Source organism: Aeoliella mucimassa, from assembly GCF_007748035.1.
Lineage (GTDB): Bacteria > Planctomycetota > Planctomycetia > Pirellulales > Lacipirellulaceae > Aeoliella > Aeoliella mucimassa.
Genome location: NZ_CP036278.1, coordinates 57,672 through 288,357, shown reverse-complemented (window position 1 = coordinate 288,357; position 230,686 = coordinate 57,672). Strand labels below are relative to the sequence as shown.

Annotated in this window: 182 protein-coding genes, 1 tRNA gene and 1 other RNA gene (2 of these 184 only partly in view); 91 read left to right on the top strand and 93 right to left on the bottom strand. The window is 58.9% G+C overall.

Features of this window, described 5'->3' with window-relative positions:
- Positions 1-4,967 carry the 3' portion of a PEP-CTERM sorting domain-containing protein gene (locus Pan181_RS01100; RefSeq protein ID WP_145245083.1) on the top strand. The gene continues 598 nt to the left of window position 1, outside the view, so 4,967 of the gene's 5,565 nt are visible here — the last part of the coding sequence; the start codon falls outside the window, past its left edge; the stop codon is at positions 4,965-4,967.
- Between the two features lie 6 nt (positions 4,968-4,973).
- On the opposite strand, the gene Pan181_RS01095 is transcribed toward Pan181_RS01100, so the two are convergent.
- On the bottom strand, positions 4,974-5,357 hold the full coding sequence (locus Pan181_RS01095; RefSeq protein WP_145245082.1) for a hypothetical protein: 384 nt from the start codon (positions 5,355-5,357) through the stop codon (positions 4,974-4,976).
- Positions 5,357-5,944 carry a hypothetical protein gene (locus Pan181_RS01090; protein ID WP_197528762.1) on the bottom strand — a complete coding sequence of 196 codons (588 nt, stop codon included), beginning with the start codon at positions 5,942-5,944 and terminating at the stop codon, positions 5,357-5,359. Before Pan181_RS01090 ends, Pan181_RS01095 begins: the two co-directional genes overlap by 1 nt.
- Before the next feature lie 46 nt (positions 5,945-5,990).
- Between Pan181_RS01090 and Pan181_RS26735 the strand changes: the two genes are divergently transcribed.
- A complete protein-coding gene (locus Pan181_RS26735; protein WP_261342243.1) occupies positions 5,991-6,116 on the top strand; it encodes a hypothetical protein in 126 nt (41 codons plus the stop codon).
- A 45-nt stretch (positions 6,117-6,161) separates the two neighbouring features.
- Positions 6,162-6,911 (top strand): SDR family oxidoreductase, encoded by a 750-nt coding sequence (locus tag Pan181_RS01085; RefSeq protein ID WP_145245080.1) that lies wholly within the window; start codon positions 6,162-6,164, stop codon positions 6,909-6,911.
- Positions 6,912-6,967: 56 nt separating this feature from the next.
- Here the strand turns inward: Pan181_RS01085 and Pan181_RS01080 are convergent, their stop codons facing one another.
- Together Pan181_RS01080 and Pan181_RS01075 are read right to left on the bottom strand one after the other, a co-directional pair.
- A complete protein-coding gene (locus Pan181_RS01080; protein ID WP_197528761.1) occupies positions 6,968-8,782 on the bottom strand; it encodes a polymorphic toxin-type HINT domain-containing protein in 1,815 nt (604 codons plus the stop codon).
- Between the two features lie 455 nt (positions 8,783-9,237).
- Complete coding sequence (locus tag Pan181_RS01075; RefSeq protein WP_145245078.1) at positions 9,238-10,377, bottom strand: fatty acid desaturase family protein; 1,140 nt, start codon at positions 10,375-10,377, stop codon at positions 9,238-9,240.
- Positions 10,378-10,708: 331 nt separating this feature from the next.
- On the opposite strand from Pan181_RS01075, the gene Pan181_RS01070 reads away from it, so the two are divergent.
- Genes Pan181_RS01070 through pdxH form a run of 3 tightly spaced genes read left to right on the top strand, consistent with a single transcriptional unit; the run spans position 10,709 to position 14,088 of the window.
- Positions 10,709-11,968, top strand: a complete 1,260-nt coding sequence (locus tag Pan181_RS01070; RefSeq protein WP_145245077.1) for a beta-ketoacyl-[acyl-carrier-protein] synthase family protein — start codon at positions 10,709-10,711, stop codon at positions 11,966-11,968.
- A 47-nt stretch (positions 11,969-12,015) separates the two neighbouring features.
- Positions 12,016-13,416, top strand: a complete 1,401-nt coding sequence (locus Pan181_RS01065) for a sulfatase family protein (RefSeq protein ID WP_145245076.1) — start codon at positions 12,016-12,018, stop codon at positions 13,414-13,416.
- 27 nt (positions 13,417-13,443) lie between these two features.
- Positions 13,444-14,088: a pyridoxamine 5'-phosphate oxidase gene (pdxH, locus tag Pan181_RS01060; protein WP_145245075.1), complete on the top strand. Its 645-nt coding sequence runs from the start codon at positions 13,444-13,446 to the stop codon at positions 14,086-14,088.
- A 30-nt stretch (positions 14,089-14,118) separates the two neighbouring features.
- On the opposite strand, the gene Pan181_RS01055 is transcribed toward pdxH, so the two are convergent.
- Both Pan181_RS01055 and smpB read right to left on the bottom strand, forming a co-directional pair.
- Positions 14,119-14,895, bottom strand: coding sequence for a PEP-CTERM sorting domain-containing protein (locus tag Pan181_RS01055; protein WP_145245074.1), 777 nt, complete (start codon positions 14,893-14,895; stop codon positions 14,119-14,121).
- A 348-nt stretch (positions 14,896-15,243) separates the two neighbouring features.
- Complete coding sequence (smpB, locus tag Pan181_RS01050) at positions 15,244-15,747, bottom strand: SsrA-binding protein SmpB (protein WP_145245073.1); 504 nt, start codon at positions 15,745-15,747, stop codon at positions 15,244-15,246.
- 161 nt (positions 15,748-15,908) lie between these two features.
- On the opposite strand from smpB, the gene Pan181_RS01045 reads away from it, so the two are divergent.
- From Pan181_RS01045 to Pan181_RS01035, 3 genes are read left to right on the top strand one after another with little or no spacing between them, the layout of a single operon-like run.
- Positions 15,909-18,338: a PSD1 and planctomycete cytochrome C domain-containing protein gene (locus Pan181_RS01045; protein ID WP_145245072.1), complete on the top strand. Its 2,430-nt coding sequence runs from the start codon at positions 15,909-15,911 to the stop codon at positions 18,336-18,338.
- 24 nt (positions 18,339-18,362) lie between these two features.
- A complete protein-coding gene (locus tag Pan181_RS01040) occupies positions 18,363-19,823 on the top strand; it encodes a DUF1501 domain-containing protein (RefSeq protein WP_145245071.1) in 1,461 nt (486 codons plus the stop codon).
- A gap of 56 nt (positions 19,824-19,879) precedes the next feature.
- Entirely contained in the window at positions 19,880-20,578 is a 699-nt protein-coding gene (locus Pan181_RS01035) for a class I SAM-dependent methyltransferase (protein ID WP_145245070.1), read from the top strand.
- 677 nt (positions 20,579-21,255) lie between these two features.
- Here Pan181_RS01035 and Pan181_RS01030 read toward each other — a convergent pair.
- Positions 21,256-23,799, bottom strand: coding sequence for an amidohydrolase (locus tag Pan181_RS01030; RefSeq protein WP_145245069.1), 2,544 nt, complete (start codon positions 23,797-23,799; stop codon positions 21,256-21,258).
- Positions 23,800-23,989: 190 nt separating this feature from the next.
- On the opposite strand from Pan181_RS01030, the gene Pan181_RS01025 reads away from it, so the two are divergent.
- Positions 23,990-25,051 carry an acyltransferase family protein gene (locus tag Pan181_RS01025; RefSeq protein ID WP_145245068.1) on the top strand — a complete coding sequence of 354 codons (1,062 nt, stop codon included), beginning with the start codon at positions 23,990-23,992 and terminating at the stop codon, positions 25,049-25,051.
- A 415-nt stretch (positions 25,052-25,466) separates the two neighbouring features.
- Positions 25,467-26,129, top strand: coding sequence for a class I SAM-dependent methyltransferase (locus Pan181_RS01020; protein ID WP_145251916.1), 663 nt, complete (start codon positions 25,467-25,469; stop codon positions 26,127-26,129).
- Between the two features lie 78 nt (positions 26,130-26,207).
- Here the strand turns inward: Pan181_RS01020 and dprA are convergent, their stop codons facing one another.
- From dprA to glmS, 6 genes are all read right to left on the bottom strand, one after another.
- Positions 26,208-27,320: a DNA-processing protein DprA gene (gene dprA, locus Pan181_RS01015; protein WP_145245067.1), complete on the bottom strand. Its 1,113-nt coding sequence runs from the start codon at positions 27,318-27,320 to the stop codon at positions 26,208-26,210.
- A 95-nt stretch (positions 27,321-27,415) separates the two neighbouring features.
- Complete coding sequence (locus tag Pan181_RS01010; RefSeq protein ID WP_145245066.1) at positions 27,416-28,108, bottom strand: response regulator transcription factor; 693 nt, start codon at positions 28,106-28,108, stop codon at positions 27,416-27,418.
- Positions 28,109-28,345: 237 nt separating this feature from the next.
- The gene (aroB, locus tag Pan181_RS01005; protein WP_145245065.1) at positions 28,346-29,434 is read right to left on the bottom strand and encodes a 3-dehydroquinate synthase; all 1,089 of its coding nucleotides are present in this window, start codon (positions 29,432-29,434) and stop codon (positions 28,346-28,348) included.
- A 96-nt stretch (positions 29,435-29,530) separates the two neighbouring features.
- Positions 29,531-29,761 carry a hypothetical protein gene (locus Pan181_RS01000; RefSeq protein WP_145245064.1) on the bottom strand — a complete coding sequence of 77 codons (231 nt, stop codon included), beginning with the start codon at positions 29,759-29,761 and terminating at the stop codon, positions 29,531-29,533.
- A 40-nt stretch (positions 29,762-29,801) separates the two neighbouring features.
- Entirely contained in the window at positions 29,802-30,236 is a 435-nt protein-coding gene (locus tag Pan181_RS00995) for a peptidylprolyl isomerase (protein ID WP_145245063.1), read from the bottom strand.
- A gap of 124 nt (positions 30,237-30,360) precedes the next feature.
- Positions 30,361-32,235, bottom strand: coding sequence for a glutamine--fructose-6-phosphate transaminase (isomerizing) (glmS, locus tag Pan181_RS00990; protein WP_145245062.1), 1,875 nt, complete (start codon positions 32,233-32,235; stop codon positions 30,361-30,363).
- Between the two features lie 207 nt (positions 32,236-32,442).
- On the opposite strand from glmS, the gene kdsB reads away from it, so the two are divergent.
- The 3 genes from kdsB to Pan181_RS00975 all read left to right on the top strand — a co-directional run bounded on the left by kdsB (position 32,443) and on the right by Pan181_RS00975 (position 34,537).
- Positions 32,443-33,216 (top strand): 3-deoxy-manno-octulosonate cytidylyltransferase, encoded by a 774-nt coding sequence (gene kdsB, locus Pan181_RS00985; RefSeq protein ID WP_145245061.1) that lies wholly within the window; start codon positions 32,443-32,445, stop codon positions 33,214-33,216.
- Positions 33,217-33,328: 112 nt separating this feature from the next.
- Entirely contained in the window at positions 33,329-33,766 is a 438-nt protein-coding gene (locus Pan181_RS00980) for a zinc ribbon domain-containing protein (protein ID WP_145245060.1), read from the top strand.
- 27 nt (positions 33,767-33,793) lie between these two features.
- Complete coding sequence (locus Pan181_RS00975) at positions 33,794-34,537, top strand: YqjF family protein (RefSeq protein WP_145245059.1); 744 nt, start codon at positions 33,794-33,796, stop codon at positions 34,535-34,537.
- Here the strand turns inward: Pan181_RS00975 and Pan181_RS00970 are convergent.
- The 5 genes from Pan181_RS00970 to Pan181_RS00950 all read right to left on the bottom strand — a co-directional run bounded on the left by Pan181_RS00970 (position 34,517) and on the right by Pan181_RS00950 (position 44,136).
- On the bottom strand, positions 34,517-35,725 hold the full coding sequence (locus tag Pan181_RS00970; RefSeq protein ID WP_145245058.1) for a hypothetical protein: 1,209 nt from the start codon (positions 35,723-35,725) through the stop codon (positions 34,517-34,519). The genes Pan181_RS00975 and Pan181_RS00970 overlap by 21 nt on opposite strands.
- A gap of 68 nt (positions 35,726-35,793) precedes the next feature.
- Positions 35,794-36,921, bottom strand: coding sequence for a peptidylprolyl isomerase (locus Pan181_RS00965; protein WP_145245057.1), 1,128 nt, complete (start codon positions 36,919-36,921; stop codon positions 35,794-35,796).
- A gap of 87 nt (positions 36,922-37,008) precedes the next feature.
- Positions 37,009-40,272: a transcription-repair coupling factor gene (mfd, locus tag Pan181_RS00960; RefSeq protein WP_145245056.1), complete on the bottom strand. Its 3,264-nt coding sequence runs from the start codon at positions 40,270-40,272 to the stop codon at positions 37,009-37,011.
- A 414-nt stretch (positions 40,273-40,686) separates the two neighbouring features.
- Positions 40,687-42,315 carry an SPFH domain-containing protein gene (locus tag Pan181_RS00955; protein ID WP_145245055.1) on the bottom strand — a complete coding sequence of 543 codons (1,629 nt, stop codon included), beginning with the start codon at positions 42,313-42,315 and terminating at the stop codon, positions 40,687-40,689.
- Positions 42,316-42,375: 60 nt separating this feature from the next.
- Positions 42,376-44,136, bottom strand: a complete 1,761-nt coding sequence (locus Pan181_RS00950; RefSeq protein WP_145245054.1) for an SPFH domain-containing protein — start codon at positions 44,134-44,136, stop codon at positions 42,376-42,378.
- A 708-nt stretch (positions 44,137-44,844) separates the two neighbouring features.
- On the opposite strand from Pan181_RS00950, the gene Pan181_RS00945 reads away from it, so the two are divergent.
- From Pan181_RS00945 to Pan181_RS00910, 8 genes are all read left to right on the top strand, one after another.
- Positions 44,845-47,214: an ABC transporter permease gene (locus Pan181_RS00945; protein WP_145245053.1), complete on the top strand. Its 2,370-nt coding sequence runs from the start codon at positions 44,845-44,847 to the stop codon at positions 47,212-47,214.
- A gap of 41 nt (positions 47,215-47,255) precedes the next feature.
- Positions 47,256-47,750, top strand: a complete 495-nt coding sequence (locus Pan181_RS00940; RefSeq protein ID WP_145245052.1) for a molybdate metabolism regulator — start codon at positions 47,256-47,258, stop codon at positions 47,748-47,750.
- A gap of 59 nt (positions 47,751-47,809) precedes the next feature.
- A complete protein-coding gene (locus Pan181_RS00935) occupies positions 47,810-49,057 on the top strand; it encodes an efflux RND transporter periplasmic adaptor subunit (RefSeq protein WP_145245051.1) in 1,248 nt (415 codons plus the stop codon).
- 92 nt (positions 49,058-49,149) lie between these two features.
- The gene (locus Pan181_RS00930) at positions 49,150-50,421 is read left to right on the top strand and encodes a hypothetical protein (RefSeq protein WP_145245050.1); all 1,272 of its coding nucleotides are present in this window, start codon (positions 49,150-49,152) and stop codon (positions 50,419-50,421) included.
- 176 nt (positions 50,422-50,597) lie between these two features.
- Entirely contained in the window at positions 50,598-51,488 is an 891-nt protein-coding gene (locus Pan181_RS00925; RefSeq protein WP_231943715.1) for a serine/threonine protein kinase, read from the top strand.
- A gap of 826 nt (positions 51,489-52,314) precedes the next feature.
- Entirely contained in the window at positions 52,315-54,264 is a 1,950-nt protein-coding gene (locus Pan181_RS00920; protein ID WP_145245049.1) for a serine/threonine-protein kinase, read from the top strand.
- Positions 54,265-54,296: 32 nt separating this feature from the next.
- A complete protein-coding gene (locus Pan181_RS00915; RefSeq protein WP_197528759.1) occupies positions 54,297-55,532 on the top strand; it encodes an MFS transporter in 1,236 nt (411 codons plus the stop codon).
- A gap of 288 nt (positions 55,533-55,820) precedes the next feature.
- Positions 55,821-57,932 carry a sodium:solute symporter family transporter gene (locus Pan181_RS00910; RefSeq protein ID WP_145245047.1) on the top strand — a complete coding sequence of 704 codons (2,112 nt, stop codon included), beginning with the start codon at positions 55,821-55,823 and terminating at the stop codon, positions 57,930-57,932.
- Positions 57,933-57,947: 15 nt separating this feature from the next.
- Here Pan181_RS00910 and Pan181_RS00905 read toward each other — a convergent pair whose 3' ends face one another.
- Positions 57,948-59,018, bottom strand: a complete 1,071-nt coding sequence (locus tag Pan181_RS00905) for a potassium channel family protein (protein WP_145245046.1) — start codon at positions 59,016-59,018, stop codon at positions 57,948-57,950.
- A 314-nt stretch (positions 59,019-59,332) separates the two neighbouring features.
- Here Pan181_RS00905 and pgk point away from each other — a divergent pair, with 314 nt between their 5' ends.
- Together pgk and Pan181_RS00895 are read left to right on the top strand one after the other, a co-directional pair.
- Positions 59,333-60,715, top strand: a complete 1,383-nt coding sequence (gene pgk / locus Pan181_RS00900; protein ID WP_145245045.1) for a phosphoglycerate kinase — start codon at positions 59,333-59,335, stop codon at positions 60,713-60,715.
- 270 nt (positions 60,716-60,985) lie between these two features.
- Entirely contained in the window at positions 60,986-61,588 is a 603-nt protein-coding gene (locus Pan181_RS00895) for an exopolysaccharide biosynthesis protein (protein WP_197528757.1), read from the top strand.
- A gap of 13 nt (positions 61,589-61,601) precedes the next feature.
- Here the strand turns inward: Pan181_RS00895 and Pan181_RS00890 are convergent, their stop codons facing one another.
- The 11 genes from Pan181_RS00890 to Pan181_RS00850 all read right to left on the bottom strand — a co-directional run bounded on the left by Pan181_RS00890 (position 61,602) and on the right by Pan181_RS00850 (position 80,432).
- A complete protein-coding gene (locus Pan181_RS00890) occupies positions 61,602-62,009 on the bottom strand; it encodes a hypothetical protein (protein ID WP_145245043.1) in 408 nt (135 codons plus the stop codon).
- Positions 62,002-62,361 carry a hypothetical protein gene (locus Pan181_RS00885; protein ID WP_145245042.1) on the bottom strand — a complete coding sequence of 120 codons (360 nt, stop codon included), beginning with the start codon at positions 62,359-62,361 and terminating at the stop codon, positions 62,002-62,004. Before Pan181_RS00885 ends, Pan181_RS00890 begins: the two co-directional genes overlap by 8 nt.
- Positions 62,362-63,699, bottom strand: a complete 1,338-nt coding sequence (gene glmM, locus Pan181_RS00880) for a phosphoglucosamine mutase (RefSeq protein ID WP_145245041.1) — start codon at positions 63,697-63,699, stop codon at positions 62,362-62,364.
- 84 nt (positions 63,700-63,783) lie between these two features.
- Positions 63,784-71,244, bottom strand: a complete 7,461-nt coding sequence (locus Pan181_RS00875) for a type I polyketide synthase (protein WP_145245040.1) — start codon at positions 71,242-71,244, stop codon at positions 63,784-63,786.
- 168 nt (positions 71,245-71,412) lie between these two features.
- On the bottom strand, positions 71,413-72,396 hold the full coding sequence (locus tag Pan181_RS00870; protein ID WP_145245039.1) for a WD40 repeat domain-containing protein: 984 nt from the start codon (positions 72,394-72,396) through the stop codon (positions 71,413-71,415).
- A gap of 1,546 nt (positions 72,397-73,942) precedes the next feature.
- On the bottom strand, positions 73,943-74,239 hold the full coding sequence (locus Pan181_RS26440; protein ID WP_231943714.1) for a hypothetical protein: 297 nt from the start codon (positions 74,237-74,239) through the stop codon (positions 73,943-73,945).
- Between the two features lie 527 nt (positions 74,240-74,766).
- Entirely contained in the window at positions 74,767-75,045 is a 279-nt protein-coding gene (locus Pan181_RS26435) for a hypothetical protein (protein WP_231943713.1), read from the bottom strand.
- Between the two features lie 223 nt (positions 75,046-75,268).
- Complete coding sequence (locus Pan181_RS00865; RefSeq protein ID WP_145245038.1) at positions 75,269-75,577, bottom strand: hypothetical protein; 309 nt, start codon at positions 75,575-75,577, stop codon at positions 75,269-75,271.
- Positions 75,578-75,745: 168 nt separating this feature from the next.
- Positions 75,746-76,567 (bottom strand): DUF4261 domain-containing protein, encoded by an 822-nt coding sequence (locus Pan181_RS00860; protein WP_145245037.1) that lies wholly within the window; start codon positions 76,565-76,567, stop codon positions 75,746-75,748.
- 204 nt (positions 76,568-76,771) lie between these two features.
- Positions 76,772-78,091 (bottom strand): DUF1552 domain-containing protein, encoded by a 1,320-nt coding sequence (locus tag Pan181_RS00855; RefSeq protein ID WP_145245036.1) that lies wholly within the window; start codon positions 78,089-78,091, stop codon positions 76,772-76,774.
- Positions 78,092-78,119: 28 nt separating this feature from the next.
- Entirely contained in the window at positions 78,120-80,432 is a 2,313-nt protein-coding gene (locus tag Pan181_RS00850) for a DUF1592 domain-containing protein (protein WP_145245035.1), read from the bottom strand.
- Positions 80,433-80,694: 262 nt separating this feature from the next.
- On the opposite strand from Pan181_RS00850, the gene Pan181_RS00845 reads away from it, so the two are divergent.
- The 15 genes from Pan181_RS00845 (at position 80,695) to Pan181_RS00775 (ending at position 98,071) form a co-directional block, all read left to right on the top strand.
- Positions 80,695-82,020 (top strand): ATP-binding protein, encoded by a 1,326-nt coding sequence (locus tag Pan181_RS00845; RefSeq protein WP_145245034.1) that lies wholly within the window; start codon positions 80,695-80,697, stop codon positions 82,018-82,020.
- Positions 82,021-82,065: 45 nt separating this feature from the next.
- Complete coding sequence (locus Pan181_RS00840) at positions 82,066-82,590, top strand: response regulator transcription factor (protein WP_145245033.1); 525 nt, start codon at positions 82,066-82,068, stop codon at positions 82,588-82,590.
- A gap of 244 nt (positions 82,591-82,834) precedes the next feature.
- Complete coding sequence (locus Pan181_RS00835) at positions 82,835-83,539, top strand: cytochrome c3 family protein (RefSeq protein WP_145245032.1); 705 nt, start codon at positions 82,835-82,837, stop codon at positions 83,537-83,539.
- 48 nt (positions 83,540-83,587) lie between these two features.
- Positions 83,588-86,935 (top strand): TAT-variant-translocated molybdopterin oxidoreductase, encoded by a 3,348-nt coding sequence (locus tag Pan181_RS00830; RefSeq protein WP_145245031.1) that lies wholly within the window; start codon positions 83,588-83,590, stop codon positions 86,933-86,935.
- Between the two features lie 14 nt (positions 86,936-86,949).
- Positions 86,950-88,389 carry an NrfD/PsrC family molybdoenzyme membrane anchor subunit gene (gene nrfD / locus Pan181_RS00825; RefSeq protein WP_145245030.1) on the top strand — a complete coding sequence of 480 codons (1,440 nt, stop codon included), beginning with the start codon at positions 86,950-86,952 and terminating at the stop codon, positions 88,387-88,389.
- A gap of 57 nt (positions 88,390-88,446) precedes the next feature.
- A complete protein-coding gene (locus Pan181_RS00820) occupies positions 88,447-90,084 on the top strand; it encodes a quinol:electron acceptor oxidoreductase subunit ActD (RefSeq protein WP_145245029.1) in 1,638 nt (545 codons plus the stop codon).
- A gap of 81 nt (positions 90,085-90,165) precedes the next feature.
- The gene (locus Pan181_RS00815; protein WP_145245028.1) at positions 90,166-91,419 is read left to right on the top strand and encodes a quinol:cytochrome C oxidoreductase; all 1,254 of its coding nucleotides are present in this window, start codon (positions 90,166-90,168) and stop codon (positions 91,417-91,419) included.
- Positions 91,420-91,503: 84 nt separating this feature from the next.
- Positions 91,504-91,824: a hypothetical protein gene (locus Pan181_RS00810; protein ID WP_145245027.1), complete on the top strand. Its 321-nt coding sequence runs from the start codon at positions 91,504-91,506 to the stop codon at positions 91,822-91,824.
- 60 nt (positions 91,825-91,884) lie between these two features.
- Entirely contained in the window at positions 91,885-92,787 is a 903-nt protein-coding gene (locus tag Pan181_RS00805) for an SCO family protein (protein WP_145245026.1), read from the top strand.
- 58 nt (positions 92,788-92,845) lie between these two features.
- On the top strand, positions 92,846-94,000 hold the full coding sequence (coxB, locus tag Pan181_RS00800) for a cytochrome c oxidase subunit II (RefSeq protein WP_145245025.1): 1,155 nt from the start codon (positions 92,846-92,848) through the stop codon (positions 93,998-94,000).
- Entirely contained in the window at positions 94,000-95,733 is a 1,734-nt protein-coding gene (locus Pan181_RS00795) for a cytochrome c oxidase subunit I (RefSeq protein WP_145245024.1), read from the top strand. Before coxB ends, Pan181_RS00795 begins: the two co-directional genes overlap by 1 nt.
- A 58-nt stretch (positions 95,734-95,791) precedes the next feature.
- Positions 95,792-96,835, top strand: coding sequence for a cytochrome c oxidase subunit 3 (locus tag Pan181_RS00790; protein ID WP_145245023.1), 1,044 nt, complete (start codon positions 95,792-95,794; stop codon positions 96,833-96,835).
- A 54-nt stretch (positions 96,836-96,889) separates the two neighbouring features.
- The gene (locus Pan181_RS00785) at positions 96,890-97,234 is read left to right on the top strand and encodes a cytochrome C oxidase subunit IV family protein (RefSeq protein WP_145245022.1); all 345 of its coding nucleotides are present in this window, start codon (positions 96,890-96,892) and stop codon (positions 97,232-97,234) included.
- 76 nt (positions 97,235-97,310) lie between these two features.
- Positions 97,311-97,394, top strand: a tRNA-Leu gene (locus tag Pan181_RS00780).
- Between the two features lie 152 nt (positions 97,395-97,546).
- Positions 97,547-98,071 carry a ferritin gene (locus Pan181_RS00775; RefSeq protein ID WP_145245021.1) on the top strand — a complete coding sequence of 175 codons (525 nt, stop codon included), beginning with the start codon at positions 97,547-97,549 and terminating at the stop codon, positions 98,069-98,071.
- A gap of 123 nt (positions 98,072-98,194) precedes the next feature.
- Here the strand turns inward: Pan181_RS00775 and Pan181_RS00770 are convergent, their stop codons facing one another.
- The 7 genes from Pan181_RS00770 to Pan181_RS00740 all read right to left on the bottom strand — a co-directional run bounded on the left by Pan181_RS00770 (position 98,195) and on the right by Pan181_RS00740 (position 102,922).
- The gene (locus Pan181_RS00770) at positions 98,195-98,392 is read right to left on the bottom strand and encodes a hypothetical protein (protein WP_145245020.1); all 198 of its coding nucleotides are present in this window, start codon (positions 98,390-98,392) and stop codon (positions 98,195-98,197) included.
- A gap of 61 nt (positions 98,393-98,453) precedes the next feature.
- The gene (locus Pan181_RS00765) at positions 98,454-98,651 is read right to left on the bottom strand and encodes a hypothetical protein (RefSeq protein ID WP_145245019.1); all 198 of its coding nucleotides are present in this window, start codon (positions 98,649-98,651) and stop codon (positions 98,454-98,456) included.
- Positions 98,629-99,480: a hypothetical protein gene (locus tag Pan181_RS00760; RefSeq protein WP_145245018.1), complete on the bottom strand. Its 852-nt coding sequence runs from the start codon at positions 99,478-99,480 to the stop codon at positions 98,629-98,631. Before Pan181_RS00760 ends, Pan181_RS00765 begins: the two co-directional genes overlap by 23 nt.
- Positions 99,481-99,482: 2 nt before the next feature.
- Complete coding sequence (locus tag Pan181_RS00755) at positions 99,483-100,022, bottom strand: hypothetical protein (protein WP_145245017.1); 540 nt, start codon at positions 100,020-100,022, stop codon at positions 99,483-99,485.
- A gap of 341 nt (positions 100,023-100,363) precedes the next feature.
- Positions 100,364-101,164: a hypothetical protein gene (locus tag Pan181_RS00750; RefSeq protein WP_145245016.1), complete on the bottom strand. Its 801-nt coding sequence runs from the start codon at positions 101,162-101,164 to the stop codon at positions 100,364-100,366.
- 77 nt (positions 101,165-101,241) lie between these two features.
- Positions 101,242-102,249: a flotillin-like protein FloA gene (floA, locus tag Pan181_RS00745; protein ID WP_145245015.1), complete on the bottom strand. Its 1,008-nt coding sequence runs from the start codon at positions 102,247-102,249 to the stop codon at positions 101,242-101,244.
- A 91-nt stretch (positions 102,250-102,340) separates the two neighbouring features.
- Positions 102,341-102,922 (bottom strand): NfeD family protein, encoded by a 582-nt coding sequence (locus tag Pan181_RS00740; protein WP_145245014.1) that lies wholly within the window; start codon positions 102,920-102,922, stop codon positions 102,341-102,343.
- A 1,042-nt stretch (positions 102,923-103,964) separates the two neighbouring features.
- Between Pan181_RS00740 and Pan181_RS00735 the strand changes: the two genes are divergently transcribed.
- Positions 103,965-105,692 carry a BBP7 family outer membrane beta-barrel protein gene (locus Pan181_RS00735; protein WP_145245013.1) on the top strand — a complete coding sequence of 576 codons (1,728 nt, stop codon included), beginning with the start codon at positions 103,965-103,967 and terminating at the stop codon, positions 105,690-105,692.
- A gap of 173 nt (positions 105,693-105,865) precedes the next feature.
- Here the strand turns inward: Pan181_RS00735 and Pan181_RS00730 are convergent, their stop codons facing one another.
- Positions 105,866-106,351 (bottom strand): phosphatidylglycerophosphatase A family protein, encoded by a 486-nt coding sequence (locus tag Pan181_RS00730; RefSeq protein WP_145245012.1) that lies wholly within the window; start codon positions 106,349-106,351, stop codon positions 105,866-105,868.
- Between the two features lie 194 nt (positions 106,352-106,545).
- Here Pan181_RS00730 and Pan181_RS00725 point away from each other — a divergent pair, with 194 nt between their 5' ends.
- The 4 genes from Pan181_RS00725 (at position 106,546) to Pan181_RS00710 (ending at position 111,792) form a co-directional block, all read left to right on the top strand.
- Positions 106,546-108,345, top strand: coding sequence for an NADPH-dependent assimilatory sulfite reductase hemoprotein subunit (locus Pan181_RS00725; protein WP_145245011.1), 1,800 nt, complete (start codon positions 106,546-106,548; stop codon positions 108,343-108,345).
- Between the two features lie 276 nt (positions 108,346-108,621).
- Positions 108,622-109,350 (top strand): lamin tail domain-containing protein, encoded by a 729-nt coding sequence (locus Pan181_RS00720; RefSeq protein WP_145245010.1) that lies wholly within the window; start codon positions 108,622-108,624, stop codon positions 109,348-109,350.
- Between the two features lie 118 nt (positions 109,351-109,468).
- Positions 109,469-110,773, top strand: a complete 1,305-nt coding sequence (locus Pan181_RS00715; RefSeq protein ID WP_145245009.1) for a dockerin type I domain-containing protein — start codon at positions 109,469-109,471, stop codon at positions 110,771-110,773.
- Between the two features lie 80 nt (positions 110,774-110,853).
- Entirely contained in the window at positions 110,854-111,792 is a 939-nt protein-coding gene (locus Pan181_RS00710; RefSeq protein WP_197528755.1) for a DUF1559 family PulG-like putative transporter, read from the top strand.
- On the opposite strand, the gene Pan181_RS00705 is transcribed toward Pan181_RS00710, so the two are convergent.
- Positions 111,785-112,486, bottom strand: coding sequence for a phytanoyl-CoA dioxygenase family protein (locus Pan181_RS00705; RefSeq protein ID WP_145245007.1), 702 nt, complete (start codon positions 112,484-112,486; stop codon positions 111,785-111,787). The two genes, Pan181_RS00710 and Pan181_RS00705, sit on opposite strands and share 8 nt — an antisense overlap.
- 113 nt (positions 112,487-112,599) lie before the next feature.
- On the opposite strand from Pan181_RS00705, the gene Pan181_RS00700 reads away from it, so the two are divergent.
- Positions 112,600-113,394, top strand: coding sequence for a TIGR00266 family protein (locus Pan181_RS00700; protein ID WP_145245006.1), 795 nt, complete (start codon positions 112,600-112,602; stop codon positions 113,392-113,394).
- 22 nt (positions 113,395-113,416) lie between these two features.
- Here Pan181_RS00700 and Pan181_RS00695 read toward each other — a convergent pair whose 3' ends face one another.
- Positions 113,417-114,391 (bottom strand): ankyrin repeat domain-containing protein, encoded by a 975-nt coding sequence (locus Pan181_RS00695; RefSeq protein ID WP_197528754.1) that lies wholly within the window; start codon positions 114,389-114,391, stop codon positions 113,417-113,419.
- A gap of 129 nt (positions 114,392-114,520) precedes the next feature.
- On the opposite strand from Pan181_RS00695, the gene Pan181_RS00690 reads away from it, so the two are divergent.
- Positions 114,521-115,339, top strand: coding sequence for a Nif3-like dinuclear metal center hexameric protein (locus Pan181_RS00690; protein WP_145245004.1), 819 nt, complete (start codon positions 114,521-114,523; stop codon positions 115,337-115,339).
- An 18-nt stretch (positions 115,340-115,357) separates the two neighbouring features.
- Here Pan181_RS00690 and Pan181_RS00685 read toward each other — a convergent pair whose 3' ends face one another.
- From Pan181_RS00685 to Pan181_RS00675, 3 genes are all read right to left on the bottom strand, one after another.
- Positions 115,358-118,036, bottom strand: a complete 2,679-nt coding sequence (locus Pan181_RS00685) for a secretin N-terminal domain-containing protein (RefSeq protein ID WP_197528752.1) — start codon at positions 118,034-118,036, stop codon at positions 115,358-115,360.
- A 715-nt stretch (positions 118,037-118,751) separates the two neighbouring features.
- Complete coding sequence (locus Pan181_RS00680) at positions 118,752-118,949, bottom strand: cold-shock protein (protein ID WP_145245002.1); 198 nt, start codon at positions 118,947-118,949, stop codon at positions 118,752-118,754.
- 211 nt (positions 118,950-119,160) lie between these two features.
- Positions 119,161-120,252 (bottom strand): hypothetical protein, encoded by a 1,092-nt coding sequence (locus tag Pan181_RS00675; protein WP_145245001.1) that lies wholly within the window; start codon positions 120,250-120,252, stop codon positions 119,161-119,163.
- A gap of 875 nt (positions 120,253-121,127) precedes the next feature.
- Here Pan181_RS00675 and Pan181_RS00670 point away from each other — a divergent pair.
- Positions 121,128-121,835, top strand: a complete 708-nt coding sequence (locus Pan181_RS00670) for a hypothetical protein (protein ID WP_145245000.1) — start codon at positions 121,128-121,130, stop codon at positions 121,833-121,835.
- Positions 121,836-121,963: 128 nt separating this feature from the next.
- On the opposite strand, the gene Pan181_RS00665 is transcribed toward Pan181_RS00670, so the two are convergent.
- The 3 genes from Pan181_RS00665 to Pan181_RS00655 all read right to left on the bottom strand — a co-directional run bounded on the left by Pan181_RS00665 (position 121,964) and on the right by Pan181_RS00655 (position 125,460).
- Entirely contained in the window at positions 121,964-122,800 is an 837-nt protein-coding gene (locus Pan181_RS00665) for a polysaccharide pyruvyl transferase family protein (protein ID WP_145244999.1), read from the bottom strand.
- Positions 122,801-122,843: 43 nt separating this feature from the next.
- A complete protein-coding gene (locus Pan181_RS00660; protein ID WP_145244998.1) occupies positions 122,844-124,043 on the bottom strand; it encodes a glycosyltransferase in 1,200 nt (399 codons plus the stop codon).
- Between the two features lie 214 nt (positions 124,044-124,257).
- Positions 124,258-125,460, bottom strand: a complete 1,203-nt coding sequence (locus tag Pan181_RS00655; protein WP_145244997.1) for a glycosyltransferase — start codon at positions 125,458-125,460, stop codon at positions 124,258-124,260.
- 1,187 nt (positions 125,461-126,647) lie between these two features.
- Here Pan181_RS00655 and Pan181_RS00650 point away from each other — a divergent pair.
- From Pan181_RS00650 to Pan181_RS00630, 5 genes are all read left to right on the top strand, one after another.
- Entirely contained in the window at positions 126,648-126,968 is a 321-nt protein-coding gene (locus tag Pan181_RS00650) for a co-chaperone GroES (RefSeq protein WP_145244996.1), read from the top strand.
- A gap of 115 nt (positions 126,969-127,083) precedes the next feature.
- Positions 127,084-128,700 carry a chaperonin GroEL gene (gene groL / locus Pan181_RS00645; protein WP_145244995.1) on the top strand — a complete coding sequence of 539 codons (1,617 nt, stop codon included), beginning with the start codon at positions 127,084-127,086 and terminating at the stop codon, positions 128,698-128,700.
- Positions 128,701-128,915: 215 nt separating this feature from the next.
- Positions 128,916-129,944 (top strand): hypothetical protein, encoded by a 1,029-nt coding sequence (locus Pan181_RS00640; protein ID WP_145244994.1) that lies wholly within the window; start codon positions 128,916-128,918, stop codon positions 129,942-129,944.
- 186 nt (positions 129,945-130,130) lie between these two features.
- Positions 130,131-132,761, top strand: coding sequence for a family 78 glycoside hydrolase catalytic domain (locus Pan181_RS00635; protein ID WP_197528748.1), 2,631 nt, complete (start codon positions 130,131-130,133; stop codon positions 132,759-132,761).
- 147 nt (positions 132,762-132,908) lie between these two features.
- A complete protein-coding gene (locus Pan181_RS00630) occupies positions 132,909-133,844 on the top strand; it encodes a hypothetical protein (RefSeq protein ID WP_145244992.1) in 936 nt (311 codons plus the stop codon).
- A 39-nt stretch (positions 133,845-133,883) separates the two neighbouring features.
- On the opposite strand, the gene Pan181_RS00625 is transcribed toward Pan181_RS00630, so the two are convergent.
- The 5 genes from Pan181_RS00625 to Pan181_RS00605 form a co-directional block, all read right to left on the bottom strand.
- Positions 133,884-134,417 (bottom strand): HD domain-containing protein, encoded by a 534-nt coding sequence (locus tag Pan181_RS00625; RefSeq protein WP_145244991.1) that lies wholly within the window; start codon positions 134,415-134,417, stop codon positions 133,884-133,886.
- Positions 134,418-134,566: 149 nt separating this feature from the next.
- Positions 134,567-135,319: a 3-keto-disaccharide hydrolase gene (locus Pan181_RS00620; RefSeq protein ID WP_145244990.1), complete on the bottom strand. Its 753-nt coding sequence runs from the start codon at positions 135,317-135,319 to the stop codon at positions 134,567-134,569.
- A 35-nt stretch (positions 135,320-135,354) separates the two neighbouring features.
- Positions 135,355-136,713: a Gfo/Idh/MocA family protein gene (locus tag Pan181_RS00615; protein WP_145244989.1), complete on the bottom strand. Its 1,359-nt coding sequence runs from the start codon at positions 136,711-136,713 to the stop codon at positions 135,355-135,357.
- Positions 136,714-136,857: 144 nt separating this feature from the next.
- Positions 136,858-137,763 carry a hypothetical protein gene (locus Pan181_RS00610; RefSeq protein ID WP_145244988.1) on the bottom strand — a complete coding sequence of 302 codons (906 nt, stop codon included), beginning with the start codon at positions 137,761-137,763 and terminating at the stop codon, positions 136,858-136,860.
- 109 nt (positions 137,764-137,872) lie between these two features.
- Positions 137,873-138,730, bottom strand: a complete 858-nt coding sequence (locus Pan181_RS00605) for a c-type cytochrome (RefSeq protein ID WP_231943712.1) — start codon at positions 138,728-138,730, stop codon at positions 137,873-137,875.
- Between the two features lie 279 nt (positions 138,731-139,009).
- Between Pan181_RS00605 and Pan181_RS00600 the strand changes: the two genes are divergently transcribed.
- Positions 139,010-140,818, top strand: coding sequence for a heparinase II/III domain-containing protein (locus tag Pan181_RS00600; RefSeq protein WP_197528746.1), 1,809 nt, complete (start codon positions 139,010-139,012; stop codon positions 140,816-140,818).
- A 23-nt stretch (positions 140,819-140,841) separates the two neighbouring features.
- Entirely contained in the window at positions 140,842-141,411 is a 570-nt protein-coding gene (locus tag Pan181_RS00595; protein WP_145244986.1) for a Uma2 family endonuclease, read from the top strand.
- Positions 141,412-141,431: 20 nt separating this feature from the next.
- Here the strand turns inward: Pan181_RS00595 and Pan181_RS00590 are convergent, their stop codons facing one another.
- From Pan181_RS00590 to Pan181_RS00565, 6 genes are all read right to left on the bottom strand, one after another.
- Positions 141,432-142,844 carry an arylsulfatase gene (locus tag Pan181_RS00590; RefSeq protein WP_145244985.1) on the bottom strand — a complete coding sequence of 471 codons (1,413 nt, stop codon included), beginning with the start codon at positions 142,842-142,844 and terminating at the stop codon, positions 141,432-141,434.
- A 171-nt stretch (positions 142,845-143,015) separates the two neighbouring features.
- Positions 143,016-143,426, bottom strand: a complete 411-nt coding sequence (locus tag Pan181_RS00585) for a hypothetical protein (protein ID WP_145244984.1) — start codon at positions 143,424-143,426, stop codon at positions 143,016-143,018.
- Positions 143,427-143,592: 166 nt separating this feature from the next.
- A complete protein-coding gene (gene ribD, locus Pan181_RS00580; RefSeq protein ID WP_145244983.1) occupies positions 143,593-144,681 on the bottom strand; it encodes a bifunctional diaminohydroxyphosphoribosylaminopyrimidine deaminase/5-amino-6-(5-phosphoribosylamino)uracil reductase RibD in 1,089 nt (362 codons plus the stop codon).
- Between the two features lie 40 nt (positions 144,682-144,721).
- Complete coding sequence (locus Pan181_RS00575; protein WP_145244982.1) at positions 144,722-146,851, bottom strand: tetratricopeptide repeat protein; 2,130 nt, start codon at positions 146,849-146,851, stop codon at positions 144,722-144,724.
- A 283-nt stretch (positions 146,852-147,134) separates the two neighbouring features.
- Entirely contained in the window at positions 147,135-149,525 is a 2,391-nt protein-coding gene (locus Pan181_RS00570) for a polysaccharide biosynthesis tyrosine autokinase (RefSeq protein WP_145244981.1), read from the bottom strand.
- Positions 149,526-149,757: 232 nt separating this feature from the next.
- Positions 149,758-150,900, bottom strand: coding sequence for an exosortase/archaeosortase family protein (locus Pan181_RS00565; protein WP_145244980.1), 1,143 nt, complete (start codon positions 150,898-150,900; stop codon positions 149,758-149,760).
- Between the two features lie 1,018 nt (positions 150,901-151,918).
- Between Pan181_RS00565 and Pan181_RS00560 the strand changes: the two genes are divergently transcribed.
- Together Pan181_RS00560 and Pan181_RS00555 are read left to right on the top strand one after the other, a co-directional pair.
- On the top strand, positions 151,919-152,872 hold the full coding sequence (locus tag Pan181_RS00560) for a polysaccharide biosynthesis/export family protein (protein WP_197528744.1): 954 nt from the start codon (positions 151,919-151,921) through the stop codon (positions 152,870-152,872).
- Positions 152,873-153,002: 130 nt separating this feature from the next.
- Positions 153,003-153,929, top strand: a complete 927-nt coding sequence (locus Pan181_RS00555; RefSeq protein ID WP_145244978.1) for a hypothetical protein — start codon at positions 153,003-153,005, stop codon at positions 153,927-153,929.
- Positions 153,930-153,965: 36 nt separating this feature from the next.
- Here the strand turns inward: Pan181_RS00555 and Pan181_RS00550 are convergent, their stop codons facing one another.
- Complete coding sequence (locus Pan181_RS00550; protein WP_145244977.1) at positions 153,966-154,538, bottom strand: superoxide dismutase [Ni]; 573 nt, start codon at positions 154,536-154,538, stop codon at positions 153,966-153,968.
- 404 nt (positions 154,539-154,942) lie between these two features.
- Positions 154,943-155,257, bottom strand: a complete 315-nt coding sequence (locus Pan181_RS00545; RefSeq protein ID WP_145244976.1) for a PEP-CTERM sorting domain-containing protein — start codon at positions 155,255-155,257, stop codon at positions 154,943-154,945.
- 319 nt (positions 155,258-155,576) lie between these two features.
- Between Pan181_RS00545 and thrS the strand changes: the two genes are divergently transcribed.
- Entirely contained in the window at positions 155,577-157,760 is a 2,184-nt protein-coding gene (gene thrS, locus Pan181_RS00540; RefSeq protein WP_145244975.1) for a threonine--tRNA ligase, read from the top strand.
- A gap of 14 nt (positions 157,761-157,774) precedes the next feature.
- On the opposite strand, the gene Pan181_RS00535 is transcribed toward thrS, so the two are convergent.
- From Pan181_RS00535 to Pan181_RS00520, 4 genes are all read right to left on the bottom strand, one after another.
- Positions 157,775-158,326, bottom strand: coding sequence for a DUF1697 domain-containing protein (locus Pan181_RS00535; protein WP_145244974.1), 552 nt, complete (start codon positions 158,324-158,326; stop codon positions 157,775-157,777).
- A 129-nt stretch (positions 158,327-158,455) separates the two neighbouring features.
- Positions 158,456-158,842 (bottom strand): transposase, encoded by a 387-nt coding sequence (locus Pan181_RS26430; protein WP_231943711.1) that lies wholly within the window; start codon positions 158,840-158,842, stop codon positions 158,456-158,458.
- Between the two features lie 459 nt (positions 158,843-159,301).
- Positions 159,302-160,567 (bottom strand): DUF1501 domain-containing protein, encoded by a 1,266-nt coding sequence (locus Pan181_RS00525; RefSeq protein ID WP_231943835.1) that lies wholly within the window; start codon positions 160,565-160,567, stop codon positions 159,302-159,304.
- 218 nt (positions 160,568-160,785) lie between these two features.
- Positions 160,786-162,501: a DUF1549 and DUF1553 domain-containing protein gene (locus tag Pan181_RS00520; RefSeq protein ID WP_145244973.1), complete on the bottom strand. Its 1,716-nt coding sequence runs from the start codon at positions 162,499-162,501 to the stop codon at positions 160,786-160,788.
- 629 nt (positions 162,502-163,130) lie between these two features.
- Here Pan181_RS00520 and Pan181_RS00515 point away from each other — a divergent pair.
- Positions 163,131-163,826 carry a DUF2461 domain-containing protein gene (locus Pan181_RS00515; RefSeq protein WP_145244972.1) on the top strand — a complete coding sequence of 232 codons (696 nt, stop codon included), beginning with the start codon at positions 163,131-163,133 and terminating at the stop codon, positions 163,824-163,826.
- 100 nt (positions 163,827-163,926) lie between these two features.
- Here Pan181_RS00515 and Pan181_RS00510 read toward each other — a convergent pair whose 3' ends face one another.
- A complete protein-coding gene (locus tag Pan181_RS00510) occupies positions 163,927-164,163 on the bottom strand; it encodes a hypothetical protein (protein WP_145244971.1) in 237 nt (78 codons plus the stop codon).
- Between the two features lie 106 nt (positions 164,164-164,269).
- On the opposite strand from Pan181_RS00510, the gene Pan181_RS00505 reads away from it, so the two are divergent.
- Together Pan181_RS00505 and rnpB are read left to right on the top strand one after the other, a co-directional pair.
- Positions 164,270-164,725, top strand: coding sequence for a hypothetical protein (locus Pan181_RS00505; protein WP_145244970.1), 456 nt, complete (start codon positions 164,270-164,272; stop codon positions 164,723-164,725).
- A 364-nt stretch (positions 164,726-165,089) separates the two neighbouring features.
- Positions 165,090-165,466: RNase P RNA component class A (rnpB, locus tag Pan181_RS00500), an RNA gene on the top strand.
- A 101-nt stretch (positions 165,467-165,567) separates the two neighbouring features.
- On the opposite strand, the gene Pan181_RS00495 is transcribed toward rnpB, so the two are convergent.
- The 6 genes from Pan181_RS00495 to rpsB form a co-directional block, all read right to left on the bottom strand.
- Entirely contained in the window at positions 165,568-167,502 is a 1,935-nt protein-coding gene (locus Pan181_RS00495) for a peptidyl-prolyl cis-trans isomerase (RefSeq protein ID WP_145244969.1), read from the bottom strand.
- Between the two features lie 155 nt (positions 167,503-167,657).
- Positions 167,658-168,401: a GumC domain-containing protein gene (locus Pan181_RS00490; RefSeq protein ID WP_145244968.1), complete on the bottom strand. Its 744-nt coding sequence runs from the start codon at positions 168,399-168,401 to the stop codon at positions 167,658-167,660.
- Positions 168,402-168,682: 281 nt separating this feature from the next.
- Positions 168,683-169,243 (bottom strand): ribosome recycling factor, encoded by a 561-nt coding sequence (frr, locus tag Pan181_RS00485; protein WP_145244967.1) that lies wholly within the window; start codon positions 169,241-169,243, stop codon positions 168,683-168,685.
- Between the two features lie 127 nt (positions 169,244-169,370).
- Positions 169,371-170,093 (bottom strand): UMP kinase, encoded by a 723-nt coding sequence (gene pyrH / locus Pan181_RS00480; protein ID WP_145244966.1) that lies wholly within the window; start codon positions 170,091-170,093, stop codon positions 169,371-169,373.
- Between the two features lie 81 nt (positions 170,094-170,174).
- Entirely contained in the window at positions 170,175-171,038 is an 864-nt protein-coding gene (gene tsf / locus Pan181_RS00475; RefSeq protein WP_145244965.1) for a translation elongation factor Ts, read from the bottom strand.
- Between the two features lie 72 nt (positions 171,039-171,110).
- On the bottom strand, positions 171,111-171,878 hold the full coding sequence (rpsB, locus tag Pan181_RS00470; RefSeq protein WP_231943710.1) for a 30S ribosomal protein S2: 768 nt from the start codon (positions 171,876-171,878) through the stop codon (positions 171,111-171,113).
- 550 nt (positions 171,879-172,428) lie between these two features.
- Between rpsB and Pan181_RS00465 the strand changes: the two genes are divergently transcribed.
- From Pan181_RS00465 to Pan181_RS00455, 3 genes are all read left to right on the top strand, one after another.
- Positions 172,429-174,096: a sulfatase gene (locus Pan181_RS00465; RefSeq protein WP_197528742.1), complete on the top strand. Its 1,668-nt coding sequence runs from the start codon at positions 172,429-172,431 to the stop codon at positions 174,094-174,096.
- A 194-nt stretch (positions 174,097-174,290) separates the two neighbouring features.
- A complete protein-coding gene (locus tag Pan181_RS00460; RefSeq protein ID WP_145244962.1) occupies positions 174,291-175,262 on the top strand; it encodes a sirohydrochlorin chelatase in 972 nt (323 codons plus the stop codon).
- Positions 175,263-175,274: 12 nt separating this feature from the next.
- The gene (locus Pan181_RS00455) at positions 175,275-175,829 is read left to right on the top strand and encodes a PepSY-associated TM helix domain-containing protein (protein ID WP_145244961.1); all 555 of its coding nucleotides are present in this window, start codon (positions 175,275-175,277) and stop codon (positions 175,827-175,829) included.
- Positions 175,830-175,857: 28 nt separating this feature from the next.
- Here Pan181_RS00455 and Pan181_RS00450 read toward each other — a convergent pair whose 3' ends face one another.
- The 6 genes from Pan181_RS00450 to Pan181_RS25845 all read right to left on the bottom strand — a co-directional run bounded on the left by Pan181_RS00450 (position 175,858) and on the right by Pan181_RS25845 (position 181,152).
- Positions 175,858-177,747, bottom strand: a complete 1,890-nt coding sequence (locus tag Pan181_RS00450) for a BCCT family transporter (RefSeq protein WP_197528740.1) — start codon at positions 177,745-177,747, stop codon at positions 175,858-175,860.
- A 19-nt stretch (positions 177,748-177,766) separates the two neighbouring features.
- Positions 177,767-178,600, bottom strand: coding sequence for an SAM-dependent methyltransferase (locus Pan181_RS00445; RefSeq protein ID WP_145244959.1), 834 nt, complete (start codon positions 178,598-178,600; stop codon positions 177,767-177,769).
- A complete protein-coding gene (locus Pan181_RS00440) occupies positions 178,597-179,484 on the bottom strand; it encodes a glycine/sarcosine N-methyltransferase (RefSeq protein ID WP_449187985.1) in 888 nt (295 codons plus the stop codon). The genes Pan181_RS00445 and Pan181_RS00440 overlap by 4 nt, the downstream gene beginning before the upstream one ends.
- Positions 179,485-179,549: 65 nt before the next feature.
- A complete protein-coding gene (locus Pan181_RS00435; RefSeq protein ID WP_145244957.1) occupies positions 179,550-180,197 on the bottom strand; it encodes an IS630 family transposase in 648 nt (215 codons plus the stop codon).
- The gene (locus Pan181_RS00430) at positions 180,185-180,649 is read right to left on the bottom strand and encodes a helix-turn-helix domain-containing protein (RefSeq protein WP_145244956.1); all 465 of its coding nucleotides are present in this window, start codon (positions 180,647-180,649) and stop codon (positions 180,185-180,187) included. Before Pan181_RS00430 ends, Pan181_RS00435 begins: the two co-directional genes overlap by 13 nt.
- A gap of 302 nt (positions 180,650-180,951) precedes the next feature.
- Entirely contained in the window at positions 180,952-181,152 is a 201-nt protein-coding gene (locus Pan181_RS25845) for a hypothetical protein (protein ID WP_197528738.1), read from the bottom strand.
- A gap of 7 nt (positions 181,153-181,159) precedes the next feature.
- Here Pan181_RS25845 and Pan181_RS00425 point away from each other — a divergent pair, with 7 nt between their 5' ends.
- The 5 genes from Pan181_RS00425 (at position 181,160) to Pan181_RS00405 (ending at position 186,429) form a co-directional block, all read left to right on the top strand.
- A complete protein-coding gene (locus Pan181_RS00425; RefSeq protein ID WP_197528737.1) occupies positions 181,160-181,579 on the top strand; it encodes a hypothetical protein in 420 nt (139 codons plus the stop codon).
- A 228-nt stretch (positions 181,580-181,807) separates the two neighbouring features.
- Complete coding sequence (locus tag Pan181_RS00420) at positions 181,808-182,023, top strand: helix-turn-helix transcriptional regulator (protein WP_145244954.1); 216 nt, start codon at positions 181,808-181,810, stop codon at positions 182,021-182,023.
- Positions 182,020-182,766, top strand: coding sequence for a hypothetical protein (locus Pan181_RS00415; protein WP_145244953.1), 747 nt, complete (start codon positions 182,020-182,022; stop codon positions 182,764-182,766). The genes Pan181_RS00420 and Pan181_RS00415 overlap by 4 nt, the downstream gene beginning before the upstream one ends.
- 137 nt (positions 182,767-182,903) lie before the next feature.
- On the top strand, positions 182,904-183,269 hold the full coding sequence (locus Pan181_RS00410; protein ID WP_145244952.1) for a BlaI/MecI/CopY family transcriptional regulator: 366 nt from the start codon (positions 182,904-182,906) through the stop codon (positions 183,267-183,269).
- A gap of 10 nt (positions 183,270-183,279) precedes the next feature.
- On the top strand, positions 183,280-186,429 hold the full coding sequence (locus tag Pan181_RS00405) for a M56 family metallopeptidase (protein ID WP_145244951.1): 3,150 nt from the start codon (positions 183,280-183,282) through the stop codon (positions 186,427-186,429).
- Positions 186,430-186,443: 14 nt separating this feature from the next.
- Here the strand turns inward: Pan181_RS00405 and Pan181_RS00400 are convergent, their stop codons facing one another.
- Both Pan181_RS00400 and Pan181_RS00395 read right to left on the bottom strand, forming a co-directional pair.
- Positions 186,444-188,633, bottom strand: coding sequence for a FecR domain-containing protein (locus tag Pan181_RS00400; RefSeq protein ID WP_197528735.1), 2,190 nt, complete (start codon positions 188,631-188,633; stop codon positions 186,444-186,446).
- A 32-nt stretch (positions 188,634-188,665) separates the two neighbouring features.
- The gene (locus Pan181_RS00395; protein ID WP_145244949.1) at positions 188,666-189,223 is read right to left on the bottom strand and encodes a sigma-70 family RNA polymerase sigma factor; all 558 of its coding nucleotides are present in this window, start codon (positions 189,221-189,223) and stop codon (positions 188,666-188,668) included.
- A gap of 370 nt (positions 189,224-189,593) precedes the next feature.
- Between Pan181_RS00395 and Pan181_RS00390 the strand changes: the two genes are divergently transcribed.
- From Pan181_RS00390 to Pan181_RS00380, 3 genes are read left to right on the top strand one after another with little or no spacing between them, the layout of a single operon-like run.
- The gene (locus tag Pan181_RS00390; protein ID WP_145244948.1) at positions 189,594-190,511 is read left to right on the top strand and encodes a DUF1559 domain-containing protein; all 918 of its coding nucleotides are present in this window, start codon (positions 189,594-189,596) and stop codon (positions 190,509-190,511) included.
- Positions 190,508-190,924: a hypothetical protein gene (locus tag Pan181_RS00385; RefSeq protein ID WP_145244947.1), complete on the top strand. Its 417-nt coding sequence runs from the start codon at positions 190,508-190,510 to the stop codon at positions 190,922-190,924. The genes Pan181_RS00390 and Pan181_RS00385 overlap by 4 nt, the downstream gene beginning before the upstream one ends.
- Positions 190,925-190,958: 34 nt before the next feature.
- Positions 190,959-193,100: an FAD-dependent oxidoreductase gene (locus Pan181_RS00380; protein WP_145251908.1), complete on the top strand. Its 2,142-nt coding sequence runs from the start codon at positions 190,959-190,961 to the stop codon at positions 193,098-193,100.
- Here the strand turns inward: Pan181_RS00380 and Pan181_RS00375 are convergent.
- Positions 193,097-194,038 (bottom strand): IS5 family transposase, encoded by a 942-nt coding sequence (locus tag Pan181_RS00375; protein ID WP_145244898.1) that lies wholly within the window; start codon positions 194,036-194,038, stop codon positions 193,097-193,099. The two genes, Pan181_RS00380 and Pan181_RS00375, sit on opposite strands and share 4 nt — an antisense overlap.
- 67 nt (positions 194,039-194,105) lie before the next feature.
- Here Pan181_RS00375 and Pan181_RS00370 point away from each other — a divergent pair, with 67 nt between their 5' ends.
- The 7 genes from Pan181_RS00370 (at position 194,106) to Pan181_RS00340 (ending at position 200,848) form a co-directional block, all read left to right on the top strand.
- Positions 194,106-194,681, top strand: a complete 576-nt coding sequence (locus tag Pan181_RS00370; protein ID WP_145244946.1) for a hypothetical protein — start codon at positions 194,106-194,108, stop codon at positions 194,679-194,681.
- Positions 194,682-194,771: 90 nt separating this feature from the next.
- Positions 194,772-195,560: a PEP-CTERM sorting domain-containing protein gene (locus tag Pan181_RS00365; RefSeq protein ID WP_145244945.1), complete on the top strand. Its 789-nt coding sequence runs from the start codon at positions 194,772-194,774 to the stop codon at positions 195,558-195,560.
- Between the two features lie 33 nt (positions 195,561-195,593).
- Complete coding sequence (locus tag Pan181_RS00360; RefSeq protein ID WP_145244944.1) at positions 195,594-196,634, top strand: PEP-CTERM sorting domain-containing protein; 1,041 nt, start codon at positions 195,594-195,596, stop codon at positions 196,632-196,634.
- 61 nt (positions 196,635-196,695) lie between these two features.
- On the top strand, positions 196,696-198,498 hold the full coding sequence (locus Pan181_RS00355) for a hypothetical protein (RefSeq protein WP_145244943.1): 1,803 nt from the start codon (positions 196,696-196,698) through the stop codon (positions 198,496-198,498).
- A 1-nt stretch (position 198,499) separates the two neighbouring features.
- Positions 198,500-199,915 (top strand): GDSL-type esterase/lipase family protein, encoded by a 1,416-nt coding sequence (locus Pan181_RS00350; protein WP_145244942.1) that lies wholly within the window; start codon positions 198,500-198,502, stop codon positions 199,913-199,915.
- Between the two features lie 133 nt (positions 199,916-200,048).
- Positions 200,049-200,354 (top strand): hypothetical protein, encoded by a 306-nt coding sequence (locus tag Pan181_RS00345; protein WP_145244941.1) that lies wholly within the window; start codon positions 200,049-200,051, stop codon positions 200,352-200,354.
- Positions 200,355-200,566: 212 nt separating this feature from the next.
- Positions 200,567-200,848: a hypothetical protein gene (locus Pan181_RS00340; RefSeq protein ID WP_145244940.1), complete on the top strand. Its 282-nt coding sequence runs from the start codon at positions 200,567-200,569 to the stop codon at positions 200,846-200,848.
- A gap of 60 nt (positions 200,849-200,908) precedes the next feature.
- Here Pan181_RS00340 and Pan181_RS00335 read toward each other — a convergent pair whose 3' ends face one another.
- Positions 200,909-201,733 carry a type III pantothenate kinase gene (locus tag Pan181_RS00335; protein WP_197528733.1) on the bottom strand — a complete coding sequence of 275 codons (825 nt, stop codon included), beginning with the start codon at positions 201,731-201,733 and terminating at the stop codon, positions 200,909-200,911.
- A 1,235-nt stretch (positions 201,734-202,968) separates the two neighbouring features.
- Here Pan181_RS00335 and Pan181_RS00330 point away from each other — a divergent pair.
- From Pan181_RS00330 to Pan181_RS00315, 4 genes are all read left to right on the top strand, one after another.
- Positions 202,969-203,469, top strand: coding sequence for a 3-hydroxyacyl-ACP dehydratase FabZ family protein (locus Pan181_RS00330; protein WP_145244938.1), 501 nt, complete (start codon positions 202,969-202,971; stop codon positions 203,467-203,469).
- Positions 203,470-203,565: 96 nt separating this feature from the next.
- Positions 203,566-203,952: an acyl carrier protein gene (locus Pan181_RS00325; protein WP_145244937.1), complete on the top strand. Its 387-nt coding sequence runs from the start codon at positions 203,566-203,568 to the stop codon at positions 203,950-203,952.
- A 50-nt stretch (positions 203,953-204,002) separates the two neighbouring features.
- Positions 204,003-204,548 (top strand): hotdog family protein, encoded by a 546-nt coding sequence (locus Pan181_RS00320; protein ID WP_145244936.1) that lies wholly within the window; start codon positions 204,003-204,005, stop codon positions 204,546-204,548.
- Positions 204,549-204,564: 16 nt separating this feature from the next.
- Complete coding sequence (locus Pan181_RS00315) at positions 204,565-205,839, top strand: beta-ketoacyl-[acyl-carrier-protein] synthase family protein (protein ID WP_145244935.1); 1,275 nt, start codon at positions 204,565-204,567, stop codon at positions 205,837-205,839.
- Here the strand turns inward: Pan181_RS00315 and Pan181_RS00310 are convergent.
- The 3 genes from Pan181_RS00310 to Pan181_RS00300 are packed head-to-tail and all read right to left on the bottom strand — an operon-like array spanning position 205,836 to position 208,710.
- Positions 205,836-206,894, bottom strand: a complete 1,059-nt coding sequence (locus tag Pan181_RS00310) for a DUF1559 family PulG-like putative transporter (protein WP_145244934.1) — start codon at positions 206,892-206,894, stop codon at positions 205,836-205,838. The two genes, Pan181_RS00315 and Pan181_RS00310, sit on opposite strands and share 4 nt — an antisense overlap.
- Positions 206,891-207,967 (bottom strand): DUF1559 family PulG-like putative transporter, encoded by a 1,077-nt coding sequence (locus tag Pan181_RS00305; protein WP_145244933.1) that lies wholly within the window; start codon positions 207,965-207,967, stop codon positions 206,891-206,893. Before Pan181_RS00305 ends, Pan181_RS00310 begins: the two co-directional genes overlap by 4 nt.
- The gene (locus tag Pan181_RS00300; RefSeq protein ID WP_145244932.1) at positions 207,964-208,710 is read right to left on the bottom strand and encodes a DUF1559 family PulG-like putative transporter; all 747 of its coding nucleotides are present in this window, start codon (positions 208,708-208,710) and stop codon (positions 207,964-207,966) included. Before Pan181_RS00300 ends, Pan181_RS00305 begins: the two co-directional genes overlap by 4 nt.
- Before the next feature lie 67 nt (positions 208,711-208,777).
- On the opposite strand from Pan181_RS00300, the gene Pan181_RS00295 reads away from it, so the two are divergent.
- Complete coding sequence (locus Pan181_RS00295) at positions 208,778-209,719, top strand: IS5 family transposase (RefSeq protein WP_145244898.1); 942 nt, start codon at positions 208,778-208,780, stop codon at positions 209,717-209,719.
- On the opposite strand, the gene Pan181_RS00290 is transcribed toward Pan181_RS00295, so the two are convergent.
- From Pan181_RS00290 to Pan181_RS00265, 6 genes are all read right to left on the bottom strand, one after another.
- Positions 209,716-210,009 (bottom strand): hypothetical protein, encoded by a 294-nt coding sequence (locus Pan181_RS00290; RefSeq protein WP_145244931.1) that lies wholly within the window; start codon positions 210,007-210,009, stop codon positions 209,716-209,718. The two genes, Pan181_RS00295 and Pan181_RS00290, sit on opposite strands and share 4 nt — an antisense overlap.
- 64 nt (positions 210,010-210,073) lie before the next feature.
- Positions 210,074-210,493, bottom strand: a complete 420-nt coding sequence (locus Pan181_RS00285; RefSeq protein ID WP_145244930.1) for a hypothetical protein — start codon at positions 210,491-210,493, stop codon at positions 210,074-210,076.
- 215 nt (positions 210,494-210,708) lie between these two features.
- Positions 210,709-211,005 carry a hypothetical protein gene (locus Pan181_RS00280; protein ID WP_145244929.1) on the bottom strand — a complete coding sequence of 99 codons (297 nt, stop codon included), beginning with the start codon at positions 211,003-211,005 and terminating at the stop codon, positions 210,709-210,711.
- Between the two features lie 256 nt (positions 211,006-211,261).
- Positions 211,262-212,416: a pectate lyase gene (gene pelA, locus Pan181_RS00275; RefSeq protein WP_145244928.1), complete on the bottom strand. Its 1,155-nt coding sequence runs from the start codon at positions 212,414-212,416 to the stop codon at positions 211,262-211,264.
- 166 nt (positions 212,417-212,582) lie between these two features.
- Positions 212,583-214,010, bottom strand: coding sequence for a type I glutamate--ammonia ligase (gene glnA, locus Pan181_RS00270; RefSeq protein ID WP_145244927.1), 1,428 nt, complete (start codon positions 214,008-214,010; stop codon positions 212,583-212,585).
- Between the two features lie 1,118 nt (positions 214,011-215,128).
- Positions 215,129-216,319, bottom strand: coding sequence for a DNA cytosine methyltransferase (locus Pan181_RS00265; RefSeq protein WP_145244926.1), 1,191 nt, complete (start codon positions 216,317-216,319; stop codon positions 215,129-215,131).
- 69 nt (positions 216,320-216,388) lie between these two features.
- Between Pan181_RS00265 and Pan181_RS00260 the strand changes: the two genes are divergently transcribed.
- Both Pan181_RS00260 and Pan181_RS00255 read left to right on the top strand, forming a co-directional pair.
- A complete protein-coding gene (locus Pan181_RS00260) occupies positions 216,389-216,616 on the top strand; it encodes a helix-turn-helix domain-containing protein (protein ID WP_145244925.1) in 228 nt (75 codons plus the stop codon).
- Positions 216,613-217,356 carry a hypothetical protein gene (locus Pan181_RS00255; protein ID WP_145244924.1) on the top strand — a complete coding sequence of 248 codons (744 nt, stop codon included), beginning with the start codon at positions 216,613-216,615 and terminating at the stop codon, positions 217,354-217,356. Before Pan181_RS00260 ends, Pan181_RS00255 begins: the two co-directional genes overlap by 4 nt.
- 64 nt (positions 217,357-217,420) lie before the next feature.
- On the opposite strand, the gene Pan181_RS00250 is transcribed toward Pan181_RS00255, so the two are convergent.
- Positions 217,421-218,752, bottom strand: a complete 1,332-nt coding sequence (locus Pan181_RS00250; RefSeq protein WP_145244923.1) for an outer membrane protein assembly factor BamB family protein — start codon at positions 218,750-218,752, stop codon at positions 217,421-217,423.
- A 344-nt stretch (positions 218,753-219,096) separates the two neighbouring features.
- Between Pan181_RS00250 and Pan181_RS00245 the strand changes: the two genes are divergently transcribed.
- The 3 genes from Pan181_RS00245 to Pan181_RS00235 all read left to right on the top strand — a co-directional run bounded on the left by Pan181_RS00245 (position 219,097) and on the right by Pan181_RS00235 (position 225,447).
- A complete protein-coding gene (locus Pan181_RS00245) occupies positions 219,097-223,059 on the top strand; it encodes a hypothetical protein (RefSeq protein WP_145244922.1) in 3,963 nt (1,320 codons plus the stop codon).
- 334 nt (positions 223,060-223,393) lie between these two features.
- On the top strand, positions 223,394-224,977 hold the full coding sequence (locus Pan181_RS00240; protein WP_145244921.1) for a DUF262 domain-containing protein: 1,584 nt from the start codon (positions 223,394-223,396) through the stop codon (positions 224,975-224,977).
- Between the two features lie 92 nt (positions 224,978-225,069).
- The gene (locus tag Pan181_RS00235) at positions 225,070-225,447 is read left to right on the top strand and encodes a hypothetical protein (RefSeq protein ID WP_145244920.1); all 378 of its coding nucleotides are present in this window, start codon (positions 225,070-225,072) and stop codon (positions 225,445-225,447) included.
- 31 nt (positions 225,448-225,478) lie between these two features.
- Here the strand turns inward: Pan181_RS00235 and Pan181_RS00230 are convergent, their stop codons facing one another.
- A complete protein-coding gene (locus Pan181_RS00230) occupies positions 225,479-225,754 on the bottom strand; it encodes a hypothetical protein (RefSeq protein ID WP_145244919.1) in 276 nt (91 codons plus the stop codon).
- Complete coding sequence (locus tag Pan181_RS00225; protein WP_145244918.1) at positions 225,751-227,187, bottom strand: hypothetical protein; 1,437 nt, start codon at positions 227,185-227,187, stop codon at positions 225,751-225,753. The genes Pan181_RS00230 and Pan181_RS00225 overlap by 4 nt, the downstream gene beginning before the upstream one ends.
- Positions 227,188-228,033: 846 nt before the next feature.
- On the opposite strand from Pan181_RS00225, the gene Pan181_RS25840 reads away from it, so the two are divergent.
- A complete protein-coding gene (locus tag Pan181_RS25840; RefSeq protein WP_197528331.1) occupies positions 228,034-228,279 on the top strand; it encodes a hypothetical protein in 246 nt (81 codons plus the stop codon).
- Between the two features lie 37 nt (positions 228,280-228,316).
- On the top strand, positions 228,317-229,423 hold the full coding sequence (locus tag Pan181_RS00220) for an ISKra4 family transposase (protein WP_231943587.1): 1,107 nt from the start codon (positions 228,317-228,319) through the stop codon (positions 229,421-229,423).
- Between the two features lie 59 nt (positions 229,424-229,482).
- Here Pan181_RS00220 and Pan181_RS00215 read toward each other — a convergent pair whose 3' ends face one another.
- On the bottom strand, positions 229,483-229,911 hold the full coding sequence (locus Pan181_RS00215) for a GNAT family N-acetyltransferase (protein ID WP_145244916.1): 429 nt from the start codon (positions 229,909-229,911) through the stop codon (positions 229,483-229,485).
- Between the two features lie 462 nt (positions 229,912-230,373).
- Here Pan181_RS00215 and Pan181_RS00210 point away from each other — a divergent pair, with 462 nt between their 5' ends.
- On the top strand, positions 230,374-230,686 hold the 5' portion of the coding sequence (locus Pan181_RS00210; protein WP_145244915.1) for a hypothetical protein. The gene runs 71 nt beyond the window's last position; 313 of the gene's 384 nt are visible here — the first part of the coding sequence; it begins with the start codon at positions 230,374-230,376; its stop codon lies beyond the right edge, outside the window.

Genomic DNA, 230,686 nt, shown 5'->3' with positions numbered 1-230,686 from the left:
CTTTGCTCGCGGCAACCAACGATTTGTTGGGCAGTGGGTCCATCAATACTCAAGGACTTGTGAGTGATTTCGACTTGGTGTTCGATGCCAACAATGGGCCCAACAAGTCGCTTGTTCTCGACGACTTGCCAGGGCAAAACATCCATATACAGCTTGACTACGATGGTAGCGGTGCTCTGGGGGCAGGTTATTCGGGGCAAGGAACGCTCACCATCGCCGATGGTCAGAACATCGAATCTAGCTATGGCTACCTTGGTTATCGCGAAGGCTCTTCAGGGAGTGCGGTGATCGAAGGACCCGACTCGAGTTGGACAACTTATAGGCTCTATGTTGGATACGGTGGAGCGGGTTCGCTCGCCATCCTCGATGGCAATCACGTGGATGTCAAACGGGACACCTATGTTGGTACGCGTTCTGGTTCGTCTGGCAATATTATCTTCGACCAGGGAACCCTGACTACCTCTACTCTATACGTCAACCCCAATGACCTCACTGGAACAGGCACCATCAATACCCATGGGTTAGTGAGTGACATCGACCTGAAATTCGATGCCGAGAATGGATACGCTCAGACCTTTCTATTGAATGACTCCCCCAACCAAGACATTACCCTCAATCTACTTAGAGCACTCACACTAGGCGTAGGGTACCGAGAGACCGCCTCGATGGAAATCACCGAGGGTCAACGGATCCACTCGACCACAGGTTACCTCGGCTACTTGCCTGACTCCCATGGCTCAGCAAGCATCGATGGAACCGGATCTACCTGGTCTATTCGCATGTATGACAACTATTTCACACATACTCTTCACGTCGGCCACTACGGCGAAGGTGCTATTTCGGTCACCAATGGAGGAACCCTATTCACTTCCGATGCAATCGTCGGCAACGAAGCAGGCTCGTCAGGTTTGGTCTCCGTCGATGGGGCAGGTTCCGGTTGGGTGAATGATCCAGATGATTACATTTTGGGTTCTACGGTCATTGGGAATAGCGGTCAGGGTACCGTGAACCTCACCCGCGGTGGTATCGCTCAGAGCTATCGCGGCATCCTTGGCAACAATCTCGGCTCCACCGGGCAGGTATCGGTCGATGGAGCCGGATCGTCGTGGGCAATCCAATCGGTTTTCAGTTCCTATGGCGATCTAACGATCGGCAACCAGGGAACCGGGTCGCTCTCGATTACCAATGGTGGTTTTGTCTCCAACGAGCTGGCAACGGTTGGCAAGCAGCTTGATGGCTCCGGAACCGTACTGGTGGATGGTGAAGGCTCGTTGTGGGAGAACACCAGTAGTCTCTACCTTGGACTCCGCGGTGAGGGACGGCTTACCATTTCGCAGGGGGGAATGGTAACCGTCGCGGAGGAAACTTGGGTGGGGGGAGATTCTGCCTGGGATGGCACCCTCCCCCGCCCTACAGGCAGCATCCACTTCGACGATGGCGTTCTCTCCACACAATCGCTTGTGGCAGCCGCCGCCGATTTAACCGGTACCGGAGTTATCTTCACGCAGGGACTCCTGAGCGATCTCTCCCTCACGTTCGACGCTACCCATGGGCGACAACAGGTGGTTACCATGAACCAGTTGCCCGATCAACATCTCACCATTGGACTAAACCTAGCCGATGGCACCATCCTCGGTGCGGGTTACGGTGGCGTTGGCAGCCTGACGATCGCCGATCAGGTAACCATCCTTTCAAGCGAGGGTCACATCGGCTATCTCCCCGGCGCTAGCGGTACCGCAATGGTCAGGGATGCCACATGGAACATCGCTGGAGAGCTGAACGTCGGCCGCCAAGGCAACGGAACACTACTTCTCTCCAACGGTGCACAAGTCGAATCAACCGAGGGATACATCGGTCGGTACGCGGGGTCCTCAGGGCTTGTTTCCCTCTCCGGCGAGGATACCACTTGGCAAATCGGTGGTCGCTTCAATCTGGGCGACCAAGGCAACGCTTCGCTAACCATCACAAACGGAGCCATACTGACTACCGGTGATTCCGATGTGGGAGATACCGTTGGCAGTGTCGGCACCGCGATGATTTCGGGACAGGGATCTACCTGGCTTGGCTACGACTTATCTCTCGGGAACGAAGGGACTGGCATCATCACCATTGCAGATGGAGGAGTTCTTTATAGTTACGAAAGCTACATTGGAGATACAGCGAACGGACATGGTTCGATTTCTGTCGATGGCGCCAGCTCGCTCTGGAAAAATTATCAAGGAAACTCCGTTTACCTTGGACATCAAGGCACTGGCACTCTATTCGTGACAAGTGGAGCGACCGCAAGCAGCTCCACCACTTACGTGGGTTACGACACTAGTGCGAGCGGTACAATTGCCATCGATGGTTTAGGTTCGTCGTGGAACGCAGGCGAACTGACACTTGGCAATGCTGGTACCGCGACTCTCCATGTTACCAACGGAGCGAGCGTCAAGAGCACCAATGCTTACCTGGGTCGCGAAGTCGGCTCCACAGCTCTGGCGACAGTCGACGGAACTGGCAGTTCGTGGACAACCACCCAATCGCTCACCATTGGCAATCGCGGCCAGGGCACGCTCTCCATCACCAACGGGGCGAAAGTAAGTAGCCTAAGTGCGACCCTTGGTTCCGAGCAGGAAGCCTCCGGCGCTGTCACGCTCGATGGCCCAAATAGCTCGTGGAACATCGATGGCGATTTGAATGTCGGTTACCAGGGAAAGGGTACGCTCTCGATCAAACGCGATGCCAAGGTTTCAGTTACTGGGAGCACCTGGGTAAGCTCCGAACAAAGAGACAACGGAACGCTCTCATTTTATAACGGATTGCTCACCACGGGTACGTTGCTGGCCGGTGCCGAACACCTGACTGGTAAAGGGACCATCTACGCACACAGCCTGGTAAGCGACGTCGACCTGGCATTCGATGCAACGCACGGCCATCAGCAAACCTTCTCGATGCAGAAGCTACCTGGGCAAGCAATCGATATTCATCTCGACTACGTCGATGGACTTCCCTTGGGGGCCGGTTATGGCGGTCGTGGATCGCTAACCATCGCCGATGGCAAGCAAATCGAATCGAGCACCGGCTACCTGGGATACCACCAAGGTGCTTCCGGCGCAGCCCTGGTCGACGGCCCCGAGAGTCGCTGGACCTTGACCGAGAACCTGTACGTCGGCAACCAAGGGAATGGCGTTCTTTCGATCACCAATGGAGCCTCGGTCGAGGTCGCCAATGAGACCTGGCTCGGCGCAGGCCCCCGAGGCTCCGGCAGCATCCATTTCGACAACGGAACACTATCGACCTTTTGGCTGTACGCGTCGGCAAAAGATCTCACCGGAACAGGCACCATCGATACGCAATACCTATTTGCAGATATCGACCTGGTATTCGACGACCAACACCCCTGGGATGGCAGCATCCGGCTCAACGATCTCCCCGACCAAGATATCACGATCAATTTGACACACTATGTCACTCTTGGAAAAGTTGGAATCGGATACCGCAATACTGGCTCGCTGACGATTACTAACCAAAACACCAACATAAACAGACTTTATCTTGGTCATCTGCCCGGCTCATTTGGCAAAGCAACGATCCAAGGAGAAGAAATCACTATGTACTCCAACTACGAGTGTTACGTAGGAGTCGGAGGAAACGGGTTGCTCGAGATAATCGACGGAGCCCAAGTTGGTCACGAAAAAGTATACATTGGTTCTGAAGCAGGCTCTGACGGACGTGTTGTGATGTCAGGATTGGAAACGAAGTGGTACGTTAGAGACATCTTTGTAGGGGACCACGGCCAAGGAACCCTCGAGGTAACCGATGGGAGTTACGTCAAATCTGGCGACACTGTGATCGGCAACGAAGTTGACTCCACCGGCCTCATAACCGTGACTGGCCCTGGATCCTCTTTTATATCTGACTCTTACTCCCACTATCCGCGAATCACCGGATTGCCTGTAGGCTATCGCGGTTCTGGCACTTTGTCAGTGACCAATGGTGGGTACGTTCAAGCGGTAAACTGCGTAATTGGTTATAGCCCTGGCTCCACTGGCCAAGTCTATGTCGATGGCAGCGAGTCACTCTTCTATACTCCCGATCTCTACATCGGATATCAGGGGGATGGCACCGTGACCATCGTGAACGAAGGCACCCTCAAGAGCAGAGAAATCCACATCGGCTACGAGAAAGGCTCTACGGGAATGATGATCGTCGATGGCATTGGCTCCATCACGGAGCCCATCAGCTTAGATGTGGGCTATCACGGGATAGGAACCTTACAAATAGTGAATGGTGGAACAGTGAACGCGGGCCAAGGAAACATTGCGGATAAAAGCCATGTTCTGGTCGATGGAAAAGGGTCGATGCTCGCGCTGTCAAGTTTGAGTACCTGGGGTCAGGGACGCTCGGAATCCATATCGCCAACCTCATTGTCAATAACCAACGGAGGATACCTCTCCACAAACTCTCTACGGCTAATTGCTTCAGTTGTCACACAAGTCGATGGCATCGACTCAATAGTCGACGTAAAACAGTTATCTTTAGCATCCACCTCGAATACCACCACCACTATTGCCAATGGTGGACTAATATGCGTTTCCGATACCTTAAGCATTGGATATGGCAGATCGGGGAAGCCATATCAGTACAACGCCATTCAACTCACCTCCGGTGGAATGCTTGCCCTGGCTGGCGAGGGAGACGATTCGCTGGCCGACTTCATGAGTTTGGTTTTGACAACGAACGATTACGAAGTGTCGAACTTGCTGTACTACTGGGACTCGGCAGAGGAAGATTGGGCGCTGCTCGAACAAGCTAGCTACGGTACCGATTACACGCTGGCTTACCACTCGACCGGCTCCCTGGCCGGGTACACGGTGCTAACCGTGGGCCGCGTGCCCGAACCCTCGACCGCACTGCTCACGCTGGCAAGCATCGCCGGGGGATGGATCGCAGTACGGCGCCGGCGGCTGGGGAGTTTGCGATAGCACCCTCTACCCTTCCTCCTCCTGCTGATCGCTCGGCTGGTGGTTCCTGGTCGACAGCCAATTGGCGAGCGCGAGCGTCGTTGCGGCCAGGCAGCCGACCACTCCGCCGACGATCAGGTGGGCAGTGAGGGCGGTGGTGATGTCCGACGGGATCACGTAGTACTCGGGGTAGAACAGGTACGCATCGGCGAGCATCCACCCCGCTCCGACCAGCGGCCCGGCGACGAGCGCGATCCAGGGGAGCCAGTTCCGCTTGGGGAGAGCGTTGCGGTGCTGGTCTCGCTTGGCGAGGGCCACCAGCCACAACATTCCGAGGAGCAGCACGCCGAACGCCAGGCCGATGTTCGGTCGCATGTCGGTGAGGGCGACGATTGGATAAAGAGGGCTCATCAAGGTTCCTCCCGCGCGGGGCGGATCAATAGCAACGCGACCACCAGTCCTAGCAGTCCGCCGAGATATCCGGAGTTGTGAATATAAGCTACCCGCACGAACGCCCACAGGTCGGTCACCTGGTAGGCACGCACCACCCACGACCACGCGGAGTAGTCGGCCGTGGGACCGCGGAGGAGTCCGTAACCGTAAGCGGCCAAGCCGAACACGGCCGCGGAGGTGAGCATCAACACGATGCCGAGGCCAATCTGGCGGATCGCTCGGGCGCGCGGCTGGTGGGGGATCAGCCGCCGGGCGAGGAGCCAGCCGGCGATCGCCCCCACCCACCAGGTCGCCAGGAAGCCGATGATCACGACGAACACGCGATCGGCCAGCCCGAAGTCGGCGTAGTGAAACTGCTTGAACTTCAGCTGCGTGAAATACTCCGGTCCAATCGAGTAGGTCAGCTGATCGTGCACCACCCCGTACAGCCCCGCAATCACGCTACCGACGACCACGGTCAGCAGCATCGCCGGCAAGTCGGCCAAGGCAATCCGCGGCAGCAGGTACTTCCACATCATCGACTCGCAAGAAGCGTCACTAGACAATCACCGAGACTCGCTACCAGTATAACCGCGAGTGGGGAGAGGATTCATGCAAGTCGCCCACCTCTGCTCTTGCGTGGCGGCCGTTAGTGCCAGCGCAGCGGGTACGACTTTCCGAGAGTTTGGCAAAACTGCCCCCTTCGGCGACTACGAATCGGCACGCGACCTGCAATAATGCGGTGATTGATTGCCGCTAACGACCAGCTCGAGGGAGTTCACGATGCCCAACGAAACAGACCAACCAGTTGCCATTGTCACCGGATCGTCGCGGGGCATCGGGGCCGCGATTGCCAAACGCCTGGCCCGCGACGGCATGCAGCTGGTCGTGAACTACGCTGGTCGGCACGATGCTGCCGAAGCCGTGGTCGGCGAAATCACCACGGCTGGCGGGCTGGCGATGGCCGTGCAGGCCGACGTTAGCGATCCCCAACAGGTCGCCAAGTTGTTCGATCAGGCAATCGAGCGTTTTGGCGGTGTCGACGTGCTGGTGAACAACGCCGGCGTGCTGCAACCTGGGTTTGTCGACCTGGCCGATACCGACGACGCGCTGTTCGATCACCTGGTTGCGGTCAATCTGAAAGGCACCTTCAACACGCTTCGCGAAGCGGCCGGCAAGCTGCGCGATGGTGGCAAGATCGTGAATCTCTCGACCAGCGTGGTCGGGCTAAAGCTGCAAGGCTACAGCATCTACGCGGCCACCAAGGCGGCTGTCGAAACGATGACCGCCATCTTTGCCAAGGAGCTCCGCGGCCGCAACATCTCGGTGAATGCGGTCGCCCCTGGCCCGACGTCGACCGACCTGTTTCTCGAAAACAAAACGCCCGAGCAAATTGAGCACTTTCGCAAAATGCCGCCGCTAGAACGACTCGGCACGCCCGACGACATTGCCAACATCGTCGCGTTTCTCGCCAGCAGCGAAGCAAGCTGGGCCAACGGCCAAACGCTTCGCGCGAATGGCGGACTCGTCTAGCCAACGTTCGCTAGCGAAGCGCGGCCCGCTAGTACAACGACGCTGCCGCCTGAAGATCAAGGAGCCTGCGCCCGCACGAGCTCCGGCCGGCGGGGAGTGTTGTCGTGCACAAGCAATCCTTGCGGGCCGACGAAGTAGTTGCTGTTGCCTTCGACAATCAGGTTGTAGGCTTCCTGCTTCTGATCGGTTTGCTCGACCGCGGTGATCTCAATCGGCGTGCCGGTGGCCGACAGCACCAGGTCGCCGGTCGATAGCTCGTGGGCCATCTGCCAGCCTTTGCCCTCGACCCAGAACGGATGTCCCGGCGTGGTCAGGAACGGGTAATTGCCGACCGTAATCTGCATGATCGGCGTCGGTTCTCGTAGCGTGGTATCGAGTACCGGACGGAAGCAAAGCTCGCCGGTGCGGGGGTCCATGGTCAGCACCAAATCACTCGGGCGCAACGTTTCGATCGCTTGCGTTCCGGTCTTAGTCCATACTTCCGTTCCTGCAACGAAGCAGGACATTGGTGGTATCTCCACAACATTAGCAACGAAGAAAAGCTGACGCTGCGAGGTGCTCGTTCGGTAGGTTCTAGCAGGCCCTCCGCTTCGGACCTCGTATCCGTTTGAACGGCTCCAGTACTCCCACCATGGCTGCGGATCGCTCCCCAGCTGCTCGCCAGTGGTTTGCTCGAGCACCGCTGCGATTCTCGCGTTGACAAACTCACGCTGGGCATTGATGCGAGCCACGGCTTGCTCTTTGTTCATCGCTTCAGCCTGATAATTTCTCAAATGTGTGGCCGTGAGTCGTTGGGCTCGTACCGTCTCCACGTACAGGGAAAACAAGTCGAATGCAGGATCGAATACGAAGCCACCGCCGCCGATCCGCGAGATCTGGGCGATTTCGTCGCCGTGAGGGCCTTCGGCGTACACTTCGTGGTCGTACTGCACGCGTCCGGTCGGGCTGAAACTCAACTCGAAGTGGCTTTCGAGCTTGGCCGCGAGACCCGAGATCAACAGCGGAATGTACTCGTGCTCCGGGCGTTCTTTCAGTTGCTCGCCTGCTAGGGTGCGAAGCTCTTGGTCGTCGGCAAACACCGACGCTCGCACCAGAAACATGCTCGCTTCGTAGCTCGGCAATTGACCAACCGCCAGAATGAACGACTTACCAAGCGATACGTTGCGCTGCTGCTCCGCGGGTGTAAGTCCGCGAAAATCGCCGAGCAACTTGGCAAACTCCGGAATCGCGGTCTCGTCGACTTCGGCCTCGAGTTCGGCCAAGGCCACCCCGGCCTGGTCGCCACCGGCTTTCAAAGCCCGCTGCCAACCGGCGATTCTTGAACTCCACCGCTCCGACTCCTTACGGAATTGACGCTGATCGGCTTGCAACTGCTTCGCATCGTCGGGCGCGACGAGCTGGCCGTTGAACCACACGCTGCCGAGCGCGGTCAGGGCTTCTTGGTTGTTGGCATCCACCGAGAGCACCGCGAGCCAATGGTAGCGGGCTTCGTCGGCCAGGTCGTGCTTGCGACACCAGCGGGCGAGCTGCAACTGCTCGGCGGCCGTGCGACCGCTTTGTGCCTTGAGGGCCTGGTACTCAGCAACCACCTCGCTCTTGGCGGCGGCCGCCTGTACTTCGCTCACCGGGGTCCACTCCCCGTTGGTTTGCATCTGGCCTTTGGCCCAATGGGCCGGCTTGCATTCGGGATCGATCCGCAAGGCCTGCGTCAGCAGTTCGTCGCGTAACTGCAGGTCGCCAGCGGCCGTAGCGGCACGGGCTTCGCCGGTCATCCGCGAGGCGATGCCAGCACGCACGTCCCCCTGCCACGCCTGCAGACAGGGAGCGGAAACCAGGGCGAGCGTCAAAGCGATGCCGAATAGTGGTCGCATGGAACGACTCCTCACAATCACGAACCGAACGAAAAGGGCATTTGCACTACTTCTATTCGTCATTATGAGGCCGAGCTATTCCAGCGGGCAAGTCGATTGCGCGGATTGTTAACTTAGGTGGTTTACAGGTGCATTCATCCTGCTGGGCGACACCTTGGTTTCGTCCGCAATCTCGCACTTTTTCACTGGGAAATGGCCACTCAGCGCTATATCATGCATGTTCATTTGAACATGCACTCTAACCACCACCAAACGCCATCCCAACCCACTCGCGCAGAATAAAGCCCCCAGGGGGCAAAGCGCTTTTCGACTTACGACTCATGCCATGCCCGCAAGCCATTACTGACACACGACTTACAGCAGGCGGAATCGGCGTAAGAATTGCCCCCACCCATCGATTTTCTGACATTTGGGGGCAAAACCCCGATCGGCGATGGCAGAGGTCGCGGTCCACTTTAGAACGCGGTTCCCATCCGCGACGGTTCGCCTGCGGGGCTGCAATCCGACACGCACTCTTCGGCGGCAGCGGCGGCGCGCATGGCGGCACCGCTCCGGGCCCAGAGCGCGGCCAGCTCGTGCCCAAGCGAGGGACTCTCGGTCAGTCGATACGGCGAGTCGGCTGGCAACTCGGCCATCAACCGGCGATGCGCTTCGGAGAGAGCGTGGTACGGCATGCTCGGAAACAAGTGATGCAACGCATGGTAGCGCAACCCGACCGGCGCCCACCAAATGTTCCACCAGCTCCCGGCTGGCATGTTCACCGAGTCGACCAGCTGCTTGAGGAAGGTCATCTGCTCCCCTTCGCCAAGCCAGCGATGGGCGGCAATCGTGCGGACCGCGTTCAGCGTGACTACCGCGACACCGGTTGCGTACGCCTGCAACAACACGAACCATGGCAACCGCCCGATCAGCAGCAACGTAGCGAACGCGACAATGAACGCGAAACAGCCGAGCTCTTGCCAGCGAATGATTCGCAGCAGTCGCTTGGTTGGCAGCGGCCGCAGGTAGGTGGGATCGATAATCATGCTCGACGCATGGCGATGCACCCAGGTGCGGACCGCAGGATGCAGCCAAGCAACCGGCGTCAGCACCCCGAAGCGAAAGATCGCCAGCAGCGGAATGATAAAGCTTTGCGCCAGGTACCCGACGATCCACCAGCGACTGCGATGCGCAAGCGGCAGGTACTCGCCATCGTGATCGGTGCCGTAGTGCCGGCGACGGTGATGGTCGAGATGCGTCAGGTAGACAAACGACGGAATCAAAAACGGAATGCCGCAGATCAGGTTCCACACGAAGCGAAAGCCGCGGAACTTATCGGCCGGCATATGGACCACTTCGTGAATGAAGAGTCCCGCGCGGTAGATCATCAAGCAGCTCACCGCGAACAGCACCAACCGCACCGGCACGCCGAGCCAGGCTTCGCGAACCATCCGGTACGCGGCAATGCCGATCACCCAGGTCACCAGCAGGTCCGACCAGTAGATCGCCGCGCGATGGCGGAATTGGTTGCCGACGATCGTGCGGGCTTCGGCCATCGAAAACTGTCCACTAGTCCCGGCCAGCAGTTCGGCAGGGGTCGAATCGAGCACAGACATGCGAATTTATCCGTGAGAATTGGGTCGCAGGGAATGGGTGGGCAACGTTACGATCGGTTCAAGCTGGGTGGAATATTGAGGAAGAATAGATATATAGGTAAACTGAAGAGACTAGGCAAACCGATCCTTCAAGCAGGGGTCGCTAGCTTCGCGGCTCGATTACGGCGAGAATGCCGCCATGGCTTATTTATTGCCTTAAATCAGCCTCGAACCCAAAACAGTACCCCCGACTCCCGATTGCACTTGCCACTTGTCCGTCGGCCTTCCGCAGGGCTCGGCTCGTCGAGATGGCTTGCCCCCAACCGCACGAAGCATCCTCAGGTAACCTCCGTTGGAAGACGTACTGATAACAGGCCTTGGAATTGTCTCGCCGATCGGCATCGGAAGAGAGGCCGTGCGCAGTGCCATCGAATCGCGGACCAGCGGGATCACCACGATCGACGATTATGCGAAAGCGGGTTGGCTGGCCCCTTATGGTGGTCGGGTCACCGACTTCGAACCCAAGGAATACGTGAAGCCGCGCAAGAGCATGAAGGTGATGGCTCACGAGATTCAAATGGCGTTCGCAGCCGCCGAAATGGCGGTGAGCGATGCGGGCCTCGAAGAAGGTTCGATCGATCCCGAACGTTCCGGCGTCGTGCTCGGCGCTGGTTCGATGTACTGCGACCTCGAAGAACTGGTCGACGCGTACCGCTCGTGCAGCACCGAACAAGGATTCGATTTCAACAAGTGGGGCGATGCCGCGAAGCGCGAGTTATTCCCGCTCTGGATGCTCAAGTACTTGCCGAACATGCCGGCTTGCCACATCGGCATTCGGCACGACGCCCGCGGACCCACCAACACCATTTCGCATGGCGAGATCTCGAGCCTGCTGGCCTTGGCCGAAGCGATGCAAGTGATTCGCCGCGGGCAGGCCGACGTGATGTTCGTCGGCGGCACCAGCACGCGACTCTCGATTACCGACCTCGTCTGGCACGGCGGTGCTCGCATGGCTCATGGCGACCTATCGCCAGCCGAAGCTTGCCGCCCGTTCGATGCCAAGCGGCAAGGAATGGTGATGGGCGAAGGGGCCGCGGTGATGGTGCTCGAAAGTCGCACCCATGCGGAACGTCGCGGCCAACAACCGCTGGCCCGCGTGCTATCGGTCGCGACACGCAGTTGCCAAACCGCGAAACGATTCGACCCACCGGTGCCAGCAATCGAGAACGCGTTGAGCGTCGCGCTCGAGCGAGCCGAGATTGCACCGAGCGAATTGGCGCACATCAACGCTCACGGACTCGGCACCCTGGAAGACGATCCGGCCGAAGCCCAGGCGATTGCCAAGGTGCTCGACGGAGCCGATGTACCGGTAACTTCGCCGAAAAGCTACTTCGGCAATCTGGGTGCAGGATGCGGTGCAATGGAACTAGTGGTCAGTCTGCTGGCGGCCAACGAGGGTGCGGTGCCGCCCACGTTGAACCACGAACAAACCGACCCCGCGTGTCCGGTTCGTGTCGCTGCCGAAACCGAAGCGACCACCCGCAAGGCGTTTGCCGCGCTGAATCATACGAATACCGGGCAGGCGGTGGCCGCCATCCTTGCGTGCGATTAGATTGGAGTGGTCACTCAACTCTTTTGACCACTACCCAACTGGATCTCATGCGAAACATCACCACGGTATTTGCCGCGCTGCTGCTGTTGCTCACGACTCGCGTTGGTCTTTGTGAAGAGCGACCACCCAACTTCATCGTGGTGTTCTGCGACGATCTCGGCTACGGCGATCTCGGTTGCTTTGGGCATCCCACGATCCGCACGCCGAATCTCGATCGCATGGCGGTCGAAGGTCAGCGATGGACCAACTTCTACGTCGGCGCTTGTGTCTGCACGCCAAGTCGAGCCGCGCTGATCACTGGTCGCTATCCGATTCGCAACGGAATGATCTCGAAGAAGCGGCGCGTGTTGTTCCCCAACTCGAAGGGGGGACTGCCGGCCGACGAAGTGACCCTGGCCGAAGTGCTGCACGACCGCGGCTACGCGACCGGAGCGATTGGCAAATGGCATCTCGGCCACCTGCCCGAGTACCTGCCGACCGCGCATGGATTCGACAGCTACTGGGGCATTCCCTACTCGAACGACATGGACCTGCAGCCCGGCTTCCCCGGCTACCACAAGGGCTACCGCCAGGACCAAAGCTATATGCCGCCGCACGGACAGTACAACGTGCCGATCCTCGAGAACCTCCGCGAGGTCGAACGCCCGGCCGACCAGCGAACGCTCACCAAACGTTACTCGCAAAAAGCGGTGGAGTTCGTGCGGGCGCACAAGGACGAGCCGTTCTTCCTGTACCTGGCCCACTCGCTGCCACACATTCCACTGCACGTTGGCGACGCGCATCGCGGAACCAGCCGCCGGGGGTTGTTTGGCGACGTGGTCGAGGAGATCGACTTCGGCGTCGGCCAAATCGTCGAGGTGCTTCGCGAGCTTGATCTCGACGAGCAGACGATCGTGGTCTTTACTTCCGACAACGGGCCATGGCTACCGTTCCAGACGCACGGCGGCTCGGCTGGCTTGTTGCGACAAGGCAAAGGCACCGCCTTCGAAGGCGGCATGCGCGAGCCGACGGTGTTCTGGGGACCAGGACACGTGAAGCCTCGCGTCGTGATGGAGATGGGAGCCACCATGGATCTGCTACCGACGTTCGCCAAGCTGGCGGGTGCCAAGGTGCCAGACGATCGCACCCTGGATGGTTACGACCTATCGGGCGTGCTGGCCGGCGACACCGACGACTCGCCCCGCGATCGCATGTTCTACTGGCGCGAAGAGGAGCTGTTCGCGGTGCGGCAAGGTCCCTGGAAAGCCCACTTCGTCACGCAAGGCTGTTACGGCATCGGCGAGAAACGTCAGAAGCACGAGCAGCCGCTGCTCTATCACCTGGAGCACGATCCCAGCGAACAATACAACGTCGCCGGGCAGCATCCCGAAATCATTGCCCAACTAACCGAACTGGCCGCTGCTCACAAGCAATCGATCGAGCCAGTCGAAAACCAATTGAACAAGTAACACGGCATTCACAAAGGAGTGACCCCTATGGACCTGGCCGACCTGCGAACCGACTATAACGATCAAGGACTCAACGAAGCCGACGTAGCGGCCAGCCCGTTTGAGCAGATGGAACGATGGATGCAAGACGCCATCGCCAACCCAGCCGGCGAGTGGTACGAACCCACCGCCATGACGCTGGCTACCACCGACACGGAAGGCAACGTCTCGGCGCGAGTGATGCTGCTGAAAGAGGTCGACGACCGCGGGCTGGTGTTCTTCACCAATTACGGGTCCGACAAAGCGAGCAACCTGAACGCGAATCCCCAAGCGGCCATCTGCTTTTACTGGGGCCAGCTCGGTCGCCAGGTGCGGGTGGTCGGATCGATCGAAAAGGTCGACCGCGCGACTTCCGAAGAGTACTTTGCCACGCGGCCGAGAGCCAGTCAGCTCGGTGCGGTTGCTTCGAACCAGTCGCAAGTGGTGGCCAATCGCCAGGTGCTGGAAGAAGCGATGGTGGCTGCGGCCAACAAGTACGAAGACCAGCCGGTGCCAACGCCCGAGGGGTGGGGTGGCTACCGGCTGTTGCCGACGACCTTTGAGTTCTGGCAAGGTCGCATGAGCCGACTGCACGATCGGCTACGGTATCGCCTGGATGGCGACGCCTGGGTGCTCGAGCGGCTCAGCCCTTAAAGGGTGCCGCCCGAGCGATGACCGGGCGTTCTACGCCCAGCGACAACGCAGATAGACCGCGGTGCCGAACATTCCGCTCAGGCCCAACAGGGCCAGCGTGCTTGGTTCGGGAACCGTGTTGACCATGATCGAAGTGCTCGCGACCAAGGCCGACCCGTTGTAGGCCGACAGCGACAAGGTGTACTCGCCGAGCAGTTCGGGATCGAAGCCCGGTATAAACCAATGGGGCTTCCAGGAGTTCTGCGCGACGTTGTAGCTGCTGAGTGCTGCCAGGTAGCTGGCTTCGTCGGCTGCGATGTAGTCGCTAGCAGCATCGCTGAAATTATCGCCCATCGAGTGATCCCAGTAGACCACGCCAGGGCTGCTTTCGTCATGAATCAAATCGAAGGAGTAAAACGAAACGCCCGCAGTGGGATCGGTGTCGAGCGCGAGCTCGAAGGTCAGGTCGTCGAGCGTGAATCCTGAGGAGCCGTCGAAGTCGGTATTGATCGACCACTCGAACGACCACTCCGCAGTTGGCGACGACTGCGTGGGGGCGACGATCGCCTGGAACGTATAAGTGCCATCGCCGTTGCTGTTGAAAGTGTTCTCCGCCAGCCCGCTGGCGTTGTGACGCAATTTGCCACGCAAGCCGAGCTCTACGCCATTTTCACGATCGATCGTAAACCCACCATTCGCGTTACCACTACCAAAGATAATGCCAGGAGTCACCTCGTCGTCGTAAGTGATCGCCGCGCTGGCTGCGTTACTACTAACTAACAGGAGTCCCACGATCCACATCTTCGACAGCTTTGCGACAGTTTGCATGGAGTGCTCGCCTTCCGATTCTGGGTTCCAACGACGTGGCCACTTGCCACCAATACCAATCCACCGATAGAGACCGCAGTCGCCAAGACCATCGACTGCGGTTGGGATCAGCAAAATGCAAAGAGGGTGCCAACCAGCACGAACGACGCCCCACGACCACCGACTCGCAACCGCGCGAGCGTCGTAAAAAGCTAGGCGAACGCCGAGCGCACGCACCGCTAAAGAAAGGAGCCAGAAGACCAGCAAAAACCTAGAAACGGGAGAACCGCAGCCCGAGCATGTGGCGTTTTCGCATCATCCGCTGTCGGTCGATACGGTCGAATCGCCACACCCCGCGTGGGGTGGGTGTTACTTCCGCCGGTTTCGCATCGCGCGATCGAGGTCGCGTTGCACGTCGCGTTTTTTCATTGTTTCGCGTTTATCGTACATCTTCTTACCACGGCAAATTCCCATGAGCACCTTCGCCCGACCACGTTTGAAGTACATCTTCAGCGGTACCAGCGTCAGGTTCTTCTCGTACGCCTGGGCGGCGAACTTTTTGATCTCCCGGCGATGCATCAGCAGCTTGCGGCGGCGTCGGGGGTCGTGGTTCTGGACGTTGGCAAACGTGTACTCCTGGATGTCGACACCGACGAGCCATACCTCGCCCCGGTCGACGCGGCCGTACGCCTCGTCGATGCTCATGCGGCCATTCCGCAGGCTTTTGACCTCGCTACCAACAAGCACGATACCGCACTCGAGCGTGTCGAGCACTTCGTACTCGTGCCGCGCTTTGCGGTTTTGGGCGATCAGCTTTTCGTTTTTATCGGCGTCGTCTTTTTTAGACTTCGCACCACCTTTATTCTTTGCCATTGCTCTATTGTGACGAAAACCAAGGCGAGCCGAAAGGCTAGGGAATCTCGCCTATTTTTGATTACCACCCTCGTTGACCCGTCTGGTATAATTCGAAGCCAGCGACACTCCGACGACCCACTCTCCCCCTGCCCTCGCCCAATCCCCCGCCTGGAGGCCGCATGCTGTTCGCATTCCGATGGCAACGCGCGATTTGGTTGCCTGTGCTCCTGCTAGCAACCGCTGGCGACCTGTCGGCCGCCGAGCCGGTAAGCTACGCCCGCCAGGTGCAACCGCTATTGGCCGCACGTTGCTTTGCCTGCCATGGCCCCGACGACGCCGAGTCGAGCCTGGCCCTGCACGAGCAGGATGCTTCGCGAGCGGAGACCGATTCGGGCATGGCGGCCATCGTGCCGGGCGAGCCGGACGAAAGCGAGCTAGTACGCCGGATTGCCAGCACCGACGAGTTCGAACGGATGCCACCCGAAGGCGAGCCGCTCACGCCCGACGAAATCGCCCTGCTGCGTCAGTGGGTGGCCGAAGGTGCCGAGTACGAAAAGCACTGGGCCTTCCTTCCCCCCGAAGCACAACCGGTGCCTGAGGTCAAGCAAACGTCGTGGGTCGCGAATCCGATCGATGCGTTTGTGCTGGCCAAGCTCGAAGCCGCTGGGCTCGAGCCTTCCCCGCCGGCCAGCAAACGAACGCTCGTGCGGCGTGTGTACTACGACATCACCGGGTTGCCACCAACGCAGGACGAGATCGACGCGTTCATGGCCGACGATCGCCCCGACGCGTACGAGCACCTGGTCGACCAACTACTCGCTTCACCAAAGTATGGCGAGAAGTGGGCCCGTCACTGGTTGGACGTGGTTCGCTACGCGGAGAGCAATAGCTTCGAACGCGACGCAACCAAGCCGTATGTTTGGAAGTATCGCGACTACGTCATTCGCTCTCTGAACGAGGACAAGCCGTACGACCAATTTGTTCGCGAACAAATCGCCGGCGATGAACTCGATCAGGTGACCACCGAAACGATGACCGCCACTGGCTACTATCGCCTGGGAACCTGGGACGACGAACCGGCCGATCCGCTGCAGTCTCGCTACGACGACATGGACAATATCGTGTCGACCACCGCCCAGGGCTTCCTCGGCCTGACCGTGGGCTGCGCGCGGTGCCATGATCACAAGATCGATCCCATTCCGCAGGCCGATTACTACAGCATGCTGTCGTTCTTTGCCGATGTTACGCCGTACGCGCCACGGCGGGCCGATCCCAAGATCTACAGCCTGCACGACTGCTCGGGTCCCGAGCAGGCCGAGCGTCGCAAGCAGATCGAAAACCAAATCGCCGAAATCAAAACCTCGCAGTACGAACTCGAGCAGCTCGCCATCAGCAAACTCCCCGCGCCGGAGCAACGTCGCAGCGAAACCGAGCATCGCCAGGAAGTACTCGACGAGCACCTGCAGGAGAATCTCGACGCCAGCGACTTCGCAACCTACAGTCAGCTCAGTAAGCAAGCGACTGAACTCGCCCGGCAGCTGGCCGACGACTCGAACCAACCGGAGTACGTGCTATCGCTGGCGGTCTGCCATACCGAGCTGGAGCCAACGCACATCATGCTGCGGGGCAATCCTCACGTGCCTGGCGATGAGGTCGAGCCGCGGTTTCCTACGCTGTTCGGCGACGATCTGCCGCAGATTCCCGCGATGGGCGAGGGGGCTCGCTCGAGCGGCCGCCGGCGGGTGCTCGCCGACTGGATCGCCAGCGACGACAACATGCTTACCGGGCGGGTGATCACCAACCGTGTCTGGCAGCATCACTTTGGCCGCGGCATCGTGCGGAGCGCAAGCAACTTCGGCCAACTCGGCACTCCCCCTACGCACCCCGAACTGCTCGACTGGCTCACTGCGTACCTGGTGCAGCACGACTGGCATCTCAAACCGCTGCATCGGCTGATACTCACCTCCAACACGTACCGCATGACGAGCACCGCCACGCCGGAAGGGTTGGCCACCGACCCGGCGAACGATCTGCTCTGGCGATTCGACATGCGACGGCTCACCGCCGAGGAGATTCGCGACACCATCCTGCAAGTCTCCGGGCAGCTGAACACCAAGCTCTACGGCCCGAGCGTTTACCCCAAGCTCTCCCAGGAAGTACTCGCGACGCAAAGCCAGCCTGGCAAAGACTGGTACACCTCGAGCGAGCACGACGCCGCGCGGCGAAGCATCTACTTGCACATCAAACGCAGCTTGATTGTGCCGGAGCTATCGCTGTTCGATTTCCCCGAAACCGAATTCAGTTGCGAAGCACGCTTCAATACCACGCAGGCCGCTCAGGCGCTCAGCTTGCTGCATAGCGAGTTCATGCAGCGGCAGGCCAAGTACCTGGCCAAGCGGGTGAAGAGCGAAGCGGGCGAGCAGCTCGACGACCAAGTAACGCATGCACTGACACTCACCCTTGGGCGGCCGGCCGACGAGCCCTCGGTGACCGCCGGGCTGGCGCTGATCGACACGTTCCGCACCAAGCATGGCCTCGACCACGACGAAGCCCTGCGGCAGTACTGCTTGATGGTGATGAACCTGAACGAGTTTGTATATTTGGACTAACCGCGAACCTTCGAAAGCCATTCGATGAGCACCCGCAATTTTTGCAACCGCACGCGCCGAGAGTTCCTGTGGCAAACCGGCGCCGGCTTCGGGGCGACCGCCCTGGCTGGCATGCTGGGAGCCGAGGGTTTCTTCGCCCCCCGGGCCGCCGCTGCGTCCGAACTGGCTTCGGCTGGCAATCCGCTGGCCGCCAAGCCGCCGACCAGCACTGGCAAGGCGAAGAGCGTGATCTTTCTGTTCATGTACGGCGGGCCAAGCCACATTGATACGTTCGACTACAAACCGTCGATGGTCGGCATGGATAACAAAACCATCCAGGTCAAAACTTTCGGCCGCGGCGGTAAGAAGAACGAGGGCCGCATCGTCGAACCGCGGTGGAAGTTCAAGCAATACGGCCAGTCGGGCAAGTGGGTGAGCGACCTGTTTCCCCACCTCGCCCAGCATGTCGACGACATTGCGTTCCTCAACTCGATGGTCGCCGACTCGCCGATCCATGGCTCGGCGATGCTCATGATGAACTCCGGCAAGCTCATCTCCGGCAGCCCCGCACTCGGCTCCTGGGTGAACTACGGACTCGGCTCGGTCAACGAGAACCTGCCTGGCTTCGTGGTGATGCTCGACCCCAGCGGCGGGCCGATCTCGGGCGCGAAGAACTGGTCGAGCGGCTACATGCCGGCCACGTACCAAGGCACCACGTTCAAGCATCAAGGGGCCCCGGTGCTAAACCTCACCCGCCCCCACGGCATCACGCCCGAGATGCAGCGCGACACGCTTGATACGCTGGCTGAACTCAACGCCCGCCATCAAGCGACGCGTATCGATAACACGGAACTGGCCGCCCGGATCGCCAGCTACGAACTCGCGTACAAGATGCAAACCTCCGCGCCGGAAGCAGTCGACTTCCAGCAGGAGTCGGCTGCGACCCTCGCCATGTATGGTGTGGGACAGGAGCCGACGCATCACTTTGGCTCGCAATGCTTGCTCGCGCGGCGAATGGTCGAACGCGGGGTGCGGTTCATTCAAATCTACTCCGGCGGCGCTCACAACGACGCCAATTGGGACGCCCACGGCGACCTGGTGGCCAACCACGGCAAGCACGCCGGGGAGACCGATCAGCCGATTGCCGCGCTGCTAGCCGATCTTAAGCAACGTGGGCTGTTCGACGAAACGCTCGTGGTGTGGGGCGGCGAGTTCGGCCGCCAACCCACTGCCGAGTACGCCAAGGGGACCGGCCGCGATCACAACAGTTTTGGCTTCACCATGTGGATGGCCGGCGGCGGCATCAAAGGGGGTGTCACGGTTGGCAGCACCGACGAAATCGGCAGCCGCGCGGTCGAGCGCCCCACCGAAGTCAAGGAGCTACACGCGACCGTGCTCCAACAGATGGGCCTCGACCCCAACCACCTGAGCTACTTTTACAACGGCCTCGACCAAAAGCTGGTCGGCGTCGAACACGTGAACCCCATCCGCGAGATCATTGCTTAGCTTGCCCAAGGCAAAACGCTCGGGGACTGATTAATTGATGGAGCACCTGGACAACGATGGATCAAGCGAAACTCACCGAACTATTCGACCAGCAGGCTGCGAACTACGATCAGCAATGGGCCAAGATGGCCCCGCTTCGCGAAGCACTGCTTTATTTGCTCGAGTCGCAGTTCGCCGACCTGCCGGACGACGCAAAGGTGCTCTGCGTGGGAGTCGGCACCGGAGCCGAGATGGCCCACCTGGCGAGCCGGCACCCTCGCTGGCAATTCACCGCGGTCGAACCCTCGGGCCAAATGCTCGAGGTCTGCCGCGCCCGCATGCAGCAGCAAGGGTTCGCCGACCGCTCGACGTATCACCATGGCTTTCTCGACTCGCTTCCCAAGACACCCCAGTACGATGCGGCGACCTGTTTCTTAGTTTCGCAGTTCATTCTCGACCCTGCTGCCCGCACTCAGTTCTTCGGCGAAATCGCCACGCGGCTCACACCCGGCGGGCGACTGGCCAGCTCCGACCTGTCGTGCGATACGTCGTCGCATGACTATCAGGTGCTGCTCAACGCCTGGATGAAGATGATGGCCGACGCCGAACTGACCGACGAAATGCGCGACCGCATGCAACAAGCGTACGCCAACGACGTGGCGATCGTCCCGCCCAATCAGGTCGCTGCACTCATTCAATCAGCGGGCTTCGAGAGCGCCGTGCAGTTCTACCAAACCGGCCTGATCCACGGCTGGATATCGAGGGTGGCAGGTTGAGGTGCTATGAGGAGTTTTGGCCACCGATAATTTAGAGTCGGTATGCCAGAGCAGTGCTTTGGGCTCGCGGAAATCGCCGGCGCACAACGCTTCGCTGGGCGCCGGATCCCTTTAGGGATTGTTGTACTTTTCGCTGGAAATTGGCCACCCATGGTGTTCTAATGAATAGGTGCTGTATGGCTGTCAGCTCTCGGCTGTTGGCTTCTTAGTGATTGGAGGTGATGGAGATGTGATGCTTGATTTGGACTCGAAGAACTAGCGACACGCAGGCGAATGTTCGGTTGCGTGGCGGTTCGTTGCTGCGCGGTTGTCAAAGCTGTGGGCTTTAGGCTGCAAGCAGTAGGCTAGATCTTTCGGTCGCCGGAAGCTCCCTCAAGATGACATTTCTACATCCAACTCCCAACTTCCAACTCCCAACCCAAAATAGTTTCCCATTGGTGGGAATCTATTTTGGGCAACTATCAAGGAGGTGTTGATGTAACTTAAGACCCTGCAACGACTTGTGACAAGCATGCTGCGTGAAAATAGATTCCCATCCGATGCGTTTTGGGAAATGGGAATCTATTCGGAGCCGAAAAGCACTGGTTTTATAGTGTGCGGGCAGATTCAATTTTCCCATCGGTGGGAACATTGGGAATCTATTCGCTGGAGGAATCCAGCGGCTACGGTTCCTGCGACTATGGTGCGTAGGGTTCGAAGTCGCTGATGGCTGCTTCGTACATCAGCGAAGTCGCTTCGTCGGTGAACAGTACTCGTTTGGGTCCGTCGAAACAGACCGCTTCGACCTGCTGCCCACGGTACGGCAATCGGCCGATGGGGTGAGCCAGCGGGTGATCTGCGTCCTGCACGTCGAACAACCAGAGTGCTTTGTAAGTTGCAACCACCACCCGCGAACCGTCGGGCAGCGCATCGGCAGCAACCACCTGCCCGTGGAGGTTGGCGTGGTCGACCAGCTCGAGCAGGTGATACGCCTTACTATCCAGGTCGGAAAGTCGATAGACCTTAGTCTCGGTGTTGCTTCGGTTCTTGCTTAGCAGATAAACCGATTCGCCCAACGTGAAGACCGCTTCGCAGTCGAAGTTGAAATCGCTTCGCGGCGGGGGATACATGGACTGGTCGGGATAACCAAAATGCACTGTTTTCAACAACTTCGCCTTGGCTGCATCGGGCTCCGGCTCGGCAACAAAGTACAGCACCAAGTCCCGCCGGGCGTTGCTGTTATTGCCGACGTCGGCCACGATGAGCGTGCCATCGGGCATCACCGCGATATCCTCCCAGTCTTTGTTCTTCGCCTTTTGAACGTGGGTGCCGGGATTCTTCTTCGGATCGACCTTGCGATACGTGGTGCCATCGTCGCGCACTGCGTAGATGGCAGGTTGATCGCCCGAGTCGTTCACCATCCAGAACACATCGTCTCGCTGGCGACTGCGAACGATGCCCGAGTTCTCGCGCGCGGGACCATGTTCGAGTTTGCCGAGGAGCTTCTGACCTTTGGCAACTTTCGGTTTATCATTGGTGAGCTTTTCGAGTTCGTCAGGAATCGCCTCGCTTTGGTAGACCACGCGACCTCCGACAGCGGTCAATTCGACCTTCAAGTCTTGGATGGTCATTGGGTCGACCGTGCGAGGATCGTCCGACAGCACCACGAGGTCGGCCAGCTTGCCGGGAGTGAGCGAGCCTTTGTGTCGCTCGTCGAACGATGCGTACGCGCTACCCATCGTCCAGGCGTGGATCGCTTGCTCGACGGTCACCCGTTGCTCGGGTCCGTAGACTTTGCCCTCCTTGCTGGTGCGGGTGACCATGCTTTGGATACGCCGCAGCGGAATGGCCGCGCTCACCGGCGAGTCGCTGGTGCCGGCTACGGGGATGCCCATGCGCATGGCCGATCCGTTGGGATGCATCCACGGCCAGCGTTCGGGACCATAGGCTTCCATCTTGTCGCCATGCTCGTAGATGTACGAGTGGGGAGCGAGCACCACGCCGAGTCGCTGGGCGCGCCGCAAGATCGAACGACTGGTCACGCTGGCGTGCTCGATACGATGTCGATGATTCCTCCGCGGATCACTGGCCAAGGCGGCCTGGTAAGCGTCGAGCACCATGTCGATCTCGCGATCGCCGTTCGCGTGTATGCAGGCTTGCATGCCAGCCTTGTGGATTTCGAGCACGCGATGATTCAGCGCGGCCTGCGACCTGGCGGGAGGAATGCCATAGTAGTCGGGCCGGTTGGCATACGGTTCGTACAACCAACAGGTTTGTCCCGAGAGCGAGTTGCCGTGGAACATCTTGATGGCTCCCACCTTGAGCCATTGATCGCCGCGGCCGTGATCGTCGACCATGCGCTCCAGATCGGTGAGTTCGCCGTAGCGAAGCATCACGTAGATTCGCATCTGTTGCGACTCGGCTTGCACCAGCGCGTACTTACGAAACGTGCTGAAGCTGGTGCCGGCGTGCTGAATGCTGGTGAGGCCGTTGGCCGAGTACTCGTCGAATCGGCGAAGCATGCCTTCGACCCACTCGGCATCGCTCGGCGACGGACGCTTGGGTCCCGCATCGAGCACAATGCTCTTGGCCGCTTCGCGAAGCACTCCGTTCGGCTGGCCCGACGCGTCGCGATCGAACGCTCCTCCCGCAGGGTCGGGCGTGTCGGCGTCGACATCGGCCAGGGCCAAAGCAAACGAGTTGACCGCAGCAACATGCCCGCTGGAGTGACTTACATAGACCGGATGGGTAGTGCTCACCCGGTCGAGGTCCTTACGAGTAGGATGCCGGCCGAGCTTGGTATCTTCGTAGCGAGCACCACGGACCCACTGCCCGTCGGGAGTCACGGCCACCTTGGCTTTCAGGCGGGCGACGAGCGAGTCGATGTCGTCCACGTCGTCCGGACCACACGGCACCGTGCCAAGCGGCGAGAGTTCGTCGAACAACGGAGTCGGATGAAGATGGGCGTCGTCGAAGCCTGGCACTACCGCTTTGCCACGCAACTGCAGCACTTTGGTGTCGGGTCCGATGAGCGGGCGGATCGCTTCGGTGGTACCGACCGCTTGAATCCGATCGCCCCGCACGGCCACCGCTTCGGCATTCGGCAATTCGTGGTCCATGGTGAGGACCGCCGCGTCGAGGATCACCCAATCCGCGAACGGCTCGGCCATCGCCCAGGGAGAGGACGCCAGGCAGCAGCTAGCCGCCACCACTGCCGCGGCAATGCGTTGAGAGATTGTCATGTTGGTTTTCTGTCCCGATGGGATCGCTATGTCGCACGCGAATGGCCCACCTCCCGCCAGAAGAAGTGTAATGCGGGGAGCACCACCGGTTCAAGGATGCGAAACCTGCGGCCTTAGTTGGCATAGGCACTGTTCGGCAAACCAAGTCTAATTCCAGTGAATTTTGGACACCAAACCCATTATCAAATTGATGACCAACTCGTACCATTTTCAACACATCGCAGCACTCGACGGATTGCGCGGCACTGCCGTGCTAGTGGTGCTGCTGGCACACATGTCGCCGCTCTACGCTTCGGGAGCTTTTGGGGTAGATGTATTCTTTGTACTCAGTGGGTTTCTGATCACTTCCATCCTGATCCGCGAACTGATTGGAACTCAACGGATTGCTATCGGCCGCTTCTACGCTCGTCGGTTCCTGCGGTTGCTTCCCGCGTTGTGGATTACCACAACTGGATTAGTTGCTTTGAAATGGATCTCGGGAGAACTGACTTCGCACTTTTTGTGGGAAGCTGTGTGGGCGGTCACTTACACGATGAACTGGGTGGACGGGCTAAGTTTTGGTGAATCGCGATACCTAGTGCATACCTGGAGCCTGGCCATCGAAGAGCAGTTCTACCTGCTCTGGCCAATCGCGTTGCTCGGCTTGCGTCGCACAGGAATCTCGCTCGCCAAGCAGACCGCATTGCTGTTTACCTTGGGTATCTTTGTCGGTGTCTATCGAAACTTGTGCGAGTACGATTCGCTACGGATTTACCATGGGCTCGATACGCATTGCGACGGATTACTATTTGGCTCGGCGCTCGCACTCTTGGCCGTGGGAGGACTCGAGAGATTCGCAACGGCGAATCGAGCGATCCGCTGGCTCGCTCCCGTAGCGGTAATGGCGATTCTAGTGTTGCCGGTCTACTTTACTCCGCGAAGTCCATTCACAATTCGGTGGGGATATTCACTGGTTGCAGTACTCTCGACGATTGTCGTCTGGCACTGTGTAACCTACGCTCGCACACGACTGGTAACCCTTTTTCAGTTACGACTACTGGTGTTCACCGGGAAGATCTCCTACGGACTTTACTTGTATCACTGGCCAATTTGGAACTTCTTAAAGTCGCGACTCCCAACCGATCATAGTTGGCTCAAATTTGCCACCTGTACGTTGCTGGCTTACGTGCTCGCGAGCATATCGTTCTATCTGATCGAGCGACCGATCCTGCGATTGAAGGATCGCTACTTCGGGTCCATTGCTACAACTTAGTGGCTGGAACGCCTTTTCCCGCAAGCGGTTGTGCCGCCCCGCTAGGGCACCGCGATTCGGTTTCATGAAAGCCAAACAAAGCCAAGGGATCATGGACCGCCAGATCGACAATGAACGCTTGGAATTCCAGTGTGAAACCCGACAAAAAAACCGACGAAAACAAAGTGTACATTCGAACATACCGCCACCTGAAAGCGAATTAATGAACTATACTTTTATAGATGTACTCCGTAGAATCAGGTGTCGGCGAAGTAGGCGAATATCGGCTGCTTGTGCTACACATGACATGTGCTTTTTCTCCTGGTACGGTTTACATCAACGGGGGATCTCGCAACAATTTGCCCACCCAAGGCGATGGTGTTGCAACCGTACTTCTCCCTCCGATTGGCCCCTTTTCTTCGCTGGATGATCCTTGATGCTGCAACGAGAGCTTGAACCCGAATTGATGGACACGCCGGAAGAGGCTCGCGACTACGATCAAATGGATCACTCCGAAGTGAATCGTCGGTTTGTCGACGACTTGCTCGCGGTGCTAGGAGACGTTTCGGCTGTCACCTCGGTAGTGGACCTCGGCACTGGTACCTCACTGATTCCGATTGAACTCTGCCAGCGCAATGAGCAGTTTCGGGTCACTGCAATCGACGCGGCCGAGCACATGCTGCACGCTGCCCAGCGAAACGTCGAGTCGGCTGGACTCGGCGGAGCCATCGAGTTGGTGATGTCCGACGCCAAGGGGGTGCACGCTGGTCAGTACGACGTGGTCATGAGCAACAGCCTGGCGCACCATCTTCCTTCGCCCGAGGTGATGTTCGATCGCGCGATCGAGCTGTTACGTCCCGGGGGACTGTTCTTCGTCCGCGACTTGTTCCGTCCGCAGCACGAAGACCAGTGGCAACACTTGGTCGACACCTACGCCGGAAACGAAGCGGAGCACGCCCGCAAGATGTTCGCCGACTCGCTGCGAGCAGCCCTGACAGTCGAGGAAGTGCGGGCGATGGTGAACGATCGCGGCTTTGCAACCGACACGGTGCAAGCGACCAGCGATCGGCACTGGACCTGGGTCGCACGCAGCGCCTAACGCTAGTGTTTTCCCACGTATCGGACGGTTTCACACGATTCGCAAACAACCGACTGGAATGGTAACGTCAGCAGCGTTCTAGACGCGCATGACCTGCGTGCCGCTGACTCGGCGGATGAGCTTCCGCATTTCGAGCACGCTGATGGTTGCCAGCACACGATGCACTGGCAACTGAGTTGTCACGACCACGTCGTCTACCTGTGTCGACGAAGTGGCAATCGCATTCAACACGGTTCGCTCGACGTCGTTGAGCTCCAACTCAGCGACGTGTCGCAGCTGCCCGCCATCGTCGAGCGGCACCGGCACCGCCGTATGCGACAACTCGCTGAGGATATCGTCGACACACGTAACCAGTTTGGCCCCTTCCTGAATCAACCGATGACACCCACGCGACTGACGACTCGTAAGCGGACCAGGCACGGCGAACACGTCGCGCCCCTGTTCGGCTGCATGTCGCGCAGTGATGAGTGCGCCGGAGCGATCGTCGGCCTCGACCACCACGACTCCGAGCGACAATCCGCTGACCAGCCGATTGCGTTGCGGAAACGATCCAGCGACCGGCGGCCGCCGCGGCGGCGCTTCGCTCAACAAACAACCTTGCTCAACCACCTGTTCGGCGAGCTTCAGGTTCTCGGCCGGAGTCACCTGCAACAACCCACCTGCGATCACAGCAATCGTACGACCACCCGCTTCGAGGGCCCCGCGATGAGCGGCCGCATCCACTCCCCTGGCCAATCCACTCACGACGGTCACCCCAGCCCGCGCCAGGGCGGCAGCCAACTGCTGCGCTTGTTGAGTGCCATAGCTGGTCACATGACGCGTGCCGACCATGGCCACCGCCAGGGTATCCTTTGGCTCGAGCGTTCCGCGAACGTAGAGCAGCGGCGGCGGATCGGCGATCTCGAGAAGCGGCTTGGGATAGGCGTCGTCGCTGCGAGCCACCACGCGGATGCCATATCGCGCGGCGATACGAAGCTCGGTCTCTACTTGATCGGCCGGCGGGGCTTCGGCGATGCGCTTCGCCACCTTTGGCCCGATACCGTCGACGCGTTGCAGGTCGCTGGTGCTAGCCGACAGGGCTGCTTCGGCCGAGCCGAACGCAGCTATCAGATTGCAGTAGGTGCGTGGCCCCACGTCTTTGACGAGCGACAATCGCACTTCGGCAAGCAGTTCGGGCGACAGGCAATCCATGAACAAAGCTCGGGCAGCAAAAAAAGAAGGACGGCCCACCCCCACTGGACAGGTCGTCCTTCTATGCTAATTGCCTGTGTTAGGCGATGCCACCACTACGGGGCGACACTCCCGCCACACGTACTAGCTTCTGCTTCAGACACCGTCGCAAACGCGCTGGGGCGGAGCTTACCCGACATGCAGATAAACTTCACCAGTTCAGCAACGCTACGAGCTTGCATCTTTCGCATGATTTTCGAACGACGCAATTCCACGGTTCGCAAACCTATGCCCAAACGTTGGGCGATTTGCTTGTTGGCCAACCCGTCGAGCATGGCATCTACCACGTCGTTCTCGGCGGCCGTGAGCGAGTCCATGCGGGCACGCAGCTCCGCCTGCAGCGCTTTACACGCAGCTTCGGCATCGCAAGCCTTAAGGGTTTCGCTCACGCGTTGCCATAGTTCGTCGCGCGAACACGGCAACACAACCACATCCTTGGCACCTTGCTTCATCAGGTCGACTGCGTCGGGCACCGTAGCTGCCGACGTAGTAACCACCACGGGCACGATACTAGCAAGCTGGTCGACGCCTTCGCGGTCGAGATCCGAAGCAGATCCCGCCAGAATGACGATGTCCGGAGTGCTAGCCGCTTCGCCCGAAGCTGCTTGACTCTGCAGTTGGTTGGTTAAGGATGTTGTGGAATCAAAACGCGAAACATTGAGTCCAAACGAAGTTACCGTGGACTCTGCGAATGCGGCCTCGGATTCGTTTCGCGCAACAATAGCCGCAAGACGAGGAATGTAATTCACCAAATTCACCTGACATTGGCGTTTGCACTGACACTTCGGTGCTGACAATACACCGAACAAACGCCCCCCTGACACTTCTTTTATAGTCTATAAAGTCGAAGTGTGCTACGGGTATGCGCAGAAGAATCTAAGGATACTTGACAAAAACCCTGAAACATGCGGCTTTCACAACCGGAGTCTCAGAATTCTCGGTATTTTTATAAACACCAGTCACGAGATACACTTTAAAGGTGCGGGTTATCCCTCAAGAACAGCAAGGACATCGCGCGATTTCACGTCGGAAGTCAGCGTGGTCTCGCCGATTTTGGTCGGCAGCACGAAGTTGATCTTACCGTCGGCCACTTTCTTATCGTGCCACATCAGCCGGTACACTTCTTCCGGGTCCAGCTCCGGTGGAGTGATCGGGAGCGACAGCGCTTCGAGCAGCTTTACTTGCCGCTCGGTGGCGGCCGCGTCGATCAAGCCGATGCGTTCAGCCAACCGCGACTCACAGACCATGCCCATAGATACCGCTTCGCCGTGCAGAAGCTGGCCATACTCGGTGGCGGCTTCAAACGCATGGGCGAAGGTATGCCCGTAGTTCAGAATCGCTCGGCGGCCCGACTCCTCGCGTTCGTCGGCTTCGACGACCTCGGCCTTGAGCTGGCAGCACCGCTCGACCACCTTCTGCATGACTTCAGGATCGCGGGCGTTGATACCATCGACGTTCTGCTCGAGGTACTCAAAGAAGTCGAGGTCCATGATCACGCCGTACTTCACGACTTCGGCCATACCGGCGGCAAACTCTTTGGCCGGCAACGTGCCGAGCACGTTCACGTCGACCAGCACCCCCATCGGCTGCCAGAACGCGCCGACCATGTTCTTGGCTTCCGACAGGTTAATTCCCACTTTGCCACCCACCGAGCTATCGACCTGCGCAAGCAACGTGGTTGGCACCTGCACGAAGGCCAACCCGCGAGCGAACGTGGCAGCCACAAACCCGGCGAGGTCGCCCACCACTCCCCCGCCGACGGCCGCGACCACGCTCCCGCGATCGGCTCCTTCAGCGAGCATAGTTTCCCACAGATCGATGGCCGCGTCGGCGCTTTTGCTCTCCTCGCCCGCGTCGACCACCATCATCTGCACTTCGTAACCTTGCTCGGTGAGCGAGTCGCCGAGCGCATCGGCGTACAGGTCGTCAACGTTCGAATCGGTGATGATCACCACGTGTGTCGACGAATTGCGATCGGCCATGAACTGCGGAAACACGTCGAGCGTGCCGCTGCCGATGAGGATGTCGTAGCTGCGTTCCGCCAGATTGACGCGAATGGTTTGAGAGGAGGCCATGGCACGAGTAAGGGAGTTAAAGGGTCGCGGGCGGACTCGCCCTGCCCGTTGTTGGGCAGGGCGAGGCACCGCGCGAAGGCTGAAAAATACGGCAAGCTACCCCTGCACGCCGAGTCGTTCGAGATCCGCTGGAGTCACGGTGATTCGTCGGCAGAAACCGGTGTGCGTTCGCACGTAATCGAGCTGACTCGCCTGACTGGGGTCCTCGTGCAACTGCAACGACACGCGTTGTTGCTGCTCGGCGTCCACACTTGGCAGGTCGGCTCCCCAACAGGTGTCCGATTCCACGACTAAACGTTCGCGATAGGGATCAAATTTGTCCGGCATGATGCAGGGTCCGTATTCGTAGGGGGCGAGGTAACCGATTTTACTCTTCGGTGACCGAAACTTTTTCCATCACGTCGCCCTGCTGGATGCTATCGACCACGTCCTGCGAGTCGCCGATCACTTGGCCGAACACCGAGTGCTTGCCATCGAGCCAGTCGGTCTTCACGTGGGTGATGAAGAACTGCGAGCCATTCGTGTTAGGACCCGCATTGGCCATCGACAGCACGCCAGGGCCGCTGTGCTTGAGTTCGGGGTGGAACTCGTCCTCGAAGGTGTAGCCGGGGCCGCCGGTGCCGGTGCCATTGGGGCAGCCGGTCTGGATCATGAAATCTTCAATCACGCGATGGAACTTCAGCCCATCGTAAAAGCCCTCGCTAGCCAGCTTTTCGAAGTTGGCAACGGTCTTGGGGGCCTTGTCGGCGAACAGTTCCAGGCGGATATCGCCTTTGTTGGTGGAAATCGTGGCTACTTTCATGGTCGTTTCTCCTGGGAAAGCAAGAAGATTCGCGAGCCGCTGGCGCAAGCCTCGGTACGCACGCCGAGGCAACCGATGCTAGCGCGACCGGCTCACTGAATCGGAAAGGGAGGAAAAGCCAATGCTACTCTACTGTCACGCTCTTGGCCAGATTCCGCGGCTTATCAACGTCGCAGCCCCGCAGCACCGCGATGTGGTAAGCCAGGAGCTGCAGCGGAATCGAGGTGACAATCGGCTGCAGGAAGTCGGCCACGACCGGCACATGCACCACGTCGTCGGCAATTTCGGCCGCTTCCTCGTCGCCGCGGTTTACGATGGCGATCACCGGGCCGCCGCGGGCTTTGATCTCTTCCATGTTGGCCAGCACTTTTTCGTACACACCGCCGCGGGGCACCACAAACACGCTCGGCGTGTTCTCGTCGACCAGGGCGATCGGGCCATGCTTCATCTCGGCGGCCGGGTATCCCTCGGCGTGGATGTAGCTGATTTCCTTCAGCTTCAGCGCCCCTTCGAGGGCGGCCGGGAAATTGTACTGTCGGCCCAGGTACAGGAAGTTGTTGCAGCGGGAGTACTTGCCCGCGATCCGCCGGATGTCGCTATTGGTCTCCAAGGCCTGCTCCACCTGGTCGGGCAGGGCCTCAAGCTCGTCGATCACCCGCAACCCAGCTTCGTAGCTCAGGTGATGCAACCGGCCGAAGTACAACGCCAGGAGGGCGAGCACCACGCACTGCGAGGTAAACGCCTTGGTGCTGGCGACGCCGATCTCGGGGCCCGCGTGCAGGTAGACCCCTCCGTCCGACTCGCGGGCAATGGTGCTACCAACCACGTTGCAGATGGAGAGTACGGGGTGCCCTTTGCGCATCACTTCGCGCATGGCAGCCAGGGTGTCGATGGTCTCGCCGCTCTGGGTAATGGCGAACAGCAGCGTGTTGGACGACAGCGGTGGATTGCGATACCGCAGCTCGCTGGCGTATTCCACTTCCACCGGCAAGCGGGCGAACGCTTCGAGCATGTACTCGCCAACCAGTCCGGCGTGCCAACTCGTTCCGCAAGCGGTAAGCACGATGCGGTCGATCGTGCGCAGCTGCTGGGCGGTCAGGTTCAGGCCGCCGAACACCGCGGTCGCGGAGTCGCGATTCAAGCGTCCTCGCATCGCGTTGCGAATGGTCTCGGGCTGCTCGTAGATCTCTTTGAGCATGTAGTGAGCGAAGCCATCGAGCTCGACCTGCGACTCGTCGACCTCCAGCATCTTCACCGTGTGGTGGACGTCGCCGGCGTCGCGATTCACCACCCGAATGCTCTTGGCGGTTACCACCGCCAGCTCATGGTCGGCCAGGAACACGATCTTGTCGGCCCGCCCCACCAGTGGAGACTGATCGCTGGCGATGAAGTGCTCGCCGTCGCCGATGCCGATGACCAATGGACTGCCAAGGCGTGCGGCGAGAAGCACGTCGGGCCAGTCGCGGAACACTACCGCCAGCCCGTAGGTGCCCCGCAGCTGGCTGAGTGTCGCCTGCATGGCCTCAACCAGCATCGCGTAGGGCTCGGTGATTTGCTCCTCGTCGCGGGCGGCCGCCTGGCACTGTTGGAGTTCGTAATCGAGCAGCTGGGCAATCACTTCGGTGTCGGTGCTGGTCGAGAACGTGTAGCCTAGTTGGGTGAGCTTCTGCTTCAACACCCGGAAATTCTCAATCACTCCGTTATGCACAAGTGCTAGCACTCGCCGGCCGCCGATGTGCGGGTGGGCGTTTTCGTCGGTCGCCGGCCCATGGGTGGCCCAGCGGGTGTGCCCCAGCCCGATGGTGCCGGGCGCTGGATACTGCTTAAGCGTGCGGGCGAGATCGTCGATGCGGCCAGCGGTTTTGGTGACCGCGAGATCGCCGTTATGAATGGTGGCGACGCCGCTGCTGTCGTAGCCGCGGTACTCGAGTCGACGCAGCCCCTCCAGCAGAAAATCCGTTGCTTCGTTGGGTCCGATGTATCCGACGATTCCACACATGTTTCGAGCAACTCCAAGCCGAAGAGGTTAAACAGCTAATTTTCAATTCTACGCGTCTCGCCAAATTGCTCCAACGTCGAAGTCGGGCACACGCGTATGTAGTCTCAATCGGCGATAACCGCCATGCTAGCAGTAGCAATTCCTGCCAGCATTCAACTGATAAATCGATCTATGCAAGATTCGTTAAATCTGTTACCAAAACTTGTTATGAACACTTCTTATCTTGCTCCCCGAAGCTACGTTGTAATCCCAGCTCGCTTGGGCTCGACCCGTCTGCCTCGCAAAATGCTGCTGGCCGAAACGGGGATGACACTTATCGAACATACCTACGCTGCCGCTTGTGGTGCCCGGTTGCCCGATGGGGTGGTGGTAGCCACCGACAGCCCGCTGATCGCCGAAGTGATTGAGCGTTCGCACGGCGATGCGCTGATCACCAGCCCTCAGTGCGCCAGCGGCACCGACCGCGTGGCCGAAGCCGCCGCCGCGTTGCCCGATGCCGACATTCTGGTGAACTTGCAAGGGGACGAACCCGAGATGGCCGCCTCGGCGGTCGACCAGGTGATTGAACTGCTGCACGCGAACCCCGACGCTCCGATGGCAACGCTGGCCACCCCGATTCGCGACCCTGCTCAGCTTACCGACCCCGCGTGCGTGAAGGTGGTGTTCGACGACGCCGGCCGGGCGATGTACTTCAGTCGCAGCGCGATTCCGTTCGTCCGCGATACTGCGGAGTTCGACATCAAGTCCGAACCGCCGCTGTACTATTTGCATCTCGGCATTTACGCCTACCGCCGCGACTTCCTGCTCAACTTGGCGAAGCTCCCGCCGAGCCGCATTGAACAGGCGGAGAAACTCGAACAGATTCGCGTTCTGCAAGCGGGGCACTCGATTATTGTGGGTGTCACCGAACACTCCAGCAGCGGCATCGACACGCCGGAAGACTACGCCGCGTTCGTGGCTCGCTGTCGCCGCGCGGCTTGAAGAGCAGCAAGGCAAGATTCGCCGCTCGCGAGCGAATACCCTCTCGATTTGCCAAGCCCGACTGCTTGAAGTAGTTTGGGCGGTAGTAGTTTCGTTTTGAGGGAATGCTCCGTTGCGTAGAAAGTCTCGATATCGTGTTCGCCAAGGTCCGGTGCCATCGTGCATGGGGGCGATCGTCGGCGTGTTTGTCGTCGCGTTCGGTTTTATCTGGACCGCTGCTGCAGTGAACATGGGCGCCCCTTGGCCGTTCGCCCTGTTCGGCATTGTGTTCATTTGCTTTGCGATCTGTGGCATTGTGTTCAATTTAGTGAATGCGACCAGCGAAAAGGGAATCGCCGATATGGAGATCATCCATACCGAAGACGATCCCTACGAGCAGTTGCGGCAACCGCCGGTCGAGTCGTTTGCCGACCACCAGTACACCGATGCCCCACAGGCGTCGCCCGACGAAGCGGGCTTCGTGCCCCCCGAGGGAGGCTTCTGCCCGTACTGCGGCACCCGCCTGAAAGGCGATTACACGTTTTGTCCCCATTGCGGTCGGCAGAAGTAAACAACGTAGGAATCTGGAGCACGGTCGATGCGAGTTCCTGACCTTCAAGATGTTTCGCATCGCTCCTGGCCTTGCCCTCAGTCGGCCTGGACCTGGCAACAACGTTGGTACGATCTGGCGTTCGTGCACTGGCCGATCGAACCGGCGGCGTTGCGTCCGTTGATTCCGGCAGCCCTCGAACTCGACACGTTCGACCAGACTGCCTGGATCGGCGTAGTGCCGTTTGCCATGCGTATCCGCCGGCGGGGGATGCCTGGCTTGCCAACTGCTTCGTCCTTTCCTGAAATCAATGTTCGTACGTATGTAAAACACCTCGGCAAGCCGGGCGTGTGGTTCTTTAGTCTCGACGCGGCCAGTCGGCTCGCGGTGTGGGGCGCGCGGTGGTGGTTCCACCTGCCGTACTACCTGGCGAGCTTCGAGGTCACTCACCAAGACGATACGGTGGTGTACCATAGTCGCCGGCGCGAGCAGCCAGCGGCCGAGTTCTCGGCTCGCTACCGACCGACAGGCCCAGTGTTCCAGGCGACGCCTGGTTCGCTCGAGCACTGGCTGGCCGAGCGATACTGCCTTTACAGCCATTCGCCGCGCGGCGAATTGTACCGTGGCGAAATCCACCACGGTCCGTGGCCACTACAGACCGCTGAGGCCGAGATCTCAGCCAACTCGATGCTCGCCCCGTTGAGGCTCCAACCGCACGACACGCAACCTCTGGTGCACTTTGCCCAGTCGATCGACGTGGTCGCGTGGGGGCTAACGGTAGCGAGCGGGTGATTTCACTGCGTTCGGCATACTCCACTGACTCACCTTGGGAGTCGTATCGTAAACCGTCACTTCCACCTGGCGGTACTCATCTTCGCCGAGCGAGAGTCGCGGAAGAAGGTTCGTAACGAACCGTTCGATGCCAAGCTTTACCTCCTTGGCAGCGGACTCTTCTTGTTCGGCAGTAAGCTTATCGTTCTCGGTTCTTAAGAGGGCAATCTCGCGAACGTAGTCTCGCGGAATCGCAATCGACGCGTGCAACTCCTTCGGCTGATACTCTTCTGGGCCGCTCATAGCGCCCTGGGCACTCACCTCGACCTTCACTCCAGCAATGTAGCTGAGCCCCGACTCGATTCGCTTTTTGTACGAAGCTTCAAACTCCGCTCGTGCTTGCAGCGAAGGAGTAAGGGGACGTGGGGGTGCGGAAGGTTCCTCCTCTTCAGAGACTAGATGCATCTCGCCTACTTCATAGGCAAACTTGATCACGTCTTGCTCGTACGATTTCGGCACGCAGAGCTGAATGCGTTGCAGTCCGATGGCTCGTACTGGGTGATCGACCGATCCAAGGTCGTCGTATTGGGCTTGTAAATCGCTTTGCAATCGCTCCACCGCTTGTGTGACCGTGGCAGCGCTCGTTCCCCAGCCGTGGTACTCTTTCAAACGGAACGTCAGCCATTTTCGGCCAGCGTCATTCATGCACATGTTTGGTAGATACCCCTGCTTCATTTGCGCGCCGTTGGCGATCGCGCCCCCCTCGGCGACGGTCCCCTCGACCAACGCGAGGGTTTCCCCGCGGGTGGTGAGTGGGCTCTGGGGAACCAGCAAACCGATGGGCGAGCGGCCATCAAGCGGCTGCACCTGGCAGTCGAGCAAACTACCGTCGTACACTCCGTGCTCCGGCAGTTCGACCACGAGCCTCACGGTCACCAGATGCCGAGTCGGGTCGATCCACTCTGGCAGCTCGTCACCGATCCCCTGCTGGTTGATCGAGTTGAGCCAGGCCGAAAGCTCCACCGCGCTTGGTTTGATAGGATTGTCGTGAGCTACGATCGCAGCGACATCGACCGCTGCGGCGAAGCTCTCCACTTGCGGAACATGCATCGTCTCGAGTTCAAACAGATCTCGAAACCGAGCTTCCTGAGCAGCAGCAGCAGTGCTGCAGACGAGCAACACAGCCACGATCGTCATTGCGTTACGCATGGTGGGCCTCCTGGTTTAGCAATTTGTATTGTTCAATCGCACGAGACCCACGCTTCGTCGCTTGGCGACTATCGCCGCGACTGTCCGGGCTGCGTGAGAAATGCCTCGGCGGTGGTATCGCCGGAGTAGATCGTCCAGATGCGGGTCTTGCGGCGCAGCTGGCTAATGAAATCCTGCACCTGCGTGTTGAACTGTTCGTTCATCATCTTCTTACGAATTTCGTCTTGCACGTCGGCAAAGGGAGTGCTGCCCTCTTCGCGACGTTCGACCACTCGCACGATGTGCAGCGCGGAACCCGAATCGATAATCGGGCTGAGTGCTCCGACTGGCAGGCTAAAGATGGCGTCGTCCAACTTGGTGTCGACCAGCGAACCCTTGGTGGTCCAGTCGTACAGCCCACCTTCGCTGGCGTTAAATCCATCGGAGTACTTCGGAGCAAGCTCCGCGAAGATCGGCGTGCCAGCGGCGGGATTTTTCTGAGCCGCTTCGAACGCCAGGTTGCCCGCTTCCACGATCTTCTGCTGGGCCGCTTGTCGCGAACTCCCGCCCGCGTAGCTCACGCTCAGCTCTTCCCACTTCACTTGAGTGGGGAACGAGTACTCTTCGAGGTGCTCCTGGTAGTACTCCGAAAGCTGGGCGTAGGTCGGTTTGTCGACCTTCACCTTGTTCTGTACCCAGGTGCCGACGATTGCCTGTTCGACGTAAGCTTCCTTGCGTTCGGTCAGCGAGGTACCAAGCTGGGCGAGCTTCACTTCCAATTCGGTCATCGACGTGGCGTTGACCATCTTCATCAGTCCAGGCACGGTACCGGGCTGATCGCCGGTGGTGCCGCCGCTGTAAAACGGTTCGTCCAACTGCTTGCGAATCGACCCCATGTCGGCCATCTGTGCTTCGCGGCGGAAGTCGGCATAAATCAGCTTGGTATCGATGTACTGCCGCAGCTGACTTTCGATGATCTGCTGCCGAGTTTCGTCGAGCTGATCGGGGGGAATCTGATTGATGTTGTCGGCAATGATCATATTCACTTGCCATAACACATCGCTCACCAGCACCACCTGATTATCGACCCGCGCTATCACCTGGCACGCTTGCAATTTGCGCGGGCCAGCTGGCGAGGAATTCGACGCCGGAGGCTGCTGGGCGAGCACCAACGGCGAAACAACAAGTGCGATGAGCAGTGCAATGAGTCTGATCACGACGTACAACGCATTCCGGAGATAAGGGTTTTACAAGCCGACGACCCATGCGGGTCGCCTGCGGCGATAACAACAGGGCGGCAGAGTTTAGGCAGCCACGGCGGCTGGCTGCAAGAGCGATTTGATCTCTGCCAGCAGTTCGTCGGGCGAACCGTCGGGGTTTTCGAGCAGATAATACGCGCTCACCTGGTCGGCAACGCGCAGTCGACCGCCGGCGCGTTCCACTAGCTCACGCAGCTTCACTCGATTGCCATACGCTAGCACCACGTACCGACCATCGCGGTGCAGCGAGTGAATGCCCCACTGGTGCGCCCAGACCCGCAACCGACCTCGCTCGAGCAGGCCTTCGACCAACTCCGGCAGCGGGCCGAAGCGGTCGACCAGCTCACTCGCAAACTCGGTGAGCCCCTCGATCGACGTGATCCGCGCCAGCCGGCGGTAGAGATCGATCTTTGTCCGCGAGTCGCTCACGTACTGCGGCGGCAAATACGCTGAGCCCGGCAGGTCGATGTTCACGTCAATCACTTCCGGCGGCGGCAGATTCTTGAACTGCCGCACTGCTTTTTCGAGCATCGCGCAGTACATCTCGTAACCCACTGCAGCGATGTGACCACTTTGCTGGGTGCCTAGCAGGTTGCCAGCACCGCGGATCTCCAGGTCGCGCATCGACAGGGCGAAGCCGGCCCCCATCTGGCTGAACTCCTCGATCGCCCGCAACCGGCGCGCCGCTTCCGGCGTGAGGTGCCGGTTTTCGTCGACCAGCAGATAGCAGTACGCGCGATGCTTGTACCGCCCCACGCGCCCGCGAAGCTGGTGCAAGTCGGCCAGGCCGTAGCGGTCGGCGTCGTCGATGAACATGGTGTTCGCGTTGGGAATGTCGAGCCCGCTCTCGATAATGGTGGTTGCTAGCAGGATGTCGTACTCCTGGTTCACAAACTTCACCATCACTTTTTCGAGCTCTCTTTCCGCCATCTGACCATGGCCGATGCCGATGCGGGCTTCAGGCACGATTTCGTTCAGCCGCTCGGCGACGGTCTTAATGTCGTGCACTCGGTTATGCACGAAGTAGGCCTGGCCGCCGCGGTTCAATTCGCGAAGCAGCGCGCTGCGGATTAGCTCGCCGTTGAAGCGGGTGACGCGAGTCTCTACCGCCACGCGATCGGCCGGCGGGGTCTCGAGGTTCGAAATCGATCGCACCCCGAGCAGCGACATGTGCAGCGTGCGGGGAATCGGGGTCGCGGTCATCGTCAGCACGTCGACCACGGTTCGCATGGATTTGAGCCGCTCTTTGATCGCGACGCCAAACCGCTGTTCTTCGTCGATGATCAGCAGCCCCAGGTTCTGGAACTCCACGTCTTTCGACGCCAGGCGGTGGGTGCCGATCAGGATGTCGACTTTCCCTTCCTTGGCGGCCGCGATGGTTTTGCGTTGCTGGCGATCGGTGCTGAATCGCGAGACCGAGGCAATCTCGTAGGGGAACTCGGCCATCCGCTCGCGGAACGTGCGGCAATGCTGCTCGGCCAGCACCGTGGTCGGTACCAGCACGGCCACCTGGTAGCCAGCGTCGACCGCTTTGAACGCCGCCCGCATGGCCATCTCGGTTTTGCCGAAGCCGACGTCGCCGCAGAGCAGTCGGTCCATCGGCCGCGGTTGCTGCATGTCGGCCTTGATGTCGACCACCGCCCGCAACTGGTCGGGCGTTTCCTGGTAGGGGAAGGCCGCGTCGAACTCTTTTTGCCAAGGGGTGTCGTCGGGGAAGCGGATGCCAGGGCGGGCGTCGCGTTTCGCAGCCAGTTCGATCATCTCGGCCGCCAGGTCGTGCACCGCCTTTTCGGCCGCCTTCTTGTGCCGCGCCCAAGCCTGCCCGCCGATCTTCGCGAGGGCCGGCTTCAGCTTCTTGCCGCCGACGTATTTCTGCACCAGCTCAATGCGGAAACTCGGCACGTAGATGCGGGTACCGCCGTCGTATTCGATCTCCAGGTGCTCTTCGGAGCGACCTTCTTTCTCGAGCAGCTTGATGCCACGGTAGCGACCGATACCGTGAGCGACATGCACCACCAAGTCGCCTTTTTTCAGCTCCAGGAAACTGTCGATCGCCCGACCTTGGTAGCTTCGCGTATTGCGAGCCACGCTGGCATGGCGATGGAACAACTCGGCCGACGAAAGCAGCACCGTTTGCCGCGTGACGATGCGAAATCCTTCGTGCAATCGGCCGATCACGAAGTCCATTTGCTTTTTCTTGAGCAAGGGACTGCCGGCAAACAGTTCTTCGAGTCGTTGGATCTCGGCCGGCGTTTCGCACGCCAGCAGGACTCGCTCGGTGCCAGCGACGCTTTCCAGTTCGTCGCGCACCTTCTTCAGGTCGCCGCTGAAACGCTCGACGCTCTCGAACCCGAGATGGCAGGTAGTTTCGTAGGAGCCGCTCGGGATGCCAGCCGCGGTGACCGACGGAAACTTGTAGATTTCGGCCAGCGTGGTTCGGGTGCTGTGCAGCTTTTGCGGCGAGTCTTGTCGCTCGTGAAAGTAGCGTCCCTCCTCATCGATGTCGGTCGGCTCGACCAGCACAAACCAGCTACCCTCGGCAAGCAGCGACGTTAAATGCGACCGGGCCGACGAGTTCGCATCGAGCAGCGTGACGTCGAGATGCTTCAGCGGGTCGTGACTCCGCTGCGTCGCAACGTCGAACTCGCGGATCGAGTCGATCTCGTCGCCGAACAGTTCGATGCGGGCGGGCACCAGCGCGTCGGGGGGGAAGATGTCGACAATGCCACCCCGCACGGCAAACTCGCCGGGCAGCTCGACGGCCGACGTGCCATGGCACCCCCGCTCGCTGAGCCACTCGGCCAGCTCTTCGAGGTCGATCGTGTCGCCGACCGAGATACGACGCGTGCAGCTGGCCAGCGTTTCGCGATTCGGCACCGGCTGCATGAGCGCCTGGATCGAGGTGACCACCAGCTTGGGCGGCGTGTCGTCGGCAGCCAAGTGCTTGACCACCCGCAGCCGCTCGCCTTCGATTTCGTCGATCACCACGGTTCGCGAGGTGTTCGCTTCGCTCGGACGGAACGACATCACTGGCAACTTGGTGAATAGCTCCAGGTCGTCGGCCAGGGTGTCGATGGTCGCAGGACGCGGGGTCACGACGACGAGCGTCGCGGGGCAGTCGCTTGCCAGGGTGGCCGCGACCAGCGCGCACGACGACCCCCAGACACCGCCCAACGTGGCGCTGTGCCCAGCCAGCAGACTGGCCTGCACGTCGGCGAAGCCTTGAAGTTGTTCAAGCTCGGCGGTCAGCATCTCCAGGGCCCCCCGATTGGGAGCCGGCTGGTCAGCGACCACAGGTTTATCGTCCATGGTTACCAGCAATTGTAGCGCGGCGACATCGCATCGCCTAGCGGAACCGACCACGGGGTGCCGCCAGGGTGGTTTTGCCCCCAAATGTCGGAAAATCGATGGGTGGGGGCAATTCTTACGCCGACATCGGTTGTCGTAAGTTCTTTTTCAGTAATGGTTTGCGAATAGCTCATCGGTCGTAAGTGGAAACTCGTTTTGCCCCCTGGGGGCTTTATTTCGGGCAGGCTGTTCAGGTCACACACGCATGTTCATGCGAACACGTAGTGTACCACATTGGGTGGCCATTTCCTAGCAAAACCGCCGGCTTTGAGGGGAAAGCGGGGCAGCTAAATGAGAAAGCCGCACTGCCCTCCCCAACTCATGGGGGGAGAGCACTGCGACTATTGGGTTCGAGTTGGCCGGCTTTCCAGCGAGCTACTTCTTCGGGCTCGCCGGCTTCTTGGTGGGTGCCGGCGCGGTGTTGTCGATCGGCAGCATCGCGCGGACTCCGAAGCCGCCGTCGCTTTTGCTCATGTCGGTCCACAGCGTGCCAGGACCGGCGTACAGCAACTGCAGCTTCACGTCGTCGGGCAGGCCGGAAGCGAAGACCCAGTTGTTATAGGCTTCGGGCGAGCCGAACGCCTCGACGGCCAGGCGGAAGCGATCCGACGTGGCTTCTTCTACCAGCTTCTTGCCTTGGTTCTCGGCTTCGCCGAGCACGCGTTCGGCCTCGGCTTCGAGGGCCGCAGTTTCCTTTTCGATGGCCGCGATCTTACGAATCGTCTCGGCGCGAATCGTTTCGGCTTCGCGATCCCCCTCGGCATTGCGGCCAGCGACTTGCTTCTTGGTATCGACTTCCACGGTGCGGCTGGCGAGCGACACCTGCTCTTCCGATTCGCGAAGCTTCGCTTCTTCCTTCGCAGTCAGTTGCTCTTGCTCGCGGGTCAGGGTGAGTTCGTCGGCAATGAACGACATTTGGATCGGCTTGCGAACCTGTTCGGGAATGTAAACGTGGCGAACCAGACCGTACAGCAAAGTGATTTGCTTGGCGTCGAGCACACGATGGAACTCCGCGAGGCTCTCCTCCTGGTACTTCTCGCGATCGTCGCCAACCAGCAGCTCGACCGCTTTATACTCGGAACCACGATTGCGAAGGATCGACTCGATCTGCGGCAGCACGATTTTCTCTTCAATCGCTTTCACGTTGCCGATGGTGCGAATCGCATGCGGTGCCTGATCGGGCATCAGACCCCAGATCGCGGTAAAGTCGAGATGCATCGAGAAACCGTCGCTCGAGGGAAATTGAATGCCGCTGTCTTCGTCGGCGATGACTCGCTCGCCGTTTTCGTCGACCACTTCGTTGCCTTGCGCGTCGCGCTTCACTTCCACCTGAATCGAGTTGTAGCGGTAGCCGACTTCGACGATGTCGATGTTTTGCTCGCGACCGTTAATCAGGTAGATGCCGGGCGGCAGCACTTCCTTGGCGATGCCGGCCTTGGCGCCGGTCAGCTTGTTGCTGGCTAGGTTGGTAACGACGCCGACGTAGCCAGTGGGAATCTCAACCCAGCCTGCCTTCTTCTCGCTATTGCCCGAGGTGAACTCCTGCAGCTTGACCTTTGTTACTTCGTAACCGTAGTCGTTAATGCGATACCGCCCAGGGTGCAGCACTTTGCGGAGGATGCCTTTGAACTTGGTAGCGCCGATGTCGCCGTCGACGAGAAACTCGCCATCAGGCAGGTCGTCGCCGAGCTTGCAAGTTACTACACCGACTTCGCCGGGGAGAATCACCACGTCGTCGATCACTTCGCGTTCCCACCAGACCGGGCAATAGAAGTGACGGCCAGGCCCGCGAAGTTTCGCGAGCACGCCGACCTGCCCTTCTTCGGCCCAATGGCCTGGTTTCGCGCGTTCGTTCTTACCAAACAGGATGGCCCCCTTGTAGCGGAGTCGCAGGCTTTGGCCATCCTCCACATACACCCGGTTCACGCCCCACTCCACGATAAACCACGCGGTGAGCGATAGCAGAACCAGAAAAACAGCTAAGGCAGATAAAAGTCGATTCATTTGTTTGACCTCGCTCGGGGAACGAGTAGATAGTGTGCTTTAGTGATTGGATGCGTCGCGCTACTCAGCCGCCGGTACAGGCGTTTCTGCTTCGGCGGGAACTTCGTCTACTGCGGCAGAAGATTCCTCGACCGGCATCACGGCTGGCGGAGCTTGCTCCACTTCAGGACTTGGTGCGACGGGTTGGTTTGCTGCGGGAGGAGCCGCTACCGCGCTGCTGCCGAACGATTGAAAGATGTCCATCAGCGGCGAGTCGGCCGTGTTGGCCATGATGTTGCGATAACCGGGAGCGAGCTTCTGGTACAACACGTAACGAGCGTAGGCGTCGCCATTGTTGCCGAGGGCCTCGACCGCCTTCCGCCAACCCGCGGCGTCGGCTTCGTTCTCGTACCCGATCACGGCCGCCTTGGCGGTGGCCCGGGCCAGCAAGGCTTCGGCTTCGTCCTTGGCCGCTTCGAGCTTTTGCTCGGCGACCGCCTTATCGCGATTGGCCGCTTCGAGGGCGACTTGCTGTTCTTCCTTGGCGAGGGTCACGACTTCCACTACTTCGCGATCGGCACCAATCACTTCGCGTCGTTGTTCGATCAACGCTTTTTCGGTCGCAAGCTTTGCTTCCTGCTGTTGTTGAAGAATCTGCTGCGTGTACTGCTTTAGCTGCTGCGCGCTGACTTCGCGGTCGCGAAGCGGCTCGGCAATCGCTTGCGGCGGTTTAATCTTGGTGATCAACGCCTGCACGATCTCGATGCCTTGCTCCTTGCAGGTTTTGGTGATCGCGTTCTGGAACTCTGCCTGGAAAGCGGTACGGGTTTCGCCGCCGATCAACTCGCGAGCCGAGGTATTCGAACCACGCAACCGGCAGAACGCCCGAGCGTTGGGCATGATGACCTTGTTGATGATTTCCTGCGAAATGTCGCTGGCTCCATCTTCGTCGTTGGTCACGTCGTTGTAAGTAACGTAAGTCTCGGCGGCGGTTTCGGGCACCACGCGAAACTCGATAATGCCGTCGAGCGAAATGGGAAAACCATCCTTCGAGGGAAAGGTCATGTCCATGCCGATCGACAGGTTAAACCGCTGCGAGCGGGTGTCGATGGAGTTGATGCGATAGAGATAGGGATTCAGATAATAGGTCTGCGGGTCGAGCGTTTTCTCTTGCGGCCCGCGGAAGCCTTCCTCCACGAGCAGTTCGTTGGGATCCTCCGGCATCGGGCCAGCCAGGTTGGTGACAATGCCTTTGTAACCAGCGGGAATCACCTTGGGGTCCCACAGCTCGATTACCTCGACAAAGTCGCTACGATGCCGGCGGTTGCCGCCGACTTCTTGCTTGGTCACCCGATCGATCACCATCGCATTGAGGGCATACCGACCTGGTTTCAGCACCTCTTTAATAATGCCCTTTTGATTCTTGTCGAACGCAATGAAGTGCCCGTAAGGAAGGTCGTCGCCATACAGCCGCACCCGCACGCCCATCTTGTCGGCGGGGATCTCGACCATGGGGTAGACTTTCCAGTCCCAGGTATAAGGGTTCTTGAAGTACCGCCCTTCGGAGAGCACCTGCATCTGCAGTCCCTTGTGGTCCGCATCGGCGGCCACTTCCTGCGAGTTCTCCATGTTGATGCCGGTCTTGCGGGTAAGCACCGCGATGTGCCGCGCAGGCACGTTGATCCGACAGTTCGTATACACGAACCAGGCAAAGCCCATCAGGAACATCAGAAACAGCACGATCGCAATCGGGCCAAGCTTCACTAGTTTCTTGAGCAGGGTATTGGTCGGGCCGTCGTTGTCGGAGTCCATAATGATCACGTCTTTGTCGTTATCGTCCATCGTAGCGATCCATGAAGAAGGTGATTCGCACAACAACCAAGGCTGATTTGCGGAAATTGCTACCGTAGCGTAGCTTCCGCTTTGCCGAAGAAGCTGCGTGTGACTGCGTATTCGTCGAGGTCGGGAGAGTATTGCCGAAAAAACTCGCGCTCACCGAGTCGCTGGCAGCGCCATTGACCGCTGCCCTGGCGAGTAGCCCTCTCCCCATCGACTGAAAAGCCGACAGGCCCCCCGGCGGTGGCAGCGGTTGTACTGATTGTTAAGATTCAACGAGTTCTGCTTGCTAGCGTCCGATCGGTCTCCATTTTTATTACGGTAGTGGGTCGCAATGGCCATCGCCACACCACCAAAGTCAACACCTGTACACTAACACATTAGGTGGCCATTTCCCAGCGAAATCGCGGAGGTTCGTGGGGATTTCTTCCCCCGGCGACAACGCCTGCGAACAACCGCCGACGGTTTCGGAGCAACATGTCTTAAATGACCTGTAGGTTGGACTTCGTCGCAAAAAAGTTGCGCTCTACGACATCCTCCAGCACCGAACTCGTCGGCCACGACGAACTCGGGTAGACTAATGCAAGTTGCACCTCCATGTTCTGTAGTGGCGGCGGACTGTCCCGCGGCTGACCAACAACTCACTGGAATAGTAACTTTGATAACGCTCGAAAGGCCCCTGCCCCCGAGCCCCTTTTACCCGCTCCTGTCGCGATGCTAAGTTCCCTCGACCGCAAGTTGCTTCGCGACCTTCGCTCGCTGTGGGGGCAGGCCATTGCCATTTCGTTGGTGATTGCCTCCGGCGTGGCGACCTTTGTGAATTCGCAGAACACGCTTCGCTCGCTCGAATCGACCCGCTCGGCATTCTACGAACGCTCGAGCTTCGCCGAAGTGTTTGCCAGCGTGAAGCGCGCGCCCGACTCGCTCAAAGGCCGCCTGGCCGAGATCCCCGGCGTCGCGCGGCTCGAGACCCGCATCGTCGAAGGGGTGAACCTCGACCTCGAGAACGTGAACGAACCGGTGGTCGGGCGACTGATCAGCGTGCCCGACACGCGCAAGCCGTTGCTCAATAAGCTATACCTCCGGCGCGGCCGATGGCTCACTCCGGGCGCGGACGACGAAGTGCTGGCGAGCGAGAAGTTTGCCGACGCGAACCAGTTGCAGGTGGGCTCCGAGATTTCGGCCGTGATCAATGGCCGGCTCAAGAAACTGCAAGTGGTCGGCGTGGTGCTGTCGCCGGAGTACGTGTTTCAGATCAAACCAGGCGATCTGGTGCCCGACGCCAAACACTTTGGCGTGCTCTGGATGAATCACGAAGCCCTGTCGCAAGCGTTCAACATGGAAGGGGCATTCAACGATGTTTCGTTTGAGCTGCTGCATGGCACGAATGTCGACGAGGTAATTTTTCGCACCGACGAACTGCTCGACCCCTACGGGGGCAGCGGCGCGTACGGGCGCAAGGATCAGATCTCGCACATGATTCTCGAAGGGGACATCAACGGGCTGAAGACCACCGGGCTGATTGCGCCGAGCATCTTCCTGGGGGTCGCCGCGTTTCTATTCAACGTGGTGCTCACCCGCATGCTGAGCCTGCAGCGCGAACAGATTGCCGCCCTCAAGGCGTTTGGCTACACCAACCTCGACATCGCCTGGCACTACATGAAGCTGGTGCTGCTGATCACCTGCGTCGGCTCGGTGGTCGGCACAATCGGCGGCACCTTTCTGGCTGGCATCGTCACCGAGCTGCTCGCGCGGGTATATCAGTACCCCGAGATCTTCGTGAGCGTCCGCTGGAGCATCGTCGCCCTGGCAGTCACGGTGGCCTCGACCGCTGCTTGCGGAGGTGCTGCGGGGGCCATCTGGCGAGCGGTTCGCATTCCGCCGGCCGAAGCGATGAGGCCTGAGCCGCCGGCCAACTTCAAACCGACGTTCTTCGAGCGGCTCGGCATCGGCCACCACCTGCCGAACGTCGCCCGCATGGTGGTGCGTCAGCTCGAGCGTCAGAAGATCAAAACGTCGATCTCGATCTTTGCCATCAGTTTGTCGGTCGCCATCATCGTCGTAGGGCAGTACATTCAGGACAGCATCGACTTTGTGATCGACTCGCAGTACTTCCGCATGCAGTTGTTCGACGTGCAAGTGACCACGGTCGAACCGCTATCGACCGACCTTTCGTACGAGTTGGCCAACATCCCAGGAGTGATGCAAGCAGAGCCGATGCGGACCATCCCCGCGCGGGTACGCAACGGCTCGCGGTACCGCCGCACGGCGATCCGTTCGCTGCCGACCGATGTGTCGCTGCTGCAACTTATCGACCGCCATCTGGAAAGCTGGCAGCCACCGCCGTCGGGGCTGATCGTGTCGAAGAAGCTAGCCACGATGCTCGAAGCCGAGGTCGGCGACTACCTGACCATCGAAACCCTCGAAGGCAAACGCCCCACGATTCGGTTGCCGATCGTCACGATACTCGACGACCTGGCGGGGCTGAACGTCTACATGAACCTGACCGAACTTAATCGCCTGATGCGCGAAGGCCCGCGGGCGACAGGCGCTTATCTGCGTGTGGATCCCAACCAAGCCGAGAACGTTTACAACGAACTGAAGCACACCCCGCAAGTGGCGGCCGTGAACGTGAAGCAGCATTCGCTCAACAGTTTTCAAGACACGGTGTCGAAGAACCTCGGCACGATGAAAACCATTAACCTGACGTTTGCCGTGATTATCGCGCTCGGCGTCGTGTACAACGGCGCTCGCATCACGCTCTCGGAGCGTAGTCGCGAACTGGCAACGCTTCGCGTTATCGGTTTCACCCGCCAGGAGATTTCGGCCATCCTGCTCGGCGAGCTAGGCACAATCACCGTGCTGGCGCTGCCGCTCGGCATGGGGCTCGGCTGGTGCTTTGCTTACTTCCTGTCGACCTTCCTGGCCGACGAAGAAGCGTTTCGGTTTCCCTTTATCATCGAACGATCCACCTACGCCTTGGCGGTTTCGGTAGTGCTTACCGCTTCGCTGGCGTCGTCGCTGCTGGTTCGCTCGAAACTTGATCACTTAGACCTCATCGCGGTGCTGAAGTCGAAAGAGTAGGATAGTTGCAACACGAACTTACGCCGTGAGGTACAACCACGATGTGTGACGAAGAACACGATCCATTCAACGAACCAGAGCTTGCCCACCCGCGTGCGCGGGAACTAATGACGGACAATCTCTTCTGGGATTGTGCCGACGAGGGCAATCCTTTTGGGAGCGACGAAGGATTCGACGCCTACTATGAATGGCGACGTTGGAGAAACGAACATCCCACCGCACCACTCACCGAGTGTTTCGACTGGATACTCATGGGACAACTTGCCGCTTACAACGACTCGCTGACCACGCCAGAACAAATAGCAAAAGATCTTGCTAATCCTGAAGGTGCCTTACTCGCGGACAGTTACGACCTGATCACCTTGGACACCACGATGATTGCAACTGGCTTGGGGCAGCTGCTCGACGAAGGCAAGATCGATATCGACGCCAAGAAGTACCTGAAGACCGCCATCACACGACAACGCTATCTGCAGACCGGCCCGCTAGAGGAAAGCACGCTTGATGTTATCGAGCGCGTAGTGGAAGCCGCTTAGTGCTGCAGTTCAGCAAATCCCCCATCCTATCGCAACGATTACTCTACCCCCTTCGCACGATGAAAAGTTGGCTCACCTGGTTCTTGATTTTGATCGCGGTCGCCCTGGTTGGAGTGATTGGCTATAGCTTGTTTGTACCTGAGCCGGTGAAAGTGGACGTGGCCAAGCTCGATAAGGGCACCGTGCTCGTGACGGTGGACGAAGATGGCAAGACCCGCATTCGCGAAAAGTATGTAGTGTCGTCGCCGCTGATGGGGCGGTTGTTGCGTATCGACCTCGACCCTGGCGATCCCGTGCAAGCTGGCGAGACGTTGCTGGCGACCATCGAGCCCCGCGACCCCGAACTGCTCGACGCCCGAACCATCGCCCAGGCCGAAGCCCGCGTGAGCGCAGCCCAGGCGGCACTCGATCGCAGCGAGCCGCTTCTCGAGCAGGCCCGCATCGAGTTGAGCAACGCCGAAACGCAACTGGCCCGCGCCCGAGCGACCGCCGAGGTGATCTCGGCCAACGAGCTAGACGACGCCGAAGCCCGCTTCCGCACCGCGAGCGAAGGGCTGCGGAGCGCGAAGTTCGCCAAGTCGATCGCTCAGTTCGAGCTGCAACAAGCCGAGTCGGCGCTGCTACGGTCGCAGCCGCGCGAAGACGACAACGCTGCTCCCACCAGCGAAAACGGCAACGGCGGCTGGAACCACACCATCCGCTCCCCCATTACCGGGCGGGTGCTTCGCGTGATGCAAGAAAGCTCGGCCGTGGTGACCGCCGGCACGCCGCTCTTGGAGCTTGGCGATCCTCACGACCTGGAAGTAGTGATCGACGTGCTCTCGAGCGACGCGGTAAAGATCAAACCCGGCGCAGCAGTGATGTTCGAACACTGGGGTGGCGACAAAGTACTCAACGGACGCGTGCGACTTGTCGAACCGAGCGGCTTTACCAAAATCTCGACGCTTGGTGTCGAAGAGCAACGTGTGAACGTAGTGGTCGATCTGACCGATCCGGTCGAAGAGCGACAAACCCTCGGCGATGGTTTTCGGGTGGAAGCTCGCATCGTGGTAGCCGAAGCCAACGACGTGCTCCGCGTGCCGGCCAGTTCGCTGTTCCGCCCCGACACTGGATGGGCGGTGTTCGTGCTCGAGGAAGGTCACGCAAAGCAAGTACGCGTAGAAGTCGGCAATCAGAACGGGCTCGAGGCCGAAATTACCAGCGGGCTCGAACTCGGCGACAAAGTCATCCTGCATCCCAGCGACAAAATCGCCGACGGAGTCGCAGTGCAGGAGCGGCAAGGCCGAGAGGTTAGCCTGAGCGAGTAACTTGCGAGCGGAGTGAGCGCGTGGGTACCCTGGAGCAAAGCAGACTGGCCTTCGATGGCCACGCGACTTTTCACGCCCCGGGAGCTTCACCGATGATCGACCGCCGAACCATGCTGGCCCAAACCGCAGCTGGCCTCGCTGGATTGTATGGTAGCTCGCGTCTGCTGGCCGCCGAAGCGTCGCGCGACTTCCCTCCGGTTCGCACCATCACGCAAGGTCCCAAGCATCACTGGTTTGGCTACTACGACAAATGGCAGTTCGACCCCACCGATCGATACGTGCTATCGAACCAGGTCGACTTCGAGCATCGCTCGCCCCGCGCTGGCGATACCATTCAGGTCGGCATGGTCAACACCGAGCAGGGGGATCACTGGATCGAGCTCGGCAAGAGCCAGGCCTGGGGATGGCAGCAAGGTTGCATGTTGCAATGGATCCCTGGCACCCTGCACGAGGTGCTGTGGAACGATCGTGAAGCCGACCGCTACGTCGCCCGCCGCAAGAACGTGATCACCGGTGAGCAATCCACCCTGCCCCACCCGATTTACACGATCAGCCCCGATGGCAAGTTTGGCCTGTCGCTCGACTTCGCCCGCTTGCAGCGCATGCGCCCGGGCTACGGTTACGTGGGCCTCGACGACCGCCATCCGGAGCAACTCGCTCCGGCCGACGAGGGAATCTTCAAAGTCGATCTTTCGACCGGTGAGTCGACGCTACTGGTGTCGCTCGCCGACGTGGCGAAGATCCCCTTCCAAGGCAGCACGCTCGACGATCGCTGGCACTACTTCAATCACCTGCTGGTGAGCCCCGACTCGCAGCGGTTCATCTTCCTGCATCGCTGGCGGGCTCGGCACCCGGAGACCGGCCAGCCGCATGGCGGTTTCACCACTCGCATGTTTACCGCGAACATCGATGGCAGCGACCTGTACGTGCTCGATCCCTCGGGCAACACCTCGCACTTCATCTGGCGCGATCCTCAGCACGTCTGCATGTGGACGCACCCAACGGGCCGTCGGGCTGGCTACTACGTGTTCGAAGACAAGACCTCGAACATCTCGCAGGTCGGCGAAGGGCTGCTCACCCAGAACGGGCACAACACCTACCTGCCTGGCACGAACAACGAGTGGATGCTTTCGGACACCTATCCCGATGGCAATCGGAATCAAAAGCCGTTCCTGTTTCACATTCCGACGAGCCGATTGGTGCCGCTCGGCGAGTTTTATTTGCCGCCGGAGTACCGCGGGGAATCTCGCTGCGACACCCACCCTCGCTACAGTCGCGACGGTCGCACGATTTGTATCGATTCTCCCCACACCGGCAGCGGCCGGCAGCTGCATCTGATCGACGTCAGCGAGATTATTGGCTAAGTTCTCGCCGCGCCGGGAAGTGTTCCCCAGGCCGGATGCCGGCCGATAAGCTAGATTTTTAGAGCATTTATCCCCGCATCGGCGGCTCGTGAAGGGCTGCCAAGTTATTGCCCCGTTTCTCGGCGGCTGGGTATATTGGATGCTTACGACGATTCACGGAACACACTCCCCCCAGCTTGAGGCTCTCCATCGTGGGACTTGGCGACTTTTTCAAATCGATACTCGACGGCGGCAAGGTCGACGTCCAAAAACGTTACCAATTCATGCGCGAAGCGGTATCGGGCACCATGAGCGAGTTCTACATGGCTCGCGACCGCCAAACCGATCAAATGGTAGGGCTGAAGATTCTCGACCTCGGTAAAACGCAGACCCTCGAGTCGCGGTTCAAGGGACTCGACAAACCGACCGAAGGCGAAATCGCCAGCTCGTTCAACCACCCCCTCATCGTGACCACGCTGCAGTACGGCATCACCACCAAGAACCAGCAGTACATCGTGATGGAGTTTCTCGATGGCCCGGGACTCAACTCGCTGATCGTCGGCAAGAGCCCGCTGCTTGATGGAAATCGGCTGACGCTAGTCCGACAGATGGCCGAGGCCCTGAAAGTGGTGCATGACGCGGGCTACATTCACCGCGACATCTGCCCTCGTAATTTCGTCTGCAGCAAAGACGCCTCGTCGCTCAAGCTGATCGACTTCGGGCTGACCGTGCCGGCCGAGAAACAATACATGCAGCCCGGCATCCGCACCGGCACGCCGAACTACATGGCTCCTGAAGTGGTACGTCGGCGTCCCACGGACCAGCGGCTCGACATTTTCGCACTCGGCGTATCGATGTACGAGCTTTTCGCGTTCGAACTCCCCTGGGCTCGTGGCTCCGATGGCATGGCAGCCATGTCGCACGGGGCGTCGGCTCCCCCGCCGATCCGTCAGTTCTATGAGAAAATCGACCCTCGCTTGGAAGCGGCGATTCTCAAATGCATCGAGTCGGAACCAGACAAACGCTACACCAACGTCGGCGACTTTCTTAACGCGATCAAGATGCTCAAAAGCGAAGACGCTGCGTAGTGCGGGTTACTCGCGCAGCGAGACAGTTCGCCTGCCACCATTGGAAGAGGCAAATCGACTATCACGCGCGAGTTGAGAATCGAGTGAAGATAGCAGCGACGCATCGAGAACAGCGATGCGAACTCAAGAAGATTGCTGCGAGAAACAGAGGAGACCTTTGCTCACGCAGGCGTTGCAATCGCTGAGCATGGCCTATATAAAAACACAGGCCCTTGCCGCACAAATAGAGGCGACAAGGGCCTTGCCGTTATCCAGCCGGAGCGCCTGCGTGCGAAAGCAACGACGAGCTACTCGTGTTAGTTGAGCGCTGCCCTACAAGGCAGTTGAGTGTGCCTACTGCCGAGCGATGTCGGCCTTTTTCGCGAGGCACGTGCGTACGATGCAAAACTCAACACGAAAGCAAGGCGAGCTGTTCGCCGAGGCGACCAAGCCTACTTCGCTTGGTACAACTCCTTGTGTCAAAAAAACCACTGGGACAGAAAAGTGACTGTTTGAGGCATGCTAGCAGTAGCTCTCGCTACCGAAAGCTCAGCCTCCCCAGTGCCTGTAAGGCGGATCTTCCATAGGTTGGCCTCCTGTTGAAAACAGAAAGATAAGGACCAAACTCGTTACACCTCTATTATATCAAATCGGCAACAAGGGTCAAAATTTCTTTGCCAAAATTCAGAGAGTTCTTGCAAACGGCAAGGCCTCTCGTAGCGTTTAGAAAAGCCGCAACGAACACACAGCTTAGCACTATTTACATTCTTGTTCCGCTACGCGATTGTCGCGTTACAATAGCGGTTTCGACCAGGCGAAACACTCCCACTCAATTCACCTCTGCTGCATGTCTGACGACACCAAGCAATCTGATGTTCGCCTGGCTAGCGAAACCGAAACGCCCGACGTTACCGGCGCTGCGCCGAGCATGCCGCCGCCGTTGCCGCAGCCCGCTCGCACAGTACTCAACACTCAGCCTTACACTGGCTCGGTTCGCTTTGCTGTCGACGTGATGAAACCAGGCGATCGCATCGACGACTTCGAAGTCGAAGGCGTGCTTGGGCGCGGGGCGTTTGGCGTGGTGTATCTCGCGCGGCAGATCTCGCTCGATCGACAAGTCGCGCTGAAGGTTGCTCCCAACCTTGGTAGCGAAGGTCGCACCATGGCGCGGCTCGAGCACAAGCACATCGTGCAAGTGTTCAGCGAAACGGTCGATAGCAGTCAAACACTCAAACTACTCTGCATGCAGTTGGTGCCTGGCGCGCCGCTGAACGACGTGATTCACGACCTCATGCAGATCCGCCAGGCTCGTGGTCATTGGAGCGGAGCCGACGTATTGGCTTCGGTCGATACGCGGTCGAAGCTCACCGACATCTTCGATCCCTCCGCGCTTCGCGATCGCGAGGCGCTCGAAGAAATGGACGACCTCGAGGCCACCTGCTGGATCGGTGCCTGCCTGGCCGAAGCGGTCGACTACGCCCATCGCCAGGGGGTGCTGCATCGCGACATCAAACCGGCCAACGCGTTGGTGAATCGCTACGGGCAACCTTTGCTGGCCGACTTTAACATCTCGTTCCAGTCGCTCGACGAGAACGCGAGTGTCGACGAACGCTTTGGCGGCACCCTCGCCTACATGGCGCCGGAACATCTCGAAGCGTTCCACCCCGATACCGATGTCACCGCCGAAGCGGTCGACCAACGCTCCGACCTATACTCACTCGGCATCGTAGTCGCCGAGCTACTGACCGGCGACAGCCCGCTGGAGTTTCCGCCGAAGTGCGACAACCGCTTGCTGTACGTCGAACGCATGGCAGCGGTACGCGGGGTGACAGGTCCCGACATTGTCGAAGGCGCCGGCGACGCCGAGAAGGCATTTAGCTACACCATTGCCAAGTGCCTAGATCCCGATCCTGAGAAACGCTACGCCAGCGGAGCCGAGCTGGCGGCCGCCTTACAAGGAGTTCGCGAACTCCGCGGCTACGAACGACGTTATCGACGCCAACACTGGATCGCCCGCGCGGTGCAAGCCCATCCTATCTTGTGGGTGGTCATCTTCTCACTCGTTCCGCAGTTCGTCGGTAGCTTGTTCAACATCAGTTACAATGCGACGCAGATCTGCACCAAGTTCTCACCAGAGCAGCATGCCATCTTCCAAAAGCTGGTATTCGGCTACAACCTGGTGATCTACCCCCTCGCCATCCTGGCCGGGGTGATGTTGCTGGTGCCGCTGCTTCGCTCCTGGCGGCGACTCGAAGGAACCCAGGCGGTCGATCAACAAGAGATCGACTGGGCCCGGCGTCGCACGCTAATGCTGCCGATGTGGCTATTGCTGGTCGCCGCGGGTGGCTGGCTGCCAGGCGGGGTGATCTTTCCTCTGCTCATTCAGTACTTCGCAGGCTCGGCTCCGCCGGGGCTGTACCACCACTTCTTCTCGTCGTTTACCATCTCGGGCCTGATTGCGGTCGCCTACTCGCTGTGCGGCGTGCAGTACGTGGCCTTGCGTGGATTCTACTCGCGACTCTGGCCGCGGGCGGAACTGTTTCGCACGTCCGCCGAGCGGGAGATCCCCGCCACGCGTTGGCGCGTCGGGCTGATGCTCGGGCTGGCGTTCGTCGTGCCGACCATCGCGGCCGGCATGCTGCTGCTCACCGCCGACGACGCAAACGATCCGTTCTTTAAGATACTCAACCTTTCGCTCTCGATCGGCGGCGGAGCCGGCTTCACCGGCATGCTGTTTGTCGCCTTCCGCTTATGGCGGATCATGGATTACCTGACGGGAGCGGATCGGCGACAATGATCGGACGGCGGGGGGCATCGATTCGACAAGCCATGCATCTGGCAAACACCAACGCACTGGTGTGGGCCATCGGCAATGGATTGGTCTCGACCTCGCTAGTCACGTACCTAGCCTTGGGACTGGGGGCCAGCGGCATCGCGATCGGGCTGATCCTGTCGGCTCCGCACCTCGCGGGGCTGTTGCGATTGGTCGCCCCCGCGATGATGACCACCGGCCAGCGCCGCAAAGTGGTTTGCCTGACTGGCTATCTGGCGAGCGCCATGGTGCTGGTCGCCATGCCGCAGCTGGCGGCCCCGCGCGAAGGTCTCGACCCAGCCATCGGCATCGCGACGCTGGTGATCTGCTGGTGCGTGTATCATCTGCTCGAATACATCGCGACCATCGCCCTCTGGAGCTGGCTAGGCGATTGGATGCCGCCACCGGTCCGCGGGCGGCTCGTTGGTTGGCGCGAGCGGTTCCTCGTTGTCGGTCGGATCGTGGGCGTCACCGCAAGCGTGCTGCTGTCGTTTGGTTGGGAATACCTCGACCCGAGTGCCGAGCGGTGGGTGCCGCTCTACTGGTCGGCCAGCGTGGGGGCAGGCATGCTGGTGCTGGCCGTGGTTCCGCTGCTCTGGCTGGCTCCACGCACAAGCAACAACGAGGCGACTCCGACGAACACCTGGCGAGCCATGGCCCGCGTGCTGAGCGACCGCAAATACGCATCGCTGCTGCTGTACTCGTGCTGGTTTGCCGCTGCCAATGGCATCACCAGCTCGGCCCAGGCCATTTATCCCTGGCGCGTTCTCGACATTAATTACCACCAACTAGTGGGGCTTAGGTCGATGATGTACGCCGGGCAAACCGCCATGGCACCCACAAGTGGTTGGTGGATCGACCGCTTCGGCGCGCGGCGACTAATGACCATTTGCCAGTTGATTGTCGCGACGGGGCCGCTGTTTTTCTTGATCTCGACGCCGAGCTACCCATGGTGGGTGGCCGGCGCGTTCGTCGTGTGGATGTTCTACGCCCCGCTGAACGTGAGCCTCGACACGCTGAAACTCAAGCTGGTTCCGATCGAGCAATCCGCCCCGGCCCTGGCGGTGTACTACGCGACAAGCGACCTGGCGTTCAGTGCGACCGCCCTGCTGGGGAGTGCCTATTACGATCGCCTGCGCGAGCAGGGACTCGACGCATGGTGGCTGTTCGCAACGTTCTTCCTCAGCGGGTGGGTGCTGCGGAGTATCGCCGCATGGCTGGTCTGGCTCATACCAGACATCGAGGGCAGCTAAGTTTTGGCGACTCAAATTCTTATCTGAATCAAAAACTCGCGAAAGATTGCAAAAAAACGGAAAGTCGAAAGCCACCGCGCGACCGCGCGAAAAACCTGCTGATGTTCCGCTTCCGACGTCACTAGCTGCCTACCCTTCGGGCCGATGTGTGATTAAAATCGAGGCTTCGTGGTCAGGCTCTATCGGAGCCTACCGAAGCCAGCTTGGACTAATTCGCTCCACTTTTCTTCGCGGTCGCTTGGTACGCCGTGCCTTGCCTACCGTGTGAATACTAGGCAAGGAATTATTATGAACCCTTCGATCGGAACGTTCGATGTCGTGGTTTTTCTCTTATTCGTGATCTCTGTTATCGCGATTGGATTGTGGAAGAGTCGCGACGAGGATAACGAGAAAGACGCGCAAGATTACTTCCTCGCAGGGCGCGGCCTTACTTGGTGGCTCGTTGGCTTCTCGCTGATCGCGGCAAACATCAGCACCGAGCAGTTTGTCGGCATGAGCGGCAAGGCGGCCGACTGGCTTGGTATGGCCATCGCCAGTTACGAATGGATGGCCGCGGTCACCCTGGTAGTCGTTGCGTTTGTGTTCCTTCCTAAGTTTCTGAAAAGCGGCATCTACACGATTCCGGAATTCCTTGAGTACCGCTACAACACCTTCGCCCGCTCGGTCATGGCGGTCGCAACGCTGATCATTCTCGTAGGCGTTCCTACTGCATCGGTGATTTTCTCCGGGGCCAAAGTGATTACCGTGTTCTTCCAAGGCTCCACCTTTCTGGGGCTCGACCTTGGTAACATCACGGTTGGTTGCTGGATTATCGGCGTCCTGGCAGCGGTCTACGTGTTCGCGGGTGGTCTGAAAGCTTGTGCGTGGGCCGACTTGATTCAGGGTGCCGCCTTGGTGCTCGGCGGTGTGATCGTCGCGTACCTCGCCTTCCAAGCCCTTGGCAACGCGGAACCGGAAGAACTGATTCTTACCAAACGCAACGATACCGTTACTGTTGAACAACTTGCCGAGGCCAGTTCCGTCGAACGATTCTTCGCACTCAACGAAGGGCCGGTGCCAGAAGGCAAGCTGCACATGAAGCGTCCCATCGACGACAAGGAAATTCCTTGGAGTGCCCTGCTGCTCGGTCTGTGGATTCCCAACTTCTTCTATTGGGGTCTGAATCAATACATTACGCAGCGAACCCTCGGTTCGCGGTCGCTGGCCGAAGGTCAAAAGGGTATTGTGTTCGCCGCCTTCTTAAAGCTGGTGATTCCGTTCGTGGTGGTGATTCCCGGTATCCTGGCATTCAACTTGTACGGCAGCGATTTAAACGATGCTGCGATAACGAAGAACGCCAAGACTCTGGCTGCCTATGCACCGGAGCTGTACGACTCGCTCCCCGCGCACATGAAGCCGGATCCCGAGAATAAGCGAAACGCAAACGACCTCAAAGCTATTGAGACCCGTCTGGAGAACGCTCGCGAACGCAAGACCGACGAGATCTCGGTGTTTGGTTTCTCGGATGTCTTTGCTGGCGACCATCCTGAAGAAGCCCGCTTGATCGCCGACTTTAATGCAGCTGCTCTGGGTGCCGATGCACTCGCTGCGGAGATTCAAGCTGGCGAGCTCTCGGCAGCCAACAAAGAGATGGTCGAAGCGGCCAAGCAGGATAAGTCGAAGGCATTAAACGTAAAAGAATTGTCACTCCGCGACTACGACGCGGCATTCCCAGTACTGCTCAAGAACTTGCTGAAACCAGGTGCTGGCGTTCTCGGTTTTGTGCTCGCTGCCATCTTTGGTGCGGTGGTCAGCTCGCTGGCCTCGATGCTCAACTCGGCTTCCACGATTGCCACGATGGATATCTATCGCAAGTTCCGCGGCGAAACTACGGCCTCCGAATTGGTTTCGGTCGGTCGTGTGTTTGTGGTGCTGTTCGTGCTGATTGCCATGCTGATCGCTCCCATGCTGGACGACCCAGCCTTCGACGGCATCTTCACATTCATCCAAGAGTTCCAAGGCTTCATCTCGCCAGGCGTGCTGGGCATCTTCCTGTTCGGCTTGCTCATTCCATGGGCTCCTCGCATGTGCGGCACCGTCGGCTTGGTGATGAGCCCTGTACTCTATGGCTTGTTCAAGTTTGGCAAAGACATCCCAGGTGCAAACTTGATTCCTGGGATCACCGAGCCGGTGAAAGTAGGGTGGAAGGCCGTAGTCGACTGGTCGTTCCTCGACCGCATGTCGCTGACGTTCATCCTGGTGCTTGCCGTGCTCACAGTGATCACGATCGTCAAGCCGCTGCGTAAACCAGTGGAGCTTCCGGTGAACGAAAGCATGGATGTTACCAGCAGCAAGGGCGCCCTGACCGCTGGCTACATATGCATCGGCCTGACCGCGGTGCTGTACTACGTTTTCTGGTAACCCGCTCGCAGCCCATTACCCAGTGACTTCCACCTTCGCCCCGCGGTAGTAGATTTCCTTCTTCGTGGTATACCGCTTGGCGAGTTGGGGGAGGTCGTTGTGATGGCCGAGCACGATTACTGCGTCGCCGTCGGCGAGCTTGGTGGTTGGCTCGGGGTCGACGAGTACGTGCCCGTCGCGTTTGCGAACGCCGACGATCAGGAACCCTTGGTTGCCACCAAGTTCGATATCGGCCACCGCGTGTCCATCGAGCGGCGAGCCGGCCGTTACTGGTAGCTCGTCGAGCTTCAGCCCGATGTGTCCTAGCTCGTGCTGCAGCTCCTCGATGTTTTGATGACTGGCGAGCAGTTCTTCGGTGCTCGGGCGGGTGATGAGTTGCGCCATGCGCATGCCGCCGATCACGGCCGGCAGCACCACGCGGTTCGCCCCGCTCCGAATCAGCTTTTTCTCGGTCGAAGCGTACTCGGCCCGGGCGACGATGTGCAGGTCGGGATTCAGCTCGCGCGCGGTGAGCGTGATGAACACATTGTCGGCATCGGCCGCGAGGACGCTGGCCAGCGTCTTGGCCCGCTCGACGCCCGCTTTGATGAGCGTCTCCTCCTCGACCGCGTTACCTTGCAGGATGAGATAGCCATGCGACTCGGCCTCGCTCAGACGGTCGCCATCCATGTCGACCACCACGAACTGATGATTCGCCTCGGCCAGTTGCTTAGCCAGGATGCGCCCCGCGCGGCCGAAGCCACACAGAATGGTGTGGCCTTTGAGTTCGTCGATGCCGCGGGTGATGCGACGATGACTCAGCGCGCGGGAGATTTCGCCTTCCATTACCATTTGCACAAACCCTCCAACAATAACGATAAGACTGCCGTAGCTTGTAAAAATTAGGGCCATGGTCACCGCTCGCAGCGGCACCGAGTCGATCGGCTGCACTTCGCCGTAGCCAACGCCAAACACGGTGATCACCACCATGTAGATAGCGTCGTCGAGCCGCCAGCCGTGCAGCACGTACGTCACCACGGCCGCCGCGCACACGGTGCCAAACAGCACGAGCACCAGCACCAGTCGCTTGAGAAGAAGCAATTGCACGAGGAGCGCCGCCACCACGGGAAAGGGTGAGAAAATCGTTTGGCGCCTGTGCTGTCATTCTAGCTACCGGTTGCTGGAGTTGAAACTACAGAGGTCCAGAATCTTGCATCCCCCTGCCCCGCACCTTTGTAAGGGTGGGTTTGGCGCGATAAAATCGTTGGCGATTAGGCCCCCCGTGGCTGATCGCAAATAAGTGCACTCGAGCGGAATTACTCGGCGGAAACAGGCGGTCTGGCGATCGAACGCCGCAGCCTGAACTTGCCCACGATTCCCTATTTCACCCATATTTTCGTTCCAACAAGAGGAAACTAGCCATGCCCGTAACCCCTGCCGAAATGCAAACCTGGTGTGAAACCATCGTCGAAGGCCGGGCCGCGGCTCCCGATCTGGGGCTGAACGACTACCTGTCGGCGGTACCACGTCTCGAGTCTCTGGCCGACCTGCCATCGGGCACCGTGGTGCTGGTGCGGGGCGACGTGGACGCGAAGCCGGGCGCAACGGTCGGCGAAGGCGACATCCGCCTGCGTTCGATGGTCGACACCCTCAAGTACGGCCAAGAGCGCGGCTGGAAGCAAGTGATCTTCGGCCACATCGGTCGTGATCCCGAGAAGAGCCTCGACAAAGTCGCCAAGCGCATCGGCGAACTGCTGGGCTGCGAAGTACCGATGATCGGCGACTGGCTCGACGAAGAGACGCTGACCATCAAGCCCGAAGTAAAGCAGACGATCGACGCCGCAGAAGCCGGTGCGGTGATCGTGCTGGAGAACACTCGTAAGTACAACATCGAGCGAGTGATGTGGAAGGCCAAGAAGGACGACGTGCCCGCGCTGGCCGAGAACCTGGCGAAGTTCTCCAACGAGTGTGCCGAGAAGATCGGCAGCGTGTACGTGCACGAAGCCTTCAGTGCTGGTTCGCTCGATGCCTCGAGCGTGGTCGTTCCCGCGGCCATGGAGAAAGTGGCCCTCGGCAAGTACGCCGCTGGCGAGTTCGATGGCCCGATGCAAAAGTGCCTGGGCGCGACGCTGGCCGTGTTCAGTGGTATCAAGATCGACAAGCTCGACGACATGGAAGCCATGATCGCCCGCGGTTCGATCAAGCAAATCTTCGCTTCCGGTTCGCTGGCCATGGCCATTCGCAAAGCCATCGGTGAGTTGGACAACGCTCCCGTGTCGCTCGGCGCCGCGGAAGACCCCGTGAACAAGGGCGAGCCTTGGTACATTCCCGAAGACCGCGTGGCGCAGGCCAAGGCAATCGTGGCCGACGGTCGCGAGAAGGGCATCACCTTCACGGTGCCTTGCGACTCGATCATCGGCGATGGCACCTCCAAGGACGAACTGGAGCCCAACGATCAACAGTTCGACATCGGTCCCAAGTCGATCGAGAAGTTCCACGCAGCTGTTGGTGAGTTCATCGAAAAGCATGGTAGCGGCGCAGTAGCCTTCCACAACGGCGTGTTCGGCATGTTCGAAGATCCCAAGTTCGAAGGTGGCACCAAGGCCTGGATTCCAGAGCTTAAGCGGATGAAGGAAGCTGGCGTCGAGGTTTACGTCGGCGGTGGCGAAGGGGGCAAGGCCCTCGACAAGTACGGCGAGCCCGACTGGGTGACCCACACCTTCACCGCTGGTGGTACCGTGCTCAACGCATTGGGTAGCGAACCAGTGCCTTACCTGGTTGCCCTGCGTTTGGGTGCCAAGTAACCGCTAGCACGACAATCAACTGCAAAACACAAAGTGCTGCGTGCCATCGCTGATGGCCGCAGCACTTTTTTGTTGCGCACTCCATTTTTCACCACGTTGGTACTTTGGCCTGCGAGTTGCATTATTAGTAGTTCGACGACCGAGCCTAAACGGGCCGCGTGTCGCCAGACGCCTGAAATGCGGAGTTTATCCCGCATTTCCCAGAGCATCTTTGTTAGATTGATCGTTTTGCAACCACCCTACTGGTCGCTTGCCGACCACCAAAAAACCATGCCTGCCACCGACGGATCGCCTCAAAATCTCGAAGAAGTCGTCGACCAACTCGAAACCAAAGTCGAGCAGGAAGACGAGACGCTCACGGTGCGAGAAGCGCTCGACGCTTTCGACGGGCGGACGTTTGGGCCGTTGTTGGTGCTGCCTGCGCTCATTGCTCTGATTCCCCCCATCGGCATGATTCCCTTCGTACCGACCATCATGGGATCGATCATCATCCTGATCTCATCGCAATACATGCTGGGACGGACTCACCCGTGGGTGCCTGCGGTGCTTGGTGAGCGTAGCGTCAAAAAGAAGAAAGTGCTCGAAGCCGTCGACAGAAGTCGCCCTTGGGCGAAGTGGGTCGATGGCTTTCTCGGCAGCCGACTGCAGGTGCTGGTCGAAGGTCCGATGGAGCACGTGATCGCCGGACTCTGCGTGTTGCTCGCGCTGATGATGCCGATGGCCGAGTTGATTCCCGGGCTGGCTGCGGTGCCGGCCGCAGCGATCTTATTCCTGGGGCTGGCCATCACCGCCCGCGATGGTCTGCTCGGGCTGCTAGGCATTACGCTAGCCACTGGTGGATTTGGTTACCTGATTTACAAGTTGATGACTTAGGCTCTCGGAGAGTTCAGGGAGTCCGCGTTTCGCGAACCATCACCTGCAGCAACTGCTGAACGATCCATCCCCACAACGCCCACTGAGCCCCTCCCAGCATCAGTAGCCAGGTGAAGGTGGCGGAGTCGGATTCGATCACCCACTCTTCGAATAGGGCGAGTGTGCCAATTGGGAAATCAATCCAACACCAGAGCGTCCACCGCTCCAGTCCAGAGTCGGAAGCGAGAGCAGTACTCGAGTTGCCATACAATGCGTACCAACCTATGGCCGCGGTATGGACCATCGTGAACACAAAAGGCAAGAAGCCAGGCGACCAACTTAACATCAGCCTGCGACGCCCAGGCCCCCCCTGCTGTGCGATCTGCGGCGACTGGTAAGGGTTGTCAGTCGCGTTACCAGATTGCTCTTTCGGCTCACGCATTCTCAAGCCCACAAGCAGCGAGTAACCCCGGCAGCCAACGTTGCCATGTGAAGTAGAACCCACCGTAAACCACCAGCCCAACGAAGCACCCGATTTTGCTCGGGCTATCGATAAACGCTTCGGCCACGGCAATGCCGGCGGCCACTAGGAACATACCGGTAAGCAGCCCGCGAGGCATCTCGCTGCTACGTTCTTTCAGCACGCGAAGCACGTTCAACGCGAGCCCTAGTAGCAATCCGAAGCTTACCGAGATCACCATCGACGGCCAGGAGTGCCAGGCGAACCGCACTAGGCTGATTCCCACCGCCAGTAGCGCACTAACGATCAATAGCGATCGAATGCCGAATCGCATTTATCCCATCACCTCGGCGGCTTCGTCGCACAGCTCTTTGGCGGCTTCGGCCGTGGGAGCTTCGGCAAAGATGCGAACAATCGGCTCGGTGTTGCTCGCCCGCACCAGCAGCCAGCGGTCGGGCCAGTCGAGCCGCAACCCGTCCATCCGATCAGGCGTGGCCGCGGCGAAGTGCGATTCGAGCTGCCCGCAAGCGGCTTCTACCCGCTCGGCTGGCATCGTCACCTTGGCTTTGTGAATCGCGTACTGGGGCAACTCGTCGACCAACTGGCTTAGCGGTACCTCGCGAGCCGCCAAGGCGTCGAGCACCAAGGCCATGCTAACCATGCTATCGCGCACCCCGATGACCTTGGGGTGAATGACGCCACCGTTGCCTTCGCCGCCGAGCACTGCGTCGTGGTGAATCATCTTGTCAACTACATTCGCCTCGCCGACCGCGGAGCGGAAGAAAGGAACTCCGAACTTCTCGGCCAGGTCCTGGGTCATCCGGCTGGTCGAGCAATTCGTCACCACCGGGCCAGGGGTGGCTCGCAGCACATGATCTACCGCAATCGCGAGCGTGAACTCTTCGCCGACGTAGCGTCCGCGTTCGTCGATTAGCGCCAGCCGATCGGCGTCGGGATCCTGACAGAACCCCACCGCAACTTGCTGGCTGGCGACCTGCTGACACACGCCGGTCAGGTTCTCGGCGGTCGGCTCGGGGGTATGCAGGAACTCGCCGGTTGGCTCGGCCCCCAGGTGAATCGTCTCGCAGCCAAGCTTCTGCAGCACGTGCTTGCCGACCACTCCACCTGCCCCGTGATTCGAATCGAGGAGCACCTTGAACTTGTGACTGCGAATGCGTTCGACGTCGACCAACGGAGCGATGAGATCCCAGTGTTCGTTCACCACGTCGGCCAGCAGTTCATAGTCGCCGACTTCGTCGTGGCGGACCCATTGCACTTCGCCCGCTTCGTACCGGCGACGCACCTGCAAGCCTTCGTTTGCCGGAATGACCCGACCGTCGGGGCCGAACAGTTTGATACCATTGTACTCGGCCGGATTGTGCGAAGCAGAGATCTGCACCCCGCCGACACAGTGATAGTGCTTCACCAACACTCCCGTCGTCGGCGTGGCTGTCGGGCCGGCGTCGAGCACCATATGCCCGGTCGCCATCAACGTCGACCGCGCGGCAGCCGAGAGCATCGGCCCAGTCGCCCGACCGTCGTACGACAATAGCACCGGACCACGCGGCAACTGCGAAGCAAACGCACCAAGGTAGCGGGCCACGAGCTCGGGCGAGAGCGACTCGCCGACGATGCCGCGCAACCCGGAAACACTAATAATAGGCTGGTTCATAACGAAGAGTGTCGATTCAGGAATCAGAAGGATAAGCCAACGATGTTCAGCTTACCCCCGAAACTCGATGCCTGAAAGCCTACGCTATTTCAGCAATCCATCCAGGTGCTTTGCCAGCTGCTTGGCTCCCTCGGCAGTCATCATCGTGAAGTGATCGCCAGTGATGTTGGTGAACTCGGTGTTCTGGCCGACCAGGCTTTTCCAGCCGTTGTCGTCGGGCAGGTCGTGCTCCGTGATATCTTCCAGTCCACCTGCGATAGTCGGCAGGTACAACTGCATGGTGATATCGAGCGGAGCCGGCTTATAGCCCTGGCTGGCGCGAATCAATCCAGTACCCACGGCCAGGAGCCGGTGCACGTATTCGTCGCTCACGCTCGGTGGGAACATCCCTTGCTCGCGAGCTTGCTTGAGCGCGAAGGCAAACCGCTCGTCGCCCGACAAGTCGGAGGTCTTATCGATCGACACTTCGATGTTCGTGCCTGCAAACCGGTTGGTGAACCGAATCATATCGAGCAAGAACCCAGCTTCGTCATCCAGGTCGATCTTGCGATAGATGGTCGGCAGCGGAGCATCGAACAGCGCGAGCAGCTTCACTTCGCGACCAGCGGCCAGCATCGCTTCGGCCACCGCAAACGCAGTGACACCGCCAGCCGACCAACCGGCGATGTAGTGCGGTCCGGTCGGCTGCAGGTCGATGATCGCCTGGGCGTAGTCGGTTGCCAGTTGCTGCATCGATTCGTGCGGTGGATTCGCATCGTCGATTCCGCGGGGACGGAACGCCAGTACCGGGCGATCGACCGACAGTTGCTGCACCAGATCGTGGTAACAACCAACGTCGCCACCCAAGGCGGGGAGCAGCACCAGCGGCTCGGCGGCCGAACCGTCGCGAAGCTTCACTAGTGCGTTCCACTCTTTGCTCAAGGTCACTTCGCTATCACTCGACTCATCGCCGAGGATCAGCTGCACCGTGTCGCCAGCAAGCGAAGCAATGCTGGGACCTTCCAATAGCTTGGCCATCGGCAACGTGAACGCCAGCCGAGCTTCAAGATTGTTCTTGAGCTCCAAAGCCATGAGCGAGTCGAGGCCAAACGCGGTTAGCGGCAGATCAACATCGAGCTGATCGGGCTCGAAGCTCATGATGCGAGCCAGTTCGGCCTGAATATAATCGCGAACCATCGGCACCCGCTCGCCGGCTGGTGCATCAAACAGCTCGTTGCGGAAATCGTGATCGACTGCGGAGCCGGCCGATTCGCCGGAGCCATGTTCGGACGCCATGGCCTCGAGCGCGGAGAGTCGTCGCGAGCCAAGCAATGTGAGCAGCGACTCCCAGTACACATCCATCACGGTGGTTTGCACCGTGCCAGCGGCAACCAGGTCGCCTAGTAGTTGCAGGCCTTCGTCGACGGGGATCAGATCCATGCCGCGCGATTTGATGCCCGCTTCGCGATCGGTTTCGCCGAACGTATCGGCGGCCATACCGCTGCCAGCCCAGGGACCCCAGTTAATGCTTGTGGCCGGCAAGCCCTGCTGCCGGCGATAGTGGGCGATGGCGTCGAGCGCTGCGTTGCCAGCCGCGTAGTTCGATTGCCCAGGCGATCCAATCATGGCAGCGACGCTGGAGAACATCACGAACAGGTCGAGCGGCATCTCGGCGGTCGCCAGGTGCAGGTTCCACGCACCGAGTGTTTTCGGCAGCATCGCCCGATCGAATTGCTCGAGCGACATGTCGGCCATCACCCCGTCGGCCAATACGCCAGCGGCGTGAATCACCCCGCGGATCTTTGGTAACTCGGTCGGTAGCGCGGCCAGCCCAGCGGTCAGCCCGACAAGGTCGACCACGTCGCCCTGCAGGTGATGCACCTTGGTGCCTTTGGCTTCGAGCGACTTGATGGCGGCTTGCTGCGCATCCGACGGGGCCCGGCGGCTCATCAGCACCAAACCACCCGCCCCGTTATCGGCCAGCCAGTTGGCGACTTGCAAACCGAGACCACCAAGACCACCGGTGATCAGGTAGCTACCGTCGCTATGAATCAGGCTCTCGTCAGGCAGCGCGGGTTGGTCGTCGCCACCGGTGACGGAGTCGGCCACCGCGACCACCACCTTGCCGATGTTCTTGCGCTGCGACATGTAGCGGAACGCGTCGATCGTGCCATCCAGCTCGAACCGCGTGAACAGCTCGGGCTCGTAGATGCCCTTCTCGAAGTATGGCATCACTTCGTCGTACAGCCCGCGAATGTACGTGGGTCGCTGGCGGAGCATGCGATCGAGGTCGATGGCAAAGTACGACAGGTTATCCTGGAACGGCAGCAGGCCAATCTTACGGTTTTGGTAAATGTCGGTCTTGCCGATCTCGAGGAACCGACCATACGCGCGAAGAATCGACAGGCTCTTGGTAATCGCCTCGCCAGGGAGCGAGTTGAGCACCACGTCGACCCCTTCGCGATTGGTGTCTTCGAGAATCTGTTCGGCGAAGTCGAGCGTTCGCGAGCTATACACGTGCTTCACGCCGAGCGAGCGGAGGTAGTCGCGTTTCTCGTCGCTTCCGGCAGTCGCGAACACCTCGGCACCGAAGTGCTGGCAGATCTGAATGGCAGCCAGACCAACACCGCCGGCCCCTGCGTGAATCAGTACCCGCTCCCCCTTCTCGATGCCCGCGAGTCGCACCAGCCCGTAGTGGGCGGTGAGAAACACGATCGGCACGGTCGAGGCTTCGTCGTGGCTGATGTTCTTCGGCTTGTGCACCAGCGTGTAGTCGCGGGTGGTCGCGTGCGAGGCAAACGCGTAGGGAGCAACGCCCATCACCTCGTCGCCGACCTTGAATTGGGTCACCCCGTCGCCGATCGCAGTCACGACGCCGGAGCACTCGATACCGAGCGGAACAATCTCGTCTTTGATGCCTGGGTACAAACCGAGGGCCTTGAGCACGTCGCTGAAGTTCAGGCCGGTCGCATGCACGGCCAGTTCCACTTCGCCAGCCGCAGGTGCCTTGCGTTCGACCGGCACGTACTTCAACGCGTCGAACGAACCAGGGCTAGTGATGCGGAGCTGGAACGCCCCACCTGGCTTGAGTTCGCCAAGCGAAGCCTGGCTGGCAGCAACTGCGTCGCGACTCGTGGTGTCGGCCACCAACCGAGCGACCAACCGCTTGCCGTCGCGGTACGCAACCTGGCTTTCGGGCGAGTCGCCACCGAGTTCGGCGACAAGCTGCGCGGCATCCGGGTTCTGGGGATCGAGATCGACTAGCGTCGGCGAAAGCTCGGGGTGCTCGACCGCGGCCACGCGAGTGAAACCGACCAGCGGGGCTTGGGCCACGTTCACCGCCGAGTCGCCGATGGCCTGCGCGCCGGCCGTGGCGATCCACAGCCGAGGCATCTTCGATTGACCACATCGCACGGTGCTCTTCACCACGTCGAGCGCGGTATGCACCGTGAGCCGAGCAGCATCGCTCCAAGCAGTTTGCGGATCGGCACCAGTGGGATTTTCGACATCGAGCGGCCACGACAGCACGATGCCTGCGACCGTCTGGCCGCTTTCAGCAATGTGTGCAAAGACCTCGCTGAAGTGATCGGCATTCAAAGGATCGATCGTCATCATCGCAATCGAATCGTCCTCGGCCACGTACTCGCGAGTAGCTCCCGGCCGGACTAGCACGACCCGACGCTTGTCGCTCGCCAAGTGCTTAGCGATTTCGAGCCCCACGGCTCCTGCGTCGCCAAACACCAGCCAGGTACCATCGGCGGCCGAAGTGGACTCTGCCAGCGGGGCATCGACCCAATCGAGTGCGTAGAGCCAGTCGGTCGGCTGATGCATTTCGCCAGCAGCGGCCCCCCGCCCGATGCGTTGCACCTTAGCGGCCAGCATCTCGACCAGCACCCGCCCCGTCTCGTCGACCAGATAAACATCGCTAGTGACCGACTCGGGGCTCGGTGTTGCGTCTTCCGACCGGCGAATCGCGTAGCAATAGACCGGGCTAACGAGCGACGTAATCGGCTCGATCACGCGGACCGAACCTACTGCGACCGGCATGTAGGTATAAGGGCTGTAGTTGCCATCCTCTTCGAGCGGCACCGTCGACGCGAGCGTTTGCAGGCAAGCGTCGCCGAGCACCGGATGCAAGCGGTACTTGGCCAGTTCGGCCACCACTGCTTCGTGGGCTTCGATGGGAGCCAACGCTTCGCTGTCGGTGCGATCGACTTTGCCGAGCACCTGGAACTGCGGACCGTACACGAGTCCCCGCTCGGCGACGATCTGGTAGAACTCGTCGCGAGTCTTCCTGTCGATCGTGCGCTGGCGAACTCCCGCCAGGTCGATGGTCGGTAGCGTATCGACCGCTGGCAACTGCGACTCGGCCAACAGCGTTGCTGTCGCGTGCAATTGCCATTCGGGCGAGTCGGCATCGGCCGGCGTGCTATAGCTTTCCATCTCGCTGCGACCGCCGGCTTCGGGCTCGACGGTGATCTGAGCGAGCCGAGCACCTTCCTCGGGCAAGAACATGGCCGCCTGCACCGAAACGTCGCGGATGCCGTGCTGTCCGTCGCCAAACGTTTCGCGAGCAGCCGCTAGCCCTTGTTCGATGAACGCCGCGGCAGGCACCACGACCGAACCTTGCACCTGATGATCCACCAGGTAGCCCGGCGAGTGAGCGTCGACAATGGTCTCGTAGACCGCGTTGGTCCAGACACTCGGCACACGTCCCCCCAGCAGCGGACGCCCACCAGTGGCCCCGCGACGCGCGATGCCGGAGCCAGCCGGGCCATCGACATCGAACCAGAACCGATCTCGGTGGAATGGGTAATTCGGCAGCATCAAACGTTGCGACGCCTGATGGGTGCTGCGCGCCCGCCAGTCGAGCTTCACGCCAGCGGTGTACATTTCGCCCACCGCGGTGGCCAGCGCCTGATCGGCATCTTGTCCCTTGCGGAGCGACGAGATGCTAGCCGCCGAGTACCCGGCAAGGCATCGCTTGGCCATGCCGAGCAGGCTGGCAGTCGGACCGACCTCGAGCAGCACCGACACCTTGGCCTCGGCCACGCGTTCGACGCCGTCGACGAATCGCACCGCCCCGCGAACATGGTCGCGCCAGTAGCGGGCGGTGGGGGCCTCGGTCATCACCTGGCCGGTGAGGTTCGACACTAGCGGAATGGTGGGTGGTTGGAATTGGATGCCGGCAGCAAACTCCTCGAACGCGTCGAGCATTTCGTCCATCAACGGCGAATGGAACGCATGCGACACGACCAGACGCTGCAGGCCGACGCCGCTCGATTCGAACTCGTCGACAAGCGCATCCACGGCCGCCGCGTCGCCCGAAATCACGGTGTTCTCCGGGCCATTCACGGCCGCGATGGCAACGCGATCTTCCTGGCCGGCGAGCTTCTTGGCCACGTCGGCTTCGGCAGCAAACACCACCGCCATCTTGCCTGGCTTCGAGATCTGCTGCATCAACCGCGCCCGCTCGCTAATGAGCCCCAAACCTTCAGGCAGGGTCATGCAGCCAGCCACGGTCGCGGCCACGTATTCGCCAACGCTATGGCCCAGCAGGATGCTCGGCTCGACTCCCCACGACTGCCAGAGCCGGGCCATGGCGTACTCAATGGCAAACAGCGCAGGCTGCGTGAAGATGGTCTGGTTCACCAGCTCGGCATCGTCGTTGTCGGTGGGGAACAGAATGCTGAGGAGCGATTCGCTTAGCCCCACGCGAAGGATTTCGTCGCATTGGTCGATCGCGTCGCGGAACACCGGCTCGGTGCGATACAGCTCGCGCCCCATCTGGGCGTACTGCGAACCTTGCCCGGTAAAAAGGAAGGCCACCTTCGGGCGGGCGATGCCTTTCACCTGACCGCGTTTGACCGTGGGACTCGCCTTGCCAGCAGCAAGGGTCGCTAAGGCTTTTTCGAGCGACTCGCGCGAATCGGAAGCGATGGCTGCGCGATGATTGAAGTCGGCCCGCCCGGTATTGGCTGTAAAGCACACGTCGGCCAGCGTGGCTTCGGGATGCTCGCCGAGGTAGCTGGCGATCTGCTCGGCCTGGCGTTCGATCGCATCGCTCGTGCGGCCCGAGAGCTTCAGCACATGGCGATGCCGTGGTTCGGCCGCTAGTGTCGGGTCGACCTGCTCGGCCGGTATCCGTTCGACCTGCTCCGGTTCGTCCTTTGTCGCTACTAGATCGGCCGAAGGGGCTTCGATCAGCAAATGGGTGTTGGTGCCACCGAAGCCAAAAGAGCTGATGCCAGCCAGCCGCCGGCCACCAGCTGCGGGCCATGGTGTCGCGTGCTGCGGAACCACAATTCGCGAACCATCGAGCGCAATGTGCGGGTTGATCGATTCAAAATACAACTGCGGCGGGATCAGCTCCTGCTGCATCAACAGCACGGTCTTGATCAAACCAGCCGCGCCGGAAACGGTCTCGGTATGACCGATGTTGGCCTTCACGCTGGTGACGTGCAACGGTTGATCGTCGTCGCTCGCCCTCTGGAAGATCTCTGTGAGCGCCTGCATTTCAATGGGATCGCCGAGCGGGGTGCCGGTGCCGTGGGCTTCGACGTACGAAATGTCGGCCGCGGTGACTCCCGCCTGCGTGTGGGCTGCGCGGATGCACTCCTGCTGCGACTGACCATTCGGCGCGCTAATGCCCGAAGTGCGACCATCCTGATTCACGCTCGTTGCGCGAATGACCGCGAGTATCTGATCGCCGTCGCGCTGAGCGTCGGCCAGGCGCTTGAGCAGCACCAGACCACACCCTTCGCCACGGACGTAACCGTTGGCTCCTGCATCGAACGGGCGGCACTTGCCCTCGGGCGAGAGCATCCGCGCTTTGGAGAACGCGATAGTGGTCTCCGGTGTGATAATCGCGTTCACGCCGCCGGCCAGCGCGGCGTTGCACTCCTTACGACGCAGGCTCTCCACTGCCAGGTGAATGGCAAGCGACGCACTCGAGCAAGCCGTATCGACCGCCGCACTTGGGCCATGGAAGTCGAAGATGTACGAGATGCGATTCGCAGCAATCGACAGCGCGTTGCCGGTGCCGACGTGGGCGTCGATCTGCTGATAGTAGTTGGCGTACTGCGAGGGAACCTTCGAGTAATCCGCGCCGCCGATGCCGACGTACACGCCGGTCTTGCTGCCAGCGAGCTGGTCGGCCGGGATGCCGCCGTTTTCCATCGCTTCCCAAGCGACCTCGAGCAGCATGCGTTGCTGCGGGTCCATCCGCGACGCTTCGCGAGGAGCGATGCCGAAGAACTGAGGATCGAACTGGTCGATGCGATCGACGAACCCGCCCCACTTGGTAAACATCTTGCCCGACTGCGTGCCGGTGGGATCGTACAGTTCGTCGATGTCCCAGCGATCGGGCGGCACCTCGCTCACGGCTTCCACGCCGTCGCGGATCACGCGCCAGTACTCGGCCAGGCTGTTCGCGCCGGCGAAGCGGCACGACATACCGACAATGGCGATCGGCTCGGCTTGGGCTTTTTGCCCCGCGAGACGTTGCTGAAGTAACTTTCGCTGGGCAGGCGAGAGATTCGCCATTCGTTGGGCTAGGTCTGACATCAAGAGGTTATCTGCAGGGCGAGATGAGCCTTCGGAAACCCCATAGAATAAGTGACCCAGGGTCCCTATTCAACCCACAGGACCCCCATCTGGGGGATTCCAGCCCCAGAATTCCCCGTCTCCCGCCTCAGGTTCACCCAACACGGCTACCCTGCCGAACCGATGTTGCTATTCCAACGCCTCCTCCAGACCTTCCAACAGCCAGATGCGCACCCCGCAAGCCGCTTCGGTGGCCCCGTATACATGGGCCAATTTGGTGCCATCAGCACTGAAGCTCAGCCCCAACGCATTCGACACTCCGCTGTTTGCCGAATCGACCAGTTCGCCGGTTTCGACGCTCCACATCTCAATGGCCCCGTTCAACTTCGCCGCGGCCACGAGTTTGCCGCTGGGATGAAAAGCCACGGCCACCACTCCATCGTTGCGACCATCCATCTCGTGCTGCGCGGTTCTGGTCGCCAAGTCCCACAGGCGGACCTCGTACGGCGAGCGACGATCGCCGGAGAGCAACCACTTGCCATCCGCACTGAAAGCGACTCCGTACGTCGACTCCGCAGGAACCTTGAGTTCGCCAACCGACTTGGTAGTCGCCAGATCCCACAACGAGACCTTGCGCGACAGCCCAGTAGTCGCGGCCGTTTTTCCATCAGGCGACAAGGTGATGTAGCCCTGCTTGTCCGTCGGCCATTGTTCCTTCGGTTGCTCGGCTTCCAGGTCCCAACGAACGATCTGGTGATCGTCGCTTCCGGAGAACAACTCCTTACCATCGGCGGTGAACGCCAGCGAGCGAACCCATCGCTTCGCATCCAGTTGCTTGGCGACTTCGCCGGACGGGAGTTGGTAGAACACGATCGCGCCGTTGCTCTCGCCGGCGACTAGCCATTTACCATCGGGGCTCACGGTCAGCACGCTCGTGAAAGTCTCGCGATTCTTGGTGAACTCGCCAATCACCTGATTGGCCTCGACGTCGCAATCCTTGATCTTGCTACCAGTGCCTGCCGAGTAGAGTGTTTTCCAGTCGGGACTAAAGGCCATCGAACCATACTCGCTCGATCGCTCCTCGAAGTTGCGATACTCCACCAACTTCTGCGCCTCGGCGGAGGAGGTGAGCAAGATCATCCCCATCATCAAAGCGATCCGATGTACCACCATTTCTCTGACTCCTTAAAAAGGACAACGCGTCAGTTTCACTTCGCTTCGAATCGACTCCACAGGCCAACCACCACACCACCGGCGGCGGCTGGATGTGCGACACTTCCAGGATACCTGTTTCACCACCTGCGTGCGTCACGAAAGCAGCAGAATCCGATCCAGCGACCGGCCTCCCCTCCAAACTCCCCTCTCCTGCGGTTCGCCAATCCAACCTATCTCCACCAGCCCCCCCCCGCACACGCTCGAACCTTCGGAGGGGAATAGATTCCCAATGCTCACGAATAGATTCCCAATTTACCCACCGATGGGAAAATTGAATCTCCGCCCGCTCTACAAAACCAGTGGTTTTCGCGCCCGAATAGATTCCCATTTCCCAAAACGCATCGAGTGGGAATCTATTTTCGCAGTGGGAAACTATCGCAAGTCGTTTGTCAGCAATGAGTTGCATCAACACCTCCGGGATAGTTGCCCAAAATAGATTCCCATGGGTGGGAAACTATTTTGGGGAGGAGACACGATTGGGGATTTGGGATTGCGGAATGCGGAATGCGAATATGTCATCTTGAAGCAGCTTCCAGCGACCGAAAGATCTAGCCTACCGCTTAAAGCCTAAGGCTTAGAGCTTTGACACGCGCGCAGCAGCGAACGCCCACGCCGGCAACCCTTCGCCTGCGCGTCGCTAGTAGTTTGCTATTCAGATAAGCATCACATCGCGATCACCTCCAATCACTAAAAAGCCAACAGCCGAAAGCTGATAGCCGACAGCCAACAACCACCTGTCCATTAGAACACCACAGGTGGCCACTTTCCAGCGAAAACTGGAATGGTCAGAAAATTCGTTTAGCCCTCGAATTTACCCTCCCGCTTGCGGGACGGGTCGGGCTATCAGGCCCGGGGAGGGTAGCACCAGAGTACGGCGTGAGAATCGAGCCAACATGGCACAGGCGCCGAGCCCGCGGAGATTTTGGGTAGCACCGACAGCTGGGCGCACTACACCCAGTTGTAGGTGGGCGAAGCCCAAGAGGTCCTGCGGTTAGCCCATCCGTGATGATCCGGTTCATCCGTGGCCAGAAACCGCTACCCACGTCCTAGACTACCCACTAACGCCGATCGGTAGTCGGGGGTCATAGCTGCTCAGTTCTTCGAGTGTCGTGACGCCCCACACCAAACATCCAACACACTGCTGGTGCTTGGGTAACGTGGCGAATCATTAACTAGCCGTTGCTACTGCCATGCGATCCGGAAAGGCTGTCCGCGACAAGCCAGCAGTGGCACCCAAAAAGCGGACGCCGTAACAGTGCCACCCCGCCGAGTTTCGCCAACATGCACTCCTTCGACAGGCTCCAAAAGCCTTGAAGATGCCCCATCTTGGCGAACTGGGGAATCCGCCCCCTGCGTCGCCCGATTCCCACGGAAAACCCCGCAACAGTTCGGGCTCTTTAACTCGTTCGTTTTCGGGTTCGGTGACAATGCTCTCCTGATGTCGGCCGAGTTCTGGGCTCGGCGTGTTAAACAATCGGTCTGAAACAAGGGGGTTCGGCTCGATTCAGTTTTTGGACCATACGCGGCACCACCCAAGTATCTTGAAGCTAGCTTCGATTAAAGCGTAAATAAATAATCCCCAAACAGTGAAAGCAGCAGTCCACAACACTACATTCGCAGCATCGGAGTATGATTCATATTGACCACTAAATACTGACAAAGTGAGGACAAAGGCTAGGCTCAAGATCGGCACAGTGAGGCACCCATTTATCTTGCGACGTGTCCAAATATACAACAACACAATGATAGGCATAAACATCCAACCAGCAGGATCGAACAGCATCACTTCAATTACGGACATGGTTGGAAATTCTCTTTTATTGTGACGTACATGTGAACCTTTCGACTTCCAGGTAGAACAATGGTAGGCTTCCTGGTTTTTGGATTCCTGAAGTTCGATTCGACGGACCAAACATTGTAGAGTTCTATCTTTATCGAGGTCTCGTTCTACTCGCAATCAATTGTTGCACGATATTGGAGCTTGAAAGAACCGACCTGTGGATATGCCAGTCAGGCCAAGCGTCCGGACGCTGACCTACTCCCCCATGATTTCCTACCCAGCTTGCGTTGACGAACCCATCATACCAAAACTCCCCAAAAGTCGCGGTGTATGAAGTAACTTTCAGGCCAGAGTCATACTTCTTCTTGCCGTTTCCTGGACAATCGCAATCACAAAACGTCGATGCTCTAGCCGAATACGCCCCGGCCGTAGCGGCGTAACAGTCATAGCCCACCGCTGCCCGAAAGTCTTGGGCTATCGCACTCTATCTAAGCGAGTGGACCAATAAGTGGGATCCACTTCAGAGTTATCGCGGTAAAAAGTTATAGTCACATTCGAGGGACAATCAAAAAAATTACGCAGTACATTGCGATCAATGGCAGCACTGTCCAGAATAGATACTTATTAGGAGCGGCTTGCTTCTCGCGAAGTCCCATCACTTCGTAGGCCGCTACCAAGGGCACACCTACTATTGCTAGAAAAATAACCAGCAGCCCTTGATATGGACCGGGCACATGTGGTGAAAGGAAACTACCTGTACCATCTGCATTGGATAGCTTAAGTAACACTGCAAAAAGCGTAAGAGCAAAGCAGGAAATCCATGTCATTTCTGTGGCCCTTGGTTTTCTATCTGCGATAGCCCAATACTTTCGGACAGCAGCCGGTGGCGATTTCCTCTAAAGCCGCGACCGCACCGACAACTGCGATGCTCGCACTATCTTAACGTATAGGCAAAAGAGACCGGGCACAACCAACAGCCGCCCCCGCTTGGCACCCTAGAGCCTCTACCCCACACTGCCGGCATGGGGTATCGGATAATCTCTCCGAAGGTTAGTCCTGTTCGAGCACTCTCGCGATCTCGCACAGTGAATCACGAACGCGCTTTAGCTCTTCTGGTGGGTATTTGCCACCAATGAGAATTGGAGTGTAACCGGAAGGTTGCTCCGCTTGCTTTAAAATCCACGTTCGCATGACAGGCTGAACCGATTCCGGAAACATGCTAATTAACTCTTTAGCGTCGCTTTCTCTCCGGCTACTTGTAAGCTGCTCCACAAAAATCGGTGCCAATTCCCTTTCAGTAACAAACCCCTCACTGTAATACTGGATGATTTTAGCGAATTTCTCTTCAAGGTTATTCATTACGATTCCTGTTAGCAGTTGGATAACCCAAGACTTTCGGACAACTATGAAAGCAAAGCTCCCCTTAAGCTCCGACGGCGCATCAACGACTACGACGCTCTCACAGCCTCAACCAGGATGCATGAGACATCGACCATAAGCGACGTGTCTGACTTCCGACGTGTCTGGCTATCGGCTGAACCAGCTACGCTTCTGTTTTGTCGAGTTGCGGGTGCGGCGTCGTTTGGTGGAGTAGTCGAGCCCCATCACTTGGCTGTCGTGCCCGAATGGCGACGAGCGATACCGGACGGTGATCTTCTCTTCCGAGTCGGCGCCGACCGTGTGGCCGTCGCGGATCACGGGACCGTTCGAGAGCAGGTAGTCGGCCAGGCTCATCATCCGTTCGCGCAACTCGCCGGGCGATTCGCTTGCGTTTTCGGTGACCAATTCCATGTGCCCGAGTTCTTCCAGGCCGTCGGTGAAACCATAGGATAAACCGCTGTCGAAGTCGACCGGCCCCACGCGAAAATCAATCCACAGCGGCAACGGCACGTCGCGCGGCAGCATCTCGCGGGCGATCTGCAAGTACAACTCGCGACTGACAACCATGCCAGCTTCACCGACGTAGACCCCTAACGCTTGATCGGTGGTCGCGAGCACCGAAGCAACCACTTGGGTAAGGAACTTACGAAGCGCGATCGGATCGTCCGACTCATCGGTCGAGCCGACGGTTACCAATAGATGACCTCGCTGAGCAGCCAGCTCCATCTCGGCGTCGGGCCAGAGCCAACTTGTTGCAACAGGACCTTCCAATTCGTCGGCGGGAATCGACGCGGGCATCATCCCTACGACGGCAAACCTATCGCCATACGAAAACGAAAGTGTCTTGTCTTGCTTCTCAATCCGTGGCTGGTCAACCATGTTCTCCCAGGTTGCCAGATCGGCTGCGAAAGCCGCACGCGAAAGTCGCGCACCGGCCGCAACCGGCACAAACGCGATCACTACCCCCATGATGCCCCCTTAGTAAACGAGTTACGCTGTCGAAATTAACAACGCGGGGGTGATTTTGCAAGCTGCAATCAGGGAGCAAACACAACGAGCAATAACAGCCAAAAGCCGCACGCGATGTCGGCTGCAGTCAAACAGATGATGAGCAAACGAACACTGCGATTGTTGGTTACACGAAGCAAGGTTCGCAGCCGGATCGGCGCCCGGTTATCCCAGGGCCAACGGACCGGCACCGCAGTAGTCGGGATTGCCAAACGAGTCGAGCTGGTAACCGAAGCCTGCCGCCAGCGACATGAGCAAGCGGTTGTGAGGCACTCCGCCCATCTTCAGCGAACGCCCCATCTTGAAGTCGAGCCCACCGCCGACGAGCACGAACGGAGTGTTGTTGTGCGTGTGCGAGCTGCCCTTGCCGAGTTCGTTGGTCCAGACGATTAGCGTATTGTCGAGCAGCGAGCCTTCGCCGCCCGGTTCGGGAGTTTCGTCCAACCGCTTCGCCAGGTGGGCGAGCTGCTCGCAGAACCAGCGGTTGATCTTGGTTAGCTTTTCCATCGCTTCGGTGTTGCTGTCGGGCTCGTGCGACAAGGCGTGATGCCCTTCCTCGATGCCGAGCCAGCCCATGCGAGCGCCCCCCACCGAGTTGGTGAACTGGAAGGTGGCGACCCGCGTGAAGTCGTTCGCCATGCTGTGCACCAAGAGCTCGGTTTGCATCCGCGTAAGCTCAGGCATCTGGTCGTTGGTGCGATCGATTCCCGGTGGCAATTCTGGTTCGGCGTGATCCTCCGCCCGCGATTCTTCCGACGACTTAAGCGACTGCTCGAACTCGCGGACAAAGGTCTCCTGCTGCTCGAGCAGTTGGCGATCTTCGGCGCTCACCATCTGGCGGACCGCGGCCAGGTCTTCGCGGAGCTCGTCGAGCACGCTGACCATGTTCTCACGATCCTTCATTTCGCCGTAGAGTTTTTCGAACATCTGGTAAGGATTGTCGATCGGAGCGATCGGCTTGTTCGGCCCGGCGTAAACCATGCGAGTCCAGGTGTCGGCCCGCTGCGGCACCATCACGCCGAACTCGAGCGATCCAAAGCGGGTGCGAGTGGCTTCGTTTTGCTGCAGGTAGCGTTTGATTTCCTGATCGATCGACAGCCCGCTGGCCCAGCCGGCCGGGGTGTCGCCACCGCCTTGCACGTTGCCGGGAAACAGCTCGATACCGGTGAGCAAGCAGCCCATGCCGCGCATGTGGCTATCGCCATCGCCCCGCACCGCATCGTTCACTCCGTGCAGGATGAGGGTCTTATCGCGGAACGGTTCGAGTGGCTCCAGGCTCGACTTAAACTTGAAGTCGGCCCCTTCTTCGTCGGGCCAGAACGTCGGCGGCACGACGCCGTTGGGGGTGAAGATGATGATCAGCCGCTGCTTGCGGGCCGCGCTCGCGGGAAACGCCAGGCTGGGGCGATTCATCACGAACGGAGCCACCGCGGCACTGAGTCCCATGGCGCGCAGAAACTCACGGCGAGAATTTTGTCGAGACATCGCGAAACTCCCCAAAGTGTAGGAAAGGCTATCGACCTGTGCGTCCAGCAACAACGGCGATTTCGACCGCTAACTTGCGAATGGAATACCCGTTGTCGACGAACGACTGATGCAGTTGCTGCTCGACCTCGGGACCATACGCTTGCACCGGCTGCTGAACCAGGAAGCGGAACATTTGCTCTACGAACGCGTGACTAGCTTCGTCGCTCTTGGCCAGGTACTGGGCCATATCGCGAGCACCAGCGAACTCCACCAACGGAGCATCGGCTGGTTGGTATTCGGCGCGATCGTCGATCGGCTTGTCGCGCTCGGTGTCGCGCCAGCGCCCCACGGCATCGAACCGCTCGAACACGAACCCGAGTGGGTTAATCACATGATGACAAGTCATGCAGCTCGGCGGCTTGGTTTGCAAGGTCACCCGCTCGCGCGTGGTGAGGTCGGGATGCAGATCAATCGGCAGCGGAGCCACGGCCTCGGGTGGCGGCTTGAGTGGCTGGCCTAGCACGCCACGCACCAGGAACACCCCGCGGTGGATCGGCGAGGTCATGTCGGTATGGGCGAAGTTGCTCATCACGTAAGGATGGGTAAGCACCCCGGCCCGCCGGCCCGCGTCGAGTTCGATCTTGGCGAACCCACCATCTTCGGCCGGATCGACACCATAGAACTTGGCCAGGCGGTTGTTGAGAAACACATGGTCGTCGAGGAACAACTGGCGATAGTCCGAAGCCTCGGACCACACGATGTCGTCGATCGCCAGATCGAGCGACGTTCGCAAGTCGCCGACGATCGCCGCATCGAAATCAGGAAAACGCTGGGAGTCTTTGTGCAGATCGACATCCATATCCACGTGCAACCAAGTGAACAGGAACTGCCGAATCTTCCAGTGCGCCCGCAAGTCGGACAGCATTCGCTCCGCCTGATCGCGTAGTTGCTCGTCGCTGGCGAGTCGCTCTTCGCTGGCGGCTTCGCGGAGTTCGTTGTCGGGCAGCGAGTCCCACAGCGTGAACGACAGCCGCGCGGCCGTGTCGTCGAGCGGCGTGCCGCCGGAGGCTTCGCGGAACAGGAAGCGGGCGGAGGTGAGTGTCATCAACAACACCCGTCGAGTCGCGACTTCGGGGTCGTCGACTTCCGCGAAATGGCGATCGACGTAGAACAGACGAAGGTCTTCGTCGAGCGGACGTCGCAACGCGCGTTCGACAAACTGAGCGCAAAACGTCTTGAGCTTCTCAGCGCGCGCTTCGTCATCGTCCTTGGTATTGGCCAGACGATTCAGATGATCGGCGACGTAGTTGGTGGTTTCGATCGCCGCGGAAGTGACCGCTTCGAACCATTGCCGCGAGGTGGTGGTACCACGTTCCCATCCGTAACTGCGATCATCGGGCGGGAACGGCGTGGTGCAAACAAACGACTCCGGCGAGCTGGCCGGCGAGAGCATCCGCGAAGGAATGACGGTCATCGCCCCATGCGGCGGCACCCACTGCAGATGCACCGAAGCGGGCGTGGTCTTCTGGAACTTGTCCTTGAGGTTCTTATCCTGCACCCCTTGGTTGCCGCGAGAGAACTCGAGCTTGATGGGATACGCGCGTCCGCCCATCAGGTAGACCTTCGCGCGAAACTCGGTGTCGTCGCCGCTCTTCACCCAAGCGTCGATCATCGCCTTTTCATTGTCGTTCACAAACAACCGAAACGCCTGGTCGGTGGTCACGACAAACTCGTGCCAACCGGTTTCGCCGGCCAGTACCGAACCGGTCCAACGCATCGAATACTCTTGAGGGTTCTCGCACTCGGCAACGGGCACCTCGGTTCCAAAGTCGAAGTCGACTGTCGGGTCGACGCGCTTCAGCACCGCTTTGTCGCCCCACTGAGGTTGATGCCCATTGAAGTACATTGCTTCCAGCCCACCAGGTTGATTCCAATTGGTGTGGTACTGAAAACTCTCCACCAGGTCGGCCACCACGCGGCGGTACTGACGCACGGTGAGGCGGGCCAACTCGACTCGGGCTTGCTGGTCGCGGGCTTGAGCAATCGCCGAATAAAAGCTGCCATGCACGTAATCGGCAACCGCGCGGGCTTCGTCGCGCGTGAGCGACTCGGGATTGTCTTCCGGCATCGTCAGCCGTACTTGCTCGGCCAGTTGCAACGAGGAAAGCTCTCCCTCGAGCGGCGAAGGATAGTCTTCGGTTCCACGACCTTGCTCACCATGGCAGTGAGCGCATTGATCGGCGTAGATTTGCTTACCGAGATCGTTGGCAAACGCATACTGGCTAACCACCGGACAGATACCGAGAGCGACCAGCAATACAATAAGACCACCACGCAGTCGTCGACGAGTAGTAATCATGATTCGGACGTTGGGCAGGAGGGGTAACGTCAGCAAAGGAGGGATACGCGTTATTGTGCCGCATTGTCGGTGGGGATGCAAATTTTTGCCGCCTCTATCCCACCAGGCACCCTATTGCGGTCCGGCAAGCCCAACGAAACCATAGAGTGGATGCAAAGCAAACCAGCAGCGGCGAACGCTGAATGGCCGTGCCCAACTCACCGGGGCAATTCGCCATGACCTATGCTTTGCTTGAGCCCCAACTGCTAACCACTTGGAACCGATGCCTGTGTCGACCAACGCCCCTACGACCGACTTCCCCGCCACGCGATTAGCGGTGAACGCCCCGTGGTTGGTGAAACTGCGGTGGGTGGCCATTGTGGGGCAGCTAGGCACCATCGGCATTGTTGTTTTCGGACTAGAGATCCACCTGCCGGTCGTTCCGCTGCTGTGTGCGTTGGCCGTGACCGCGGCGACGAACATCGCGCTGGCCGGCTGGGTGCGCTGGGCCGCGAGCGAACCACAGATCGCCATTCGCCAATCGTCGTTCGTCATCACCGGCGTGATGCTGCTCGACCTGCTGGTGCTGTCGGCCATGCTGTTCATGACCGGCGGGCCAACCAATCCGTTCGTAGTGTTTTACTTCGTTAACCTGGCACTCGCGGGAGTGCTACTGGAACCCGCCAAGGCCTGGCTGCTGGAAGTCGCCGCCTGCCTGGCGATGGGCTTCCTGTTCTGGCGTCACTGGCAGGTCCCGGTGCTAAGCGACCCTGCTCGGCTCACCAGCACCGGAGTGGGACAAACGCTTCCGCTCGCTGCAACCGGCGACCTGGTTGCCTTGATCGCAGCTTCCGGCGTGATCGTGTGGTTCATGACCCGCCTTACCGGCGAGTTGCGGGCGAGCCAGCAAGCTCGCCGCCGGGCCGAGATCGAACGCGCACGCAGCGAGAAGCTCGAGGCCCTCGGCACCCTGGCAGCCGGGGCGGCCCACGAGCTGGCGACCCCTCTGTCGACCATTGCGGTGGTGGCCAACGAGGTGCAACGCGAACTGGCCGGCCGCGATCTGCCGGCTGGCATTGCCGACGACCTGGCACTGGTGCGTCGTGAGATCGAGCGATGCCGCAGCATCCTGCATCGCATGTCGTACGACGCAGGGCAGTCGATCGGCGAAGCGCCGAAAGAAATCACGGTCCGCCAGTTGGTCGAGGCGATCACCAGCGAGCTCGCCACCCCCGAGCGAGTGACGTTCGAGCCCCGCGCGGGAGCCGCCGAGGCCAAGCTGCATGTGCTGCAGGTCGCCCTCTCCCAGGCGCTCCGCGGGCTGGTGCAAAACGGCCTTGATGCTTCGACCGATGTGGTGACAGTACTAGCAGAACCGGCCGAAAACAGCGTAAAACTCACCATCATCGACCGCGGTGGTGGCATGAGCCCCGAGGTACTCGCCCGGGCGGGCGACCCGTTCTTCACCACCAAACAGCCCGGCCAAGGCATGGGTTTAGGGCTTTTTCTCGCTCGCAGCGTGGTCGAACGCCTAGGGGGCCAACTGCAAATTCACTCGACCAGGGGATCTGGTACCCAAGCAGTGGTCCTGTTGCCTACAACTGATTAAAGTAAATGTAGACTATCCAGTCTACTTATCGAAATAACGGGAATCATGGAACAACTGCTGCTAGTGGACGACGACGAGCTACTTCGCGAGCGAATGGGCCGCGCGCTCGCCGCCCGCGAATTCGAGGTCGTTGAAGCCTCGACCTACGAAGAAGCGGTCGACCGCCTTGAGAGCCTGCGGCCCCAGCGAGCGGTGCTCGACCTGCGGATGCCCGGGGGTTCGGGCCTGACGCTACTCAAGCTAGTTCGGGAAAAGTCGCCCGAAACCCGGGTGGTTATGCTCACCGGCTACGGCAGCATCGCGAATGCGGTCGATGCAATGCGGGAAGGCGCAGTCGGCTATGTCACCAAGCCGGCCGATGCCGACCAGGTGCTGGCGGCGTTCGACGCGATGCCGGCGCTGCACGCCGAGACGACCGACGAGTTCCATCCCCCATCGCTTGCCGAGGCGGAGTGGAACCACATCCAGCAGGTGCTCTCCGACTGCGACGGCAACCTAAGCCGCGCGGCCACGCTGCTCGACATCCCTCGGCGGACTCTGCAGCGGAAACTCAAGAAGCTCGCCCCGTAGCCACCACCCCCCCCATTTGGGTGTGACGTTTTACCGCGCAGTCACATCTACACGCATAATCGCTATCCTACTGAGCACACGGCGAGCATTTTCGCACAGACCAGGGTTGGCTTACAGGCAATCTTCGGGTTTACTGTGTGCTCTTAACGTTGGATATTGGCCCCGCTCCCGCCTTCTTGGTTGCAAATTCTTGCCCGGGGGTGGTGCTGGCTACGAACATTTTATTCGCACATAGGTTGTGCCTGTGGACCGTTTTCACTTTCCGAGCTGGGTCAATCGACTAGTCATTCTGATCGGCCTGGGGGCTGGTGCAGGGGTGGCTTACGGCGCCTTTGTCTACGCATATTTCACGCTTCCGACCACGCTGAATGTCGGATACATGCCCGAGCAGCCGGTGCCATTCAGCCACCGTGTGCATGCGGGCGATCTGAAGTTCGACTGCCGGTACTGCCACAACACGGTGGAAGATGCCGCACATGCGGCCATTCCGCCCACTAGCACTTGCATCAAGTGCCATAGCGGCGTCGATGCCAGCGGCAGTACCAAGTACACCGCGGTGTTTGCCGACAGCTTGAAGCTGGCCCCTGTGCGGCAGAGCTTTGCTACCGGCGAGCCGGTGGAGTGGGAACGTGTGCACGACCTGGCCGACTATGTGTACTTCAATCACGCGGCCCACGTGAATCGCGGTGTTGGCTGCGTGGAGTGCCACGGCCGCATCGACACGATGGATCAAGTTTGGCAGGACAAGTCGCTTTCGATGGGCTTCTGCCTCGACTGCCATCGCGACCCAGTGCCACGTCTTCGTCCCCAGAGCGAGATTACCAACCTGGCGTGGACCGGTGGTCCCGATCCCAATGATCCAGCCAGCATGGAAGCCCATCGGCAGGAAATGGAAAAGATGTACCCCAACATCAACGCCAGCACCAACTGCTCGACCTGCCATCGCTAACCTTCGCTTTCGCTCGCGGCTAACCCGCGTTCTCGACACGTAGAACCTATGACCGAAACCAAAGTTCCAAAGTATTGGCGTAGCCTGGACGAACTGGAAAACTCCCAGGAGTTCCAAGAGTTCGTGCATCGCGAATTCCCCGTGGCCGCGTCGGAGTATCCTGCCGGCGTGTCGCGACGTCGTTGGCTACAGTTGATGGGTGCCTCGTTCGCCCTGGCGAGCGTTGCCGGCTGCCGCTGGCAAACCGAGAAGATCGTGCCGCAGGCCGATCGCCCGGAGAACTACATCCCCGGCACCACCACCAAGTACGCGACGAGTATCGAACTGGCTGGCGCCCCGCGCCATCTGGTGGTGTCGTGCTACGACGGTCGCCCGATCAAGGTCGAAGGCAATCCCGATCACCCCGGCAGCCTGGGTGGTACCGACGCCTTCTCGCAGGCGACGACGCTCACCATGTACGACCCCGACCGCTCGAGCAGCGTTGTTCAGCGGCTCGCGTCGAAGGCCGACTACAAGAGCTGGGAATCGTTCGACGAGTACCTCGCCGAGCAGTGGGGTCGCTTGCGCGGCAAGCTCGGTGCCGGCCTGGCCATTTTGATGGAGCCCAGCTCGTCGCTGTCGCTCGACGCCATGACCAAGAAGGTGGCCGATGCGTTGCCACAGGCCAAGCTCTACGAGTACGCGCCGCTCACGCGTGAGAACGAGCTGGCGGGTGCCGAACAGGCCTTCGGCTCACGGCTTCGTACGCACTACAAGCTGGCCGAAACCAAGGTGATCGCCGGATTCGACTCCGACATACTGTGTGGTCACCCCAACGCAACTCGCTACGCCCGCGACTGGGCCGCGACTCGCGAACTGTCGGGCGAAGAGCACCACGCCACGATGGGCCGCACCTACGCGGTCGAGAGCCAGTTCAGCATCCTCGGTGCTTCGGCCGACCATCGTGCGGCGGTGAAGAGCACCGACATCGGTTGGGCACTCTCGCAGGTTCGCGATTGGGTGAAGGCTCGCATCGACGGCAATCCTCCCGCTGAGCCGAAAGAAATCACCGAACGCATGGCCCACAAGGCCAAGGTCGACGCTGCCGAAGACCACCACGAAAAGGAAGAGCTCGCCGCCGAGGAGACGGCTCCGATCACCGCGTTGCAGGTGCTGTGGGCGCTGGCCGACGACCTGGCCAAGCCGGAGAACCAAGGCCAAAGCGTGGTAGCAGTGGGCCCTGGTCAGTCCCCTGAAGTGCACGCGATGGCGTTCGAGCTGAACGCGATGCTCGGCAACCTCGGCAAGACCGTCGTGATGACCGACGAGCCAGCGCCGGCGGTTGAGCGAGGCACCATCGACGAGCTGTCGGCCGCACTCGACGCAGGTTCGATCGATACGCTCGTCATCGTCGGTGGCAACCCGGTTTACGATGCTCCGGCCAACCTGAAGCTCGGCGAGAAGATCGACAAGCTGGTCGAGACGATTCGCCTGGGCTACTACCAGGACGAGACTTCGGACAAGTGCCAATGGCACCTGCCGATGAGCCATCCGTTCGAGTCGTGGGGCGACGTCGTGAGCTACGAAGGTCTGCCTAGCACGACCCAGCCGATGATCGAGCCGATCTTCGAAACCATCACTCCGCTCCAACTGCTGGCGAAGCTCGCCGGCGTGGATGCAGCCGACCCACAAACGCTCGCTCGCGAAGCGCTGGCCAGCACCTTGGCTTCGGAACTAACGGTCGACGCTTGGCGCAAACTGCTGGACGACGGTTTTGTCGATAGCAGCGTGCTCACGGTTTCCAACGCGTCGCTCGTCGATGGCCTGAACCTCGAGTCGGTCGGCAAGACCGATGCGGCTCAGGTGGAACTGGTCTTCATGCCTTCGACCAGCACCTACGACGGCCGCTTTGCCAACAATGGCTGGCTGCAGGAAACGCCCAACTTCATCACCAAGGTCTGCTGGGACAACGTCGCGATCGTCAGCCCGCTCACCGCCGACACGCTTGGCGTGAAGCAGAACGAGGTGCTCGACATCACCGTTGGCGAAGCCAGCGTGAAGCTTCCCGTGTACGTGCTTCCCGGTCAGGCCAACGGTTCGATCGGCGTGCAACTCGGTTACGGCCGGACCGCTGCGGGTGCCGTGGGTGGTGCCGAAGCGACTACCGAAGAAGGATTGGAAATCCCCCGTTTCCGTCGCTGGTGGAGCCCCTTCGGCGAAGGCAACGCAATCAAGGTCGGCTCGGACGTTTACCCGATTCGCACCTCGGAGGCCATGTACGTTGCCACCGAAGTGAAGACCAAGCCAACCGGCACGCAGTACAAGCTGGCGACCACGCAGGATCACTTTGCCATCGACACGGTTGGCCTGGAGATCATCGCGGGTCGCATCCATGAACTCGTCCGCGAACGGCCACTCGAATACTACAACGAGACCCCCGACTTCGCCGCGCACGAAGTGCACATCGTCGAGACCGATCCGCTGTTCCCCGATCGCACCTGGCGCGATCAGACCAATGCTTGGGGCATGTCGGTCGACCTCAACAAGTGCATCGGCTGCAACGCTTGCATGCTTGCTTGCCAAAGCGAGAACAACGTGCCAGTGGTCGGCAAGGAACAAGTGCTTGCTGGTCGCGAGATGCACTGGATTCGCATCGACCGCTACTTCCACGGCATGCCCGACGACTTCAAGAAGGACGACCCCGCCAGCCCGAGCGTCGCCACGCAGATGGTTACCTGTCAGCAGTGCGAAAGTGCTCCTTGCGAGCAGGTCTGCCCGGTGGCGGCCACGGTGCACTCCGACGAAGGCCTGAACGACATGGTTTACAACCGCTGTGTCGGCACGCGTTATTGTGCGAATAACTGCCCTTACAAGGTGCGTCGCTTCAACTACTTCCACATGACCGGCTACATGGAGAAGTCGGAGAACCAGCTGATTCAGCTGGCCAACAACCCGGAAGTAACGGTCCGCTCCCGCGGTGTGATGGAAAAGTGCACGTTCTGCACCCAGCGCATCGCCAAGGCCCGTACCGACGTACGCATCACTGGCGAGCCGATCCAAGACGGCGACGTTCAAACCGCTTGCCAACAAGCTTGCCCCACTCGGGCGATCGAGTTCGGCGACTTGAACGACAAGGACAGTCGCGTGAGCAACACCCACGCTGACCCTCGGGCCTACGGCATGCTAGCCGAGTTGGATGTTCGTCCGCGGAACAAGTACCTGGCCAAGGTATTGAATCCGCATCCTGGCCTCGCTTTGCCGGTGGTCGAGAAAGAACACCACGAAGCTGGGCACGACACCCACTCGAGTGAAGAAGGCGAAAGCCACTCCCACGAAAACGAAGGTAACGATCACGCATCCGCGAACGGCGAATCGACCGCCAGTCGCGATCCGTGGACGCTTCCGATCATTGGATAATACGAGCGAACCTTATGGCAACGGCTGACTACGTAGTGAATGGCGGTCCGGTACCGGTCGCTGATCAAAAAGATCCCCGGTGGGTGAATCCGCCGCTTGTGGAGAAGGGCCAGACTTACGAGTCGGTCACCGAATCGATCTGCGCGATCAACGAGCAGGAAGTCCAAAAGACTCCGACCGCTTGGTTGTTCAGCTTCTTCATTAGTGCTTCACTGGCTGGCATGTTCTCGGCGTTGATCGCTTACCTGATCTTCACCGGTGTTGGTGTGTGGGGTAACACGAGCCCGATCTTCTGGGCCTTTCCGATCGTGAACTTCGTGTTCTGGGTCGGTATTGGTCACGCGGGTACGCTGATTTCGGCCATTCTGTTTATCTTCCGCCAGAACTGGCGGACCAGTATCAACCGCTTTGCCGAAGCGATGACCATCTTCGCGGTGGTTTGCGCCGGTACGTTCCCCGGTATCCATATTGGTCGCGTTTGGTTTGCGTACTTCCTGTTCCCGCTACCGACCACGCACTTGTACATGTGGCCCAACTTCCGCAGTCCGCTGTTGTGGGACGTCTTCGCGGTGGGTACCTATGCTTCGGTGTCGCTCGTGTTCTGGTACATGGGCATGATTCCCGATCTCGCCACGTTGCGTGACCGGGCGAATGGCAAGATCCGCCAACTCGCTTACGGCATCGCTTCGCTGGGTTGGACCGGCAGCGCATCGCAATGGCGTGTGTACGAAAAGGCTTACACCTTGCTGTCGGCCTTGGCCGCTCCGCTGGTGTTGTCGGTGCACACGATCGTGAGCTTCGACTTTGCCGTGAGCCAGCTACCTGGTTGGCACACCACGATCTTCCCACCCTACTTCGTCGCGGGTGCGGTGTTCAGTGGTTTTGCGATGGTGATCACGCTGATGGTTCCGTGTCGCAAATGGTACGGACTCCAACACGTAGTGACCGACCAGCACCTGGAGAACATCTGCAAGATTCTGCTAGCCACCGGCACCATGGTCGGCCTCGGTTACACCACCGAATTCTTCATGGCCTGGTACAGCGGTGTCGCCGGCGAGCAAGACGCGTTCATCAACCGCATGTTCGGTCTGCAGTGGCCCGCTTATTACACGATGTTCATCTGCAATGTGTTCATGCCGCAGTTGTTCTGGTTCAAGAAGTTCCGTTCCACCCCAATATTGATGTTCATCGTGTCGATCTTTGTGAACATCGGCATGTGGTTCGAACGGTACGTGATTGTGGTCACCACCCTCGAACGAACCGCTCTGCCGAGTAGCTGGAATGCCTTTAGCCCGACCTGGGTCGACTACGGCATGCTGATCGGCAGCTTTGGATTGTTCTTTACGCTGTTCCTGCTGTTCCTGCGATTCCTACCAATCGTAGCCATGGCGGAAGTCAAAGGCGTGATGGCCCACGAGCAGGCCCATCACCCCGACCTGGCGGACCACCATTAATCGTTCACGACTTTATGGGTGCCCATCGCGGCACGCTTAATTACCACGCATACGACTATGTCCCATCACGATACTAAACCCGAACCCGCCAAGTACGAGCCCAAGGTCATTGGGGTGCTCGGCGAGTTTGCTGGCCCCGAGCAACTCGTGGCCGGAGCGCGTGCGATTCGCGAAAAGGGCTACCGCAAGGTCGAAGCCTACTCGCCGTTCCCGGTGCACGGCATCGACGACGCCCTGGCTGCGCCGAAGCCCATCCTTCCCTGGGTGGTGCTGGGTGCCGGTCTCACGGGGTGTGCTGTCGCCCTGTTGATGCAGTGGTACATGAACGCTTTCGAAGCGCCATTTCCGCTCAGCGGTTACGACTACGGCATCAGCGGTAAGCCTTCCTGGAGTTTGCCAGCCAACATTCCCGTGACGTTCGAACTGATCGTGCTGTTCAGTGCGTTCACCGCGTTCCTGGGCATGATTGCATTCAATAAACTGCCGAAGTTCTCAAACCCGCTGTTCCGCAACGAGCGGTTCACCCGGGCGACCAACGACAAGTTCTTCCTGCTGATCGAGGAAGACGATCCTCAGTTTGCCACCGAGTCGATTACCTCGGCGTTCGAAGCCATCGGGGCGGTGCATGTCGAAGCACTCTACGACCAACCGACCACTCCAATGCCAAGCTGGATCGTACCGGTTGGAGCCGTGCTGATGGTCGCCGGTTTGATTCCGCTCGGCCTGGTCGCCATGAACCGCAACGTTCACACGTCGACGCCACGGCTGTCGATCTGGTGGGACATGGACTACCAACCCAAGTACAAAGCCCAGACCACCATCCCCGATTCGTTGTTCAAGGATGGTCGTTCGGCACGATTGCCAGTCGAAGGAACCGTCGCTCGCGGGCGCGGTGTGATTGATCCGGCCCTGGAGCTTGGCTACATCCCTGCTAGCGAGCCAACCTTCGAGACCGCCTTGCTGCTGCAAGAAGAAGGCACCGGCGAACAGCCTCCCGCGGAAGAGCCTGCCGAAGAGACTCCCGCTGACGCCGACGAAGCCCCCGCCGAGGAGCCAGCTGAGGAGGAGTCTGCTGACCAGCCAGCGGACGAAACCACTGAAGCTCCCGCCGAGAAATCGACCGACATGCAGGAAGAACCTGCAGCCGAGCCAGCCGCAGAACCTGCGGACGAAGCCCCCGCCGAAGAGCCGACTGCGGAAGAATCGCAACCCGCGACCGACGAAGCGGCCCCTGCCGAGGGTGGTGAGGCCGAAGCCCCTGCGGCTCCCCACTACAACTGGGTGAGCGAGTTCCCCGAGGCCATTACCGTCGACAGCGACCTCATGGAGCGCGGCGAGCGTCAATACAACATCTACTGTGCGGTGTGCCACGGTTACGCCGGCGACGGCGACGGGCTCGTGCACCAGCGTGCCATCGCCCGCGAGCAGCTCGCCACCTGGGCGCCTCCTACTTCCATTCATAACGAAGCAGTGGTGAAGTACCCGGTTGGCCAACTGTTCGACACCATCAGCAATGGCAACATTGGCGACTGGACCAAGGACGGCACCCCGATGCGTGGCCGCATGGCAGGTTACAAGCAGCAAATCTCGGTGAAAGACCGCTGGGCGATTGTGTTGTACATCAAAGCACTACAGAAGAGCCGCCTAGTAACTCCCGATGAACTTAGTGAACAAGAACTGGCCTCGCTCAAGTAACTTACCTGGACAGTACTTACTCCATCCTCCTTTAAGCGTGCTGGCGGGCTTCCCGCCCTACGTTCAATCAGTCGAATAAACATGGCACATACGACTTCCATCGATACCTGGATCAACGATAGCACCGAGCGTCGGCGGGCCAATCCCGATCTCAAGCGGATCGCTTTTGGGCCGTTGTTGATTCTCGGTGCGCTCGCCCTGGGTGGTACCGCGTTCTGGAGCAGCAGCGACAGCTCGTCGGTGTTCTGGCACGCGTACCTGATTGCAGTGGTTTACTGCACCAGCATTTCGCTCGGTGGTTTGTTCTTCGTGGTCGTGCAGCACCTTACCGGTGCTCGCTGGGGCGTGGTGCTTCGCCGACTTGGCGAGATCATTTCCATGGGCATCGGCGTTTGCGGATTGTTCTTCATCGCCATCCTCGCACTGATCTTCAGCGGCAACGCCGAACTGTATCCTTGGGCTCCCCCTGCGGAATTAGCCAAGCTGGCGGAACCGAAGCAGATTTGGCTCGATCCCACGTTCTTCGTCGGTCGGCAAGTCTTCTATTTCGTGGTCTGGTTCTTGATCGCCCGCTACTACTACACTCGCTCGGTCGCACAGGATCGTGCTAGCGACAACGAACCGATGGCACCGCTGCGTTGGTGGAGCGGCCCTGCCATGCTGGTGTTCGCTTTGACCATCAACTTCGCCTCGATGGACTGGCTGATGACCCTGAACCCTACCTGGTTCAGCACCATCTTCGGCGTCTATTACTTCGCTGGCTGTGCGGTATCGATCTTCGCACTACTGTCGGTGGTTGTCTGGCGTTTGCAGTCCCGCGACATTTTGACGCATACCATTACCGAAGAGCATCGCCATGATCTTGGTAAGTTGCTGTTCGGCTTTGTGTTCTTCTGGGGCTACATCGCGTTCAGTCAGTTCCTGCTGATCTGGTACGCGGCGATCCCTGAAGAAGTGCAATGGTACGCAGTGCGTCACATCGATCCCACGAACACCGGACTTGGTTGGGCGACCGGACTTCTGTTCCTGTTCCACCTGATCATCCCGTTCCTCGGCATCATGTCGCGCTTTGTCCGCCGGCAAAAGACACTGCTGGCTGGCTGGGGTATCTATATGCTGGTGATGCACTGGTTCGACCTGTACTACATCATTGCCCCTGAGCCTGAGTTAACTAGCTGGGATATCGGCTTTAAAAGCATCGTGATCTACGCGGGAACCATGGCGGGCGTTGGCCTGCTCTACGCGGCATCGCTCATGTACATTGCCTCGGGCAACTGGCTGGTGCCGGTTCGCGACCCCCGCCTGGCCGACTCGCTCGCGTTCGAAAACCACTAGTCGCTGGTCCGTATCGTTTGATACCTCCCACTGACGCGCTAAAATCCAATACACCACTACACACCCTGTCCTGTCGGTTTGACCATGTCCGAAACCACCAACACTGCCGCTGACGTCACTCCTGGCGACGACATCGATGTTCAGGCCCTCGTTACCTGGGGTTTGGTATCGGTGATCATCACCACGGTTTTGATTTTCGGTCTCTACGGACTGTACAACCTTTACTCGGCCGAGCAGCGTTCGGAAAAGTCGTACATCAACTACGACGAATCCGTGGCAGAGATCAACAACCAAAAGGATAAGCTCACCGGCCAGGTTCGGTGGCTCGATGGCGAGGGCACTACGCTCTCGGTACCCATTTCGCGGGCAAAGGAATTGACCCTTCAGGAGTTCAGCAGCAAGTAGCGGCCGTGCGATTCGCCACTCGTGGCCGCCTGGCATAGAGTTTCTTACCCCCAAAGTATTATGAACGCTTTCCCCACGATCCGACGTTCGCTGATTCTACCGCTCTTCGCGGTTGGCATGCTGCTATGCGCAGGCCCAGCGGTCGGGGTGGTGATCGAAGCGGGCGACGAAACGCCGGACGAAATGGTCGGCGTCGGCGTTGAAGAAAACCTCGGCGTACAATTGCCGCTCGACCTAGCGTTCCGCAACGAAGAGGGCGAAGCGGTCACCCTCGGCAGCTACATGAATGGCGAAAAGCCAGTGCTGCTGCTACTCAACTACTCGAACTGCCCGATGCTCTGCGGTCAGCAACTGAACGACCTGGTGCGGGCGCTCAACGATCCCGGCATGGAGAACTTCTCCATCGGTCGCGAGTTCGACATCGTCAGCGTTAGCATCGATCCGCGGGAACAACCCGAGCGGGCCAAGCTAACGCACAAGCGTTACAGCGAGCAATACGATCGTCCCGGCACCTCGCATGGCTGGCACTTCCTGGTCGGCAACGACGAGAACATCCACAAACTGGCCGACCTGGTTGGCTATCGCTACAACTTCGTCGAATCGACCGGCGAGTTCGCCCACCCCGCCACGTTGATGATCGTCACGCCCGAGGGGGTGGTTTCGCGATACATCAATGGGCTCGGCTACGAAGCCAAGACCCTGCGTTTGAGCATGGTCGAAGCCGCCGACGGCAAAGTTGGCAGCACGGTCGATCAAATCCTGCTGACCTGCTTCGTGTACGACCACACCAAAGGCAAGTACGCCCCGCAAGCGGTTGGCATCATGAAACTCGGCGCTGCGGCCACGGTGTTGGTGCTCGGCCTGGCGCTGGCTCCCTACTGGCTTCATCGCCGTCGGTCCACAAAATCCACAGAGAGTGATTCCACAGATTCCACCGACACGCAGGAAACGATTACCGCGTAGCCCGCGCAGTGATCCGCGATAGTCGCCCCGTGTTTTGGTGGTTCATAAGGTGTTAGAAATGTTCGCAAGCGACACGTTTACAACTTTGCCGGCCCTGCCACTCGCCGGAGTGTGGATGGGGAATTCCCCAACCACCACTGGCCAGCACGTCGACTTCGTGTACGACGTGGTCACCTGGATCAGCATTTTCTTCTTCGTGCTGGTCGTCACATTGATGGTGACATTCGTGGTGAAATACCGCGCGCGGCCAGGCCACACCGAGCAGCCCTCGCCCTCGCACAACAATGCGTTGGAAATCATCTGGTCGGTCATTCCCGTATTGCTGCTCGCGCTTATCTTCTTCATGAGCTTCACCCTGTTCATGGACATGCGAACCCCTCCGGCGGATGCCTATGAAATCCGGGTGGTCGCCTCGAAGTGGAACTTCAACTTCGTGTATCCCAACGGAGCGAGCTCCGATGTGCTGCACGTACCACCTAATCGGCCGATTCGACTGAAGCAGGAATCTCGCGATGTGATCCACAGCCTGTACATCCCCGCGTTCCGCGCGAAGATGGACTGCGTGCCTGGACGTTACACCTACCAATGGTTCGAAGCCACCGAGCCAGGTAGCTACGACCTGTTCTGCGCCGAATACTGCGGCCGTGACCACTCGAACATGAACAGCATCGTCGTGGTGCACCAGGACGATGCGGCCTTCCAGGAACAACTCAACAAACTCAGCACACCGCCTGCCTATCCTCCCGACTGGGGGAAGGAACTCTGGGCAAAGAAGGGCTGCAAGGCCTGTCATACGGACGACGGAAGCTCGATCGCCGGCGGTGGTCCCTCGTGGAAGGACGTGTACGATCCTGCCAAGCCAAAGACGTTTGTCGGCGGCGACTCGATCGACCCCAGCGATATTCCTGCGATGGACAACTACGTGATGGAGTCGATTCGCAAGCCTCAGGCCAAAATTCGTGCTGGCTACGAGAGCGTAAAGATGTCGGCCTATCCTCCTTCGCTGGTCTCCAATGAAGAAGTAAATGCGATTACCGCATACATGAAGGAATTGGCTGGCAAGTACGACGGCCCATCGCGTGAAGAAGCCGAAGCGGCTGCCGAAGCCGCCGAGAATGGCGAACAGGATGCCTCGACCGATACAGCCGAGACGGATAGTCCGGAAACAGATAAACCAGAGACCGATGCTCCCGAAGCAGGAGACCAACAATAATGGCTACCGCAACCGCTCAACATGCCGACCATGACCACTCGTCAGAGAACTATCTGACTGCTGGTAAGTCGATTGCCTCGTGGGTGTTTACGCTTGATCACAAGCGGATTGGTGTGATGTACCTGGTGGGCATCTGCCTGAGCCTGATGCTCAGTGGTCTGTTCGCCCTGGCGATTCGCATCCATCTGTGGACTCCTGCTGGTGGTTGGTTCACCGAGGACATGTACAACCAGTTGTTCACCCTGCACGGGGCGATCATGGTGTTCTTGTTCATCGTGCCGAGCATTCCCGCTTCGCTGGGCAACTTCTTCCTGCCGATCATGCTCGGTGCGAAAGACGTCGCCTTCCCCCGGATGAACCTCGCGAGTTTCTACCTGTGGGTAATCGGCGCGTTCTTCTTCCTGGCTTCGCTGTTGTTCTCCGGCCTGGATACCGGGTGGACGTTCTATACCCCATATAGCTCCGAAACCAGCCAAGCCCCAGTGTTGTGCGCCACGATGGGTGTGTTCATCCTCGGTTTTAGCTCGATCTTCACCGGCCTGAACTTCGTGGTCACGATCAACACGATGCGTCCCCCAGGGATGACCTGGTTCAAGATGCCGCTGTTCCTGTGGTCGTTGTACGCTACCGGTATCATTCAGCTGCTGGCGACCCCAGTGCTCGGCATCACCGTGCTGCTGCTCGCTGCTGAAGCCGCACTGCACATCGGCATCTTCGATCCCAAGTACGGCGGCGACCCCGTGTTGTTCCAGCACTTCTTCTGGTTCTACTCGCACCCAGCCGTGTACATCATGATTCTCCCCGGCATGGGCGTGGTCAGCGAATTGCTGCCGGTTTATTGCCGCAAGCACATCTTCGGCTACAAGTTCATCGCCCTGTCGAGCATCGCGATTGCGTTCCTCGGCTTCCTGGTGTGGGGACACCATATGTTTGTCTCCAGCCAATCGACGCTCACCACGGTAATCTTCAGTGGTTTGACCTTTAGCGTGGCCATTCCTTCGGGCATCAAGGTGTTCAACTGGCTGGCAACGATGTACAAGGGCAACATCTACCTGACCACCGGCATGTGCTACATGCTGGCGTTCCTGTTCTTGTTCACCATTGGTGGTCTGACCGGTTTGCACCTTGGTTCGGTCGCGACCGACGTTACGCTGCACGACACCTACTTTGTGGTCGCTCACTTCCATTACGTGATGGCCGGCGGTTCGCTAATCGCGTTCGTGGGTGCTCTGTTCCACTGGTGGCCCAAGATGTTCGGCCGCATGTACGACGAAACCTGGGGCCGCATCTCGGCACTGCTCGTGTTCGTTGGTTTTAACCTGACGTTCTTCCCGCAGTTCATCCTTGGCTCGCTCGGTATGCCTCGCCGGTATGCTTCGTACGAAGGACGCGAAGGCTTTGCAGTGAGCGACGAACTGCTCGGCAGCTTTACTCACCTGCACCGGGTTTCGACCGGCGGTGCCATGGTGCTGGGAGCCGGTTTGTTCCTGGCCGCTGGCGTGCTGATTGCCGCGTTGATCTGGGGTCGCAAGGCTCCCAAGAACCCCTGGGGCGGTGCAACGCTCGAGTGGACTTGTGCGTCGCCGCCGATTCATCACAATTTCGACGAAACTCCCACGGTCGACGATCCTTACGTCTACGATTACCTGGAATACGATGCCAACGAAGGGGGCTACCGACCGAAACCGGTCGCGGTTCCCACGCCCGATCCGCAACACGAACCAGTTGCCTAAGGCCTGTCGTAAGTTCGTCTCTCCTATCCGTTTTTGATCACTCAACGTTTACTCGCACATGTCCACCGCCCACGCTGACGACCATTCTCATCATCGGTTTCAGGCACACCACTTCGAAACCAGTGAGCAGCAGTTCCAGGCCGGCAAGCTCGGTATGTGGTTGTTCCTGGCTACCGAAGTTCTGTTCTTCAGTGCCATGTTCTGCGCGTACGCTGTGTACCGCTCGAACCACCCTGAGGTGTTCGAGAAAGCCGCTCAGTTCCTGAATCCCTACCTGGGGGCCGCGAACACCCTGGTGCTGCTGGCAAGTAGCTTGTCGGTCGCCTGGGCGGTGCGTTGCGCCCAAATGAACGATAGGAAGGGCTTGCTCACCAACTTGATCTTCACGCTGTTCTGCGCTGGTGCGTTCATGGGCGTGAAGTCGGTAGAGTATGGGCTGAAGTTCAAAGAAGGATTGTTCTGGCGGGGCAATTTTTCCTACGTCGATGGTTCGCATCCCGACCTTACCGAAACGCATGCAACGCTGCAGTCGATCGGCCTCTGGCTGCTCGGCATCGCGGTTGCGTTCGTCGTGGTGAGCATGGTGATCAAGGCCGCTGGTGGCAAATGGGCGTTGTTTGCCCTGGGGGCCACCCTGTTCGGCGCCGGCGTCGGCTGCCTGGCTGGTAACGCCTACACGCTGCACGAAGAACAAGCATCGCATCACGCTACTGCTGGTGAGCATGCCGAAGGCGAGGAGCACGCCGAAGAACACGCGGCCGAAGGAGAAGTCGCTCACACCGAAACGACCGCGGAAGCCCCTGCTACGGATGAAGCAGCCGCCCCGGCCGATGCCGAGGCCCCTGCTGGCGACCCACTGGCATACGGCGGTGAAGGCTCCAAGTTCCCCGGCGTCTTCTTCAGCATCTACTACGCCATGACCGGCGTGCACGCCATCCACATCCTGGCGGGCATCGGCGTGTTTGTTTGGATCATTAGCCGCGCAGGACGCGGGCATTTCGACTCCGAGTACTACGGCCCGGTAGAATACACCGGTTTGTACTGGCACTTGGTCGACCTGATTTGGATTTACCTGTTCCCCCTGTTGTACTTGATTCAATAAGGAGCGTTCTGCTTCGCCTTTCCACCCGCTTGCAGACCGCTAGCCGATAAAACCATGTCTGATAATCATCACCACTACATTACTCCGCTTCCTGTCCTGCTAGGCACCTTCCTGGCGCTGGTCGCGTTGACCATCCTCACGGTGTTCCAGGCCACGCAAACGATGGTCGACTTCGGCCAGTACGAAGTGGGGCTCACGCTGCTGATCGCCACGGCCAAAGCCCTGCTGGTAGGCCTGATTTTCATGCAACTGGCCCACGACAAGCCGATCAACGGCATGGTACTGATGACCGCCCTGGTGTTTGTGGGTCTGTTCCTGAGCATTACGCTGATGGATACCAAAGAATACCGGCTGCAGCAGGAGGATTTCCGCATCCAAAACCCCCAAACAGCCGAGTAATCTACAAGGCCTCCGACGGTTGACCTCGGCGGCCACTTGGTTACACTTTAAGCTTGGCTGTTTAAGCCAAATCTATGGGCCCGTGGCGGAATAGGCAGACGCGCATGCTTGAGGGGCATGTGCCCGCAAGGGCGTGCTGGTTCGACTCCAGTCGGGCCCACTGGCGGTAGACAATCCCTACCGCAAGCGGGCAGTGGTAGCACCGGGAAAATCACCCTCCCCACGGTTGCTCCCCTGCCCTACTTGTTTAGGATTGTATCCCTCGGATCGACACCTCCCTGAACAAAGGGTACCTGCACGAAGGGATTTACCATGCCAAGTCTATCGTCTGTCATGACAGACGCGATCAACGATCAAATCAACAACGAGCTGTTCGCTTCTTACAGCTATCTGTCGATGAGTGCTTATTGCGAGCACAAGCAGTTCACTGGTTGCGCCCAGTGGATGCGGGTGCAAAGCCAGGAAGAGTACACCCACGCGATGCGGCTGTACGAGTTCCTTATCGCTCGCGGCGCTCGGGTCAAACTAAGCCCAATCGCCCAGCCGACGATCGATTTCGATTCGGTGCCGGGCGTGTTCAGCACTGCTTACGCTCAGGAACAGTCGGTCACCGAACAGATCGAACAGCTCTACGAGCTAGCCTTCCAGGAAAAGGCCTTTGCAGCGCTGGTGGAGCTCGAATGGTTCATCAAGGAGCAGGTCGAAGAAGAGAAGTCGGCCCGCGACATTGTGCATAAGTTTGAAATGGTCAAAGACGACCCCGCGTCGCTCTTGGCGTTGGACCAGGAACTCGGCGCTCGCCAACCTGGCGACGATGGTGCGGTGGCTGGCGAGTAGCCCCCACAGCGACTTTAGCCATCGATAGCGAACAACTCATTAATAAGACCCCGACGAGCCAGACTCGTGGGGTCTTGGTTTTTCGCTTAGCGATACTCTGAGAGCTTGTCGCCGGCAAGCTTGTTAGTTCGAAGGGCCACGAATCGCATCGTACAGGCTCGAGAAGCCGAAGCTGCCGGAGTAGTTTACGATTTCAAGCAGCATGGCCACGCATCCAACCGCCAGCGCCAGGGCGGCGATGCCGAGCAGCACCGTGTAGACGTTGCTCTTTGGCTTTTGCACCACCATGCTGCGAGTTGGTTCTAGATCGGGTTGCGACACGGGTCGACCTCGTAGAGTTATTTGGGAGTCCGCTTCGCGGAGTGTTCTCGAATACCTGCGACTATTTGATCACGCCAAACCAGCCGCTGGTCACACCGGCGTCGGAAGCGTAGCGACCGATCTCGATCATCAGCATGATGCATCCGATTGCCAGACACATGGCTGCGATACCGAGCAACGCGGTGTAAACGGTGGCTTTCGACTTTTGGCCGGAAGACGTCGTTCGAACAGGTCCATTAGTTAAGTCGGGTTGCGACACGATCGCCCTCCTCTATGCGGCCCTTCTTCAAGTTAGGCAGAATGCGAGCGTAAGCCCGATCGCCATCGGTACTGAGCACCTGGGCCCGACCAAGGTACTTCGACTGGTTCGGGTCGTTGGTCATGCGAAAGATTTCCACGGTGTGTTCGGGACGAATGCCATCGTCGGAACCAATCGTGATTTCGATCATTTCGTCCCCAGCCCGACGGCGAATACTGCTGACAAAGCCACCTACGCGAGGCACTGTGTTATCAAGCGGCATGTCGGGGTTCAGACCTTCGCGGGTCATCAGCACCCGCATGCGGGCGACTTCGGCAGTCAGCTCGCTGACCGATTCGATGTTGTTAGCCAACTCGAGCTTCGCGTCGTGCAACTTGCCCGTGGCTTCTTGCGTCTTCTTGAACGACTCATCGGCTGCTTCGTTCGCAGCGATCACGTTGTCACGCAGCACGCTGTTTTCGCCCGACAACCGTTCGGCATTCGCCTGGGTCGAAGCCACCGCAGCGGTCGCGTCGCGACTCTCTTGCTTCAGGTTGTTGATTTCGGTTTGAATGTCTTCGTTACGAGCAATCAACGACTGCCGTTCGCTTTGCAAACGACCGACATCCGACTGCGAAGCATCCAACTGACCTCGCAACTGTGCTTCGGTAAGTTGTGCAGCACTATTAGCCTGCTTGTACTCCGAGTCCAATTGCTTGTACTTGGCGTCCAGCTGGTTGTAAGCTGTCTTCCAGTTCTTGTGGGTCGAATAGACTGCCATCGCCAGTGTCATGAACAACAGGCTCATGAGCACGATGACCAGCACGAAAATCTTTCCAATTAAGTTCATCGTTACTCAATTCCTCCGGCTTGCTCTACCAGTTGAGCGTTACGCTCCAGCTCGGTTTCGAGCTTCAGCTTGGCATCATGCAGTTCGCTCGTGGCTCGAACTGCTTCGTCGAATGCCACACCCGTTGCTTGTTGGGTAGTGGCGATGTCTTGTTGCAACTGGGCGTTCTGTTGCGCCAGTTCATCGTTCTTACGTTGTGTGCTCGCGATGTCGGTGGTCAGGTCGCGACGGCGTTGGGTCAAGTCGTCGAGTTGTTGCTGCATCTGTTCATTACGCAGCATCAGTTGCACGCGTTCGCGTTCGAGTTTGACGATTTGATTCTCCGCCGCGGCGAGTTCGATCTGCAGGTTCGCATCGTTCAGTTTGTACTGTGTCGAAAACGCTTCCTGCTGAGCTTGCAGCTCCTGAATCTGGGCCTGCTGCTCATCGATCGTGGCCTTCCAGTTCTTGTGAGTCGAAAACACAGCGATCGCTACGCCAAGAAACATGACGCTCAGGATCGCCACGAGGACGACGAACATTTTGCCGACAAAATTAACCATGCTCTGCTTACTCTCTTCCCCATTATTCGCATCAAGTGGGACGAGGGATTCCCTTGCGACCTCCAACGATTGAGGCCTGACCTGCTTGCGATGCACGAAAAGGGGAGTGTTCCGGGCGGTTACCGTGCCTGTAACTCTGCGACTCGTACTCGACTCATGGAGCCAAGCGACAAGCCAGTTGTTATGGGGCTTCTCGCAGTATAGTCAGTGGCTAAAACCAATGTCAATTTAGGCGGTTTAAGCAAATTCAAGACGATCAGGTTTTACCGCCGGATTGTGCGGGCCATAGCGGATGCGGGGATCGCTCCGCGTTGTACCCAATCAGAGCTCCGCAGCGACGCCTAGAAGCGGTCGTCGGGGCGGCGGAGCACCTCGTTCAGGATCACCGCTTGCTGCACGCCTGCAGGCGATGAGAGCATTCCAAGCAGTGTTTCGGCCAAATTGGGAGCTTCTTCGGCAGTTCGTTTTGCCGCATCTTCCTGCTCCCGAACCTTGCGACGAGCCGCCAGGCTGCCCAGCCCGTGGTCAAAAGTCTGGTGTAAATGGGCTTCGAGCCGCTCGTCGGATTGGGCGACGTCTTCCCCGAGGTGGGTGGCCCGCTCGCGGAATTGGTCCTCGTTCAGGTGAACCGCGACATGTTCGGCCACCGATTCGCCCCGTTCGATACCCTGGCGCGGCGGCGTCGACGGCACCGGCGGAAAAAGTGGCTTCGGCTGAGCTTGTTGCGGCGGCGTACGACGATGCGTCTGGCGAGGCCGGTCATCCACGCCAAAACCTGTTTCGTCGATCATCTCGATCTGCCGAGGACGTCGGCTACCCGCAGCGGGCGGGGTCTGCCGAGCTTCGACCGGCTGGGCACGGCGACCTGGCTCCGGCTCTCCTTTGCCGATGCGGCGGAGAAACTCCTCGACTTCCGAGCGAATTTCTTCCTGCTGCGGCTGTCGACGAGGTCGCTCGTCGTGTTCCATCGGATCGTCCAGCGGGTCCCGCGCCGGCCGGCGTCCCGGTCGCTGCGGCGGGGCCGGCGGCTGTTTCGCCTCGCGAATCCAACGCACGATGCCCGAAGCCATGATCACCAGCAGGAATATCACCTTGATCAACAAGGCGAGGTCTGCCAGCACAGGTTGGAACAGGAATGGCATGATGGAATCAGACGTCGATGAAAGGAAAAACTCGCGAAACTAGCCAAAGGCGTCCAGCTTCTGGAGGGCGGAACAGGTTACTTTCGCCCCGCCTTGGCGATGGCGTCTCGCATGTCGGTATCGGCTTTTACGTTTTCCAGCTTGTAATAGTCGAGAATTCCCAGCCGGCCCGACTGGAAGGCCTCGGCCATGGCCTTGGGTACCTCGGCCTGAGCCTGCACGAGCGTGGCCCGGTTTTGCTCGATCGTGGCCATGTTTTCTTGCTCGGTGGCAACCGCGGCCGCGCGGCGTTTTTCCGCATTCGCCTGGGCCACTCGGGTGTCGGCTTCGGCCTTATCGGCTTCGAGCCGGGCACCGATGTTGTCGCCAACATCGATATCCGCGATGTCGATCGAAACGATTTCGAACGCAGTTTGCGAGTCGAGCCGGCGAGCCAGCACCGCTTTGGAGATCCGATCGGGGTTCTCCAGCACGTCGGCATGCGTGTCGGCCGAGCCAATCGCGCTCACAATGCCTTCGCCCACGCGGGCGACAATCGTCTCTTCGGTAGCACCGCCGATCAGCTGGTCGAGGTTCGCCCGCACGGTCACGCGAGCCTTTACCTTGAGCTGAATGCCGTTTTTGGCCACGGCGTCGAGCGACGGTTTTTTGCTGTCTTTGCTGGGGCAATCGATCACACGCGGGTAAACACTGGTCTGCACCGCTTCCAGAATATTCCGGCCAGCCAGGTCGATGGCGGTCGCCCGTTTGATATCGAGGTCGATGATCTTGGCCTTGCGGGCAGCGATCATCGATCGAATCACCAGCGGCACATTGCCGCCGGCCATGTAGTGGGCTTCGAGTGCTTGGGTGGTCACCCCCTCTTCGTCGGTGAGGCCGGCCTGCACGGCCATGATCTTGCTGCGGACGATCACCGCGGGATTCACCTTACGGAAGGTCATGCGAATCAGGTCGAAGAGCGAAATTCCCGCTCCCGTCATGAACGACTGAATCCACAGCCGAAAATAGCGGGCGAAAATGGTGATGAGCACTAGCCCCGCGACAACGATCGCGACGCCAATGATTGTCAGTAAAGGACCACCCATTTCGGAGACCTACTTCTGAATACGATGCTGGAATGTGGGAACGCTGTGGTTCGAAAGTGCAGTGTAAGCCTTTTTGCGGTATTCGCTCAAGCTATGCTAGTGGATCCTCCAGGCTTTCGATGCCAAGTTCTTCGATACTGCGGTTCAGCAGATCATCGGGTCGCGAAGTGCCAGGGTGCATATCCTTAGGGGCCGTGCGGACCATCACCCGGTTGGCTCGCACCTCGACGATTTGTACCTTTTCGCCTGGTTCGATGGCTTGCCCCTTGGCGACCGCGTCGATCATCTGGCCGTCGATCTCCACGGTGCCGCTCGGCAGCATCTTACTGCGGGCGACTCCGATACGGCCGATCAGCTGACGCCGAGGGTCTTCGGGGGCAACTTCTGTGCTCTTAGGAGCTTCACCTAGCAAAATGCGACCAATCGGAGTGCGCGGTAGCACGTAAAACGCGATGCCCATCGACACGGGAGTCATCAACACCACGAACGACAGCACGCTGAATCCGGCCGTAGGACCGCCAGCGCGAAACGCCATGACAATGCCTGCTAGCATCGAGCCCAACGACAGCAGGCCGATGATTCCGCCCGAAGGAATGAGAATCTCGAGCACGACCAGGGCCAACCCGACTAACACGAGCAAGCCTGCCCATACGAGTGGATCAATCGTTTCCATAGTTCTCTACCCTCGATGAATGTCTGGGGGTTATTCGCCGGCCGCGTCAAATTATAGCAATTTGGTTCGTGTTGGCCTGAAACCAGCAAAATAGTCGGGCGCAAGCACGATTCCCCTTAGGAGAACTGGATAGATTCCCACCGCTTGCAAATAGATTCCCAATTTACCCACCGATGGGAAAATTGAATCTTCGCCCACGCTACAAAACCAGCGGTTTTCGTACCCGAATAGATTCCCATTTCCCAAAACGCATCCGATGGGAATCTATTTTCCCACGGGGAAGGAATCGCAAGTCGTTTATGAGCAATGAGTTGCATCAACACCTCCGCGATAGTTGCCCAAAATAGATTCCCATGGGTGGGAAACTATTCTGGCGAGGATTCAGGATTCGGGGGTCAGGGGGCAGGGGATGTCATTCTGAGGGAGCTTCCGGCGACTGAAGAATCTCGGCTTGCCACTTCGAGCGTGTTACCAACGCGCGCAGCAGCCAACGCTCACGCCAGCACCCCGCGCCTGCGCGTCGCTAGTCGTTCGAGTTCAAAACAAGCATCACACTCATTCACCTCCAATCACTTAATAGCCAACAGCCGAAAGCTGATAGCCGACAGCCACACACACCTGTCCATTAGAACACCACAAGTGGCCAATTTCCAGCGAAAACTGCCGCGAATGGCGTTGCCCGCTATCGAACCGGCTACCCACCGCAGGCGTTTGTCGCCGCACGCCAGTGGCAAGCTTTGCGGGCCAGGGGGGATACGGGCACTGCAGAGGCCTTGCCCGCAGTAGCGATTGCACGCCCCACCCTCGGGCAAAAAGCGTCCGCAGGCAACGATTATCGCGACTGTAGCCAATTGAGGGACGATTGTTGGGGGTAGGAAGCGTTGCGCGGACTAGGCGGAAGGTGGACGTTGCAGGTTCGCCAGGGAGTCGCCTCATCCTCTGGGAGAGGTTGGAACCGCGCAGTGCAATTGGCAATTCGAGATTGCCAAGGGCCTACCCCCGGGCCATGCACCCACAAAATGGAGTTTAGGAGGTCGCTCGGATGACACGTTCAAGTTCAGCAGCTACGCGAATTGCGGCTGCGTTAGTACTTGGGATTGCCGGTACTTCGCAATCCCTCGCCCAAAGTGGCCCTTACTATCAAACACAACAACCCGCAGCTGCTTACGCGCAGTACCCAGCGACCGCACAAACCGTGCAGCCGCAGATCACGGTACCGCCGATTCAAGTGCAGCCAACCGGGTACCCCACGGCGCAGCCAAGCTATCGCACCGCGCAGTATCAGTTGCCCAACTATCAGGCGCCAGCCCCAGCGGCTCGTTACGCCATGGCCGACGACACCACGCCGGCTGCGCCCGAGCACGTGCCCGCCCCCGAGAGTCTTCCGCAGACCGCGCCGGTTCAGGAATACACCGAGGGCGATCCAGCTACCGAAGCGAGTCAGTACCCTGCTGGTGACTCGGCAACCGGTTGGGAAGGCTACGTGCAAGCTCCCACTTCGGGCTATGGCTGCGAAACTGGCGACTGCACTACCGGTGCTGCTTGCGACTACGGCACCTTCGGCGGCGGTAGCAGCTCGGCTTTGGGTGGTCGACTGTTTAACAACTGTGGCCGCCAGTGGTTCTTCGGCGCCTACAGCCTGTTCATGAGCCGCGATAACCCGAGCTACACCCGCTTCGCCACGGTAGTCGACGAGCCCGCTCCCTCGACTCCTTACTACCCCAGCTCGATGGACACGGTCCTGTCGACCGAGAACATCGAACCCGATTGGCAGTGGGGTGCCGAGATTCGCTTCGGCAGCACCTTTGGCTCGCCTTGTGGACCTGGCCTGGGCCTGCGTCCTTACGCCTGGGAAGTGGTTTACTGGGGTCTGGCCGAAGATTCTTCGTCGGCCACGATCACCGATGCTTGGACCGACGGCGATCGCATGTATAGCGCGATCAACTACAACGGTCTGAACTACGACCGCGATGGTTCGGCTGGTGGTACCTACGCGGACCGTCCGCTGAACGACTACTGGGATTACAGCATGCCGGTCGATGAAACGAACGACATTCGCGTGCTTGGTTTCCGTGCTCGCAGCTACTTCAGCGCCCAGAACCTGGAACTGAACTTCCTGCGGTTCCCGATTGCCGGCGGCGGCGATGCTTGCAACGCGTGTGCTCCTCCGCGGTTCACCGTGAACGGTCTGTGCGGCGTGCGATACATGAAGCTCGACGAGGACCTGCAATACGCGGCCATGTTTGTTGGCGTCGATGGCACCGGCACCCCGAACGCCGGCGAACCGACCGCCTACACCGGGTTCCCCTTGAACGACGACAACAACATCTTCCACGACATCAGCACCGATAACGAGCTGGTTGGCTTCCAGATTGGTAGCAACATGAACTGGCTCATCGGTTGCAAGTGGAGTGCCTTCTGCGATACCAGCATGGGTATCTACGGCAACAACGCCAGTGTGTACCAAACCGTGTACGGCGGTGGCGGTGGCATGGTTACTTGGGATGGCTCTGGCAACGCAGTCAACGTACTGGCGAAGAAGACCGACGTGTCGTTCCTCGGCGAACTTCGCGCTGGCCTTGGCTACCAGGTGGGCTGCAACTGCCGGATCACGACGGCTTACCGGGTGATCGCCATCACCGGCGTGGCCCTGGCCAACGAGCAGCTTCCCTCGGTGTGGTCCGACTCCGACTACGTTGCTCGGACCATCGATACCAACGACTCGATGATTCTGCACGGTCTGCAAACCGGCGTGGAATGGAAATACTAGTACCTGCTGCACCGACGTGTAGCGTGTACGAAGCCGCTTGCCCCTGTGGGTGAGCGACTTGCGACCCGACCCCCATCAAGTGTGGTTGCCCCCCAACCACACTGACCTCCAGCCCCGGCGACTTTCACTCCCTGAAGTCGTCGGGGCTTTCTTGTTGCGCTTGCGTGCGAAGCTCAGCCGCCCAAATGGCGAATGGCCCACAACACCGCGGCGGCATAGAAGGCCGCGACCACGTCGTCGAGCATGATGCCCCAGCCGCCAGGCTGGGACTCCAACTGTCGACATGGCCAGGGCTTCGAAATATCGAACACCCGGTGCAGGGCAAATCCCAGCAGCACCAGCCAAGGCGAGCTGGGCGCTACAAACGCGAACACCAAGGGAACCGTGGCGAACTCGTCCCACACCACCGGGCCTGGGTCTTTGCGTTGCAGATCGCGGGCCGCGCGGCCGCAGACTGGCACCCCCACCGCTAGCATGGCGATCGCGACTGTCCACCACCACAAATCGCCTGGCAACATTCCATAAATCCAGAGCAGCGGAAGTCCCCATAAGGCGCCGAACGTGCCTGGCGCAGGCATCACGAGCCCTACTCCCAGGCCGGAAGCCAACCAAACCGCGAGAGTTCGTCGTGGAGGAGCCGATGGATTGGTTGTATTCATGAGTAGTTGAGTCGGGATTTGGCGTGCGAAATGAGGGTGTTCAAAGCCCGTCTGCCGTTTCACTTCGATTGGATGAGAGCTATGATTGCAGGAATAAACATCACGAACTATCTAAATATCCTCGATGTTTGCGCCCAACACTAGGCGACCACTCCCCACCCTGCCATTTAGCCCTCCTTTTTACTCTGCTCCCTATGTCCGATAAGTCGAAGCCCAAGTCCACCAAGCCGAGCCCCCTCGATCAACTGAAAGCTGCCAAGTCGAAAGACTCGTCGGATGACGAACCCAAGCTAAGCGGTGCCGAGGGTGTCAAGCTGAATAGCAACTTCCTCCGTGGAACCATTGCCGAAGAACTGGCCGACGACTCGGCCGGATTCTCCAGCGACAATGGCATGCTGCTCAAACACCACGGCAGCTACCAGCAGGACGATCGTGATCGCCGCGCCGAAGCCAAGAAGGCTGGTGTGCCAGGCGGCAAGTACTTTAGCTTCATGGTGCGTACCGCCATCCCAGGTGGGCGTATCACCAGTGATCAATTTCTCGAACACCTGAAGCTTGGCCAAACCCTTGGCGATGGCACCCTCCGCCTGACCACGCGCCAGGGCATTCAATTGCATGGCGTGCTGAAGAGCAACCTCAAGGCAGCCATCCGTCGCATCAACGAAGTGCAGCTCACCACGCTGGCCGCCTGCGGCGACGTGCGACGCAACCTGATGTGCAACCCCGCGCCGTACAAGAACGACCCGGTGTACGACAAGCTTCAGGAACTAGCCGAAGACCTGGCCGCCGAACTGAAGCCGAATACCACCGCCTATCACGAAATCTGGCTCACCGATAGCGAGACCGGCGAGAAAACCAACGTCGCTCCCGCCAGCGAAACCAAGACCAAGGATACCGAACCGCTCTACGGCAAGACTTACCTGCCGCGCAAGTTCAAGCTCGGCGTCGCCTTGCCTGGCGATAACTCGGCCGATGTCTACTCGCAGGACGTCGGCTTCCTAGCCGTGTGCGAAGACTTCGACATCGTCGGCTACAATGTGCTGGTCGGCGGCGGGTTTGGGGTCACTCCCAGCGCGTCGAAGACCTACGCGGCAATCGCGATGCCGATGGCATTCATCCCGGTGTCCGATACCAACACGCCAGCCATCGACGTAGCCAAGGCAGTCTTGAAGGTGCAGCGCGACTTCGGCAACCGCAGCGATCGCAAGACCGCTCGCCTGAAGTACCTGGTTCGCAACTGGGGACTCGAGAAGTTCACCAAGAAAGTGGAAGAGTACCTAGGCCACGACCTGCAGGCACCACGCCCGATGGAAGTGATCGACTACAACGACGCGCTCGGTTGGAACGAGCAAGGGGATGGTCGCTGGTTCTATGGCTTGTTCATCGAGAACGGCCGCATCAAAGACGCCGGCGATGTGAACCTGATGACCGCGTTGACCGAGATCTGCAAAACGATGGCCCCGCCGATGCGGATCACACCGCACCAGAACCTGATCTTCTGCGACTTGTCGGACGACGATCGCGAGCGACTCGAAGGCATCCTCGTGCACCATGGTGTCGTGCTGACCGACGACATCTCGACCACGCGCCGGTGGAGCATGGCCTGCCCTGCCCTGCCGATGTGCGGGCTGGCGGTCACCGAGAGCGAGCGGATGCTGCCGACCATCATGGACGAGATGGAACGCGAACTCACCTCGCTGGGACTCGGCGACGAGGTATTCACCACCCGCATGACCGGGTGCCCCAACGGCTGCTCACGCCCGTACAACGCCGATATCGGTTTGGTCGGCAAGACCAAGGGCAAGTACACCATCTTCCTCGGCGGCCGCCGCCAAGGCGATCGGCTGAACTGGGTGTTCAAAGACCTGGTGCCGGAGGACGAAGTGGTAAGCACGCTGCTGCCAGTGTTCCGCCAGTTCCGCGACGACCGCCAGACCAACGAAACGTTCGGCGATTTTTGCCACCGCCTGGGAAAAGACGCACTGGCCACCTAGGGCGTTTCCAACACTGGCATTGGGGCCCATTGTTGGTGAATCGCAAGCATCACGGCCGCCATGCGAGAACATGAATGTGCAAGCGGCACCTAGTCTTTGCGCATTCTTCTTGGCTTCTTAACGGTCTTTTAATCAAACGTGCATAAAGCGACAAGGTTCTCCGGATAAACTTCGGTTTCCCTGGCAGGGAACCTCCGCGCTCTTTCCAAGTAGTCAACACGACAGGCGGGCGGTCCCCCTGTGCTAACGTGTGATTCAACGGAAGGAAGCGTTCTCATGAAGTTGCAACAACTCTGCTTGGCGGTTGCGGTTGCCGCACTGGCGGTGGTTAGTTCCCGCGTCGTGCAAGCCGAGGTGATCATCACCGAGCTTCGCTCGAAATCTCAAACTAATCCCGAAGACTACTTCGAACTCACCAACCTCGGCGATACGCCAGCCGATATCACTGGCTGGCAATTCGACGACGAAAGCGCCGACATCGCCGAAGCCGCCCCGCTGATGGGCATCTCGACCATCGCTCCTGGCGAGTCGGTCGTGTTCTTTCAGCTTGATGAAAACGATCCGCTGAGTCCCGCTTACGATCCAGCCGGCGAGATCGAGCTGTTCCGTTCGTTCTGGGGCGGACTACCTGGCGTGCAAGTTGGCTACCAAGGGGGTGCAGGTCTCGGTAAAGGGGATGCCATCGTGCTGTTCGACTCCAGCGACAACCTGATTATCGAGCTTGCCTATGGCCTGACCACTCCTAACGAAACCCACGCAGGCGACTGGGCCGCTGGTAACACCGATGGCTCCGACACCTACGAAAACCAATCGGCCGTTTGGGTTCCGGGCTCCGACGGCGAGTTCGAACTGGCTGCCGCTGGCGTGTACGGCTCGTTCGCGGATACTTCGGGCGATTTCGGCTCGCCTGGCATCGTGGATGCCGCGGTGCCGGAACCTGCCGCCTGCGTACTGGCGGGTCTCGCCCTCGCGGGCATGATGGCCATCTGTCGCCGCGTTTCGTAAACACCGCGCACTATCGCGCGTACTGAATGCATCGCAGCGGCCGGCCTTCCCGCACGACAAGCGAAGGTCGGCCGCCGTTGCGATCCACCACAAAACTCCTACTCCTGTGCTGCTGAAGATGATGAACTCAAAGACGTTCCACTCGTGCCTGCTGGTTTCCATGTTCGTACTGCCGGGGTTTGCCTCGGCCCAGTCGGTTCCCCTGATCATTAACGAATACAACGCGGTCGGCGGATCGAAGTATCTCGACACCGACAACTACGGCGGCACCTCGGTTTCCTCTCGAAATGAGAAGGAAGACAAGTACTTCGCCACGTTCGCCGAGCTGCAAGTACCGGCAAACTCGCCAGAGGGAGTCGCTGAGGGCACGCCTGACGGGCGGATCCAAGGCAACGGCGACGACTGGATCGAGCTCGTGGTCACCATGGACCACGTCGACATTCGCGGGTGGAGCCTCGAGTGGTCCGAGGCGTATACCATCGAGAACTCGCAGGCCGGAACCGGTGGTCGCCGCGGCGGCTTCATCCAGTTCGCCGACGACTTACTGTGGAGCGACCTTCGCGCTGGCACCATCATCACCATCAGCGAAGAAGACACCATCTGGGTCGACACCGACTACATCGAGAACGACCGCAATTTCACCGATGGTATCACCGCCGAGAACGGAGGCGACTACAAGATCGACCTCGACACCGACACTAGTTTCAACCCGGTGCTCGGCGACTGGTGGATTCATGTTAGCACCGAGGACGAAGCCAATAACGACACTCCCCTGATTACCACTTCGCTTTCGAACATCGACAATGGCGACTTCGTTCCCGATGTTGGCGAAGAGTTCGAGTCGGGCGATTTCTCCGTCACAAACGACGCCTGGCAAGTCACGATCCTCGATAACAACGCGACTCCGGTGATTGGCCCGCTCGGCGAAGAAGTCGCCGAGAACCTGCTTTGGGGCGGGGGAGGCATCAGCAGCCGCGAGGTCGCCCGCTTGCAAGTCGATCCCACGAGCGACTACTCCACACTGAACTTCGGCGCCTACGAAGATGGCGAAACCAGCACGTTTGGCCAACCCAATCTCTGGAACGACCTCGGCGATACGCAAGACTTCACCGCGCTGCGTAGCTGGTTCACCGGCAGCGTCGATGGCGACTACAACCAGGACGGAGTCGTCGACCTGGCCGACTACACCGTGTGGCGCGACAACCTTGGTTCCACCACTAACCTGGCTGCTGATGGCAACGGCGACAACGTCGTCGACGCCGCCGACTACATGTATTGGAAAGAGCGTTTCGGCACCGGTTTCACCACTCCAGCGGGTCTGAGCAGCATGACAAGTGCTGTTGGTGCGAGTCAGGTCCCCGAGCCCTCGTCGCTGCTGCTCGGCCTGCTGGCAACCACTGTGCTTTGGCGGGCTCGCCGATAGTTTTTTGTCGTTCCTGAAAAAGCGAATCTACCTAATCCATGGTCACTCAAGGTATCAAGATGATCCCAACGCGTCGTGCGATGCAACCATCGCATTCGCCAAAAGCCTTTACGCTCGTTGAGCTACTCGTGGTGATTGCCATCATCGGCATTCTGGTTGCCCTGTTGTTGCCGGCCGTGCAGTCCGCCCGCGAGGCGGCCCGCCGAACGCAGTGCGTCAACAACATGAAGCAAATCGGGTTGGCCATGCTCAACTACGAGTCGACCACTAAGCAATTCCCGCCCGGGCAGCGTCGGTACGTGATGTTCGGCGACGAGTTTGCCTGGTCGGTGTTTCTGCTCGACTACATGGAAGAGTCGGCCATCTACGACTTATTGAAACTCGATAAGGATCTCGACGCGGTCGAGAACAAAGGAACCGCCGACGCTCCCGGACCTGTCACGCTGCTGGTTTCGGCCTACCTTTGCCCCAGTCAGTCGCGGGCGCACGTGAGTCGCGACTTCGACGACCGCGTGATCGACCTCGACAGCGATGGCGACCGACTCGACATCGGCAAAGACGACGGCATGGCCTGCACCGACTACCTCGGCATCAAAGGACCTCACAAGAACGCCTTGAACCCGGCTGATGGCAATCTGAAGTACGGCCCCAACCGGGGAGTGCTGCTCTCGTTCAAAGACATCAAGTTCGGCAACCGGTTGCTCGAACCGCCGAAGGTTCGTGCGAAGGACATCATCGACGGGCTGTCGAACACCATGGTGGTTGCCGAGTGTAGCGGGCGCGGTGAAGACGTCGGCATGTGGGCCAACGGCAAAGGAGTCTCGAGCATCGAGCACCCGGTGAACTCCGATCCCGATCTCGCGTGGGCCGAGGAAGACATTCTCTCCGACCATCCCGGCGGAGCGAACGTGCTATTCGCCGATGGCTCGGTGCACTTTGTGAGCGAAGACATCGAGCTGGCAACGCTGCAAGCCTTTGCTTCGCGCAACGGGTACGAGGTGGTGCCGAGTCTCAAGTAGCCGTGGATTGCCACCACTGCAGCAGCCCAGGCAGCGGCTGGGTGGCGTACTCCAAGTGCACGACGCGGCGATGAGTCGCCGAGCTGGCTGGTCGCGAAGCATGCAAGAGCAGCGGCCGCATCACCAGCACATCGCCAGCTCGTGCAAGGCACACTTCAGGTTCGCTTTCAGCGACCAATTGCTGCGATTGTTCCGTAGAGAGGATGCCTCGCTGATGCGTACCGGGCAGCACCATCAGCGGGCCATTCTCCTGCGGGCAATCGTCGAGATGCACTCGCACGGTCAGCATGCCGGCCAGCACCTCGGCCGGCGGGCAAACGTGCACCACGCCTTGCTTGGAGCTCCAAGCCGAGAAGCCGGGCGTTTCGATTTGCTGGCGGACCGGAATCATCAAGTCCTGATGCCAGGCAACCTGCCAGTTGGCCCCCTCGACTTTGTCGAACAGTAGCCCTCGCACAACGAACGCAGCAGCCCCGAGCACCGGCTCAACGACCTCTCGAATCGCACGGCTATCGGCCAACTCGGCGACAGTCGGACAGCTCTCCAGTAAACGCCGCGCGTTGCGCGAACCTGCACGCGTGGTTTCCCCCCGCCCGACCGCCGATACCAGCCGCTGCACTTGCAGAGCATCCACCACATCCGGCAGCAAACAGTACCCTTCGGTAGCAATTTGCTTGAGGTCCTCGGCATTCATCGTTGATTTCTCGGCTTCTGGGGACGATGTATCCAATATTGTTGCAGATTTGGCGAATCGCTTATGCTGGACCAACAGGTCACTACTAACCTTATACCCCCGGGAGCTCGACGATGGACGCACCTCGCTGCCATGAAGTGGATTACCAAATCTTTGGCGACGACATGCAATACGTGGAAGTCGAACTCGACCCGGGCGAGACCGTTGTTGCCGAAGCCGGCGCGATGAACTACGTGGAAGATGGCATTGTGTTCGAAGCCCACATGGGCGACGGATCAAAGACCAACCAGGGATTCTTTGGCAAACTGGTGGACGCGGGCAAGCGAACCCTCACCGGCGAGTCGATCTTCATGACCCACTTCACCAACCAGGGCGATGGCAAACGCCGGGTTGCTTTTGCTGCCCCGTTTCCGGGCAAGATTGTTCCGCTCGACATGGCCAAAATCGGCGGCGTGCTCACCTGCCAGAAAGACGCGTTCCTCTGCGCGGCGTTTGGCACCCGCATCGGCATTGCGTTTCAGCGTCGGCTCGGGGCTGGATTCTTCGGCGGCGAAGGCTTCATCCTGCAACGCCTGGAGGGGGACGGTCACGCGTTTATCCACGCCAGCGGGGCGATCATCAAGAAGCGGCTCAACGGCGAGACACTTCGCGTCGACACTGGTTGCATCGTCGCGTTCACCGAAGGCATCAACTACGACATCCAGCGGGCGGGCAGCTTGAAGAGTATGTTCTTCGGCGGCGAAGGGATGTTCCTCGCCACGCTGAGCGGCACCGGCACCGTACTGTTGCAAAGCCTGCCCTTCTCGCGACTGGCCAATCGCGTGCTGCAGCACGCTCCGGTCGCAGGTGGCTCGTCGCGCGGCGAAGGCTCCGTGATCGGTGGACTTGGCAACCTGTTCGGCGACTAAAGCAAATGCCTCGCTTGGTCGACTAGATGCTCACATCGCCCTCGGGCTCGAAGTCATCGTACTCGCCATACTCGGCGCCGATTTCTTCGAGGTAGGTCGCCGACTCGCCCGACGACCAATCGAGCGGAGTGCTGCCCTCTTCGTCCTTTGCGTTGATATCAGCTCCCTGCGCGACCAACCACTTTACCAGCTCCAGATGGTCGGCCGAAGCCGCTTCGTGTAATAGGGTGGTACCCAGCACATTCTTCGCATTGACGTTGGCACCGTTCTCGACCAACAACTTGATGATCTCCAAGTGACCACCCCCCGAAGCAAAGTGCAGCGGAGTATTCTTCCACCCTTCGTTCGGCTGGTCGGCCTTTTTGCCAGCAGCGAGTTGCTTCTTTACCTCTTCCACATCGCCAATCCCGCAAGCAATGTGCAACGGGTAGTCCGACTTGAGTCCTTTCGCTTTTAGCTTCTCGACCACCGCTTTGTGACCGTAGTAGGCCGCTTCCTCCAGACAATTACCGCTGTACTTGTCGATGTGATTGATGTCGGCACCGCGTTCGAGCAGCAGATCGACGATCGCTTCGTCTCCGGCCGAGCAGGCCGACTGCAGTGCGCTCATACCGTACAGCAACTCCACGGCGTTGATGTCGGCCCCTTTGTCCAGCAGCAAATCGACGATCCGCTTACTCGACATATCACAAGCACACATCAGCGAGGTGTAACCATCCTCGTCCGGCAGGTTCACGTCGGCACCGCGATCGATCAGCAGTTTGACCACGTAGTACTTCTCGTCCCAGATCGCCCACTGCAACGGCGGCGAGTCGTACACCAACGTGTTGGCCGACACTCCGCTGTCGAGCAACCGCCGCACCGCCGCGACGCTGCCTGAATCGATCGCCTCGGCAAGCCGATCGCCATCGGTCTCGAGCTCGAAATCCTGCGCTCCGGCCGCCGGCATCAGCGTCAGCAATCCCAACAGCAGTAACGTTGTATTTACAAGTCGCATGGCACTCGTTCTCCGTGCTTGCAGAGGGCTCGAAATCGATGGGTTGTTTCGCAAGTTCGCGTTGCCGCTTATCATACCAAGGAGTTCCCCCGCTGGGTTTCCGCTTGATCCACCAATCATACGATAAACATGCCTGCCGAAGCTAGCTTGACCGTTCGTGATCTTACTGCCCTGCTCGAGTCGTTTGCGCCTGTTGGTTTGGCCGAGGACTGGGACAACGTCGGCCTGGTGGTCGGCGACCCCGCTCACCCGGTAGAGCGGGTGATGACCTGCCTGACCCTCACCGAGGATGTCGCTCACGAGGCCATCGACAACCAGGTAGAGCTGATTGTGACGCACCATCCGCTGCCGTTCCGCCCGCTCAAGCGGCTCACCACCACGACCGGCGAAGGGCGGGTGCTCTGGAACCTCATCCGCAGCGGCATCTCGGTCTACAGCCCGCACACCGCGTTCGACTCGGCGGGCGAGGGTATCAACTACCAACTCGCGACCGGTTTGAACCTGGCGGAGATCCATCCACTGATTCCTGCCGACCCGGCGAACGCCGACTCGCCGCTCGGCGCCGGACGGTGCGGGGCGGTGCTCGAACCAACCACGCTCGCGCGACTCGCTGCGAACACCCGACAACTGCTGTCGATCGATCACGTGCGTGTGGTCGGCGACGACCAACTGCCGATCGCCCGCGTAGCCGTGGCCTGCGGCAGCGGCGGTTCGCTGCTCGATGCGGCGATCGACTCCGGGGCCGACGCCCTGGTGACCGGCGAGGCCACTTTCCACACGCTGCTGGCAGCACGCACCGCCGGCGTAGCCGTGGTGCTCACCGGGCACTACGCCAGCGAACGCTTTGCGGTCGAGCGACTCGCCGCATGGCTGCAAGCGCAACAACCTACGCTCACTGCGTGGGCGAGTCGCGAGGAGAGCGACCCGCTCCGCTTGCTGACTTCCTAGCAAGCAGTTGCTTCCCCTCTATCGGCGGCGGTCGCGACTGTAACGCGAACGGCGGCGATCCTGCTCGTTCGAAATCTGAATCTCGACGGTTTCCGATTCCATGCCACTGAGCACCGAGCGCACCTGCTCGGCCGACGAAGGGCTGATCCGCATCATCTGCGTCACCGGCTGCGATTCATAAGCCGCCTGATCGCGCTGCTTGACCAACTGGCTAATCTGCGTGAACAACGTATCGTTGCACGAGATCAACAGCGTGTTCGAAGCCTCGTCTACGGAAATCGTGAGCTGAATCCCCGACGGCCGAAGACCTGAGTTCTGCGACTGGTTCATCACCCGAGCCATGCGAGCTTGCGCCTCGCGGCTGTCGCGACTTCCGCGAGCGGCAGCCGCCATGGGATCGACCAAATAGTCTTTGTACAGCTCGCGAATAATCTGAGCCACTTCGTTCACGTCCGCATATTCCACCGCGATCGAACGAGGAATCCGGTCGCGAAGCGATCCCGGCAGTTCGCTCGTATCAAGGAACTCCAGGAACTGCTCCGTTCGCTTGAGCTGCTCGTCGGTACCGCTGATGAACAACGCATTGGTTCGCACGTCGGGAACGATGCGCATGGTTTCGTCGGCCAAGCTGCTATAGCTCACGTCGACCGCGGAACCAATGACCACCTCGGTCGTCGAGTCGCTTCGCAGCAAGTCGACTAGCGTTCGCGCGGTGGTGTCGGCCGGCGCTGCCCGTAGGAAGAACACGGTCCACTCCGTCCGCGATGGCATCTGCCGCACCAGATCGCGAACGGTTTGCTCCACCTTGTCGAGCGCGACCGCATCGTCCGAGTACATCAATAGGTCGCTCCCTTGCACTTCAATCGTCACCCGCGGCAACCGGGCAGGAGTGCCAGGCTTCGCGGCAACTTGATTCGCATCAGCGGTTGCTTGCTCTACCGCTTCCACTTTTTGCGGCGTTTGCTCGCTGGTAGCCTGCGGCACCTCGGTTTGCTCACTGGTTGCTTCTTCGGCCGCGGGAGCCGGCTGCTCGTAAGCAGCGAGCATCAAGTTCGCCGCCGGTGCACGACTGGCCTGATTTTCCTGATCTTCCTGGTCTTCGATCGGCACCCGACGCACTCCGTTATTCGCCGGCGTAGCGGCTGGCGAATCGGAACTGTCCGACGGAACCACCACGCGAATCTTGTTATCGAACTGGCGATTGTCTTCCAGCAGGTCCTTCACGGTCCGCGCGATGCGTTCCGCGTCGCGACTCGCCCCAAGCGGCAACCGTCGCACCCGATTGCCGTCGCCCAGCTGACTGTCGTCGACGCCAGTTTCGTTAAACGAAGCGAGCGCCTTGCGAATCTCGCCCAACTGTCGCGACGAACCGCGGACGATAAGCGATTGGTTCTGGAAGCCGGGCGTGATCACCGGGCGGTTGTCGCGGTTTTCGTTTTTGAACAACGACGACAAATACTCGCTCATGAAGGTCGGGTCGTTCTGCGTGAGGGGAATCACCTCGACACCACTGCCGATGCCACCGGAGTTGATGGTGCTGATCAGCTCGTCGACCTGATCGTGCTCGGCCGGGGTGGCCAGCACGTGAATCGAGTTGTTGCGACGATCCTCGTTGATCACCACACCGGGGATCACCGCGTTCACGGTTTCGGCCACGTCGTCTTCATCGGCATTGTCCACGGTATACACCCGCAGTTCAGGAATGTTGCTCCCGGGGCCACCCCCTTTGCTGCCTGCTGGTTCTACGTCGATCGTCGCGAGGATGTCTTCTATCAGAGTTATCGCTGCCGGCGTGGCGGTCACCAGCAGGCTGTTCGTTTGCCGGAGCGACGACACCTTCATGTTCATCGCAATATTCTCGACCAACGGCGTCGGCGAATCGGGCCGCTGCTGGCCTTCCTCGCCTTCACGCCCACGCTCGCGTCGCGACCACTCGGCTCGTCGCTGCATGGCTGCTTGATACGGATTGCCACCGAGCCCAAACAGGTTTTGAATCTGCCGCTCCGCGTCCGATGCAGGAATATTCCGCAACGTGAACGACTTGAAGATCAACTCGTTGTCCGACGGCGGCGCCTGTGTCTGGTCGAGCAAGTCGACCGCCTCGCGCAAGCTGCGCCCAAACCCTTGCAGCACCAACGCGCCCGACGAATCGAGCGGCGAGGCCACCCCCTTGGGACCCAAGATCGTGGTCACCTGATTCGCCACCTCTTCCGGCGTGTAGCCTTCCACGTGCACCACGATTCGCAGCAGCTCGTTATTGCCATATCGCTTGAGCTGCGAAGCAGGCACCGTGGGAATCAGATTCGGCAGCATCGGGTTGTCGGTCTTCATGACCACCAGGAACTGATCGCGACGCAGCAGCACGAATCCTCGAGGCAGCAAGTAGCCGTTCATCACGTCGATCGCTTCGGTCACTGTGCATTGCTTATCGTCGATGTAGTTGAACGTGCCGGTTGGCTCGTCGGCCATGTCGAGCGACAGGTTCGCCTTATCGGCAATCCACTCCAACACGGTCGGCCAGGGAGCCTCGGCGAAGCGAAACTGCAGTTGTACGTTCTCGGCATCCTGGGCCGCGCCGGTGTTCGCTGCAGTGACTGCAGGCGGCAACGAATCGTTCGTGGCCAGAAGCTCTTGAGCCAGCGCGCTATCGACCAGCAACATACAAACCGTGCAAATACTTAGTCGCGCAAGAACCATGCGATACATAAGAGAATCCGCCGTGTTGGGAGGGAGGGGGGTGGGAGGGTGCCAGCGACCCCTCGCGAGGGGGCCGGTGGGATAAGAGCAGTTTGCCTCACTTACTCAACTAGGTGGGATCGAATCGTTGGCTCGGGCGTCAGCGGGGGCCCGATAGGCAAGTGCTTTGTTGTCGGGCCTGATTCTAGCACGATCGACAACGGATCGCCAATTTAAATTCGCATCGCCGAAAAAACCACTGCTATCACAGCGATTCACGCGTCCCCTGCCAGGGCGACGCGACGTCCGGTCGAGCGCGATTCGACAACGCGCTCGCGCTGAGTTCCATGGCGAGCTACGACCTGCGGCAATACACAGGTTGCATGCAGTGCGTCGGCATGTCGGCTAACAAGGCGAGCCCCCTGGCCCGCAAGCTACCTACTTCTCTCTGCTCAGCGTTTTCAATGTTCCCATCGATGGGAACCGATTTTCGTGCCGCCTGGAGGACCGATGACTCGCCAGGCGGGTGAGGTGGGCAAGCTTTCGAGAAGGCGCGAATCGATTGTCAAAGAACAAGCGCCTATCTTAGTCGCTTCTCTTTTGAACACATGTGGTGGCCGTTTTCCAGCAGAACCTCAATCGCCGCAGGAGCCCGACGATTTGCCAAAGGCGCACGAAAAAAGCCGACGATTGCTCGTCGACTTTTCGCGTTACTTGCTCATTGATCGACAAACGATCAGACAGGCCGTACCTGCTCGGCACGAGGACCCTTGGGGCCCATACCTTCGACGAAGGAGACTTGTTGTCCTTCACGAAGTTCGTCGTAGCTGGTTCCTTCGACGTTCGAGGAGTGGAAGAACATGTCCTTGCCACTTCCAGTGTCGATGAATCCGAAGCCCTTGTCTGTCAAACGCTTGATTGTACCTTCAGCCATTACTCAAAAAACCTTAACTTGATCTCGTGGTGCCAACCCAAAATTACCGTAACCGTGCGGCCGCACCACGCTGTAAGGATAGCATAATGCCACCGGTCGTATAGGACACGCAAGTGTTTGGTAACAGCGAAAGGGCGAGAATTTGAGAAAATAATGGAGAAACTGGGGGGAGAGGGGGGAAAGCTGCGGGTAAGTGCAGCCGCGGAGGGAGCTAGGAGTCGCCCCTCGCGCGGAATATCCCCACGAAGAAAGCAGCGCTACAGCCAGTCCCCAAAAGAAATGCAGACGATGCTTCAGGAACTGGTGCTGCCAAAACGAAGAACCGAACTGTCCCGTCGGTGGTTTTAACCTTCAAAAAATCCATGGCACCGCTTCCAGGAAGCTTCCATCTTGAATCGCTGACATATTCCAAATCAATCATCAATGGACTGGTCCTCGTGAAGGTCTTTCCAACCACATCTTCAGCTACGAAGTGATTGCGGCCGGCCCACTCGAGTGCCAATACCGTGATGGGAGTATCTTCGGTACTACTTAGAACCACTCCATCCTCAAGTACATTTGTGAAAGCGGGAATAGTAATCGACTGAGGGTCTCTTTCCCTCGAAGGTCCACATAGAATAGAAGTGCTGGAGTTTGCCAGTGGCATCACAGCCACATCTAACCTACGAAGTAGGATGTCTTCATCCGCATCCAATCGGATGAGTGGGGTACTCGCCAGATTCTCATAATCCTCCGGGAAAAGTTCGACGGAGACATTCGTGAAGTCATTCTCGTCTAGCCCCGGCACAGTGGATAAAAGTCCTAGATGCGCCCGACGCCCACGCCGGAAATGCGCCAAGCCAGGGCCGTCGATATCAATCTCTCCTAGTCCAATTCCAAACACTTCGGTGGTACCTTCGTAAGAAGCTTGGTTCACACTGACTTGATACCCTTGCTCTGATCCTGCAATTGGTTCGATGACGGAATCCAGGAAACCGATGGGCAAACCAACTTCGTTCGTTCCACTCAGGTAAGGCATCTCCAGTTCAGGCACATAGCCATTGAGCGAAGTCACTTCAAAAGTAGCTCCTGCGAGACCTAGTGTGTTCTGCCCCGGGCCATACATGAACAGGTCAGATGTGATTTCCCACTCCCCTGGCTGGTACTCTTGGAATCCCATACTCACCAAGGTTTCAGCGGTGGCGATACTGGATGCCAGGAACATGCTAAACCATGCTAGCAAAGTGAAGATCTTCATAGCGAAGCCATTAACGAGCAAAGGGACATAAACCACCAAATGGCTTGTAGCACGATTCCAAGGCATGTCTCAAGTGCAATGAGATTGGCTTCATTTATTTGCACACGATGAATCGTTCATCGCGCACCTACGACATGCACTAACATTCACTATGCACATACGATGCTACGTCGAAACCTCTGTCGATGGGATGGCATTGCGTTTACTTGATACACCACAAACCGATTGACCTCTTCTACGGTATGCAACGGTTTCACAAGCATCTTCCATAACCAAATCAACGGCTAGAATCGACAGTGCTTATACTCACCGCGCTATTCGAGAAAAACGGAAAAGAAACTTTGCAAAGTTGTTGACCGTAGCGACTCGTTTGGTAAGGTGCTCCTTCAACAAAGCGTTCGTATCTACTTCGATTGGGGGAATCGATGGCCGCAAGGTATGTGACTGCGCTGCTCTCATGCATCGCCATCTTCGCGATAGATAGCCAGTCGCATGCGAGTCTCGTAGTCCCTGAAATGAATGGAGTTTCGGAAGAGCAGATATTGTCGTCTTTCAAGCAGTCGTCGGTAGCTGCAGTGAAGAACTCCGATTCACCGCCACCGACATCCCCCTACGAGCAAATAGCACTTCTGCAGCAACTCATCCTTTGCTTGGCGCCCGACTCTAGCAACTTGGGTGGAAGTGCTCCGCCATCCTTGAGCAACAGCGACTTAGTCGCCCACAGTTCCAACACACCGGTTCAAGACGATGCCCTGGTTTGTTGGCTACGCCTGCAGACATGGTTGAATATTCCTTTACCGCCTCCCTTGTCTCTGCAGCGACCGCCTCAGTTCGTGCGGATGCGGAGTAACGGGTGAGAACTCACCCTCACCTGATTGGGTTGGTATTTTTGTCACGTTCATTAACCAATGAACTTAGACCATTCGTAAAGGAATGAAACGATGCATACTACTATGAAACTAAGTTTGGTAGCCTTACTAGTTGCTACCGCAAGCATGGCCAATGCCGCGATTCAGGGACCGACTTATCCGGCCCCTGGGGGAAACAATTGGAGTGGCAATGGCATTAGCGGTACCGAGGGTACTGCCGTTTGGAATTACTCAAATTTCGATACGAATTCGTTTAGTGATCTCTATTTTGGCCTCAATCAGCTTGATTACGGGGACAATGGAGCCGGTCTAGATGGCAGTGTTGCCCCCTTCACCTTCAGTAGTGCTAGTGGTCAAACCGCGACGTGGACCGCTAACACCACCTGGTACAACGATGTCACGAATGTACCCACCGCCGCAACGACTCGTCTGGTGATGACCGTGTCGGGGCTGGGTGCCAATCCTTGGATAACCGATTTGGCAAGCATTGGATTGGATACTGGGTTCGGCGATCTGGGAGCCGTTGTGGACAACTCGTCCGGTTCGGACTTCTCACTCTCATGGAGTATCGAAGCGAATATCGGCTCAGGGTGGCAACCACTCAACGGGCCTTCGGGGGTTCCACAAAGCTCATCGCACAGCGGCTACAATCGCAGTAGCTTTGCTACTGGATTCTACTACAACGAGGCCGTGGTTCCGGAACCTGCCACGATGGTGGTTTGGACCATTCTGGGGCTATCCACCGGAGTCGTCGTTTACCGACGTCGTGTGAAGTCGTAACGCGATAAGACTGCCATCACCAATGCCATCACAGCCCGGGCTCGTAAACCGGGTTGTGATGGCACCTTTCGCAGGCTATTGATTGTTAGGGGGTGGAGAAGTTTCGGCACCTCATAGCACCTCCCCCCCTACCCCACCTCCAGCGCCCCTGACTCTTGGAGCACTTCTTTGCTGGGGAGTTGGATGTCGCCGTCGCGGTAGGAGATTTCGGTCGGCGAGTCGGGCTTTGGTTGGCTGAGGGCTGCGGCGATGTTGTCGGCCGGCGTTGGGTAGGGCACTCCGATCGACGCGTAATAATCCTGGTACTTGAACATCGGCTCGCCGGTCTGGGGTCGCACGAACACGCACGGCACTCCCAGCGAGTGGGCGAACACCACCCCGTGCAGCGACGAGGTATACACCAGCTCCGCGCGACGAATGCGATGGGCGATTGCTTCGGGCGTGGCGTCGATGCTGACCACCGACACCCGCTTGCGCATCAGCTGGGTGTTGAGCAGGTAGTTGAACCGCTCGCGATAATGGGGAATGAAGATCTGCCCCCGCGGCCGGACCGGCTTGGTGGCCGGAGCCAACTCGCGGATCATCAACCCGGGATCGTACAGGAATTTGCATTCGCTCATGTCGTACCCAGCCGACTTCAGCGTTTCGTAACTCAGCGGCCCCCGCAATCCCATGATGCGACAATCGGTCTGCACCGGCTGGCCTTCGCGCACTCCGATACCACAAGCGATGTCGCCAGGCTTCACGAAGTGAAACACCGAGCCAACCAGCAGTAGACGGTGGCCCTCTTTCTTTACATTCACATGCGGCAGCTTGTACGCGTGCTGAATGATAGAACCCGACAGCAAGTCGCCCGCGTTGCCGACGAGGAACGCGTTCTTCTTCGAAGCCAGCTTCTTGTAGTACGCCAGTCGATTGGGGGCGTTCTGATCGTCCCAACAGAAGGTGCGAATTTGTTCGGGCACGTGGATTCCTCTGTGAATGGATTCGGGCAAGTTCAGTTTTGCGCTACGAAGTGGTGGTTTGCTGCGCGGGATTCGGCAAGGCGATGCGGAGCGCTTTGTCGGCGACCTGGGCCAGGCGGTCGGGCGAGAACTTCGCGTCGGCCACCTGCTTAGCGGCCGCAGCGGCCCGCTGAAGTTGTTCGCGATCGCTGGCCAAACGAATGATGGCCTCGGCCATCTGCTGGGCGTCGCTACAGGGCAACAAACCTTCGCAGCCTTCGACGTCGCTGCCAAACGCTCCGACCGCGCGGCTGGTGGCCACGCAAGGTCGGCCATGCGCCATGGCTTCGGGCAGTTTGATGTTGCTGCCACCGCCGTAACGGATCGGCACCAGAATCAGCGACGCTTGATCGTAAAGCGACGAGACCGAATCGATAAAGCCGAGCGACTCGACGCCGGGGTGGTCGGCAAACTTGTCGGCCGCCAGTCCGGCCAGCACAAACCGGCAATCGGGCACCGCTTGGAGCACCTGCGGCCAGACCTCGCTCAAGAACCACCGCAGCCCATCGGAGTTCGGGCGGTATAGCAAATTGCCAATGAACCCCAAGGTAAACTGCTCGGGCAATGGCGATGGCTCTGTCGGCCGGAACCATGGGATGTTCGGAAAGTACAAACGGGTTGCGGACTCCGGCGACTTGGCATCGGCGAACACCTCGCAGCTCGAACGCTTGAGTACCGCCTCTTCGCGGACTCGCAAGAAGCGGGCGAGTAACTGGATCGCTTGCCGCTTGAGAGGGTTGGTCTTGGTCTTCGCCAACTGCTGGTACTTGTCGCTCATGCGATCGTCGATATCGATGATGAACGGCAACTTCAGGCTGGCCGGGTGGGCCACCGCGGCTTGGGTGAGATAGCGATACACAATCAGATCGGGCTGGTAATCGTTTACCGCCTGCAACACGGCCGCCCGCTGCGTTTTGTCTCGATTGTATTGCAGTCCAACCGCACACGCCCACTTCAAGCGGGGATGCGACACGCGATGGGAGTAGCGTTGCGAGAAGTGGGCGGGGCCGACCAGGAATCGTTCGCCTTCGCTCTGGGGCAAACCTGCTTCGTCGGACGAGAACACCAGCGTGCTCACCTCGCCGTGGCGTGCAAACGCCTCGCACAGGTGGGCGGTGCGCTGGTTCCCCCCGTTGCCTGTGAGCCGCGGATCGGTCGGAGTGACGACCAGAATGCGCGTAGGTCTGTGATCCGATTGATGCATTGATTCCACTTCGCTAGGTCGCCTGCTTCGTCGTTCGCTGCCTGAACTTCCCTCTACTTTATCCAACAATCCTCGTTTGGGTGCGACGAACCGGTGACAAAACGGTTTTCTCTCGCGACCCCGTGGTTCCCTTGCCAAGCATCAGGGATACATCCGCTACGATCGTCGCAGCCCAACCCCGCGGACGGACGCTTGGGCGACGACCGCCGAGCACTTACTCGACCGTCGCAGGAGCCGCGGTTGCGGTCGGCCAGGCGATGCCGAGCGCCTTGCCGGCGACCTGGGCCAGGCGTTCGGTCGAGAACTTCGCGTCGGCCACCTGCTTGGCGGCCGCGGCGGCCTGCTGAAGCTGCTCGCGATCGCTGGCCAGACGGATCACGGCTGCGGCCATTTGCTGAGCGTCGCTGCAGGAGAGCAAGCCTTCGCAGCCCTCGACGTCGGTGCCAAACGCGTCGACCGCGCGGCTAGTCGCAACGCAAGGTCGGCCATGCGCCATGGCTTCGGGCAGCTTGATGTTGCTGCCTCCGCCGTAACGGATCGGCACCAGGATAACCGACGCCTGATCGTAGAGCGACGCGACCGAGTCGATAAAGCCGAGCGACACCACGCCCGGGCGGCCGCTAAACTGATCGGCCCCGCTGCCGGCCAATAGTATCTGGCAGTCGGGCACCGCTTGGAGCACTTGCGGCCAGACCTCGTCGAGAAACCACCGCACGCCATCGATGTTGGGTCGATACAGCAGGTTGCCGATGAACCCCAAAGCAAACTTCTCGGGCAGCGGCGATGGTTCCGCGGGGTTGAAAATAGGAATGTTCGGAAAGTAAAAGCGAGTCGCGGATTCCGGCGACTTGGCATCGGCAAACAGTTCGCAGTCGGAGATCTTCAAGGCAGCATCTTCCCGCGCCCGCAGGTAGCGAGAGGTGCGTCGGAGCGATCCGCGCATCAAGGCATTGCCAGCGGTGTTTGCCATCTGCTGGTACTTGTCGCTCATGCGATCGTCGATGTCGATGATGCATGGCATGTCGAGCCCCGGAGGATGCGACACGACCGCTTGATTCAGATAGCGATACAGCAACAGATCGGGCTGGTGCTGTTCGACTGCTTTCGCCACGGCCGCGCGTTGCGACCGGTCCTTCGAGAACTGCAGCCCGACTTCGCACGCTCGCCTGAGCACCCGCACTGGCATTCGCTCGGCATATCGCTTCGACAGGTGAATCGGTCCCAGCAGGTAGCCCTCGGGGTCGAGCTCGGGTGTGCGGACCTGGTCGCTCGTGAGCGACAGCACCAACACGTCCGCATGGCGAGAGAAGGCGTCGCACAGATGGGCGGTTCGCTGGTTGCCGCCGTTTGTCTTGCATCGCGGATCGGTCGGAGTGACGACCATCACGCGTGCGCGTCCGTTGCCCGATTGATCCATTGCTATCCACTTCGCTGAGTCACGTGCTGCGCCAAAGTTCTCCTACCAAGCCTCCTACTACTCTATCTAACAATCGCTTCGCGAGCCGGGGGGAACCCGGCATAAATGCCGATTTCCGGCCAAAACGTTGGGCGGCCGAGCCGATTGGGCGGCTGCCGACGCCAAGCTGCAGGCGTTGCCGTAGTGGGACCTCCGCACGAGCGTTCGGCGGCCTCTCCTTCTCTGGCCCCGACAAGCGAAACGGCTTCTCAAATGGCCATTTTTCACTGGAAAGTGGCCACCACCGGTGTTCTAATGGACAGGCGTGTGGCTGTCGGCTATCAGCTTTCGGCTGTTGGCTCTTCAGTGATTGGAGGTGAATGAGATGTGATGCTTGTTTTGAACTCGAAAGCTAAGCGACGCGCAGGCGAATGTTCGGTTGCGTGGGCGTTGGCTGCTGCGCGCGTTGGTAACACGCTCGAAGTGGCAAGCCGAGATTCTTCAGTCGCTGGAAGCTCCCTCAGAATGACATTCCGCATGCAGAACTCCCAACTTCCAACCAAAATAGTTTCCCATGGGTGGGAATCTATTTTGGGCAACTATCGCGGAGGTGTTGATGCAACTCATTGCTCATAAACGACTTGCGATTCTTTCCCAGTGGGAAAATAGATTCCCATCGGATGCGTTTTGGGGAATGGGAATCTATTCGTGGCCGAAAACCGCTGGTTTTGCAGAGTGCGTGCCGAATCAATTTTCCCATCGGTGGGTAAATTGGGAATCTATTCGTGAGCGATGGGAAACTATTCGTATTTCGGCGTGGGGGAGACTGCTCCGCTGCCCTCCTGCCAAAATGACACCTCGGCAAGCTTCGGTTTGAGGGCTGGGGAGCTTGGCCCAGTCACTCTGGCAGTCTGGTGGAACTCGCCTCGGTTGCTAAGTCGCTATTTAACAACCACTTACGTGAAAACGGACAATTGGCGCGCAGGTTGCATTCTGTCCCCCGAACGCAGCGGGTGCGCGCCAGGGTGGCAGGCGGTTGGCTTCGAGCCTCCCAGACCCTCCATGGCCAGCCTTGCTGCGGAGCCCGATTGCCTCGGCTGGCACTCACTTAGCCAAGCCGGCAACGGGACCAACGATACAAACCGCCCAAGGCCGTCGATGCCTTGGCAACTTACATTTTTACCGTTTACTTACAGGAGCAAACTCATATGGCTGCAACTGCATCCAAGAAGAAGGGCAAAGTCAAGCTGCAACCACTGGGCGACAAGGTGGTCGTGAGCCGCGATGAGTCGGAAGACGTCACCGCTGGCGGTATCGTGCTGCCCGATTCGGCCAAGGACAAGCCGAGCCGTGGAACGATCGTGGCCATCGGCACCGGCAAGCTGCTCGACGACGGCAGCCGTGGCGAACTGCAGGTCAAGGTTGGCGATCGCGTGCTGTTCACCAGCTACGCTCCCGAAGCGATCGAGATCGACGACGAAGAGTACCTGCTGATGAGCGAAGGCGACATCCTGGCTGTCATCGAGTAATTCGCGAAGGGATCAGGATCCCTGTTTGGGCGACTGCGGTCGCTCAGTACTAAATCAACTTCCGCTATTCGGCGGACCATCCAATTCAACCCCAACTAATAACCGGAGCCCAATCATGGCAAAGATGATTGCCTTTGACCAAGAAGCCCGTGATGCCATGCGGCGAGGCGTGCAGAAGCTCGCTCGTGCCGTGAAGGTGACACTCGGCCCGAAAGGTCGCAACGTCATTCTGCAGAAGAGCTTTGGCTCGCCGACCGTTACCAAAGACGGCGTGAGCGTTGCCAAGGAAATTGAACTGGAAGACACCTACGAAAACATGGGTGCCCAGATGGTGAAGGAAGTCGCCAGCAAGACTTCCGACGTCGCCGGCGACGGCACCACCACTGCGACCGTGCTGGCCGAAGCGATCTTCAACGAAGGTCTCAAGGCGGTAGTCGCTGGTGTGAACCCTGTGCAAATGAAGCAGGGTATCGAGAAGGCCGTGGACGACGTGACCGAGCAGCTCAAGAAGATGAGCATCAAGGTCAAGAGCACCGAAGAGATGGCTCAGGTCGGTACCGTGGCTTCGAACGGCGACACCGAAATCGGTGAGATGCTGTCGAAGGCTATGGAAAAGGTCGGCAAGGACGGCGTGATTACCGTCGACGAAGGCAAGTCGCTGGCTACCGAAGTCGAGTGGGTCGAGGGCATGCAGTTCGACCGCGGCTACCTGTCGCCTTACTTCGTGACCGATCCGCAATCGATGCACGCGGAGCTGGAAGACTGCTACGTGCTGGTTCACGAGAAGAAGATTTCGAACATCAAGGACTTGGTCCCTGTGCTCGAAGCCGTGGTGAACAGTGGCAAGCCATTGTTGATTATTGCCGAAGACGTCGATGGCGAAGCCCTCGCGACCTTGGTGATCAACAAGCTCCGCGGCACCTTCAACGTGGTTGCTGTAAAGGCTCCTGGCTTCGGCGATCGCCGTAAGGCCATGCTCGAAGACATCGCTGTGCTGACCGGTGGTCAGGCGATCTTCGAAGACCTCGGCATCAAGCTCGACTCGATCGGCCTGGCCGAACTCGGTCGTGCGAAGAAGGTGATGGTCGACAAGGACAACACCACGATCATCGAAGGTGCTGGCAAGAGCGGCGACATCAAGGGTCGCATCGACCAGATCCGTCGCGAGATCGAAAACACCAGCAGCGACTACGATCGCGAGAAGCTGGAAGAGCGTTTGGCCAAGCTCTCGGGCGGCGTTGCCAAGGTTAATGTTGGCGCTGCGACCGAAAGCGAGATGAAGGAAAAGAAGGCTCGCGTCGAAGACGCCCTGCACGCCACTCGTGCTGCTGTGGAAGAAGGCATTCTTCCCGGCGGTGGTGTTGCTCTGGTTCGTTGTGCTGCGAAGGTGAAGCCAGCCGATTTGTCGCACGACCAAGAGGTCGGTTACAACATCGTGCTGCGTGCCGCCCGTGCTCCGCTGACCTCGATTGCCAACAACGCTGGCAAAGATGGCGGCGTCGTTTGCGAAAAGGTCGCCAGCGAAAGTGGCAACAACGGCTACAACGCTGCGACCGACGAATACGTCGACATGGTCAAGGCTGGTGTGATCGATCCTGTGAAGGTCACCCGCACCGCCCTGCAGAACGCCGCTAGCGTGGCTACCCTGCTGCTGACCTCCGACGCCTTGATTGCCGATGCTCCCAAGAAGGGCAAGGCAGCAGGCGGTCCCGGCATGGACGAGATGTATTAATCGGTAGGGGTGAGGACTCGGGGGTCAGGGATCAGGCAACTGATGACGAACCTCGGATAACAATGCCCACCCCACCGAAGCGACAACCCACTCGCTTGCTCCCCGTTAGTTTGCGATAGGGGTGAGTGGTTTATGATAAGTAACCTCGGCAGTGCGAAAGCGCTGCCGAGGTTTTTATGTTCTTAAGGTCAATACCGACTACTGAGGGCGATGTAATGGCTGAACCAGCAACGAGAGAAGAAAAGATATTAGATGCCGAAAGCTCGCTGAAGGAACTTGCTGAAATAGACGCAAACAGGTTGGCAAGAACTGAAGACTTATCGAAAAGCATTAATTTTGCAGAGTCAGTACCAGCCTTTGATGAAATGTTACATATCTGTAAAGAATTGGCCGGCCGAGACCTTAAGAGACTCACTTCCCAGCAGGCCGATCGCATTCGAAATGCGTGCAAAACACTTCAATCACTAGTCGACAAGGTACAAACATTCGATCTAAACCAAGACAAGCCCCTGGATGCATGCAATCAGATCATTCAGGAAATTGACACTGCTTATGATAGTGTCGCCGAGAATTTGCTACTGCCGTTGGCATTTACCGCTACGCAAGCAACTGACTTCACGAAAATCGAGCGAGAAGCTAAAGGGTTTCACGCGACAATGAAGTCGCAATCGGAAGATATGCAAAAGAGCTTAAATAAAGTTAAGCATGAAGCTGCACAGGCACTGGAAGCCGTAAAAGAGCAAGCAGCAGAAGCTGGAGTTTCTACTAGCGCTGTCATTTTTGAACAAGCATGTGCATCACACAAAGAGAACGCTGGCAAATGGTTTATAGCAACGGTAGCTGTGTTGGCAATGACTCTGCTAGCCTCTTCCGGCTTGTTAGTGATTTCCTTCTACTACACCCCAACTACTGTTCCCGAAGCTATTCAGTTCGTTGTTGCTAAGCTGTTTGTTTTATCAACTCTCTCGTATGGTGTGTTTTGGTGTGCTAAACAATACAAAGCTGAAAGACACAATCAAACGGTAAATCAGCATCGAGCGGATGCCCTGAAAACATTTCGTGCTTTTGTCGAAGGCAGTACCGACACGCAAATTAGGGACGCGATTCTAGTACAAGCTGCACAAGCTGCTTTCATTGGTAGACCAACAGGGTACGATGGCCCTGACGGAGACTCTCCGACAATCGTGCCTATCCTCGAACCACTAACGAGAACAGTTACTAAGGAGATACCAGCACACAGTTAGAGCCTTTTCCCACGCTGACATTCACCTGCTGGCATCGCGCATCCCCCCGCCTTACACTGAGAACATCTTGGACTCTCAACCCTGCGGAGGTGGATGGTGATCGCTCGACGTTGGATTTGCCTGGTTCTGCTTTTCGTTTCCTGTTGCTCCCTTCCAACAGCAACCGCTGCTGATGGCACGCTGCAGGTGGCCAACTTGCGGTGCGAGTACCTGACCGATCCGCTGGGGATCGATGTGCTGCATCCTCGGTTGAGCTGGCAGGTGCAGGCGATCGATGCCGACCAGCGAGGGCTGAAGCAAACCACTTATCAGCTGTTGGTCGCCACGTCGCCTGAGTTGTTGACTCCCGAAACCGCGGACCTCTGGAACTCGGGCAAGGTCTGCAGCCCGCAAACGCAATTGGTGGAGTACGAAGGCGAGCCGCTCGCTAGCGATACGGTTTGCTATTGGAAAGTACGCGTCACGGATCGCGAGGGCAAACTCTCCGACTGGAGCGAGCCCGCCCGCTGGAGCATGGGCCCACAGGCCGACGAGTGGAGCGCGAAGTGGATTGGCGCGGTTGCCGGCGAATCCGATGGCCACTCGTGGGATCCATGGCTGCGCAAGCACGTTACGCTCACCAGCCCTGCCGAACGGGCGGAGCTGCATGTAGCGTCGGTCGGTTATCACGAGCTGTACGTCAACGGGCAGAAGGTCGACGACTCGCTGCTCGAGCCTGCGGTGTCGAACCATCGCAAGCGGGCGCGGTACGTCACGTACGACATCGCCTCGCTGCTTGTGGAGGGCGACAACGTCATCGGGCTCTGGCTCGGCACTTCGTGGGCGGCCTATCCGCTTTACCAGTCCGACGACAAACCATCGCTGCCTATCGTCGCGGCCCAAGGCACCGTGCATTGCCAAGATGAGTCGACGGTCGCCATCACGACCGACGCGTCGTGGAAGATCCATCCGAGCGGCAATCGCTTGCTTGGCAGCTGGATGTTCCGCAACTTCGGCGGCGAGCATCAATCGCCTACTCTCCATATACCAGAGTGGAATCGCGTGGACTACGACGATCACGATTGGTCAGCGGCCACGGTTTACGAGCCGCAGCTCATGGTGTCGGCCGAGATGGTCGAGCGCAACCGTGCGGTTAAGACGATCCAAGCGATCGAAATCCAGCAGGTCGCCGATAACGAGTACCGGGCCGACATGGGAGTGAACTTCGCCGGCACGTTGCAGCTAGATCTCACCGGAACGCCCGGCAGCATCATCGAAATCCTCTCGTCGGAGTATCCTGCCGAAGCGCTGACGCACAACCTGCGTAGCGAAGTGATCGTCGACGCGCAGGGCCACGCGACGTTTCGCAGCCGATTCAACTACCACAGCGGTCGCTGGATCACACTCCGCGGAGTGACCTCGGCCCCGCAGCTCGAAGACATTCGAGGCGAGTTGGTACGAACCGATTTCGCCCGGAGTGGTCAGTTCCGCTGCTCCGATCCGCTGCTCAACCAGATTTACGACACCACGAATTGGACCTTGGAGAACCTCGCCCTGGGTGGCTACCTGGTCGACTGCCCACAGCGCGAGCGAATGGGGTACGGCGGCGACGGTCACGCGACCATCAACACCACGCTGATGAACTACAACGTCGGGGCGTTTTACACCAAGTGGAACCAAGACTGGCACGACACGCAGGACGACGACGGCTTTCTACCGCACACCGCGCCGACGTTCTGGGGCGGTGGCGGGCCGGGCTGGAGCGGATTCTGCGTGACGCTGCCTTGGGAAGTGTACCAGCAGTATGGCGACCTTCGGATCCTCGAGCAGAGCTGGCCGGTGATCGAGCGATGGCTCGCGTTTCTCGACGCCCATAGTGAGAACGACATGCTGCTGGAGTATCACGTGGATCGCAACGGCACCGCGCCGCAGTGGTCGTTCCTGGCCGACTGGCTTTGGCCTGGGTCTCAGGGGATCGAGGAACTCGACGAACGGCTGTTCTTCAATAGTTGCTACTGGATTTACAACCTGCAAACCGCCGCTTCGATTGCCGACCAGCTAGGGCACGAGCAAGCGGCAGCAAAGTACCGCGCGCGGGCGGACGAGGTGCGTCGGGCGGTGCACGCGAAGTACTACGATGCCGACGACCATAGCTACTCGCGCGGCATGCAAGCACCGATGGCCTTGGCCTTGGTGGTGGATCTTCCGCCAGAGTCCGAACGCCCGCTCGTTTGGAAGCGACTGGAACGCGAGATCGTGGAAGTTCGCGAAGGGCACATCCACGCTGGCATCACCGGCGGGGCGATGCTGTTCAAGCTGCTCATGGAAAACGGCCGCGACGATCTGATCGCGATGATGACCTCGAAGACCGACTATCCGAGTTGGGGACATATGCTCGACGAGGGGGCAACCACCATCTGGGAGTGCTGGGAAGATCCGGTCGGCCGTCGACACTCGGCCCTGCATAGCTCGTATCTATACGTTGGTGCCTGGCCGCTGCGGAGCCTGGCCGGCATCACGCCCGGCGAGCAAGCTGGCTTCGCCGAGTTCACGCTCCGCCCGGCCTTCGTGCCGCAGCTCGATTGGGTCGAAGCTAGCTACGACGCCCCGACGGGAACGATTCGCTCTGCCTGGCGTCGTGCTGATGGCAAGCGGACACTATCGATCGAAGTGCCTGCGAACACGATGGCCGAAATCTATCTACCAACCACTGGAGAAATTACCGAAGGGAAAAAACCGCTAAACAACATCGAAGACTATTTGGAAGTGGAAACGGCCGACGATTCGACGACAATCTACGTGGAATCGGGCAAGTACGAGTTCTCGTGGGCCGAGTAACCATGGTCTGCAATCCCGCTTTGCACTGCGCAGTCAGCTAGCGACTCGAACTCTGAGGAGGAAGTTCTCTGGCTACCGGTTACGGGAAATGCTAATAACCACTTTGTAGATCATCATTCGAGTGGTTCATAGCTTGGAAACGTCATCATGCGGGTTGTATTACTGTTAATGGTGTTGGTCACGTGCGCGGCCGCGGGGGATAGCATTGCTAGCAACCCGGCTTACGACTCGCTCGATATCGCCCCCGCTGCCAACCCTAGCAGTTTTGCCCCCCCTGCTGCGAGCGACGAACCCCAGATGGTTTACATTCCCCCTGGCAGCATGACCCCTGGCTCGTACGATCCGGCGGTGGTGTACCAGGAGACCGCCATCGGACCACAACTCACCCCCTCGCTGGTCGCCTGCAGTACTAACTATCGGGCGCACTGGTTTGGTGGCACCGACATTGGTATCACCACCATGTCGTTCACGAGCAGCGCGTTCGCCCTCGACGAAGATCGCACCTCGGTATCGGTCCGGCCTTACATTGGCTTTGAAAACAGCGAGGGGCTTGGCTTCCGCGTGCAGGCGTGGATGACCGGCATGGAGCCGCAGGCCATCGCCGGAGGTTCTGGAGCGCCGATGGACCTGGAGACCGGCGCGGCGATCATCGATTTCGAAATCTACAAGCGGCTGCAAGTCGACACGCTCGAACTAATGCTCGGGGTCGGTGGGCGGGGAGCCGGACTCGGGTTCACGTTTGCCGACGACAGCGAAGACACCATCGGCGGCGGAGGACTTACCGCATTTGCCGAGGGGTACCATCCCCTGCGTACCACTTATTGCAGCGAGTGGGGGGTGTTCGGCGGCGGGCGCATCAGTATGCTCGCTGGCACTGCCGAACTGGATAACAGCGTGAACTACTCGCGGGCCGATGGTACGCTTTCGATCAGCGAAGCCAACCTTGGCATACGCTATCGACGCCACTTGGCTGCATCCGACTTTGTGTTTCAGTTTCAGGTCGAGAAGCAACTATGGGATACCAACTTCTTCGATCAAGTCGCTTACACCACTACCGGGATGCGATTTGGCCTCGAGTGGTAATCCTGCTTCCCTTGGATCGCAATCCGCAAGCGATCGTGGTTAGCTGAATGTCGCGAGGTCGACTTTCCAGTCCTGCGAAATCCAGTCGGGCACCAGATGGAAACTCGCCCGACCGTCGGCCCAGTGCATCGTATCACGACGGCGAGCCACTTCGGTACCAAGGTAATCGGCATGCGGAATGATACCGGTGCGGCCCAGATCCAACCGGTCGGCGTCCCAGCAAGTTTGCACGGTGACATCGGGGTGCGTCCGTTGATCGGTATGTCCGGCGCACGCCAGATACAGCAGCTCGAAGTCCTCGTCGGGAAGCTCAAACCACTGTCCTCGCATCGCCTTGGCCAGCTCGGCCCCACGCTGTCCGTGACCAGGATCAAAGTGCTCGGTGATCCGCCGCGAATCGTGAAACACCGCAAACAACTGCACTACTTCGCGTCGCGCGTCGGTCTCGTCGGCGAGCCGCATGCCGTTTTCGAACACCCGCGCCCAATGGGCAACGCCATGAAAGCCCGTGATGGGAAGTGCGTAATCTTCGAGTATCGCCGCAACGAGCGAAGCAAAATCAACTGCTGCCATCCACCTACCTCGATACAACCGATGCCGAGCGCGTTCGAAGCGACCTTGCTCCGAAGACATGAGTCGGCCAGACGTGTGACTATACTCCCGAGCACCACCCGAACTCAAGTTCCCGGTGCCTAATACGCAACGAATCGCACTGGCGAGAGTTACGGCAATTCGCGGATCCGCAAGTTACGGAAATCGATTGGGGAACCTTCGGATTCTAGACAAAGGTATCCGGTGCTAGGTTCGCAGCTGGTGCCGCCAGAGACTTCTTCGCCGTTGACCCACAGCCGCACTTCGCCATTGATCGCGCGGACGTAGTAGTGGTTCCACTCACCAACACCTTTGGTGAGTTCCTTGCTGGGGAAACTGCGAACTCCGTCCGGGGCGACGGGAGGAAAGGGCTTCATTTTGACACCAACCGGGAACACGTCGCCATGGCTGGTAAACCAGTCGGCCGGCTTGTTGTACGACTTCTCGTACTGTTCCGCGTAGCCTAAGTCGAGCACCTGGACTTCGATCCCTTGCGGCAAACCTGGCTTGCCAGCTTCGGCGAGTCGCTCAATCGACTCGGGCGTGGTCCACACAAAGATGCCGCTGTTACCAGCGTTCTTGCGGTGATTCCATTCGCACACTAGTTCGAAATTGGTGAACTTCTTCGTGGTGCGCATCACCCCGGTCGGACTCCCGGTGCAGTGCACCCCTTCGTCGTTCCAGGTCCAAGTATCGTCATGGCAGTTCACGTTCACGAAGTCGTCCTTCGTGAGCGGACGCCATCCCTCGCCGGTGCCATCGATGAACGCCTTGGGAGCGTCGGTGGTGGCTGGAGCTTCTTGGGCGCGTGCAGCGGTAATGGGGAGGGCTAGTGCCAGACAAACGAGTGCGGTGCGTAAGCTCCAGGTGCAGGAACGTATCATGATTGTTGTATTCTCCGATTGGCTTGAAACACGCGTTATACTTTCCATCCGTCGCGATACTCTTTATCGACAAACTGCATCGCTTCCGGCACGTTGGTAATGGTTGCTGACTCGGCGTCCCAGGTGAGTTTCTTGCCGGCGCGGTGAGCCACGTTGCCGAGCAAGTTGTGTTCGATCAGTCGGCCCGAGTACTCGAAGTTACACAGCGACTCGCCGCCCGACTTGCAGGCGTTGGTCCACTCGTGGTAATGCCCGGCCGACTTTTCAATCGACGGAGCCGGCGGAGTGTAATCGGCGAACTCGCCGCTGGGGCTCAATAGATGCCGGCCGTAGTCGGCGGTGAGCAACCCTTTGTCGCCGACGAACGTCACGCCGATGTGCCAGTCGGCCAGGTTGGTGTCGTCGCCGAGCTGCGGCTGCAGTAGGTCGGAACGGCGCTGCATGCCTTCGTTGCCGTGGTACCAAACCACCTTCAGCGGCCCCGATACGTACTCGTTGCCCGATCGGGCAGGGTGCTGCCAGGTGACGACTTGCCATGGTGGGCAGGCAAACTCATCGATCGCGGGGCCTTCGGACTCTACCGACTCAGGATGGGTTAGCTCCAACGCCCAGTACGGCAGGTCAATCAGATGACTCCCCATGTCGCCGAGCACCCCGTTGCCGAACTCCCACCGACGGTTCCAGTTCAGGTTGCCCCCTTGCCAGTAGCCGCCGTTGTAGGGACGCATGGCCGCGGGGCCGAGCCAGGTTTCCCAATCGAAGTTCGCTGGAATCGACTGCTCCGGCAACTCGACCGGATCCACGGGATTGATGGTCCGCCCGCACCAGACATGGGCTTCGCGAATCGGCCCGATGGCCCCCGCCTGCACGAGCTCCACGACTCGACGATAGTTGTCGGTCGCATGAATTTGGGTGCCCATTTGCGTGGCAATCTTACCCCGCTGCTCCGCATAGACCTGCTGCATCAACCGGGCTTCGCGAACTGTGTGAGCAAGCGGCTTTTCGCAGTACACATGCTTGCCGGCCCGCATCGCTGCGATTGAAGCGAGCGCGTGATGATGGTCGGCCGTGCTGATGACGACCGCGTCGATCTGGGGATCTTCCACCAGTTCTCGCCAGTCGCTAGTGACTTTGGCTTTAGGATAATTGCTCCGCGCCTGATCGATCACGTTGCCATTCGTATCGCAGAGGGCGTAGATATTTTCGTGCTGCACACCACCCAGGTTGGCCTGCCCACGCCCTCCGGTGCCAATGATGCCGATGTTGAGCTTTTGCTGTTCGGGCTTCGCTTCTTGCCCCGATACATGCACTTGCGGCAACAACAGAGCCGAGGTTCCTACGGCACTAGCCTGCATGAATCGGCGACGACTTACGTTCGTCCGTGTGACACTCATCGCGAACCTCCAGCATGTTAACCACAGAGAGGGATAGAAGCGGTGCCCCATTGTAAGCGCGCGACAAACTGGACCGCGACCCTTTTTGGCCGATTCGCAAGAATTGTCATTCCCCTTGTTTTGCAGCCTGAACGTTGCTTGCTGCTAGTCGTAGATCTTCCACTCCGGCAACCGCCCGATCGCTTTGTCGGGCTCGCTCCACATGAGATAGAGTCCCGGCTTGTAGGGTTGCGGAACCGACTTGAGCCACTTGTCGAGGTTCTCGTAGTCGTCGCGATCCAAACGGGCGAGCAGTTGTTCGATTTGTTCCGGCTTGCCACAAACGTAGTCGGCTGGAAGGGGAAAAAAGTTCGCCCAGTGCGGCGCGTCGGGTTCTGGCGGGGGAGCATACAACGATACGGTCGGCACATGCATGCCGATTTCCAAAGGCTTACCGCCAGAGCGATCGATGGAGATCTCGATGATCTTAATTACGGGATAGTCACCTTCGCCATGCGACAAGTCTGTGTCGACCGCCAGCAACGTGGGTTCAAGCGACACCACCTGGCCGACGTTCGCGCATCCAAACTGAAAGTGATTGCTCAAGCGCCACCAATAGAACACGTTGACGAGCGTCATGAGCAATGCGATTGGTAGCAGCAGAATCCACCACCACCAGGATGCCCAAGCTAGCAGTCCCAGGCAAGCGACTTCGCCCAACGTAAACAAGCATGGCCACTTCGGTTGGTGCAGCACCCACCGCAAGTAGTTCACTTTGATGTTGCCAGGGTGCGAAGCCATGGTATTCGACAGTGTAAACCCATGCGACTCGTCCTGGCCTTCAGGCAGCTTCAACCGGTCGGCATCGTCCTCCGCGAAATGGCCATCGTAGGATCGGTTGAAGGGAGTATCGAGCGTCCGGGCGGGGGCGGCGTCCATCTCAACCACCCGAAATTGGTTGCCACACCGCGCGGCAGGGCACTTGGCCACCTTGCCGACATGCCTGGCGGCTACCTTGAAGACCGAACCACAATGCGGGCAACAGGTTTTGATTTTGACAACGTCGGACATCGCACCCATGAACCGAGAGTGAACCGCGGACGAGGGACTATCGCACCCGCCATCATAACTCGGAGTCGCGGACCACACCAACCGTGCATTACCACCAGTTCTGGGAGGTCTACTCTTCGACCACTCCGTTGTATTCCCCCATCTTCTCGGCCGGCGGCAAGTGGTCTTTCATCTTGAACTCCGGCCGTGGTTTCGAGTTCACGTAGGCGGCGATATCGGCGCACTGCTCTTCGGTCAGGTAAGGATCGCCGAGCGGCATCGCAACTTTCAACCAGCTAGCCATCTTCGGCACCCGCGACAGCCCCGCCCCGTTGTTGTAGGATCGGTCGCCCCACACCGGCGGGCCATCGTCGGTCCCCTCGCCCTGGTCGCCATGGCAGTAAGCACACTCGTCGGCATACAGCTGCATGCCGCGTTCGATGTTGGCCTTCGCGAAATCGTACTCGAGCATCGGTACGTGGTTCGGCCCAAGTGGTTTGCTCTGGTTCATCTTCATCGGCATCCCCTCCGACAGCGATGTGATGTAAGTGGCCATCGCTACCGAGGCTTTGCTACCGACTGGCAACCGAGTGCCATTCATGCTCCGCATGAAACAATTGAGAATGCGATCTTCCAGCGTGATTACCCGCTGTTCCCGGGGCGACCAAGCGGGGTAGGCGGTGGCCAAACCGATAAACGTGCCCGCCTTCGGATCGGTGCCTCCTTCGAGATGGCACGAGGTGCACTTGAGATCGTTGCCCACAAACTCTTTTGTGAGCGGATGGGTGTTGGTATTCATCACAATGTCGCGCCCTAGTTCCACCACTTCCTTGAGTCCCGTCGCTGGTGATTCGCTGTCCGATACGGTTGAGTCACCTTGCGAAGTCGCTGGCTTGTCTTGTGCTTCGGTATCAATCGCCAGCGAGGCGAACGCTCCCAACGTGATCGCGGCGAATACTACAATCCACGGTTTCGATGGCTTTGTCACTTCAAGTCACTCCCAGGGCAAATCACTAACATGGCGCACGTTGGGTGCATTTCATCAATCTCGACTATTGCTATCTTGCCGCGCGAGGTGCACGGGTCAAGCAAGGTTTCGGAACGAATGCGGAAAGCTCGCGCGGTGGATCGATGGATCTCGCTCCGAGACCCTCTCCACCCTCGCCTAAACAAGCGATACCCACAAGATGCGCTTCGCGCTTACCATCCCGGTTATGTAACCTGCTATACTTACCGCGTGCACTTTTCGCCTATCTCGGAGGTTTCGATGACTATTTTACGTCGCGTACTGCCGCTGTTCATCCTGCTGATGCTCTGCACTTTACCGAGTTTCGCGCAACAGTCACTCCTGCAATCGCTGAAACCCGATCACCCCCGAATCATGGCCACGAGCGATGACTTCGCGAAGCTTTCGACCGAGCGGGAAACGGATGCCGAACTCGATTCGATTCTCAAAGAGATTGAGAAATCGGCCGACAGCTACCTGAAAGCCCCACTACTCGAACGCAAGATGACTGGCAAACGATTGCTGAGCGTCTCGCGCGAGGCTTTGCTTCGCATCACCACGCTGGCGGTTGCGTATCACTCCACCGGCGACGAGCGTTATGCCGCTCGGGCAGAAGCCGAGATGCTCAACGTTTGCCAGTTTAGCGACTGGAACCCGAATCACTACCTCGACGTGGCCGAAATGGCCGCGGCCGTGGGGCTTGGTTACGACTGGTTGTACGAGTACCTACCTGATGACTCGCGACAGAAGATTCACGCAGGGTTGCGTGAGCATGCGTTGCGACTCATCAAGAACAATTACTGGTGGAAAACCTGCAACCACAATTGGAACTCCGTCTGCTACGGCGGCATGACCATTGCCGCGCTCGCGTTGGCCGAAGACGAGCCGGAACTCGCCCGCCTGGTACTCGAAGAGGTGAAGAAGAACAATCCGCGGGCTGTTGGCTGCTATGAGCCCGACGGCGTCTATCCCGAAGGCCCCGGCTACTGGGTGTATGGCACCTCGTACCAGGTGATGCTGATCGACTCGCTCGAAACAGCCCTCGGTACCGACATGGGACTTACCACGCCGGCCTTGCTGGCGAGCAGTCAGTTTGTCGCCCACGCGACCGGCCCCACCGGGTTGGCTTACAACTACGCCGACGGCGGCGACAAGGTCGGCACACCGGCCGCGCTCTACTGGTTTGCTTCGCGAACCAACACGCCCGACAACGTGAACGCAGTCGCCCGACTGTCGGGCGCGAATCGCCGCGATCGCATGCTGCCGTTCGCGGTGCTATGGCGTTCGCCGGAGAGTCAAGCATCGAAGCCGCTCGACCTAAGCTGGTGTGGGCGCGGCGAACAGCCGCTGGCTATGTTCCGCACCTCGTGGACCGATCCCAACGCGTTGTACCTGGCCGCCAAGGCAGGCCGTCCGAATATCAACCACGGCCATATGGACTCGGGCTCGTTCGTGCTCGAAGCCGACGGCATTCGCTGGGCGATCGACCTCGGAGCGGTGAACTACAACGACTACGAACAACGCGGTATCCACCTGTTCGATCACAAACAATCGGGCGATCGCTGGAACATCTTCCCTTACACCAACTTCGGTCACAACACGATTACGGTCGATAACCAGCCCTACAAAGTCACCGGGCAATCGACTTTTACCGACTACAAACCGCTGGAGCAGTCGACCGGATCGGTAAGCGTCGACATGGCTCCTGTACTAGCGCTGGCGAAAGTAGAGAAGGCCACCCGCGACTTTACGTTCGATGCTAAGAACCGCCAGGTGACCGTGGTCGACCACCTGCAAGGGGTGAAACCACAAGCCAGCATCGACTGGACCATGGTGACCAAGGCCGATGTCGCGATCGACGGCCATCGAATACAGCTGACCCAGTCGGGCAAGACGCTCCAGCTAACAGCCATCAGCGACACGCCCGGCGAATGGAGCGTATCGCCTTGCGAGCCCCCCGAAGGCATGTACGGCGACTCCAAACGCGACACACGCCTGATCGTGTGGAGCGCGAAAGCCCCCGACTCCGGCAACTACGACCTGAAGGTCGAACTCACCGCTGGAAAATAGCCACCGCAATTGCCTGAGGCTGCATGTCTATTACCAAGCATGTACCAATCTCGGTCGACGAATACCTAGCTGAGGAACTCGTGAGCGATGTGAAGCACGAGTATCTGGGCGGCTATGCCTACGCCATGGCCGGCGCGACTAACGTGCACAATCGAGTTGCTGCAAACCTACTTGGCGTGCTCCATGCGCAGCTTCGCGGTAAGCCATGCGAGCCGTTCAACTCCGATACGAAAGTGCGAATCGAGCAAGCCGCTTACCCGCGGTTTTATTACCCCGATGGCATGGTAGTTTGCGACCCGAACGATCCCGAAGAAACGTTTCAAGATCGTCCCGTCCTGATCGCCGAAGTGATCTCGGAATCGACTCGCCGCACTGATGACGGGGAGAAGCGATCCGCCTACCAAACCATTCCTACGCTCGACGTATATCTGGTGCTCGAGACCGAATCCCCGTGCGTAACGGTCCACCGTCGCACATCCGAAGGATTTGAAATTGAACTCTACGAAGGGATCGACGCAGTCATTCCGCTGAGTACGATCGAAGCCGAAGTACCGCTGCAGGATCTGTACGAGCGAGTGCAGTTCGCAAAGTAGCTCATCAAACCAACCATCCGCTACTTCTTCGGCTTCTTCCTTACTTGGCCAAAGTCGATCAGCGGCGAGGGCTCATGGGCCTCATCCATGATGGCTGCGATTTTCTTGACTACTTCTGGGTGATTGGCAGCGATGTCGTGCTGCTCGCCGAGGTCGTCGGCCAGGTTGTAGAGTTCGATGGGAGCGTTGCGGTTCTTGTTCACGTTCAGCCGCACTCCCTTCCAGTCGCCGTAGCGAACCGCTTGCTTGCCCCCCTGCTCGTAGAACTCCCAGTACAGATACTCGTGCGTTGGTTGCGAGCCGGCGCCGGTGAGCGTGGGAACGTAGGAGATGCCGTCGGTGTTCGCCGGCGGGGCGATGCCGGCTAGTTCGCACGCGGTCGCGGCGAAATCGTAGAACGCGCTCTGGTGGTCGCTCTCGGTGCCAGCGGTAATGGTGCCAGGCCAGTACGCGATGGTCGGCACGCGAAGTCCCCCTTCGTACATGTCGCGTTTGCCGCCGCGCAACGGGCCGCTCGACGTAAAGTACTCGGCACTCCACCCTCCCTCGCTCATCGCTCCGTTGTCGCTCGAGAAAATCACCAGCGTGTTCTCGGCCATGCCCGTCTGGTGGAGCTTGTCGATCACCTGCCCCACGGTAGTATCAAGGTAGGTTACCATGCCGGCGAAGGTCGACTTCGGATGGGCTTCGTCGCGGTAACCGCCACCCTTGGCGGGCTGCTCGTCGAACTGCCCAATGAACTGCTCTCGGTACTTCTGCGTGACTTGCAAATCCGCGTGCGGCTGCTGCAGCGACAAGTGCAGGAAGAACGGCCCGCCGGCTTCCGCTCGCTCGTCGAGGTAGCGCAGCGCGTCGGCCAGGAACAGGTCGCCCGAATAGGTGTCTCCCTCTTTCCCGTGATTGCCCGGGTAGTCGACTTGCTCACCGTTGCGATAGAGGTGCTCGGGGTAGTAGCGGTGGGCGGCCCCGTGCGACAGGTAGCCAAAGAAGTGGTCGAAGCCCTTGCGATTCGGCAGGCTAGGATCGTCCGACCGACACGACAGTCCGCTCTTGCCGATCATCGCTGTGTGGTAGCCTGCCTGCTTCAGCCGAGACGCGATGGTGATCTCTTGCGGATCTTCGGGGAACTGGTAGTCGCCGTTCGCCCGACACAACACGTGCCCCATATGCTGACCGGTCAGCAGCACCGACCGCGAGGGAAAACAAACCGTGCAGCCAGCGTAATGCTGAGTGAATCGCAAACCTTCGTTCGCCAGCTGATCGATCCGCGGAGTCGCAAAGTTCTTCTGCCCGTAGCAACCGAGGTCGCCGTATCCCAGGTCGTCGGCCAGAATGAAGATGATATTCGGCTGCTCGGCATCTTCGGCCAAAGCCTGTCCCCCCGACAGGGCGAACATCAGCAACAAGGTCAAACAACGGAGGAGAGTTTTCATGGTGAATCTGCCTCGATAAGGATTACGCGAAAAGAACGCTTCGACCATAAGCCTTCCAGCTTAACACCGCGATCCGCACGTTGCCATGCAGTCGCGAAATCGCTGGCGCATAAAAAACCTCGGCCGCAAATGCGACCGAGGTTTGTGGTTTTTAGTTTGCCGCAGCTGCGACTATTCGTCCTCGGGGTACGATTCGTCTTCGATTTTGACCAGTTTCGACTCTTCGACCACACAACCAGGCGACCCAACTTGCAGGCCGCACAGTGGGCAGAGGTCGGCCCCTTCGGCACAACACTTCTCGGAACCCTCGGCCTGGCCACACTTGGTGCACAGCGTGATGTCTTCGCCGGATTTTTCTAATTTGCAGCAAGCAGGCGAGCCGTGATGGAAGCCACAGTCGCACATCTCGGCACCTTCGGCACAGCAGGCTTCGCTACCTTTTACCTGACCACAATCTTTGCAAAGCACGACTGCTTCCACGGGAGCCGCAGTAGCGGTACTCGACGGATCGATCGTGGTCGACTCGCCACACCCAGTGGCCAGCAACGTAGTAACAGCGATTAACGCAAACAGCGACTTCATCGGAAAACTCCTGGGCATGCAACACGGGGTGGGCGTGAGGGTCGGCGGCAGCTTACTCCGCCTGCCGACCATCGGGTCCGATTATAGTATCCGCTACTGGGCTTTGCCGACGGTGCGATGGCTTACACAAGTATTAATTTATCGTGAAGCTCGGGCGGTTGGCCGCTTACGACTTCGGGAGCCGCCCCGATAAGTACATGTCGGTGCCGAGCGTTTCGATGCGTGTGTCGACTAGCTGCCAGGCAGCGGCCATGTCCGACAGTCCCAGTCCAGCTACCGGAGTAGGGGCTCCCTCGCCGCCGACGATCTTCGGCGCGATGAACACGTGCACCTCGTCCACCGCATGGGCGTCGAACAGCGCACCGAGCACTTTGCCCCCTCCTTCAACCAACACGTTGGTCATCCGCCGGCTGCCGAGTTCGTCGAGCAGCAAGTTGATGCGGGTCAGTCGATCGTCGGTGCCCGAGATCCACAGCTCCCCTCCCCCGTCGAGCAGCCATTGGTACTCGTCGGCCTCGGTGTCGCGCTGGCGGACCACCATCAACGGGGCTTCATCCATGGTTTGGGCGAGCTTCGTGTCGGTGGTCAGGTCGCCGAGCACCACCCGCACCGGTACCCGAGGGCCAGCAGGTCGGGCGGTGAGCAACGGGTCGTCGGCATGTACGGTACCGGACCCGACGACGATGGCATCCATGCGGCCGCGGATCTTATGCACCACAGCGCGAGAGGATTCGCCGCTGATCCATTGACTCGACCCCGTGTGAGTCGCCATTTTACCATCGAGGGTCATCGCCCATTTGGCAATCACCCAAGGTTTGCCGGTGGTAACCAACTTGAGATAGGGAGCAAGCAAGTATCGAGCCTCGCGCTCCAACACTCCGACTTCGCACTCGATGCCGGCAGCTCGCAGTTGTGCGATGCCGCCACCGTCGACTTGGGGAAACGGATCGCCCACCGCGACGACCACTCGCGCGATGCCAGCCGCCAGTACCGCCTGGGTGCAAGGAGGTGTTTTGCCGGTATGACAGCAAGGCTCGAGCGTGACATACAGTGTTGCCCCGCGGGCGGATTCGCCAGCGGCTGCGAGCGCGTGCACCTCGGCGTGCGGACCGCCAAACTTTTGATGGTACCCTTCGCCGACGACCTGGCCGTGACGAACCACCACGGCGCCGACCATCGGGTTTGGTTCCACGTGCCCTTCGCCCTGACGGGCCAGGTCGATGGCACGTTGCATGAACAGCGTATCGTCTGTCATGAGTCCCTTTTCAGATCGTGGCCAACATACCGCCTAAGCGTCAGTCGGGAGTCCACAGCTTCGACTTGCCGGTCGAACCGGACTCGCCGCCTGGGGTCCAGATGGCCGAGCTCGATTCCGCAGCAGGAGCAGCGTCGGCTACCGCCGAGGAGGGAATCGAATGCGGCCCACCAGCTCCCATGTTCTCGGGAATGGCACCAATCATGTACAGCAGCTGATAAACCTGATTGGCAATATCAGGTTCGTCCATGTGCTCATCGCGAAGATGCGTCAGCACGCGGTTCGCTCCCTCGGAATTGCCTTCCTGAATGTAGAGCTGCAACTCCAGCAGGTCCCACGCACCGCACGACTGCCCTTGCCCCGCAGACCAGCGACGTGCGTCGTCGAGCACCGCCAAGGCAGCGTTGCTATCAGGCTCGGACGAGAACAATTGCTCGAACAACCGATCCTTGGGAACGTACTGGTCGAAATCGTCGCGGGTGAGCGCCTCGCGAATGATCGCGTTGATCGTCGGGGTCGCGTTCACCAACGCACAACGCTTGAACAGCAACATCAAGTCGTCGTTGCTGAAGCCCGACAGATCGATACGGCGGATACGAGCGATCGAAACACTCCCAGCATCCACCGAGTCGGCTGCGATGCTCTCGGGCTGGGGCAAACCGAGTTTGTCCCGCAACTCGACGAACATATCGGTTTGCAAAGCGTTCGCCACACCAAGTTCCAGCAGCAAAATCGCCGCCAGCAGTGGCAGCTTCATTTCTTCGTTGCTAGATGCTTCGCGCGGGGTTTTGTCGCCGAGTGCCGCCCGAGGCGAGTCGGGCCACCGCTCGAGCAACGCGACACGATGCTCGGCCTGCAACAGCTCGCGACGCTTCTCCGCCGGCACGGTTTGCGGCAAGTGCCAGCGCCAGCTCAACGCGGGATCGCCCTGCCCGGGGGCGGGGCCGAGATCCTGCTCGTCGAGTTGTTCGCCGAGCGTATCGCCGGCTGCCTGGCGCAGGGTATCGAGAATGTTAGCGAACCGCTCGTCGCGGTCGGTCACAAACTCCACGCGTTCCGCCCGATCGGTCTGGCGACCGTAATGCGAGATGAAACCTAATACCTGAGGCACATCCTCGCGAGTGAGGTCGGCCACTTCCTGGGGCTCGGGGCGATCAAGCAGCATCCAGTACGTACGCGGCTTGGGACCTTCGAACGATTCCAGCTCTTCGCGCGACAGCGGCAACGGCAACACCTGGGCATGGTCGCTCATCCGCTCGACAAAGGTGTCTTCGTTCTTGAGTTCGAACACCACGCGAACCGCGCTGTTAAGCTTGTCTTCCAGTTCGGTATCGACCAACTGGGCGATGGCCTCGGCCTCCACGGCGTCGTCCAGCGCAATTTGCTGGCGAGCGTACAAACGCAGGCCGGCCACGAAGTTCTTAGGGTCGCCAAGATAGCCGGAGAGCAGCGCGCGATTGTAGAAGAACAGCGGCTCGTCCAGATGGTCGGGTAGGATCTCGTCGAGCTGGGCTTCGGCGATGCGCCATTTGCCCGCGGCGGCCAACTGTTGTACCACCCGCATCTCGGCCGCGGCCGGATGGCCTTCGGGCAGGCTCTTGAGCGCCAAACGATCGCGAAGCAGCAGCGGAAGGCCAGCCACTTGGTTCATCCGCACCAGGAGTTCGAGGGCACGATGGTCGCCGGCTTCGCCGGAAACGGCCTCGTACAGCCAAAGGTGCGCCCTGGCAGCGACGATGTCGCCGGCCGAGAGCACTGCATGGCCGACGCTGCCAATGGCTTCGAGCACCCGCTGTGGCAAGTTCACTTCTACCCGCTCGAGCGCCGACTGCAGGGCCGCGATGGCTCCGCTAGCGTCTTCGCGTTCGGCAAGCACCATCGCGTGGTGGGCGTGGGCCGAGGGGCTATCGGGATCGGCTTTCAGGAACTCGGCAACGGTTTTCTCGGCCGATTCGAGTTCGCCGAGTGAAAGCTGGAGCATCGCCTGGAGGTCGAGCAGCGACGCTCGGCCTGGCGACTTTTGCAGCGTTTGCTCCACATGGCGCAAGGCCGCACGGGGCTGATCGCCCTCGATCATCCGGTGTATTTTTTCGATCTCGCCGATCAGGTCGGAGCAGCAGAATTTGAGCTTCTTGCCACTCCCACAAGGGCAGAGGGAGTAAGGATCCATGGCAGCAGACCATCTGAAAATAGGATAAATGTGCGATAAAGGTGGTCAGAGCTGCATTCTACCCCACGAGCCCCAAAACGGGCCAGCCACTTCGCAGAATCTATGAATTGCGAGGCTTTGGCTGTCCCCGGCCTCGGCAGGCCATAAAAAAAGCGGGGTTTCGCTTCGGGGCTCAAAAAGCCGCCGAATCGAAACCCCGCTGAGGAGAGTTTCCGTTGGGTGACACCGACCGGCTCGCCGCAATACCCGGCGAGCCGATCGAGTCGAGTACACACCGTTTTCGTTAGTCGTCGGACAGGTCGCTAAAATCGAAGTCATTATCGTCGCTGGCAGCCGAGGGCTCGCTGGCGACCGAAGCTTCGGCCGGCTTGCTCTTGATCTGCTTGCGATTCGACTTCGGAGCGGCCACTTGCAGGTGGCTGACACGTCGGTCCGACTTGGCCGAGACACCGTTGACGACCGAGCCGATCAGGCGGACGCCGACGCTGCGGAGCAGTTCGCTCGACTGATAGATGTCGGGCACCGTGGTGTGGTCCCGCAACACGCTCAGCAGAGCACCGTCGCAGTGTTGGCCCATCATCAGCGAGTCGGACAAACCGAGCACCGGGGCACCGTCGATGATCACAAAGTCGTATTCGGAACGAAGCTTGTCGAAGATCGGTTGAATCTGGTCGGTGGCCATGGCGTGCACCGCTTCGGCGTCGCAGTAACCAGCGGTCATCAGCCACAGGCCTTCGGCCGAAGTGGCTCGCACCACGTCCGACACATCGGCCTCGGCACGCAGTACTTCGCACAAACCATCTTCGAGCGGCACGTTGAACAGCGAGTGCAACGCAGGACGACGCAGGTCGCCGTCGATCAGCAAGGTGCGACGACCGGCACGAGCCAAGCTACCAGCCAGTTGGCTGGCGACCGTCGTACGACCTTCCATCGCTCGCGGGCTGGTGATCATCACCACTTGCCGCTGCTTGGAGCTCGATTCGTGCATGAGTGCGGTACGCACACTGTCGATCGATTCGGTGATCTGAGCCTGATGACGTGCCTTGAGCTTTGGCAGGGTACCGACCACGCGGATGCCAAGACCTTCGTCCACTTGCTTCGGGCCATTCAGGCGACGACCAAGGAACTCAAGGTAAGCAATGCCCAGGCAGGCGACCACCAAGGTGGCCAGGCTACCGATACCAGTGATCGCATAGTGCTGCAGCTTATTGATGCCTGGCAAAATGTAGGCACTTTCGTACAGCTCAATTCGCTCTTCGGCTTTCTCTTCGATTTCCCAAGCTTGAATACGGCGGCCAAGGTCTTCGGCCACTTGTTCAAGCTGCTTGATTTCGGCTTCGCGAACCACCAATTCGGTGGAGCCTTGGGCCTTGGCTTCGAGTTCGGTGACAATCTCGGAGATACCCAACTCGCGAATCACTTCACCATCTTTCGAAGGTACATCGTAGCCATCCTTGAGCTGCTGCAGGCGTCCACCGAGTACTTGAAGCTGGCGATTAAACTCTTGAGTGTAGAGAGCCAACTCGATATCGGGAGCGTTGGCCATTTGTTGTTCGATTTGCTGACGCAATTGAGCACGTTCCCGTTGAATCAATTGGTTCTGCTGATCGATCTGAGTTTGGACACGCTGCACTTCGGAGTTCATCCGACCTCGCGAACGCTTCTCGGCGTCCCGCTTTTGCATCTGCAGGTACAACAGTTCCTGTTCCATCATCAGGATGTTTTCATCCGCGGAAACCTGGGCAATGATGTTCTGCTCTTTGAGATCAGGATTGTCTTTAAACGACTTCCAGCGAGCGTATTCGAGTTGAATCCCTCGAATCTGCTCCTCCAGGTCGCGTCGCTCTTTCAACTTGGCGGTGAGCTGCTCAAAAAGCATCCGCACCGAAGGATCGTACTGACCGTCGGCTGCAATACCCAAGTCGTTCGCAATCGTGCGATACTCTTCCCACTTATCACGAATATCTTCGTTCAGTTCCTTGAAGGTACCAATCAGGGTTTCACGGATTTCGCTACGTTCGTAGCGATTCTTGGTCACCACTTGCTCTTTGTAGGCGTCGCACATCGCATTCACGATATTGCGTAGCTCTTCTCTCATTTCGTCGCCATCGCTACCAGTGCTTTGGGTCAGCGAGATCCGCATCAATTCGCTGTCGCCTTCAAAGCGTACATCGATGTTGTCGGCCAGCCACATCGCCGCATTATCCGCTTCGTTAAGCAATTTGCTGTTTGTGATGCTGGGATTACTAAGAGCCGTGTTAATCACGTTAAAGCTCTTCATTTGGGCAACTTGAGTCGCCCGAAAGATATCGAAGTCTCTCGCCCCACTAATGTTTTTGGGGCCTTCGATAATGGTCATGGTGTCGGCTCGCACAATAAAGCGAGCGACAGCGGTGTCGGACTCGGGGAACAGGAAGAACAGTGCTGCACCGACACCACCTGCTAGCAGCAGGCCCATGAAGGTGGCCAGCATCCAACGCCGGCGCAAGGCGTTAACAAACCCCGAGGCGTCCATCCCCCCGGTGACTACCGATGGAGTGCGGACAAAGTTGGGGCTGGCATACGGTTGCTGAATCATCAGCGATTGTTGAACATCGTTCTTGTTCATCGGTGCAGGAACCATCGGTGAGTTCCCGCCATCCATCGAGGAAGCGTTTGGGTCGTGATTAGCCATTGCGATAATCTCTCCTCAGGGGTAATGGCTGCCGAGACTAGGTGTGTACGAAGCTTGCAGAACGGAGACTGCGTTGGTGTTGGTTACAAAGCAAGTTTGAAGCCAAACTCTCGAAACTTCTCTAAACGCCGAGAATTAGGGCTTTCAATCATTGGTCAGGAACCAGCAATGGCCTGCAGATGTTGCCAAACTTCCACCTCCTGTGGCATTTATTCAACACCCCGCGGGGCAGTTAGGACCTGGCCGTGGGAACACCGCCGGGGACATTCATCGAGTGCAAGGCGTCGCCCGACTCCTCGACAAACAACCACGAAAGGACCTTGTATTCAAACCACATGATGCCGAAGGCCACGCCGATCATGGCAAGCCCGGCCCAGTCGTGAATGACTTGATGCCAGAATTCCTTCTCCGCCGAGTGCTCCACCGCCAGGTAAAGCAAGGCGGTAGCAGTAATGCGGATCACATTGGTAATAATGGCAATCGGCAGCGCGCTGATCAGCAGGATCAGCTTCTCCCACCAGGGACGTTCGATAATCAGCACCAGTGCAATGACCATGGCCGAAAAGATGGTGACCATTCGCATGCCAGCACACGCACCGACTACTTCCAGCGTCTGCTCGAGCCCATCGACGTGAATCTGCGAACCAGTGCGGTGGGCGATAACGCCGAGCACCTGCAGAATCGTCGTGCTGGCCATCGCAGCGACACGCTGCAAACTCCACAGCAGCTTTCCTTCTACGATCGAAGGAATCGGCATCATAAAGAAGAGAAACAGGATCGAGGCCCACATCCGCCGAATCAGCGGCATGCCCCCGACCATCAAGAACACCCCGACCATCGCTGGCAGGAAGGTATACCGGTCGATCGGCAGATTATCTCGGTAGGTCCCGAAGAGCCGTATGGCCAGGGAGACCATCACCAGCCCTGCGCCGATCCAGCGGTCCATTGGCCCGAATACCTCGAACTCGTGGAACCGGAAGACGACCCCCAGGCAAATGAGCAACGAAACGGCATACAGCACCCAGCCAATGGCGTGGAACCCCAGCATGTAAACGGTCAGGGATACCGCCAGCGGCACCCCCACGATCATCATGTTTTTGTTTTCCTGGTCGCGATCAATCGCCCCCCCCAACGGCTTACGCTGGCACCACATCAGAAAAATCGCTAGCAGCGGGATTATCCACCCGTGCGAGTAGGTGTCGTCGAGCCAGAAGTCTTTGACAATCGTGAAGCTATTCCAATAGATCCCAATCAACAAAGCCATGCCGGTCAACAGAGCGACCAAACTCCAACGCTGATCGGCAGGAGATTGGGGCTGCAACTCCGACGAATTGCCGATGAAACTGACGCCTTGAGGAACCGAGGTGCTGCTCATAGTGGTAAAAGAGAGAGTCTGAACGTTGGGGACTGGATGACGGGTATCGCAATGATTTCACCCTTGCTGCGTAAACAAGGGTGTAAATTGGCTAATGTTGTTTCTGGGTCGAACTCCGCGGCGATTCTGGGCCTCTCGTAACAGGACCATCCCGCCGGGTAGCCGGCCGTTGGTGGGCCTCGCCGAACGATATCTCCCATCGTTCGATTCGACCCCAATTGGGTGTCCGCGAGGCAAGTTCCGTCTTCCTGGACTCTACCACTGGTAAGGCTACCAGGGTCAACGGGACCAAGCCCGCTGGGAACCGCCAAGGGGCGAATCCCGAGCCTGCTCGCTGAGAAGGCAACACTCCCCAGATCCATCGACAGACTCGATCTACCCACCCTAAGGGTAGATCCTGGGAACGGTCGCGTTGAAATTGAAGATAAGCGGGGTGCAAAATTCTGTCAAACAGCGGAAAACGGTCGAACAGCGGGTGTCGCATGGTGCTCGTTCCGGGGAGAAGAGGCCACAATCCAGTGGAAAAGTAAGTGTTTCCGGTCGACGAAACGGGGATCTACGAGCCTGCAGGCAGCGGCACAGCGTGCTTTATTAATCTTTGCCGCTTGCCAGCCGTGCCAATTATCGCGGCTGTACCGTGGCCCGGTTGTTGGTTACGCAGCCCACAAGCGGATGGTTCGCGGGAATCTGCCGCAATTCTTTGCCACCACACCGGCTGCTAGCAAAAACAACTTTCGTTCGAATCGTGGCGATTTCCGAATCGCAGGCAAAGTTGGCGAGCGACTCTACCGATTATTACGAATGTGACGACTATGCCGGTCGAATTGACCCACCTGCGCATGAACTGTTGCAGGCGCGAAAACACGCTCCTCACGCAGAATCACCTTTTCCACAGGCAAACGGGGCCATGACGAACATCCACTTTTCCTATCGCCGCCCATTGATGGCCGCCCTCGGGCTTCTGGTTCTTGCGACCACCGGGTGTACCGCTTTTATGGCACCACGCGAACCGTTCCCCATGAACCCGGTCCAAGGCCCCCCGGTGAATCCGGCTGGCCGCGAGAAGGACATGGTGACTTTGCCACCTTACGTGATCGAACCACCCGATATTCTACTGATTAACGCGGTGAAAATCGTGCCCAAGCCGCCCCACGTCATCGAACCGTTCGATGGTCTGCTAGTGCGTGCCATTGGTGCGGACGATCAGCGCGATCCCATCGGCAACGCCTACTTTGTGGACCCCGAGGGCAAGATCGACCTCGGCCCCAGCTACGGCCGCGTGGAAGTCGCCAATCAGACGATCGACGACGCTCAGGAATCGATTCGCCGCCACCTGTCGCAGCTCTACCCCGGCGTGGAAGTGTCGGTGTCGCTCGGCGTATCGGCCGGGGCTCAGCAGATTGTCGGCGAGCACCTCGTCGGTATGGACGGCCGCGTGAATCTCGGCACCTACGGTTCGGTATACGTAACCGGCCTCACCGTGGAAGAGGCCAAGGCTCGCATTGAAGAGAAGCTGTCGGAGTACCTGGTGGACCCCGAAGTGGTGGTCGACATCTTCAGCTACAACAGCAAGAAATACTACATCATCACTCAGGGTGCTGGGTTCGGCGACAACATCGTGACGGCCCCCATCACGGGCAACGACACGGTGCTCGACGCGATTGCCTCGATCGGCGGTTTGAGCCAGCTTTCGAGCACGCGAATCTACATCGCCCGCCCTGCCCAACCTGGCATGGATTGCGAGCAGATTCTCGAAGTCGACTACGAAGGCATCACCCAAGGGGCGGTGACCGAAACCAACTACCAACTGCTGCCTGGCGACCGCTTGTTCATCGCCGAGGACAGAATGCGTAAGTTCGACGGGGTGCTGTCGCGATTCACGCAGCCCATGGAACGTGTGTTCGGCTTCGTCTCGCTCGGTACTGCCACGCTCAACCGAATTACCCGGTACGGCTTAGGCTCACTGAACTAACGACGCGAAACTGTGTTAAAACTAGAGCCACCCCGCCCGCAGGGTCGTGCGGGGTGGCCTGATTCGAATACCAACCTGGCGAGCCACTGCATCCGCCAGACGCCCCGATGTAAGCGAAGGAACTCGATCGATGACTACCCGCTGTCTTCGTAGAATTGGTGCCGCTTTGGTCCCTTGGGTTGCTACAGCCAGCTTGCTGGCCGCCCCCATCGGTCAGCCTACGCCACCCCCTTGCTCGCCTGAAGGAGTTTGCACTCCAGAACGTCCGACTTGGGGTTACACCAAGACGAAATGGCGGCCTTGGCCTGGCACCACGACCGGACAGTCGCAACCCGGCGAAGAAGCTCCGGTGGGTTCCGGCATTATTGGGCCCAACAAACATCCGGCACCCGAAGCGGAAGACAAGATGGCTCCACCTAAGGTCGAGGCCTTGGAGCCGACGCCTGACGAGCCGGCCGCCACCGACGAAGGTATGGATCTGCCGACCAACGAAGAGTTTGATACCGATGCTCGCCCGGCTCGGCCAAATCGTCCAGCTCCTGCGGCTGAGCCGAATCCGCTGCAACCACCGCGTCCCGCGTTCATGGAAGACTCGCTGCCATTCGGCGGTCCTGGCGATGATGGACCAGCCTTGCCGGGTCAGCCAGCCGCTCCGGCCGAAAATCCTGGTAGCGGACTGCCTTTTGGCCAACCACCTGCGGCTCCCAGCGGACTGTTCGACTCGGGCATGATTCTGCCGCCGGCCAGCACCACGCTCACGAAGACCAATCGCGACGCACCGCCGCAATTGCCGTTTAGCATGCAATCTGCACGTCCGGCTGCACCGCAGCCAGCAGTCGCACGGCCTCGCTACGAAGTAGCCACCGCTTCGATGGTAGTACCAGCCGCAGCGACCGACAGCCGCTCGCAGGCCAGCCAGCCGGCTCAAGCCTCGGTGATTCCGACCACCAACGGCACCAGCCATAACCGCAACGCTGGATTCCAACAACGCAAAAAAGCCAGCGAACTGGGCGACACACCGCCGCACCTGCCCGCTGGCTTGTTCGGAAATCGCTAAGCAAACGCTCAACGAACACGCTGCTTGCTACTTGATTTAGTGAGCAGCGTGTTCGTGATCGTGCCCAGCCTCGTGGCTGTGTTCGGCATGGGCTTCGTGAGCGGCTTCCACGGCAGTTGTCACCGCGTGGGTAGCCGCGTGCTCGGCTTCGCCTAGTACCGGTTCCTTACCTTCGTAAGCGCGGTACAGGTCGTGAATCGCTTCCTCCAGGGCCTTGGCCGTGGCGGGCTCGGCCGACTGCTTGCACTTCATGGCCGCTACAATCACGCCGTGAGCCGCTTTGAGCTGATCGACGTAGTTCTCCTTGTCAGACTTGATGCGCTGGGCCAGGAAGTACTGACCAATAATCTCTTGGATGTTGCTGGCGTGGGCTTCCTTGGTGCTTACCCAACGAGCCAACTGATTGTGGCCATTCGCGTCGTGGGTGCCCGAGAGTTCTTTGATTTGAGTAATCGCCTTGGCGATGGTCTGGGTATCTTCCAGCATTTCCTCAAAGCGGCGTTCGTCGCCATAGATGCCGCAAGGCACTTGGCAGTGAGCCAGCACCCGGCCAGCGGTAGGAAGCGACATGATCAGGGCGGCGGCAAATAGCATGAAGCGTGTCTTCATTTCGAATACTCCAGTCGTGGGTGAAAGATTCCAAGCAAATCGGAGTCGATTTACGATACTCAAGTATTCTATAGCTTAGAGATGTGCGGTGGGTAGCACTTCCGTCGTCCCACGGGCATCCACAGCTAGCGCACCAGTGGCTTGAATTTCCGCATAAAAAGGGGCGAGGCTCTCGCGTAGGGGGGACACGAAAGCCTCGCAGAAACTGCGGTATTCGGGGAAAGACACCGCAGTTATGCGGTTTATCCGCAGGCAGCAGTGCACCACCCACGGAGTATCGATTCAAGAGATTGTCCCCACACTACTCTCGAGCTAGGGGAAAGAAAACCCCTTAGATAGGGATTTTCTAGCAGATAGGTGCTAATTATTGAGAACCGGTCGCAGCTAATACCCCCACTGGGGAACTAGCCCAGACGGCGTCGCATCGCGACTGCTCCACCCATGAGCCCAGCCAGGGCCACTAGCCCCAGGGTGCCGGGTTCGGCGATGGTCATGGTGTCGACGGTCGTGTCTTGCACACTTAGGGGTTCGGTCACTCGCTTGGTGGAAGCGTCTGACAACAGGTACGAGTCAACCAGATCGTCCTCAGGCTGGCCCAAGGCAACAGCACTCGTGTCGGTGAGATCATCTAAATCACGATCATCCACCACGGCAGCTGAAGCTACCGAGCAGGAAAGAGCGATAATGGCAAAGCCGCAGAAGAGAAGATGCCGACCCATGAACCAATCCTTCACCGTTGCAGTCGTCAATGATAGTGCAGGGCGGACGCACACCAATGGTTGTCCAGTTTGTCGCAATCCTGCCAAACCGTCAGTTACCGCCTTGCTAATTCCATTGAAAAGCATCTGAGTCGTTCCTGCAAGGAATTTCATCCAAAATTCGCCATTATTGCCTTGAGCCGCAGGTGCTAGCGGTCGCTGTCGACCATCTAGCTTGGATAGTCACTATCCGGCTGCCCCTTTATACTGATCAATTTCCGGCCCGGTTCACCGCCACCAATAAACTCGTCTCACCCCGAAAACTGGCTGTACACGCACGATGCTTACCGTAGTGTTACCCGATGGGTCCCAGAAGAAGTTCGATTCTCCGGTCACTTGTTACGATGTCGCGGCCGACATCGGTACCGGCCTAGCCAAGAGCGCGATCGCCGCAGAAGTCGACGGCCGACCAGCCGACCTCCGCTACCAGCTCCCCGAATCGGGGGAGGTGAACCTGCGGATTCTCACCAAGCGCGATCCCGAAGCCCTCGGCATCCTGCGGCATTCCACCGCCCACGTGATGGCCCAGGCCGTGATGCGGCTATTCGACGGCGTGCAGCTCGCCTTCGGCCCGACCACCGCGACTGGCTTCTACTACGACATCTCTGCCCCGCAGCCGATCAAGGAAGAGGACTTCCCCAAGATCGAAGCCGAGATGAAGAAGATCGTCAAAGAGAACCAGAAGTTCGAGCGGCTCGAACAGCCTCGCGACGAAGCCCTGCAGCTCTGCAGCGAGCTCGATCAGAAGTTCAAGGTCGAGCACATTAAAACCGGTCTCGGCGAAGAGTCGCACGTGTCGTTCTACCGCCAGGGTGAGTTCATTGACCTCTGCCGCGGGGTGCACATCCCCAGCACTGGCCACATCGGCAAAGCCTTCAAGCTGCTCTCGATCGCCGGCGCCTACTGGAAAGGCGACGCGAATCGCGAACAACTGCAGCGTCTGTACGGCACCGTGTTCTTCGACAAGCAAGAACTACAGGATCACCTGCATCGGCTGGAAGAAGCCCGCAAGCGCGACCATCGCGTGCTCGGCAAGCAGCATGAGCTGTTCCACATCGATTCCACCGTTGGCTCGGGCTTGATCCTCTGGCTGCCGAAGGGGGCGACCGTCCGCGGGCTGCTCGAAGAGTTCCTGCGCACCGAGCTACGGAACCGCGGATACGAAGCCGTTTACACCCCGCATGTCGGTCGGGTAGAGCTGTACGAAACCAGCGGCCACTTTCCGTATTACAAAGAGTCGCAGTTCGCGCCGCTCTGCGAACACGACGCGGGTGGGCTCGTCGAGTACTGGATGGATCAATTGAAAGAGGGCAACCTCGATCGTGAAGGAGAGGCCAAGCTGCTCGACGCCGCGCGGCTGATGGGCTTCGACGCCGAGATCGATGCCGACTCCCCGGCCGAGGAGCGACTCGCCGCGCTCAACACCTGGGCGCATCAGCACGAGCGGTACTTGCTGAAGCCGATGAACTGCCCGCACCACATCATGATCTACAAGTCGAAGCCACGGAGCTACCGCGACCTGCCGGTCCGCCTGGCCGAGTTTGGCACCGTGTATCGCTACGAACAGTCGGGCGAGCTGTCGGGCATGACCCGCGTGCGGGGCTTTACCCAGGACGATGCCCACATCTTCTGCACCGAAGATCAGGTGGCCGACGAAGTACGCGGCTGCATCGAGTTCACCCTGAAGGTGCTCAAGTCGCTCGGCATGGAGAACTACCGCGCGCGGCTCGGCTTCCGCGATCCCGATAGCACCAAGTACGTCGGCAGCCCCGAGCAGTGGGACCGCGCCGAGAAGGCCATCGAGCAGGTCGCCCGCGAAATGAACCTGCCTGGCTGCGTGCCGGAAGCCGGCGAGGCGGCGTTCTACGGGCCGAAGATCGACTTCGTGGTGACCGACTGCATCGGCCGCGAATGGCAGCTCGGCACCGTGCAGCTCGACTACAACCTGCCGAGCGAGCAACGGTTCGCCCTGGAATACACCGGAGCCGACAACACCCAGCACCGCCCGGTGATGATTCACCGCGCGCCGCTCGGCAGCATGGAGCGGTTCATTGGCGTGTTGATCGAACACTTCGCCGGGGCGTTTCCGCTGTGGCTCGCCCCCGAGCAGGTCCGCGTGCTGACCGTGAGCGACAAGAGCGAAGAGTACGGCCGCCAGGTCGAAAAGCAGCTGACCGCCGCGGGGCTGCGGGCCTCTGGCGACTACCGTGGGGCGAAGCTCGGCGCGAAGATCCGCGAAGCCCAGCTGGAGTTGGTGCCTTACATGTTCGTGGTCGGCGAAAAAGACCGCGACAACGGCACCGTGACCGTGCGCGACCGCATCGACGGCGACCTCGGCGCGATGACCGTCGAAGACGCCCTGGCCAAGCTGCAAGAAGAAATCACCAGCCGCCAGGTCCGCCAAGTGGCCGAACAAACCGTCGGCGCCGAGATCAGCGATAAGGGCGTGGGGAACGAGTACTAGCGGGCAATCCGTAACTACATCGCGTCGAGCAACTCCAATAGTTTGCGCGTCGTGTTGCTGTTGCGGATGGTCACCTGCTGGTACGGCTTGGTGCCGGTGATGCGGGCGTAGGTGGCTTTAGTTTGCGCGGCCTTCACGACCGACCAGAAGATCACGCCGGGTGCGAGGGTGATGGTTTCGATGCCGGGCTTCGGGTCGGCCAGCGCGGCGACCACCTTCTGGGGAGTCGTCCCTCGCATGGTGAACAGCGCGTTGTGCTTTTGCGCGGGATCATCGCCCCACCCGTCGGGCGCGGCGGCAACGGCCGCTTGGTACTTGCGATAGGGCAGCACCACCGCTTGGGCGTCGTAGGCAAACCGCTCGCTGAGCGCGGCCTGCACGTCGTCGGTCAACTGGCGAACACTGCTGGTCGACGAGCGAAACAGGATGTTCCCACTCTGGATGTACGTGCTGACGGTCTCGCACCCGAGGTCCTCGAAGCACCGCCGCAGGTCGTCCTTAGCGATCACGTTCTTCCCACCAACGTTGATACCGCGGAGCAGGGCGAGGTATTTGGTAGTAGCCATGAAAACGATATTTACCCTTTGGATGACTTACAACACGCATCTTCGTTTAGCCCGAAGCCGAAGGCGATGGCTCTGCGTGCTACTCTCTCGTGGGCCGTCGCCATCGGCTCCGGCCCAAACGATTGGAGCTTAATGGTAGGTTTGCCAGCCACCTTTGTCGATTCCAGCGAATGGAGTAACAAACGACCACCCTTGCAGTGGCTTGCCTTCTTTCAAGGGGTTCTCTTCCACGTATCGAATGGCGTTCTCAACCGACTCTTCAGAATCCAGGTAAGTCTTCCACGCATGTTCTCCCCACATGCGAGGCGGTCTACCACCTGACTGTACATAGTTTTGATAAGGATGCAGTCCTCGGTTACACAACTCGCGGCTCGCTGCCCCTTTCAGCAGGTTGACCATCTGTTCCACTTGGTATCGATGGCGTGCTAACACAAGATGCGTATGCTCGGGGAGAATGGCGCAAGCCCAGATCGAGTACTTGCTTCGCTCGGCCTGCTTGGCAAACCCAGCACCCACAGCTTAGGCTTGGCGGCCATCCAGATTGACTGGCTCGTACTTCAGAGCCATGCGGCCCGCTGCTCACGTTGATCTTGCGATAGCTCTTGGCTCGCTCTCGCAGGCTGACCTCTTGAAGGCTTCCCAAAGCGAATGAGCTCCCAGTTCCACACCATGTTCGACCAGGACCCGCGTGGATCGTTGGGGAGCCAGAATCCGTAAGTGGCAAGGACCACATGGTAGCCATGAATCATCGCCCCTGCTCCCCCAAGCATCGAAACACATACGCCACATCGCTCACCATAAAGCCGAGGATGGTTCGGCGGTCGATCAGACCAACGACCGCAACCAGTGACACGGTCTTTCAGAATACGCAACCAGCGGTTCAGCCACAACCAAAAACAGTGGTGGTGCGTGCTTCCATCTCGCTAGCCGTCGCCTGCGGCTCGGGGCTAAACGATTGGGGGATTCGATGCGCGATTAACCAAACAACTCCGTAATCACCGAGCCGCCGTTGGCGATTTTCATCGGGCGGCCGTTGTTCGAGGTGAACGTCGTTTGCAGCGAGATGCCGAGGGCGTGGCACACGGTTGCCATCAGGTCTTCGCTGCTGAAGGGTTGGCTTTCGACTCGGCTGCCGTCGGCGCTGGTTTCGCCGACCGTTAGCCCGCCGTTGATGGGGCCGCCCCCGACAACGGCGCTCCACGCCCTGGCGTAGTGATCGCGACCGGCCGTGGCATTGATGCGCGGCGTGCGGCCGAACTCGCCCATCCAGATCACCACGGTGTCTTCCAGCAGCCCGCGTTGCGACAGGTCCTGCATCAAGCCGCTCATGCCTTTATCCATTTCAGGCAGCTTGTTGTCGAGCGTGGTAAAGCAGTTTTGGTGCAGGTCCCAGCCGCCGAGGTTCACCTCGACAAACGGCACCCCATGCTCCACCAACCGCCGGGCGAGCATGCACCCGCGGCCAAACCCGCTATCGCCATACAACTCTTTGGTTTCGTCCGACTCTTTACCGACGTCGAACGCTTTCATCTGCTCGCTGGTAAGCAACGAGTTGGTTTTGCCAAGCACCTTCGCGTGGTCGATCGCCGCCATCCCGCGACGCTGATTGATAAAGCGTCCTTCGATGGTTTCGAGCAACGCAAACCGCTGGGCCAGACGCTGCTCTTCGATGCCCATGTTCAGATTGCGGACGCGGCCATTCGAGTCGACCTGGAACGGCGCGTAGGCCATGCCGAGGAAGCCTGGGCCTTCGCTGCCGCCGCCGACGGAGACGAACAGCGGGATTTCCATGTCCGACAATTGGCTCTCCATCTCGTGGGCCACGACCGAACCGTAGCTCGGGTGCTGCACGTTGGGATTCGGCACGTAGCCGGTGTGCATGTAGTAGCGTCCTCGCTCGTGGTCCGCTTCGCGGGTGCTCATCGAGCGGATGACCGACAGCTTGTCCATGTGCTCGGCCAACAGCGGCATGCGATCGTTGATCAGCGCATTGCCTTTGGTGGCGATCGGCCGCGAGGGACCACCCGTCGGCGCGCCCGGCTTCAGGTCCCAGATGTCGATCGTCGGCGGTCCACCCCCCATCCAGAGCAGGATCGCGCTCTTATGATTCCGCCGCATGGTGTCGGCCGCCGCGTACACCGAACGGGTGAGCGACAACGCCGGCAATGCCAGCGCGCTGGCCCCTGCCAGGTGAGTCATGAAGTGACGGCGAGTCATTCCGGTCGGCGTGTGGAAAGGAATCATAAACAAGGCTCCAGAGTCGTCGGAGTCGTTGCTGACGGGTAGTCAGCAACAGCCGCTTCTAGGAAAAGGGTTAGGAATCTCGATCTCGATGGCCACTGCGGAGCAACACAACTTTCGCGACGGTTGTTGGCCCCCTCTCCTAACCTCTCCCCGCACGTGGGAGAGGGACGAGAGGAGAAAGTTGCCTTGCTCCTTCGTTGCCGGGTAAAGCCAGGCTAGTGAATCAAAATAAACTCGTTGCTGTTCAGTAGCGCCCACCACACGTCGCGCAGCGCTTCGGGGGCCTGCCCTTCGCGGGCCACCAGCAGCTTGTTGCAGATCACCAGTTCTTCGCGGGCGGGCTCGCGGGCCAGGGCCGCCAGGAACAAGTGGTCGACGCGTTGGGCGTTGTTCAAATCGTCGCTCGTGGCGATCTTATGCAGGAAGCTGCCGGGCTCGCACTCGGTGGCTTTCTTCACCAGGTCGCCGTTCATCATCATCAGCGCCTGAGGAATCGAACCGTTGAACGTGGTCGCCTCGGCATTATCGTCGGTACCGAACGCGGTATTGAACTGACGCAGCCAGCGTTGTTTCATCTCTTCGCGCTGGTCGTAGGCAATCGAATCGGCGGCCGACGTCGCCGTGAGCAGCGACTCGTACAGCTGCTCGGCCTGCATTTGTCGCAGATAGAAGTGGCTGAACTTGGGCCGCGCGCCGAGGTTCGGGTCGTCGCTCTGGTTGTCGCGAGTCATGCGGCTCGACAATTGATACGGCTCCGAAAGCACGATCCACCGCATCAGCTGCTTGAGGTCAAAGCTCGACTCGCGGAACTCCTTGGCCAGGTAATCGAGCAGCTCGGGATGGGTCGGCGGATTGTGCGGGCCCATGTCGTAGATCGGCTTGGTGAACCCGTAACCGAGGAAGTGGCTCCACATGCGATTCACGGCCGCTCGGGGAAACTCGTCGGAGTTCAGTATCAGCCCGGCCAGCTCCTGCCGACGATTCACGACTTCCAGGTAACCGCTGTCGCCAAAGTCTTCGCCTTTGTCGGAGTACTTGTCGGCCAGCGACGAGCCATCGACAAACACCGGGTAAGCGACCTTGAGCTTGCCGTTTCGCAGTTCGTAGTACAGCTCGGCCTTGCTGGGGTCGCCCCCTTCGCCAGCGAAGTCGGTATCGACCACCTGACCGTAGCGGCGATTGTTGTCTTCGCCTTCCATCTGCATGCGTCGCACGCGGGTTTGACGGAAGAACGCGTTGAGTTCCCAGAACTGGTTTTGCTTGTACTCGTTGAATGGGTGGTTGTGACACTGCGTGCAGCCGACCGCCATGCCGAGGAAGATCTCAGCCGTTTTCGACGTGGCTTGAATACCATTCTCGCCGAGCTTGTCGGCCAGGAAGTTGGCCGCCCCGTTGTAGTCGCTGTCGCCTGGCAGGCAGCTACCGGTCGCGGTGACCAGTTCGCTGACCATCTGATCGTACGACTTGTTCTTCTGAAACGACCGCCGTAGGTACTGCTGCATGCCGCTGCGATTGGCCAGCGAACCGCGATCGACACCGCCGGTGCGGCCGATCAGCGTGTTGGTCCAGAGCGTGGTCCAGTTACGGGCGAACTCTTCGCGGTACTCGCTGCCGAGCAACCGATCGACCAGCAACTGCTGTTTGTTCTCGCTGCGATCACTCAGGTAGCCGCGCAACTCGTCGACGGTCGGAATGCGACCAATCAGATCGAGATACACCCGACGACACCACTCGGCTTCCGTCGCGGCCGGCGAAGGCTTGAGCCCCGCGGCCTGCCAGCCTTCGGCGATCGCTCGATTGATCTCGGCCACCTGCGATACGCCAAAGTCACTCGACGGCGCGGCAGCCAACGTTGGCGAAGCCAGCAGCACCGCAACGAGGAACCCGTAGCACGAGCGGCGAGCGACAAGCGAAGTGGAATAGCTATGCATGCGAGGACCTGAAGAGTTGCCGAAGCGACGCGAGTATTAAGGACCTGTAGATACTCTATCGTAACTAGCAGGAAGCTGCCAAAGTTTGGTGACAAATGATTTGTCAAAAAAGCGAGGGGAACCATCGCGCCCCACAGCGGGACGCCTGCAGAAAACCGGTGGGACAAACCCAGAAAAACAGTTCGCTACCAGGGGACGAGTCTATTGCGTGGTGCGGGAAATCGTGTCGCTGAATGTATCACAATTAAACAGGTGTGCAATTTCGATACACTCAAAACGCAACAGGCGGGCCGAAGCGGAGTGTTCCGGTCGCTTCGACCCGCCCAAAAATGTTGGTCACTTCGATGGTCGCGAACGCTCTAGTGGGGGAGGGAGCGAGTTCGCTAAGTGCTAGAGATACCGAAGTTTTCCAACAATTCGCTGCGTTTGCCTCTTCGAATCCGACCCCAGCTCTTCTCTGTTCCAGCCCCGCGACCGCCTGGTCGCTCGACTGATGGGGTGTCGAAGATGATTTACTAATATGCAACAAGTGTGCCAATTGCTTGATGCTCGAAACTCAGTTACAACCACCAGTCGGAACAATATTTCTATTCTCGGGTTACCACAACCCACCACAACTGAGCGACTCCATGTCTCACGCCCCGTTTACCGGCTTCCCGCTTGGCCTGCTGCACTTTCTCGAAGAGCTGTCGCGGCACAACACCAAGCAGTGGTTCGATGCCAATCGCGAACGCTACGAAACCGAATTGCGTCAGCCCGCCCTGCAATTCATCGAGGCCATGGAGCAGCCGCTCAAGAAGATCTCGCCCCATCTGACCGCGGTGCCCAAGAAGGTGGGAGGCTCGCTCATGCGAATCCATCGCGACACCCGCTTCTCCAACGACAAGTCGCCCTACAAGACCAACGTCGGCATCCAGTTCCGTCACGAGACCGGCAAGGACGTCCACTGCCCTGGCTACTACTTCCACATCGACACCGACCAGGTCTTCCTGGCCGCCGGTATCTGGCATCCCGATAACACGACCCTGCGGGCGATTCGCGAGACGATCGACGAGTACCCCAGCGACTGGAAGCGTGCCCGCGATGGCAAAGCCTTCCGCCAGCGGTTCGAACTGTCGGGCGACAGCCTGAAGCGTCCCCCGCGGGGCTTCGGCACCGACCACAAGTACGTGGACGACCTGAAGCGAAAGGACCACATCGCCGTCGCGAACCTCGACTACGACCTGTTGTTCGACAAGAACCTGGCTCGCATCGCGACCGACCACTACCGAGCGGCCAAGGGCTACATGAAGTTTCTCTGCGAAGCGATCGACGTCGCCTGGTAAGGGGTGCGTGTCGGTGAAACTCCCTACATACCCCGAACCACGACTGCTTCGGTTATGATGGTCGATACCGAGTATCGTCAACTTTGCTTGGGAGCTGACGCTAGAAGAATTTGACGAAGCGATTAGCCTCGGTAATTCCCTCGGGCAACAGAATGCGATGTCGCTTTTGTTGCTGATCGATTTTGACGAGCAGAACCGCCTCGCCTGCTGGCACTGGGGCATCGAGCTCACGCACCAACAAACCACTATTCCCCACTTGGGCAACAGGAATGCGCCGACCGCCCTGAATCAGGGTGATGCCGACTTTCGCAGAATGTCCCTTGGCTTGAGCTGCCATGCTTCCCGACAATCAGAGGCTATTTAAGAATGGCTACGACTACGCTAAACGTAAGGGGCGACAGGTTTTACGTCAAGACAGTCCGGGCCATGGAACAGACGGTCATGTGTGGAAAACATCCATTCCATCGGCCATTAAAGCCTTCTACCGCGAGGAGAACTTCTTCAACGAATTGCGGTGCTACCAACGACTACAGTCTCACGGAGTGAACGAAATCTGCGGACTGAATGTCCCTGTGCTCGAAGACTTCGACGACCAGTTATGGGTGATAGAGATTACTTTTGTGCAGGCACCGTATCTTCTCGACTTTGGCAAGGCCACGCTCGACGCTCCGCCACCCTACCTGGTGGACCCTCAAGACCAGCGACGATTTCAAGCCGAGTGGCGCACCGAATTTGGAAGTCGCTGGACAGAAGTAAACGCGATTCTCCATATCCTCCAGTCGAAGTATGGCATCTACTACCTCGACCCCAAAGTGGCCAACATTCGGCTCAGTGCTGAAGAAGACGATGACGAAGATTGGCTGAAGGAACCGGAGATCGACTATACCGAATACGACTGAATCTTCGTTTTCCTAACAAACCAGCAACGATTCTTGTAGAAATTGGCCACCAACTCGGGTAGTATACACATAAACAGATACCCCCGTGGTCGCCACCTACAGGCAGCGAAGCTTGGCTCGGTCGCGGGGACTTAGGATTGTGCCCCCACCCCCGGGGGCAAAACGAATGCCGACCAACGACTGGAGTTTGATCGATGACCCTGAAAAACAAGCGAAAAACGCCAACCTAGGGCCCTCGCTGGCCGAGAATAAAGCCCCCACGAATCGATTTCCCGGTTTTGGGGGCATAAAACCGGCGAGTCCCCGCGTGGTTTCCCTCAACCAACTATCGCCCTGGCGACTGAAAAGTAGAATAGACATCACCAGAGACGGCTGGATGGTCGCTGGCTCACTTCGGTGGGCGAGAGGAAAGTCCGGGCGACGTAGAGCAGGGTGGTGGATAACGTCCACCGGCCGTGAGGCTAGGGAAAGTGCCACAGAAAAGATACCGCCGAGAATGCCGTCTTACGATGGCTTTTCGGTAAGGGTGAAATGGTGCGGTAAGAGCGCACCGCGGACGAGGTGACTCGTCTGGCAGGGTAAACCCCACCCGGCGCAAGGCCAAGCAGAGAGCAGAGTCGGCTCGACTCGTTACGACTCTCGGGTAGGCTGCTTGAGGTGCGAGGCAACTCGCATCCTAGAGGAATGACCATCGGTCGCCACGTGCGACGACAAAACCCGGCTTACAGGCCGTCTCTGGTATTTACAACTCAAACTAGCTCTGCAACCGAAGACTTCAGCAGTCAGCTCTCAGCGGTCGCACCAGACTGGCCGACCGCTGATCGCTGAATACTGAAAACTCACTATCGCTGACCAGCCGTGGGCCGAACCGCGGTATCGCGGCGAAGTGCAGCACTGGCCGCAGCCGCTTGCTGCTTGGTTGGATTCGGCGCCTGCGTGGTGCCAGCCAGGTAGTTATCGATACGAGCCGACGAGTAGATTTCGTCGTATCGCTTGGCCATCGCCAGGCGAAGCTTCTTTTCGAAGATATCCTGCATCAGGATGTCGCGAACAGCAGCGAACTCGATATTCTGCGGCTTGGTACGTTCTTCGAACTTGAGCACGACGTACTTGTCGCCGAGCTGAAGGATGCGAGGAGGATCGCCCGGCTTCATGTCGAACGCGACCTGCTCCAACTGAGGCTGACCGCCGTGCAAACGAATCGGCGGTACCTCGCCACGCAGTGCTTTGCTGGTAGGCTCGATGGAGTACTGCTCGGCAAGCTCACCAAAGTAATCGAGCGTGGGATTCGCCCGGGCTTTCTCCCAGACTTCCTGAGCCCGACGCATGTCGGCCAGCACCACGGCCCGGCAGCGAACCCGCTCGCCGTAGTTGGCTTCGTAGCCCTTGCGAAGATCATCCTCGGTCACCTGAACCTGCCCAGAAGTCAGCTTCTTGAGAGCTGCCGAGGGCCAAACCGAATCGCGGAGGTAATTCTTGTAAGTAACCCCTTGTTCCTCAGTGGTAGTTTTCACCCACTCCTGCACGTCGGCATTGCCTTGATCGTCGACCACGCCGGCCAGTTTGGCTGCGTGAGCGATCTCGGCGTTGAGGTCTTGCTGCGTGACAGTCTTGCCGGCAGCCTTCAAAGCTTGCTCGAGCAACTTGTGGCCGATTTCCACCGACAGCACGTCCTGCCCGTGACGAGTCATGGCTTCTTTGCCAAGTTCGCTAACGGTGATCTTGTCGCCGTTGACCAAGGCCACGACGTCGGGCATTTGCTTGCTGAGCTGCGGATCGTTGAGCACGTTTTGCACAGTAGCCACCTTCTGGTACTCAGCAAACCGATTAGCCGCTTCTTCACGAAGCTTACCATCGCGGATCAGTTCTTCCAGCTCGGGACGAACGGCTGCGAAATCAACACCACGCGGAGGATTGATGCCTTCGCACTTAAGGATGGCAAATTGATTACCAACAGGAATGATGTTCGAGATCTGACCAGGCTGCAGCGAGAACGCGGCCCGCTCGATGCCGGGGTCGCCGATGTGCTGGCGAATCGGTTGGATCAAGCCGCCGATGCTGGCGCTGTTCACGTCGATCGAGTCGCTCATCGCCAAGCGGGCGAAGTCGTCGGGGTTCGCGGTAAGCTGCTGATGCAACTGCTGAGCGCGAGCCTGATTGCCAACCACGATAATGCGGGCACGAACGCTCGCTCCGTACTGCTTTTCATATTCTTGACGAAGCTCGGTGTCGCTCACGGTCAGTTCGGTAGCCACCAGCTTACGCAACGCAATGGTCGGCCAGAGAATGTCGCGTTTGTATTCCTGCTCGGTGATACCACGCTCGTTCGCCAGCAGTTCCAACCAGTGCTCGCGGCTCAGCTTGAATCGCTTGGCCATGCGCTCCACTTCGTCTTCCACTTCCTGCTGGGTAATGGTGATGCCACGCTTCTTGCAATGGTGCTGGATGAGCTTCTTGTTGACCATGCTCTCCAGAACGTCTTCGCCATATCGCTCGGCACACGCCCGTTCCAGGTCACGGCGATTGATGTCCTCGCCGTTGACGATGGCCATCACGTCGTGCTCGGGTGGCTGGTACGCAGGCTCCTGGGCGCTGGCTTGCTTCACTTGCGAGCTCGTGCGAGCCGGCGCGGCGGCTTCGGCCTCGGCGGTGGTACCAAAGTACCGAGTCGCCAGGGCAACGCCGAGCACGAGCACCGTGCTGGCAAGCATCCAAGGCCAGCGGCGCGTGCGGCTGGCAGAGGGATCAACGGAATCGTTACGGGTCGGGCGGGCCATGATGGTTCTCCGTAAACCAGTGGGATGGCGGGCGGATGCGTCGCGGCGAGAGCTTTCCTTCGCCCTCGCGGATCGCGCGCACAGTGTTTGTGGGTGGCGGAAATTACCAAGACCGCCAGAGTACAGCAAGACAGATTCCCAGGAGTGCTAGCATGCTAATCCTCCGAGCGCTCCGTGAAGCTCAGTTCCTCGTCGTCCGAATCGATATACGCGGATTCGTAGAGTTCTACGACCGCCCCACCAAGGTCGTAAATCTCCAGAGCTTTCGTTTCTCTCTCCAGCTCATCAAGAAACTCCATGTCCAACTCGATCTCTCGCTGCCGCATCCGAACCGATATTTTGGTGTCGATGTCGTCGGCCCCTTTCGCCTTGAGCTCCTCCAGTCGGACGAGCTTCTGCTCAAGATCCTCGCGCAGCTCATTGGCGGCCCCCACCAAAGACTGCTGATATTCAGATCGTTCGTAACGATTCTTGTGGATCACTTCATTTGCAAACGCGTCAGCTATGGCATTCAGAATCACCACCAGTTGGTCTTCTTGACCAACCGGGCCATGCAACTTGACGGTCATCAACTCACTATTCTCAGCAAACTCCACTTCGAGATGCTCCTGCAACCAGTCGCTGGGAGATTCCGCGCTAAGCAGCAGCGAGCAATCCTTCAGCTCAGGATTGCTGAGCGCTGCCTGAACAACTTTGAAACTGTCGAGACTTGCTCCCATCGTCGCGCGATAGTCATCGACTTGACGATCGCCGGAAATGCCCGCGTAGTTGAGATCGAATACGGTCTTCGGCGGATGCCCTTGCACGATAAAACTGCATACTGCTGTGGAGGTGGGCTCCTCCGCGTTCCAGTACCACCAGATGGCGAAGCCAATCCCGCCCGCGACCAACAAAACCACGAACACAATCCCCAACACAGCAAAAAACCGCATGGCTGGTCTCCCCCTACCAGAGTCGAGTGGCTCGCTTACGAAGCAAGCGCAGATGAGTGGACGACGAAGCGAAGCGCTGCTTCACCAGTCGTTCACTCTACTGCGCTTGCGCGAACCCGACCAGTCTTAAAAGACCAGTGGTGCAATAATAGAAAAACCTCGAGCCATCGCCAGCAACGCAATGGGGAAGCAGGTTGCTGGGAAGTGTCGCCTTGCCAGGGGAAGCCCTCCGGCGAGCCGCGTTTCCGCTACTCTTCCATCACCTCGGCTTCTTTGGCCTTGGCCGCGGCGTCGACTTCGCCTTCGTACTTCTTGGTAAGTTCCTGCACTTCGTCCTTTACCGAGTCGCGAATGTCTTCGCCAATCTCTTTATCCTTGGCCGCCTGGTCGAGGGCCTTGTTCGCGTCGCGGCGAACGTTGCGGATCGAGATCTTCGCCTCTTCGGCCAGCTCCTTGGTGCGAGCGACCATCTTCTTGCGCACGTCGCCCGACAGCGGAGGAATGTTCAGCCGCACCACTTTGCCGTCGCTCTGCGGAGCAAGGCCCAGGTCGCTGGCGATGATGCCCTTCTCGATGTCCTTGATCACCGAAGGATCGAACGGGCGGATGACCAACTGCTGTGGTTCGGGAGCACTCACGCTGGCGATCTGCTTGAGCGGGGTCGGCGAGCCATACGCTTCGATGCGCAACGAGTCGACCAGACCTGGGGTCGCCCGACCGGTGCGAATGCCGTTCAGGTCGCTCCGCATCTTGGTCACGGCTTTTTCCATCCGCTCTTCGGCATCCATCGTGATTTCGTCAACGTTCATGTCTAGTGCTCCTTTGAACTTGGAAAGGCCGGCCATTGCAGTGGGAGAACGAATTCTACCAAACCATCTGTGCGGTGCGGTCCTTTGTGGCGGGAGTGTGAATAGTCGCTTCCGGGAAGCTTGGTGTTTATACCTCGACGCGGGTGCCGATCACTTCGCCGCGAACGGCTCGCTCGATGTTGCCATCGGTGCGATAGTTGAAAACCAGGATCGGCAGCTTGTGCTCCATGCAGTGAGCAATGGCCGTGGGATCCATCACCCGCAGGTTCTTCTCCATTACCTCGGAGTACGAAAGGTGCTCGTACAACTCGGCGGTGGGGTCCTTCTCGGGATCGGCCGTGTACACGCCATCGACGCGGGTCGCCTTCATCAGGATATCGGCATCCAGCTCCAATGCCTTCTGAGCCGCGGCCGTGTCGGTGGTCACGAAGGGGGCTCCGGTGCCAGCGGCCAGAATCACGATGCGTCCCTTCTCGAGGTGTCGCTTCGCACGGCGGCGGATAAACGGCTCGGCCACGCCGTCCATCTTGATGGCCGACATCAACCGGGTTTCGCAGCCCAGCGACTCGACCGCGTCCTGCAACGCCAGACCGTTGATCACCGTGGCCAGCATGCCCATGTAGTGAGCGGTGGCTTCCTGAATGTTATGGTTGCCGGCAATGAACTGGGCACCACGCAGGATGTTGCCGCCGCCGATGACGATGGCGATTTGTACGCCTTGCTCTTTGGCCTTGATCGTCTGGCGGGCGATGTGCACCACCTCGTTCATATCGATGCCACGATCGCCGGGGCGGGTGAAGCTCTCGCCGGAGAGTTTCAGGATGATGCGGTGGTATTTGGGGTCCGACATTCTCGGTTCAGCTCGCTACGTAGTAGTAATCCTATGAAAAAGCCCCGGCCGTTATCCGACCGGGGCTTGTTAGTTGCGGTGTTAGCTGGCGGCTGCCGGCTCCGCCTCGTTGGCGGTTGTTTCACCAAGTTTCCAGAGCGTAAAGCCCTTGATCTTCATGCCGGCCGCTTTCGCAACGGCTCCCACCGATTGCTTGTCGTCCTTCACAAACGGCTGCTCTTCCAACACGATCTCCGCGTAGAAGTTACGCATCCGACCCTCAATCATCTTTTCGATGATGTTCTCGGGCTTGCCTTCGCTGCGGGCACGATCGATTTGGATCTTACGCTCTGCTTCCACGACTGTGGGATCCAGCTCTTCCTTGGTCGCCGCTTGAGGCTTCATCGCCGCGACGTGCATGCTGATATCCTTGGCCAAGGCAGCGTCGCCACCTTCGACTTCGAGCAGCACCGCGCTCTTGCCATCGTGATGCACGTAGCCACCACAAGGAGCATCGATCCGCGCGATGCGAGGCATGCGGAACACTTCGCGAATCTTGTTGACGATCTCGTCGCGAACTTCCTTGAGCTTCTTGCCAGGTTGGCTCGGGCATTCCTGCTCCCACAGTTCGTCGGGAGTCGCGGCACCAGGACCAGTTGCCAATTGCTTTGCCAGGTCGTTGGCCAAGGCCACGACTTCCTCGTTGCCAGCAACGGGAGCCGATTCGACCTGCAGCTCAATGATGGCTCCAGGACCTTTCTCGGTGTCGACGTAAATCGCCAGGCGGCCTTCTTCGGTCGAGCGATCACCACGACCGTCGATGAAGGCTTCGCCTTCCTTACGCAGGGCTTCTTTCGCAGCTTCGATATCGCCGCCCGAATCCTGCAAAGCCTTCTTGCATTTCATCATCGGAAGCTGGGTTTGATCCCGCAGCTCCTTCACCATGGCGGCAGTAATATCAGCCATCTTTGCCTCCTAAAAACTATCTGTTTGTTCGCCAGTTGCGAAATCGTATTGTGTGGGAATAAGCAACAGGGTTTAAGCGTCGGCTGCGGCCTTGGCTTCGGCTTCTTGCTCGGCCGAGGGGGCGTCGCTACCTTCGCGCTGTTGCTGCGAGTCGATCGCCGCTTGGGCCTTGCCCGCCATGATGGCGTCGCCCAGGATGCGGGTGATCAGCTCGATCGAACGCATGCTGTCGTCGTTGCCGGGGATCGGCAAGTCGACCTTATCGGGGTCGCAGTCGGTATCGATCAAAGCCACGGTTGCGATGCCGAGTGCTTGAGCTTCGCGGACTGCGTTCTTTTCTTTCTTGGGGTCGATCACCACCATGCACTCCGGCAGGCGGCTCATCTTACGCATGCCGTTCAGGTTGCGGTACATCTTGCGGTACTCGCGGTTGAGCGACGATTGCATCTTCTTCGAGTAGCTGTTGTACACTTCGCTTTCACGCAGCGTTTCCAGCTCTTCCAAGCGGGTCATGCGATTGCGAATGGTGCGGAAGTTGGTGAGCGTGCCACCCAACCAACGGTCGTTCACGAATGGCATGCCACAACGCAGGGCTTCGCGCTCTACCGACTCAGCCGCCTGACGCTTGGTGCCGACGAACAAGATCAAGCCGTTACGCGAGGCCACCTGGCCCAGGTACTTCTTGGCTCGCAGCAGGCCGCGAATCGTTTCGCGAACATCGATGATGTGGATCAGATTCTTGCGGGCGTAGATGTACGGCCGCATCTTGGGGTTCCAACGGCTCGCACGGTGACCGTAATGAACGCCAGCTTCCACCAATTCGGTAACAAGAGTTGCCACGTAGTGATTCTCCAAAGGGCACACCGGCTAAGTCCCTTCGGGCGAAAGATACCCCTCCACGGCGGGGGCCATCGATTGCCAAGCTGGGCGTCCGGCGTTAGGTCGAAATTCGGCCAGTCATGGTATAGGACTCCCCTCCACGGGCCGATCGTGCAGGCGAGCCTTGTAAACTATCGCAGGGGGGCCTTGGGGTCAATTGCCGACACGCCTCGAACCAGCCCGCGGGGCCGGCAAAAGATAGGCAAAATCGACACTACGGCTGACCGAATCCGCTGGCTAACCACCCAACCCCCTCAACCATCGCCGCAACCTATTATCACAAAAGGACTTACGGCAAGTAAATCATTCGCACCTCTGGCAGGTTTGCACGAGTCGAGCTGGGCCGACCACGAAAACTTTGCGGCCAGGCAACAAACCAGGGTAAGCTCGCGGTAACAAATCGGCCGTGAGGCCTGTTATTAGAACAGAAGCACAACGCAAATCCACCATGATTTTGTCCCGCCAAGGCGGTACTCGCCCAAAAATCTCCCCTCGTCGAGGTCAACCCACCATGCGATCGACCTACCTATTTTGGCTATCTCTACTAGCTACCCTCAGCAATTGGATGGCGGCCCCCTGCTCTGCTGCTCAACCGAACATCGTGCTGATCATGGCCGACGACCTCGGCTGGGCCGACACTAGCAACCCGCTCACCACCATGGGGCAGCCGAGCGACTTCTACGAAACGCCAGCGCTCGACCGCCTGGCCCACGAAGGCATGGCCTTCACCAACGCCTACACCAACGGCACCAACTGCGCCCCCACCCGAGCGGCGATCCTCAGCGGGCAGTGGGCCCAGCGACCGACCAACCGGGTGTATCAGGTCGGTAGCACCAACCGCGGCGGCAAGTCGGCCCTGCTCGTCGGCCCACCTCAAGGGGTCGATGGCGACGACGCCATCCCCGCCAGCACGTATACCTACGCGGAGCACCTGCGCGACAACGCGGGCTACGCGACCGCTCACTTCGGCAAGTTCCATGTTGCGACCGAGCCCGCTGCGATCACGCGCGATCATGGCTTCGAGAAGAACTTCGGCGGCGGACCGTTCGGCGCGCCGACCACGTATCAATCCAGCGCCGGGCAGTTTGGCCCGCATATCGAACCCGAACTCGACAAGTACGCGACACCTTACACGCAGGCGTATGTCGACCAAAACATTAAGCCTTACTCCACCGCAATCGACACCGCGCTGGTCGATGCGCTCGTGGGTAGCAACAAGCACGTATCGGATGCCATGACCGACGCGGCCATCGACTTCATGAAGCAACAAACCGCGAAGCCGTTTGTCGTGCAGTTCCATCCCTACGCGGTGCACACGCCAATCGGCAACAAACAAGCCCGCCCCGACCTGCTGAAGAAGTATCTGAGCAAGACTCCCGGCGAGCACGACAGCAACGCTTCGTTTGCCGCGCTCATCGAAGGGCTCGATCAAAACGTCGCCCGCCTTGTCGCCTACTTGAAGACAACCGACGACCCGCGGAATCCAGGCCAAAAGCTAGCCGACAACACGCTGCTACTGTTCTACTCCGACAATGGCGGCAAGCTTCAGCAATCGAACAATGGTCCGTTGAAAGGAGAGAAGGGCGAACTCGACGAAGGTGGCATTCGCGTACCGCTGGTTGCTTGGAGTGCGAACCCCAAACTCGTAGCGCCGGGCATCGTGAACTCGACTCCCGTTTACGGCATCGACTTCTACCCCACGTTCTCGAAACTGGCCGGCGTCGACCTGCCGAACAACACGCAACTCGATGGAGCCGACCTGTCGGCGATGCTGGCCGATCCATCCCATGAACTCGCTCGTGAGGCCCTCTACTGGCACCTGCCCGCCTACCTGATCGGCGGCGGCCGCGACCAACACCCGCAGTCGGTCGTGCGGGCTGGCGATTGGAAGCTGATCTACAGCTACGAAGATCAAACGTACGAACTTTACAACCTAAAGAGCGATATCGGCGAGCAACACAACCTGGCCAAGTCGCGCCCCGAACAGGTGCAACGCCTCGGCGACATGCTGCTCAACTGGCTCGCCGAAACCAACGCCCCGTTGCCGACCCTCGCCAGCGGAACGATGACCGTATCGGTCACCGGTCAGGCGTACCTCGACGGGAACGTGGTAACGCTCGACAAGCCGCTGGAACTCTCCGCCGGCGACCAGGTGCCGCTGGTGGTGCCTGGCGACTAGTCACTCTCGAGCTGCCGAATTCCCCGCGTACCCCACTCCCCCGCACCTGCCCGCCTACTGCAGGTGCCAACCCTGTCTTGCGACTTAGTCTCAGTATCAATAGAATAAACGCTGCTCAAACTTTCTTTTTTCGCGACCGCCGCAGTGCGGAACTTCACTGCGACGGGTAACTCCTTATGCAGTAGGCACTTAAGATGAACCGCTATCGTCGGCCAAGGCTCTCACTCCTGAGCACCCTTGGCCTGATCGCCCTGTTTCTGGCGGCTGGATGCCAACAGACGACCCCCTCCGAGTCCTCGCTCCCGGTAGCCGACCCCCACCCGGCCGGGCCGGCGAAAACCGGTATTCTGCTCGTGAGTCATGGATCGCACTCGGAGCAATGGAGAACGATGCTCACGCAGCTGGGCGACGAAGTACAAACCGAACTCGTGGCGACCGAGGGCATCGACGGAGTGAAGTCGGCCTTCATGGAGTACACCGAGCCCTCGATCGCCACCCGACTGAAAGAGTTCGACGCCGAAGGTTACACCCGCGTGATCCTCATCCCCATCCTGCTGACGGTCAGCTCGCATTCGTTCGACGACATCCCCACCATCGTCGGCTTGAAGGAAGACGCGAAGTCGCTGCTCACGCTCGAGTCCGAAGGGATCGAACGCTACACCCCACAAGCAACCGTCACCCTCGCCCCGCTGCTCGACTTCTCGCAGTTGCTCGAAAAGAACCTGCCACGGCGGTTCGCTGAGCTCAGCAAGTCGCCGGCCGAAGAAGGTGTGGTGCTCGTCGCCTACGGTAGCGAACCGTTTAACGAAGAGTGGGAAGCCTTCTTCGCCCACACCGACGAAGTGGTGCAGCAGACCACCGGCGCGGCCGAAGTGGTCCACACCTGGTGTGGGCACATCGCTCACTACTCGGGCGATCCCACGAAGCAAGCGATCGACGACCTGCTCACACGCCGCGAACGAGTGATTGTGATCCCGGTGCTGGTCGCCCGCGACGAAGGGTTCCAAGGACGCATCATCGGCGGCGCGGTGGCCGAGTCGTCCGCGCCCGAGCGCGTGGCCTACGCCGGCGATGCCATCCTGCCCGATAAAAACCTGAATGAGTGGATCGTGACCATCGCCCGCAAGTTGCAATCCGAGTCGACCGAATCCCCTGCCAGCGAGTAAAGGAACCCTCCGATGAAAGTCAAATGGCGTGCGTGGGCGTTGTTCCTGCATCGCGACCTGGGCTACTTCTTTACCGGCGTCGTCGTGCTGTACGCGGTGTCGGGCTTAGCAATGAATCACGCGGGCGACTGGAACCCGAACTTCGTCGTTGCGAGTCGCGACCTTACGCTCGAACTGCCGAACGAAGCGACGCAAGTGACCACACAGCAAGTGCGTCGTTGCCTGGCCGAGGTTGGCGAAGAGGGGAACTATCGCAGCCACGATTTCATCTCGTCGCAGCGGATGAAAATCTACCTGACTAATGGCGACATGGTGGTGAATCTCGCGAATGGATCGACCCACCACGAAACGATCGGCCGCCGCCCGGTGTTGTACTACCTGAACCGGTTACACCTGAACCCGGCGAAATGGTGGAAGGTGTTTTCCGATGTCTTCGCGATCTGCCTGGTGCTGATCGCAGTGACGGGGATGATCGTCGTCCGCGGCCGCAACGGCCTGGCCGGCCGCGGCAAATGGCTCGTCGCCGCGGGACTGATCGTACCGCTGTTGGCGATGTTTTTGGTGTGAAGCGGAAAGGAATAGCAACCGCGATTCATCAACGAGCAGCCGAAGGCTCCGCTTGCAACGACTTGAGTAGCCCGAAACACATGATGATGATCAGTACGCAGAATGGTAGGCCAATCACGATCGAACCGGTCTGCAAGGCCTTAAGCCCGCCGGCCACGAGCAACACCGCGGCCAGCACTCCTTCGAGAATCCCCCAGAACAAACGCGTTCCCAAGGCAGGGTCTTCCTTGCCGCCCGAGGCGATGATGTCGGCAACCATCGACGCGGAGTCGGACGAGGTAACGAAGAACAAGATCACGCTCAACGTCCCCAACAGCGCAGTAACTGCCGAGAAAGGATAGGCGTCCAACATCACAAACAAGGCAGTCGCAGTGGTATCGCGGCGCTTCGTAGCATCGTCCGAGAGTACTGGCTCCGTCAGGTAGCCGCCAAGCGTTAGCTCTTTGGTCTCCGACGCATACGCACCGACCAGCCGATCCTCGTCGGTCGGTCGAATCGGAACCCCATCGTCCGCTTGCACCAACACGCCGCGGTCGTACTCGACGGGGATGCCACTTTTGGTCTCGAACCCTTCGTCGGTCGCATGCAAAAGCACCCCGATCGGCGTGGCAATATTTCGGGCGTTCGGACCAACCAGCCATTGCTCGTCGGCAGTGAGGGGAAGGCCCGTTGCATCATCAAGTGTTTGCACGACGTATTCGTTCGGCTCGTACTTCTCAGCTACGGTGGGAGTATTGCTGACGCGATCGTAAATCTCCTGATGCAGCGCTGCACCGCCGAAACCTGTCATCCAGATGGCCGCAACCGCCGAGGGAACCAGCAATACACCGAGGATGAACTCGCGTATGGTACGGCCTTTGGAGATACGGGCGATAAACATGCCGACGAATGGCGACCAGGAGATCCACCATCCCCAATAGAATACCGTCCACGCGCTGAGCCAGGCGGTGTTCGACTGGTTGTCGTACCCCCCGGTGCGAAACGAATTGCGCGGCAACTGTTGAAAATAGGTACCTACGTTGGCAACGAGACTATCGAGCAGAAAGATCGTGGGGCCCGCGACGAACAAGAATATCAGCAGCCCGCCGGCGATCACCATGTTGAACTCGCTCAAACGACGAATTCCGACATCCAATCCCGACACCAGCGACGCGACCGCCATGGTAGTGATCACGGCAATCAGCACAATCTGAACTCCCACGCCTTGAGGCAAGCCGAACACGTAGTTCAGCCCTGCATTCACTTGCTTGGCTCCCAACCCCAGCGAAGTCGCCAGTCCGAACAAAGTGGCAAGCACCGCGAGCACGTCGATGAAATTGCCGATGGGGCCGTGTATGCGATCTCCGATCAATGGGTAGAAAGCCGAACGAAAGCTGAGCGGCAAGTTCTTGCGATAGCCAAAGTAGGCTAGCGCCAAAGCCACCAATGCGTAGAGCGCCCACGGGTGCAAGCACCAATGGAACAGCGTGATCCCCATCGCCTCGCGAGCGGCATCCAACGTACCAGCTTCGCCCGCGGGCGGAGCCAGGTAGTGCCACATCGGCTCGGCGACGCCGAAGAAGAGCATGCCGATTCCCATCCCAGCGCTAAACAACATGGCGAACCAGGTTGCGCGGGGAAACTCAGGACGCGAATCGTCGGGCCCTAGTCTGATATTTCCATGTCGACTGAAACAGAGGTAGACCGCAAACACCAGAAAACCGGTCATCGAGGCAATGTAGAGCCAGGCAAAATTGCTCGCGATTCCGCTCTGCAAGCGGTCGAACAACAATAGCGCGCGCCCTGGCCAAGCGGCCACTGCTGCAACGAAAATCAGCAGCAACGCAGCAGCGGTTGGGAACACCACCGGGTGAGCATCGAAATCAACCCGCCCTAAGCGGTAACTGACAGTTGCCACACGGGCGTCGGATTGATTCACGGGCTCGTCGGGCTGAGTGTCAACGGCGGAAATGGAACACCCCCCAGGCAAGCAATCCCGCGCGGCCACCTTCGACCCAGTGTCTTAGGCCAGCCTTCATGCGCTCGAGATAATCGGCACTGATTTGCTCGGTGAGTTGCGACTCGTTCGCTTCGGTTGTCGCCAGCACGCTCGCGTAATGATTTACCAGTTGGTGCGTAAGATCTTCGAAACCAACTTCCGTAAGCCCTGCTTCTTTGGCCGCGCTACGATAGAACGACGGAGATGCCAGCGAGGTCAGATGCAATCGATCAAGAATCGGTTGCAGCGACCCTGCGGGGCAATCGTCGGCTTGCATCGGGTCGGTAAACACGAGCTGTCCACCTGGCTTAAGCACGCGGGCGGCCTCGGCAATCACACGATCACGGCGATTGCTATGCAAGAACGCATCTTGCGACCAGACCACGTCGAACGCTGCATCCTCGAATGGCAGTTCCTCAAAATTGCCATCGACCACCTCGATGCGATCCGCAAGTCCTTGCTTTTCGTTGACCTTTCGATTCCGCTGGTTCTCGACTTCACTGAGATTCAGGGCCGTCGCGCGACAGCCATATTCACGGGCCATATGGCGCACCGCACCACCGAACCCAGAACCGATATCGAGAAAACAGGTTTCCTCTGTAAGCGGCCCGAGTCGCTCGGCCATGCTCCGCACCGTGCGGTGACTTGCATCGGAAATGGAATCGTTTTCCGATTCATAGAGCCCGATGTGAATGTCTTCGCCGCCCCAGACCAACGCGTAAAACGCATCGGCATCGTCACTGTTGTAATAGTCGCGAGCGACCGTTACGGCCTGATTTTGTGAGCTACTCATTTGCTTACCACCTCGGCATCTTCTTCCACTTTGTCGTCAACGCGATAGATTTTCTCGGCAACGTGAATAAAGAAGTCGGGATCGTCTTCCCGGTACGTCTCCTGAAAATCACCGTAGGTGTCGATCTTCTGGAAACCAACTTCATGCATCAGTCGACGCAGGTACTTCCGCCGGAGCGGGAACATGTTGAGGTGGTACACCGACTCGTCGGGGAAACTGTAGCGGAAGCGGGCGAGCCCATCGTCTACATGCTCTGGCTCGGCCGACACCTGATCGCCGCAGTAGTAATAGGTGTGCTTGCTATTAAACCCATCGTCGAGAATGCCATCGTAATTGCGTTGATCGATGATCAGCACGCCATCGTGCTCGAGCATGGCATAGTATTCGGCCAACGCTTTGCGGCGGTCGCGCTCGTTGAAAAGGTGCGTGAACGAGTTGCCAAGGCAGATGATGGCATCGTACGTGCCATGCACGTCGCGATTGAGCCAACGCCAATCGGCTTGCACGGTGCGGAGAATGTGACCGTACTGCTTGCCGTTGTCAAACGCTTTGGCAAGCATTTCAGGGCTACCGTCGGCACTTACGACCTCGAAGCCTGCTTCGAGCAAACGCACGGAGTGAAACCCCGTTCCGGTCGCAACATCAAGCACTTTTTTGGCTCCGCGTTCGCGAAGCTGCTCGATAAAGAAATCACCTTCGGTCTTGGCTCGACTTTCCCAGTCGATCAATTCGTCCCACTTTTCGACGAACCCCTTGACGTACTCGTTTTTGTAATTTTCGGACAACCGAGTTTCTACTGGATTGTCACCGAATTCCTGTTTACGTGGTGCTGCTAATGGTTTTTCGCGGATGACGAGCCTCCTTTTATCTAGGCGCCAGACCACAATCTGCTGGCGTACCGAATCATTCGACAGTGAACAGGTACGATTCTAGTACGTCGTCCCGGAAGTCATTTCCTATAGAGTTCAGGGAAGACGCGTTTGGCGTCTTTTCGATGGAAGGTCCAATTGATTTTGATTTTCTTCCGATTGCGGTCGCGTGAACAGTGGGAGAGTTCGCTTTGAACCTTGTCGAGCGAAGCCAACCGACGTCCCAGGCATTGTCGCTGTATGGCCGAGATTTCGATCTCGGCCATGTTGAGCCAACTGGCATGCTTGGGGGTAAAATGCCACACAATCCGCTCCAGCATTGGCCGAGCCGCCTCCTCGCCAAAGGTTTCGATCAACGACTTCTCGTTGTGCGTGTTGAGGTTGTCCATCACCAGATGAACCCGCTCTGCGTCGGGATAGCGCTTCAAGAGGTCGCGGACGAACCGGGCGAAGTCGGCTCGCTTGCGGTGACGCTTGGCCTGAACGAATCGCTTGCCCGCCTTCGGCTCGACCGCCACGAACACGCTGCAGGTTCCGCAGCGGCGGTACTCGTAGTCCTGCTTCGCGATCTTGCCGGGTGCCGCGGGCTCGGGCGGCCGCGCGTCGTCGACCCTCTGATAGGGCTGCTCGTCGAGGCAGACGACCGGCTCGTTCGGGTCGAGCGGCTTCTCGTACTGCTCGAGGACGTCCTCCATCCGCTCACAGAACTCGTCGTTCAGCTTGGGCACGCACCAAGTTTTTTTCGCCACGGCTTCAGGTCGTGTTCCTTGAGCCACAGCGAGACCTCCGTCACGCTGAGCGAATCGACGAAGCCTTCCTTCACCGCGTGCTCGCACAACAATTCCAGCGTCCAGCGAGCCCGTCCCTCGGGCGGCTCGCTGCACGCCAGGGCGATTACCTGTTGCTGCTGCCGCTTGGTGAACTCTGGGGGGCGGCCCGAGCGAGGCGCATCGTACACCGCCCGCTGGACGCCCTCTTCGCAGAACCGCTTTCGGACGGCTCGGACGTTGCGCGTCGTGCAGCCCACATGCTCGGCGATCTCTTCGTCGGTGCATCCCGAGTCCGATTTCAATAATATCTGGCAGCGACGCACCACTTGCGCCGCGCGGGCGCCTGAGCGTGCTAGCTGCTCCAAACCTCCACGGGCCTGGTGGTCCAGGCAAACAATGTGCTTTTTCATTCCGCAGCATATAGCAGCGGAATGGATTTCAGGAAAGACGTACTAGCAGCAAAGCCGCGATGCGCCTAACGACGATTGATAACCTCCACGCAAATACATGAAAGCACGTTCACTGCTGAACGCCAATTTCGTCGATGCTTGACTACGCAGAATCGCACTGCGAGCGGGGATCCAACCATGAATCATCACTAAATAGAGATACTGCATGCACAAACTGGATTACCGCGTGCAAGCACCCGATATTGAGCGATTGCTGCAAGATATCCGCCCCTCGAGAATCCCGCAGATCGCGCGTCGTGCGGTCATTTGTAGCCACTGGAGTCGTCGCCGGCCATGAGATACTCGGTAACTTGCGAGTGTGGAGCCCAGCTTGAGGTTTCCGCTACCCAAGCCGGTTCGACGCTCCCCTGCCGGCGTGGCGATACAGTCGACGTGCCGACGCTTTCGGTGCTCAGGAAGTCGGCCGGGCAGAGTGCGATTCCGCTGAACACGGTCGAGCGCATCCGAGCGATGATCCAAAGCGGCGAGCTACCGAACGGAGAAATTTGCCCCTACTCCCACCGCCCAGCGAATTGCACGGTCTATTTTCATGTGCAGTGCGAACGCTCCTGGGTACGCGGCGGCGATAACGACACCTCCGCTACCGACATTCTGTTCATTCTTGTTATCGGGTGGATTGGGCTCCTCTTTTCAGCATTTCGCTCCCGGCCTCGGGAAGAACACGGGCGCGAGACTTCCATCGAACTCCCGCTGCGAGTCTCTGGGAATGCGAGTGCTAAGATCGTCTCGCTTCGACAACAAAAGAAACTCAATAAACTCCTGCGCGAGGTGCCGATCTACGCGGAACTGCTGAAGGAGTTCCCCGATGCGAAGGTGCAGCCTTTGAGTTTCGCGGAATGTCATAGCGATTCGACTGTCACATCACCGTAGCCATCTGGCGGTACTGTCACCTACTTAGCCTAACGACTCTTCTCGCCTGTGTTCTACTATCAGGTGTCCAGTCACGTCGCCAGTTTTGCGACGAGCATCTATCAGGTGAATCCACTGGCTTGCAAGACATTCCCCCATCGAAACACATGTAAAGCGTGCTTGACATTATGTAAAGCTCGCTTTACATTCCAATCGTGGCAGGCCAAGGATCCTAAGACGCCAGACCCCATGAAGATTCACTTAAAACATCATCGCCTTGAAAGTAAAGGCATGACCCAGCAAGAACTCGCGGATCGCGTGGGAGTCACGCGGCAAACGATCATCTCTGTCGAACGAGGCCGATATAAACCCTCGATCGAGTTGGCGTTGCGGCTCGCCCGCGTGTTTGGCGTGCCCGTCGAGGCGTTGTTTGAGCTGGACCCCGAAGAAGGAGAGCAAACATGAACGCTCATCGCGTCGGCTTGAAGCGGCCGTTCATCGGATCGCAGCATTCGATCACTGGATTCATCGCACTCGTGCTGGTGGTCGCCGGACTGTTGCTGGGAGTGACCGTGCACATGGGATTCATGGCTCTGATGGCCGCCGGGGCGTTTGGGCCTGGGGTACTTCGTCAGCTGGGGCTGCTCGATGATCTCGACGAGTTCCAAAAACAAGCGGTCGCCAAGTCGGCCCTGAGGGCGTACCTGGTGAGCGGCATTCTGTTGATGGCCGTGGTGATTGCCGACAACTGGAATCGCTTGAGCCTCGGCAGCGAGGCCATTCCCGCATCGACCGTGGTAGTGGTGATGCTCGTCGTGTACTACGCGAGTTACTGCCTTAGCTTCTGGGACACTCGCAAGGCGGTGTCGCGCGTGCTGCTGGCCTTCGGCATCTTGTGGCTGGCGTTCGTCGTGCTCAGCCACAGTGGTGAACCTCAGGCGTTGCTGGGCGAAGGGCTGCTAGTGCCAGGCCCATTCATCCTGGCAGCAATTCTCTGTCGATACTGGCCAAGGACGATTGGGGCACTACTGCTCGGACTGAGTGTGTGGACGATCTACTTCTTTCACATGATTCCCTCAGGTGCAGTCGACTCGCAACAAGTCCTCCAGCAGAGCTTCACGTTTGTGCTCATCCCACTTCCGCTAGCAGTCGCAGGAGTGGCTCTCATCGCCGATGGCAACAAGCAATCGAACGACGACGACAACTAGCGACCGCGACGTTGGCTCTTGTTGCTCGTTGCAACCATGCACACCACACCTCGAGAGAAAACGCGAACGATCTTGAGAAAAAGGATTGACTCCCCCTGCGATGTGCAGTATTGTCTGCACATCGAAAGGAGCATCCCATGTCGCGATTCACTCCAGGCGAACTCGCTGTCATGCAAATACTCTGGGAGCATGGCGAACTGAAGCCTGGCGAAGTTCAACAACACTTTCCCGAGCCGATTAAGAACCCGGCCCTCCGCTCGTACCTGGCGATCTTGCTCGAAAAAGGGCATGTCACCCGGCGCAAGGTGGGCAAGGCGTACTTCTACAAAGCCGTGACTGGCCGAAAAAAGGCGTTTCGCTCGACCATCCGCGAAATTGCCGACGTGTACTGCGAAGGTTCCGCGAAACAGCTGCTGCTCAATCTCATTCGTAGCGAGAAGCTCAGCGAAGCGGAATTGCTCGAACTCAAACGCCTGGCCGACGGGCCCAACAACGACGGATAAGAGGCAAACTATGTTACTGACACTCCCATCGCTTTTGGCATCCAGCGAAAGCGAACTACAGCAGTTACTCCAGCCGCTGGTGCGAATCTCGATCGTACTCTCCATCGCCTGGCTGCTTCATCACGCGCTAAAGCGGGCAAACCCACAACTACGGGTACTGCTATGGCGGACCACCACGGTCGGATTGTTTCTCGTCGCGTTGGCGAGCCTGCAATCCTACCATTGGAATCTTCCGCTGCTACCTGCGGTTTCGACCAGCACAAGTCGACTCGCGGAGACTCCGAACCACTCGGTAGACAACATGCACGGTCCCTTAGTGGTATCGCGTTCCGACGCTGCAGTTGCCGAAGCCCCCACGGCTATCGCTGTACCGGAATCGGTAGGGACCGCTGCTTCCCAACTACGAATCGAACAGCATCCGCACTACGTTTCCACCGCCGAACCAGTCGGTGCGACACGCATGACAATCAACCTATCCCAATCACTGCTGGTCGTCTGGCTACTTGGATTCGTAGCCATCAGCTTCAGCTGGCTTGCTAGTTTGTACCGCGGTGCGTCTCCCTTGCCGCGCGACATCGCACGCGAAGCGCGGGCCATCGCCTCGCGAATCGACTACTCTGCTACGCTGAACATTCGACACTCGGCAAACATCGACATGCCCTGCACGATTGGGCTTTGGACTCCCTGCATTCTCTTGCCGAGCAGCCAGTGCAATTTGGCAGCACGCGATGAACGCCAAGCAAGTTTGGCCCACGAACTGGGGCATTGCAAACGGCACGATCTACGGTGGAATCACCTGCTCGCGCTATTGCAGGCGGTACTTTGGTTCCACCCGCTCGCCTGGAAGATTCGGCTGGCCCACACCGATGCGTGCGACGAGCTGTGCGATACGATCGCCGCTCGATGCCTCGGCAATGCGACGCTTTATGGAAGATTGCTGGCCGCGGTGGCGGTTCGCGCGGCGAGTCGCCAAGCGGCGTCGGCGCTCGCTATGGCTCGGCGTTCTCAGGTACGGATCCGCATCGAAGCGGTGCAGCACAATCTCGCGCGTCGGGCGATCGGCTTCTGGCAAGCCGGCACTATTTCGGTGTCTGCGTTGCTAGTCGTTCTGTTACTCGGCACCGTTGGAATCACCCGCGCCGAGCCTCCCGTCGTCGAACAGGAATCGCTTGACGAAACGGTTGATTCGCTTGTTCCTTCTCCTTTCCGATTCCCCGTTACGCGGTTCGAGGTGGAAGAACCTGAGTCCGATGTGAACCCGAACGACATCGACATTGCGATACTCGACGACGCCGATCCAACGTTCGATCCCGACAAGCCGCATCACGACACGCTCCGAGTATTCGACACCGATGGCGATCTGCTGTGGTCGCACACAGGCTTGAACAGCATCGTTAGCGTCGGCGGAGTGCATGGAGTCGCCATCGACCGTCAGCGTGGGCGAGTCTACGTTTGTGAGCCGGTGAGCAAACGTATTACCGCTTTCAATCTGGCAGGCACCAAGATCTGGCAAATCGATGGCATTAATGCCGAATGTCTGGCGGTTGACGGGAAAACTGGCGACATCTGGTGCAGCGGAGGGAACTCCCTTAGCTCCGGAGAAACCGTGGTGTTCAACATGGATGGTTTTGAACTGCCAGGATTCCCCCACCGAGCCATCGACATGGCCTACGACCCGCATACCGATGCATTCTGGCTGGTTGGATTCGAAGTGGTCAAACTCACTCGCGAAGGCACCGTGTTGTTCCGCGAGCCGGTGAATGGTTGGATATGTGCTTCGGTGTCGGTCGATCCGAACACTGGCAACGCCTGGATCGCGGAACGTCGCCATTCGCAAGAAGCGGATAGCCGGAGCCATCTATGGTGCCGTGGTCCCGACGGAACCGTTCGTCGCGAACTCAGCCTTGGAGCCGATCACCTCTTTGTGGTCGAGTGCGAACCAAAATCGGGCGACGCTTTTTTCAGTGGCTATCTCACAGGTTTGAGACGCGTCTCGCTCGAAGGCGATCCGCAACAGATTAGCCAGCTGAACGCCAAGAGCATCGAGTTCAGCCCGGTTGGCAACCTGTGGGTGACCACGACGGACGCGATCCAGCGAATCGACGAACAAGGCAAAGTGCTTGAGTCGATTCCCTTCTCGCAAGAGCCCTCACCGGAAGAGAAAGCCACTTCGTCACTCGACAACCACCCCACTGGTGCTCTGGAAACGTCAGCAAATGTCGAAAGCACAACTGCGACCAACAGCGGCATCGAGATTGCTATTTTGGACAACACCGATCCAACGTTTATGAAGGACCAACCACACCACGATTATCTGCGGACCTTCAACCGCCATGGCGACGAGCTCTGGTCGCAGACGGATTTGAACAACGCAGAGACAGTCGGCGGGGTGCATGGTGTTGTCGTGGATCGACAGCGCGGGCGGATCTATATTCGTGAGAACGTCGCGGGCCGCGTTTCGGCTTTCGATCTCGCTGGGACCAAGCTCTGGCACCTCGACGGAGTGAACGCGGGTTGCCTGGCGATTGACCAAGCGACCGGTCATCTCTGGTGTGGTGGCTCGACCTTCTCGTCAGGTAATATCGAGACCGTTGTGATTGATCTCGATGGCAAGCAGCTAGCAGCATATCCCTTTGCCGCACTCGACATGGCCTACGATCCAACGACCGACGCCTTCTGGCTGGTCGGCCCCGAAGTGATCAAGCTCGCCAAGGATGGCGAGGTGTTGTTCCGTGAATCGATGAACGGATGGTGCTATGCTTCCGTCTCGATCGACCCTAACAACGGAAACGTCTGGATCGCCGAACGCAAGCACACCTACGACGGCAAAGGCAAAAGTTCCCTCTGGTGCAGAAAGGCCGATGGAACAATCCTGCGCGAGATCAACCTGGAAAGCGACGACCTGTTTGTGGTCGAGTGCGACCCAACATCAGGCGAAGCTTACTTCAGCGGTTACAACACAGGGCTGCGACGTGTGTCGCTCGATGGCGACCTCCAACCGGTTAGCGCGTTGAGCGTCAAAAACATCTCGATCACCCCTTCCGGCGATATTTGGATCGCGACTACCACTGCAGCGATGCAGATCAACGAGTATGGCAAAGTGCTGCAGAAGCTACCCTTCTCGGCCAAGTCGCCCCAGGCGTGGATCGCTACTTTCTGACGTAGTGCAAGCGGCTACTCTTGATGCTCGTAGACATCGATCTCACTGAAGAAGGTGGATCGATCGGTGGACTCGATAATCCACAGCAAGTGCCGATAGGGCCCCATACCCGACTCGCCAGCAGTCAGTATGCTGGCATGAATACCACCAGGATCGAGCACATCCGTGTTCACAATTCCCACGAGTTCCCACCCTTCGGCGTCGGTTGCGGTTTCGAAATCGACCGCTGGCATTGCTTCCGATCGTGCTCCCCAGACAGTGAAGTTCTGAAAACTCCGATCGAGCCAGTGCGTTGAGTATGTATGAATCGATTGCAGCTTCGTGGGACGCTGCAGGTCGAGCGAAAACCGCCCTTGCCCGTTGTACCAGAAGTTGCGTTCCAGATCGTCGTAGTTGCGAGCGGTTAACCCGTCGTTGAGTGCGGGTGCCACATTGTTTTCCAACATCAGGGTATCGGGGTGCGGCATGAATTGCCCCCCTAAGGTCTCCGCACGGAAAACGAGTCCCCGCTTGGCAGCAGCAAAGTCGTCGTCCGAGGGTTTTCCGAGCGTTAGCTGCTCGACCTTCAGCGCCCGCTCAATTTCACAATCGGCCACCGGCTCCGGCAGTACTCCCGGATGAATCAGGCCCGATCCAATTTTTGGCTGATGGTGCATGGCTGGTTCGGGAGCGATGGCCATGGCTGTTTCCAATGGCACGGCCACGATGCCGTACATCACACGCCAGTGGATGGGGGGATCGAGCGCTCCCAGCACCACCGGCTGAGGCTCGGGAACATCGATGTACCAGACCGAGCACGAACGCTCGAGACTCACTCCAGGACCTTTGTCGAGCTTCTGCCAGGAGCGTTCGACGGAAAAGTCGTCTTCGTCGATGCCGACATCGTACCCAGTGTCGGTGAAGCGGCTACTTAACCATTCGGGCACGCTCAGGCGATTGTCCATCAAGACAAACAAGCGGGCGGGCTGAACCAGGTCGACTGTAACTTCAATACGATCCTGGTACTTATCGTCACAGAACGGCATGATGTAGTCGCCACCGCGGAGCATCTTCGGCAGGCCGTAAGTTTCCGAGATACCATTCCATTGGTACTTGCGATCAACGAACGCGGGGGCGTCTTCCACGAACCCACCATGCACAATCTGGTAGGCCTTGGAAGTATCGCGTGTGGAGAGATTGTCCCACACGTCGCGAATCACCGGCGCCGCGTCGGGCTTGAGCGCGAGCGCCGCACCTGGCAGTGGGTAATCGGATCGCGTGACCGACACAATGCGTTCGGCCAGTCCATCCTCGGTCACACGCAGCGCGATGCCTTCGGTCAACAGATGACTCTGCGAAGGACGGCGCAAGGCGATTTCGCTCTTTACCTCGTGTTCGGTTGGAATCTCACGGTACTCCATCGCAACCTTGCCGGAGAAGACAACCGTGTCGGTCACTCCCGACTCGGCGACCGACACCCCGAACTCGGTCCCCAGATCGGTGACCTTGGAGTTGGGCGTATCGACTCGAAAACCGTGGGCCGACTCCGACACCCGAGCCGTGAGCGTTCCCTGCAGCAACTTTGCACGCATGGGAGAAACCACGCTGAGCTGCGTCGGTCCGACGAGCAGCACCTCGGCCCCACAGTCGAAATGCAGGTAGGTAATCTCCTGGTTGGTATCGATGGTGTCGCCCACCCGAATCGGTCTGCCCTGCTGCAAGGCCTCGACGAGACTCTCGCGCGGCGTCGCGCCGGCTAAGAGCGTACCGACGCGCTCCGGCAGGTTGGCATTTGCCGTAGCGGCGTTCTGCTGGATCCACAGCGAAGCTAGCTGATCGCGATTCGCAATCGCGATTCCTATTAGCAAGCAAGCAGCGAGGCCAGCCACCCACCAAAGACGATGGTGACCGAAGGACTGGCTTCGCGCGTGGGGTGCGCGAAGCTCAGTCCGTCCGGTCGTTCCTGACTCTTGCTTGGTCGCGACATGCGTTTCGTGGGCGGTACCGTGTAACAGGGCGACGCGGTCGACCAACTGAAAATGCCGCTGCAGCACCGCTTCTCCTGCCAAGTAGTCGCAAGTGAACTCGCGGGCAGCAGCATCGGCAAGGAGTAGTTGATTGAGCTGCGCGAGTTGCTCCTCGGTTGCTTCTCCCAACACAACCATGGCAAGCAGCATTTCGAGCTCTTGATGATCTGGCATCGAGTTGTTGGGTTGGTGATCCACGATAGGTGTATTCTGTGTTTGTTGTCGGAACTCTATAGACGTTCTTCCAGGGCCAGTCGCCGATCGATGCAATGTTCCAAGGCTCGACGGATCCGCAAGTAAAGGCTTTTGACCGCTTCGACGGTTCGACCGGTCTTGCTTGCGACCTGACGCACCGACTGCTGCTGGGCGTAGCGAATCTGCAGGAACTCGCGATTCCGCTCCGGCAGTTCTTTGATGCATTCCATCAAGGCTCGGCTGCGGCAACTCGTCTCGCTCGTGCGGTGAGCGGCAACGTCCATCAGCAACTCGACCACTTCGGGAGAGAACGTGTGCCGGTCGCGGCGTTTCTTTCGCATGAACGCAAGCACCTCGAATCGGGCGACTCCGATAGCCCACGGCAAAAACGGCGCGGTCGGGTCGAACACCGAGGCCTTCTTCCACAGCGCGATGTTGGTCGCCTGGAGCACGTCGAGTGTATCGGGATGGTTCCCCAGCGACGACATGATAAACGCCTGCAAATCGACCTGATGATCGGTCAGCAATCGTATGAACGCGTCGACCGGTTCGTCGCGTGGATCAGAGTCTGCTGAATAGTGCTCGTGATTCATCTGCCCTAGGCCCGGGACGCCGGGTCGTGATTACCGCCTGAGAGTCCTTACAGAAAAGTACCAGCAATAGGGGACTCAAGAAACATTCTGCCGATAACGGCCAGTTGGTGGCGACGAAAATTGCAAATTCGCGAAAAAACGATCGCCGCGTCTCGAGAAACCGAAGCCGCTCCGCCCGACGAGGTCAAGTTTGCAAGATTCCGATTTTTTTCGCCACCCCACACCAGGTGTTGGCAGAGTTCTCATAGCACGGTCAGGCGGCCTTGTTACCGATGTCTCTAGTTTCTCTTCGAATCGGCTTAGCTTGCGCTGCCTGCTGCTGTGGGTTTTCTTTTCCACGCCTAGCCAAACGAACAACTTTCTTGTCACTATGGATAAACGACAACGCGCATTCACGTTAGTGGAGCTGTTGGTGGTGATTGCCATCATCGGCATCCTGGTCGCTTTGCTTCTGCCAGCGGTGCAAGCCGCGCGCGAGTCGGCACGCCGCGCCCAATGCACCAACAAGCTGAAACAGCTTGGCCTCGCCGTGCAAGGCTACATCTCGAGCCACTCGGGCGAGTTGCCACCAGGTTCGCCTGGGCAGGGCAAGCATGGCACGTTTACCTACTTGCTTCCTTACCTCGAACAGCAGGCGATTTTCGATCAGATCGATCTCGAACGGGTCACCTACCGGTCGTATAGCGATCCGATGCGGATGGAGATCGTGCCGGCGCTCATCTGCCCGAACTATCCCGAAGAGCCGATCCTCCGCAGGCCAGGCAGCCCAAACACCGAGGGAGCTTTGAGCACCTATCAAGGCACCGGCGGGGCTTTTGTCGTTTCGCGGCAAGAGCGCGATGCTTCTCCGCGGTTTGGCGATTTGCCGCTCAACGGTGTGTTCCGCTGGGGTGAGCACAAACGCAAACTCCGCGAAGTGGTCGATGGTACCAGCAACACCTTATTATTTGGCGAGTTCGTGCATGTCGATCGGCTACCGGGACTCTACTCCGAACTCCCTGGCAACTTGCGACCGTGGATGGCCATTCCCGCGCTCTCAAGCCCTGACGACAAAGTGAGTTACCAGTTCAAAGTCGCCGCGTACGCACCGAATACGCCGGTGGATCGCGAGGCGGACGAAACCCCGTTTAATCACTTGCCATTTACCAGTTTGCACGTGGGAGGCACCAACTTCGCACTGCTTGATGGCAGCGTGCAGTTCGTTATCGACGACATCGATCTCGATGCCTTTATCGCTGGGTGCACCATCGATGGCGAGGAGATTCTGTCGCTGGGAGAGAAGCGTTGAACCACTCCCAATTATCACTGTTAACGACGCTGCTTGGCGTGCTGCTCGTGACCGCTGGATGTGGTCAGACCGATCAGTACGCACCCGTGAAGGGGCAAGTGTTCTACAACGACCAACCCGTGACGACCGGCGTCGTGATGTTCCAGCCGAGCGATGGCCCTCCGGCGCGCGGGCGGATCGAGCCCGATGGAACCTTCGAACTCGAAACCATCGGCGAGGCTCAAGGAGCCCGCATCGGTGAGAACAAAGTGCGCATCTCATCTCGACAGCCCCCTGCGGATCCAAATGCCGCGGAAGTGGGACTCGGCAAACTGCTGATCCCTCGACGTTACACCGACTTCAAGACCAGCGGACTCGTCATCGAAGTCGAGTCCGATCGTACCGAACCGTATGTGTTCCGCCTCACCGATTGACCTCCGACGACTCATTGCGACGTTAGCCAGCTTCATGCCACACCACTTTGCTAAATCACGATTCTCCTTCGCCGCCGCGGCGTTCTGCGGCGCGCTGCTTCTCTCCTTTGCTACCGGCGGGCCAGTCGAGGCCGAGCAGTACGACGTCGTCGTCTACGGCGGCACCTCGGCTGCGGTCACAGCGGCAGTCGAAGCGGCTCGCATGGGCAAGTCGGTCGTGATCGTCTCGCCCGAGGAGCATCTCGGCGGTTTGACCTCCAACGGACTTGGCTGGACCGATATCGGCAGTCGCGATTCGATCGGCGGCCTGAGTCGCGAGTTCTACCATCGCGTGTACGAGCACTACCTGCAAGACGAAGCATGGACGCTCGAGACTCGCCATAACTACACGAATCGCTCTTCGCTCGATCCCGATGCCAACCGGGAAATGATGTTCACCTTTGAGCCGAAAGTTGCGGAACAGATTTTCGACGACTTGATTGCGGAACACAATATTCCTGTCGTGACAGGCCATCTTGACCGTGCCAATGGAGTGGCAATGTATGGGCAGAATGTCACATCCATTCGCACGGTCCAAGGTGGCACTTTTGTCGGTAAGGCATTCATCGACGCCACCTACGAAGGCGACCTGATGGCTGCCGCTGGTGTGAGCTACACGGTCGGTCGCGAGGCCAATTCGCAATATGGCGAATCGCTCAACGGGGTGCAGACGGTCAAAACCGTCAAGAACCAGCTTCCCTCCGGCATCGATCCGTACTTGGTCCAAGGCGATCCCAGCAGCGGCCTGCTGCCTGGCGTGAATGCCACCGCTGGCGGCCCCGATGGCACCGGCGACCAGCGACTGCAAGCGTACAACTATCGCATGGTGCTCACCAACAACCCCGCAAATCGCGCCCCCATCTCGCAGCCCGACAACTACAACGAAGCCGACTACGAGCTACTGTTCCGGGCGATCGAAGTGGGACAGACGAGCCGGTTCTTCAAGCTCTCGCCGATGCCGAACAACAAGACCGATTCGAACAACGATAGCGGAATCTCCACCGACTTCATCGGCGGCAACTACAACCTCGAAACCGGGGTCAACTACGCCGAAGCCGACTACGCCACGCGCGAGCAAATGGATAACGCGCATCGCGACTTCCAGCTCGGTTATGTCTGGACCTTACAGAACCACCCGCGTGTGCCTGCTGCGATCCGCGACGCTTGGGACGACTGGGGCCTGGCGCTCGACGAGTTTACCGACAACGGAAACTGGCCGCGCGAAATCTACGTTCGCGAAGCCCGGCGGATGGTCAGCGATTTTGTGATTACCGAGCGTCATGTGAATCAAGAAGCGGGTTTCGAGCAAACCAACTCCATCGGCATGGGGGGCTACAACATGGACTCGCACAACGCCCAGCGTTACGTCGACGAAAACGGCTACGTACGCAACGAGGGCGACCTGCAAGTCGCCCCTGCGAATGGCCCCTACCCCATCAGTTACGATGCCATGGTTCCTCGCGCCGACGAGGCGACCAACCTGCTGGTGCCGGTTGCGGTGAGTGCCAGCCATATCGCGTATGGTTCGCTTCGCATGGAGCCGGTATTCATGACGCTGGGACAGTCGGCCGGCGCGGCCGCTTCGCTGATCTCCGAGCGTTCGATCGCCGCGCAGGATTTGCCCTACTCGCTGCTGCGATCACGCCTGGTTCGTGGTCGGCAGGTACTCGGCGAAGGCTACGTCTCGAGCGATCCCGGCATCCTGCTGAACTTTGGCGACACGGTGCTCGACGACCACAACAGCCCCGGGCACCTGCTAGGGGGCACACCGGGCGTCGCGTGGAACGTAATCACTGGCGACACGCCGAATGGCATCGTCGATTCCACCGGCCAGACAACGTCGCTCTCGATCGACCTGGGCAAAAGCTCGCCCGCGGTGCAAACGATCGACTGGAACGCATCGGGCTATAGCACGCTTTCGTCCGGTTCGGACTACAACACCGACATCTACAGCGGCAACGCTGGCAGCGCACTGTTCGTCAGCGACGGCAAAGATAGCCAAGTCGACCTCGGCGTTCGTATCGGTGGCCTGGGCCAAGGCACCTTCGACGTGTTCCTGTCGACCAAGAACACCAACACCAGCAACGAAGAACGCTATCACGTTTACTTCACGACTGTCGACGGCCTTGTTGACTAACTCCACTCGAACTGTGGAAGCCCGAGTTGGGTGAATTGATTGATGATTTTACAGCGCAAGCGGGCTTCCGTTTGTTGGTTTTCGAATACTCGGTTTTTGAGATGGCTCCCAAAGCTTTGTTTCACTCGGTACATGGTCGTTTCCGCCAAGCTTCTACGATGATAGCCCACTTCCTCTTTCCAACTCCTACGCCCCTTGCGTCGAATCTGACGAATTGCCTCGTCCCGGGGCAAAGGCTCCTCCGCAGAGTTGCCATGTTGTTTGATCTTGGCGTTGTGCTGCGGCGGAATCACCGGCTCAATGCCTTCGGATTCCAGCCCTTCATAAACCTTCCACTTGTCGTAACTACCGTCGCCGTGAAACTTTTTTACGGGCTGCTCCACCTGCTCCAGCATTTCGGGAACCGCATCGGCATCGTGGCAACTGTTCTCGGTCAAAATCTCCGCCACAATCTCGCGGGTGTCAGGATTCACCGACAAATGCAGCTTCCGCCATGTCCGCCGCTTCGACTTGCCATGCGTCCGCATCTTCCATTCGCCCTCGCCAAACACTTTCATGCCGGTGCTATCCACCACGATATCGATGTCGCCCCTCTTGTTAGCGATATCGAGCGAAACATTCAGCTTGCTGGCTCGCTTGGCGAGCGAAGAATAATTGGGAATCGCTGCCTCGACGCCCAACATCGCCACCAGCGAGCGGCCGAATCCCTCAGTCTGCCGATAGGGAAGTTTCAGCAGTTCGCGAATCGTCAGCAAGCACTCGATCGCCGTATCGCTGAAGACAAAAGGGCGACCGACTTTTGTCTGGTCGTTAGGATGTTCCCAGTTCTCCAACGCCTCGTCGCTAAACCAAATAGTGATGTTTCCACGCTCGATGAGCGACTTGTTATACTCCTTCCAGTTCGTGACTTTGTAGGTTCGTTTTTCTTTCGTAGCCATGTTCGATCTCCGTAAAAAAGGTACGTGGTTCCATTCCACGTTAGTTTTTACGGAGGTTTGTGACTAATTGTTCAACAAGGCCACTGTCGACCATCAATCGTCCACCACCAACTATGGCAGTGTTACGCCCGAGCTTATCACCAACGAGACCTCGGAGCAGTGGTTGTATGCGGACAACTTTCTGGCCCACACCATCAACGTTGCCGAGGGAGAGGATCTGGTGCTCGTCGTCGAGGGAATCACCGTCGGCGAGATGCGAGGCTTCCTCAATACGCTTGAAATCGTAAAGCTCTCCGGCGTGGTGTCGGCCGATGTCGACAGCAACGGCATGGTCGATATCAACGACTTCCTACTGATCCGCGCAAACTACCTGAAAGAGGTCTCGCTAGGCACCAAGGGCGACGCCAACTCCGATGGGCTGGTGGATCATAAGGACTTTTTCATGTGGCGCACCGCGTTCGTTGCCCAAGGGGGCGATTTGTCGGTGCTCGACAACCTGACGGTCGCCGAGCCGGCCGCATTCGCTTACCCGCTCGTGCTGGCGCCGCTAGTTGCCATGGTGCGATACCGCGACCAGCTGCTCGGCCGGCCAGCAACCAACGCCCAACCTTGCGGTGAGGTTGCAGCGGTTTCCAACCACTAACCGTTTATTGCCTCACATCAACTCATCCCTTTCCTTCGTTCGCCGCTCGTGAATGTGACCTTATTTCTTATCTTTCCTCGGAGTGACACCATGTTGAAGCAGCTAGTTTTGTCGGTACTTTCCCTCGGCCTGTTCGCTACCACGTCGACGGCGGAGATCATCACTAACCTCGACGGCACCGGCGGCGACGTCGTCGTGCGACGCAATAACAACACCGAAAACGATGGATTCCTGCGGATCAAAAAACAAGGAGGCGACGGCGAAGCCAGCAGCAACGACCGCATCGGACTGCTGAAGTTCGACCTCTCGGGCCTCACCGAATCGGTCTCGGCGGCCAACGTTCAGCTGGAACTTCCCCGCGGCGAAAGCACCTCGCAAGCCTCCAATACATTCGACGCCGGCGACACCCTGTACCTGTACGGCGTGCCCGATCTGGCGACCGACGAAGACTTCGACGAAGCGGCGGTGACCTTCGCCAACTTCCCCTACCTGACCGGCGCTGGCAGCGTGACCAACCCTCGACCAGCGACCGACCTGACTGGCAACGGGGTAAACGACGACCTGGTACCGCTGCTGGCCACCTACACGTTTGCCGAGCAATCGGATGCGGGGGATCTGGTGATCTTCTCAGGCAACCTGCTTACGAGCTTCCTGCAAGCCGACACCAACGGAGTGGCCACCTTCGTACTGGCCGCCTCGCAAACGCAGAACGCCCTGAAGACCGCGGTGTTCGTTTCCGACACCGGCACCGAAGGCACTCCGCTTCCCCCCACGCTGCTGACCAACAACGACGTCTCGGTTCCCGAACCCTCCACGCTCGTACTGCTCTCGATCACAGGCGTGTGCGCGGCTGGCGTGCTCCGTCGTCGGATTTCGTAGCGCCGAACTGTAACCCCTCGAAACATCGTGCCCATGCACCTTTTTGTTTTTGCTAAGGAGAACTTGGCCGTGATCAACAAGGCACCACTCACCGCGTTTCTCGTCGCCATGGCATTCGCGCCGATGGGTCAGGCGGAGACCATTACCAACCTCGCAGGCATCGGAGGCGACGTTGTCGTCCGACGTAACAACAACACCGAGAACGACGGCTTCCTGCGGATCAAGAACCAAGGGGGCGATGGCGAAGCCAGCGGCAACGACCGCATCGGGCTGCTGAAGTTCGACCTCTCGTCGCTCTCTCAACCCATCACCGCCGGCGGCGTGCAACTCGAACTCCCTCGCGGTGCCAGCACCGACCAGGTCGCCAACACGTTTGACGCCGGCGACATCCTGTACCTGTACGGGGTGGCCGATCTGGCGACCGACGAGAACTTCGACGAAGCCGCGGTGACGTTCGCCAACTTCCCCTACCTCACCGGGGCTGGCAGCGTGACCGATCCCCGCCCCGCTACCGACATGACCGGCAACGGAGTGAACGACGAACTCGTCACTTTGCTCGATACGTATACGTTTGCCGCCGAGTCGGATGCGGGAGATCTGGTGACCTTCACCGGAGGCAGCCTGACTTCGTTCCTGCAGTCCGACACCAACGACATCGCCACCTTCATTCTGGCCTCTTCCGCGACCCAGAACCCTTTCAAGACAGCCGTGTTCGTCTCCGACACCGGCACCGAGGGCACCCCGCTACCACCGACGCTGCTCACCAACGGCGACGTGCCGATGGAAGGGACCGACTTCAACATGATGGATGGAACCACGATCGAAGATTTCTTCATCCTCCGCGACAACTACCTGACTGGCACCACCTTCGCGCAAGGCGACGCCAACCTCGACGGGGTGGTGAATCACCTCGACTTCTACATGTGGCGGACCGACTACCTGTCGGCCGGCGGAAGCGTATCGGCCATCAACTGGGCGCCGGTCGCGGTGCCCGAGCCCGCCAGTTCGGCGCTAGTGGTCCTCGGCACCTTGGGGGCTCTGCTATTCGCACGGCAACGTCGCGCGAACCAGTAAGCCAGTCCCCTTCCCCGGTAGTCGAACGAAGTACACTCAAGAATTCAATGTGGAGCCTCTTATGATTGGCAAGGCAACGCAACAAGCAGCGAGCCTAGCGATTCTCGCGCTGGTTGCCATTCCTCACGTCGCGTGGAGTCAAACCCGGACCGACTGGATTGGGCCGGTCGGGTCCGAAGCCTCCTGGACCGCTGGCGACAGCGGATCCGGCGAGGGAGACAACTGGCAGTCGTCCAGCGACGAGAACTATCAGCCCGACCGCACCTTCGGCGGAGTGGGCGAGTACGCGTCGATCTCCAACGGCGGCATCTCCGTGATCGACGGCTCTGCCGGAACGCCGATCTCGCCGGCCGCGATTCGGTTGGGCGAGGATGGCGGATCGACCGGCACCCTCGTCCTTCGCAACAACGCAAACCTCACGGTTCAAGAAGCCCTCGGCGGTCAAGGCGACGGACGCTTGGCCAACGGTGTCTCCGGCAGCGGCACCCTGGTGGTTCGCGACAACATCGGCACTATCAGCTTGCAGCAGTACTCGCAGAACTCGTCGTCCACCTTGGTTGCGCAGCTCGGCAGCGCCGGCTCGTTCAGCAACCCGGTGCAGGTCTCCGAGTCCATTGCGTTGGGCGGTACCCTTCGCATCGAGGCCACCCCCTCCAGCGGATTCACCGCGAACACCGGCGACACCTGGACCCTCATGTCCGGCGCGGCGGTAACCGGGGCGTTCCAAAACGTGGTGGCCGACCCCGCCCTCTTGAGCAACCTGGGACAGGCCTTCGGAGTCGCAACCGACAACGACGCGGTGACGCTCTCGGTCGAACAACGCCTGGTGCTCGAGGTCGATCGATTCTCAGGCGCCGCTCGGCTTTATAATCCCGCGGGACACTCCACCGATATCTCGCTGATCAACTACACGCTGAGCTCGAGCAGTACGCCGCTCGACAGCTCAAACGCTCGCTGGCATTCGTTGACCGACGACAACACCAAGACCGGCTGGCACGAAGCCAACCCCACCGCGCAGTATCTCTCGGAACTCAATCCCGAAGGAGTGTTGCAACTCGCCTCGGGCGACGAGCACCTGTTCGGCACCCCGCTCACGCCCGACACCGCGGTTCCGCTCGGCACCGATCGGGTGAACACGGCGAACGTTTCGTTCCACTACCAGCTTGCCACCGGCGAGTACGTTTCGGCAGTGATCGACTCAGTAGGGCGGATCAACGACCTGGTGCTGGTGATCGATCCGGAGACAGGAGCCGCAACCATTCAGAATCAGTCGGCGCAGTCGATGGAGCTCATCAGCTACACGATTCACTCCGACAACGGCACGCTGCTGCCGAGTTTCAGTGGTTCGGGACTGTCCGACTGGTATGTTTCGAACCCGACGACCACCGACCTGTCGGAACTCAACACCGCCGATCCACTGCTGGTGAGTGTTGGCGATACGGTGAGTCTCGGCAATGTGTGGGACACCACGGCTGGCATTCTCGACAACCTCACCTTCCGCTACCAACTGCCAGGCGGGTCGCTGCAGACTGGCACCGTCGACTTCGGCGCGCTGGCCGACGTGCCGACCGTACTGGTTGGCGACTACAACGGCGACGGCCATGTGAACCTGGGCGACTACACCGTGTGGCGCGACTCGCTGGGGGCGAGCGTTGCCGTGGGCACCGGGGCCGATGGCAATAGCAACGGGGTAATCGACAGCGGCGACTACGATCAGTGGAAGGCCAACTTCGGGGCCTCGCTAGCGGGCTCGGCGGCCTTCGCTTCGACGGCCAACCAACCCGTGCCCGAACCCGCGTCGCTGGTGGTTGCACTCGCGACGCTCGTTGGTCTGGGAATCGTCCGCCGCACGAAGGTGATGTAGCATGTTAAGTCTTCGCGATGTCGCACGGCTGGCCAGTTGCGCTGGCCGTGCGATCGGCTTGCTGACGCTGAGCATTTTCCTGGTGCCCCCACAGGCGGGCGCGCAGAGCTCGCCGCCGGCGGGCTTGCCGGTGAAGTCGGCCCTCATCCAGCAACTCGACGCCGAGCAGCCACAAACCATCGTGGTGTATGGCACCAGCCTCACTGCCGGCGGGGCGTGGGTGCATCAACTCTCGACGCGACTCAATGCGAGGTATCCCGACCAGATCACCTGGGTCAACGCCGCGATGAGTGGCAAAGCCTCGGCCTCGGGCGTCGCAAACCTCGACGACCGCGTGCTCAGCAAGCAGCCCGATGCAGTGTTCATCGAATTCGGCATGAACGACGCCTTCGCGGTCTATCCGGAGGGCAACATCGATCAGGGAATCACCGTCGATCAGGCGCGGGCCAATCTCGAGCAGATGATCACCCGCATCGAGCAGCAGAACCCCGACGCCCAAGTGATCCTGCAAACCATGAACCCCTCGTGGGACGCTGCTAACGGAAACCAATCGGGCACCAAGCGCCCGCAGCTGCCCGACTACTACCAGATGTACCGCGAAGTGGCCGCCGAGCGAGAACTGCTGCTGATCGACAACCATGTGGTGTGGTTGACGCTGCAGAAAAACCAGCCGGAGGAGTTCGCCGCTCGCGTCTCCGATGGCACTCACCCCGACTCCAACGGCTACCAGCGTTTCGTCACTCCAGCCATCCTGCATGGCCTCGGCGCCGACAACGCGCTCACCCTGCTGGTCGATGTGCAATCGGGCCGGGCGGTGCTGCATAATCAGTCGGCGACTCCGCTTGAGTTCATCGGCTACACCCTCTCCTCTCCCGAGGCGGCGCTGTCGACCTCGTGGACGAGCCTGGCCGATCAACAGTGCGAAGGCTGGCACGAAGCGAGTCCTTCGACCAAGTTCCTGAGCGAGTTGAATCCTACCGAAAGTCTAAGTCTGGCAAGCGATGCGACGATCGACCTGGGAACCGCCTGGAATCCCTCAGGGGCCCTCGACCTGAGCTTCGCCTATCAAACGCCCGACGGCGTGCAACATGAGGGGCTCGTGGTTTACACCACGAGTGTCGAAACCATGGTTCGCGTCGCAGGCGACTACAATGGCGATGGCCAGGTGAATCTGGCCGACTACACCGTATGGCGCGACTTGCTAGGCGCTAGCGTGGCCCCTGGTACCGCCGCCGATGGCAATCGCAACGGAGTGATCGACTCCGGCGACTACCTCGCCTGGAAAGCGTGCTTTCGCCGCCAACCCTCCCGTACTGGCCGTCGCACTCCGGCCACCATCGACTCGGTGCCCGAACCAGCCACCATCGCCCTGGCGATGGCCGCGACCGCGATGCTCCCCACACGCCTGCTGTGGTAGTAGTTTCGCGGTTTTCTAGTAGAACGCACTATTGACAAGTCGCAGCGTGCCAAGCACACGCGCCCGTGTTATGCTATAGGTACACCAGCCGCACCGTAGTGCTGGACCAGTGCCTTTCGCCTTGGCGACTTCGATGCCATCCTCTCCTTCGATTCAACGCGCCCGGGGCTACTTTATTGCAGTCATCCTGCTCGGCCTGTGCGTTGTGTTGGTGGGACCGCTCTGGACACGTGCGCTGGCCGCAGTGAGTGTCGACGCGATACTCACTCCCAGCGAGTTGCAAGATCCTCAACTCGTCGAAGCCGTAAACCGTGCTCAGAACTATAAGCTTAGTTCGGCGGGGCTACTGGTTCCTTATTACGTGCTGGGAGCGGTACTCATGGTGTGCGGCACCTTGGGGTGCTTGGCGCTAAACTCGCAAGAACCACGTTCTGAGTAAAAGCTCCGAGGTAGCGATGGGAAAGATAACGTTCCTGGCCATGAGCATTTGGGCAAACCTAGGAGTCCTGGCAATCGTGGCCGCCTTTCTTCCCGCTCGTTGTGATGATCAGCCTGGCTTTTGCACCGGCACTCTAGAAATACTCGACGGATAGCATGGCATCGTTAGACTGCACTATCGCTTCTCCCCGCGTCTTCTCTCCGCATCGAACCATGCGCCATAAGTTAACGACACTTGCCGTATTCAGCTACGTGGCGATCTGCCTGGCGGTCGACTTCATCCCCCACCATGGACCACCGCTGTTTCGTTACACCGGCAGCGATCCCGAGGTTCACGTCTGGAACATCGGCTGGCCACTCGGCACTGCGATCTACGACCCTCGCTATGGTTGGCACTGGGGGCCCGAAGCGTTTGTCGTGCTGCCACTGCAAGTCGTGCTGCTATTGGTTGCGATCACAGCATGGCGGTTATGGCGATGGAGCAGCAAGCGTTGAGTTCGTCCCTTGTACGATTCCAACGCCCCCCTTCTGTCCGCTGGTTTCTGAACGAGCGACTTACTCTTCCAGCTTCCACCACGTACTGGCGACGCCGGCCAGTACCAGGTGCGGCATGTAGCGCACTGTGTAGTCGGGGCCGCCGAGCAGGCGGGCCATGTCGGGCGAGGTGCTGCCGGTCACGAGCACTTGGGGTGGTTTCACTAGTCCGTCGCGATGGCGGGCGATCAGCTCCCGCACCGCCCCGACCGCGCCCCAGTAGAGCCCCGAGCGGATCGCGTCGGACGTGTTCTTGCCAACCGATGCGGGCGACTTGCCCTCGATCGGCGGACGCACGGCCGGCAACGCATCGGTGCGGGCGTGCAAAGCCACCGCAGCGGTTCCGATACCAGGCAGGATGGCTCCCCCTGCGAAGGCTCCTTCGGCCGACACCAGGTCGACCGTGATCGCGGTGCCAAAGTCGATGACGATGGCCGGCGACTCGGCTCGTCGCACGGTGCTCGCCCCCACCGCAGCGGCCAGGCGGTCGATGCCTACCCGGTCGGGCTCGTCGGTGAGATTCTCGATCGGCAGATCGGCGTTCGTCAGCACGCGGAGCTGATTCCAGGCCCCATCGTGGTGGGCCGCCAGGTAGTCTTTGAGCGCCTGGGTGCCGGGCCGGCTCACGCTCGCCACCACCAGCGGCGTGCCAGGCGAGATCGTCTCGGCCAGCCATTCGCCAAGCGGCTCGACGTTGCAGGCCTCGCCCGGCGAATCGGGCGCGAGCGTCACCGTGGCAGCAGGCTGCGGCAGCCCCGTGTCAGCGGATGGCTGGAGGTGGAACAGGCCCAGTTTGATGCGACTGTTACCGATGTCGACGGCAACAACAGTGCCCTGGTGCAGCATGACGTAACGGCCCCTCGTGTGGGGGGCTAAGGTCTCGAATCGTGAAAGTGCCCTGCGAGGCTCCGATGGCCCCGCCCGCGGATGCTCCATGGTAAGCGACCACGGCAGCGGGGGCGAGCGGCGGTTGCCAGACGAAACGGGTGGAAAGCTGGATAATTTCAGCAGGCCGGCAAGCTCAGGGCTTCTTGCACTTGCCGGATAGCGCGGCACCGCATGCCAGGCCATCGGAATTGGCAAGCCGCAACCACGCGCCGAAGCACGCGAGGAGCGGCACTACTTTCGGCCGACAGAGACTGGATTCTCTCGGGTTTTTGCTGGGAATTGGCCACCTATGGTGTTCTAATGGATAGGTGCTTTTAGGCTGTCGGCTATCAGCTTTCGGCTGTTGGCTTCCCAGTGATTGGAGGTGCTTGCGATGTGATACTTCGATTGAGAACGAACGACTAGCGACCCGCTGGCGAATGGTTGCCGGCGTGCGGGGTGCTGCTGCGCGAACTTCAAAACTCTGGTGGGGCTGCGTCGCTGGAAGCTCCTGGACCCACCCTACTACCCTTTCTAACTCCCAACTTCCAACCCCCAACGTCCAACCAAAAATACTTTCCCACCCATGGGAATCTATTTTGGACACTTTCCGCGGAGGTGTCGATGCAACTCATTGCTAACAAACGACTTGCGACCGCCAGGCACTGCGAAAATAGATTCCCACTCGATGCGTTTTGGGAAATGGGAATCTATTCGGGTGCGAAAACACCTGGTTTTGTAGAGTGCGTGCGGATTCAATTTTCCCATCGGTGGGTAAATTGGGAATCTATTCGCCCGGCACTGGGAAACTATCCCGTTGCGAGGTGCGGGGGTGCTGGAGGAACTCGTCGGATTGGCAAGCTGGGGTGGGGGCCAGCGGCCGAGCGGGTTTCCGCCCTCCTTCGATCCTCGTTCTGTCGGCCCAGCCGAGGACCGCCTGGCGGGGGAGAATTCCCGTTGCCCACTTCGCTTAAATCCTGTACATCGGGTGAACCGCAAGGTTTGCCCAAATGGGCTACCTGGCGGGCAGAGAGCCGTTGTTACTAGATTGCCCCATCTGTATAATCCGTAGTTTGGTTTACCTAGCCTTCCAAGGCTATCGTCTTTCGCAAGTTTTTGCGAAGGGCGTGCTGCGAGGCTGGCGTCAGACGCTTGTAGATGTCGATTGATCGGAACTGCGCCGAAGCCCCTTTTGCCTTCACAGGTTCGAAAACATGCGATTCTGGTTGCTCGACTCCATTGAATCTTTCACGCCCGACGAAGAGCTCGTGGCGGTGAAGAATGTGAGCTACAGCGAAGAATACCTGCAGGACCACTTTCCCGAATTCCCTGTATTGCCGGGCGTTTTCATGCTCGAGGCCGCCACCCAGGCTGCCGCGTGGCTGATGCGTTTAACCGACGATCTGGCCGATACGGTCATCGTGCTCCGCGAAGCCAAGAACATTAAATACGCCAACTTTGTCCAACCGGGACAGAAGCTCCGTGTTACCGTCCGACAATTAAAGAAGGACGAGCGGTTTGCAACCTTCAAAGTCGAAGGACTGGTAGACGAGGCAGCGACCCTAAGCGGGCGGATTGTACTCGAGCGTTACAGCCTGGCCGACACCGATCCCTTGCAAGAATCCACCGACCAAAAAGTCCGCGGCTACCTGTCGAAGGTCGCCCGCGCGATTGCCAAACCAGAGATGCTGCCCGCGAACGTGCGGGTAGTCTGAGTATAGGGGCGAGGAACGTTCGGCCGACGACAGATGGTCGCCAGCAGTTCGCAATTCGCCACGAGTATTGAGTTCACCCTAGAGGAGTTTGAGGCCATGCCCTCGCAAGAAGAAATCTTCGCCAAGGTCCAAGAAGCACTGGTAGACGCACTGGGTGTCGATGACGACGAAGTGACCCCTGAAGCGACGCTAACGGGCGATCTCGATGCCGAGTCGATCGACTTCCTCGACATCGTATTCCGTCTTGAGAAGAGCTTCGACATCAAGATCGAACGTGGCGAGCTGTTCCCCGAAGACATCCTGAGCAACACCGACTACGTTGAAGACGGAAAAGTGAATGCCGAAGGTTTGGCCAAGCTGAAAGAGCGGATGCCGTTTGCCGACCTGTCGCGGTTCGAGACCAATCCTCAGGTCCAAAACCTGGGTAAGCAGCTCACCGTGGCCGACATGTGTGCGTTCGTCGAGCACAAGCTCTCGGCTTAAGTTGCCGGAGTTTTGTGAGTCGCATGCCTTAACTAACGGGAGGCCGTCCATTGCGCTGGTTCTGGGTCGATCGCTTCACCGAGTTCGTGGGTTCGTCGCATGCTGTCGGCCATAAGGGCGTTGCGCTCTCCGACGACTTCATGCACGACCACTGGGGCGCGTATCCCACGATGCCCCACTCGTTGATGGCCGAAGGCATGGCACAAACCGGTGGACTGCTGGTTAGCGAGTTGTATTACTTCAAGGAGTTGGTGGTTCTCGCCAAGTTCTCGAAGCTCGCGTTCCACGGAATCACCCGTGGCGGCGACTCGCTTACCTACCGGGCCGACATCGACAACATTCGCGATGTCGGCGCATCGGTTACCGTTACCGGGCACTGCGGCGACGAGCTTCGCGCCGAAGGCGAGATCTTCTTCGCCCGGCTCCAGACACGCGACGTCGAAAACGTCGATCCCAAATTGCCCAAGCGGTTGTTCGACCCGTCCGATCTGGCCGAGTGGTTACACATCGTCGGCATCTTCGAGGTCGGTACCCGCAAGGATGGCACCCGCATGCGGGCTGCCGACTACGGGCTACCCTCCGACTTGGCCTGCTAATAGAGGACTCTCTGCCATGAAACGTCGTGTTGTCGTTACCGGCATCGGTTGTGTTACCCCGCTTGGCACCAAGCCCAACGAGCTGTGGGCGAATCTCATGGAGTGCAAGAGCGGCGTTGGTCGAACCACGTTGTTCGACGCGGCGAACTTCCCCACGAAGATCGCTGCGGAAGTGCGTGATTGGTCGGTCGCCAAGGATGGACTCGACACGGCCGAATGGGCGGGGCGCGGGCGTCACACCCAGTTTGCCGCCGGTGCTGCCCAGCAAGCGATGGGCGATTCGGGCGTGGTCGGCACGGTCGATCCGCAGCGTCTCGGCGTGTACCTCGGTGCCGGCGAAGGACAACAAGACTTCGAAGCCTTTAGTCGCATGATGGTCGCGTCGCTCTCGAGCGGCGAGTTCAACCTCGGCACGTTCGTTCGCCAGGGTCTCGACCAGCTCGATCCGCAGCTCGAACTCGAGCAGGAACCGAACATGCCGGTTGGTTACCTGGCTGCGATGTTCGATGCCCAAGGTCCTAACATCAACTGCCTGACTGCTTGTGCTGCCAGCAGCCAAGCGATCGGCGAAGCCACCGAGATGATTCGTCGCGGCGATGCCGATGCGATGCTTTCGGGCGGGGCTCACAGCATGATCCACCCGTTCGGCGTTACCGGGTTCAACCTGCTTACCGCGCTGAGCGAGCGGAACGACGACCCCGAAGCGGCCAGCCGTCCGTTTGATCTCGAGCGCGATGGTTTCGTGCTCGGCGAAGGGGCCTCGATGGTGGTACTCGAGGAGTACGAACACGCGAAGGCTCGCGGCGCAAACATCTACGGCGAGATCTCCGGCTACGGAACCACCGCCGACGCGTTCCGCATCACCGATACCCACCCCGAAGGTCGCGGGGCAATTGCGTGCATCAACATGGCATTGGCCGACGCCGGGCTGAACCCCGACGCCATCCATTACATCAATGCCCATGGCACCAGCACAACGGTGAACGACAAGGTCGAAACGCTGGCGATCAAGCAATCGTTTGGCGACCTGGCGTACAAGATTCCCGTGTCGAGCACTAAGAGCATGACCGGTCACCTGATTGCCGCCGCTGGGGCGACAGAGCTGATCATCTGCCTGATGGCCATGCGACACGGCATTGCACCGCCGACCATCAACTACCAAACGCCCGACCCCAACTGCGACCTCGACTACGTGCCGAACGCCCCGCGGGAACTGCCGATCAAGACGACACTGTCGAACAGCTTCGGCTTCGGCGGGCAGAACATCACGCTGATCGCCACAGCGGTTTAAACGTCGCTGCCAGGAGGTTCCGCACTGCCAGGAAACAACTGCCTGCGTAGCGATGGCACCAGCGGTACGATCGCGACGAGCACAAATATGCCCAGCCCGTATAGCCGGGTCCAGTTGGTATGCGAAGCAACGACGAACGGAAAGTAGCTCACCCGATCGAGCTCGCTCGCCGGCTCCCCGCCCGCATAAGTCGCCAGCGCCCGAGCATCGTTCAAATTGTAGAATCCACGCATTTCTTTTGATCCATCGGCGAACGCAATGATCGGTCCATAGGCCGACTCGGTAATCGTAAACAACTTGGTCATGGTGCTCAGATGCCCCGAGCGCTGGGTGCCAGTCAGTCGCGCGGTGAGTTGTTCGACGGGCACGTCGACTGGCTCCATCCAATTCGACTGGATGTCGCTCGCTTCGATCAGCAGGATCGTCGTCGCGGGATCATCGGTCACCGCGTCGAGGGTCACCGGAGTGTCGGTTTGCCAGAGCGTGCCAGGGCCTGTCACAGCGTAGTAGTTGCTGCAGTTCGGACCACTCGCAGCAAGCTCGCTATAGGCTAGCTGCGAACACTCCTGACAGCCGCGGCATCGATACACGTGTGGCATCTCCTCGGCGAACTGCAAATTGTGCGGGCTGTTCCAAGGTTCGTCGAGGTGAAGCTTCGCGTACAGAGTCGCTGCGTCGCCGCCCAGGTAAGGGAGTAGTAACACGCGCCAACTATGGAGCGGTCGCCCTGAGTCATCGGTCGAGTAAGGCGGAGGATACTGCTGGTGCTTCGCAACGTAGGTGTCGATGGCCAGCGTGATTTGACTGCAATTGTAAAAGCAGGCGCCCCTGCGCGACGACTTCCGCGCACTACCGATCGTCGGCAGCAGATACCACTCCACAAAGGCGACCGCCAAGACCATCATCACCAGCAGCCCACCCCCAAGCGCCCAATTACGCCGAAGCCACACCGCAGTGAACACCCCAGCGACCACCAAACCAAACACCCCCATCACCGCGAGCGCAGCCGCGACCAGGGCGAACAGGTACAGTAGCGTAGCGAGTCGAAAGGTCATGCGTTGCTTTTCTCCTCGCGGGTCACTCTTGGCAACACCCGTTTGCGCACCGATGGCACGAGTGGCAGTAGAACGATGACCACTAGCAACACCACGCCGACGATGTGATCCCAATGAATGACTTTACCAAGAGTGTGGAATGCACTCTGGCTCTGAAGCACCTCGTATTCCGCTTTAGAGTCTTCGCCCCCTGCGATCGTGAGAAGAGCTCGAGCGTCGTCGCGGTTTGCCATCGGATAGAGCACTTTCGTACGTCCATCCACATTACTCACCACACGATTACTGATAGCATACTTCGTCGTCACGAAGTACCCTTGTACTTTCCTTTCGAACTCTACCTGGTTCGTCACGTTTCCCGTTAGCAGATCAATGGCCTGCTCCAAGGTCACGTCACGGGGCTCCGCCCAATGGATGCCGAGGTTACCTACTTCGATCACATTAACAGGAGAACATTCTTTATTTGTTACCACCTCACTCAAAGAGATCGTGCCTTCCATCGGCCAGGCGGTGCCTTCCCCCACCACGGCTACATAGTTTGTTTCATGAGGTTGTAACTTATTGTTGTGAACCCTTGCGCTTTGAAACAGAGACATATCTGTGTTGCTGAACACTTTGGCATTATGAGGGCTATTCCATGGCTCATCTAAATGAAGTTGACTGTAGAGCGTTTGTTGATCGAGGTAGGGAAGCAGCTCAACACGCCAGCTATAGAGCGGCTCTCCCTGCTCGTTTCGCACTACAGCTGGTGGGAAGTGACCATGAACCGATTCATAGTTCAGTAGCGCAAGTTCGATTTGCTTAATGGAATTGAGGCTTTGGCGTTGCTGAGTATATACACGGGGGTCAGAAACAGTGGGAACTAGCAACCGACAAAGGAGTACGATGATTCCGAGAGCGGCCACAATTGGTGACCAACCAAGGCGAATATCTGTGCGATTTAACCCAATACTGAGACTGCCGAGATACAAGTAGAGGATCGAGCCTGCAAATAACAGCCCCCACACCCCCAGCACCGCGAGCGAAGCGGCGACCAGGGCGAACAGGTACATCAAGGAGGAGATATTAAAGCTCATGCGTCGCTTGTCTCCTCGCTAATCACTCTCGGCAACACCCGTTTGCGCACTGCTGGCACGACCGGCAGCACGGCGATCGCGATCAACAGCAGCAGGCCATAGAGGCGATCGTAGCGGAGTTCGGGCTGGCCGAGACTTTCGAGCGCGGCGGGGTCGATTGTCTCCCCGCCGTTGGCGGTGAGCAGGGCGATGGCGGTTTCGCGGTCGAGTGGCGCTCGAAGTCGTAGCACGCTGCCATCCAGCATGGCGACGTGACGGAAGTAATGTTCCTGATGCAGGAAGCTCGCCTGCTCGACGTGCCCGGTAAACTCGTCGGGGTCGACCGGAGCAGTGAGTAACTCCACCGCTTCATCGAACGTCAGGTCGCGAGGCTCTTTCCAGTCGATGTCGCTATGGCCGACATCGATAAGCAGAATGGTCTGCGAGTGGTCGTCGGTGATCTCTTCCAACTTGCGAGGCGGATCGGTCCACACGCACTCAGGGGCAACCACCGCTAGGTAGCTGGTGTCGCTGGTCTCTCGGTGCGAGGGACACTCGTACCACTCAATGCTCGGTAGCGTACGATTCGTCGGACCATTCCAGGGTTCGTTCCTGTTGTAGATGCTGGGAATGCTGTTGCTCTCAATGAACGGCATTATTACCAACCGCCAGCTTTGGGTATCGCCCGACGTGCCAAGAGTTGCCACTGCAGGGGGAAGATGACCGTAGGTATCTTCGTAATTCTCAATGGCCTTGTTGAACAATTAGTCACAAACCTCCGTAAAAACTAACGTGGAATGGAACCACGTACCTTTTTTACGGAGATCGAACATGGCTACGAAAGAAAAACGAACCTACAAAGTCACGAACTGGAAGGAGTATAACAAGTCGCTCATCGAGCGTGGAAACATCACTATTTGGTTTAGCGACGAGGCGTTGGAGAACTGGGAACATCCTAACGACCAGACAAAAGTCGGTCGCCCTTTTGTCTTCAGCGATACGGCGATCGAGTGCTTGCTGACGATTCGCGAACTGCTGAAACTTCCCTATCGGCAGACTGAGGGATTCGGCCGCTCGCTGGTGGCGATGTTGGGCGTCGAGGCAGCGATTCCCAATTATTCTTCGCTCGCCAAGCGAGCCAGCAAGCTGAATGTTTCGCTCGATATCGCTAACAAGAGGGGCGACATCGATATCGTGGTGGATAGCACCGGCATGAAAGTGTTTGGCGAGGGCGAATGGAAGATGCGGACGCATGGCAAGTCGAAGCGGCGGACATGGCGGAAGCTGCATTTGTCGGTGAATCCTGACACCCGCGAGATTGTGGCGGAGATTTTGACCGAGAACAGTTGCCACGATGCCGATGCGGTTCCCGAAATGCTGGAGCAGGTGGAGCAGCCCGTAAAAAAGTTTCACGGCGACGGTAGTTACGACAAGTGGAAGGTTTATGAAGGGCTGGAATCCGAAGGCATTGAGCCGGTGATTCCGCCGCAGCACAACGCCAAGATCAAACAACATGGCAACTCTGCGGAGGAGCCTTTGCCCCGGGACGAGGCAATTCGTCAGATTCGACGCAAGGGGCGTAGGAGTTGGAAAGAGGAAGTGGGCTATCATCGTAGAAGCTTGGCGGAAACGACCATGTACCGAGTGAAACAAAGCTTTGGGAGCCATCTCAAAAACCGAGTATTCGAAAACCAACAAACGGAAGCCCGCTTGCGCTGTAAAATCATCAATCAATTCACCCAACTCGGGCTTCCACAGTTCGAGTGGAGTTAGTCAACAAGGCCATTCTCAATTGCAAACGAGGTATTACGAAGTCTGTTGCGACACCCCATTGTGCGGGCCGCTTCGCGGGGGGTATCGATGGGTATTTGAGCGAGACCGAATAGTAGCAGACCGACCGCCAAGACGATGGCTCCGAAGCGAGTATCCCACTCATGGGAAAGATAGGCCCTCCACAGTAGCAGCACCCCCGCAACGACCGCGATCCCCCACGCTCCTATCACCGCACACGAAGCAGCGACCAGGGCGAACAGGTACAGTAGCGTGGCGAGTCGAAAAATCATGCGTCGATGGTTTGAAGACGAGCGATAGCAGTTGGTAGCGAGCGAATCCCCTCAGCGGCTTGGCTTACGGTTCTGGTTCGCTCTCAGACGAGGCCTTTATTCTACTAGCGGGCGACTGGTGTTTGGGAGCGGGCGGGCCGAACAGCGGCCAGATGCGTCGCCGGACCGGTCGCAGAACGACCGCAACGATGAGCAGCGTGAGAAGCACCAGCCCGTACGCTTGCTTGAACGTATTGCCTACGAGTAGTGGATCGTTGGAAAGCCATTGCGCGACGAACTGGCTGTGGTGATCGAGCACAATCGAGTAGCCCGAACAGCCTACAAAGATCAACCCAAAAATCAGATAGCCGACCCATTCGTCCTGCATCGCCAGGGCGGACCAGATGAGAACCCCTGCGACGACGATGCCGAACGTACCGAAAGCAACGATCGACAGCGATACGAGGGCGATAAGATAGAACAGCGTGGTAACTCGAAACGTCATATCGTGCGTGGAATCGCGGCAACAGGCGAGTGGGTTCGGGCGAGTGAAATACTCCCTCGATTCTCGCGTCTTCGCCGGCCAAAATCCACAAGATTCTGGTCAGATCAACGATACGACTTCTAGCTTTGCTGGTTCATGAAAAGACGCCAACCGTGCTGCGAACAACACGGCTGGCGAATGCTTTGAAACTTTCTACTGCGTCTACATCACCTAGGTTACCAACCGATGTAAAGACCGCCGCGGGCGCCGTTCAGATAGACACCGCCACCGCCGTAGTTGTAACGGGGTGCGTACACGCGGGGGGCATAGTAACGTGGTGCGTAGTAACGCGGCGCGTAGTAGGCGGCTCGCGGAGCATAATAACCGCGGTGCTGCACGCGCCCATGATTGTGGTAATGCCGTACTGGTGGTCCATAACGATGACCACGGGCTTCGGCTGTGTTGGGCATCATCAGGCTCGCAGCACCCAACGCACCCACAAACAACAACATCATCAATACACGCTTCGCCATAACACACTCTCCTTCGCGGCCCTGATTTCCGAGGCGTCCGCACTGTAGGGGGGAATCGAAATCGTGCGCTAGCGAGTGAGAGGAACCCGCTCATGCACTTCTATTAGTACCCTACCTACATACCGCGTGCCGACCAGGGCCAGTAATCCACAAGTACTGGCTAGGTAACCACTTGCGTTTTTGTTTTCTTTTCGACCGCAATTCCAACCTTTCAAAAAGCGCCCATCAAGTGATGGCGCGCGTCGTCATTACGAACTCACTGCTCGGTTACCCGAGCTTTCCAATTCGCGTACGCTCTGTTCAACTTTCTGGGCGACGACACGTACCAGGCGTAGCCTGCGCGTCGTTCGACCTCGATTTCGGCAAGCGAGTACTTCACCTTGCCATCTCTCCCGCAAAACAAGGGCCGATTCGTTTCGAGTTCGTAGAATCGTGCCCAGATCGGGGGAGCTTCTCGGTCGGCGACCACCACCTGATCGCGAAAGCTAGCACCATTGTCGGGCGAGCGAATCGTCACTCGATCGATGCGAATGCCATCAAGCTGCGTCTCGGCAAACCATGTGATGGCTGCTTCCACCGCTTCGACCACCTGCTCGTTCGGCTCCCGCACCCGCATCAGTAGCAGCACGATCTCGGCGCTCTCGCCGCTCACGAGGCTTGCCTTTTCGAACGATCGCGCGTCGACCGGTTCGAGCGTTTGGTAGTCGTGCTGCTGACACCACACGGTCTTGCGACCATCGATCACCACCTGCGTGCGGACGATGCAATCGATTCCTCGGGCGTAGGCCCGCTCGGCTCGCTGGCGCAACTCCGGCTCGACGAAGTCATACTGCGGTTGCTGTTCGGCGACCGCCTGCAGCACGTTCATCACCCCGACCATCGCGTTGTCGTTGTAGGTGATGTGAACCTTGTAGCCGCGGGGATTGGGATAAAACTGAGGCCAACCACCATTGGAGTACTGGGCTTCCAGCAGGTACTCGAGCCCCCGCTCGGCCGCCCGGCGGTACTCGTCGCGATGCGTGATCGCATAAGCCGACGCGAGATACGCGATTTGCGAATGGGTCGCGTTGTTGTCGATGGTGCTCGGCAACCGATGCTGCGCGTCGGCAATCCACTCGCGATCCGCGTCGCTCAGCGGGACGCCCATGTGCAGGTTCTTCGGCCAGCCGCCGTCGCGGTTTTGAAACAGCAGCAGGTTGTCGGCAATCGCCTCGACTTGCTCCACCGGGTAAGGCTTCGGCAATTGAGAACCATCGTCGTCTTCGAGCCAGGGCAGGTCGCTGCCGTACATCGCCCGCGGCGAGGGAATCCCCGCCTGGCACCAGGCACCTTGCTGCCCGCAGATCCAGACAGCCAGCGCGATGCCGAACATCCGCTGGAGTGGATGGCTACGAAACCGATCGATTTTCATGCGAAACCCTCGCAAAACAGGTGATTCGAATACTGCTGTGCTCCAATGTACAAGCGGGCTCCTGGCGATGCGAATTATGAGTTCGCCCGCCAACACATCAGCAGCCCCGGTCAGCAAGACTGACCGGGGCTGCGAGTTGCTTCAAGTTTTCTGCGTCGACTCCGGCTTAGATGTCGTAGTACATGCAGAACTCATATGGATGCGGACGCAAGGCCAAGGCCTTAACTTCGTTCTCCATCTTGTAGTTGATCCACGTGCTGATGACGTCTTCGGTGAACACGTCGCCGCGGAGCAGGAACTCGTGATCGCCCGACAACGCTTGCAGCGCTTCTTCCAGCGAACCAGGAGTCTTCGGCACTTCGGCCAGTTCTTCCGGCGACAGATCGTAGATGTCCTTGTCCAAAGGCTCGCCCGGATCGATCTTGTTCTGGATACCGTCGAGCGCGGCCATCATCAGCGCGCTGAACGCCAGGTAAGGATTCGAACTCGGGTCGGGGCAGCGGAACTCAATTCGCTTGGCCTTCGGGCTCGGGCTGTACATCGGGATACGGCACGATGCACTACGGTTACGCTGCGAGTACGCCAAGTTCACCGGAGCTTCGTAACCCGGTACCAAACGCTTGTAGCTGTTGGTCGTGGGGTTGGTGAAAGCCAGCAGTGCAGGAGCGTGCTTCAGAATACCACCGATGGCATACATTGCTGCGTCCGACAATCCAGCATAGCCGCTACCTGCGAACAATGGCTCGCCACCCTTCCAGAACGAAATGTGGGTGTGCATGCCCGAACCGTTGTCGCTAAACAGCGGCTTCGGCATGAAGGTCACGGTCTTGCCGTGTTTGGCGGCCACGTTTTTGATGATGTACTTGTACAAGCACTGATGGTCGCCCATCGTGACGAGGTCGTTGTACTTCAGGTCGATTTCGGCCTGACCAGCGGTCGCGACTTCGTGATGCTGGCACTCGACATCGAGACCGCAGTCGATCATCAACTGCATCATCTCAGCGCGAATGTCGTTCAACTGATCCGCAGGTGGGCAAGGGAAGTAACCTTCCTTATGACGCAGCTTGTAACCCAAGTTCGGGCCCATGCCTTCGGCGCGATAATCACGACCACGGTTCCAAGCCGCTTCCACGCTATCGAGATAGAAGTAGCCCGCTTGCGGAGTTTGGTCGAAACGAACGTCGTCGAAAATGAAGAACTCGGCTTCGGGGCCGATGTAGCACGTATCGGCGACACCCGTGCTCTTCAGGTAGTTCACTGCTTTGCGAGCGACGTTTCGCGGATCGCGAGTGTAGTCTTCGCGGGTGATGGGATCCTGCACGTTGCAGATCAGCACCAGGGTCTTCAACTGGCAGAACGGGTCGATAAACGCCGTGTCGGGCTGCGGCATCAGCAGCATGTCCGACTCGTTAATGGCTTGCCAGCCACGAATGCTCGAACCATCGAAACCAAGGCCATCTTCAAACACATCCTCATCCAGCTTGCTGGCCGGAATGCTGAAGTGTTGCCAGAGCCCCGGAAAGTCCATGAAGCGAAAATCGATCGATTTCACATCATTCTCCCGGCACATGGCCAGGACTTCTTGCGGCGTCATACGAACGTTCCTTTCATCAGAAGGTAAAACATGGACGGTGTCGCGTACCGTGGAGCAATGCGCAGCGAAAAGTAGAATCCTCACGAACGTCGATTACTGGCCTAGGGCACCGCCCCTAAGCCGCACTTGAGTGTTTACGATCCACGTCGCGAGCGGTAAGTTCGACGCCGCCTAATCGTACGACCACCAGAACTTCACGCCAAGCTGCTGTGCTACGCGAGGAGAGACCGCTTGCTCGTACGAGTGCGCACGGCCCACCCCCAAGTTGAAAGCCTAGCCGATTTCCACACGGCTGAAAACCGTCCTGCCAAGTGCGCAAACGCTTGCATGACACACGCCTCGCAGCCTGCCTAGTCGGACGCTGACGAATAGATTCCCAATTTACCCACCGATGGGAAAATTGAATCTGCGCGTACTCTACAAAACCAGCGGTTTTCGCGCCTGAATAGATTCCCATTTCCCAAAACGCATCGAGTGGGAATCTATTTTCGCACTGGGAATCCATCGCAAGTCGTTTGTCAGTAGCAAGTTGCATCGACACCTCCGCGATAGTTGCCCAAAATAGATTCCCACCCATGGGAAACTATTTTGGTTGGGAGTTGGGGGTTGGAAGTTGGGGGTTCTGAGTGCGGGACGCGGGATATCATCTTGAAGGTAGTAGGGTGGGTCCATGAGCTTCCAGCGACGCAGCCCCACCAGCGATTTACCAACCGCGCAGCAGCGAACGCCCACGCAAGCAACCAATCGCCTGCGCGTCGCTAGAAGTCAGACATTAAGACAAGCATCACATCGCAATCACCTCCAATCACTAAAAAGCCAACAGCCGAGAGCTGAAAGCCGACAGCCTCAGCCACCTGTCCATTAGAACACCACAGGTGGCCAATTCCTAGCGAAAAGTGGAGCATCCAGAGAAGAAAAATTGTTTAGCCCGCGATATGGAATGAAGGAACGACACAGATTTGTGCATACCGAGAGAGCGCAACAGACAGTACCCCACGCCCTATAGACATAAGTGAAATTGCTAGCCGCTTACAGAGTCTCTAGCCTTTCCCTGAGATTCATAGTTAGAAAAGAAAGCTGGTACCGCAAGGAGATCTGCAGGCAATCAGAAGTAGACTCTAAGCAATAGCATCATAGACAGGTGACAAAACGTACTTATCGATCCACTCGATGACAGGTACACAAACAGCATCCCCAAATCCAGCCATTTGCTGATTAGGCCGGCCAACCAGTGGAAAATCAGGCACTCCTTGCAATCGGGCATACTCGCGAGGTGACATCCATCGTATTCGAAGCTTCCCTCGATCAATTACGATTACTATTTGCCTTGCACTTCCGCCACGAGGCACACGAAGGCATCCTGCGATGCCGTCAAACCGAACCTCTGCACGAGTAGTTCCGTTCCGTTTCCTTCGGTAGATAGTGCCAACATGGACTGCCTTCTTGTCGAGCATCAACAAATCCACTTGGGCTTTATGAGAATCGCTCATCGACTCGTAATGTTTAAGCACCTGTGGCTTGTCCCACCACTCTTGATTCTCATCTAAGTCAATAAACTCTTTTAGATTTGTAACATTGGCACTGGGAGCCGAGATCGGACTGGCAATCCACCCGGTATTCAATTCTGTTGACTCCAGAAGCTGTATTAGCCGCTTAGGTCTGATACTAGCCGTTTGCTCTAGAGCCTCCCTCCACGGGTCGAAAGCCGAACCATTTGAGAGCACGACAGGTGCTTTGTTTACTACGCTTCTATGTACTCCAATCACAAACACTCGCTGGCGACTCTGCGGCACGAAGTGCTTTGCATCCAAAACGAACGAATCGAGATAATAACCTAGACTCGCAAGTGTTGTAGCTACTGCCTGAAAATCTTTGCCTCCGTGAGAAGTCAAGAGACCATTGACGTTTTCGATCAGAAGTATTTTTGGGCATCGCCTCTTCATTGCAGCTAGCGCTGCTGTGAATCCAAAGAAAGTTGAAGAATGATCTCCACTTAGCCCCCTACCCCACCCAGCCAACGAGAGATCAATGCAAGGAAAAGATGCTGTCGCAAGCACTGGAGGATTTCCGAGTTTCCCTAACACTTTGTCGGTATCCCTCACGTCCTCCAAATGAAAGTGGCAGTCAGTGAACTTAGCTTGGTATAGTTCCTGTTTCTTTGGATCATTGTCATTGGCATAGACACAATGCCAGCCCAATCTCTTCAGTCCCTCTCGTACCAATCCAATCCCAGCGAAAAACTCACAAAATGCTTTTTCGAATCTAATTGGTTGCTTGATATCCGATTTAGATTTGACTGTAAGTGACATTTAACGTCTCTATCAGATTGGTGCGCATAGTCCGTGGACATATTGTCCGCATGAACTCAAATTTACAGGATGGTAGACAAGGATGTAAAGGTTTTATTTGGCGAGCAAATGCGACGTATTCGGTCCGAACGCGGTTGGTCTCAAGAGTATTTGGCTGACGAGGCCGCTTTGGACCGGAGTTATGTCGGATGCATTGAACGTGGTGAACGAAACGTCAGTATAGAAAACATATGCAAGCTTGCCGATGCCCTAGGGGTTTCTCCAGCCGCCTTTTTTGACTGGTGGAGTGCACCGTGATGACTCCACTAGCCACAGTGCTTGCGCAGGTCGAAAATGCAAAGGCTGAATTAGACAATTATCCACCTGTCGATTTTGATTGGTATTCGCGCTGCATTAAAACGGTCAACACTACCGTACCTTGGTTAGTTGGAGTTGGCCCGCTTCTTAAACAGTACGTTGAAGAAGTATTAAATTCGCCAACGTTGGTGAGAGACACCTGGACAAAGATACGCTCTACCGCAAATGACTCCATTCCTCTTGGCTTGATTGATATCATAGATCGCGAACTAGATCGCGAGAAAGTACTTCTCGATCAAGTTGGCGGAGATATCGTGAGCAAAGTAGTTGAACAGTTTTTGATCGAGCATTTTGAGGAAGGCTGCTTAGAATCGAATGGCAAAAGTGATTACCCAGACTTATTCTTAAGATCTCGTAGCTATGAAGGTCTACCGAAATTCACGAGAGGGAGCAAAAACTACGGTGCTGCTCTAAAAGGCAATCGCGCAAGACCCGTTCGCGTTCCAGATGGGCTCGAAATTAAAACCTGCCGCAACCGTTTCGCCGTAGACTGCCACTACCCACACACTGGACTACACTTAGCTGTGGTATTTAAGGAAGAAAAAGTCCTCTTAGAAGTGACCGACATAAAGATTGCTTTTATGAGGGTAAGCGATTACCGAATTTCCAAGAGAAGTACAAAAGCAACTACTGACAAAGCATCTTTCAATGGCAGTAATTTTGTAAGTGTGTTGGTGTGAGCTGATCTCTGATACCACACTCTTTATTGATACTATCCAATCGGTCCTACCCTTGCCGCAGAGACTAGAACGGGAATGGGTTCTCTGGATCGTCGGCGTTGTCGTCGTCGGTATCGCCGAACGGGTTGCTGGTGTCGCCGAAGGGATTGCTGTTGGCGGCACCGAACGGATTCGCGTCGTCGGCTGGCTCATCGGCCGCTTCGTCCATCGGCTCTTCGTCGGCGCTCGCATCGGCTGCTTCGTCGGCGTCCGCTTCCGGCTTTGGCGAGTTGTCGTGCAGGTAAGGCTCGTCGCTGCCGACTTCGTGCATGCACTGCACCAGGCCGGTGGAGTTCACCAGATAAATGCGATCGGTCGTGCTGTTGCTAACGGTCATCGTCGACAGGCAAGTTTCGAGTTGCCCAAGCGGCACTCCGCTACGGGAGTCGACCACCAGCAGTTGGCCGAATCGATTCATGCCGTAGACGTTGGTCTTGCCGACGCCAGCGACGCGCGACACGCCGGGGGTAAGCCAGCGAAGCGTGCCGGTTTGGATATCGACCGCGTGCAGCGAAGGCTCGTCGGTGGCCACGTAGGCCATGCCGTCGACGACCAACGGTGGCTTGGAGATCGGGCTACCAACCGAGTAGCGCCAGATTTGTTGGCCATTCTGTTCGTTGATCGCGTACAGGTAACCGTTGGTCGAGGTGAAGTAGAGGGTGCCATCGACCGAGGCGGGATGCCCCATGATGCGGCCGGCCGATTCGAAGCGATAGCGAATACCTGCCTCGTCGCCCCGGTTGGCTACGTACAGGAATCCTCGATCGGTGGGCCATACCACGCTATCGGGAGTGGCGACGGGCGAGTCGAACACCCGGCCGGTCGACGAGTAGTACCACGGGAAATCGAGCGGCTCGCCCAGCGAGTAGGCTTCGACCCGCCCGGAGAACATGGGAACAATCACGTAATCATCGGTCAGGGCAGGACCGCCGCCGGCTCCGCCGCTGAGCTTCTTCATCATCTTCTGTAGCCCATTCGAGCGATCGAGCACGTAAAGCGTGCTACCATTAATCATGGCGACCGAGTCTTTATTCGCGGCCGGACCGAGGCTGGGATAATTAGGATTGCCGAACTGGGCAATCCAGGCAGTTTTGCCAGTTTCGGCATTCATGGCATGCAGCACACCGGAGTCCGATAGCACGAGCAGCAAATCGCCTTCGAGCACCGCATTCACGACGTGATGCCGCTGGCGATCGATTTGTGCCTGCGAGAACCACCCCCGCTCGAGCCCTAGCCGTTCGGCCTTGAGCGTGGAGACCAAACCCGACTGAGCAACGGCAAATTGCGGCAAAAGTAGTGCCCCGAACGTGAGGGCGACTAGCAACAACGGGAGCGTACGGAGAGGTAAGGTGCGCATGATGACAGGTAGGCTTAGCTAAACGAGGCTTACGCAGCGACGGACATTCCACGCGAATGCATGGAGCTGCGGCAGTGTTCCGGGTCCCTTCATTGTAACTAGCAGCAAGCGAGGTTGCACGTTTTCGCGGCTGAAAACCGGTAGTTCACGGGATTTCGGCATTCCGGACCGGGTCTGGCGCTAGATTCCAAGCCCCCCGATCCCTTAATATTTCGGAGAGTCGCGAATTTTATCGCTGACAGCCGCGGGGCCCGATCCGTTGACGGCCACCCCAGCTCGCCCGATCGATTCGCCCGTGGTTTCCCCAGCTTTCCACGTTCCGCATCCCCCCTGCCCTGGCCCGTATGACGTCTGCCCCGTTCCAGCCCGACGACGCCTGCCTGGCCAAACTACAAGAAGTAGTCGGCTACCTGAACTTTTCGTCGGGAACGCACGATCCGAAGTTCTTCGCCAACCTGAACGAGGTGTTCCGGGCGGTCGAACAACACACCGGAGCGAGCAACGAGACCGTGCCCGAGCTACTGGCGGCCATCGCCAACCGGGCCGAGGGCCTGCATGCCGAAGGGGGAGCGTTCGGCGATATCTCCCAGGTGCGGCAAGTACTACAGGTGCTCGCCCACCAGTTTCTCGACGATTACCGGCAGTTCCATCGCGACTTGCTACGGCACCGCACCGACGCGGAACTCTGGCGGCCGCTGCTGCTGGCCCGCGTGTTCGAGACCGTGCTTCGCTTCACCACGCTGGAGGTCGAGACCGAAATCGACGACGTGGTAGCCGCCGCCCGCGACAGCCTCGACAACTACATTGGCTACCGCCCGGTGCCGGTGCTCGAGACGCAGAAGATCGAACCGTACCGCCATGAGTGGATCTGCCCGATTCCGCTGTACGTGGAAGGAGCCGGTGTCTCGGCCGGCCCGTTCGAAGAAGTGGTGCAGCAGACGCTCGAGATTCTCCGCAACACCCCGCCCGACTTGCTGAGCGACGCCTGGTTCCAGCTGGAGCACCTGGAGGAACTCGCGCTCGATCCGCGGGCGTACGACTTCGACCATCCCGTCAACAAGCGCCCGAACTACCACTTCGGCCAGTGGGATCCCAATCGCATCGACAACAAGGGCTACTATCGTCGGTTCATCCTGCAACCGTTGATGGTTAGCTCGCTGCTCACCCGCGTCCGGGGAGCCGAAGCGCTCGATCGCGATCCCGATCAGCTGATGTTCGAAGCGGCCGCGGTACTGGCGGGCACCATCCTGATGGCCTCGGGCACCAGCGGCAACGGGCCTGGCTGCCATGGCTCCGACGTGACACTCGGCACGCTGTTGCCGCACATTGCCGATTATCGCGATCGGTTCTACGAACAACTGCTCGCCCAAACCAAAGGTCCGCATGGCGACTGGCTGCGGAACGAAGCCGAGCGCACCCGGCAGCCGTTTGGCGGGGCTCGCCAGCACCTGAATCACGAACTGGCCCGCCGCCGGGCGGTGCAGCAACAACGCGTGCACCTGGCGCAGGTGTACGCTCGCATGGGCTACCCCGATGCCGCGCTCGAGCAGGCCCAGTCGGTTCGAGTGGCCTCCGCTCGCATGCTGTGCCAGATTTACTGCCGACTCACGGCTGGTCATCACGCGATCGACCGACGACGACTCGAGCAGGTGGTAACTTACCTGGATGAGACCACCGACCTGCTGAACCGCGGCATCGAATGCGGCGCGCTGGTCGATCCCTGGAGCATTCTCGGCTTCGGCGCGAACTTCAGCTTGTTCCCCTCCATCGAAGACACCGTGCGCGACTACCGCGTCGACGATCTGATTCAACTGGTGGAACAAACGCTCGACCTCTGCTCGCGGGCATGGGCCGAAGCGGCCGCGATCGACCGGGCCGATCTCGAAGAGAAGTTCAGCAAGCAACTCACCAAGCTGGCCGACTGGTGGGATACGTTTGGCTCCACCCAAGTCGGCGGCGTGAAGTCGCTCGACGCTAAGGAAATCGAAGTCAGCACCAACCTGGTGGCCGGGGCGCTCAACACCTGGCACAAAGCTGGCGCCGCAGCGGGCGATGTTGGCTTCTGGGGCATGTTCGTCGAAACCTTCGATACTTCCAAAGCATTCCAACTGGTGATCGAGGCCCTGCTCGACAAAGGCGACCTCGTCGCGTCGATGGCCCTGATGATGCAATGGCTCAGCCAGGTGGACTACACGCCGCTCGAGGATGGCGACGCCTCGCTGCACCCGCTCGCGCTGCGGTGGATGCAGATGCTGTCGGCCCGCTGCCAGGAGTCGGGCGACGACCAATGGCCGTTCCTCGCACGGTTCTTCGGGCAGCTCGAAGCGAGCGCCGAAGAGTACTGGCACGTGCCGGAGTTCGAACTCGGCAAGTCGTTCAATCGATTTGCTGGCCCCGACGATTCGATCTTCGATGATGACGAAGAAGCCTACGAAGAGGGCGAAGAGTACGGCGATGAGAGCGAGCTGGAAGACGACGACGTCGACAACCTGTTCCAGGCCGCGTACGACGAGGTGACCTACCGCGACAGCACCGACGACGGGCTCGACTCGGCGATCTTCGATCCCGATGCCGACGCAAGCGACTACGAACTCGAGGACGAAGCAAACCGCCTGCGCGAACGCTTGGCATTGCTCACCACGGTTGCCAAGCTGTGGAAACATACTGCGATCGGCTGGGACGCCTCGGCACCGGAACGTCGTGAGCAGTTCGATGTCTGGCAACGCGAAGCGGTCGTGAAGTACGGGCAGCTCGTCGACCTGCTGGAGGAAGTGCATCAACACCGGGTGCCGCCGCCGACGATGTCGCACGAGTCGATGGTCGAGTACGACCGCCGGCGGATGATCCTCGAATCGCTGATCGAACAAATCATTACCACGTGCGTCGAAATGTCGGACGCAGGGCGATTGCTTCGCGCAGCAGCGGGAGTGTCGCACGCCAGCGAGGTGGCCCCCTCGTCGGCCATCGCCCGCACGATCGAAATCCTGCGATCCATACTCTCGGGCGACGCGGCCGGCGTGCGTCAACACTGGGAACACTTTGCCAAGTCGCTGGTTGCTCAAGAGCTGCTGTACGTCCCGCTGAGCAAAGGGGGCAGCCCTTCGCGCATCGTGAAAGCCCGCGCATTGCATGGGTTGATCCGCGCCCTTTTGGGCTGGCTGCCAAGGCTCGGACTGGTGCGTGAAACCTGCGAACTGCTCGACATCGCCCAGCGGATGGAAACCGAGCACCCCGTCGGCCCCGGAGCGATTACCGAGTACGACACCCTGTTCGAGCAAGGGTATCAGGCGCTGGTGGAGTGCGTGGTGGCTTCGGCCGAACAGTGGGATGGCAACTCGTCGCCGAACGACTTGATGCTGGTCGAAGCGCTGCAGGATCTCACCGAGTCGCAACTTGGTCGCTGGCTGCGACACAGCAAAACCGTGCGATTGAGCGTGGTCGAGAAACTCGGCAGTCGCGAAGACTGGGCGCAGTTTGTCGACTTCGTGCATCGTTATGGTCGCGACCTGTTTACCCAACGCTTCCTCAGCCTGGGCAACCTGCGATCCATCCTGCACCAAGGGGTGAACACCTGGCTGTCGAATCAACAGCTCGAGCCCGACGACGACCACTCGCTGCTGGTCGACGAACTCGGCACCCGCATTCAGCGCGATCAGGCGATCGAGTTGCTGACCATCGCCATCGACACGGTGGTCGAGAACTTCCGCGAGTACCGCGACTACAACGCAACCACCACGCAGAGCGACCATGGCGAGATGTTCTACTCGTTTGTCGACTTCCTGCGACTGCGAGCCAGCTACGACCGCAGTGCGTGGAACATGAAGCCAGTGTTCCTGGCCCATGAGATTTTGATTCGCCAGGGCCGCGACTCGGCGGCCGAAATGTGGCGGCTCGACATCGCCGCTCAAACGGCCGATCGGGCGGACCACTACCTGCAAGCGTTCGCCGCGCTGTGCGACAAGTACGGCATGCGACTCCCCACCGTGGCCGAACGCCTGGGCGAGCGGTTCATTCGTTCGCTCACGGTCGATCGCCTGCGAGTGCTCGTCGCCCCGGCGATCAAAGCAATCGACAACGAGCAAGATACCGGAGCGTTTGCCGCCCTCGAAACCGAAATCGCCAACCTGGTGACCGAACCCTCCGGCTCGGGGCTCGACATCCCCGACTGGGTCGCCGCGATCGAAGAGGAAGTGACCAAAGTGCGCCGCACCCGGCACCATCACCCCCCCGAGGTGAGCCTCCGCAGCCGGATCCACCAGGTAACCCTCCCCTGGGAAGACCTGCAAACACAGCTCCGTAGTAAGTAGGTGTGTGGTTGACAATTGAGCTGTGATTCCGGACAGGAAGGTGCAAGCAACTATGCACTGCAATGCAACTAGACATCCCTTCTAAAAGTAGCTTACAAAGACTCCTACTGGGGATTATGCCACACCCACTAGTTGCTTTCTTCTAGAGTATTGGATGCTATTAAGCACTGCTTGCTGCTGTTGACGGGCAATGATAAGCTCTTGCAAGCGTAGGGTTTGCACAAGCAGTTAAGCAAACACGAATTTCTTATACACGTACTTTCGTCATATTGCTGTATGGCATAACTAAGTGTGTAGCGAAGCAGAACTCAAATCTTGATCATCAATCGTCATTATGGCAGATCCACTTTTCATCAATGACCTTATCACTCAAATCGTAAGTGGCCACTTACGCATCCCGTCCTTTCAACGGGGATTTGTTTGGGACGCAGATCGCGTAGCGCACTTAATGGACAGCATCTACAAGGGGTATCCATTCGGCTCATTGTTATTCTGGCGTACAAAAACTGCCCTTCAAACTGAGCGTCAACTCGGTCCGTTCGAACTTCCTGAAAACGACCCTGATTATCCGATTGACTATATTCTGGATGGACAGCAACGCGCGACTTCTATATTCGGGGTCTTTCAGAATGCGCTATCCCCTTCTGCAGGGGAAGACGACACGTGGACCCGAATCTATTATGACCTAGGTGCTCCTTCCGATGCTCAAGACTCTCAGTTTGCATATTTAACCGATTCAGAAGTAGAACCTGCTCGCCACTTTCCACTTGGTATCTTGTTCGATCCGCCTGCCTACCGACAATTCCTCAAGACGATGGATGACTCTATAGCAGATAAGGTTGACAAGCTCTATCGAACGTTCACTACTGCGAAAATTCCAGTACAGACCTTTTCAACTGACGACCGCGCAGCTGTTGCAATTGTTTTCGAGCGGATTAACCGCCTTGGCGTTGAACTTGACACACTCCAACTCTTGTCTGCTTGGTCGTGGAGTGATGATTTCGATTTGCAGGAGCAGTTCAACGATCTGGCAACCGACCTAGCTCCCTACGGATTCCATGATGTTGGGGAAGATACTGACCTTTTGTTGAGGTGCTGTGCAGCAATAATCTCTGGTGATGCCTCTCCTAAAACAATCATTAACCTAAGTGGCGGGGAAGTTCGCTCGCGATTTAATGAGATTCGCTCTGGAATACTAGGTGCGATCGATTTTCTACGCACCAATTTTCATGCCTATTCAACTAAGGTATTGCCGTTCCCAACAGTCATCATCCCACTGTCCGTCTTTTTTGCGACTACACGCGACCAAAGCACTCATCCAAATTCAGATCAACAGAGCACATTAGTACGATGGTTATGGCGAACCTTTTTTACTCGGCGATACAGTAAACGACTCGAACAATTAAATCAGGATGTTGTTGAAATCAAGAGAATGCGAGACGGCGATCTACATAAGCTCGGCGAGTTCGAACATGAACTAGATGCTTCGTTCTTCACCAAAAGTGCATTCAGCCTTCGCACAACGAACACAAGAACTCATATCTTAATGTTGGCATCGGCATCACCGCTCGACTTTATCGGTGGGGGCTCTATTGCATTGGGCAGTGTACTCCGCGACTGCAACAAGAAAGAATTTCACCACGTATATCCGCGGGCCTTGCTTGAAGCTCAAGGTGCCGACATGCAGCTTGGAAATTCTCTCGCAAACTTCTGTTTCTTGCCTCGAGCATCTAACAATACCATCAGTGCTAAGCCTCCGAGTGAATACATGCTGCTAATGCCTGACAACCAAGAACAGGTTTCGGAAATATTGGAACACGCCGTCTGTCCCACTGATATATTCCACGATGACTTCAAACGTTTTATTGCCGAACGATCGGACTTACTAGTGAAGAAAGCCAAACAGTTAATGCAGTAGGGAATACTACTTGTTTGCGAAGATTGTTTCAGCGAATCCTGCACACAATCAAAATAGGCTCCTTCTGACTTGGAACCTGCCGAAAGCGACTCATGCGATCTCACGGGCTGCTCGGTGTCGTTGGTTTTGCGATTGTATTTATCTCCATCGTTGGTGGAATGGCCGTGGCCGGGTGGTTGCAGCAGTCGCTCACTCCCAACATCGAGCTTGCGTACTCCGTTTGGTTGTGGGTTTGTCTGGCACCGTTTGCCTGGATTTGCAGCAGAGTACTCGCCGACCAAATGCCTCTGCATCCTGTCGCGTGCTACGCCGTCATGCTCCCACTCTCGCTAGGCTTGTCGTTGTTGAGTCGTTCCTTCGAGCCGCATAGCTCCGTGCAAGACATCGTGTTCATCGTAGGCGTCCTCGGCTACTCAGTAGCATGGCGATGGGTCACAACGCACTTCGCCGGTCGACCCGTTACCGAGTAACCCTCCGCATCAATCGTTTGCTGGATGTCACTCACTCCGCACGCTCCTGGCGTAGCACGATCGGCACGTAGCCGACTTCCATGCCTGCGGGGGGAGTGACGATTAGCGCCGGGTCGAGAGCGACTAGTTCGCCGCTGGTGGGGGGTGCCATGTAGTTGCGGTCGATCGGCCAAGTGCGGTGGATTTGCTCGACGAACTCTTGCAGCTCGGCCTTTTTCGCTTCGCTCCACTGGTACTGCTGGAAGCTTGGTTGGTCGACAAACCGGTACCACGCGTAGGTCACCAGCGAACCGTCGCCGAGCTTCACCTGCTGTGGTTCGCTCGCTGCGCCGGGCGTGGTCCAGGCCGGCGTGTCGCGCGAGGTGAATGGCTCCCCGGGCTCGGCGTGCTGGAACTCGGCCGCGTGCAATCCGGTTTCGGCCGGAACGTCGTCGACGGCCACGGCCACGCTCGCCTCGTCGGTATGGCGATAGTACTGCGGAAATGCCCCGCGGGGGCGTCGCCCTCAGGCTTCCACACGAGCCCCCACGTGTTGTCGTCGAACACCTGCGTATCGAACGTGTCGGCCACCCCGCGCATCGGTTGCCCCTGCTGATCGAAGCCCGGCGTGCGAGTGCTTAGCTTCGCCACGAAGGCGGCCTGCGAGTCGAACTCGCCAGTGATCGCGGGGCCACCCTTGCGCCAGTCGAGCAGCGGTTGGTAGAGCGCGTCGCGCGAGTAATAGGTCACGTCTTGCACCAGCACCGCGCGGCCCGACTCGTCGATGGGAAACTGCAGCTTGGGTATCTTCGAGTATCGCACTCCGTTGTCGTCGGTAGCAGTGAGCTGCGGCACCGTGTTGATTTCCATCGCTCCGCCCCCCATCATGCCAACCCGCGAGTCGAGCCCCCGCCCGAAGAGGAACGGCTCGTCGAACAGGTCGCCGATCTTGCTCCACGTTTCGGGTATGTAGTAAGCGATTGGGCCTTTGAAGTTCTCGGTCGCGATGAAGCAAGTCCAGGCGTGATCGCCGATCGGCGCGCGGCCATCGATCAACGGCACCCGATCGGTCATCGGCAACGCCATGTAGGTGTAGCCGAAGAACTGGCCAGCCGGCTCCCCTTCGAACGGCAACGCATCCGGGGGAATCAGCAGCCGATTGCTGAGCTGGGCGATGCCGAGCCGATTGTCGGGCAGGGCCTCGGTGTCGTAGAAGAACGACCAGCCAGGCGAGCCGACTTCGTAGTCGTAGCACTGCGGCGTCGCATTCATGCTGAACTTGGGCGGCCCGTAGCGAAAGCGATTGCCGCGCCAGTAGCCGAGACCTCCCTCGACGGTTTGAAACACCGACGACCAGGTGGGGCCTCGCTCCTTCCACTTGCGCGCGAGGGTGCCCTCGGGCGCGAGCGGCTGGTCTTTGTTGTCACGGTTATCGGGCAGAATCCACCCGCTCGCCAGGCCGATTTGAAAGTGGGCCAGCGGTTCGTCGACCAACGTCCACGCGGCCGAGTAGAAGCCCATGCCGTAGCCGTACTCGGCCCGATCTTCCGGCTGCGACGCGGAGTAGCTGATGTAACCATGCAGCCCGCCGCCACGTTGCACCGGCTCAGCGGCCGGGCAATCGAGCGGGGCGACCGAGCCAACGACCAACCCAGCGAGCAACATCCCGCAAGCAAGTAACCGCAAACGCATATCGAGCTCCTCTTCCAGTTTCGGCAGGTACCATTTCGGCAGAATCAGTCGCGTGAAGTCCGCAGACATTGTGAGGCAAGCCGCAGCAGAATGCCAGCAAATCGAGCGAGTCCGCCTGAGGGCCTCCACCCACGATGGGGGGGCAATCTCCCGACACCAATCGAGATAGATTCCCACCCTCGAGCCAATCGATTCCCACCGCGATGGATAGATTCCCACCGCTCCCAAATAGATTCCCACGACACAGCAATAGGTTCCCAATTTACCCACCGTTGGGAAAATTGAATCCACACACACTCTACAGAACCAGTGGTTTTCGACCTCGAATAGATTCCCATTTCCCAAAACGCATCCGATGGGAATCTATTTTCGCGGTGGGAATCAATCGCAAGTCGTTTGACAACAACAAGTTGCATCAACACCTCCACGATAGTTGCCCAAAATAGATTCCCATCGGTGGGAAACTATTTTGAGTTGGGAGTTAGGTGATTTCGGATTGGGGATTTCGGAATGCGGAATAGTGGTAAGCGGATGTCATCTTGAGGGAGCTTCCAGCGACTGAAAGATCTAGCCTACCGCTTACAGCCTAAAGCCTATCGCTTTACTAACCGCGCAGCAGCGAACCCAACACAAGGGCTATCGCGGTCAGAGACCGCTCCTACAGCGCGCTTGCGTGGTCGATGGTTTCAGTGAATTTCATATTCACTCGGTTACATCATTCCGCCCTCCAACAACGGACTACGAACAACGGACAACAAACAACCTATTCATTAGAACACCACAGGTGGCCAATTTCCAGCGAAAAATGCTAGATCGGAGAATCCGGTGTAAGCGTCTCGAAAGTAGGCATGAAATCGGTTCTAATATATTGTGCCGGGTGACTCTTCCTATTTTGCCACACGCCAGGAGATGATCATGGCCTATTCGCCGCGTGAGCCAATCGAGCTAAACGAAGAGGAGCAGCGGACTTACGAGCTTCTAAAGGAGGCTTGCGACGATGACATTCGTCGCATGGCCAAGTTGTTGCACGACAAGGACGACTCGAATCTGTTTGGGCAAACGGAGTTCGACCTCCGCGACCGAGTGCATGCACTCGGAGCCAAGGCCTTGGAAACAGTCGCCAACGAGCGACAAAAAAAGGGACGGGTACGAGAAAGCTAGCTGCGTCTGCCCGACCTGCAATGGCGACGCCCGCTGCGTGAACGTTCGCTCGCGGTGGGTCGATAGCCTGCTCGGCCCACTGCAAGTGAGGCGTCACTACTACCACTGCCGCCGGTGCCGTCACGGATTGTTTCCGCGGGACAAAACGTTGGGACTCGGCAAGCGAAAGTTTAGTCCGGCCGCGGCCCAAGTGGTGAGCATCACCGGCGTGCAAACGAGCTTCGCTCAGTCGAGCGAAGTGACACTTCGTAAACTGTGTGGACTGAAGGTCAGCGAGTCGACCGTCGAGCGAGTCACCGAAGACGCTGGCGAGCGTCTCCAAACGTTACTCGCCGCAGGCGAGACGTTTGGCAACACAGAGCCGTTCGCCTGGCAACGCGACGCGCATGGCAAGACGTGCGCGTACGTGAGTCTCGACGCCACAGGCGTGCGACAGCAAGGCCCTCGTGGCGCGCAGGCCGAGGGCCGCATGGCGTACGTCGGCATGATTTACAACATAAACAGCGAGCAGGATGCTCGCTCGCCCGACCCGCATTCGGTGCGGTATTTATCGGGGTTTTATGAACTCCCGGAACTTGGGCGGCAACTGCGTCGCCAAGCCGCCGCGGTTGGGTGGGACGAGGCAGAGCAGCAGATCGCGATCTCGGATGGCGGTGCTGGTTTAGAAGAGTTCTTGCGAGTGCACTTCCCGCGTGCGGAGCGGATCCTCGACTTCTGGCACGCGAGTGAGTACCTGGTGGAATTAAGCCAGTCGCTCTATCCGGACGACGAGGAGCATCGCACTGCTCAGTTGGCATCGTGGTGTCACCGGCTGAAGCACCAAGGAGGCTTGAGCATCGTGTGGATGTTGCAGTCGCTGGAGAAGACCAACTGGTCTTCCGCTCAACGCGAAGCTTATACGACCTGCCTGCGATACTTCCAAAACCACCAGCACAAGATGAACTACCCCCGCTACGTGGCCCACGGCTGGCAGATCGGCAGCGGCCCGGTCGAGAGCGCGTGCAAAACCGTCGTGGCGGGGCGCTTGAAGCAAAGCGGCATGCGCTGGAGCCAGCACGGCTCAAACGCCGTGTGCCACCTCCGCGCCCTCTACCTCAGCCAACGCGGCTGCTGGGAAGACTACTGGCAAAAGTACGCAGCTTAAGCAAACTGCCCACAATTGTGACGCTTACACGAGAATCCGATCTAGCTCGAGAATCCTGGTCAGACAGCACGTTGCAGGCAGAGCACTTTTTGGCCAGTCGGCTCGTGAGTTTTCTCTTCTGTCTCTGTAAAGCCATAGCTAGCGTAGAATCGGCGTCCAACCACGTTTTCGGAGAAGACTTCGACCTCGAGCGAGCCATGCAGCTCGACGGCTTTATCAACGAGTGCTCGGCCAATACCTCGATTATGGTAGGAGGGCTGCAAGAAGAGTCCTCCAATCTGGTTGCCAATCAGGGCGATAAAGCCGACCACTTCCCCGTCGATGTCTGCGACCCACGTATCTGCGTTTGGCAAATAGACCTCAGGCAGATTCTTGCGTTCTTGCACCAGGAAGTCCTCTTCCAGGAACGGATGGGCAAGCCGGGCAGCGTTCTCCCACGAAGAAAGCACCCCCTCCAAGTCGCGTCGCTCGTATGGACGAATTTGCATCGCTAATCTTCCTGCATTGGGATCCTAGGAACGCCCCATAGACAAGCGAGAAACGAAAAGGTTCACCAGAAGCCAAAGAATGGAAAGCAAGGCATTGTTCGGAGATTCGAACAAAACCCGTTGAAAACACCCAGTCCGCTTTGGGGGTCAAGAACGACTTGCAGGCTTGCTTTATGCCGAAACTGGGTGGGACAATGGGGCCGAGGGGGGTCGGAGATCATTGAATTGATCGAGGTTGTGACAACCGACGTGAGTTGGTTGGCTGCCAAATCGCGGTGGAAATATTCCAGTGCAGTCGCAAACGACCTTGCTTGAGAAAGCACTCGGCAACCCCTAGAATAGGTCTCTGCTTACTGAAGAAGTTTCTTTCAAATAGCAAGTTTTCCTGCTCTGGCACCAGCACGTTCTGCGACTTGCTGTCGTCGTTATTGAGAGCTTCCACCTATTTCATCCGAGAAGAAAATGTTTGGTTTCTTCAAGAAAGCGCCGGCTCCCGATATCCCCACTGGTGCAGACGGACCGGATTTCTCGGTCGTCGACTCCAAAAAGAAGGCCCTAGCCCTAGTGAAACAGGGCACGCTTGAGCCGCTGTACCTCCTTCCGCTCGAGTTCGGCGGGCGAGCGTCCGCAAGCAATACACTCTACGTGCCCATCGGGGTCGCGCAGATTAAACAAGGCATCGATCTTAATCAGATCATGCCCCTGATCGAACAGGGCGAAGAAGTCGAGTACAGCGCCGAGCCGGAGTACCAGGGCAACAGTATGGTGCCGATCG

Coding starts and splice junctions, on each gene's coding strand:
- Pan181_RS01095 (WP_145245082.1), bottom strand. CDS start 5,357: ATGAGCCCTCTTTATCCAATCGTCGCCCTCACCGACATGCGACCGAAC.
- Pan181_RS26735 (WP_261342243.1), top strand. CDS start 5,991: ATGCAAGTCGCCCACCTCTGCTCTTGCGTGGCGGCCGTTAGTGCCAGC.
- Pan181_RS01085 (WP_145245080.1), top strand. CDS start 6,162: ATGCCCAACGAAACAGACCAACCAGTTGCCATTGTCACCGGATCGTCG.
- Pan181_RS01080 (WP_197528761.1), bottom strand. CDS start 8,782: ATGCGACCACTATTCGGCATCGCTTTGACGCTCGCCCTGGTTTCCGCT.
- Pan181_RS01075 (WP_145245078.1), bottom strand. CDS start 10,377: ATGTCTGTGCTCGATTCGACCCCTGCCGAACTGCTGGCCGGGACTAGT.
- Pan181_RS01065 (WP_145245076.1), top strand. CDS start 12,016: ATGCGAAACATCACCACGGTATTTGCCGCGCTGCTGCTGTTGCTCACG.
- pdxH (WP_145245075.1), top strand. CDS start 13,444: ATGGACCTGGCCGACCTGCGAACCGACTATAACGATCAAGGACTCAAC.
- Pan181_RS01055 (WP_145245074.1), bottom strand. CDS start 14,895: ATGCAAACTGTCGCAAAGCTGTCGAAGATGTGGATCGTGGGACTCCTG.
- smpB (WP_145245073.1), bottom strand. CDS start 15,747: ATGGCAAAGAATAAAGGTGGTGCGAAGTCTAAAAAAGACGACGCCGAT.
- Pan181_RS01045 (WP_145245072.1), top strand. CDS start 15,909: ATGCTGTTCGCATTCCGATGGCAACGCGCGATTTGGTTGCCTGTGCTC.
- Pan181_RS01040 (WP_145245071.1), top strand. CDS start 18,363: ATGAGCACCCGCAATTTTTGCAACCGCACGCGCCGAGAGTTCCTGTGG.
- Pan181_RS01035 (WP_145245070.1), top strand. CDS start 19,880: ATGGATCAAGCGAAACTCACCGAACTATTCGACCAGCAGGCTGCGAAC.
- Pan181_RS01030 (WP_145245069.1), bottom strand. CDS start 23,799: ATGACAATCTCTCAACGCATTGCCGCGGCAGTGGTGGCGGCTAGCTGC.
- Pan181_RS01025 (WP_145245068.1), top strand. CDS start 23,990: ATGACCAACTCGTACCATTTTCAACACATCGCAGCACTCGACGGATTG.
- Pan181_RS01020 (WP_145251916.1), top strand. CDS start 25,467: ATGCTGCAACGAGAGCTTGAACCCGAATTGATGGACACGCCGGAAGAG.
- dprA (WP_145245067.1), bottom strand. CDS start 27,320: ATGGATTGCCTGTCGCCCGAACTGCTTGCCGAAGTGCGATTGTCGCTC.
- aroB (WP_145245065.1), bottom strand. CDS start 29,434: ATGGCCTCCTCTCAAACCATTCGCGTCAATCTGGCGGAACGCAGCTAC.
- Pan181_RS01000 (WP_145245064.1), bottom strand. CDS start 29,761: ATGCCGGACAAATTTGATCCCTATCGCGAACGTTTAGTCGTGGAATCG.
- Pan181_RS00995 (WP_145245063.1), bottom strand. CDS start 30,236: ATGAAAGTAGCCACGATTTCCACCAACAAAGGCGATATCCGCCTGGAA.
- glmS (WP_145245062.1), bottom strand. CDS start 32,235: ATGTGTGGAATCGTCGGATACATCGGACCCAACGAAGCAACGGATTTT.
- kdsB (WP_145245061.1), top strand. CDS start 32,443: ATGAACACTTCTTATCTTGCTCCCCGAAGCTACGTTGTAATCCCAGCT.
- Pan181_RS00975 (WP_145245059.1), top strand. CDS start 33,794: ATGCGAGTTCCTGACCTTCAAGATGTTTCGCATCGCTCCTGGCCTTGC.
- Pan181_RS00970 (WP_145245058.1), bottom strand. CDS start 35,725: ATGCGTAACGCAATGACGATCGTGGCTGTGTTGCTCGTCTGCAGCACT.
- mfd (WP_145245056.1), bottom strand. CDS start 40,272: ATGGACGATAAACCTGTGGTCGCTGACCAGCCGGCTCCCAATCGGGGG.
- Pan181_RS00955 (WP_145245055.1), bottom strand. CDS start 42,315: ATGAATCGACTTTTATCTGCCTTAGCTGTTTTTCTGGTTCTGCTATCG.
- Pan181_RS00950 (WP_145245054.1), bottom strand. CDS start 44,136: ATGGACGATAACGACAAAGACGTGATCATTATGGACTCCGACAACGAC.
- Pan181_RS00945 (WP_145245053.1), top strand. CDS start 44,845: ATGCTAAGTTCCCTCGACCGCAAGTTGCTTCGCGACCTTCGCTCGCTG.
- Pan181_RS00940 (WP_145245052.1), top strand. CDS start 47,256: ATGTGTGACGAAGAACACGATCCATTCAACGAACCAGAGCTTGCCCAC.
- Pan181_RS00935 (WP_145245051.1), top strand. CDS start 47,810: ATGAAAAGTTGGCTCACCTGGTTCTTGATTTTGATCGCGGTCGCCCTG.
- Pan181_RS00930 (WP_145245050.1), top strand. CDS start 49,150: ATGATCGACCGCCGAACCATGCTGGCCCAAACCGCAGCTGGCCTCGCT.
- Pan181_RS00920 (WP_145245049.1), top strand. CDS start 52,315: ATGTCTGACGACACCAAGCAATCTGATGTTCGCCTGGCTAGCGAAACC.
- Pan181_RS00915 (WP_197528759.1), top strand. CDS start 54,297: ATGCATCTGGCAAACACCAACGCACTGGTGTGGGCCATCGGCAATGGA.
- Pan181_RS00910 (WP_145245047.1), top strand. CDS start 55,821: ATGAACCCTTCGATCGGAACGTTCGATGTCGTGGTTTTTCTCTTATTC.
- pgk (WP_145245045.1), top strand. CDS start 59,333: ATGCCCGTAACCCCTGCCGAAATGCAAACCTGGTGTGAAACCATCGTC.
- Pan181_RS00895 (WP_197528757.1), top strand. CDS start 60,986: ATGCCTGCCACCGACGGATCGCCTCAAAATCTCGAAGAAGTCGTCGAC.
- Pan181_RS00890 (WP_145245043.1), bottom strand. CDS start 62,009: ATGCGTGAGCCGAAAGAGCAATCTGGTAACGCGACTGACAACCCTTAC.
- Pan181_RS00885 (WP_145245042.1), bottom strand. CDS start 62,361: ATGCGATTCGGCATTCGATCGCTATTGATCGTTAGTGCGCTACTGGCG.
- glmM (WP_145245041.1), bottom strand. CDS start 63,699: ATGAACCAGCCTATTATTAGTGTTTCCGGGTTGCGCGGCATCGTCGGC.
- Pan181_RS00875 (WP_145245040.1), bottom strand. CDS start 71,244: ATGTCAGACCTAGCCCAACGAATGGCGAATCTCTCGCCTGCCCAGCGA.
- Pan181_RS00870 (WP_145245039.1), bottom strand. CDS start 72,396: ATGGTGGTACATCGGATCGCTTTGATGATGGGGATGATCTTGCTCACC.
- Pan181_RS26440 (WP_231943714.1), bottom strand. CDS start 74,239: ATGTCCGTAATTGAAGTGATGCTGTTCGATCCTGCTGGTTGGATGTTT.
- Pan181_RS26435 (WP_231943713.1), bottom strand. CDS start 75,045: ATGACATGGATTTCCTGCTTTGCTCTTACGCTTTTTGCAGTGTTACTT.
- Pan181_RS00865 (WP_145245038.1), bottom strand. CDS start 75,577: ATGAATAACCTTGAAGAGAAATTCGCTAAAATCATCCAGTATTACAGT.
- Pan181_RS00860 (WP_145245037.1), bottom strand. CDS start 76,567: ATGGGGGTAGTGATCGCGTTTGTGCCGGTTGCGGCCGGTGCGCGACTT.
- Pan181_RS00855 (WP_145245036.1), bottom strand. CDS start 78,091: ATGTCTCGACAAAATTCTCGCCGTGAGTTTCTGCGCGCCATGGGACTC.
- Pan181_RS00850 (WP_145245035.1), bottom strand. CDS start 80,432: ATGATTACTACTCGTCGACGACTGCGTGGTGGTCTTATTGTATTGCTG.
- Pan181_RS00845 (WP_145245034.1), top strand. CDS start 80,695: ATGCCTGTGTCGACCAACGCCCCTACGACCGACTTCCCCGCCACGCGA.
- Pan181_RS00840 (WP_145245033.1), top strand. CDS start 82,066: ATGGAACAACTGCTGCTAGTGGACGACGACGAGCTACTTCGCGAGCGA.
- Pan181_RS00830 (WP_145245031.1), top strand. CDS start 83,588: ATGACCGAAACCAAAGTTCCAAAGTATTGGCGTAGCCTGGACGAACTG.
- nrfD (WP_145245030.1), top strand. CDS start 86,950: ATGGCAACGGCTGACTACGTAGTGAATGGCGGTCCGGTACCGGTCGCT.
- Pan181_RS00820 (WP_145245029.1), top strand. CDS start 88,447: ATGTCCCATCACGATACTAAACCCGAACCCGCCAAGTACGAGCCCAAG.
- Pan181_RS00815 (WP_145245028.1), top strand. CDS start 90,166: ATGGCACATACGACTTCCATCGATACCTGGATCAACGATAGCACCGAG.
- Pan181_RS00810 (WP_145245027.1), top strand. CDS start 91,504: ATGTCCGAAACCACCAACACTGCCGCTGACGTCACTCCTGGCGACGAC.
- Pan181_RS00805 (WP_145245026.1), top strand. CDS start 91,885: ATGAACGCTTTCCCCACGATCCGACGTTCGCTGATTCTACCGCTCTTC.
- coxB (WP_145245025.1), top strand. CDS start 92,846: ATGTTCGCAAGCGACACGTTTACAACTTTGCCGGCCCTGCCACTCGCC.
- Pan181_RS00795 (WP_145245024.1), top strand. CDS start 94,000: ATGGCTACCGCAACCGCTCAACATGCCGACCATGACCACTCGTCAGAG.
- Pan181_RS00790 (WP_145245023.1), top strand. CDS start 95,792: ATGTCCACCGCCCACGCTGACGACCATTCTCATCATCGGTTTCAGGCA.
- Pan181_RS00785 (WP_145245022.1), top strand. CDS start 96,890: ATGTCTGATAATCATCACCACTACATTACTCCGCTTCCTGTCCTGCTA.
- Pan181_RS00775 (WP_145245021.1), top strand. CDS start 97,547: ATGCCAAGTCTATCGTCTGTCATGACAGACGCGATCAACGATCAAATC.
- Pan181_RS00760 (WP_145245018.1), bottom strand. CDS start 99,480: ATGAACTTAATTGGAAAGATTTTCGTGCTGGTCATCGTGCTCATGAGC.
- Pan181_RS00755 (WP_145245017.1), bottom strand. CDS start 100,022: ATGGTTAATTTTGTCGGCAAAATGTTCGTCGTCCTCGTGGCGATCCTG.
- Pan181_RS00750 (WP_145245016.1), bottom strand. CDS start 101,164: ATGCCATTCCTGTTCCAACCTGTGCTGGCAGACCTCGCCTTGTTGATC.
- floA (WP_145245015.1), bottom strand. CDS start 102,249: ATGGGTGGTCCTTTACTGACAATCATTGGCGTCGCGATCGTTGTCGCG.
- Pan181_RS00740 (WP_145245014.1), bottom strand. CDS start 102,922: ATGGAAACGATTGATCCACTCGTATGGGCAGGCTTGCTCGTGTTAGTC.
- Pan181_RS00735 (WP_145245013.1), top strand. CDS start 103,965: ATGACACGTTCAAGTTCAGCAGCTACGCGAATTGCGGCTGCGTTAGTA.
- Pan181_RS00730 (WP_145245012.1), bottom strand. CDS start 106,351: ATGAATACAACCAATCCATCGGCTCCTCCACGACGAACTCTCGCGGTT.
- Pan181_RS00725 (WP_145245011.1), top strand. CDS start 106,546: ATGTCCGATAAGTCGAAGCCCAAGTCCACCAAGCCGAGCCCCCTCGAT.
- Pan181_RS00720 (WP_145245010.1), top strand. CDS start 108,622: ATGAAGTTGCAACAACTCTGCTTGGCGGTTGCGGTTGCCGCACTGGCG.
- Pan181_RS00715 (WP_145245009.1), top strand. CDS start 109,469: ATGATGAACTCAAAGACGTTCCACTCGTGCCTGCTGGTTTCCATGTTC.
- Pan181_RS00710 (WP_197528755.1), top strand. CDS start 110,854: ATGCAACCATCGCATTCGCCAAAAGCCTTTACGCTCGTTGAGCTACTC.
- Pan181_RS00705 (WP_145245007.1), bottom strand. CDS start 112,486: ATGAATGCCGAGGACCTCAAGCAAATTGCTACCGAAGGGTACTGTTTG.
- Pan181_RS00700 (WP_145245006.1), top strand. CDS start 112,600: ATGGACGCACCTCGCTGCCATGAAGTGGATTACCAAATCTTTGGCGAC.
- Pan181_RS00695 (WP_197528754.1), bottom strand. CDS start 114,391: ATGCGACTTGTAAATACAACGTTACTGCTGTTGGGATTGCTGACGCTG.
- Pan181_RS00690 (WP_145245004.1), top strand. CDS start 114,521: ATGCCTGCCGAAGCTAGCTTGACCGTTCGTGATCTTACTGCCCTGCTC.
- Pan181_RS00685 (WP_197528752.1), bottom strand. CDS start 118,036: ATGGTTCTTGCGCGACTAAGTATTTGCACGGTTTGTATGTTGCTGGTC.
- Pan181_RS00680 (WP_145245002.1), bottom strand. CDS start 118,949: ATGGCTGAAGGTACAATCAAGCGTTTGACAGACAAGGGCTTCGGATTC.
- Pan181_RS00675 (WP_145245001.1), bottom strand. CDS start 120,252: ATGCCTTGGAATCGTGCTACAAGCCATTTGGTGGTTTATGTCCCTTTG.
- Pan181_RS00670 (WP_145245000.1), top strand. CDS start 121,128: ATGCATACTACTATGAAACTAAGTTTGGTAGCCTTACTAGTTGCTACC.
- Pan181_RS00660 (WP_145244998.1), bottom strand. CDS start 124,043: ATGCATCAATCGGATCACAGACCTACGCGCATTCTGGTCGTCACTCCG.
- Pan181_RS00655 (WP_145244997.1), bottom strand. CDS start 125,460: ATGGATCAATCGGGCAACGGACGCGCACGCGTGATGGTCGTCACTCCG.
- Pan181_RS00650 (WP_145244996.1), top strand. CDS start 126,648: ATGGCTGCAACTGCATCCAAGAAGAAGGGCAAAGTCAAGCTGCAACCA.
- groL (WP_145244995.1), top strand. CDS start 127,084: ATGGCAAAGATGATTGCCTTTGACCAAGAAGCCCGTGATGCCATGCGG.
- Pan181_RS00640 (WP_145244994.1), top strand. CDS start 128,916: ATGGCTGAACCAGCAACGAGAGAAGAAAAGATATTAGATGCCGAAAGC.
- Pan181_RS00630 (WP_145244992.1), top strand. CDS start 132,909: ATGCGGGTTGTATTACTGTTAATGGTGTTGGTCACGTGCGCGGCCGCG.
- Pan181_RS00625 (WP_145244991.1), bottom strand. CDS start 134,417: ATGGCAGCAGTTGATTTTGCTTCGCTCGTTGCGGCGATACTCGAAGAT.
- Pan181_RS00620 (WP_145244990.1), bottom strand. CDS start 135,319: ATGATACGTTCCTGCACCTGGAGCTTACGCACCGCACTCGTTTGTCTG.
- Pan181_RS00615 (WP_145244989.1), bottom strand. CDS start 136,713: ATGAGTGTCACACGGACGAACGTAAGTCGTCGCCGATTCATGCAGGCT.
- Pan181_RS00610 (WP_145244988.1), bottom strand. CDS start 137,763: ATGTCCGACGTTGTCAAAATCAAAACCTGTTGCCCGCATTGTGGTTCG.
- Pan181_RS00600 (WP_197528746.1), top strand. CDS start 139,010: ATGACTATTTTACGTCGCGTACTGCCGCTGTTCATCCTGCTGATGCTC.
- Pan181_RS00595 (WP_145244986.1), top strand. CDS start 140,842: ATGTCTATTACCAAGCATGTACCAATCTCGGTCGACGAATACCTAGCT.
- Pan181_RS00590 (WP_145244985.1), bottom strand. CDS start 142,844: ATGAAAACTCTCCTCCGTTGTTTGACCTTGTTGCTGATGTTCGCCCTG.
- Pan181_RS00585 (WP_145244984.1), bottom strand. CDS start 143,426: ATGAAGTCGCTGTTTGCGTTAATCGCTGTTACTACGTTGCTGGCCACT.
- ribD (WP_145244983.1), bottom strand. CDS start 144,681: ATGACAGACGATACGCTGTTCATGCAACGTGCCATCGACCTGGCCCGT.
- Pan181_RS00575 (WP_145244982.1), bottom strand. CDS start 146,851: ATGGATCCTTACTCCCTCTGCCCTTGTGGGAGTGGCAAGAAGCTCAAA.
- Pan181_RS00570 (WP_145244981.1), bottom strand. CDS start 149,525: ATGGCTAATCACGACCCAAACGCTTCCTCGATGGATGGCGGGAACTCA.
- Pan181_RS00565 (WP_145244980.1), bottom strand. CDS start 150,900: ATGAGCAGCACCTCGGTTCCTCAAGGCGTCAGTTTCATCGGCAATTCG.
- Pan181_RS00560 (WP_197528744.1), top strand. CDS start 151,919: ATGAACCCGGTCCAAGGCCCCCCGGTGAATCCGGCTGGCCGCGAGAAG.
- Pan181_RS00555 (WP_145244978.1), top strand. CDS start 153,003: ATGACTACCCGCTGTCTTCGTAGAATTGGTGCCGCTTTGGTCCCTTGG.
- Pan181_RS00550 (WP_145244977.1), bottom strand. CDS start 154,538: ATGAAGACACGCTTCATGCTATTTGCCGCCGCCCTGATCATGTCGCTT.
- Pan181_RS00545 (WP_145244976.1), bottom strand. CDS start 155,257: ATGGGTCGGCATCTTCTCTTCTGCGGCTTTGCCATTATCGCTCTTTCC.
- thrS (WP_145244975.1), top strand. CDS start 155,577: ATGCTTACCGTAGTGTTACCCGATGGGTCCCAGAAGAAGTTCGATTCT.
- Pan181_RS00535 (WP_145244974.1), bottom strand. CDS start 158,326: ATGGCTACTACCAAATACCTCGCCCTGCTCCGCGGTATCAACGTTGGT.
- Pan181_RS00520 (WP_145244973.1), bottom strand. CDS start 162,501: ATGCATAGCTATTCCACTTCGCTTGTCGCTCGCCGCTCGTGCTACGGG.
- Pan181_RS00515 (WP_145244972.1), top strand. CDS start 163,131: ATGTCTCACGCCCCGTTTACCGGCTTCCCGCTTGGCCTGCTGCACTTT.
- Pan181_RS00510 (WP_145244971.1), bottom strand. CDS start 164,163: ATGGCAGCTCAAGCCAAGGGACATTCTGCGAAAGTCGGCATCACCCTG.
- Pan181_RS00495 (WP_145244969.1), bottom strand. CDS start 167,502: ATGGCCCGCCCGACCCGTAACGATTCCGTTGATCCCTCTGCCAGCCGC.
- frr (WP_145244967.1), bottom strand. CDS start 169,243: ATGAACGTTGACGAAATCACGATGGATGCCGAAGAGCGGATGGAAAAA.
- pyrH (WP_145244966.1), bottom strand. CDS start 170,093: ATGTCGGACCCCAAATACCACCGCATCATCCTGAAACTCTCCGGCGAG.
- tsf (WP_145244965.1), bottom strand. CDS start 171,038: ATGGCTGATATTACTGCCGCCATGGTGAAGGAGCTGCGGGATCAAACC.
- Pan181_RS00465 (WP_197528742.1), top strand. CDS start 172,429: ATGCGATCGACCTACCTATTTTGGCTATCTCTACTAGCTACCCTCAGC.
- Pan181_RS00460 (WP_145244962.1), top strand. CDS start 174,291: ATGAACCGCTATCGTCGGCCAAGGCTCTCACTCCTGAGCACCCTTGGC.
- Pan181_RS00455 (WP_145244961.1), top strand. CDS start 175,275: ATGAAAGTCAAATGGCGTGCGTGGGCGTTGTTCCTGCATCGCGACCTG.
- Pan181_RS00445 (WP_145244959.1), bottom strand. CDS start 178,600: ATGAGTAGCTCACAAAATCAGGCCGTAACGGTCGCTCGCGACTATTAC.
- Pan181_RS00430 (WP_145244956.1), bottom strand. CDS start 180,649: ATGAAAAAGCACATTGTTTGCCTGGACCACCAGGCCCGTGGAGGTTTG.
- Pan181_RS25845 (WP_197528738.1), bottom strand. CDS start 181,152: ATGCGCTCGACCGTGTTCAGCGGAATCGCACTCTGCCCGGCCGACTTC.
- Pan181_RS00425 (WP_197528737.1), top strand. CDS start 181,160: ATGATCCAAAGCGGCGAGCTACCGAACGGAGAAATTTGCCCCTACTCC.
- Pan181_RS00420 (WP_145244954.1), top strand. CDS start 181,808: ATGAAGATTCACTTAAAACATCATCGCCTTGAAAGTAAAGGCATGACC.
- Pan181_RS00415 (WP_145244953.1), top strand. CDS start 182,020: ATGAACGCTCATCGCGTCGGCTTGAAGCGGCCGTTCATCGGATCGCAG.
- Pan181_RS00410 (WP_145244952.1), top strand. CDS start 182,904: ATGTCGCGATTCACTCCAGGCGAACTCGCTGTCATGCAAATACTCTGG.
- Pan181_RS00405 (WP_145244951.1), top strand. CDS start 183,280: ATGTTACTGACACTCCCATCGCTTTTGGCATCCAGCGAAAGCGAACTA.
- Pan181_RS00395 (WP_145244949.1), bottom strand. CDS start 189,223: ATGAATCACGAGCACTATTCAGCAGACTCTGATCCACGCGACGAACCG.
- Pan181_RS00390 (WP_145244948.1), top strand. CDS start 189,594: ATGGATAAACGACAACGCGCATTCACGTTAGTGGAGCTGTTGGTGGTG.
- Pan181_RS00380 (WP_145251908.1), top strand. CDS start 190,959: ATGCCACACCACTTTGCTAAATCACGATTCTCCTTCGCCGCCGCGGCG.
- Pan181_RS00375 (WP_145244898.1), bottom strand. CDS start 194,038: ATGGCTACGAAAGAAAAACGAACCTACAAAGTCACGAACTGGAAGGAG.
- Pan181_RS00365 (WP_145244945.1), top strand. CDS start 194,772: ATGTTGAAGCAGCTAGTTTTGTCGGTACTTTCCCTCGGCCTGTTCGCT.
- Pan181_RS00360 (WP_145244944.1), top strand. CDS start 195,594: ATGCACCTTTTTGTTTTTGCTAAGGAGAACTTGGCCGTGATCAACAAG.
- Pan181_RS00355 (WP_145244943.1), top strand. CDS start 196,696: ATGATTGGCAAGGCAACGCAACAAGCAGCGAGCCTAGCGATTCTCGCG.
- Pan181_RS00350 (WP_145244942.1), top strand. CDS start 198,500: ATGTTAAGTCTTCGCGATGTCGCACGGCTGGCCAGTTGCGCTGGCCGT.
- Pan181_RS00345 (WP_145244941.1), top strand. CDS start 200,049: ATGCCATCCTCTCCTTCGATTCAACGCGCCCGGGGCTACTTTATTGCA.
- Pan181_RS00340 (WP_145244940.1), top strand. CDS start 200,567: ATGCGCCATAAGTTAACGACACTTGCCGTATTCAGCTACGTGGCGATC.
- Pan181_RS00335 (WP_197528733.1), bottom strand. CDS start 201,733: ATGCTGCACCAGGGCACTGTTGTTGCCGTCGACATCGGTAACAGTCGC.
- Pan181_RS00330 (WP_145244938.1), top strand. CDS start 202,969: ATGCGATTCTGGTTGCTCGACTCCATTGAATCTTTCACGCCCGACGAA.
- Pan181_RS00325 (WP_145244937.1), top strand. CDS start 203,566: ATGCCCTCGCAAGAAGAAATCTTCGCCAAGGTCCAAGAAGCACTGGTA.
- Pan181_RS00315 (WP_145244935.1), top strand. CDS start 204,565: ATGAAACGTCGTGTTGTCGTTACCGGCATCGGTTGTGTTACCCCGCTT.
- Pan181_RS00310 (WP_145244934.1), bottom strand. CDS start 206,894: ATGACCTTTCGACTCGCTACGCTACTGTACCTGTTCGCCCTGGTCGCG.
- Pan181_RS00305 (WP_145244933.1), bottom strand. CDS start 207,967: ATGAGCTTTAATATCTCCTCCTTGATGTACCTGTTCGCCCTGGTCGCC.
- Pan181_RS00295 (WP_145244898.1), top strand. CDS start 208,778: ATGGCTACGAAAGAAAAACGAACCTACAAAGTCACGAACTGGAAGGAG.
- Pan181_RS00290 (WP_145244931.1), bottom strand. CDS start 210,009: ATGATTTTTCGACTCGCCACGCTACTGTACCTGTTCGCCCTGGTCGCT.
- Pan181_RS00285 (WP_145244930.1), bottom strand. CDS start 210,493: ATGACGTTTCGAGTTACCACGCTGTTCTATCTTATCGCCCTCGTATCG.
- Pan181_RS00280 (WP_145244929.1), bottom strand. CDS start 211,005: ATGGCGAAGCGTGTATTGATGATGTTGTTGTTTGTGGGTGCGTTGGGT.
- pelA (WP_145244928.1), bottom strand. CDS start 212,416: ATGAAAATCGATCGGTTTCGTAGCCATCCACTCCAGCGGATGTTCGGC.
- glnA (WP_145244927.1), bottom strand. CDS start 214,010: ATGACGCCGCAAGAAGTCCTGGCCATGTGCCGGGAGAATGATGTGAAA.
- Pan181_RS00265 (WP_145244926.1), bottom strand. CDS start 216,319: ATGTCACTTACAGTCAAATCTAAATCGGATATCAAGCAACCAATTAGA.
- Pan181_RS00260 (WP_145244925.1), top strand. CDS start 216,389: ATGGTAGACAAGGATGTAAAGGTTTTATTTGGCGAGCAAATGCGACGT.
- Pan181_RS00250 (WP_145244923.1), bottom strand. CDS start 218,752: ATGCGCACCTTACCTCTCCGTACGCTCCCGTTGTTGCTAGTCGCCCTC.
- Pan181_RS00245 (WP_145244922.1), top strand. CDS start 219,097: ATGACGTCTGCCCCGTTCCAGCCCGACGACGCCTGCCTGGCCAAACTA.
- Pan181_RS00240 (WP_145244921.1), top strand. CDS start 223,394: ATGGCAGATCCACTTTTCATCAATGACCTTATCACTCAAATCGTAAGT.
- Pan181_RS00235 (WP_145244920.1), top strand. CDS start 225,070: ATGCGATCTCACGGGCTGCTCGGTGTCGTTGGTTTTGCGATTGTATTT.
- Pan181_RS00225 (WP_145244918.1), bottom strand. CDS start 227,187: ATGTCTGCGGACTTCACGCGACTGATTCTGCCGAAATGGTACCTGCCG.
- Pan181_RS25840 (WP_197528331.1), top strand. CDS start 228,034: ATGGCCTATTCGCCGCGTGAGCCAATCGAGCTAAACGAAGAGGAGCAG.
- Pan181_RS00215 (WP_145244916.1), bottom strand. CDS start 229,911: ATGCAAATTCGTCCATACGAGCGACGCGACTTGGAGGGGGTGCTTTCT.